The organism is Rhizobium sp. BK060 (genome assembly GCF_014193145.1).
Taxonomy (GTDB): domain Bacteria; phylum Pseudomonadota; class Alphaproteobacteria; order Rhizobiales; family Rhizobiaceae; genus Rhizobium.
In genome coordinates this window covers 1-225,823 of the sequence record NZ_JACHYW010000009.1, presented here as the reverse complement: position 1 = coordinate 225,823, position 225,823 = coordinate 1, and the positions used below count along the sequence as shown (strand labels likewise).

At 59.2% G+C, this 225,823-nt stretch carries 202 protein-coding genes, 1 tRNA gene, 4 pseudogenes and 2 riboswitches; of the genes and pseudogenes, 107 read left to right on the top strand and 100 right to left on the bottom strand.

Translation table 11 applies throughout. The features are described from left to right. From FHT71_RS31220 to FHT71_RS12725, 3 genes and pseudogenes are all read right to left on the bottom strand, one after another. A pseudogene (locus tag FHT71_RS31220) lies at positions 1-200 on the bottom strand (group II intron reverse transcriptase/maturase); the annotation flags it as partial. Positions 201-859: 659 nt separating this feature from the next. Beyond that, positions 860-1,123 (bottom strand): YMGG-like glycine zipper-containing protein, encoded by a 264-nt coding sequence (locus FHT71_RS12730; protein WP_132588644.1) that lies wholly within the window; start codon positions 1,121-1,123, stop codon positions 860-862. Positions 1,124-1,150: 27 nt separating this feature from the next. After that, positions 1,151-1,306: a DUF3309 family protein gene (locus FHT71_RS12725; protein WP_007794620.1), complete on the bottom strand. Its 156-nt coding sequence runs from the start codon at positions 1,304-1,306 to the stop codon at positions 1,151-1,153. A 515-nt stretch (positions 1,307-1,821) separates the two neighbouring features. On the opposite strand from FHT71_RS12725, the gene FHT71_RS12720 reads away from it, so the two are divergent. The 5 genes from FHT71_RS12720 to FHT71_RS12700 all read left to right on the top strand — a co-directional run bounded on the left by FHT71_RS12720 (position 1,822) and on the right by FHT71_RS12700 (position 8,004). Beyond that, complete coding sequence (locus tag FHT71_RS12720; protein WP_183719807.1) at positions 1,822-4,860, top strand: helicase-related protein; 3,039 nt, start codon at positions 1,822-1,824, stop codon at positions 4,858-4,860. Positions 4,861-4,863: 3 nt separating this feature from the next. After that, positions 4,864-5,268 (top strand): RNA-binding S4 domain-containing protein, encoded by a 405-nt coding sequence (locus tag FHT71_RS12715; protein ID WP_132588646.1) that lies wholly within the window; start codon positions 4,864-4,866, stop codon positions 5,266-5,268. A 193-nt stretch (positions 5,269-5,461) separates the two neighbouring features. After that, positions 5,462-5,800 carry a ferredoxin FdxA gene (gene fdxA, locus FHT71_RS12710; RefSeq protein ID WP_007794632.1) on the top strand — a complete coding sequence of 113 codons (339 nt, stop codon included), beginning with the start codon at positions 5,462-5,464 and terminating at the stop codon, positions 5,798-5,800. 389 nt (positions 5,801-6,189) lie between these two features. Further along, complete coding sequence (locus FHT71_RS12705; RefSeq protein WP_007528356.1) at positions 6,190-6,762, top strand: CarD family transcriptional regulator; 573 nt, start codon at positions 6,190-6,192, stop codon at positions 6,760-6,762. A 378-nt stretch (positions 6,763-7,140) separates the two neighbouring features. Beyond that, on the top strand, positions 7,141-8,004 hold the full coding sequence (locus FHT71_RS12700; RefSeq protein WP_007528357.1) for an RNA polymerase factor sigma-32: 864 nt from the start codon (positions 7,141-7,143) through the stop codon (positions 8,002-8,004). Positions 8,005-8,057: 53 nt separating this feature from the next. Here FHT71_RS12700 and FHT71_RS12695 read toward each other — a convergent pair whose 3' ends face one another. From FHT71_RS12695 to FHT71_RS12675, 5 genes are all read right to left on the bottom strand, one after another. Next, positions 8,058-9,602: a M48 family metalloprotease gene (locus tag FHT71_RS12695; RefSeq protein ID WP_132588647.1), complete on the bottom strand. Its 1,545-nt coding sequence runs from the start codon at positions 9,600-9,602 to the stop codon at positions 8,058-8,060. 247 nt (positions 9,603-9,849) lie between these two features. Continuing rightward, positions 9,850-10,566: an ATP-binding cassette domain-containing protein gene (locus FHT71_RS12690; RefSeq protein ID WP_132588648.1), complete on the bottom strand. Its 717-nt coding sequence runs from the start codon at positions 10,564-10,566 to the stop codon at positions 9,850-9,852. Then, a complete protein-coding gene (gene thiP / locus FHT71_RS12685) occupies positions 10,559-12,193 on the bottom strand; it encodes a thiamine/thiamine pyrophosphate ABC transporter permease ThiP (protein ID WP_183719804.1) in 1,635 nt (544 codons plus the stop codon). The genes FHT71_RS12690 and thiP overlap by 8 nt, the downstream gene beginning before the upstream one ends. Next, positions 12,193-13,215 carry a thiamine ABC transporter substrate binding subunit gene (gene thiB / locus FHT71_RS12680; protein WP_132588650.1) on the bottom strand — a complete coding sequence of 341 codons (1,023 nt, stop codon included), beginning with the start codon at positions 13,213-13,215 and terminating at the stop codon, positions 12,193-12,195. The genes thiP and thiB overlap by 1 nt, the downstream gene beginning before the upstream one ends. A 44-nt stretch (positions 13,216-13,259) precedes the next feature. Further along, a riboswitch (TPP riboswitch) is annotated at positions 13,260-13,371 on the bottom strand. A 60-nt stretch (positions 13,372-13,431) separates the two neighbouring features. Beyond that, a complete protein-coding gene (locus FHT71_RS12675; RefSeq protein WP_183719801.1) occupies positions 13,432-14,964 on the bottom strand; it encodes an MDR family MFS transporter in 1,533 nt (510 codons plus the stop codon). Between the two features lie 119 nt (positions 14,965-15,083). Between FHT71_RS12675 and FHT71_RS12670 the strand changes: the two genes are divergently transcribed. The 4 genes from FHT71_RS12670 (at position 15,084) to FHT71_RS12655 (ending at position 18,903) form a co-directional block, all read left to right on the top strand. Beyond that, the gene (locus tag FHT71_RS12670; protein ID WP_132588652.1) at positions 15,084-15,614 is read left to right on the top strand and encodes a MarR family transcriptional regulator; all 531 of its coding nucleotides are present in this window, start codon (positions 15,084-15,086) and stop codon (positions 15,612-15,614) included. Positions 15,615-15,662: 48 nt separating this feature from the next. Continuing rightward, entirely contained in the window at positions 15,663-16,313 is a 651-nt protein-coding gene (locus FHT71_RS12665) for a thiamine diphosphokinase (RefSeq protein ID WP_132588653.1), read from the top strand. Between the two features lie 3 nt (positions 16,314-16,316). Continuing rightward, positions 16,317-18,143 (top strand): ABC-F family ATP-binding cassette domain-containing protein, encoded by a 1,827-nt coding sequence (locus tag FHT71_RS12660; RefSeq protein WP_183719798.1) that lies wholly within the window; start codon positions 16,317-16,319, stop codon positions 18,141-18,143. Positions 18,144-18,285: 142 nt separating this feature from the next. After that, entirely contained in the window at positions 18,286-18,903 is a 618-nt protein-coding gene (locus FHT71_RS12655) for a DUF5666 domain-containing protein (RefSeq protein ID WP_132588655.1), read from the top strand. 4 nt (positions 18,904-18,907) lie between these two features. Here FHT71_RS12655 and FHT71_RS12650 read toward each other — a convergent pair whose 3' ends face one another. Then, positions 18,908-20,734: an ABC transporter ATP-binding protein/permease gene (locus FHT71_RS12650; RefSeq protein ID WP_132588656.1), complete on the bottom strand. Its 1,827-nt coding sequence runs from the start codon at positions 20,732-20,734 to the stop codon at positions 18,908-18,910. Between the two features lie 151 nt (positions 20,735-20,885). Then, positions 20,886-20,963: riboswitch (SAM riboswitch) on the top strand. A gap of 35 nt (positions 20,964-20,998) precedes the next feature. On the opposite strand from FHT71_RS12650, the gene metA reads away from it, so the two are divergent. The 8 genes from metA (at position 20,999) to FHT71_RS12610 (ending at position 27,378) form a co-directional block, all read left to right on the top strand. Beyond that, entirely contained in the window at positions 20,999-21,922 is a 924-nt protein-coding gene (gene metA, locus FHT71_RS12645) for a homoserine O-succinyltransferase (protein WP_132588657.1), read from the top strand. Between the two features lie 93 nt (positions 21,923-22,015). After that, positions 22,016-23,038 (top strand): aldose epimerase family protein, encoded by a 1,023-nt coding sequence (locus tag FHT71_RS12640; RefSeq protein ID WP_007794665.1) that lies wholly within the window; start codon positions 22,016-22,018, stop codon positions 23,036-23,038. Between the two features lie 113 nt (positions 23,039-23,151). After that, entirely contained in the window at positions 23,152-23,925 is a 774-nt protein-coding gene (locus FHT71_RS12635; RefSeq protein WP_007794667.1) for a GntR family transcriptional regulator, read from the top strand. Next, a complete protein-coding gene (locus FHT71_RS12630; RefSeq protein ID WP_132588658.1) occupies positions 23,922-24,953 on the top strand; it encodes an SIS domain-containing protein in 1,032 nt (343 codons plus the stop codon). Before FHT71_RS12635 ends, FHT71_RS12630 begins: the two co-directional genes overlap by 4 nt. Then, positions 24,953-26,104 carry an N-acetylglucosamine-6-phosphate deacetylase gene (gene nagA / locus FHT71_RS12625; protein WP_132588659.1) on the top strand — a complete coding sequence of 384 codons (1,152 nt, stop codon included), beginning with the start codon at positions 24,953-24,955 and terminating at the stop codon, positions 26,102-26,104. The genes FHT71_RS12630 and nagA overlap by 1 nt, the downstream gene beginning before the upstream one ends. A gap of 14 nt (positions 26,105-26,118) precedes the next feature. Further along, the gene (locus tag FHT71_RS12620; RefSeq protein WP_007794676.1) at positions 26,119-26,847 is read left to right on the top strand and encodes an SIS domain-containing protein; all 729 of its coding nucleotides are present in this window, start codon (positions 26,119-26,121) and stop codon (positions 26,845-26,847) included. A 142-nt stretch (positions 26,848-26,989) separates the two neighbouring features. Continuing rightward, positions 26,990-27,136, top strand: coding sequence for a hypothetical protein (locus tag FHT71_RS12615; RefSeq protein WP_007794679.1), 147 nt, complete (start codon positions 26,990-26,992; stop codon positions 27,134-27,136). Positions 27,137-27,225: 89 nt separating this feature from the next. Then, entirely contained in the window at positions 27,226-27,378 is a 153-nt protein-coding gene (locus FHT71_RS12610) for a hypothetical protein (RefSeq protein ID WP_165933042.1), read from the top strand. Here the strand turns inward: FHT71_RS12610 and FHT71_RS12605 are convergent. Then, complete coding sequence (locus tag FHT71_RS12605; RefSeq protein WP_007794687.1) at positions 27,375-28,100, bottom strand: beta-ketoacyl-ACP reductase; 726 nt, start codon at positions 28,098-28,100, stop codon at positions 27,375-27,377. The genes FHT71_RS12610 and FHT71_RS12605 overlap by 4 nt on opposite strands. A 68-nt stretch (positions 28,101-28,168) precedes the next feature. Then, positions 28,169-29,350 carry an acetyl-CoA C-acetyltransferase gene (locus tag FHT71_RS12600; RefSeq protein ID WP_132588661.1) on the bottom strand — a complete coding sequence of 394 codons (1,182 nt, stop codon included), beginning with the start codon at positions 29,348-29,350 and terminating at the stop codon, positions 28,169-28,171. Positions 29,351-29,585: 235 nt separating this feature from the next. Between FHT71_RS12600 and phaR the strand changes: the two genes are divergently transcribed. Continuing rightward, positions 29,586-30,158, top strand: coding sequence for a polyhydroxyalkanoate synthesis repressor PhaR (phaR, locus tag FHT71_RS12595; protein ID WP_132588662.1), 573 nt, complete (start codon positions 29,586-29,588; stop codon positions 30,156-30,158). Between the two features lie 3 nt (positions 30,159-30,161). Here phaR and FHT71_RS12590 read toward each other — a convergent pair whose 3' ends face one another. From FHT71_RS12590 to mtgA, 5 genes are all read right to left on the bottom strand, one after another. Then, the gene (locus FHT71_RS12590; protein ID WP_007794698.1) at positions 30,162-30,566 is read right to left on the bottom strand and encodes a hypothetical protein; all 405 of its coding nucleotides are present in this window, start codon (positions 30,564-30,566) and stop codon (positions 30,162-30,164) included. Positions 30,567-30,714: 148 nt separating this feature from the next. Then, a complete protein-coding gene (rpmF, locus tag FHT71_RS12585; protein ID WP_003543812.1) occupies positions 30,715-30,900 on the bottom strand; it encodes a 50S ribosomal protein L32 in 186 nt (61 codons plus the stop codon). A 156-nt stretch (positions 30,901-31,056) separates the two neighbouring features. Continuing rightward, complete coding sequence (locus tag FHT71_RS12580; protein WP_132588663.1) at positions 31,057-31,704, bottom strand: glutathione S-transferase family protein; 648 nt, start codon at positions 31,702-31,704, stop codon at positions 31,057-31,059. Positions 31,705-31,717: 13 nt separating this feature from the next. After that, the gene (locus FHT71_RS12575; RefSeq protein ID WP_132588664.1) at positions 31,718-32,437 is read right to left on the bottom strand and encodes a DUF1868 domain-containing protein; all 720 of its coding nucleotides are present in this window, start codon (positions 32,435-32,437) and stop codon (positions 31,718-31,720) included. A gap of 98 nt (positions 32,438-32,535) precedes the next feature. Continuing rightward, a complete protein-coding gene (mtgA, locus tag FHT71_RS12570) occupies positions 32,536-33,282 on the bottom strand; it encodes a monofunctional biosynthetic peptidoglycan transglycosylase (RefSeq protein WP_183719796.1) in 747 nt (248 codons plus the stop codon). 135 nt (positions 33,283-33,417) lie between these two features. Between mtgA and FHT71_RS12565 the strand changes: the two genes are divergently transcribed. Together FHT71_RS12565 and FHT71_RS12560 are read left to right on the top strand one after the other, a co-directional pair. Continuing rightward, positions 33,418-34,332 (top strand): polyprenyl synthetase family protein, encoded by a 915-nt coding sequence (locus tag FHT71_RS12565; RefSeq protein WP_132588666.1) that lies wholly within the window; start codon positions 33,418-33,420, stop codon positions 34,330-34,332. A gap of 118 nt (positions 34,333-34,450) precedes the next feature. Beyond that, positions 34,451-35,089 (top strand): LysE family translocator, encoded by a 639-nt coding sequence (locus tag FHT71_RS12560; RefSeq protein WP_183719794.1) that lies wholly within the window; start codon positions 34,451-34,453, stop codon positions 35,087-35,089. Between the two features lie 14 nt (positions 35,090-35,103). On the opposite strand, the gene ispG is transcribed toward FHT71_RS12560, so the two are convergent. The 3 genes from ispG to FHT71_RS12545 all read right to left on the bottom strand — a co-directional run bounded on the left by ispG (position 35,104) and on the right by FHT71_RS12545 (position 38,481). Beyond that, entirely contained in the window at positions 35,104-36,354 is a 1,251-nt protein-coding gene (ispG, locus tag FHT71_RS12555) for a flavodoxin-dependent (E)-4-hydroxy-3-methylbut-2-enyl-diphosphate synthase (RefSeq protein ID WP_132588668.1), read from the bottom strand. 98 nt (positions 36,355-36,452) lie between these two features. Further along, entirely contained in the window at positions 36,453-37,646 is a 1,194-nt protein-coding gene (locus tag FHT71_RS12550; RefSeq protein WP_183719792.1) for an MFS transporter, read from the bottom strand. Between the two features lie 52 nt (positions 37,647-37,698). Further along, positions 37,699-38,481 carry a DeoR/GlpR family DNA-binding transcription regulator gene (locus FHT71_RS12545; RefSeq protein WP_037083067.1) on the bottom strand — a complete coding sequence of 261 codons (783 nt, stop codon included), beginning with the start codon at positions 38,479-38,481 and terminating at the stop codon, positions 37,699-37,701. A gap of 246 nt (positions 38,482-38,727) precedes the next feature. Here FHT71_RS12545 and FHT71_RS12540 point away from each other — a divergent pair, with 246 nt between their 5' ends. The 4 genes from FHT71_RS12540 to FHT71_RS12525 all read left to right on the top strand — a co-directional run bounded on the left by FHT71_RS12540 (position 38,728) and on the right by FHT71_RS12525 (position 41,402). After that, on the top strand, positions 38,728-39,501 hold the full coding sequence (locus FHT71_RS12540; RefSeq protein ID WP_007794728.1) for an amino acid ABC transporter substrate-binding protein: 774 nt from the start codon (positions 38,728-38,730) through the stop codon (positions 39,499-39,501). 30 nt (positions 39,502-39,531) lie between these two features. Further along, the gene (locus tag FHT71_RS12535; RefSeq protein ID WP_132588670.1) at positions 39,532-39,855 is read left to right on the top strand and encodes a hypothetical protein; all 324 of its coding nucleotides are present in this window, start codon (positions 39,532-39,534) and stop codon (positions 39,853-39,855) included. A 108-nt stretch (positions 39,856-39,963) separates the two neighbouring features. Further along, positions 39,964-40,644, top strand: coding sequence for an amino acid ABC transporter permease (locus FHT71_RS12530; protein WP_037083034.1), 681 nt, complete (start codon positions 39,964-39,966; stop codon positions 40,642-40,644). Next, complete coding sequence (locus FHT71_RS12525; RefSeq protein WP_007794738.1) at positions 40,641-41,402, top strand: amino acid ABC transporter ATP-binding protein; 762 nt, start codon at positions 40,641-40,643, stop codon at positions 41,400-41,402. The genes FHT71_RS12530 and FHT71_RS12525 overlap by 4 nt, the downstream gene beginning before the upstream one ends. 21 nt (positions 41,403-41,423) lie before the next feature. Here the strand turns inward: FHT71_RS12525 and FHT71_RS12520 are convergent, their stop codons facing one another. The 3 genes from FHT71_RS12520 to FHT71_RS12510 all read right to left on the bottom strand — a co-directional run bounded on the left by FHT71_RS12520 (position 41,424) and on the right by FHT71_RS12510 (position 46,371). Beyond that, positions 41,424-41,984 carry an NAD(P)H-dependent oxidoreductase gene (locus tag FHT71_RS12520; protein WP_132588671.1) on the bottom strand — a complete coding sequence of 187 codons (561 nt, stop codon included), beginning with the start codon at positions 41,982-41,984 and terminating at the stop codon, positions 41,424-41,426. A 66-nt stretch (positions 41,985-42,050) separates the two neighbouring features. Further along, positions 42,051-45,515 (bottom strand): pyruvate carboxylase, encoded by a 3,465-nt coding sequence (gene pyc / locus FHT71_RS12515; protein WP_183719790.1) that lies wholly within the window; start codon positions 45,513-45,515, stop codon positions 42,051-42,053. A 115-nt stretch (positions 45,516-45,630) separates the two neighbouring features. Then, a complete protein-coding gene (locus FHT71_RS12510; protein ID WP_132588673.1) occupies positions 45,631-46,371 on the bottom strand; it encodes a LuxR family transcriptional regulator in 741 nt (246 codons plus the stop codon). Positions 46,372-46,696: 325 nt separating this feature from the next. On the opposite strand from FHT71_RS12510, the gene FHT71_RS12505 reads away from it, so the two are divergent. The 3 genes from FHT71_RS12505 (at position 46,697) to FHT71_RS12495 (ending at position 51,011) form a co-directional block, all read left to right on the top strand. Beyond that, positions 46,697-48,460 (top strand): glucan ABC transporter ATP-binding protein/ permease, encoded by a 1,764-nt coding sequence (locus tag FHT71_RS12505; protein WP_007794748.1) that lies wholly within the window; start codon positions 46,697-46,699, stop codon positions 48,458-48,460. 113 nt (positions 48,461-48,573) lie between these two features. Then, positions 48,574-48,927: a VOC family protein gene (locus FHT71_RS12500; protein WP_007794751.1), complete on the top strand. Its 354-nt coding sequence runs from the start codon at positions 48,574-48,576 to the stop codon at positions 48,925-48,927. 197 nt (positions 48,928-49,124) lie between these two features. Then, a complete protein-coding gene (locus FHT71_RS12495) occupies positions 49,125-51,011 on the top strand; it encodes an MFS transporter (RefSeq protein ID WP_007794753.1) in 1,887 nt (628 codons plus the stop codon). 67 nt (positions 51,012-51,078) lie between these two features. On the opposite strand, the gene FHT71_RS12490 is transcribed toward FHT71_RS12495, so the two are convergent. Then, positions 51,079-51,840, bottom strand: a complete 762-nt coding sequence (locus FHT71_RS12490) for a phosphatase PAP2 family protein (RefSeq protein ID WP_132588675.1) — start codon at positions 51,838-51,840, stop codon at positions 51,079-51,081. A gap of 117 nt (positions 51,841-51,957) precedes the next feature. After that, a complete protein-coding gene (gene leuB, locus FHT71_RS12485; RefSeq protein ID WP_007794759.1) occupies positions 51,958-53,070 on the bottom strand; it encodes a 3-isopropylmalate dehydrogenase in 1,113 nt (370 codons plus the stop codon). Positions 53,071-53,249: 179 nt separating this feature from the next. Here leuB and FHT71_RS12480 point away from each other — a divergent pair, with 179 nt between their 5' ends. Beyond that, positions 53,250-54,182, top strand: coding sequence for a pyridoxal-phosphate dependent enzyme (locus FHT71_RS12480; protein WP_132588711.1), 933 nt, complete (start codon positions 53,250-53,252; stop codon positions 54,180-54,182). Positions 54,183-54,243: 61 nt separating this feature from the next. Here FHT71_RS12480 and leuD read toward each other — a convergent pair whose 3' ends face one another. From leuD to FHT71_RS12465, 3 genes are all read right to left on the bottom strand, one after another. Next, on the bottom strand, positions 54,244-54,852 hold the full coding sequence (gene leuD / locus FHT71_RS12475; RefSeq protein ID WP_007794765.1) for a 3-isopropylmalate dehydratase small subunit: 609 nt from the start codon (positions 54,850-54,852) through the stop codon (positions 54,244-54,246). A gap of 138 nt (positions 54,853-54,990) precedes the next feature. Continuing rightward, complete coding sequence (locus tag FHT71_RS12470; RefSeq protein ID WP_132588676.1) at positions 54,991-55,419, bottom strand: VOC family protein; 429 nt, start codon at positions 55,417-55,419, stop codon at positions 54,991-54,993. Positions 55,420-55,533: 114 nt separating this feature from the next. Further along, the gene (locus FHT71_RS12465) at positions 55,534-55,776 is read right to left on the bottom strand and encodes a hypothetical protein (RefSeq protein ID WP_007794770.1); all 243 of its coding nucleotides are present in this window, start codon (positions 55,774-55,776) and stop codon (positions 55,534-55,536) included. 113 nt (positions 55,777-55,889) lie between these two features. Between FHT71_RS12465 and FHT71_RS12460 the strand changes: the two genes are divergently transcribed. Both FHT71_RS12460 and FHT71_RS12455 read left to right on the top strand, forming a co-directional pair. Continuing rightward, positions 55,890-56,798 (top strand): CoA ester lyase, encoded by a 909-nt coding sequence (locus tag FHT71_RS12460; protein WP_037083037.1) that lies wholly within the window; start codon positions 55,890-55,892, stop codon positions 56,796-56,798. Positions 56,799-56,811: 13 nt separating this feature from the next. Then, positions 56,812-57,018: a DUF1737 domain-containing protein gene (locus FHT71_RS12455; RefSeq protein ID WP_132588678.1), complete on the top strand. Its 207-nt coding sequence runs from the start codon at positions 56,812-56,814 to the stop codon at positions 57,016-57,018. Between the two features lie 8 nt (positions 57,019-57,026). Here FHT71_RS12455 and FHT71_RS12450 read toward each other — a convergent pair whose 3' ends face one another. After that, positions 57,027-57,464 (bottom strand): metallopeptidase family protein, encoded by a 438-nt coding sequence (locus tag FHT71_RS12450; RefSeq protein WP_007794777.1) that lies wholly within the window; start codon positions 57,462-57,464, stop codon positions 57,027-57,029. 161 nt (positions 57,465-57,625) lie between these two features. Between FHT71_RS12450 and FHT71_RS31605 the strand changes: the two genes are divergently transcribed. Genes FHT71_RS31605 through FHT71_RS12440 form a run of 3 tightly spaced genes read left to right on the top strand, consistent with a single transcriptional unit; the run spans position 57,626 to position 63,466 of the window. Continuing rightward, positions 57,626-58,579 carry a hypothetical protein gene (locus FHT71_RS31605; RefSeq protein WP_246717983.1) on the top strand — a complete coding sequence of 318 codons (954 nt, stop codon included), beginning with the start codon at positions 57,626-57,628 and terminating at the stop codon, positions 58,577-58,579. Next, positions 58,491-60,035, top strand: a complete 1,545-nt coding sequence (locus tag FHT71_RS12445) for a DNA polymerase Y family protein (RefSeq protein ID WP_348649301.1) — start codon at positions 58,491-58,493, stop codon at positions 60,033-60,035. Before FHT71_RS31605 ends, FHT71_RS12445 begins: the two co-directional genes overlap by 89 nt. Beyond that, a complete protein-coding gene (locus FHT71_RS12440) occupies positions 60,035-63,466 on the top strand; it encodes an error-prone DNA polymerase (RefSeq protein ID WP_132588679.1) in 3,432 nt (1,143 codons plus the stop codon). The genes FHT71_RS12445 and FHT71_RS12440 overlap by 1 nt, the downstream gene beginning before the upstream one ends. Positions 63,467-63,534: 68 nt before the next feature. Here FHT71_RS12440 and FHT71_RS12435 read toward each other — a convergent pair. Beyond that, positions 63,535-63,654: pseudogene (locus FHT71_RS12435) on the bottom strand (IS110 family transposase); the annotation flags it as partial. A gap of 110 nt (positions 63,655-63,764) precedes the next feature. On the opposite strand from FHT71_RS12435, the gene FHT71_RS12430 reads away from it, so the two are divergent. Beyond that, positions 63,765-64,697, top strand: coding sequence for a HEPN domain-containing protein (locus FHT71_RS12430; protein ID WP_183719786.1), 933 nt, complete (start codon positions 63,765-63,767; stop codon positions 64,695-64,697). 81 nt (positions 64,698-64,778) lie between these two features. On the opposite strand, the pseudogene FHT71_RS31600 reads toward FHT71_RS12430, so the two are convergent. After that, positions 64,779-64,932, bottom strand: a pseudogene (locus FHT71_RS31600) (VapC toxin family PIN domain ribonuclease); the annotation flags it as partial. Further along, a pseudogene (locus tag FHT71_RS31595) lies at positions 64,929-65,072 on the bottom strand (type II toxin-antitoxin system Phd/YefM family antitoxin); the annotation flags it as partial. The pseudogenes FHT71_RS31595 and FHT71_RS31600, both read right to left, overlap by 4 nt. 126 nt (positions 65,073-65,198) lie before the next feature. On the opposite strand from FHT71_RS31595, the gene FHT71_RS31590 reads away from it, so the two are divergent. Both FHT71_RS31590 and bfr read left to right on the top strand, forming a co-directional pair. Continuing rightward, on the top strand, positions 65,199-65,573 hold the full coding sequence (locus FHT71_RS31590; protein WP_081499037.1) for a (2Fe-2S)-binding protein: 375 nt from the start codon (positions 65,199-65,201) through the stop codon (positions 65,571-65,573). After that, positions 65,539-66,024: a bacterioferritin gene (gene bfr, locus FHT71_RS12420; RefSeq protein WP_007528518.1), complete on the top strand. Its 486-nt coding sequence runs from the start codon at positions 65,539-65,541 to the stop codon at positions 66,022-66,024. The genes FHT71_RS31590 and bfr overlap by 35 nt, the downstream gene beginning before the upstream one ends. Positions 66,025-66,061: 37 nt before the next feature. Here the strand turns inward: bfr and FHT71_RS12415 are convergent, their stop codons facing one another. From FHT71_RS12415 to rsfS, 6 genes are all read right to left on the bottom strand, one after another. After that, positions 66,062-66,595, bottom strand: coding sequence for an RNA pyrophosphohydrolase (locus tag FHT71_RS12415; RefSeq protein WP_183719782.1), 534 nt, complete (start codon positions 66,593-66,595; stop codon positions 66,062-66,064). Between the two features lie 13 nt (positions 66,596-66,608). Next, positions 66,609-67,814 carry a divergent polysaccharide deacetylase family protein gene (locus FHT71_RS12410; protein ID WP_183719780.1) on the bottom strand — a complete coding sequence of 402 codons (1,206 nt, stop codon included), beginning with the start codon at positions 67,812-67,814 and terminating at the stop codon, positions 66,609-66,611. Between the two features lie 81 nt (positions 67,815-67,895). Next, positions 67,896-69,218 carry a S41 family peptidase gene (locus FHT71_RS12405; protein ID WP_007791027.1) on the bottom strand — a complete coding sequence of 441 codons (1,323 nt, stop codon included), beginning with the start codon at positions 69,216-69,218 and terminating at the stop codon, positions 67,896-67,898. Then, the gene (locus tag FHT71_RS12400; RefSeq protein WP_183719778.1) at positions 69,208-70,662 is read right to left on the bottom strand and encodes a murein hydrolase activator EnvC; all 1,455 of its coding nucleotides are present in this window, start codon (positions 70,660-70,662) and stop codon (positions 69,208-69,210) included. Before FHT71_RS12400 ends, FHT71_RS12405 begins: the two co-directional genes overlap by 11 nt. A gap of 119 nt (positions 70,663-70,781) precedes the next feature. Continuing rightward, positions 70,782-71,264 carry a 23S rRNA (pseudouridine(1915)-N(3))-methyltransferase RlmH gene (gene rlmH, locus FHT71_RS12395; protein WP_007791021.1) on the bottom strand — a complete coding sequence of 161 codons (483 nt, stop codon included), beginning with the start codon at positions 71,262-71,264 and terminating at the stop codon, positions 70,782-70,784. A 115-nt stretch (positions 71,265-71,379) separates the two neighbouring features. Further along, positions 71,380-71,823 (bottom strand): ribosome silencing factor, encoded by a 444-nt coding sequence (gene rsfS, locus FHT71_RS12390; protein WP_007791018.1) that lies wholly within the window; start codon positions 71,821-71,823, stop codon positions 71,380-71,382. Between the two features lie 204 nt (positions 71,824-72,027). Between rsfS and FHT71_RS12385 the strand changes: the two genes are divergently transcribed. After that, entirely contained in the window at positions 72,028-72,399 is a 372-nt protein-coding gene (locus tag FHT71_RS12385; protein WP_007791015.1) for a winged helix-turn-helix domain-containing protein, read from the top strand. Here FHT71_RS12385 and modC read toward each other — a convergent pair whose 3' ends face one another. The 7 genes from modC to obgE form a co-directional block, all read right to left on the bottom strand. Further along, positions 72,400-73,467, bottom strand: coding sequence for a molybdenum ABC transporter ATP-binding protein (modC, locus tag FHT71_RS12380; protein WP_132588685.1), 1,068 nt, complete (start codon positions 73,465-73,467; stop codon positions 72,400-72,402). Next, positions 73,464-74,165: a molybdate ABC transporter permease subunit gene (modB, locus tag FHT71_RS12375; RefSeq protein WP_007791010.1), complete on the bottom strand. Its 702-nt coding sequence runs from the start codon at positions 74,163-74,165 to the stop codon at positions 73,464-73,466. Before modB ends, modC begins: the two co-directional genes overlap by 4 nt. A gap of 74 nt (positions 74,166-74,239) precedes the next feature. Continuing rightward, positions 74,240-75,025: a molybdate ABC transporter substrate-binding protein gene (gene modA / locus FHT71_RS12370; RefSeq protein WP_007791006.1), complete on the bottom strand. Its 786-nt coding sequence runs from the start codon at positions 75,023-75,025 to the stop codon at positions 74,240-74,242. A gap of 486 nt (positions 75,026-75,511) precedes the next feature. After that, the gene (locus FHT71_RS12365; RefSeq protein ID WP_210294156.1) at positions 75,512-76,105 is read right to left on the bottom strand and encodes a nicotinate-nucleotide adenylyltransferase; all 594 of its coding nucleotides are present in this window, start codon (positions 76,103-76,105) and stop codon (positions 75,512-75,514) included. 37 nt (positions 76,106-76,142) lie between these two features. After that, entirely contained in the window at positions 76,143-77,426 is a 1,284-nt protein-coding gene (locus FHT71_RS12360; RefSeq protein ID WP_132588688.1) for a glutamate-5-semialdehyde dehydrogenase, read from the bottom strand. After that, positions 77,419-78,588, bottom strand: coding sequence for a glutamate 5-kinase (gene proB, locus FHT71_RS12355; RefSeq protein ID WP_132588689.1), 1,170 nt, complete (start codon positions 78,586-78,588; stop codon positions 77,419-77,421). Before proB ends, FHT71_RS12360 begins: the two co-directional genes overlap by 8 nt. Then, positions 78,575-79,657, bottom strand: coding sequence for a GTPase ObgE (gene obgE, locus FHT71_RS12350; RefSeq protein WP_007790993.1), 1,083 nt, complete (start codon positions 79,655-79,657; stop codon positions 78,575-78,577). The genes proB and obgE overlap by 14 nt, the downstream gene beginning before the upstream one ends. Before the next feature lie 84 nt (positions 79,658-79,741). Here obgE and FHT71_RS12345 point away from each other — a divergent pair, with 84 nt between their 5' ends. Next, positions 79,742-80,605 carry an endonuclease/exonuclease/phosphatase family protein gene (locus tag FHT71_RS12345; RefSeq protein WP_183719775.1) on the top strand — a complete coding sequence of 288 codons (864 nt, stop codon included), beginning with the start codon at positions 79,742-79,744 and terminating at the stop codon, positions 80,603-80,605. A 41-nt stretch (positions 80,606-80,646) separates the two neighbouring features. Here FHT71_RS12345 and FHT71_RS12340 read toward each other — a convergent pair whose 3' ends face one another. From FHT71_RS12340 to rplU, 4 genes are all read right to left on the bottom strand, one after another. After that, a complete protein-coding gene (locus FHT71_RS12340; RefSeq protein ID WP_037082294.1) occupies positions 80,647-81,234 on the bottom strand; it encodes a GNAT family N-acetyltransferase in 588 nt (195 codons plus the stop codon). Beyond that, positions 81,231-81,887, bottom strand: coding sequence for a GNAT family protein (locus tag FHT71_RS12335; protein WP_007790983.1), 657 nt, complete (start codon positions 81,885-81,887; stop codon positions 81,231-81,233). Before FHT71_RS12335 ends, FHT71_RS12340 begins: the two co-directional genes overlap by 4 nt. A 126-nt stretch (positions 81,888-82,013) precedes the next feature. After that, positions 82,014-82,283: a 50S ribosomal protein L27 gene (gene rpmA / locus FHT71_RS12330; protein WP_007790980.1), complete on the bottom strand. Its 270-nt coding sequence runs from the start codon at positions 82,281-82,283 to the stop codon at positions 82,014-82,016. A gap of 35 nt (positions 82,284-82,318) precedes the next feature. After that, positions 82,319-82,636 carry a 50S ribosomal protein L21 gene (rplU, locus tag FHT71_RS12325; RefSeq protein WP_007790977.1) on the bottom strand — a complete coding sequence of 106 codons (318 nt, stop codon included), beginning with the start codon at positions 82,634-82,636 and terminating at the stop codon, positions 82,319-82,321. Positions 82,637-82,940: 304 nt separating this feature from the next. Between rplU and FHT71_RS12320 the strand changes: the two genes are divergently transcribed. Together FHT71_RS12320 and FHT71_RS12315 are read left to right on the top strand one after the other, a co-directional pair. After that, a tRNA-Ser gene (locus FHT71_RS12320) sits at positions 82,941-83,030 on the top strand. A gap of 236 nt (positions 83,031-83,266) precedes the next feature. After that, positions 83,267-84,355, top strand: a complete 1,089-nt coding sequence (locus FHT71_RS12315) for a Fic family protein (RefSeq protein WP_183719773.1) — start codon at positions 83,267-83,269, stop codon at positions 84,353-84,355. 152 nt (positions 84,356-84,507) lie between these two features. Here the strand turns inward: FHT71_RS12315 and FHT71_RS12310 are convergent, their stop codons facing one another. The 6 genes from FHT71_RS12310 to FHT71_RS12285 form a co-directional block, all read right to left on the bottom strand. Next, positions 84,508-85,284, bottom strand: a complete 777-nt coding sequence (locus FHT71_RS12310; RefSeq protein WP_132588692.1) for a crotonase/enoyl-CoA hydratase family protein — start codon at positions 85,282-85,284, stop codon at positions 84,508-84,510. Beyond that, positions 85,284-86,171 carry a hydroxymethylglutaryl-CoA lyase gene (locus FHT71_RS12305; protein ID WP_132588693.1) on the bottom strand — a complete coding sequence of 296 codons (888 nt, stop codon included), beginning with the start codon at positions 86,169-86,171 and terminating at the stop codon, positions 85,284-85,286. The genes FHT71_RS12310 and FHT71_RS12305 overlap by 1 nt, the downstream gene beginning before the upstream one ends. Next, positions 86,168-88,153 carry an acetyl/propionyl/methylcrotonyl-CoA carboxylase subunit alpha gene (locus tag FHT71_RS12300; protein ID WP_132588694.1) on the bottom strand — a complete coding sequence of 662 codons (1,986 nt, stop codon included), beginning with the start codon at positions 88,151-88,153 and terminating at the stop codon, positions 86,168-86,170. Before FHT71_RS12300 ends, FHT71_RS12305 begins: the two co-directional genes overlap by 4 nt. Positions 88,154-88,160: 7 nt before the next feature. Continuing rightward, positions 88,161-89,768 carry a carboxyl transferase domain-containing protein gene (locus FHT71_RS12295; protein WP_007790962.1) on the bottom strand — a complete coding sequence of 536 codons (1,608 nt, stop codon included), beginning with the start codon at positions 89,766-89,768 and terminating at the stop codon, positions 88,161-88,163. A gap of 36 nt (positions 89,769-89,804) precedes the next feature. Further along, complete coding sequence (locus tag FHT71_RS12290; RefSeq protein ID WP_132588695.1) at positions 89,805-90,968, bottom strand: isovaleryl-CoA dehydrogenase; 1,164 nt, start codon at positions 90,966-90,968, stop codon at positions 89,805-89,807. Positions 90,969-91,405: 437 nt separating this feature from the next. Further along, the gene (locus tag FHT71_RS12285) at positions 91,406-91,720 is read right to left on the bottom strand and encodes a DUF6074 family protein (RefSeq protein WP_007790957.1); all 315 of its coding nucleotides are present in this window, start codon (positions 91,718-91,720) and stop codon (positions 91,406-91,408) included. A gap of 225 nt (positions 91,721-91,945) precedes the next feature. On the opposite strand from FHT71_RS12285, the gene FHT71_RS12280 reads away from it, so the two are divergent. From FHT71_RS12280 to FHT71_RS12230, 11 genes are all read left to right on the top strand, one after another. After that, positions 91,946-92,590 (top strand): lysophospholipid acyltransferase family protein, encoded by a 645-nt coding sequence (locus tag FHT71_RS12280; protein WP_132588697.1) that lies wholly within the window; start codon positions 91,946-91,948, stop codon positions 92,588-92,590. Continuing rightward, positions 92,587-93,537 carry a phosphatidate cytidylyltransferase gene (locus tag FHT71_RS12275; RefSeq protein WP_132588698.1) on the top strand — a complete coding sequence of 317 codons (951 nt, stop codon included), beginning with the start codon at positions 92,587-92,589 and terminating at the stop codon, positions 93,535-93,537. The genes FHT71_RS12280 and FHT71_RS12275 overlap by 4 nt, the downstream gene beginning before the upstream one ends. Beyond that, positions 93,534-93,926 carry a hypothetical protein gene (locus tag FHT71_RS12270; RefSeq protein ID WP_132588699.1) on the top strand — a complete coding sequence of 131 codons (393 nt, stop codon included), beginning with the start codon at positions 93,534-93,536 and terminating at the stop codon, positions 93,924-93,926. Before FHT71_RS12275 ends, FHT71_RS12270 begins: the two co-directional genes overlap by 4 nt. After that, positions 93,923-94,576, top strand: a complete 654-nt coding sequence (locus tag FHT71_RS12265) for a CDP-alcohol phosphatidyltransferase family protein (RefSeq protein ID WP_007790939.1) — start codon at positions 93,923-93,925, stop codon at positions 94,574-94,576. The genes FHT71_RS12270 and FHT71_RS12265 overlap by 4 nt, the downstream gene beginning before the upstream one ends. A gap of 436 nt (positions 94,577-95,012) precedes the next feature. Further along, positions 95,013-95,102 (top strand): K(+)-transporting ATPase subunit F, encoded by a 90-nt coding sequence (gene kdpF / locus FHT71_RS12260; protein WP_007790938.1) that lies wholly within the window; start codon positions 95,013-95,015, stop codon positions 95,100-95,102. Between the two features lie 65 nt (positions 95,103-95,167). Beyond that, on the top strand, positions 95,168-96,871 hold the full coding sequence (gene kdpA, locus FHT71_RS12255) for a potassium-transporting ATPase subunit KdpA (RefSeq protein ID WP_132588700.1): 1,704 nt from the start codon (positions 95,168-95,170) through the stop codon (positions 96,869-96,871). A gap of 8 nt (positions 96,872-96,879) precedes the next feature. After that, the gene (locus FHT71_RS12250) at positions 96,880-97,035 is read left to right on the top strand and encodes a hypothetical protein (RefSeq protein WP_007790930.1); all 156 of its coding nucleotides are present in this window, start codon (positions 96,880-96,882) and stop codon (positions 97,033-97,035) included. 41 nt (positions 97,036-97,076) lie between these two features. Next, positions 97,077-99,164: a potassium-transporting ATPase subunit KdpB gene (gene kdpB / locus FHT71_RS12245; protein WP_132588701.1), complete on the top strand. Its 2,088-nt coding sequence runs from the start codon at positions 97,077-97,079 to the stop codon at positions 99,162-99,164. A gap of 12 nt (positions 99,165-99,176) precedes the next feature. After that, the gene (gene kdpC / locus FHT71_RS12240) at positions 99,177-99,746 is read left to right on the top strand and encodes a potassium-transporting ATPase subunit KdpC (protein ID WP_007790924.1); all 570 of its coding nucleotides are present in this window, start codon (positions 99,177-99,179) and stop codon (positions 99,744-99,746) included. 62 nt (positions 99,747-99,808) lie between these two features. Beyond that, positions 99,809-102,517: a sensor histidine kinase KdpD gene (locus FHT71_RS12235; protein ID WP_132588702.1), complete on the top strand. Its 2,709-nt coding sequence runs from the start codon at positions 99,809-99,811 to the stop codon at positions 102,515-102,517. Then, the gene (locus FHT71_RS12230) at positions 102,514-103,218 is read left to right on the top strand and encodes a response regulator transcription factor (protein WP_007790918.1); all 705 of its coding nucleotides are present in this window, start codon (positions 102,514-102,516) and stop codon (positions 103,216-103,218) included. The genes FHT71_RS12235 and FHT71_RS12230 overlap by 4 nt, the downstream gene beginning before the upstream one ends. A 10-nt stretch (positions 103,219-103,228) precedes the next feature. On the opposite strand, the gene FHT71_RS12225 is transcribed toward FHT71_RS12230, so the two are convergent. Continuing rightward, on the bottom strand, positions 103,229-104,011 hold the full coding sequence (locus FHT71_RS12225) for a class I SAM-dependent methyltransferase (protein ID WP_132592422.1): 783 nt from the start codon (positions 104,009-104,011) through the stop codon (positions 103,229-103,231). 342 nt (positions 104,012-104,353) lie between these two features. Between FHT71_RS12225 and galE the strand changes: the two genes are divergently transcribed. Next, complete coding sequence (galE, locus tag FHT71_RS12220) at positions 104,354-105,337, top strand: UDP-glucose 4-epimerase GalE (protein ID WP_183719771.1); 984 nt, start codon at positions 104,354-104,356, stop codon at positions 105,335-105,337. 8 nt (positions 105,338-105,345) lie between these two features. Further along, positions 105,346-106,866: an alkaline phosphatase family protein gene (locus tag FHT71_RS12215; RefSeq protein WP_183719816.1), complete on the top strand. Its 1,521-nt coding sequence runs from the start codon at positions 105,346-105,348 to the stop codon at positions 106,864-106,866. A gap of 6 nt (positions 106,867-106,872) precedes the next feature. Here the strand turns inward: FHT71_RS12215 and FHT71_RS12210 are convergent, their stop codons facing one another. Further along, positions 106,873-107,382 (bottom strand): DUF1993 domain-containing protein, encoded by a 510-nt coding sequence (locus tag FHT71_RS12210; protein ID WP_007798235.1) that lies wholly within the window; start codon positions 107,380-107,382, stop codon positions 106,873-106,875. 325 nt (positions 107,383-107,707) lie between these two features. Here FHT71_RS12210 and FHT71_RS12205 point away from each other — a divergent pair, with 325 nt between their 5' ends. The 17 genes from FHT71_RS12205 (at position 107,708) to FHT71_RS12125 (ending at position 131,498) form a co-directional block, all read left to right on the top strand. Continuing rightward, positions 107,708-108,637, top strand: coding sequence for a sugar ABC transporter substrate-binding protein (locus FHT71_RS12205; protein WP_183719769.1), 930 nt, complete (start codon positions 107,708-107,710; stop codon positions 108,635-108,637). Positions 108,638-108,708: 71 nt separating this feature from the next. Further along, positions 108,709-110,250: a sugar ABC transporter ATP-binding protein gene (locus FHT71_RS12200; RefSeq protein WP_007798231.1), complete on the top strand. Its 1,542-nt coding sequence runs from the start codon at positions 108,709-108,711 to the stop codon at positions 110,248-110,250. A gap of 34 nt (positions 110,251-110,284) precedes the next feature. Further along, positions 110,285-111,310, top strand: coding sequence for an ABC transporter permease (locus tag FHT71_RS12195; protein WP_007798229.1), 1,026 nt, complete (start codon positions 110,285-110,287; stop codon positions 111,308-111,310). 157 nt (positions 111,311-111,467) lie between these two features. After that, positions 111,468-112,526 carry a dipeptidase gene (locus FHT71_RS12190; protein ID WP_132592418.1) on the top strand — a complete coding sequence of 353 codons (1,059 nt, stop codon included), beginning with the start codon at positions 111,468-111,470 and terminating at the stop codon, positions 112,524-112,526. Positions 112,527-112,570: 44 nt separating this feature from the next. Further along, entirely contained in the window at positions 112,571-114,214 is a 1,644-nt protein-coding gene (locus tag FHT71_RS12185; protein WP_007798226.1) for an ABC transporter substrate-binding protein, read from the top strand. 18 nt (positions 114,215-114,232) lie between these two features. Beyond that, on the top strand, positions 114,233-115,300 hold the full coding sequence (locus FHT71_RS12180; protein WP_183719767.1) for an ABC transporter permease: 1,068 nt from the start codon (positions 114,233-114,235) through the stop codon (positions 115,298-115,300). Further along, the gene (locus tag FHT71_RS12175; protein WP_132592416.1) at positions 115,297-116,232 is read left to right on the top strand and encodes an ABC transporter permease; all 936 of its coding nucleotides are present in this window, start codon (positions 115,297-115,299) and stop codon (positions 116,230-116,232) included. Before FHT71_RS12180 ends, FHT71_RS12175 begins: the two co-directional genes overlap by 4 nt. Further along, positions 116,229-117,062, top strand: a complete 834-nt coding sequence (locus FHT71_RS12170) for an ABC transporter ATP-binding protein (RefSeq protein WP_132592414.1) — start codon at positions 116,229-116,231, stop codon at positions 117,060-117,062. The genes FHT71_RS12175 and FHT71_RS12170 overlap by 4 nt, the downstream gene beginning before the upstream one ends. Continuing rightward, on the top strand, positions 117,059-117,808 hold the full coding sequence (locus tag FHT71_RS12165) for an ABC transporter ATP-binding protein (protein ID WP_007798219.1): 750 nt from the start codon (positions 117,059-117,061) through the stop codon (positions 117,806-117,808). Before FHT71_RS12170 ends, FHT71_RS12165 begins: the two co-directional genes overlap by 4 nt. 160 nt (positions 117,809-117,968) lie before the next feature. Further along, on the top strand, positions 117,969-118,163 hold the full coding sequence (locus FHT71_RS12160; RefSeq protein WP_183719765.1) for a hypothetical protein: 195 nt from the start codon (positions 117,969-117,971) through the stop codon (positions 118,161-118,163). Positions 118,164-118,284: 121 nt separating this feature from the next. Then, a complete protein-coding gene (locus tag FHT71_RS12155; protein ID WP_007798215.1) occupies positions 118,285-118,449 on the top strand; it encodes a hypothetical protein in 165 nt (54 codons plus the stop codon). 303 nt (positions 118,450-118,752) lie between these two features. Beyond that, entirely contained in the window at positions 118,753-118,917 is a 165-nt protein-coding gene (locus FHT71_RS12150) for a DUF1328 domain-containing protein (protein WP_007798213.1), read from the top strand. 361 nt (positions 118,918-119,278) lie between these two features. Then, positions 119,279-127,798, top strand: coding sequence for a glucoamylase family protein (locus FHT71_RS12145; protein ID WP_132592410.1), 8,520 nt, complete (start codon positions 119,279-119,281; stop codon positions 127,796-127,798). A gap of 99 nt (positions 127,799-127,897) precedes the next feature. Next, positions 127,898-129,118 (top strand): OpgC domain-containing protein, encoded by a 1,221-nt coding sequence (opgC, locus tag FHT71_RS12140; protein WP_132592408.1) that lies wholly within the window; start codon positions 127,898-127,900, stop codon positions 129,116-129,118. A 27-nt stretch (positions 129,119-129,145) separates the two neighbouring features. After that, positions 129,146-129,358, top strand: a complete 213-nt coding sequence (locus tag FHT71_RS12135) for a hypothetical protein (RefSeq protein ID WP_037083547.1) — start codon at positions 129,146-129,148, stop codon at positions 129,356-129,358. A 111-nt stretch (positions 129,359-129,469) separates the two neighbouring features. Next, positions 129,470-130,504 carry an aspartate-semialdehyde dehydrogenase gene (locus tag FHT71_RS12130; RefSeq protein WP_007798204.1) on the top strand — a complete coding sequence of 345 codons (1,035 nt, stop codon included), beginning with the start codon at positions 129,470-129,472 and terminating at the stop codon, positions 130,502-130,504. 175 nt (positions 130,505-130,679) lie between these two features. Next, positions 130,680-131,498: a lytic murein transglycosylase gene (locus FHT71_RS12125; protein WP_183719763.1), complete on the top strand. Its 819-nt coding sequence runs from the start codon at positions 130,680-130,682 to the stop codon at positions 131,496-131,498. Between the two features lie 59 nt (positions 131,499-131,557). Here FHT71_RS12125 and FHT71_RS12120 read toward each other — a convergent pair whose 3' ends face one another. Both FHT71_RS12120 and pdxY read right to left on the bottom strand, forming a co-directional pair. Then, positions 131,558-132,199, bottom strand: a complete 642-nt coding sequence (locus tag FHT71_RS12120) for a carbonic anhydrase (protein WP_007798199.1) — start codon at positions 132,197-132,199, stop codon at positions 131,558-131,560. 70 nt (positions 132,200-132,269) lie between these two features. Then, on the bottom strand, positions 132,270-133,145 hold the full coding sequence (pdxY, locus tag FHT71_RS12115) for a pyridoxal kinase PdxY (RefSeq protein ID WP_132592404.1): 876 nt from the start codon (positions 133,143-133,145) through the stop codon (positions 132,270-132,272). A 254-nt stretch (positions 133,146-133,399) separates the two neighbouring features. On the opposite strand from pdxY, the gene FHT71_RS12110 reads away from it, so the two are divergent. Then, complete coding sequence (locus tag FHT71_RS12110; protein ID WP_183719761.1) at positions 133,400-138,175, top strand: NAD-glutamate dehydrogenase; 4,776 nt, start codon at positions 133,400-133,402, stop codon at positions 138,173-138,175. A 27-nt stretch (positions 138,176-138,202) separates the two neighbouring features. Next, complete coding sequence (locus tag FHT71_RS12105) at positions 138,203-139,591, top strand: MFS transporter (RefSeq protein WP_183719813.1); 1,389 nt, start codon at positions 138,203-138,205, stop codon at positions 139,589-139,591. A 15-nt stretch (positions 139,592-139,606) separates the two neighbouring features. Here FHT71_RS12105 and purH read toward each other — a convergent pair whose 3' ends face one another. The 4 genes from purH to htpX form a co-directional block, all read right to left on the bottom strand. After that, positions 139,607-141,223 (bottom strand): bifunctional phosphoribosylaminoimidazolecarboxamide formyltransferase/IMP cyclohydrolase, encoded by a 1,617-nt coding sequence (gene purH, locus FHT71_RS12100; RefSeq protein WP_132592400.1) that lies wholly within the window; start codon positions 141,221-141,223, stop codon positions 139,607-139,609. A gap of 95 nt (positions 141,224-141,318) precedes the next feature. Further along, positions 141,319-142,983 (bottom strand): heparinase II/III family protein, encoded by a 1,665-nt coding sequence (locus tag FHT71_RS12095; RefSeq protein WP_132592398.1) that lies wholly within the window; start codon positions 142,981-142,983, stop codon positions 141,319-141,321. A 110-nt stretch (positions 142,984-143,093) separates the two neighbouring features. After that, positions 143,094-144,488, bottom strand: coding sequence for an RsmB/NOP family class I SAM-dependent RNA methyltransferase (locus FHT71_RS12090; protein WP_183719759.1), 1,395 nt, complete (start codon positions 144,486-144,488; stop codon positions 143,094-143,096). Then, the gene (gene htpX, locus FHT71_RS12085; protein ID WP_132592396.1) at positions 144,479-145,441 is read right to left on the bottom strand and encodes a zinc metalloprotease HtpX; all 963 of its coding nucleotides are present in this window, start codon (positions 145,439-145,441) and stop codon (positions 144,479-144,481) included. Before htpX ends, FHT71_RS12090 begins: the two co-directional genes overlap by 10 nt. A 123-nt stretch (positions 145,442-145,564) precedes the next feature. Here htpX and FHT71_RS12080 point away from each other — a divergent pair, with 123 nt between their 5' ends. Next, on the top strand, positions 145,565-145,789 hold the full coding sequence (locus FHT71_RS12080; protein ID WP_132592394.1) for a DUF1674 domain-containing protein: 225 nt from the start codon (positions 145,565-145,567) through the stop codon (positions 145,787-145,789). A gap of 490 nt (positions 145,790-146,279) precedes the next feature. Here the strand turns inward: FHT71_RS12080 and acs are convergent, their stop codons facing one another. Beyond that, positions 146,280-148,235 carry an acetate--CoA ligase gene (gene acs / locus FHT71_RS12075; RefSeq protein WP_183719757.1) on the bottom strand — a complete coding sequence of 652 codons (1,956 nt, stop codon included), beginning with the start codon at positions 148,233-148,235 and terminating at the stop codon, positions 146,280-146,282. A gap of 222 nt (positions 148,236-148,457) precedes the next feature. Here acs and FHT71_RS12070 point away from each other — a divergent pair, with 222 nt between their 5' ends. Further along, positions 148,458-149,156, top strand: a complete 699-nt coding sequence (locus FHT71_RS12070; RefSeq protein WP_007798173.1) for a DUF1013 domain-containing protein — start codon at positions 148,458-148,460, stop codon at positions 149,154-149,156. Positions 149,157-149,218: 62 nt separating this feature from the next. On the opposite strand, the gene FHT71_RS12065 is transcribed toward FHT71_RS12070, so the two are convergent. Continuing rightward, positions 149,219-151,129 carry a propionyl-CoA synthetase gene (locus FHT71_RS12065; RefSeq protein ID WP_183719755.1) on the bottom strand — a complete coding sequence of 637 codons (1,911 nt, stop codon included), beginning with the start codon at positions 151,127-151,129 and terminating at the stop codon, positions 149,219-149,221. An 82-nt stretch (positions 151,130-151,211) separates the two neighbouring features. Then, the gene (locus tag FHT71_RS12060) at positions 151,212-151,871 is read right to left on the bottom strand and encodes a YggS family pyridoxal phosphate-dependent enzyme (RefSeq protein ID WP_132592388.1); all 660 of its coding nucleotides are present in this window, start codon (positions 151,869-151,871) and stop codon (positions 151,212-151,214) included. A gap of 200 nt (positions 151,872-152,071) precedes the next feature. Between FHT71_RS12060 and leuS the strand changes: the two genes are divergently transcribed. The 3 genes from leuS to holA are packed head-to-tail and all read left to right on the top strand — an operon-like array spanning position 152,072 to position 156,259. Further along, entirely contained in the window at positions 152,072-154,702 is a 2,631-nt protein-coding gene (leuS, locus tag FHT71_RS12055; RefSeq protein ID WP_132592386.1) for a leucine--tRNA ligase, read from the top strand. Next, complete coding sequence (gene lptE, locus FHT71_RS12050) at positions 154,692-155,213, top strand: LPS assembly lipoprotein LptE (RefSeq protein ID WP_007798162.1); 522 nt, start codon at positions 154,692-154,694, stop codon at positions 155,211-155,213. Before leuS ends, lptE begins: the two co-directional genes overlap by 11 nt. A gap of 11 nt (positions 155,214-155,224) precedes the next feature. Then, positions 155,225-156,259, top strand: coding sequence for a DNA polymerase III subunit delta (gene holA, locus FHT71_RS12045; protein ID WP_007798160.1), 1,035 nt, complete (start codon positions 155,225-155,227; stop codon positions 156,257-156,259). Positions 156,260-156,265: 6 nt separating this feature from the next. Here holA and FHT71_RS12040 read toward each other — a convergent pair whose 3' ends face one another. From FHT71_RS12040 to hemE, 8 genes are all read right to left on the bottom strand, one after another. Further along, positions 156,266-157,150 carry a ParB/RepB/Spo0J family partition protein gene (locus FHT71_RS12040; RefSeq protein WP_132592384.1) on the bottom strand — a complete coding sequence of 295 codons (885 nt, stop codon included), beginning with the start codon at positions 157,148-157,150 and terminating at the stop codon, positions 156,266-156,268. Between the two features lie 27 nt (positions 157,151-157,177). Beyond that, entirely contained in the window at positions 157,178-157,972 is a 795-nt protein-coding gene (locus FHT71_RS12035; RefSeq protein WP_132592382.1) for a ParA family protein, read from the bottom strand. Between the two features lie 17 nt (positions 157,973-157,989). Beyond that, complete coding sequence (gene rsmG / locus FHT71_RS12030) at positions 157,990-158,607, bottom strand: 16S rRNA (guanine(527)-N(7))-methyltransferase RsmG (RefSeq protein ID WP_183719753.1); 618 nt, start codon at positions 158,605-158,607, stop codon at positions 157,990-157,992. Between the two features lie 34 nt (positions 158,608-158,641). Then, positions 158,642-160,516: a tRNA uridine-5-carboxymethylaminomethyl(34) synthesis enzyme MnmG gene (mnmG, locus tag FHT71_RS12025; RefSeq protein ID WP_183719751.1), complete on the bottom strand. Its 1,875-nt coding sequence runs from the start codon at positions 160,514-160,516 to the stop codon at positions 158,642-158,644. Positions 160,517-160,622: 106 nt separating this feature from the next. After that, positions 160,623-161,936, bottom strand: coding sequence for a tRNA uridine-5-carboxymethylaminomethyl(34) synthesis GTPase MnmE (mnmE, locus tag FHT71_RS12020; protein WP_183719749.1), 1,314 nt, complete (start codon positions 161,934-161,936; stop codon positions 160,623-160,625). 95 nt (positions 161,937-162,031) lie between these two features. Further along, the gene (rho, locus tag FHT71_RS12015) at positions 162,032-163,297 is read right to left on the bottom strand and encodes a transcription termination factor Rho (protein WP_085990693.1); all 1,266 of its coding nucleotides are present in this window, start codon (positions 163,295-163,297) and stop codon (positions 162,032-162,034) included. 190 nt (positions 163,298-163,487) lie between these two features. Beyond that, positions 163,488-164,024: a protoporphyrinogen oxidase HemJ gene (gene hemJ / locus FHT71_RS12010; RefSeq protein ID WP_007798141.1), complete on the bottom strand. Its 537-nt coding sequence runs from the start codon at positions 164,022-164,024 to the stop codon at positions 163,488-163,490. A gap of 3 nt (positions 164,025-164,027) precedes the next feature. Continuing rightward, positions 164,028-165,062, bottom strand: coding sequence for a uroporphyrinogen decarboxylase (gene hemE, locus FHT71_RS12005; protein ID WP_183719747.1), 1,035 nt, complete (start codon positions 165,060-165,062; stop codon positions 164,028-164,030). 402 nt (positions 165,063-165,464) lie between these two features. Between hemE and FHT71_RS12000 the strand changes: the two genes are divergently transcribed. Genes FHT71_RS12000 through dnaQ form a run of 5 tightly spaced genes read left to right on the top strand, consistent with a single transcriptional unit; the run spans position 165,465 to position 169,078 of the window. Further along, positions 165,465-166,286 (top strand): pyruvate, water dikinase regulatory protein, encoded by an 822-nt coding sequence (locus FHT71_RS12000; protein WP_007798135.1) that lies wholly within the window; start codon positions 165,465-165,467, stop codon positions 166,284-166,286. Positions 166,287-166,317: 31 nt separating this feature from the next. Continuing rightward, positions 166,318-166,917, top strand: a complete 600-nt coding sequence (locus FHT71_RS11995; protein ID WP_132592372.1) for a Maf-like protein — start codon at positions 166,318-166,320, stop codon at positions 166,915-166,917. Then, a complete protein-coding gene (locus FHT71_RS11990; RefSeq protein WP_183719745.1) occupies positions 166,910-167,767 on the top strand; it encodes a shikimate dehydrogenase in 858 nt (285 codons plus the stop codon). The genes FHT71_RS11995 and FHT71_RS11990 overlap by 8 nt, the downstream gene beginning before the upstream one ends. Further along, positions 167,767-168,378: a dephospho-CoA kinase gene (gene coaE, locus FHT71_RS11985; protein WP_132592368.1), complete on the top strand. Its 612-nt coding sequence runs from the start codon at positions 167,767-167,769 to the stop codon at positions 168,376-168,378. Before FHT71_RS11990 ends, coaE begins: the two co-directional genes overlap by 1 nt. Beyond that, positions 168,371-169,078, top strand: coding sequence for a DNA polymerase III subunit epsilon (dnaQ, locus tag FHT71_RS11980; RefSeq protein WP_132592366.1), 708 nt, complete (start codon positions 168,371-168,373; stop codon positions 169,076-169,078). The genes coaE and dnaQ overlap by 8 nt, the downstream gene beginning before the upstream one ends. 58 nt (positions 169,079-169,136) lie before the next feature. Here dnaQ and secB read toward each other — a convergent pair whose 3' ends face one another. Further along, complete coding sequence (gene secB, locus FHT71_RS11975) at positions 169,137-169,619, bottom strand: protein-export chaperone SecB (RefSeq protein WP_007798120.1); 483 nt, start codon at positions 169,617-169,619, stop codon at positions 169,137-169,139. Positions 169,620-169,712: 93 nt separating this feature from the next. Continuing rightward, the gene (locus FHT71_RS11970) at positions 169,713-170,201 is read right to left on the bottom strand and encodes an FxsA family protein (protein WP_132592364.1); all 489 of its coding nucleotides are present in this window, start codon (positions 170,199-170,201) and stop codon (positions 169,713-169,715) included. A 125-nt stretch (positions 170,202-170,326) separates the two neighbouring features. Between FHT71_RS11970 and FHT71_RS11965 the strand changes: the two genes are divergently transcribed. From FHT71_RS11965 to gyrB, 5 genes are all read left to right on the top strand, one after another. Next, positions 170,327-171,025, top strand: a complete 699-nt coding sequence (locus FHT71_RS11965; RefSeq protein WP_132592362.1) for a Tim44/TimA family putative adaptor protein — start codon at positions 170,327-170,329, stop codon at positions 171,023-171,025. Next, entirely contained in the window at positions 171,022-172,140 is a 1,119-nt protein-coding gene (locus FHT71_RS11960; RefSeq protein ID WP_132592360.1) for a murein transglycosylase A, read from the top strand. The genes FHT71_RS11965 and FHT71_RS11960 overlap by 4 nt, the downstream gene beginning before the upstream one ends. Further along, positions 172,140-172,703, top strand: a complete 564-nt coding sequence (locus FHT71_RS11955; RefSeq protein WP_037083545.1) for a Smr/MutS family protein — start codon at positions 172,140-172,142, stop codon at positions 172,701-172,703. Before FHT71_RS11960 ends, FHT71_RS11955 begins: the two co-directional genes overlap by 1 nt. Further along, a complete protein-coding gene (locus tag FHT71_RS11950; RefSeq protein WP_007798101.1) occupies positions 172,700-173,077 on the top strand; it encodes a helix-turn-helix transcriptional regulator in 378 nt (125 codons plus the stop codon). The genes FHT71_RS11955 and FHT71_RS11950 overlap by 4 nt, the downstream gene beginning before the upstream one ends. A 134-nt stretch (positions 173,078-173,211) precedes the next feature. Next, entirely contained in the window at positions 173,212-175,647 is a 2,436-nt protein-coding gene (gene gyrB / locus FHT71_RS11945; RefSeq protein WP_183719743.1) for a DNA topoisomerase (ATP-hydrolyzing) subunit B, read from the top strand. 66 nt (positions 175,648-175,713) lie between these two features. Here the strand turns inward: gyrB and FHT71_RS11940 are convergent, their stop codons facing one another. Together FHT71_RS11940 and FHT71_RS11935 are read right to left on the bottom strand one after the other, a co-directional pair. After that, entirely contained in the window at positions 175,714-176,307 is a 594-nt protein-coding gene (locus FHT71_RS11940; RefSeq protein ID WP_007798094.1) for a nitroreductase family protein, read from the bottom strand. A gap of 20 nt (positions 176,308-176,327) precedes the next feature. Next, the gene (locus tag FHT71_RS11935) at positions 176,328-176,612 is read right to left on the bottom strand and encodes a DUF2218 domain-containing protein (RefSeq protein WP_183719810.1); all 285 of its coding nucleotides are present in this window, start codon (positions 176,610-176,612) and stop codon (positions 176,328-176,330) included. Between the two features lie 153 nt (positions 176,613-176,765). Here FHT71_RS11935 and FHT71_RS11930 point away from each other — a divergent pair, with 153 nt between their 5' ends. The 10 genes from FHT71_RS11930 (at position 176,766) to FHT71_RS11885 (ending at position 186,711) form a co-directional block, all read left to right on the top strand. After that, positions 176,766-177,719, top strand: coding sequence for a glutathione S-transferase family protein (locus FHT71_RS11930; protein ID WP_183719741.1), 954 nt, complete (start codon positions 176,766-176,768; stop codon positions 177,717-177,719). Positions 177,720-177,814: 95 nt separating this feature from the next. Beyond that, entirely contained in the window at positions 177,815-178,657 is an 843-nt protein-coding gene (locus FHT71_RS11925; protein ID WP_132592352.1) for a fumarylacetoacetate hydrolase family protein, read from the top strand. Between the two features lie 205 nt (positions 178,658-178,862). Next, a complete protein-coding gene (locus tag FHT71_RS11920) occupies positions 178,863-180,140 on the top strand; it encodes a polyhydroxyalkanoate depolymerase (RefSeq protein WP_132592350.1) in 1,278 nt (425 codons plus the stop codon). Positions 180,141-180,285: 145 nt separating this feature from the next. Beyond that, positions 180,286-180,720 (top strand): DUF2852 domain-containing protein, encoded by a 435-nt coding sequence (locus tag FHT71_RS11915; RefSeq protein WP_007798075.1) that lies wholly within the window; start codon positions 180,286-180,288, stop codon positions 180,718-180,720. A gap of 95 nt (positions 180,721-180,815) precedes the next feature. After that, complete coding sequence (locus FHT71_RS11910) at positions 180,816-181,577, top strand: M48 family metallopeptidase (RefSeq protein WP_132592348.1); 762 nt, start codon at positions 180,816-180,818, stop codon at positions 181,575-181,577. A gap of 74 nt (positions 181,578-181,651) precedes the next feature. After that, complete coding sequence (locus FHT71_RS11905) at positions 181,652-182,320, top strand: phosphoribosylanthranilate isomerase (protein WP_132592346.1); 669 nt, start codon at positions 181,652-181,654, stop codon at positions 182,318-182,320. Positions 182,321-182,322: 2 nt separating this feature from the next. Beyond that, on the top strand, positions 182,323-183,543 hold the full coding sequence (trpB, locus tag FHT71_RS11900) for a tryptophan synthase subunit beta (RefSeq protein WP_007798065.1): 1,221 nt from the start codon (positions 182,323-182,325) through the stop codon (positions 183,541-183,543). Positions 183,544-183,546: 3 nt separating this feature from the next. Beyond that, positions 183,547-184,386 carry a tryptophan synthase subunit alpha gene (trpA, locus tag FHT71_RS11895; protein WP_132592344.1) on the top strand — a complete coding sequence of 280 codons (840 nt, stop codon included), beginning with the start codon at positions 183,547-183,549 and terminating at the stop codon, positions 184,384-184,386. A 39-nt stretch (positions 184,387-184,425) separates the two neighbouring features. Next, positions 184,426-185,331 (top strand): acetyl-CoA carboxylase, carboxyltransferase subunit beta, encoded by a 906-nt coding sequence (accD, locus tag FHT71_RS11890; RefSeq protein WP_132592342.1) that lies wholly within the window; start codon positions 184,426-184,428, stop codon positions 185,329-185,331. 27 nt (positions 185,332-185,358) lie between these two features. Further along, positions 185,359-186,711, top strand: a complete 1,353-nt coding sequence (locus FHT71_RS11885) for a folylpolyglutamate synthase/dihydrofolate synthase family protein (protein WP_007798055.1) — start codon at positions 185,359-185,361, stop codon at positions 186,709-186,711. A gap of 49 nt (positions 186,712-186,760) precedes the next feature. On the opposite strand, the gene trxA is transcribed toward FHT71_RS11885, so the two are convergent. From trxA to FHT71_RS11825, 12 genes are all read right to left on the bottom strand, one after another. After that, positions 186,761-187,081 (bottom strand): thioredoxin, encoded by a 321-nt coding sequence (gene trxA / locus FHT71_RS11880; RefSeq protein WP_007798054.1) that lies wholly within the window; start codon positions 187,079-187,081, stop codon positions 186,761-186,763. A gap of 72 nt (positions 187,082-187,153) precedes the next feature. Continuing rightward, positions 187,154-190,705, bottom strand: coding sequence for a double-strand break repair helicase AddA (gene addA, locus FHT71_RS11875; RefSeq protein WP_183719739.1), 3,552 nt, complete (start codon positions 190,703-190,705; stop codon positions 187,154-187,156). Further along, positions 190,698-193,892 (bottom strand): double-strand break repair protein AddB, encoded by a 3,195-nt coding sequence (addB, locus tag FHT71_RS11870; RefSeq protein WP_183719737.1) that lies wholly within the window; start codon positions 193,890-193,892, stop codon positions 190,698-190,700. Before addB ends, addA begins: the two co-directional genes overlap by 8 nt. Positions 193,893-193,895: 3 nt before the next feature. Further along, positions 193,896-194,627, bottom strand: a complete 732-nt coding sequence (locus tag FHT71_RS11865; protein WP_007798046.1) for a nucleotidyltransferase family protein — start codon at positions 194,625-194,627, stop codon at positions 193,896-193,898. 13 nt (positions 194,628-194,640) lie between these two features. Continuing rightward, a complete protein-coding gene (gene tsaE, locus FHT71_RS11860) occupies positions 194,641-196,155 on the bottom strand; it encodes a tRNA (adenosine(37)-N6)-threonylcarbamoyltransferase complex ATPase subunit type 1 TsaE (protein WP_132592336.1) in 1,515 nt (504 codons plus the stop codon). Further along, the gene (locus FHT71_RS11855; RefSeq protein WP_132592334.1) at positions 196,155-198,737 is read right to left on the bottom strand and encodes a PAS domain-containing sensor histidine kinase; all 2,583 of its coding nucleotides are present in this window, start codon (positions 198,735-198,737) and stop codon (positions 196,155-196,157) included. The genes tsaE and FHT71_RS11855 overlap by 1 nt, the downstream gene beginning before the upstream one ends. A 203-nt stretch (positions 198,738-198,940) precedes the next feature. Continuing rightward, the gene (gene ahcY, locus FHT71_RS11850; protein ID WP_132592332.1) at positions 198,941-200,341 is read right to left on the bottom strand and encodes an adenosylhomocysteinase; all 1,401 of its coding nucleotides are present in this window, start codon (positions 200,339-200,341) and stop codon (positions 198,941-198,943) included. 166 nt (positions 200,342-200,507) lie between these two features. Beyond that, positions 200,508-200,783 (bottom strand): HPr family phosphocarrier protein, encoded by a 276-nt coding sequence (locus tag FHT71_RS11845; protein ID WP_007798031.1) that lies wholly within the window; start codon positions 200,781-200,783, stop codon positions 200,508-200,510. A gap of 16 nt (positions 200,784-200,799) precedes the next feature. Next, on the bottom strand, positions 200,800-201,201 hold the full coding sequence (locus FHT71_RS11840) for a PTS sugar transporter subunit IIA (protein WP_007528763.1): 402 nt from the start codon (positions 201,199-201,201) through the stop codon (positions 200,800-200,802). 153 nt (positions 201,202-201,354) lie between these two features. After that, positions 201,355-201,807 carry a serine/threonine protein kinase gene (locus FHT71_RS11835; protein WP_132592330.1) on the bottom strand — a complete coding sequence of 151 codons (453 nt, stop codon included), beginning with the start codon at positions 201,805-201,807 and terminating at the stop codon, positions 201,355-201,357. Further along, entirely contained in the window at positions 201,804-203,567 is a 1,764-nt protein-coding gene (locus tag FHT71_RS11830) for a sensor histidine kinase (RefSeq protein WP_246717984.1), read from the bottom strand. The genes FHT71_RS11835 and FHT71_RS11830 overlap by 4 nt, the downstream gene beginning before the upstream one ends. A gap of 106 nt (positions 203,568-203,673) precedes the next feature. Next, positions 203,674-204,405: a response regulator transcription factor gene (locus FHT71_RS11825; RefSeq protein ID WP_193385410.1), complete on the bottom strand. Its 732-nt coding sequence runs from the start codon at positions 204,403-204,405 to the stop codon at positions 203,674-203,676. A 341-nt stretch (positions 204,406-204,746) separates the two neighbouring features. On the opposite strand from FHT71_RS11825, the gene FHT71_RS11820 reads away from it, so the two are divergent. The 3 genes from FHT71_RS11820 (at position 204,747) to FHT71_RS11810 (ending at position 207,501) form a co-directional block, all read left to right on the top strand. Next, entirely contained in the window at positions 204,747-206,357 is a 1,611-nt protein-coding gene (locus FHT71_RS11820) for a phosphoenolpyruvate carboxykinase (protein WP_183719733.1), read from the top strand. Positions 206,358-206,453: 96 nt separating this feature from the next. Further along, complete coding sequence (gene arfB / locus FHT71_RS11815; protein WP_007798015.1) at positions 206,454-206,888, top strand: alternative ribosome rescue aminoacyl-tRNA hydrolase ArfB; 435 nt, start codon at positions 206,454-206,456, stop codon at positions 206,886-206,888. 1 nt (position 206,889) lies between these two features. Then, on the top strand, positions 206,890-207,501 hold the full coding sequence (locus FHT71_RS11810) for an alpha-ketoglutarate-dependent dioxygenase AlkB (protein ID WP_132592324.1): 612 nt from the start codon (positions 206,890-206,892) through the stop codon (positions 207,499-207,501). Here the strand turns inward: FHT71_RS11810 and coaA are convergent. The 7 genes from coaA to hisB are packed head-to-tail and all read right to left on the bottom strand — an operon-like array spanning position 207,498 to position 212,152. Continuing rightward, positions 207,498-208,493, bottom strand: coding sequence for a type I pantothenate kinase (gene coaA, locus FHT71_RS11805; protein ID WP_007798008.1), 996 nt, complete (start codon positions 208,491-208,493; stop codon positions 207,498-207,500). The genes FHT71_RS11810 and coaA overlap by 4 nt on opposite strands. Further along, positions 208,490-208,813 carry a phosphoribosyl-ATP diphosphatase gene (locus FHT71_RS11800; protein ID WP_132592322.1) on the bottom strand — a complete coding sequence of 108 codons (324 nt, stop codon included), beginning with the start codon at positions 208,811-208,813 and terminating at the stop codon, positions 208,490-208,492. The genes coaA and FHT71_RS11800 overlap by 4 nt, the downstream gene beginning before the upstream one ends. Positions 208,814-208,828: 15 nt before the next feature. Beyond that, the gene (gene hisF / locus FHT71_RS11795; protein WP_183719731.1) at positions 208,829-209,611 is read right to left on the bottom strand and encodes an imidazole glycerol phosphate synthase subunit HisF; all 783 of its coding nucleotides are present in this window, start codon (positions 209,609-209,611) and stop codon (positions 208,829-208,831) included. Then, positions 209,608-210,357, bottom strand: coding sequence for a 1-(5-phosphoribosyl)-5-[(5-phosphoribosylamino)methylideneamino]imidazole-4-carboxamide isomerase (gene hisA, locus FHT71_RS11790; protein ID WP_007797999.1), 750 nt, complete (start codon positions 210,355-210,357; stop codon positions 209,608-209,610). The genes hisF and hisA overlap by 4 nt, the downstream gene beginning before the upstream one ends. A 27-nt stretch (positions 210,358-210,384) precedes the next feature. Next, positions 210,385-211,035, bottom strand: coding sequence for an imidazole glycerol phosphate synthase subunit HisH (gene hisH, locus FHT71_RS11785; RefSeq protein ID WP_132592318.1), 651 nt, complete (start codon positions 211,033-211,035; stop codon positions 210,385-210,387). After that, positions 211,035-211,520 (bottom strand): DUF2628 domain-containing protein, encoded by a 486-nt coding sequence (locus tag FHT71_RS11780; RefSeq protein ID WP_132592316.1) that lies wholly within the window; start codon positions 211,518-211,520, stop codon positions 211,035-211,037. Before FHT71_RS11780 ends, hisH begins: the two co-directional genes overlap by 1 nt. Positions 211,521-211,543: 23 nt before the next feature. Beyond that, positions 211,544-212,152, bottom strand: a complete 609-nt coding sequence (hisB, locus tag FHT71_RS11775) for an imidazoleglycerol-phosphate dehydratase HisB (protein ID WP_007797989.1) — start codon at positions 212,150-212,152, stop codon at positions 211,544-211,546. A 179-nt stretch (positions 212,153-212,331) separates the two neighbouring features. Between hisB and hslV the strand changes: the two genes are divergently transcribed. From hslV to FHT71_RS11745, 6 genes are all read left to right on the top strand, one after another. After that, positions 212,332-212,859 carry an ATP-dependent protease subunit HslV gene (gene hslV, locus FHT71_RS11770; RefSeq protein WP_007797985.1) on the top strand — a complete coding sequence of 176 codons (528 nt, stop codon included), beginning with the start codon at positions 212,332-212,334 and terminating at the stop codon, positions 212,857-212,859. After that, entirely contained in the window at positions 212,846-213,367 is a 522-nt protein-coding gene (locus FHT71_RS11765; protein WP_007797982.1) for a GNAT family N-acetyltransferase, read from the top strand. Before hslV ends, FHT71_RS11765 begins: the two co-directional genes overlap by 14 nt. Further along, complete coding sequence (hslU, locus tag FHT71_RS11760; protein WP_132592314.1) at positions 213,364-214,671, top strand: ATP-dependent protease ATPase subunit HslU; 1,308 nt, start codon at positions 213,364-213,366, stop codon at positions 214,669-214,671. Before FHT71_RS11765 ends, hslU begins: the two co-directional genes overlap by 4 nt. Positions 214,672-214,860: 189 nt before the next feature. Further along, the gene (locus tag FHT71_RS11755) at positions 214,861-215,808 is read left to right on the top strand and encodes a DUF1402 family protein (protein ID WP_132592312.1); all 948 of its coding nucleotides are present in this window, start codon (positions 214,861-214,863) and stop codon (positions 215,806-215,808) included. A gap of 52 nt (positions 215,809-215,860) precedes the next feature. Further along, positions 215,861-217,273, top strand: coding sequence for a cytochrome P450 (locus FHT71_RS11750; RefSeq protein ID WP_132592310.1), 1,413 nt, complete (start codon positions 215,861-215,863; stop codon positions 217,271-217,273). A gap of 91 nt (positions 217,274-217,364) precedes the next feature. Further along, positions 217,365-219,536: a malate synthase G gene (locus tag FHT71_RS11745; protein ID WP_132592308.1), complete on the top strand. Its 2,172-nt coding sequence runs from the start codon at positions 217,365-217,367 to the stop codon at positions 219,534-219,536. 75 nt (positions 219,537-219,611) lie between these two features. Here FHT71_RS11745 and FHT71_RS11740 read toward each other — a convergent pair whose 3' ends face one another. Then, positions 219,612-220,298: a L,D-transpeptidase gene (locus FHT71_RS11740; RefSeq protein WP_183719729.1), complete on the bottom strand. Its 687-nt coding sequence runs from the start codon at positions 220,296-220,298 to the stop codon at positions 219,612-219,614. A 179-nt stretch (positions 220,299-220,477) separates the two neighbouring features. On the opposite strand from FHT71_RS11740, the gene FHT71_RS11735 reads away from it, so the two are divergent. Further along, complete coding sequence (locus tag FHT71_RS11735) at positions 220,478-220,972, top strand: MmcB family DNA repair protein (protein ID WP_132592304.1); 495 nt, start codon at positions 220,478-220,480, stop codon at positions 220,970-220,972. Positions 220,973-220,974: 2 nt separating this feature from the next. Here FHT71_RS11735 and FHT71_RS11730 read toward each other — a convergent pair whose 3' ends face one another. The 3 genes from FHT71_RS11730 to hrpB all read right to left on the bottom strand — a co-directional run bounded on the left by FHT71_RS11730 (position 220,975) and on the right by hrpB (position 225,420). Beyond that, complete coding sequence (locus FHT71_RS11730; protein WP_007797961.1) at positions 220,975-221,550, bottom strand: ActR/PrrA/RegA family redox response regulator transcription factor; 576 nt, start codon at positions 221,548-221,550, stop codon at positions 220,975-220,977. A gap of 69 nt (positions 221,551-221,619) precedes the next feature. Further along, positions 221,620-222,930, bottom strand: coding sequence for an ActS/PrrB/RegB family redox-sensitive histidine kinase (locus FHT71_RS11725; protein ID WP_007797957.1), 1,311 nt, complete (start codon positions 222,928-222,930; stop codon positions 221,620-221,622). A gap of 24 nt (positions 222,931-222,954) precedes the next feature. After that, positions 222,955-225,420 carry an ATP-dependent helicase HrpB gene (hrpB, locus tag FHT71_RS11720; protein WP_183719727.1) on the bottom strand — a complete coding sequence of 822 codons (2,466 nt, stop codon included), beginning with the start codon at positions 225,418-225,420 and terminating at the stop codon, positions 222,955-222,957. Positions 225,421-225,823 lie beyond the last annotated feature (403 nt).

The following is a 225,823-nucleotide window of genomic DNA, read 5'->3' as shown; positions in this document are numbered from 1 at the left end:
AGGCGGTCCAGCACCGTGGGGATGCCAAGCTCGCGCTCGCCGCCCCCCGGCTTCGGGATCATCACGCGACGCACCGGCTGTGGCCGATACGTCCCCTCCCGCAGCCTGTCGCGGATGGCAGGCCAGCACTGGCGTAGCATCGCGGCCGTCTGGTCGATATCCAGTCCGTCCGCGCCCGCAGCGCCTTTGTTGGCGCGCACTTGTTGGCGCGCACCTGCTTCCACGCCTGCAGAAGGTTCTCTCGCCGCAGGGCCGCCTCAAGCAGCCCAGCACCTGTGTCGTTCCCGATCCGCGGCGGGAGCGCGGCTTCGTCAAGATCGGAGCCTGGGCGGGCTTCACCCGCTTGCCCCTCCGATCTCCCGGACATTCCCGGCATCTGACGCATGACCTTGCTCATCCTTAGAGGAACTTCACTCTCTCTCGTTCAGCCCTTCGTTCGCACCTACCTGCTCCCTACTACGACCTCTGCTGACTTCTCGCTCCGGCTCGACACCGTCGCCCTTTCAGGCGCAAAACGAGATCTCCCAACAGGTAAGAACACACTCCTTCACTGCACGACCGCCGGATTTACGCCACCGACCCTTGGTCACAAGAGCTTCGCGGTATGTTGCCCGCTCGCCCTGGTCGGCATCGCCTCATATCCGGTTCTTGTTCATCGACCCGCAGTTGCGATCCACGCTTCCTCCCCACGGTCGGTCGCCCTTCCGCAGTTGCGCTTCTCTTCGCTCGCCATGACCAGCTTACGGTGGGACTTCCACCCACAAGAATGCGCCCATGCTGGGCGCACAACAAAAAAGCGCCGATTCAGCCGGCGCTTTCGATCTCAAGATGATAAGCCTGCTAGGCGCTGGCCCGGGCCTTAGTAACGTGGGCAACGTGCTTCGTAGCGGCGGCCGTACCGATCCCTGTAGACGCAGTAGCCACGCCGCTCAACGGAGTGGCCGATCAATGCGCCAGCAAGACCACCGGCAACTGCGCCCACGGCAGCGCCGCCCCAGCTGTTGCTGACAGCACCACCGATAATGGCGCCTGTACCGGCACCGATCGCGGTACCCTGTTCAGTCGCCGTGCAGGAGGCAAGCGCACCAACGAGAGCGCCAATGAGCACAATCTTTTTCATCATGAGATATCTCCCAGTTTTTTCCGTCGCTTAGATGCGACCAAGCAGCACAAGAATAATAATAATCACGAGAACTAGCCCTAAACCGCCCGAAGGTCCATAGCCCCATCCCCGGCTATAGCCCCAATTCGGTAAGGCGCCGATCAAAAGCAGAATAAGGATAATCAGAAGTATCGTGCCAAGCATGGTTCAAGTCCTCAACGTCGTTACACTTGGAATGGACGAGAAACACACACCACCGTTTTTTGTTCCCTATGCATCAACTGTTCCGCTTTGATGAAAAAAACCAGATCGAGCCGCATTTTCCGGTTCCTCTCAGGAACGTTAGCATCATGGGGTGTCGGGGCGGGCTGGATCGATTGTCGATTTTCGGCGAAAGGCCGTTGACAGCCTAGATGCAACTCCGGCCACACGTATGGCGCGAATTTCAAGATTCAGCATCTTGTGGGAAAAAGTGATTCAAAATCAATACTTAGCCGTGAACAAACACTGAATCATCCGGAGTCAGCGATTCGTCTCCGATTCGTTCTCAAGCTGTTCCGAATCGCAAAACGAGCAATCTGCAAGCTTTTCGCGCAACAGAAAACCGCAGAGTAAATTCAAATCAGCCCTTGCGTTTGAGACAACGGCTGTCCATGTGTTGTCTGCTCTCGGAGAGGAGCTGACTTGACCTGGGGCACCCTCGCCTCACTTGCAGGACCATGACACTGACATCGCAGCCGATGATACTGAGCGGGCGCGGAGTAACCGCGGTGCTCGGGCCAACCAATACCGGCAAGACGCATTATGCCATCGAGCGCATGGTTGCGCACGGCACTGGCGTGATCGGACTACCGTTGCGGCTGCTGGCACGCGAGGTCTATACACGCGTCGCCGAAAAGGTCGGGATCCAGAATGTTGCGCTGGTAACGGGCGAGGAGAAGATATCGCCTCCCAGCGCCCGCTTTTCGGTCTGCACTGTTGAGGCGATGCCGCGCGAGACCAAAGCCGCCTTTGTCGCAATCGACGAAGTGCAGCTCGCGGGCGATCTGGAACGTGGTCATATCTTTACGGACCGTATCCTGCATCTGCGCGGTCGCGACGAGACACTGCTGCTCGGCGCCGGCACTATGCGTCCAATTTTACAGCAGCTTCTTCCGGGCATTATCGTTGTCGAGCGACCGCGACTTTCCCAGCTGTTCTACGCCGGACAAAAGAAGATCACACGCCTTCCTCAACGTTCGGCGATCGTCGCCTTCTCGGCGGATGAAGTCTATGCGATCGCCGAGTTGATCCGGAGGCAGCGAGGCGGGGCAGCCGTCGTCCTTGGAGCCCTTAGTCCACGTACCCGCAATGCGCAGGTGGCGCTCTACCAAGCCGGAGACGTGGAGTATCTGGTCGCGACGGATGCGATCGGCATGGGTCTCAATCTCGATGTCGATCATGTCGCCTTCGCGCAGGATCGCAAATTCGACGGCTACCAGTTCCGTAATCTCAATCCTGCCGAACTCGGGCAGATTGCCGGCCGCGCCGGTCGACACGTTCGCGATGGGACATTTGGCGTCACCGGCCAAGTCGATCCCTTCGATGAGGAATTGGTCGAACGCATCGAAGGTCACGAATTCGACAATGTAAAAGTGCTGCAATGGCGCTCAAAGAACCTCGACTTCGCCTCCATTCACGCGCTGCGCGCGAGCCTTGAGACCGGCCCCACCGTTTCCGGCCTGACACGCGCTCTGCCTGCCGTTGATCAACAAGCGCTGGAACACCTGTCGCGCTACCCTGAGATCATCGACCTTGCGAACAATCCGGCGAGCGTCGAGAAGTTGTGGGAAGCCTGCGCGCTTCCGGACTACCGGCGCATCGCGCCGGCCCAACACGCCGATCTCATCTCCACCCTCTTTTCCGATCTCGTCCGCTATGGCACGGTAAATGAGGACTTCCTTGCCGAGCAGGTACATCGCGCGGATCGAACGGACGGTGAGATTGACACGCTTTCGGCGCGAATCGCGCAGATAAGGACTTGGACCTATGTATCGAATCGGCCCAATTGGCTTGCCGATCCGACACACTGGCAGGAAAAGACGCGGGAAATCGAAGATCGATTGTCCGATGCGTTACATGAAAGGTTGACGAAACGCTTTGTTGATCGCAGGACATCTGTGCTCATGAAGCGCCTGAGAGAGAATGCGATGCTGGAAGCTGAAATCAGTGTAAATGGCGATGTCTTTGTTGAAGGACATCATGTGGGGCAGTTGTCGGGATTCCGGTTCACGCCCATTTCGGGAGCGGAGGGACCGGACGCCAAGGCTGTTCAGTCTGCTTCGCAGAAGGCGCTTGCTCTGGAATTCGAGGCGCGTGCGGCTCGCCTCCACGCGGCCGGCAATAGCGATCTCGCGATCAGCTCCGACGGTTCGATCCGCTGGTTGGGCGACCCGGTGGCACGACTGGCAGGCAGTGATCATGTCATGCGCCCGCGCGTCATTATTCTCGCCGACGAGCAGTTGACCGGCAATGCACGTGACCACGTGACCGCCCGTATCGAGCGCTTCGTAAATCATCATATCAGCACGGTTCTGAAGCCGCTTGACGATCTGTCCCGCGCAGAGGATCTGCAGGGCCTGGCAAAGGGCCTAGCATTTCAGCTCGTCGAGAACCTCGGCGTGCTGTTCCGGCGCGACGTGACCGAAGAAGTAAAGTCGCTGGATCAGGATGCCCGCGCTTCGATGCGCCGCTACGGTGTCCGCTTCGGTGCCTACCACATCTTCGTCCCCGCCCTTCTGAAGCCCGCCCCTGCAGAGCTCATCACACTCCTTTGGGCGTTGAAGAATGACGGTCTCGACAAGCCCGGTTATGGCGATCTCATTCCGGTGCTGGCTGCCGGCCGCACCTCGGTCGTCACCGATCCGGGTTTCGAGCGCACCTTCTACAAGCTGGCCGGCTTCCGATTCCTCGGTAAACGCGCGGTTCGCATCGATATCCTTGAGCGCCTGGCGGATATCATCCGCCCGCTGCTTCAGTGGAAGCCGGGCCAGGCAAATCGTCCCGAAGGAGCATATGACGGCCGCCGCTTCACGACGACGACCGCTATGCTTTCGATCCTTGGTGCAACACTCGAGGACATGGAAGAAATCCTGAAGGGGCTCGGCTATCGCTCCGATGCCGTCAAGGCGGAGGAGGCAGCAGCCCATCTGTCGGCTCAGGACGCCTCGGTAGCGGCGACGACCGGGACTGCGGTTGAGGATGGCGCAGAGAAGGCGGATCACGACGATGCCGACAGCGCATCGGAGGAAGCCGCCTCGGAAGCTCCCGCTGCTGTTGAAGCAGTGGTGACCGAACAACCAGTCGCGGCAAATCCCGAAGACGCCGAGGAGCCGAAGCCGGTTCTTCTCTGGCGCCTCGGTGGCCGCACGGACAATCAGCGCCAGGCTCGCAACCCGGGCGAACGTCGCGGTGGCAACAATCGCGGCCAGGACCGGGGATCTGATCATCGCCGCCAAGGTGGTGCAAATGACGAGGGCCGAGACGGCAACCGCCAGCATCACGGCAAGGATGGCGGCAAGCCACATCAGGGACGCGGCGACCGCCACGAACAGCGCGGCGACCGTCAAGACCGTGGCGATCGCAAGGATCGCAACAACAATCGCGGCGGCCCACAGCCACTGCGCTTCGAGGCAAAGCCACCGCGCAAGGAAAAGCCGATTGATCCGGATTCTCCTTTCGCGAAGCTCGCTGCCTTGAAGGAGCAGATGAAGAAGTAGCAGATGAGCGGGGAGACACAGCCAGGAAGCGGTTCGCGGCAGCGCATCGACAAGTGGCTGTTCTTCACGCGTATGGTAAAGTCGCGCTCGCTGGCACAAAGCCACATTCAATCCGGGCATGTCCGGATCAATGGCGAGCGCGCCCTCCAGCCGAGTCAAACGGTCAAGGTGGGCGACAAGGTCGAGCTGGCGCTCGAGCGGCGCGACGTTGTCCTCATCGTCAAATCAGGCGGCGAGCGGCGTGGCCCCTATGAGGAAGCCCGGCTCCTCTATGAGGATCTGACGCCACCGCCCGACGAGACAAAACGCCTGACACCTTATGAGCAGGCAATGCGGGCCACAGGGACGGGACGACCCACAAAAAAGGAACGTCGTGCAATCGACAGGCTGATGTCGGACGAGGATTAGAAAACTCTATCCGAACTGTCGAGTTCTGCGATTTCTTTATCCTTGAAATCCGCAGACAAAGCCGATACGTCACAATCAACTTGCCGGATAGCGTGAATGCCTCCCAAGCATCTCACCGCTTCCTTTCCGGTTGGGGGAAGGCGCGACGTTCCAGGTTGCCCGGCCCCATTGTATGGAAGTCCTGGAGTTCTTCATGACCTATGTCGTGACCGACAATTGCATTCGCTGCAAATATACCGACTGCGTGGAAGTCTGCCCCGTCGACTGCTTCTATGAAGGCGAAAACTTCCTCGTCATTCATCCTGACGAGTGCATCGACTGTGGCGTTTGTGAGCCGGAATGTCCCGCCGAGGCAATCAAACCGGACACGGAGCCGGGCCTCGACAAGTGGCTCAAGATCAACGCCGAGTATGCCAGCATCTGGCCGAACATCACGGTCAAGAAGGATGCCATGCCCGAAGCGAAGGAATTGGATGGCGAAACCGGCAAGTTCGAGAAGTATTTCTCGGAGAAGCCCGGAGCGGGCGACTGATCCTCCGGTAGGTCTGAAACCGGGTTCAGTGAGCTGGAAAACGCTTGAAGTGTGTCTGCGGCATATGGGTGTCATGTGTTGCGCGCATGACTCAGGCGCAGTAAATTATTGATTTCCTCATATTTTTGTGATAGCTTTCTGACACTGATCCATTTTGCGGCATGAAGCATGCCCAAACCACCACGAAAGCAAAACAAATCCAAAAACGCGGTTTCCGTGACATATCAACGCCTTGAGCCGTGAGGTTCCAAGCTTGTGCGCATGGATATGTTTGCTTTTGTCCGGTGGGACCAGAAGTAAGTCACCCGACGGATCTGACCGTCTCATCCGGGCCTGACTGACCCGGCTCCGGCTGCAGCCGGAAGCGTAACAGGGAGTGTTTGAATAGAATGACGACCCAGCAGAAAAAACCTTCTTCCGCACGTCACGGCTTCAAGACCGGTGAATCGATCGTGTACCCCGCACACGGCGTCGGTACCATCAGCGCCATCGAAGAGCAAGAAGTAGCAGGCATGAAGCTTGAACTTTTCGTTATCGATTTCGAGAAGGACAAGATGCGCCTGAAAGTGCCGGTCGCCAAGGCCATGAGCATCGGCATGCGTAAGCTATCCGAAACCGATTTCGTCGAGCGTGCATTGAAGGTTGTGCAGGGCAAGGCGCGCGTCAAGCGTACCATGTGGTCCCGTCGCGCCCAGGAATACGATGCCAAGATCAATTCCGGCGACCTCATTTCCATCGCTGAAGTTGTCCGCGATCTCTATCGCGCCGAAAACCAGCCGGAACAATCCTATTCCGAACGTCAGCTTTATGAAGCTGCGCTTGACCGCATGGCACGCGAAATCGCTGCCGTGAACAAGATGTCGGAAACCGAAGCCGTCCGTCTCGTAGAGACCAACCTCAACAAGGGTCCGAAGCGCGGCAAGGCAATCGAAGAAGACGAATCTCAGGACGAAGCTGCATAAGCTCCTTGTTTTTCTTGAAAAAAAACCCGGCCTCGCGCCGGGTTTTTTATTGGAACTTTTTCCATCCTGGCGCGTTTTAGGGATGTAGCTGCGGACCGCGTCGGGAACTGACATCACCCTCGAACGCTCGCATTCCTGTAAACGTTCGATGAGGAGCGGATCATGCCTTCCACGTTCTGCCTATCCGGCAACTTGAAGAAACTGGTCCTACCCGGCCGTACTACCGGCGCATAACCCTAAGCTAGGGCCCCATCTGGAAACGTCCAGAGTTCGGGGCCTTTATACGTTCAAGACATGAATTTGGTCTGGGCAGCAATGTCCGGAAGCAAGCATTCTTTGCCCTTTTTTTGGCGTGACGCCTGAATTCAGGAGACCGATATGAAGAACATGTCAGCAGACCGGCGCATGATTAAAATCGCCATGGCGGCTCCCTACCTTGCTCGCGAAGAGGAACACGATCTCGCAATCCGCTGGAAAAACAATGATGACCGTGGCGCCCGCAATCAGATCGCCATGGCCCACATGCGTCTCGTTATCTCAATGGCGGGAAAATTTCGTAATTTCGGTCTACCGATGAGCGACCTCGTGCAGGAGGGCTACGTCGGGCTGCTGGAGGCCGCAGCACGCTTCGAGCCCGAGCGTGATGTCCGCTTCTCCACCTATGCAAGCTGGTGGATCCGTGCATCCATCCAGGATTACATCCTTCGCAACTGGTCGATTGTCCGCGGCGGTACGAGTTCTGCTCAGAAGGCCCTTTTCTTCAATCTTCGTCGGCTGCGCGCCAAGCTCGCCAGGGGTGACACACAGCTCACTCTCCAGTCCATCCACCAGGAAATCGCCGCCGCTCTCGGCGTTAGCCTCTCCGACGTCCAGACGATGGATGCAAGGCTTTCAAGCAACGACGCCTCGCTTCAAGCACCCTCGGTTTCAGGCGATGCCGACAGTGCCGAGAAGATGGATTTCCTCGTCAGCGATGAGCCGCTCCCGGACGAACAGGTATCAAACATGATCGACGGCGAGCGCCGACGCAATTGGCTCGCTTCTGCCCTGAAACACCTCAATGAGCGGGAAATGAAGATCATCAGCGCCCGCAGACTCGCGGAAGACGGCGCTACGCTTGAGGAACTCGGCGCCGACCTCGGTATTTCCAAGGAGCGCGTCCGGCAAATCGAAAGCCGGGCAATGGAAAAACTCCGCAGCGCGCTGGTCAGCGCTGACCCCTATATGGCCGCATCGGCCTGAAAGAGCTTACTCCCCCAGTGATGGAACTGGCCCGGTGAAAGCCGGGCCTCTTTTTATTCAGCGATAATCTTGACGCGGTCGCCCGGAGAAACGGAAGCACCCGTCGGCAAGGCGTTGATAAGCTTGAAGAGATCAAGCTTTCGATCCGTGCCCATCATCCGCGCAGCAAGCGTCGTGATATTTTCGCCCGGTCGTACTTTGACTACCCTGACGCGCAAAGGCTTCAGCGACGCAGTCTCCTCCGGCGTCATTCGGCGGAAGCTTGCCCGCAATACGTCGGCCGTCTGCTGCAGCGTCGGACTCCCCTTCGGCACGGCCGTCAGGAACCGGAAGATCTGCGCATTGTTGCGGATAACGGTGACGTCGAAGTCCCAGCGATCTGCACTCGCTCGCGCCGTTGCGGCTTCCATCCCGTTGACCGTGACCTGCTGGATGGTGGACGGATCAAGGCCGGTAACCCAGCCGCTGGAGATATAGTTGGTCAGGCTCTGGCTCTGATTATCCGCGACGCCATCGAAACGGATCGCGACATCACCCGGGCCGGTCGCCATGACCGCCTCGACCTTGTTGTCGATCTTGAAATCAGGTGGTACGTCGAAGCGGATACCAAGCCCGCCATGCAGGAAGGTCTGACCGCGGACATAGCCTTCCTCCGGGCTGTCACCGTAAAGCAGGCCGTCGATTCCATCGAGATAATAGTCCCTGCCCGTGTCACCAACCTTGCCTTCCTGGCCAAACGCACGGGCATGGTCGCGCGCAAGTTCGATGCGCTGCGCCGAATTCGGGTGGCTGGACAGGAAGTCGAGGCTCTGATCCGCCTCGGGATCGACCGACATGAAGCGGCTGTAGGCGGCCATCGAATCCAAGAACCGCGCAGCCGCATAAGGATCGTAGCCCGCTTCACCGAGCATGCGCACGCCGATCACGTCCGCCTGCAGTTCCTGTTGCCGCGAAAAAGCAGCCAATCGGAGCTTGCCGCGTGCCAGGGCCTGCTTTCCGGCAATATCGCTGGACAGCACCTCGGCCACGACGCGGCTGGCGATGACCTCAGCTTCCTCGCGCTTCTGCCGTTCGATGCCATGATTTGCTGTGACATGGCCCATCTCATGCGAGAGGACCGCAGCGACCTCGGAAGCGTCGTTGGCAAGCGCCAGCAAGCCGCGCGTTACATAGAGATAGCCGCCGGGCAGTGCAAAGGCGTTGATGGCCGGCGAGTTCAGGATAGTGATGCGATAGGACTGGCTGGGATTCTCGGAAACAGCCGTCAGTGCGCCCGCGATGCGGGCAACTAGGCGTTCGGTCTTTGCATCGTTGTACTCACCGCCATAGCTCGCAACGATACGTGGATGCTCACGGGCGCCCATGGCAGCGCGCGGATCGTTCTTCTGCACTTCATCGACGATCTGCGGACTGGAGGACGGTGCAACGCTCGGCTGGTAGGATTGTTCAAGGATGGACTGGCAGCCGTACAGCGCCACGCTCGTTGCACACACGAACGACACTCGTCGCGCCAGACGGCACGCAGACGAGAGCACATCACTGGAAGGCGCGGGGAATTTCCACGTCGTCATGCTGTCCAGTCTGGCTCTCCAAGTCATCTTGCTTGTCGGCCGGTCCGCTTCCGCGACCCGGTCGGTCTCATGGTGATTCAACAGGCGTCCGTCCCCGCTCTTGCACTGCACAATCGGGGACACAAGTCTTTGCTGTAACTGATTTCCGCATCGGTTGCATAGCGAGACTCTGACTAAATGTGGCGCCGTTGTATTTTAGCAAGCCTAACGTGCTTTGGAGTTTCCTCGGTCGCCTCAAATTATGGCGAAAGTGCCGTTGCGACCGCCAGATTCGTCAACTATGGAGAAATTGCGTCAATCCAGCGTGATCCTCGTGGCCCAGAAACTCATCAATCGGAGCCGCCACGACGATCCTGCCGTCCTCGATAAAAAGGCCGAAATCTGCGATGCGTTTGACTTCATCCGGATCATGAGAAACGACGACGACGGTATTGCCGGTCTCGCGATGCATATCGAGCAGCAGCGCTGCCATTCCAATTCGCAAGCCGGGGTCAAGTGCCGCGAATGGCTCGTCAAGTAGGAGCACCGGACGATTGCGAACAAGCGCGCGCGCGAAGGCCACCCGTTGTCGCTCCCCGCCGGATAGCGTCCCCGGCATTCTCCGCTCGAAACCGGCGAGCCCCACCTTTTCAAGCGAAGACGTGATCGATCGGCGATCGGCAGTCGAGAGTTTCATCGCTGGCTCAATACCCAGGCCAATGTTGGTGAAAATATCGAGATGCGCAAACAGATTGTTGTCCTGAAAGATGAGGGAGACGGGTCGTCGCGCAGGGTACTCGTCGGTCACATCTTTTCCCGCGATCAGAACGCGCCCTTGGGCAGCCGTGTCGAAGCCGGCGAGCAAATTCAGGAAGGTCGACTTGCCGGCTCCGGACGCACCCGTCACGGCAATCACGGCGCCGGCGGGAAGACGGCAATCGAAGTGAAAGTCTTGCGTGCCAAGTTGGAGGCCGACATCGTGCACTTCGATCGCGAACTGAGGATCACCCATGGACAGCCACCTCCCGGCGCGCGGGGCCCATAGTGCCGGCGATCGTGAGCAGCAGGCAGACGATGCCAAGGATCAATGCCAGCCCATCCGCATCGTTCGTCCGATAGCTACCCATGCGGCTATAGACGAGCCAAGGCAACGTGACGAAACTGTCCGAGCCGAACAGCGCGACGGCGCCGAGATCGCCGAGCGACAGCGCCATTGCAAACGAAAATGCCGTGAGCACCGGCTTGAACAGGGCTGGCATATCGATCAGACGTAGTTGCACCCAACCCATGATACCGAGGCTCGCCGCAAGTTTTTGTGTGCGGCGCTTATGAACGATGAACGCCGGCTCGAGGACACGCATCACAAAGGGCAAAGACATCAAGGCGTTGATGGCGACAATCAGCAGCGGAGCGACGGCGCTCACGTCGCCGAAACCTCTCAGCGCAAGGAACCAGCCCGTCGCAAGGACGATCGGCGGCACGAGCAACACCAATGACGACGCGCCACCCATGGCGGCAAAGAACGCTCCTGCGCCCGTAGCCCCGGAGCGCCGGAGAAGCGCCGCCCGGCGCGCACTCACCAACGTCATCGAGATCAGCAAGGCGAGGATGGCCGCAGAGATCGAAATGGCAAGGCTGGTTGCAGCCGACTGCCAGAAGATGCGTTCGCGCAGGAGCTTCATGAGATCAGACCGAAGGCCAGCCAGAAGCACCGACATCAAAGGTAGACCGAGGAACAGGGCGGCGAGCAGTAGGACGCCGCCATCCGCAAGCCGTGCACCCGGCAACCCGCCATCCGGCCGCCTGAGAGCCTTGCCGGCCGTCATCCCCTCATCCCCAGGCGCAGGAAGAAACGACAGCGCCCCAAGGATCACCGATGTAAGGACAATTTGCAGTAGGGAAAGAACGACGGCCCGGCCAGGGTCGAAATCAAAACGCAGCGATTGATAGATGGCAACCTCGACGGTCGTCGCGGCTGGCCCACCACCCAGCGTCAGCACCAGCGTGAAACTCGTGGCGCACAGCATGAAGATCAGACCGGCGATACCGGGAATGACCGAACGCAGAACCGGCCATTCAATGAAGCGGAAAATCGAGCCAGGCCGCATGCCGAGACCACTCGCCATCAACCAGTATTCCGCTGGCACGCGCTCTAATGCCGCCAGCATCAAGCGGCAAGCCAGCGGCATGTTAAAGAAGATATGCGCCAACAGGATCCCGGAAAGCCCGTAGATGCTGATCGGTTCCGCCATGCCGAGCTTGAGCAGCAGCGCGTTCATAAGGCCCTGCCGCCCCCAGATACCGACCAACCCGAGCGCCCCGATCAGAACAGGCAGGCCCATCGGCACAGCCATCAGCCGAATGATCCACATGCGTCCGGGGAAATGCTGCTGGCGCGCCAAGGCCTGAGCGACGGGAATCGCAAAAGCGATCGATAGCAGCGTCGAGAGCAAGGCCTGCAGCAAGGTGAAACGCAGGACCCGCAGGATGTACGGTTCAAGCACCGCCGCCAGAATGGACGAAGCACCGCTCGAGAGAAGCAAGGCGAAGACCGCAAGGCCGACGAAAACGGCAATGCCGGCAAGGCTTAGCGCCCCGCCCAACATCACCCGCCGCATCTCCGCCTTGGTCAAAAGCATCAATTCATGCTCATGGCAGCCAGCCACTCATCGATCCAGGCTTTGCGGTTCTCCGCGACTTCCTCCGAGCTCATCAGAAAGGTCTTTGACGGATTCACGAGCTTGCCGAACGCATCGGGCAGCGGTTGCGACGTCGCCGAAACCGGCATCATCCAGTTGTTGGTCGGAATGGTATCCTGGAAGCCCGGCGTCACCATGAATTTCAGGAAATCGCGCGCAAGCTCTTTGTCCGGCGCATTCTTAAGCAGGCCCGCCACTTCGATCTGTATGTAGTGGCCCTCTGAGAATGCAGCCGCCTGATAGCGGTCCGTATTTTCCGCAACCATGTGGTAGGCAGGCGAGGTCGTGTAGGAGAACACCATCGGCGCCTCACCCTTGGTGAAAAGTCCATAAGCCTCGGACCAGCCGGGCGTTACCGTCAACACCCGCTTTTTGAGTTTTGCCCAAGCCTCAGGCGCCTTATCGCCGTAGACGGACTTTACCCACAGCAAGAGACCGAGCCCGGGTGTCGAGGTGCGCGGGTCCTCAATGACGATCTTTTGCGAAGGGTCTCCTTCGACCAGATCCTTCATGCTCTGCGGCGGATTTTTGATCGTCCGGGTGTCGTAGATGACGGCGAAGTGGCCATAATCATAGGGCACGAATACATCGTCCTTGTAGTCCCCGGGCACTTTGAGTGCACTGACGTCGACACCACTCGCATCGAACAGGCCGGTTGCCTTCGCTTCCGTGGTCAGGTTCGTGTCCAGGCCGAGCACGACATCTGCCTTCGTACCAGTGCCTTCGAGCTTGAGGCGCGACAACAGCGCCACGCCATCAGCCACACTGACGAAATTGACGCTGCAGCCGCAGGTCTTCTCGAATGCTTCCTTGACCTTCGGCCCCGGACCCCATTCCGATGTGAAGCTCTCATAGGTGTATACGGTGAGCGTCTTGTCTGCCGCCCGCGCGCCTGGGCCGGCAAGGCCGACAGTCGCGACAAAGGCCGTGGCAAACAGCAAACAGCTTGTGAATTTGAACATGGCACCTCTCCTCTGGTTTGCTTGAAGGGGAAAAGGGCGGTGCCAGATGTCACGCGTCTAATCCCTCCGCCGGTGTTAGCCGGATCAGGTTCCGCGGGTTGGCTTTCAGCCTCTCAGCCGCGCACCGAATGGGCACGGGCACCCCGTTAGAGCGTTTGCAGATGTATCGCCACGCTTGGTGTCTTGCAAGTGGCGGCCTTAGCCCGCCACTGGCATTTATTCCGCTGCTTCGGTGCTGGCTGCCGGCCGCACCTCGGCCGCGCGCGGCAGCTGCGTCGGTTTCAGCATCAAGGCGGCGCAAAGGCCAATGAGCGCGATCGCGCAGGACGCCATGAAAAGCGGTGTGAACGCATTGGCATAGGCGTCGGCCACCGCCTGACGTGTCGACTCCGGCAAAGCCACCAGCATTTTCGGCGTCAGCTGCTCGATGTCAGTTACGCCGGGAATGGACAGTCCCGTCTTGCCGAGCTGTGAGCCAACGATCGCGCCGTAAATCGAGATAGCAATCGATGCGCCGCCCATGCGCGACAGCGTCACCGATCCCGTTGCGGCGCCGACGTCGCGCGCTGGAGCCGCATTCTGAACGCCGATGACCGGCACCTGTTGCGCAAGGCCGACGCCGAAGCCGTGGAGGGCCATCACTGCTCCGATCAGCAGGACCGGCGTTCCCGCATGAACCTGAGTGAGCAGCACGAATGCGATGGCACTGCAGGTCAGGCTTGCTACGGCAAACGGCTTGTAGCGCCCGGTGATGGAGATGATACGGCCCGCAGAAAGCGACCCGCAAACGATGCCGCCGGTCAAAAGAATGAAGAACGCGCCGGCCGCCGAGGGTGAAAGACCAGTCGTCGTCTGCAGGAACAGCGCGAAATAATTGACCATGCCGATGCCGATCGCGCCGCTCATGATCGACATAACAAGCAACAGGCTGAACGTGGAATTGCGGAACAGCGACAGCGGAACAATTGGCTCGGCGGCGCGGCGCTCGACGCGAATCCATCCGATGACTGCAGCAACGCCGAGTGCCATGATGACAAGGTTCTGCGGGGCCACCAGCGAACCGAAGAGCTGAGCGCCATCGGCAGCCAGCACGAAGCTCGCCGTCGTCCAGGCGAGCAGCAAGGCTCCGGCATAGTCGATCTTCGGACGGCGGTTCGGCTTCCGGTAAGGCAGCATGAGCACCAGACCGACAAGCACGACGAAGCCAATCGGAACGTTGACGAGGAAGATCGACCGCCAGCCGAAGAGATCGCTCATCGCACCACCGAGGACAGGCCCGATCGCACCGGATGCCATCAGCACAAGGCTGGAATAGCTTTGGTACCGCGCACGTTCGCGAGGCTCGAACAGGTCGGCGTTAACGGCGAAGATCGATACCATGATGCCGCCTCCGCCAAGCCCCTGCAACACGCGGGCTGCAATCAGCGTGTTCATGGATATGGCCAGTCCGCAGACGGCGGAGCCGATGGTGAAAATCATGAGCGCGGCCATCATCACATACTTGCGGCCGAAGAGATCGCCGAGCTTGCCGTAAAGCGGCATCACCGCGCTCACGGCGAGCAGATAGGCCGAGCCGACCCAGCTGAACCGCTCGAGGTGGCCGAACTCACCGACGATTGTCGGCAGAGCCGTTGCGACGATCTGGTTGTCGAGTGTCGCCATGAACATGGCTGCCATTAGAAAAAGGAAGAGGATGAACCGCCGACGATGATCCGTCACAAGCGGCGCCGCGGCAATTTGAGTGTCCATGAAGCGTCGTTCCAGGTGATACGTTGACTACGTTATGTGCTATTAGCATATAATTGTCAATGTCATGTTATTGACTTTGGCATATTCTCAATTGAGATGGGGCATGCTATATTTCCGGAATGAAAGAGAGCTTGACGAACCTGATCGACCCAGACGCTGCGACCGACGACCCAGGTATTCTGCGTATTGGCCAAAGCATGACCCGCATGCGCCTGATGACCGGGCGCCGACTGATCGGACGGCTCGCCATCCAGAGTGTGGCGCCCGGCCTTGAGCTGTCGCACCTTGACGTACTGGATGCCGTGCGGCGCGCGCAAGAGGCCGGTGAAGTAACAGTCGGGACGATCGCCGAGATGATGCGGATCGATCCGTCGCGCGCAAGCCGCGTCGTCGCGGATATGGTCGGACGTAATATTCTGCGGCGAAAGGCATCCCAGACCGATGCGCGGCGGATCATCGTCGTGATGACGCCACTCGGACAGCGGCTGTTGTCGGAGATACGCGCGCAGAAGCTCGCATTCGTTTCCGAGGTGGTCAAAGACTGGAAACCGGAAGAGATCGAGGCATTCGGAGAACTGTTCGAAAAGTTCATTTCCGGCTACGAGGACATCTTTCAGGCGCGCATCAAGGATGTCCCTGACGAAGCCTGAGCAGCGGCCCTTTCCCTTCCCCCCTGCTTTGCGCTATGGGCAATGCGCATGAGCCAATCCACCTTTACCATTCTGCTTGGCGGCGAGTTGCAGATAACCGATCGCTTGCGTCACGCCATCTCGGGCAGCCGTTTCATTGCCGCCGACGGGGGAATGCGTCATGCGGCTGCGCTCGGCGCCGTTCCGGAGCTCTGGGTCGGTGATTTTGATTCGACGCCCGCTGACCTCGAGGGTGCTTTTCCTGATGTGCCGAAGCAACCCTATCCCGCTACAAAGGCTTCCACCGATGGCGAGATTGCGGTCTCGGAAGCGATCGCGCGTGGGGCGAAGCGTCTTGTCCTTGCAGGCGCCCTTGCGGGCGAGCGCTCCGATCATGCCATTCAGCACCTGCTCTATGCCGTCAGCCTTGCAGAACAGGGCTATGACGTACTTCTAACGTCAGGCAGCGAGGAGGCCGTGCCACTGATTGCCGGCGCAACCGAGCTGGACCTGCCGCCTGACAGCCTCTTTTCGGTTGCCGGTTTCAGCGAACTGCGCGGCCTGACGATCGAAAACGCGCGCTACCCGCTCGCCGATTTCCATTTGCCCTTCGGCTCGTCGCGTACCATTTCCAATGTCGCGAACGGCAAGGTGCGCCTTTCGCTCGAGAGCGGCCGCGCCATTGTGCTCGCCCGCCCCTATGATCTTTCCGGAGTCTGATCTTTGGCGCCTCCCATTCTGAAACTCGATGACATCTTTCTCAGCTTCGGTGGCACACCATTGCTTGCCGGCGCCGCCCTGCAAGTGGAGCCCGGAGACAAGATCTGTCTCGTCGGTCGCAACGGCTCCGGGAAGTCGACACTGCTGAAAATCTCCGCCGGCCTCGTCGAAGCGCAGTCGGGTGAGGTCTTCCGTCACCCGTCCTCGACCGTCCGCTATCTGGAACAGGCCCCTGATTTCGCGGGCTTCAGTACCGTGCAGGCCTATGCCGAGGCTGGACTTGGTCCTGGTGACGACCACTACCGCGTGACTTATCTCCTCTCGCATCTCGGGCTGACCGGCGAGGAAGACCCCAAAAACCTCTCAGGCGGCGAAGCGCGCCGCGCCGCGCTCGCGCGTGTGCTTGCACCGGAGCCCGATATCCTGCTCCTCGACGAGCCTACCAACCATCTCGATCTGCCGACCATCGAGTGGCTGGAAGGAGAACTGCAGAAGAGCCGCAGTGCGCTCGTCCTGATTTCCCACGACCGGCGCTTCCTCGAGAGGGTCTCGACCGCAACCGTCTGGCTGGACCGCGGCACCTCGCGCCGGCTCGACAGGGGCTTTGCGCATTTCGAAGCCTGGCGCGACCAGGTGCTGGAAGCGGAAGAGCTCGAACAGCATAAGCTCGGCAAGGCGATCGAGCGCGAAGAACACTGGCTGCGTTACGGCGTCACGGCACGACGCAAGCGCAACATGCGCCGCCTCGGCGAGCTGCAAACCATGCGTTCGCAATATCGCGGCCACAAAGGCCCGCAGGGCACCGTGCAGGCAACAGTTTCCGACGCGCAGGAATCCGGCAAGCTCGTCATCGAAGCCGACAAGATCACGAAGACTTTCGGCGACCGGCCGATCGTCGCTCCCTTCTCCATTCGCGTGCATCGCGGTGATTGCATCGGCCTCGTCGGCCCGAACGGTGCCGGCAAGACAACGCTCCTGAAGATGTTGACCGGACAGCTCGCGCCGGACAGCGGCACGATCAAGCTCGGAACCAATCTGGAAATCGCGACGCTGGATCAGAAGCGCGAAGACCTCAATCCGGACGAAACGCTCGCCCATTACCTGACGGATGGCCGCGGTGAGAACTTGCTCGTCAACGGTGAACAGAGGCACGTGACGGGTTACATGAAGGAGTTCCTGTTCCAGCCTGAACAGGCGCGCACGCCGATCAGGAACCTTTCTGGCGGCGAGCGCGCGCGGCTCATGCTGGCCCGCATTATGTCGCGTCCGGCAAACCTGTTGATCCTCGACGAACCGACCAACGATCTGGATATAGAGACATTGGATCTGCTGCAGGAAATCGTTGCGGGCTTCCCCGGCACCGTCATCCTCGTCAGCCACGACCGCGACTTCCTCGACCGCACTGTGAGGTCGACGATTGCGCCGGCCGTCCCGGATGCGCCTGACGGGCGCTGGATCGAATATGCGGGCGGCTATTCGGATATGCTTGCGCAGCGAAAGGGCGCCGTCGAGGAGCGGAGGAAGGCCGAAAAGGCGGCGGAACGATCGAAGCAGCAGGAAGCAGCAGATTCCGCCGAGACGGCGAAAGGAAAGGGCAAGCTTTCCTACAAGCAGAAGTTCGCGCTCGAACATCTCCCGAAGGAAATGGCCAAGGCCGAAACCGAGATCGCCAAACGCGAGGAGCGGATGGCGGACCCCGGCTTGTTCACCAAGGACCCCACCACATTCAACCGTCTGGCGGCCGAGATGGAGAAGCTCCGGGACAGTCTGACGAAAATGGAAGAGGAATGGCTGGAGCTTGAGATGCTGCGGGAGGAATTGGAGGGCTGAGGCACCCCTCGCGCCCGCTCAATCCGACCTGTCTCTGCCGCGCGAACTGGCTTTCACGTTTCATTGATTCGTCAGCGTTCGACCGGCAGGACTAAGCTGCGCCCCGTATCCGCAGCTTGCACGACGGCAAGGAAAGCAGACTATGCCACACAATCTTAAAGCATCTACCGCGCTCGTCTGGGCCGCGGGTTTCCTCGTTATTGCGTCGCACGGCGCGCTTGCCCAGGAAGCGCAGCGCGTGCGTGGCGCGATTGAAAGCCTGAGTGGCAACACGTTGGTGGTCAAAACACGCGAAGGCGCCGAGCAAACGGTGACACTGAAGCCAGACTGGAAGGTTCGCGGCATCAAGAAAGCCTCCGTCGAAGACATCAAGCCGGGCGATTTCGTTGGCGTTGCATCGCTGCCGAAAGCTGATGGCGGCGACGGCGCTCTTGAAGTGCTGATCTTTCCGGCCGCCATGAAGGGAACCGGAGAAGGCAGTCGCCCTTGGGACCTGAAGCCAAACAGCACGATGACCAACGCGACCGTCGCCAAGGCCGTGAAGGCGGTCGATGGCCACACGATCACGCTCACCTATCAGGGCAAGGAAAAGACGATATCCATCGCCGACGATACACCGATCGTCACCTTCGCCCCTGCCGGAAAGTCAGACCTTGTTGCAGGAGCGCACGTGATCGTGATGGGTGAAAGAGCACCTGATGGCACAGTGTCCGCCACAAACGTCACGGTCGGCACGAACGGGGTCGTCCCGCCGATGTAGGCGATCAGAGTGCTGGTGCGGGCGCGTTCGGCGCTTTTGCCACTACCTTCACTTCAGGCTTCGCATGCAGGGCTTCGAGATGCAGTATGCGCGGCTTGAAGGTCTCAACATAAACGTCTGACCGACCGATGTAGATCATCGCCGCGTCCGGCATGGAGGTAAGTACCTCCATCATCGTGGACTGCCATTCCGGCTCCATGCCTTCCAATACTTCGTCAAACACGATCCACTTCGGTCGTACAAGAAGCAGGCGAGCAAAACCGATCGCGCGCTGCTCGTCGGAATCAAGCAGCTTGTCCCACCGCGCCCGGGTATCAAGGCGGGAAACCAGATTGTGGAGTCCTGCCTTTTCCAGTGCCGCCACGACATCGCGGTTCTGATAGGTGTCCGCAGGCTCGGGAAACGCCAGCGCTTCACGAAGTGAACCACCCGGGATGTAAGCCGATTGCGGGACGAAAAGCATGTCGTCCGTGGGCGGCAAGCCGATCTTGCCGCCACCACACGGCCAAAGTTCGGAGAGTGCAAGGAAAAGCAGCTTACGGTTCACGTTGTGATCGCCGTTGATCATGACCTTTTCACCGGCCTTAATCGTCACCGCACTCTCGTGCACGCGGAAGCCGCCGCACTGGTCGATCTCTTCGCCAATCTTGGAAGCGATCCGCACGTGCTCCAGCGTTAGTGTTCCGGGCGGGCTGCGCTCGTAGCTGATCGTGCCCCTGAGATTGATCTCGTCGCTCATAGTGGTGAGCGCCTGCCGAAAATCGGTGACACGCATCAGCGTGGCGCGCCATTCGGCGATGGGACCGAAGTTCGCGACATACCAGCGAAGGGCCGTGTTGACCTGGTTGAAAGCACCGACCGATACCATCAGTTCGCCAAACGTCAGGCCGCCGGAGAAGTATGCCGGTGCAGCGACGATGATCGGGATGACCACAACGAGCCAGCCATAGCCGGCTGACACCCAGGTGAGGTTGACGTTGGCCATCGCCACCCGCTTGATGACGGCGAGCACCGCACTGATGTCGGTATTGATACGCTGCTGCTCATTCTCCTCGCCGCGTGCCACCGTGATCGCCGGCATGTTCTCGTTGGCATGCATCAGCGCAAAGCGAAGCTCCGCCTCCTTCGAGAAGCGATCCGCGTTGAGCTTCACAAGCTTGCGGCCCACCAGCTGGCTGAGAATGGATGCGGATGCCGCATAGAAGATTGCGGCCCAGACCATATAGCCTGGAATGGAAAAAGCGTGGGTGCCGAAGCGGAAGACAAAACCGCTGGACAAATCCCATAGCACGCCGATGAAACTGATGAGCAGGATCGTCGCCTGCACCAACCCGATCATCAGGCTCGTCGTGCTTTCCGCTAGGTTGCGGGCATCTTCGTGCAAGCGCTGGTCGGGATTAACGCCGATGAGGCCGCTAGCCGAAAGCCGAAGCGCACGCTTGCGCTGGAGCCACTGGTTGACGAGATCGCGTGTCAGACCTTCACGCATGTAGAGCGCGGTCATCTGGTTTAGCCACGCCTGCACGACGTTGAGCAGCAGCAGCATGCCTGCGATCAGCGCAAAGATCTTCAGCTGATGGAAGAAACCAGGCAGATCGCGCCGCGCGATGCTGTCATAAAAGGGCGCGTTCCACTGGTTGAGGATGACGGTCGCATAAGCAGTTGCGAGAATGATGGCAATCAGCGCAGTCGCGATCACCAGGACCCTTCCGCGCACGGAGGAATGCCAGAAGGCCGAGAACATGACCCTCAAGCGATAGCCCAGGCTCAGGTCGTATCCTACTCTGTCCCGCCCTTGAATGCTTGGCCTGCCTTCGAGGTCATCTGCCATTACGCGTCCCTAGCCATCATTCTACTTCAATAAACATGGTGATTCGCTGTGTCTACCAACAGATTCTAGCAGTCATTAACGCGGCAGTGACTTCATATCGATCCCACCCCTTCGTTTGAGCAATTGATTCGCGGCGCGAGTGACGCTATTTAAGACGCTCCGTGGTGATTTGGCCGGCCGGCTTGCAGCCACGTTAAAGAAGTTGCTAAAGGGCCGCGTGCGGACCGATAGCGATATATTCGTTGTTTTGATCGAGTGACCGCAATGCCCATCAAGATCCCCGATACCTTGCCTGCGTTTGAAACCCTGGTTCAGGAAGGCGTGCGCGTGATGACCGAGACGGTGGCTATCCGTCAGGACATCCGGCCGCTGCAGATAGGGCTTCTCAACCTCATGCCGAACAAGATCAAGACGGAATTGCAGATGGCCCGCTTGGTCGGCGCCTCTCCGTTGCAGGTCGAGCTTTCGCTCATCCGCGTGGGCAACCACAAAGCAAAGAACACCTCGGAAGACCATCTTCTCGCCTTCTACCAGACGTGGGAGGAAGTGAAGCACCGCAAATTCGATGGCTTCATCACTACCGGCGCGCCGATCGAGACGCTACCCTACGAGGACGTGAACTATTGGGGCGAAATGCAGCAGATTTTCGACTGGACGGAAACCAACGTCCATTCGTCGATGAACGTCTGCTGGGGCGCGATGGCCGCGATCTACCATTTCCACGGCGTTCCCAAGTATGAACTCAAGGAGAAGGCCTTCGGCGTCTACCGACACCGGAACCTGAAACCGTCGTCTGTCTACCTGAACGGTTTCTCGGACAACTTCGAGGTTCCTGTTTCGCGCTGGACAGAGGTCCGCCGCGACGACATCGAGAAGTCGGAAAGCCTGGAGATTCTGATGGAGTCCAGCGAAATGGGTGTCTGCCTCGTGCATGAACGGAAGGGCAAGCGGCTCTATATGTTCAATCACGTGGAATATGATTCAACGTCGCTTTCCGACGAATATTTCCGCGACGTGAATGCCGGCGTGCCGATCAAGATGCCGCACAACTACTTCCCGCACAACGATCCGTCGCTGACGCCGCAAAACCGCTGGCGCAGCCACGCGCACCTGTTGTTCGGCAACTGGATCAACGAGATCTACCAGACCACACCCTACGATCTCAACGATATCGGCAAGTGTGGCTGACAGCGTTTCTTTTTTTCGGCACACCCGTTGCGGTTTGCGGCAAATGGGGGCAGGTTCGCCGCCTCAATCGAAGATATATCAGGACGGTCAGTCATGACGGAAATGTTGAAGCGAGAAGTTTTCGGGCAGACCAAGTCGGGCGAAACTGTCTATCGCGTCGAGATCAAGGGCGGCGGGCTGACGGCCAAGATCATCAGCTGGGGTGCGGTCATACAGGATCTCCGTCTCGACGGCCATGATGCACCGCTCCTGCTTGGCTTTGACGATTTCGACAGCTATCCGGCGCATTCCTCCTACTTTGGCGCAACTCCCGGGCGCTGCGCCAACCGCATCGGCGATGGCAAATTCACGCTGGATGGCAAGAGCTATCAGCTTGATCTCAATGAGAACGGCGTGACTCACCTTCATGGAGGAAGCGACAACATCGCCAAGCAGAACTGGACGATCGTCGAGCACGATGTCGACCGTGTCGTGCTGAAGATCGTCGATCCGGATGGCCGCGCCGGTTATCCCGGCAACTGCACCATCCAGGCAACCTACTGGGTGCATGGAGACGGCGAACTCTCCGTGACCTACGAGTCGACCAGTGATCAACCGACGATCGCCAACGTTTGCCAGCACGCCTATTTCAACCTCGATGGCCGCGATGACGCGCTTGGCCACGACATCATGATCGCAGCCGACAGCTACCTCGTCACGAATGAACGGCAGATCCCGACCGGCGAGGCTCGACCCGTTGCCGGAACGGCCTTCGACTTCCGTCAGATGTCACCGATGAAGCGGTTCGAGGGTAGCGAACAGGCCCTCTACGATCACAATTTCTGCCTTTCCAACGAACGCACAGCAAAGCGCTCCGTCGCGCTTGCCCGAAGCCTGAATTCGGGCGTTTCGCTGGAAGTGCGCACGACCGAGCCTGGCGTGCAGTTCTATGCGGGCTTCAAGCTCAATGTGCCTGTCCCTGGCCTCGACGGGCGCAAGTACGGCCCGTTCGCCGGCTTCTGCCTGGAAACGCAAATCTGGCCGGATGCAATCAACCACGAGGGCTTTCCCGACGCGATCCTCCGCCCGGGCGAGGTACTGCGTCAGGAAACGGACTACATCTTCTCGAAGAGCTGACGCAAACAGATCGCCCCAACCGACAAACCCTCGCAGGCTACCTGCGAGGGTTTTTTTGTTCCGAAGTCATTTTCGACTTGCGATTGGTTCTAGATAGGTTCTATCTTCAGGGCATGGATAGAACCAGTCTGATCGCCGAACTGAACAGTCGAGGCCTGCGCGACGAGGCGCTCACAGGGCCGCTTTACAAGCGGTTGGCGCAGGCTCTGACGGGCCTGATCCAGGAGGGACTGCTGAGACCTGGAACCGCGCTTCCCGGCGAGCGGGATCTTGCCGAGGCATTGAAGGTCGGACGCGTGACGGTCCGCACAGCTTATCGCGACCTGATGAACGCAGGCACACTTGAATCCCGGCATGGAAGCGGCACCTTCGTTTCCAGCAAGGTCGAACGCATGGAACAGTCGCTATGGCGGCTTTCTTCCTTCTCCGCCGACATGCGCTCACGCGGTCGCGCGCCTGCGGCTCGGATCTTGTCTCGAACCGTCAATACGCCATCTCCTGATGAAGCCTTTTTGCTTGGCCTCGGGCTTGATGAACCTGTGCTGCGCCTGGATCGTCTGCGTCTTGCCGACGGTCTGCCGCTTGCGATCGAACGTGCTGTCGTGCCGATTAAGTTCCTTGGAGAAAATGCCGGCGGAGAAGGATCTCTGTACGAGGCGCTCGCGGCGCGCGGCCACCGTCCCGTTCGAGCCCTCCAAAGGCTCACGGCTGTGACGCTCGATCCGTCGTCAGCGGCGGCGCTAGACGTGAAGGCGGGTGCGCCCGCCCTGCTGATCGAACGCGTCTCGCGCCTGGAGGACCAACGCGTCGTCGAATACACCCGTTCCCACTATCGTGGCGATGCATATGATTTTGTTGCAGAATTAAGAATCGGAGAAGACCTATGAGTGAAAGCCATTCGCTGATGTTGCAGGAAGCCGGCCAGTCGCCGGAGGTCGTCGCAACACTGCTTCAGAAAGAAAAGCCGGCCTTCGACGAAATTGCGAAGCTGTTTGCATCAGGCGCACCGACCATGGTGACGACGGCAGCGCGCGGGTCTTCCGACCATGCCGCGACCTTCTTCAAATACCTCTTCGAGATCACCTGTGGCGTGCCGGTTGCGTCGGTTGGCCCATCGATCGCGTCGGTCTATGGCGCGTCTCTACATCTGAAGGGCGGCATCCACTTCACGGTGTCGCAATCCGGCGCAAGCCCCGACATCATTGCCTTGCAGGATGCCGCAAAGCACGGTGGTGCGACGACGATTGCGGTCGTCAACGTCACCGATAGCCCGCTCGCCAAGCAGGCTGACATCGTTCTCGGCCTCAATGCAGGCCCGGAGAAGAGCGTAGCGGCGACCAAGTCCTTCATCGCCTCAGTCGCCGCGCTTTGCGGTGTCACGGCTGCCATCAGCGGCAAGCGCGATCTCCATACATCCTTGGAAAAGCTACCGGAAGCCCTCCAGGCGACCAGTGGGATTGATACGAAGGCAGCGGAGGATGTACTTTTCGAGGCCAGCTCGCTCTATACGGCCGGTCGCGGCCCCGCTTTCGCCATTGCGCTCGAGGCAGCTTTGAAAGCCAAGGAGACGGCCGGACTGCATGCAGAAGCCTTTTCGCTTGCCGAGCTGATGCATGGCCCGATGCGTCTTGTTCAGCCAGGCTTCCCGATCGTCGCCTTTACGCCTGATGATCCAGCATTCAGCAACAACGTCCAGGCGCTTGAGCGGCTGCGGAAGCTCGGCGCGACCACCGTGCCGTTCTCGGCCCAGCCGGTCTCTGGCATCAATCTGCAGGTGCCGACGACGGGCAGCGGCCTGCTCGACCCGCTCGTTTCCCTGCTCGTCTACTACCGCCTGATAGAGTCCGTTACGCGCCGCAAGGGCTTCGACCCTGACAAGCCAGCCAACCTGCTCAAGGTCACGGAGACGATGTGATGGTTCGCAAAATCTTCTCCGGCGCGCGGATCTTCGACGGTCAGCGCTTCCACGACGACAAGGCGCTCATAGTCTCGGACGGGCGTGTCGAGAGCATTGCGTCGACAAGCGAACTGCCAGAGGGCGAGCATACGCGCTTGGAAGGTGGCGTGCTTTCGGCAGGCTTCATCGATGCGCAGGTGAATGGCGGTGGCGGCCGAATGCTCAACGACGAGCCATCGGCAGCCTCCATGTACATGATTGCCGATGGTCATCGACCCTATGGCACGACTGCATTGCTGCCGACGCTGATCACCGATACGGCGGACGCGACCGCCGCGGCGATCGAGGCGGCCAAGGAGACCGTCAAGACGAACCGCGGCGTAGCTGGCCTCCATCTCGAAGGTCCGCATCTGGCGCCGGCCCGCAAGGGAGCCCACCTTGCTGAACTCATGCGGCCAGTCGAGGATAAGGACGTTAAAGCGTTCATTGCGGCCAAGGAAGCGATCGGCACACTGCTGGTAACGATGGCGGCCGAACAGGTCACCGCAAAACAGGTACGCGAACTCAGTGAAGCCGGTGTCACCGTTAGCATAGGCCATTCCGATTGCACCAGCGAGGCCGCGGAGGCACGCTTCGACGCTGGCGCGCGTGGCGTCACCCACCTTTTCAACGCCATGAGCCAGCTCGGCCATCGTTCACCTGGCCTCGTCGGCGCGGCCATCGATCATCCTTCGGTCTGGTGCGGCATCATCGCCGACGGCCATCATGTTGACCAGAAGGCGCTTCGGACCGCTCTTCGTGCAAAGCGGGGCGAGGGCAAGCTCTTTTTCGTCACCGACGCGATGTCGCTGGTTGGATCGGAGCAAGATTCCTTCACGCTGAATGGCCGGACCGTCCGACGCGAGAGAGGTGGCTTCTGTTCGAAGCTGGTCCTATCCGACGGCACGCTTGCCGGTTCCGACGTCGATATGGCGTCGACCATCCGCTATGGCGTTACCTATCTGGAACTGCCGCTCGCAGAGGCCCTTCGCATGGCGACGCTCTACCCGGCGCGCTTCCTGCGCCTTGAAGACCACGGCCACCTTTCGCCGGGTGCCCGAGCCGATCTGGTGCATCTGACCGATGCTCTCAAGGTCACTCGGACCTTCATCAGCGGCGAAGCGGCCTAGAAATCGAGGACGTGATGACAGCGATCACCGATGCTTACTTCTCCAATCTGATTGGCCGACTCGAGACTTTGAAGACGGAGCTTGCCGAACCCATGGCTTTGGCGGCCAATGCGATCCTAGAAGCCGCACGCAATGACAAGCGGGTCTATGTGTTCGGCACCGGACACTCGCACATGCTGGCCGAAGAGGTGCACTATCGGGCAGGTGGCCTCGCTTTCACCGTTCCGGTTCTCGTTGGCTCCGCGATGCTGCACGAGGGCGCGGTGATCAGCTCCGTCTATGAGCGGACAGAAGGATTGGTGCGGCCGGTGCTGGAGCGCTATGGCATGCAGCCGGGCGATGTCATCATCATCGCGTCGAACTCCGGCGTGAATGCAGCGCCGATCGAAGCCGCCGATTATGGCCGCGAGATCGGTGCCAAAGTGATCGCGATCACATCGGTCTCCTATTCGAGTGCGGTTGCCAACGGCCGACGTCGCCTTGCGGACATCGCCGACATCGTGTTGGACAACGGTCTTCCTCCCGGCGATGCGGTGATCGGGCTCCCAGGTACGGAGCTGAAAGTCGGTCCGGTTTCGACCGCTATCGGTGCAACCGTCCTCAACGCCATCTTCGCTGACGTCGCTTTGGAGCTGTCGAAAGGCGGCGACGCGCCGATTTATCTCAGTGCCAACATGCCTGGCGCTGCCGCGGTGAACCAGCGGCTGGTGACGAAATATCGGCCGCGTAATCCCCATCTTTGAGCGCGCGCGATGCCCGATTGTCAACGCCACGCTGACAGTCGGTCGCCAAAGTCCAATCTACCGGACCGTGAAGGTGAGGCGCATATTTCTTTCAAGAACAGCGGCGAGGCGATGTCCCGCCGGCTCGGAAAGGAACGGTCCCATGACCCAGATCATCTTGAATTCAGCGGTCGCCATCCTGATTGCGGCGGCCTTCGTAACGACGGCCACCGCCGCTCTTCGCGGCGAAGACCGCGCAATGCAGAAAGTGCCGGTCAGCGCTAAAGCAAAGCGCCACCCAAAGGGCTGAAAGACAGCCAAATAATTCCTCAAATCGGCCCCAATATCGACACCGGGTTGAACGACCAATGCGTCATGGGGAATCCGGAGTGCAGGGCAATGACGAGAATTATTGGTGCAGCCGCAATACTGACCATCGCCATGGCGGCCTATGCGGCATACTTGAATCCATACGATACGCGCAGCCAGCAAGGCCGCTATTCGCAGCAGATCGAGAGCCACGATAACGGCCTTACGGCGTCCATCCGCTAAACGAACAACTGACCGCCATTGGCGCTTAGCGTCGATCCGGTGATGAAACCTGCGTCGTCGGAAACCAGGAAGACGACGCAGCGCGCAACCTCCTCCGGCTCACCGAGACGGCCAACCGGAATCTGCGGAATGATCCGCTCGTTCAGCACTTTCTCCGGCACGGCAAGGACCATTTCCGTACCGATATAGCCTGGGCATATCGCGTTCACGGTGATGTTCTTGGCAGCACCTTCTTGCGCAAGTGCCTTGGTGAAGCCGAGGTCTCCGGCCTTGGCAGCCGAATAGTTCGCCTGCCCCATCTGGCCCTTTTGGCCGTTGATCGAAGAGATGTTGACGATCCGCCCGTAGCTTCTATCGCGCATGCCCCCCCAGACCTGGTGCGTCATGTTGAAGAGGCCGGTGAGGTTGGTATTGACGACCTCGTGCCACTGCTGCTGCGTCATCTTGTGGAACATCGCGTCTCGCGTGATGCCAGCATTGTTGACAAGGACATCGATCGGACCCAGTTCGGCCTCGACCTTCGCGATGCCCTCGCCGCATGATGCGTAGTCGGAAACATCCCATTTGAAGACGGGAATGCCTGTAGCGCCATGAAAGGCATTCGCCTTTTCGTCGTTGCCCGCGTAGTTGGCGGCAACCGTATAGCCCGCATTCTTCAGCGCGACGGAAATCGCGGCGCCAATACCGCGGGTACCACCAGTGACAACAGCCACCCTGCTCATGTTCCGCTCCCTTGTTTGAAGGCCCCGCTATGCTGCGGGGCTCAGGTTATGGTTGGATTGCCTGCTATTCAAAGAGTTTCAAAGCACATCGCAACGCCCATGCCGCCACCGATGCACAGCGTCGCCAGCCCCTTCTTGGCGCCACGGCGCTTCATCTCGAAAAGGAGCGTGTTGAGCACCCGCGCGCCGGACGCGCCGATCGGATGGCCGATCGCAATCGCACCACCGTTGACGTTGACAATCGAAGGATCCCAGCCGAGGTCCTTGTTGACGGCACAGGCCTGCGCGGCAAAGGCTTCGTTCGCTTCGACGAGATCGAGATCGCCGACGGACCAGCCGGCCTTCTCCAGCGCCTTGCGCGATGCCGGGATCGGGCCCGTTCCCATGACCTGCGGATCAACGCCCGCCGTCGCCCAGGAGACAATGCGGACGAGCGGCTGAATACCACGACGAGAGGCTTCAGCTTCGGTCATCAGCACGGCCGCGGCGGCGCCATCGTTCAAGCCGGAGGCATTCGCTGCGGTAACCGTGCCGTCCTTGTCGAAGGCAGGACGCAATTTGGCCATCGAGTCCAACGTCGCGCCGTGACGGATGTATTCGTCGGCATCGACCGTCACGTCGCCCTTTCGTGTCTGGATGACGAAGGGAATGATCTCATCGGCGAAACGTCCAGCCTTCTGCGCGGCTTCCGCCTTGTTCTGCGATGCGACCGCGAATCGGTCCTGCTCCTCGCGGGAGAGCTGCCACTGACGCGCAATGTTTTCGGCGGTAATGCCCATGTGGTAGCCATAGAAAGCGTCTGTCAGGCCGTCCTTGATCATGGTGTCGACCATTTTCATGTCGCCCATTTTGACGCCGCCGCGCAGATGTGCAGCGTGCGGCGCCATCGACATCGACTCCTGACCGCCCGCGACGATGATCTTTGCGTCACCGAGCGCAATCTGCTGCATGCCAAGCGCCACGGCGCGAAGACCCGAACCGCAGAGCTGATTGACGCCCCACGCGGTCGCCTCCTTGGGGACGCCCGCCTTCATGGCCGCCTGCCGGGCCGGGTTCTGGCCTTCGCCGGCCGGCAGAACCTGGCCGAGAATGACTTCATCGACTTCACCGGCCTCGACGCCTGCACGCTCCAGCGCGCCCTTGACCGCAGCCGCGCCCAGTTCATGGGCCGGAACGGTGGCGAAGGCGCCGTTAAATGAGCCAACGGCAGTGCGGCCTGCACTAGCGATGACGATGGATGAACCCGACATGACGATCTCCTCGTTAACTCCACCAGATTAGAGGAAACTGACAAAGCTTCAACGCCGAGTCAAACGACAAGACTCTACCATTCAATTTTAGGGATTGCTTACGCTGGGGCAAATTATCTCTGCCGTAAAAGGGGTTGCCGCATCGCACAAAGAGATTGTCACTGGGCTTCGTTTGCGTCTACATTCCTCGATGGAGGAATTTCCATAACAATCAGACGGGCTTCGGGAGACTGATATGGCGAAGAATGACGGGCAGATCGTAATCAAGAAATACGCCAATCGCCGCCTCTACAATACAGGCACCAGCACTTATGTGACGTTGGAAGACCTGGCGGAGATGGTGAAGAAGGGTGAGGATTTTACGGTCCAGGATGCAAAGAGCGGCGACGACATTACCCACTCGGTACTGACGCAAATCATTTTCGAACAGGAATCCAAGACGGGCAACACGCTGCTGCCGATCTCGTTCCTCCGCCAGCTGATTACCTACTACGGCGACCAGATGCAGATGGTCGTTCCGAGCTTCCTGGAACATTCCATGCGCGCCTTTACTGAACAGCAGGCACAGATGCGCGAGCAGGTGACGCGCGCTTTCGGCGAAACGCCGATCGGCAAAAACCTGCAACTGCCGATGCAAATGGTCGAAGACCAGGTCCGTCGCAACACCGAGATGTTCCAGCAAGCCATGCAGATGTTTTCGCCGTTCATGACGCCACCAGCCAAGGAAAGCCGCAAGGCGGAAGCAAAGGACATCGATGAGCTGAAGGAACAGCTGCGCGCACTTCAGAGCAAACTCGACAATCTCTAAGCTTCAGAGCCCGATCGAAACATCGCGCCCGGCGGTGCGAATAGATACGGCAAAGCCGCCAATCACATCGATCAACGCAATCGTCATCAGGATGAAGAAAACCTGGGTGGCCGCATCCTGGACGAGAAGAAACTCGACCAGGAAGGCTATGAAGACGAGCATCGACAGCATGTGATTGGTTAGGCTACCGTCATTGCGCGTCGCCTTTAGTATCTCGAAGAACAGGACCGCAAGCGCGACGACGATAAAGAGGTCGCCGAGCGCCATGCTCCACATAGCTCCCGAAATCATCGACAAAACGATGACGTCGTTCTGCAGCGAGGGAAGCCCACCACTGCCCATAAAGCCCAGCATCGACATATTGTAAAGAATGAATGGAATAATCATCAGTGGCACGGCATTGAACATATGGCACAGCTCCCCCTCAGCCGGAGAATAGTGCCGTAAACAGCCGCATCACTTCAAGATATCATAAGAATGTATTTGCCGCGGGAAAAAGCAAAAGGCCGGCACTGGGCCGACCTCGCAAGTCCTACTCAGGCAAAACGCAAGTGTATTATGCGCTTTCCTTCGGCGTCAGAACCTGACGGCCGCGATACATACCGGTCTTCAGATCGATATGGTGCGGACGACGCAGTTCGCCGGAGTTCTTGTCTTCAACGTAGGTCGGAGCCTTCAGTGCGTCTGCAGAGCGGCGCATACCGCGCTTGGACGGGCTCGTTTTTCTCTTCGGTACAGCCATTTCTCTTACTCCACTTCACGGGCAAACACATCCAACGGCCAGACTGGCGGCCGAAACGACGTATCGCGATTTCGGAAATTTTGCGCGCTTATACATGCCTTGAGGGGGCTTGACCAGTCCCCAAGATTATTTTTTGGAATTCTGGCGATTCAAGAGTCAGACCTCGTCCTCCTCGACAATCCAGGGCTCGGACCGCGCTGCCTCTTCCCACTTCATCCAGGCCGGATGCGCCTTGACGGCGGCGATATAGCTCAGAGTGTCGCTGGCAGAAACTAGGTCGTAGACATCGAAGCGGCTGACAACAGGTGCGAACATGGCATCGGCGCCCGAAAAAGCGCCGAAAAGGAACGGCCCACCCGAATGAGCGCGCAAGTCACGCCAAATCGTCTCGATGCGGGCGACGTCGGCCATGACGCCGTCGGCGAGCGCAATCTTGCCCTTCGGCCGCCGGATATTCATCGGGCAAGCGCCGCGCAAGGCCCCGAAACCCGACAGCATCTCCATGGAAACGGCTCGCGCCACGGCTCGCTTGTCACGCTGCTTTGGCCAGATTCCGGCTTCCGGAAAAAGTTCGGCAACATACTCGATGATCGCCAACGACTGCCAGACACGAACGTCGCCGTGCTGGAGCACCGGCACCTGACCCGTTGGCGAGAACTCCTTGAAGTGCGGATTGCCCGCCGCGAAATCGAAGGGGACAAGCAGTTCCTCGAACGGAATACCCGCGGCCGTCATGGCGATCCACGGCCGAAGCGACCACGACGAATAGTTCTTGTTGCCGATATAGAGCGTCAGCCTGTCCAAGAGGGTCTCCCTTTTACGCTTCGGGCGCGAACACAAGCCGCTCCTCGAAATGGTTCATATCGTCGAAAGTGCAGAAGGCGGGCGGCCTCAACGCTATGACGGGCGCGTTTTCGCGCAGCGTGGCGAGCGCGCGGTCGAGCATAGCCTGCCATGCCGGAAGTGCTGCTTCCTGTAGGCGTACGATTGGGTAGCAGAATGTGATATGGAACTCATAGGTATCATGATCCGGATGTCGGTAGCCGAACACATCGGCGAAAGCGTCACGCCATTCCTTCACAACGCGCCGATCCGCAGCCGTAGCACCGTTCACGGTAAGCCCGACCGGCGTCACTTCGGTAACGTCAACATCGAAGGAGCCGAGCGGCTCGAAGGATTGCAACCGATCCAGATAAATCTCGCTCATGCGCTCGATCCCGGTATCAAGCGCCACATCCTGCGGCCAATAAGGCAGCTGGCGGCGATACTCGATAATGCCCTGAAACAGCGTCATATGCAGGCTGGAGATCGGCGTGAAGGCAAACTGCGATGTTTCCGGCATCTCTAGAAAGCTCTGGCGCGCCTCAATGATCGATTGCTGTGACGGTGATCCCTCGATCAGATGGCAGACGACGGTATTGCCCGGCTCGCGCAGAAACGTACCGGCTGCGTCATAGCGGGTCCCGAAATGACGTGGTGGAGTACGGTTATGGGTCGCGGAATAGGTGAGAAGCGCGGGCGAAAAGGCAGAAATCATCGCTGGCAGTCCAGTCGTTGGTGGCGGGGATTTCCGTCCATACTTTTAAAGCACGAATGCCAGATGACACTCATGAACACCAACGACTTATTCCAATATCAATCATAAATGCATCTGATGTAATCGCCCGAACCGCGCGCGCGCCGCTCGATGAGACTGGCAAGTCGTCGCAGCCCCCGCCCGGGCTTGCCGGCATTACGATCGAAGGGGTTGGGAAGCGACACGGCGAGTAGGGCGGCTTGCCGGCTGGTCAGCTTCGATGCCGGTACCTTGAAATGGTGACGTGCCGCAGCCTCGATGCCATAGATGCCCGGCCCCCATTCTGCAATGTTGAGGTAGATCTCCATCAGGCGCCGCTTTGACCAGATAAAGTCTGCCGTCACAGCCAATGGCAGTTCCAGCGCCTTGCGAACGAACGAACGGCTATTCCATAGAAACAGGTTCTTGACGGTCTGCATCGGAATCGTACTGCCGCCACGCGTGGAGTGACCGCTTAGCGTATCCTCCAGGAGCATACGCATCTCATCCCAATCGACGCCGCCATGGAAACAGTACTGCCCGTCTTCGGACATCATCACCGACTGAACAAGAACCGGCGAGATATTGTCGATTGAGACCCATTGCCGGTCATAGCCGCGCAGCAACACCAGATCACGGAGCATGAGCGTGGAAACGGGATGAATGAAGGGCAGCAGGTAAAGGACGATCAGGACATACGGAAGGATAACGAGCCCCGCCAGCGCGAGAACGATGCGCATGATCACCGGACGACCCTTAAGCCAAAGAAACGCGTGCCTGTAAAACGGCACGGTCATGCTTTCCTCTCTCTCCGGCGTTATGTCCAAATTCCCCGACCCGGTCTCTTGCCCTTCTCCTCCATAGCGTTTGCGACCTGGCATTGCCAGAGACAAAGGAAATCTTCGCCGCACCATCGACAATTCCGTTGCAAGCGGAAGCCGGCTCATGCCAAACAGCGCGCCATGGACGCAAGCTCTGAAACATTCGAAGCCAGATTGACCGCCACGGCGCGAGAGGTCGAGGCTGTACTCGATATTCTACTGTCGCCGTCCGTACTGAACGACGAAATCGCCCGGCCGGAACGGCTGCGTTCGGCCATGCACTATGCCGTCCTGAACGGCGGCAAGCGGCTGCGACCCTTCCTTGTCGTCGAAACGGCATCGTTGCTCGGCGGCGACAGGAACGCGGCACTGAGGGTGGGAGCGGCACTCGAATGCGCGCACTGTTATTCGCTCGTCCACGACGATCTGCCGGCAATGGACGACGACGACCTGCGCCGAGGCAAGCCGACCGTGCACATCGCCTATGATGAAGCGACCGCCATCCTCGCCGGTGACAGCCTGCTGACCTATGCCTTTGACATCATCGCCGCACCCGAAACGAAATTACCTGACGCGGCCAAGGTGGCTTTGACGCTGGCACTAGCGCGCGCTGCAGGCATTGGAGGCATGGCCGGCGGCCAGGCTCTCGACCTTGCCGCCGAGAAGCAGGCGCCAGACGAGCAGAGCATCGTCACGCTGCAGGCCATGAAGACGGGCGCACTCATCCGCTACGCCTGCGAAGCCGGCGCTGTCGTCGCCGGTGCTTCCCCAGAGGATCGCGCGCGATTGCGTCAGTTCGGCGAGAGGATCGGTCTCGCCTTCCAGCTCGCCGACGACATTCTCGATCTCACCTCCGATGCCGCCACCATGGGCAAGGCGACGGGCAAGGACGCTGGCCGCGGCAAAGGCACGTTGGTGGCAATGCACGGCATGGCATGGGCGGAAGCCAAGCTTGCCGAGCAGGTGCGTGAGGCACAAGCACTGCTGGCTCCCTATTCCGAGCGCAGCATCATTCTCGCGGAAGCGGCTGGCTTCATTGCCGGACGCAAGAGCTGAAAAAGCGTCACCGGGACAATATTTCCGCCAACACACGAGACACAATCTCTTGTCGATCGCCGCGAACCGCGCCTAAGAAATAGGGCCAATATTCAACCGGCCGAGTAAGAGACGCAAGATGCATGAGATCCTGACCTATCTACCGCAGATCCTGCCTGCCTACGTCGCTTATTTGATCGCCGTCATCAGCCCCGGCCCGGCAATCATGGCAATCGTGTCGACCTCTATGACGCATGGCCGAAAGGCGGGCATGACCATCTCGCTCGGCATCTTCGCCGGCTCGTTCACCTGGGCCTGCGCTGCCGCACTCGGCCTTGCAACCATCCTCCAGACCTACGCCATGGCGCTGGAGATCCTGAAGATCTTCGGCGGCCTCTATCTGCTCTACCTCGCCTACAGGGCCTTCAAGGCTGTTCGCGCCAACGATGAACTGCCGCAGACTGTCGTGCAAAAGCGCCTTACGACACCCGCCCTATTGCTGCGTGGCTACGGCATTCACGTCACCAACCCGAAAGCGATCTTCGCGTGGCTGGCGATCATCGCGCTCGGAATGCCGCAGGGCGCCCCGGCCTCTGTCGCCGGCCTGATTATCGGCATTTGCATGACAACGGGATTCATCACCTTCATGGGCTATGCAGTGCTCTTCTCGACACCGCACGCGCTGAAGATCTATCGGAGCCTGCGACTCTGGATCGAAGGTGCCATGGCAGCCTTTTACTGCTTTGCAGGTTTAAAGCTTTTGACCAGCCGAATCTGACCCAGCGCCGCGGACTACTCCGCGGCCGTCTTCTGCCCGAACCGCTTTTCGATGTAGTCGATAACAAGCGCCTCGAAGTCTGAAGCGATGTTCGGACCGCGCAGCGTCAACGCCTTCTGGCCATCGATAAAGATGGGCGCTGCTGGCGTTTCGCCGGTGCCTGGCAACGAAATGCCGATGTCGGCGTGCTTGCTTTCACCAGGCCCGTTGACGATGCAGCCCATGACCGCAACGTTCAGAGCTTCGACGCCCGGATATTTTTCGCGCCAGACCGGCATGTTTTTGCGAATGTCGTTCTGGATGTTCTGCGCCAGTTCCTGGAAGACGGTCGAGGTTGTGCGGCCGCAGCCGGGACAAGCGGCCACGACAGGGATAAACTGGCGGAAGCCCATCACCTGCAGCAGTTCCTGGGCGACCTGCACTTCGCGCGTCCGGTCACCATTCGGCTCCGGCGTCAGCGACACGCGGATGGTGTCGCCGATCCCCTGTTGCAGGACATAGCCCATGGCAGCCGACGAGGCGACGATCCCTTTGCTGCCCATCCCGGCTTCGGTAAGACCGAGGTGCAAAGCATGGTCAGAGCGCTCGGAGAGCATCGAATAGACGGCGATCAGATCCTGTACCTGGCTAACCTTGGCCGACAGGATGATCCGGTTGCGCGACAGGCCGATCTCTTCGGCCAGATTGGCCGAAATCAAAGCGGACTGCACGATCGCTTCGCGAGTCACCTGGCGCGCCGAAAGCGGCGAGCCAGCCGCGGCGTTCTGATCCATCAGCGCCGTCAGCAACTCTTGATCCAGCGAACCCCAATTCACTCCGATGCGTACCGGCTTGTCGTAGCGGATCGCCATCTCGATGATATCACCGAACTGCTTGTCCTTCTTGTCCTTGAAGCCGACGTTGCCCGGGTTGATGCGGTATTTCGCCAACGCCTCGGCACAAGCCGGATGATCGGCAAGAAGCTTGTGGCCAATATAGTGAAAATCACCGACCAGCGGCACGTCCATGCCAAGGCGCAACAGCCTCTCGCGAATCTTCGGAACCGCAGCTGCACTTTCGTCGCGGTCTACGGTGATACGGACGATCTCCGAGCCCGCCTTGAAGAGAGCCGCCACCTGGGCAACCGTTGAGTCGATATCCGCCGTGTCGGTGTTTGTCATCGACTGGACGACAACTGGCGCGCCACCGCCCACGATGACGCCGCCAACATCGACGGCGACGGATGCGCGGCGCGGTTTCGGATCAAAATCTGCAGCAGAAGACATATAGAGTTCTTGAACCCCTAAAATTCGTGTCTTTCAGGTGGATCATGCCTGCTTTGTTGTCAACCCGCCCCGCGCATCACTTTTGTTTGGAGCTGGGCTCAGTGACCGCCGCCTGAAATACCATCGGCATAGCGCGCCAGGTTCGAGAACAATAGCACGACGACAAGCAACACAGGTAGCGCCATGAAGACCACACTAAAGCCGATGTGCTCGGCGACGAAGCCGATCGCAGACGGCGCAACCAGCATGCCGGAATAGCCCATTGTGGTGACGACCGACAGGCCGATACCAGCCCTCAGGCCCGGAACATTGCCGGCAGCCGAAAAGGCGATCGGAACCATGTTTGAAATCCCGATCCCACAGAAGGCGAAGCCGAGGATCGCAATTTCCGCGTTGGGAGCAAAGGCCGCGAGGAGCATGCCTGATATGGCAAACAGCGCGCAGATCCGAAGCGTCGTCACACCGCCGAGCCGGTCACGAACAAGATCGCCGCCAAACCGCATGATCGCCATGGTGAGGGAGAAGGCCGCAAAGCCGAAGCCGGAGACGGCGACCGATGCGCCCAGTTCCTGACGCAGATAAAGCGCGCCCCAATCCAGCACGGCGCCCTCCGGAACCATGGAAAAAAGTGCCATGAGACCGAGCAGCCAGGGCAGCGGCGTGAGCGGCAGTCGCAGCTTTTCCTTCTTTTCGTCGGGGTGTGGTTGATCGGTGAGGATCATCGTCCACGCGATTGCAAGGAAGATCACAGCCAGCACGGTTGCGATCTGCGCATGCCAAAGTACGCCGAATTCGGCAATCAGCAAGCCGCCGAGACCTGCACCGATCAACCCCCCCAGGCTCCAGAAGGCATGGCACGAAGACATGATGGCGCGCCGCATCGATTGCTCGACGGCTACCGCGTTCGCATTCATGGCAACGTCCATCGCGCCGATAAAACCACCGAATAGAAAGATCGAGATTGCCCCGGTCAAGACGTTCGGCGAGACCGTCAGCGCAAGCAGGGAAGGCAACAGGCAGACCGCAGCAACCTGCGCCACACGCTTCGAGCCGTAGCGTGCGATCTGCGTTCCTGCGATCGGCATCAGCATTAGCGAACCGACGCCGAAAACCAGGATCATCAGTCCGAGTTCGAACTTGCTGAGTTGCAGGCGTTCGGCGAAATCCGGAATCTTCGGCGCCCAGCAGCCGACCAGAAAGCCGTTCATCAGGAACAGCAACGAGACTGCCACCCTGCCTCTGGTCACGAAGCCGCTTCTGGCGATCGTTGTCACATTCACTTGACTGTCCATGTCTCTTCCCAATATGCCTCGGCGACGGAACCGGTCCGCGCCCGATTTTGAACTATGTTCTCGCCGTCTCGCGAGCCACGATCGTCTTGCAGCCGCGTTCGCGATATTGCGCCAACATGGCTGGATCGGCGTTGCTTTCGACCACCAGACACGCGCAATGCGCCACAGCGAGAACGCCATGCGGCGCAGCGGTGGCAAATTTTTCTGAGGTCACCGCAACGAGGACCTTCCTGCTCCGCGATGCCGCAAAACGCTTGAACTCGGCATCCTCGAACCCGAAGGTCGTAACGCCTGCTGCCAGATCGATGCCGCAGGCGCCGAGCACGCAGAGATCGGGGGACAGCGACTCCATGTCCCGCATGGCCTTCGCACCAAGCGCTCCACCAACCTGCCGATCGAGCAGACCGCCGATAAGGATGACATTGACCAAAGGTTTTTCGAGCAGCGCGGCAGCGATCGCCGGCGCGTTCGTGGCCGCAGTCAGCGCCATGTCGGCAGGTAGCGCCGCAGCGATGGCAAGATTCGTGCTGCCGGCATCGAAGAAGACTGTCGATCCGGGCGCTATCTGCGAAACGGCAGCAAGTGCCAATGCCTGCTTGCGATCCCGCGCAACCCCCATGCGGTGGTTGAGGCTGGTGCTGGCGGGTGAAACCGGCAACGCACCGCCGTAAACGCGCTCGCAAAGGCCTGCAGCTGCCATCTCGCGAAGATCCCGACGCACGGTATCCTCGGACACGCCGAACTCCTCCGCCAGTTCGGCGGCAAGGACACGACCGTTGATCTGCAGCTTCCGCGAAATGGCGCTTTGCCGCTCCTGCATGAGAAGTTCGTTCATGTTCGTGCCGGTTTCGTCGATCTCGTCATTAATCAGGCAAGAACATGCATAAACAAATGCGATTACGCACACAAGGGCGCGCGCCATACACGTTTCGTCACGCTACGAAACAACGCCCACCGAAATCGTGAGAAATGAGAAAAATATTCGCACCTGCCGATTTTCTTTGCAGTTTTCTACGCTTCTTCTCAAATGCTTTTCTGCGATTTTCCGTGCATCGATTACATCTGGTGAACTGGAAAAGACATGAACCTCCTAAAGACCATCGCCGCCGCCGCACTGATACAGGCCGCCGCGCTCCTTCCTGCCATCGCCGGCGACAACCTCGCGGCCATCAAATCATCAGGTGTCTTGAAGATCGGCACCGAAGGAACCTATGCTCCGTTCACCTTTCATGACACGAGCGGCAAGCTGGTCGGCTTCGACGTGGAGATCGGCGAAGCGGTTGCCGCCAAGCTTGGCGTCAAGGCGGAATTCGTCGAAGGCAAATGGGACGGCCTGATCGCCGGTCTCGATGCGAAGCGCTACGACACAGTCATCAACCAAGTCGGCATCACCGAGGCGCGCAAGCAGAAGTATGACTTCTCCGAACCCTACATCGCGTCGAAGGCAGTCCTGATCGTTCGCGATGGCGACGACAGCATCAAGGGTTTTGCAGACCTCAAGGGCAAGAAGTCGGCTCAGTCGCTGACCAGCAACTTCGGTAAGCTCGCCCAGGAGGCCGGCGCCGAACTCGTCGGCACCGACGGCTTCGACCAGTCGATCCAGCTGGTGCTGACCAAGCGCGCGGACGCAACAGTCAACGACAGCCTTTCCTTCCTCGACTTCAAGAAGCACAAGCCGGAAGCTCCGGTGAAGATCGTGGCAGAGCAGGAAAATGCCGATTATTCCGGCATCATCATCCGCAAAGGCGAGCCGGAACTGCTGGAGGCGATCAACAAGGCACTGGACGACGTCAAGGCCGACGGCACCTACAAGAAGATTTCCGACAAGTACTTCGGCCAGGACGTTTCGAAGTAAGCTGAAAGCCATCAAATAGGGGCGGCACTTTTGTCGTCCCTGTTTTTACGCCGTCGGATCGACGTGATCATGCTGGCTGCGGTCAAGATTTATGCGCTGCCTCATCATGCGATCAATCCTTTTCCGCTGCCGGATCTCGGACCAGATGGCCAGGATAAGCGCTCCGACGACGATGAGCAGAACGGCGCGGAAAACCCAAAGGGCGCCGGTAGGACCAAGGAGAGCGACTATCAGGCGGCCGTTTCTCCCGCCGTCGACATCGCCGACAAGGATCAGGCCCGCAACCACCGCTGCAAGGGCGGCATACAATCCGAAAATCAAGCGATCTCTTCTCATAGTGGTGAGAGAATGTAACCGCGGGATGAAAAAAGCGCTACGCGGTCTGCTCTTGCAGGAAGTAGCCTGCGAAGGGTATCTCCCAAAGCACGCAACGATCGCGTCACTAGAACAGAAAGAACACCCGTGCCGCACTGGTTTCAACTGATGGCGGAGTCGCTTGGTCCGCTCCTCTGGGCCGGCCTGATCTTCACGATCCCGCTGACGCTCCTGTCATTCACATTCGGTCTCATCCTTGGATTGCTCACGGCAATCGCGCGGCTTTTCGCACCTGCGCCGATCGTCGCCATCGCCCGGTTCTATGTCTGGGTGATCAGGGGCACACCACTTCTGGTACAGCTCTTCGTCATCTTTTACGGCTTGCCGAGCGTCGGCATCCTGCTCGACGCGTTTCCGGCGGCGCTGATCGGCTTCACCCTCAACATCGGTGCCTACAGCTCCGAGATCATTCGCGCCGTTATCTCCTCCGTGCCGAAGGGGCAGTGGGAAGCGGCCTATTCGATTGGCATGAGCTGGCGTCAGGCAATGAGCCGCACGATCCTGCCGCAGGCTGGGCGTGTTGCGGTGCCGCCGCTCTCCAACACATTCATTTCGCTGGTGAAGGACACCTCGCTTGCCGCCGCCATTACGGTGCCCGAGCTGTTCCAGGCGGCGCAGCGCATCGTCGCAACCACTTACGAGCCGCTGATCCTCTACATCGAGGCCGCATTGATATACCTTGCTTTGAGCTCCGTCCTATCCGCGCTGCAAGTCCGCCTCGAGCGTCGCTTCGCGCGCTACGGCGGTATGCTGGAGGCAAACGCATGATCGAGCTTTCGCATATCGAAAAGCGCTTCGGCGACGCCGTCATTCTGAAAGACATCAGCATCCGCATTCCCGAAGGCAGCGTTACGGCGCTCGTCGGTCCGTCAGGTGGCGGCAAGAGTACGCTGCTGCGCTGCATCAACCTGCTGGAGATCCCGACAGCAGGCATGATCCGCCTCGGCGACGAGAAGCTGAGCTTTGCGCCAGGACAGAAGACCGGCTGGCAGGCGATCCAGAAGATCCGCCGGCAGACCGGCATGGTATTCCAGAACTTCCAGCTCTTTCCACATCAGACAGCCATCGAGAACGTGATGGAAGGCCTTGTCACCGTCCTGAGGTGGCCGAAAGAAAGGGCACGGGAGCGGGCAATGGAACTGCTGACGAAGGTCGGCATGGCGCACAAAGCCGACGCCTGGCCTTCGACGCTATCGGGTGGCCAGCAGCAGCGCGTCGCAATCGCCCGCGCGCTCGCCCCGTCTCCACGCGTTCTTCTCTGCGATGAACCAACCTCGGCGCTCGACCCAGAACTTTCCGCCGAAGTCGTCGATGTTCTCGGTCGTCTCGCCAGCGAGGGCACGACAATGGTGATGGCGACGCATGACTTGCGCCTCGCCTCCAAGATCGCCAATGACGTCGTCTTCCTCGAGGCCGGCAGCGTGGTAGAGACAGGAAGCGCAAGGAACATCTTTACGGCGCCTGAGCGCGAGCGCACCAAGCGCTTCATCTCGACGATCAATGCCGCCCACACCTACGACATTTAGGCACGGGCGGCGGTTAGAGCTTTAGACCGCGCGCGCCGCCTTCAGCGCTTTGCCCCACCAGACAAGCTGGTCGAGCTGGTTCTTAGCGGCCTCGACGAGGTGCGCGTAGTCGTTCAGACTCCTTCCGTTCTTGGCAACGGAGAGATATTCCGGGAAAGAAATGTGAACGCCTGTCTTCACGGAAACGGCGCTCATTTCGACGAAGATCAACCGCAACTGCTCGACCGCACGCGCGCCACCGACACCGCCGTAGCCGACGAAGGCAACCGGTTTATGGACGAAATGACCGAGATCGATCGCATTCTTGAGAACGGCCGTCGGCGCATGGTTGTACTCGGCGGCCGTGAAAATGTAGCCGTCGAACTCGAGCAGCTTCTTCTTCCAGCGCTCCGCCGTTTCATTCTGAGATTCAGTTGCGCTTGCCTGTCCGAGGAAGGACATCGGGTAGTCCAAGAGATCGAGAACTTCGACCTCCAATTCGGGGCGGCTTGCGGCTATCTGAGCAATCCACTTGGCAGGATGATCCGCAAAACGGCCAATTCGCGTGCTTCCGATGATGACGGCAATCTTGAGCTTACTCATATCAATCCTCTCACGAAAAATATAAGAGCGGCCCGAAGGCCGCCCTTTTTATCGTTCGAATGTCCGTCAGCCAGCATAGCTGACTAGCAGGTCCTTGGCATCGATCTGGTCGCCCGCCTTGACGAGCACTTCCGCAATCGCACCGTCTTTTTCGGCATGGATTGCCGTTTCCATCTTCATGGCCTCGATGGAAACAAGCACGTCGCCGGCATTGATCGCCTGGCCCGGCGAAATGAAGACGCGGGAAATGACGCCAGGCATCGGCGCGCCGACATGCGCGGCATTGCCCGGCTCCGCCTTGCGGCGAGCGGCAGCACCGGTCGCACCATGCGCGCGATCCGGAACCTTGATGCGGCGCGGCTGGCCGTTGAGCTCGAAGAACACCGTGACCATACCCTGGCTGTCCGTTCCGCTCATCGCCTGATTGACGATGACGAGCGTCTTGCCCTTCTCGATGTCGGCAAACAGCTCCTCGCCGTCGGCAAGGCCGTAGAAATAGGCCTGCGTCGGCAGCACGGAGACCGGGCCGTAGGTGTCGGAGGCCAGCGCAAAATCGGTGAAGACCTTCGGATACATCAAATAGGAAGCGAATTCGAAGTCGCTGACCTCACGCTCCAGCTTGGTCTCGATAACTTTGCGCTCAGCATCGAGATCGGCGTCGGCAAGCAGCGAACCCGGACGCACGGTATAGGGCGCGTCGCCCTTCAGTGCCTTCTTCTGCAGCGCTTCCGGCCAGCCGGACGGCGGCTGTCCGAGATCCCCCTTCAGCATCGAGACAACCGATTCCGGAAAGGAGACTTCCTTGTCGGCGCTAACGACGTCAGCAACTGTCAGGTCTTGGCTGACCATCATCAGCGCCATGTCGCCGACGACCTTGGAGGACGGCGTCACCTTGACGATGTCGCCGAACATCTGGTTGGCGTCGGCATAGGCCTGCGCCACCGAATGCCAACGGGTTTCGAGGCCGAGCGAGCGGGCCTGCTCCTTGAGATTGGTGAACTGGCCACCGGGCATTTCGTGCAGGTAGACTTCCGATGCCGGTCCCTTGAGGTCGCTTTCGAAGGCCGCATACTGATGACGCACCGCTTCCCAATAGAAGGAGATGCGGCGGATCCATTCGGGATCGAGACCGGGATCGCGTTCGGAGCCACGCAGCGCCTCGACGATCGAGCCAAGGCACGGCTGCGAGGTATTGCCGGACAGCGCATCCATCGCCGCATCGACGGCGTCGACGCCAGCATCAACGGCAGCAAGAACCGTTGCCGCTGCAATGCCTGAGGTGTCGTGCGTGTGGAAATGGATCGGAAGGCTGGTCGCGTCACGCAGCGCCTTGAACAGGACTTTGGCGGCAGCCGGCTTCAGAAGGCCGGCCATGTCCTTGACCGCGATGATATGCGCGCCGGCCTTTTCGAGTTCAACGGCGAGGTCCGTGTAGTACTTGAGATCGTACTTCGGGCGGGCCGAATTCAGGATATCGCCGGTGTAGCAGATCGCCGCTTCACAGAGTTTGCTCTCTTCGGCGATCGCATCCATCGAGACACGCATGTTCTCGACCCAGTTCAGGCAGTCGAAGACGCGGAAGAGATCGATACCACCAGCAGCCGCTTGCCGGACGAAGTATTTGACGACGTTGTCAGGATAATTCTTGTAGCCGACGCCGTTTGCGCCGCGCAGCAGCATCTGCAAAAGCAGGTTGGGTGCGGCTTCGCGCACGAGCGACAGACGCTCCCACGGATCTTCCGTCAGGAAGCGCATCGAGACGTCGAAGGTCGCACCACCCCAGCACTCGAGCGACAAGAGGTTCGGCAAGGCGTGCGCATAAGTGCCGGCGATACGGGCGATGTCATAGGTGCGCATACGTGTCGCAAGCAGCGACTGATGGCCGTCGCGCATTGTCGTATCGGTCATCAGGATGCGCTTTTCATTGCGCATCCACTCGCCGAACTTCTTCGGACCGAGCTTGTCGAGAAGCTGCTTGGTGCCGTCGGGAACGCCGTTGCCATTGGTGTAGGGCACCATCGGTTCTGCGATACCTGCCGATGGCTTCGGCCGATCCTTGGCTTCGGGATGACCATTGACCGTGACATCCGCGAGGTAGGTCAGAAGCTTGGTTGCGCGGTCCTGTCGCTTGACCTGCTGGAAGAGTTCCGGCGTCGAGTCGATGAAGCGCGTGGTGTAGCTGTTATCCCTGAACTTCGGATGCGTGATGATCGCTTCCAGGAAGGTCAGGTTGGTGGCCACGCCGCGGATACGGAATTCGCGCAGCGCGCGGTCCATGCGGGAAATCGCTTCCGAAGGATTCGGTGCCCAGGCCGTGACCTTGACCAGCAGCGGATCGTAGTAACGGGTGATGATCGCGCCGGAATAGGAGGTGCCGCCATCCAGGCGGATGCCGAAGCCGGATGCCGAGCGATAGGCGGTAATACGGCCGTAATCCGGGATGAAGTTGTGCTCCGGATCCTCGGTGGTGATACGGCACTGCAGGGCGTGGCCGTTGAGGCGAATGTCTTTCTGCTCGGGCACACCCGATTCCGGCGTGCCGATCGCAAAGCCGTCGAGGATATGGATCTGTGCCTTGACGATGTCGATGCCCGTGACGACTTCGGTGACGGTGTGCTCGACCTGAATGCGCGGATTGACTTCGATGAAGTAGAATTTGCCGGTATCAGCATCCATCAGATACTCGACCGTGCCGGCGCCGATATAATTGGTGGCGCCAGCGATCTTCAGCGAATAGGCCGCCAGTTCCTGGCGCTGCGCCTCGCTCAGATAAGGGGCCGGCGCACGCTCGACAACCTTCTGGTTGCGGCGCTGGATCGAGCAGTCGCGCTCGAAAAGGTGAACGACGTTGCCATGCGTATCGCCAAGGATCTGGCTTTCGACGTGGCGGGCACGCTCGACGAGCTTTTCCAGATAGACCTCGTCCTTGCCGAAAGCGGCCATCGCCTCGCGCTTGGCTTCCGTCACCTCGCGCGCCAGGTCGGCTTCCGAGCGAATGACGCGCATGCCGCGCCCGCCACCGCCCCACGAGGCCTTCAGCATCACAGGGTAGCCGATCGCTGCCGCCATGCGGGCGACTTCGGCCATATCGTCGGGCAGCGGCTCGGTTGCCGGCACCACAGGCACGCCGACCGAGATTGCCAGATTGCGCGCCGCGACCTTGTTGCCGAGCTGGCGCATGGTATCGGCCGTCGGGCCGATGAAGGTGATGCCGGCCTTGTTGCAGGCATCGACGAATTCCGGGCTTTCCGACAGGAGGCCATAGCCCGGATGGATCGCATCGGCACCGGAAAGCTTGGCGACGCGGATCACCTCATCGATCGACAGATAGCTCTCGATCGGCCCGAGATCGCGGGCAAGATGGGGCCCACGGCCGACCTGATAGCTCTCGTCGGCCTTGAACCTGTGCAGCGCCAGCTTGTCTTCTTCCGCCCATATCGCGACCGTTTTTATCCCGAGCTCGTTGGCCGCGCGAAACACGCGGATGGCAATTTCCGAACGGTTGGCAACAAGTATCTTGGAAATGGGCAATGCTGTCTCCTCACGGCATCGAAACGGGCAATGCTGCACCCGCGAAGAGAAGTCTTAACGCGCTGTCACGGAAAGTTCAATTTCCAGAACCGCCGGAAATAGAATTTCTCTAGGACTAGGTGATGAGGCCATGCCGGAAGGCGACAGCGACTGCATGCTGTCTGTTTTTTGCTTTCAACTTGTCTTGCAGGCCGTTCATGTACCAGTCGACGGTGTGGTTCGAAATCTTGAGACGCTTGCCGATCTCCACGGAGGTCATGCCTTCGGCAAGATACTGAAGTATTTCCATCTCTCGGCGCGTCAAGCGCGTGTCGACGCCGGAAACTTCTTCAAGTGCCGGAGCCTCCCCCTTGAGATCAAGGAGCCGCCAGAAAGCCTTTCGAGCGACGGCGCCAAAAAGCGAGATCTCGACAGGAGAAAGATCCACGGGCGTTCCGCCTACGCTCATGTTACCGAGGATGCCGTTTCGGCCATGGATAGGGAAAATGTAGCCGTCCCTCAGGCCATGGCTATGGGCGTCGGCCATCATTTGCTCCATGCGCCGGTGATGCGGATCCTTGCGGAAAGCCGTCAAGCTGTCCTTCCAACGAAACGGTCTTTGCGCATGTGCGAGATAGCGCACCGTCGGGTCGGTCAGAACGTATTTCTTCGAAAGATAGATTTGTGCCCACTTCTCTGGCCAATGGCCGGCAAACATAAGGCTGACTGGATCTTCAGTCGCTCTGAGATGCCGCATAAGGCCATAATACTGGAAACCATAAGAGTGAACGACGTGCTCGAGCTCCGCGATGACGCCTTCCGCCTTCCGGCATTCCTCTAGAACAACAAGCAATTGAATTAACGAATGAATATTCACCAAAACGTCCCCACCCAATTGGGCTTCACATTGAATAGTAACAGCCAATAGGCCATGCCCCGATGGCGGGGCGCCTTTCGATGCAATCAAACATCAATCTAGAATATGTATTATCGTGTGCCAGCGCAGTCGTTCAACGCAAGCGAAAATTGCGAAATTTTCAAACCGCCCCAAAAAATTTCAGACCCAGGCATTTGCATGCGCTTCGGGACCCAAAGAATCTTCCTTGCGAAAGCCCCCTGAACGCTTCGTTAATCGCCGGTTCAGATATCTTTCTGTAGCGTCGCAGCATCCACTATTTCGCAGATGCACAAGAGGTATCGCTGTGTCGCTATTCAAGGTCTATGCAAGAGCTTTGCGCTATCTTGGCGCCTACAAGCTCCGCGTATCCCTGGTCGTTATCGCGAATATCGTGCTTGCCGCGATCACAATCGCCGAACCCATTTTGTTCGGCCGCATCATCGATGCGATCTCGGGCAAGGGCGAAGTTAAACCCATCCTTTTCATGTGGGCCGGTTTTGCCGTCTTCAACACCATAGCCTTTGTTCTGGTCGCGCGTGAGGCCGACCGGCTGGCTCATGGCCGGCGCGCCACGCTGCTGACGGAAGCGTTCGGCCGTATCATCTCGATGCCGCTGTCCTGGCATCATCAGCGCGGCACGTCGAATGCGCTGCATACCCTGCTGCGCGCATGCGAAACGCTCTTCGGCCTTTGGCTCGAGTTCATGCGCAACCACCTGTCAACAGCCGTGGCGATCGCACTTCTGATCCCGACCGCAATGTCGATGGACCTGCGTCTTTCGGGCGTACTGGTCGTGCTCGGCGTAGCCTACTGGCTGATCGGTCGTCTCGTCATGAGCCGTACCAAGGATGGCCAGGCATCAGTCGAGAACCACTACCACACAGTATTTTCGCACGTCAGTGACTCGATCAGCAACGTGTCGGTCCTGCACAGCTACAACCGCATCGAGGCCGAAACCAAGGCGTTGAAGTCCTTTGCCGACCGCCTGCTGCAGGCTCAGTTTCCGGTTCTCGACTGGTGGGCTCTGGCCGGCGCAATGAACCGCATGGCATCCACCATCGCCATGATGGTCATCCTGGTGATCGGTACGCTGATGGTCCAGTCCGGCGAGCTCCGTATCGGTGACGTCATTGCCTTCATCGGCTTTGCGAACCTGCTGATCTCGCGTCTCGACCAGATGCGTCAGTTCGCAACGCAGATCTTCGAGGCTCGCTCAAAACTTGAGGACTTCTACTCGCTCGAAGACTCGGTCCGCGAACGCGAAGAGCCGGCCGGCAATGCCGATATCGCCGACGTGAAGGGTGAAGTTGAATTCCGCAACGTGTCGTTCCGCTTCGGCAACACCGCGCAGGGCCTGCATAATGTGTCTTTCACCGCCAAGGCTGGCCAGACGGTTGCGATCGTCGGCCCTACCGGCTCGGGCAAGACCACGATGATCAACCTACTGCAACGCGTCTATGACCCGGACAGCGGCCAGATCCTGGTCGATGGTCACGATACGACGAAGATCACCCGCAAGTCGCTTCGCCGCTATATCGCAACTGTGTTCCAGGATGCCGGCCTGCTCAACCGCTCGATCAGCGACAACATTCGCCTCGGCCGCGAGGGCGCTTCGGATGAAGACATGCGCCGTGCCGCAGAAGCTGCTGCCGCAGCCGACTTCATCGAGACACGCGAAAATCAGTACGACACCCATGTCGGCGAGCGCGGCAACAAGCTCTCGGGCGGCGAACGTCAGCGTGTGGCGATCGCCCGCGCCATCCTCAAGGATGCGCCGATCCTGGTGCTGGACGAAGCGACGAGCGCGCTTGACGTCGAAACGGAAAACCGCGTGAAGGCCGCAATCGACAACCTGCGCCAAAACCGCACGACCTTCATTATCGCGCACCGTCTTTCGACGGTTCGTGAAGCAGACAAGGTCCTGTTCCTGGATAGCGGCCGTGTCGTCGAAGAAGGCAGCTTCGAAGAACTCAGCCAGAGCAACGGCCGCTTCGCTGCATTGCTCCGTGCGAGCGGCATCCTGACGGATGAGGAAGTTCGCAAGGCACACACGACAGAGGCGGCCTGATCGGAAACAGGTGCATCGATCGATCAAAGCCGGATGGTTCTGCCATCCGGCTTTTTTCTTGCCGACCAGCGACCACTTTCTAAGTATCGGAAACGAAACCGCGGGGAGGTCGTATGCAAGTCAGACGAATTGTCGCCAATCTCGAAACTCCCAGCCCGGCCGCCGCAAGCGCATTCTATCGGGATATCCTCGGGTTGGATCTCCTGATGGATCACGGCTGGATCGCAACCTACGGCTCAAGCCAGCAGATGTCCGTCCAGGTCAGCTTTGCAAGCGAAGGCGGCGCGGGAACGCCGATTCCGGGCCTGTCAATCGAAGTCGATGACGTCGATGAAGCATACGCAGCCATGCGCACCGCTGGTTTCGAGATTTGTTATGGCCCGGCCGACGAGCCGTGGGGTGTACGTCGCTTCTATGTTCGCGACCCCTTCGGAACCCTGGTGAATATTCTTTCCCACAAGGCCTGAAGGGCAAAGGCGCGACCGGCTCTTGCCTGCGACAATCTGCGCAACGGCGTTAGACTAAAGTCATAATCCCAAAGCCGCTCTCTTTATGGGGGAGCTTTTCTGGCACACTCTCGTCAGGCGAACCGCGACCTGGGGTACGCTTCGAGGAGAGTATGGTCGCGCGCCGCATTTCACATTCGCTCTGTGGAGGACAGAAAATGGCAAATGTCGTAAGCGTCGACGGCTCAAAAGCCGGTCCGATGACGGGCGAGGAGAAGAAGGTTATCTTCGCCTCATCGCTCGGGACCGTTTTCGAATGGTATGACTTCTATCTTTACGGTTCGCTCGCCACCTATATCGGCGCGACCTATTTCACCCAATACCCGGAAGCAACACGAAACATCTTCACGCTTTTGGCCTTTGCCGCTGGCTTCCTGGTGCGCCCGTTCGGCGCGCTCGTCTTTGGCCGCCTCGGCGACCTCGTCGGCCGCAAGTACACGTTCCTGGTGACGATCCTCATCATGGGCCTCTCGACATTTCTCGTTGGTATTCTTCCTGGTGCGGCAACGATCGGCATCGCGGCGCCCATCATCCTGATTGGACTTCGGCTCTTGCAAGGTCTTGCGCTCGGCGGCGAATATGGCGGTGCGGCAACATACGTGGCCGAACATGCGCCCAATGGACGCCGCGGCTACTTCACCTCATGGATTCAAACGACGGCAACGCTCGGCCTCTTCCTGTCGCTTCTCGTCATCGTCGGCGTTCAGTTCCTGATGGGCAAGGAAGCCTTTGCCGCGTGGGGCTGGCGCATTCCGTTCCTGGTATCGGTCGTCCTTCTCGGCGTCTCCGTCTGGATCCGTCTGAAGATGAACGAGTCACCGGCATTCCAGAGAATGAAGGCGGAAGGCAAGGGCTCGAAAGCCCCGCTGACCGAAGCCTTCGGTCAATGGAAGAATGCCAAGATCGCGCTGATTGCGCTTCTCGGCGCAACAATGGGTCAGGCAGTCGTCTGGTACGGCGGCCAGTTCTACGCGCTGTTCTTCCTGCAGAATGTGCTCAAAGTCGACCTGCAATCGGCAAACATCATGGTGGCCATTGCACTCTTCCTTGGCACACCGTTCTTCGTCGTCTTCGGCGGCCTGTCCGACAAGATCGGTCGCAAGCCGATCATCATGGCCGGCCTCTTGATCGCCGCCGTCACCTACCAGCCGTTGTTTAAGGCCATGACCTGGACTGCCAATCCGGCGCTTGCGGAAGCCCAGGCCTCCGTCCGCGCAACCGTGACGGCCGACCCGGCTGACTGCAAGTTCCAGTTCAACCCGACCGGAACCTCGAAGTTCACCAGTTCCTGCGACGTGGCAACGGCCTTCCTGACCAAGAACTCGGTTCCTTATGATGTTGTCCCCGGCCCCGCGGGGCAACCTGCTACGGTCAAGATCGGCGACGAAACCATCAACAGCTTCGATGCCATCGCCGCCGGCGACAAGGCAAAAGCAATGACGGGCGCTTTCGAAAAGGGCGTCAATATCGCCCTTCACGACGCCGGATACCCGCTGAAGCGCGGCGCCACCAAAGTTCCGGATGCCAAGCTGGATGCCTTCATTGCAGCCAACCCGGAACTTGCTCTCAACGTCGACGCAGTCCGTGCCGGTGAAAAGCAGACCGTGCCGGCTGACAAGCTTGTCGCCGATAAGCTGCTGACCGCCGACGAAGCCAAGGGCGTCACCGACATGGCGGTCTATAATATCGCCAATGGCGGCAGCTTTGCGATGACGGCTGACCCGTCCCGCGTCAACTGGATCGGCACGATCGCCATCCTGTTCGTGCTCGTTCTCTATGTGACGATGGTCTACGGCCCGATTGCCGCCCTACTGGTCGAACTCTTCCCGACCCGCATCCGCTACACCGGCATGTCGCTCCCTTACCATATCGGCAACGGTTGGTTCGGTGGCCTGCTGCCGGCAACGGCCTTCGCAATGAGTGCCGCTACCGGCGATATCTACTTCGGCCTCTGGTATCCAATCGTGTTCGCGGCGATCACGCTGGTTATCGGCCTGATCTTCCTGCCGGAAACCAAAGATCGCGATATCCACGCGATGGATTGAGACGAGTGAAGACTGCAAATCTGAACCCGGCGCTCATAAGGCGCCGGGTTTTTCATTTATGGAAGCCTCAGAGAAGGCGGCTTAGCCGCGGCGTCGGCCAGCCGCCATCGCGACCGATGGAGAAGATCAGGCCGAAGCGCGCGAAGAGGACCGAGGTGGCAAAGGCAAACCAGGCACCCAGCGCAAGGCCGGCCACGACATCGCTTGGATAATGCACACCGATGATGACGCGCGTGGCACCAAGCCAAAGCCCTATACTGATGAAGCCAAGGCGAAAGCGCGGGAAGAGCAGCGCGAGCGCGACGAACAGCGCGCCTATGTTGGCCGAGTGTCCAGAGGGGAAGCTCTGGTGCAGGAAATCCATGTTGAAGGGCGCAAAGCTGAAGATACCCTCCTGGTCATAGATCAGCGGCCGCGCCCGGCCGATCGCGAACTTCAGCAGATTGGCGACGATGCTGGTGAAGAGCACGGACAACGCGACATAGGCCGTCATCTGTCCGAAATAGACCATGCGAAACCGCCTGCGGACCTTCCAGAGCCGGCGACGAACGAAATAGCCCGTGGCGAAGATCGTAGAGAGGCCGGCAAGAATCCAGGCGAGCCTGCCGATATCGGTAACATCGCCGGCAATCGAGATCAGCGGTGGCGCCAGATCCTTGGCTGCCAGGCCGAGCGGGCGATCGAAGACGAAGAAGGCGATGGCAATGGCATTAACCGCCGAAAATGCAAACCACTTCCAGGGAACCCGCTGATGGATCGTGCGCCGTGCCTCATAGCGCTTTCGCAGGTAGCTCCAAAAGATTGGCTTATGATCGACAGTCTCGCTCATTCCACTCTGCTCTTTCATCAATGCAGAACGGAGATAGGAGCGGCATCAGCCACCTTCAAGCAAAGGCCCTCCGCATCGGCAGATGCGGAGGGCCAGAAACGTGTTTCACGTGAAATATCAGGCAGAAAGCGCCTTGAACTCGGCGAGGATCGCGTCGCCCATCTCCGTCGTGCCGACCTTTTTGCAGCCTTCTGCCATGATGTCGCCAGTGCGGATGCCCTTGTCGAGCACGTTAGCGATCGCCTTTTCCAGGTTGTCGGCTTCCGTCACCAGGTTGAAGGAATAGCGCAGGCACATGGCGAAGGAAGCGATCATCGCGATCGGATTAGCAATGCCCTTACCGGCGATGTCGGGGGCCGAGCCATGCACCGGCTCGTAGAGCGCCTTGCGCTTGCCGGTCTTTGCATCCGGCGCACCGAGCGAGGCGGAGGGCAACATGCCGAGCGAGCCGGTCAACATGGCGGCAACGTCGGAAAGCATGTCGCCGAACAGATTGTCTGTGACGATGACGTCAAACTGCTTCGGCTGGCGAACCAGCTGCATGCCGCCGGCGTCGGCCAGCATATGCTCAAGCTGGACGTCGGAATACTTGGCCTTGTGCGTTTCCGTCACGACCTGGTTCCAGAGCACGCCGGATTTCATAACGTTGCGCTTTTCCATCGAGCAGACGCGGTTCTGGCGGGTGCGTGCCATCTCGAAGGCAACACCGGCGATCCGCTCGATCTCGTAGGTGTCATAGACCTGCGTGTCGATGCCACGCTTCTGGCCGTTACCGAGGTCGATGATCTCCTTCGGCTCGCCGAAGTAGACGCCGCCAGTCAGCTCGCGAATGATGAGGATGTCGAGGCCTTCGACGAGCTCCGGCTTCAACGAGGAAGCCGATGCAAGCGCCGGATAGCAGATGGCCGGGCGCAGGTTCGCAAACAGCTGCAGGTCCTTGCGCAGGCGCAGAAGACCAGCTTCCGGACGCACTTCATAGGGAACACTATCCCACTTCGGGCCGCCGACGGCACCGAAGAGAACGGCGTCCGCTGCAAGCGCCTTCTGCATGTCAGCTTCGGAGATCGCAGCACCATGCGCGTCATAGGCGCTGCCACCGACCAGACCTTCGTCCGTGACGAAGCCGGCATTCGTTGCCTCGTTCATATAGGCAATGATCTTGCGGACCTCACCCATGGCTTCTGGGCCGATGCCGTCGCCCGGCAGCAGTAAAAGATTGCGCGCTGTCATGAAATCCTCCGCGGAAAAACAAGTTGCGGCTTCTTAGACCCGCAAAAACGGCATTTCAAGCGAGCGGGAGGTCGATTCGGTACGGTTGCGGAATTACTGCCAACATCTCGCGTTGACCGATCGGCGCATGCGGGTCCACAAGGAGAACCTCTATCGCCACCTCATCGGATACCACCATGCTGCCATCTGCACCCCTGCATCTCGACACTCCGCTTTTCCGCACGTCAGCCGACTACAGCGCGAGCAACAAGCCGCTATGGCTGAAGCTCGATGCGCTGCAGCCCTCTGGAAGCTTCAAGCTTCGTGGTATCGGTCGGCTTTGCCAGCATGAGATCGAGAACGGCGCCCGCGAGATCTTCTGCGCCTCCGGCGGCAATGCCGGGATCGCTGCCGCTTATGCCGGACGGGCGCTCGGCATTCCGGTGACGATCGTCGTTCCGGAGACGACGTCGGCGGAAGTGCGTCAATCGATCGAGGCAACCGGCGCCACGGTTCTCGTGCACGGAACGGTATTCGATGAAGCCAACGCCTTTGCGATCGAGCACGCGAATGCCAGGAAGGCAGCCTATGTGCACCCGTTCGACCATCCGCTTCTGTGGGAAGGGCACGGCACATTGATCGATGAGGCTCTCGCAAAAGGTGCCGACTTCGATTGCGTCATCGCCAGCGTCGGCGGCGGCGGTTTGCTCGCGGGCATTGTTGCCGGTCTCAAGCGAAACGGCTTGTCCGATGTGCCTGTCATTGCCGTAGAGACCGAAGGAGCCGCTTCGCTTCATGCAAGTCTTGCTGCAGGAGAGCGCATCACCTTGCCGGCGATTACCTCCATCGCCAGCTCGCTCGGTGCGCGCCAGGTGGCCCAGCATGTCTTCGACCTGCCGAGGCATCATCCGATAGAGAGCGTCACGGTGACCGATGCGCAGGCTGTCGCCGCCTGCCTGAAGTTCGCCGACACCTATCGCATTCTGGTCGAGCCCGCTTGCGGAGCTGCACTTGCGGTGGCCGACGTAGATGCCGACATTCTCGCTCGCTTCAACAATCCGCTGATCGAAGTCTGCGGCGGCATCGGCGTTTCACTGGAGAAGCTGAAGGCCTGGAAAGAGCGCTTTCTGTAAGCCGGCCAAAGAAAAAGCCGGGCAAAAAGCCCGGCTTGACCAATGCTATGTTTTGTAAAACTTACGCAGCCCAGGGATGGGATGCAGCATTCTTGGCTTCGAAACTGTCGATCGCCGCGCCCTTTTCGAGCGTCAGGCCGATGTCGTCGAGGCCGTTCAGCAGGCAGTGACGCTTGAATTCGTCGAGATCGAACTTGATCGAACCGCCGTCAGGACCGGTGATCTCGAGGTTTTCCAGGTCGACTGTCAGGATCGCGTTGGAGCCGCGCGAGGCGTCGTCCATCAGCTTGTCGAGGTTTTCCTGGCTGACCTTGATCGGCAGAATGCCGTTCTTGAAACAGTTATTGTAGAAGATGTCGGCGAAACTGGTCGAGATGACGCAACGGATGCCGAAGTCGAGAAGCGCCCACGGCGCATGCTCGCGCGAGGAGCCGCAACCGAAATTGTCGCCGGCAACGAGGATCTTCGCATTCTGATAGGCCGGCTTGTTCAGCACGAAATCCTGGTTCGGAGAGCCGTCTTCATTGTAACGGGCTTCGGCGAAAAGACCCTTGCCAAGACCCGTGCGTTTGATCGTCTTCAGGTAATCCTTCGGAATGATCATGTCGGTATCGATATTGACAACCGGCAGAGGGGCAGCGACGCCCGTCAGCTTTACGAATTTGTCCATGGCCTGGCTCCAATGTCAGCAGACGTAGTTTTGTTGATCAGCGTTTAGTCCAGATTTCGACCGAAATGAAGAAAAATTTACATCGCAGGTGCGGCCGCGCGCGGATTCGACGCGCAGCCATCCATGGTCATCGTGAGATCAATTTGCATTCGCTGGCGCATTCATCGCCCAAAGAACCCCGAACGGGTCGCGAAGCTGGCCATATCGATCACCCCAGAACATCAGTTGGACGGGCAGGATCACCTCCGCGCCAGCGGCAACGGCGCGATCCCACCAGAAATCGATATCATCGATAACAAGCTGAAGGGTGAAGCCCTGATGCTTCTCGAAGGGATGGCCATGCTCGGGATAGGCATCGCATAGCATCAACGAGCTTCCGTTGATGTAGAGGTGGACATGCATCGTCCGCCCGTTTTCGTCCGGAGGGACGACAAACGCCTCCTCGGCGCCAAAAGCACGCTTGTAGAATTCCGCGGCCTTCAACGCACCATCGACCGTGACATATGGCAGCAAGCCATTCTTGACCGGCGGCATCTTCGCCACGCCGGTTTCCGTTGTGGTATCCATACTGTCCTCCATCGTTTGATTTGGTTCGGGCAGAAGCCCTGGCCTTTCAAAGACGCGGGAAGATCAGTCGAGCCGACAGCGATGCCGAAATTTTTCTGGAAAAGTATCCACCCGTCAGAGATCGATGATCGTGCCGCGGCCGTCATTCCAGATGCGCATGTTCTCGCCGGAATGAGGCTTGGTCTTGGCGGAGGCGCGGACCGGGGCAGGTTTCATCTTCAACGAAAGCGCGCGGCCAACCATAAGCACCGTCAGAATACCGCCGACTGCGAGCGTCACGGAAAAGGTGACGAGCGCCAGCGCAACGAAGGCGGTGATGCCTGCAAGCAAGAGGAAGACGGAACGAATGCTTTGCATGAGTTTTAGACCTTTCTTCGGAAAGGAATGTGGTCCTTCTTTTCCTTCTCTGCAAGGTGAGCATGGCTTTTTGTTGTCTTGCCACCTGTCACAAAGCTTGGCACACATTTGTGATGACCCGCAATTCTCCGACTCGTTCCTTGAATCTTCGCCGTTCGGTGCTGAGCGTTCCGGCCATTAATGCACGCGCCCTGGAAAAGACCCATGCGCTGGATTGCGATGCCGTCATCTTCGATCTTGAGGACTCGGTGGCACCGGAACGAAAGGCGGAAGCCCGCGAGAATCTGAAGGCTTTTTTTTCCGGGGCTCCCCTTGTGAATAAGGAGCGGATCATCCGCATCAATGCGCTTGGTTCCACCTTCGGCAATGCGGACATGGAGCTGGTCTTGGCATTGGAGCCGGATGCCGTACTCCTGCCGAAAGTGGACGAGCCTCAGGATGTGATGTCCGTCAGCGACCGGCTCGCCGATGCCGACGCGCCGGAAAGCCTGCGCATCTGGGCGATGATCGAAACGCCCCGCGGCATTCTGAACGCGGCGGCGATCGCCGAGGCCGGGCGCACACCGGGCTCAAGGCTTGATTGTTTCGTCGTCGGCCTCAACGACCTGCGCAAGGAGACCGGTGTCCTGCCGCAGCCGGGTCGCACCTATCTCGTGCCCTGGCTGATGCAGGTGATCCTGGCCGTGCGTGCCTATGGCCTTGATGCGATCGACAGCGTCTTCAACGATTTCAAGGATGCCGATGCCTTCGATGCCGAATGCGCGCATGCCCGCGCCATGGGCTTCGACGGCAAGATGCTGATCCACCCGGCTCAGATCGAAGCTGCCAACCGGCATTTCGGCCTGGACGAAGCGGCAATTGCCGAGGCGGAGGCGATCATCGCCGCCTTTGCCGACCCTGCTGCCGAAGGCCTGAATATCATCAATGCCAATGGTCGGATGATTGAGCGGCTGCATCTTGTCCAGGCGGAAAGTCTGGTTCATAAAGCCCGTCTGATTGCAGAACGCCAAACGGCGAAGTGAAAGACGACTTTAGATGAAGCTATATCGCCTTCTGACCGGCCAGGATGATGCCGCTTTCTGTCACCGCGTGAGCGCCGCCCTCAACAAGGGCTGGTCGTTGAACGGCTCGCCGTCGCTGACCTTCAACACCCAGACCGGCCAAGTGATGTGTGCTCAGGCGATCGTCAAGGAAGTCGAAGGCAAGGACTACCATCCGGACATGAAACTGTCCGAACAGTAAGCGCGAGCTTAGCGTTCGGCCGCCTCTTCGGCGCTCGCCTCGATCCGCTCCATATCGTCGTCGCTGAGACCGAAATGGTGGCCGATCTCGTGGATGAGGACGTGAGTGATGATATCACCCAGCGTCTCGTCGTTCTCGGCCCAGTAGTCGAGAATCGGCCGCCGGTAGAGGCGGATGCGGTTCGGCAATTCGCCGGTTTCCATCGTGAAGCGCTCCGAGATTCCTCGGCCTTCGAAGAGGCCGAGAAGGTCGAATGGCGTTTCCAGCGCCATGTCCTCGAATACGTCGTCGTCAGGGAAGTCCTCGATCTCGATCGTCAGATTGGTGGTCAGTGAGCGGAATTCTTCCGGCAGGTGGCTATATGCCTCCATCGCCAACGACTCGAAAGTGCTGATCGTCGGCGCGTGGCGATCCCGCCAATTCTCGCTCTGGTCTATGCGGGCCATGAATATTCCTTCCTTTGCGGCCCATATAGAACCTTTACGCACGATTTTCGAGAGCGGAATCAAAGGCAGGAATAAATTCACATCAAATGCCTGTTGACTCTTTCGCCCAGCTCTGGAATCCATAAGAACATAACAGGAACATTTGAAAGTTGGAGAACGTCATGGCACAGCCGGCCGTGACGCGCGAGCGGCTTTTTGCACTCCGCGAAACCATTGCAAAGCTCGAAGGAAAGCCCGCGCCGGCCTTGGCTGCAGCGGAAAGCCAGGCCTTGGGTGAAAATGGCGGCCCCGCCGCTGGAAAAAACGAAGATATATTGCGTCTTCCCCTCGGAATACCCGCGCTCGACGAGGCGATCGATGGCGGCTTGCCGCTCGACGGGATTACCGAGATTCGCTCCGATCTCTTGCGGGAAGCCGGTGCTGGCAGCGGCTTTGTGCTGGCACTTGCTGCCATGCTGCAACGTCAGGCCGAAGAGAGCCACAATGTGCCGCTACCGATCCTGTGGATCGCCGATACGGTTTGCACGATGGAGGCGGGAGAGCCCTACGCCGTGGGGCTGCGGGATTTCGGCCTGAAGCCGGACCAGTTCTTCTATGCCAGTCCGCGCAAGCTTGAGGATGCCCTTTGGCTTGCGGAAGCGGCAGTCGAAAGCGGCGTCTTTCCTGCGACGATCCTGGAGGTCCGGGGCAACCCGAAGCCCTTTGGCCTGACGGAGAGCCGTCGTTTGAGCTTGCGGGCAAAGGCATCCAAACGCCCGCTTTTCCTGCTGCGGCAGGCTGGAGAGGAAGAAGCCAGTAGCGCTTATTTCCGCTTCCTTGCAGCACCCGCGCCGGCACAGGCGCGCCCCTTGCCGGATGGTACGATGCTGGGCGGTAGCATCGGCAACCCGGTTTTTCATCTCACCCTGGAGAAGAGCCGCAATCCGGCTCCCCTCTCCTTTTTACTGGAGTGGAACCCTCATGACCGCCGTTTTTTCGCCGTCTCCCAATCAGCCGACCCTCGCCTTCCAGACGAACGCGCAGCGCATTCTGGCGCTCCACTTTCCGCATCTCCCGACCGACCGGATCGCAAGAAAGAAATGGGGGCTCTCCTGGCGTTCGCACGGACGTCCTGACGCACCACCGATCGTCTGCTCCAGTCGCCTCAACAATACCATGCGGCTGACGGCGCTGGATGAGGCTGCAGAAGCTCTCAATCTCAGAAAGCATATGGGCGTCGCCGAAGCCCGCGCCATCTATCCCAAGCTCGATGTGATCGAGGACGACCTAGTTGCCAACCGACGCTTCCTGGAAGCGATCGCCGATTGGTGCGATCGCTATACTCCGCTTGTCGCTCTCGATGGCGTGGATGGCCTGTTTCTCGACATCACGGGCTGTGCTCATCTGTTCGGCGGCGAGACGGCACTTCTTAAGGATATTCTCGCAAGGCTTTTCCAGATGGGCCTTGATGCACGCGGTGCCGTCTCTTCATCACCGGGATTGTCCTGGGCGGTCAGCCGTTTCGGTCAAGGCGGGATCATCGAACACGGGAAGGCCGAGCAGGTTCTGGCGCCTTTGCCGATCGCGGCTTTACGCCTTGAAGAAGAAACCGTAGGCGCCCTGAATAAAATGGGGCTCAAATATGTGGGCGACCTACTGGACGCACCACGCGCCCCACTTGCCCGCCGCTTCGGAGGAGCCTTGCTTTTGAGGCTCGATCAGGCGCTTGGGACAGATGAAGAGCCGGTATCTCCACGGCTGCCAGTTGCGAGCCTCTCGGTCGAACGTCGTCTGATCGAACCGATCGGCGCGGAAGACGATATCCTCGCGCTCACCAGTCAGATTGCCGTCTCCCTGAAGCTCTCGCTGGAAGCCCGTGGCGTCGGGGGCCGCATCTTCGAACTGGTCTTGTTTCGCGTCGACGGCAAGGTGTTCCGCATTTCGGCAGGGACCGCGCAGCCCCTGAGGGAACCCAAGCGCATCGCCGCTCTCTTTGCCGAACGCCTGCAGGCAATCCACGACGATTTCGACGCGGGTTACGGTTTTGAAATCCTTCGCCTCAACGTGCGACGTCACGAAGATTTCGTGACGTCGCAAGGCGATTTCGAGTATCGCCAGCAGAAGGATGCGTCTCTTGCTGCCTTCGTGGATAGGGTTTCCGCCCGCCTCGGGGCAGACTGCCTGCAGACCTTCCAATTGCGAGAGAGCCACGTACCGGAAAGAGCCGTCATTGCCGTACCCGCAATCGATCACCTATCCGCCCCGAAGATCCGGCAAGGACATCCTCCACCGGCCAGGAACGAGCGGCCCGTGCGGCTGCTTCGCAAGCCGGAACCGATGGGCGCCTTTGCCATCGAAATTCCCGATGGTGCACCCGCCAGCTTTCACTGGCGGCGTATGCAGCATCGCATCCTGAAGAGCGAGGGACCGGAACGGCTGGCGATGGAATGGTGGCTCGATGGATCAGATGCGGAGGATCGGGACTACTTCCGTATCGAAGACGATCAGGGACGCCGCTTCTGGATTTATCGCCATGGCCATTATGAGCGTGACGCAACGCAGAACTGGTACATGCATGGAGTCATCGCCTGATGCCTGCCTTCTTCGAGATCGGCGCCAAGACCAATTTCTCGTTTCTGGAGGGTGCATCCAAGCCCGAGGAAATGGTCGTCCGCGCTGCGGTTCTGAAGTTTGGAGGGCTTGGCATCGCCGACCGCAATTCGGTTGCAGGCGTTGTCCGGGCGCATGCCCAGTCTAAGGCGATCCGAAAGAAATTCGAGCGGATGAAGGCCGGGCTTCTGGAGGAGCATGAAAAGAATGACGTCATCCTCGATCCGATCCGTTTTCAACCGGGCGCCCGCCTGGTCTTCTCGGATGGAACGCCTGATATTCTTGCCTATCCGCAGGATCGCGGAGGCTGGGCGCATCTTTGCCGATTGCTGAGCACCGGGAATCTAAGAACCGAGAAGGGAAAATGCATTCTAACGGAAGCGGATCTGATGGAATGGGGCGACGACATGATGCTCGCGCTCATTCCCGATCCGTCCATTACCGATGGCAATCACGCAGCGTTCGAAGCCTGTCTGGAGCGCTTCAGAAAACGCTTCCGGAAAAAATTCCACATTGCGCTCGCCCCCGCCTATGACGGCCGTGACAAGCGCATGTTCGCGACCATCTCCATGCTGGCCGATCGCAACCGCATCCCGCTGATCGCCACCAACCAGCCGCTCTACCACGACACCACCCGTCGCCCCCTCGCCGATATCGTGACGTCGATCCGGGAACACGTTGCCATTCCCGAAGCCGGCTTTCTTCTGGCGCCGAATGCCGAACGCTATCTCAAGGATGGCGGCGAAATCCTGCGCCTCTTCAAAGACTACCCACACGCCGTAACGAACACGGGAAAGTTCTTTGGCAGCCTTTCCTTTTCACTCGATGAACTGGAACACAACTATCCCCCCGAGAATGACGAGGGGGAAACGCCTTATCAAACCCTGGAGCGCCTTACCAAGGCTGGCGCGGCAAAACGCTTTCCCGGCGGCATACCGGAGAAGGTCCAGCAGAACATCGAATACGAGCTAAGCCTCGTTCGTCAGAAGCAGTATGAACCATACTTCCTGACGGTCCACCGGATCATCCAGTATGCCCGACATGAGAAGAAAATTCTCTGTCAGGGTCGCGGCTCCGCGGCAAACTCGGTCATTTGCTATTGCCTCGAGATAACGGAGGTCAATCCGGAGAAGAGCACCCTGCTCTTCGATCGCTTCCTCTCGATGGACCGCGATGAGCCGCCGGATATCGATGTCGATTTCGAGCACGAGAGGCGCGAAGAGGTCATCCAGCATATCTACGAGAAATATGGCAAGGAACATGCCGGCCTGACGGCAGGGGTGACGACCTACCGCACCCGGTCCGCAGGACGCGAGGTCTCAAAAGCCTTCGGTCTCTCGGAAGATGTTCAGTCTGCGATCGGCAGCCTAGTTTGGGGTTGGTCGGAAGAGAAGCTGTCCGAGCGCGAGGCGAAAGCGGCCGGGCTCGACATTTTCGATCCCATGACCAAGAACGTGCTGAAGTATGCTTCCGAGCTTCTTGGTTTTCCCCGCCACCTCACCCAGCATGTCGGCGGCTTCGTCATCACCAGGGACAGGCTGGATGAAGTCGTTCCGATCATGAAGACGGCAATGCCCGGACGCTACATGGTCGAGTGGGACAAGGATGACCTCGACAATCTGAAGATCCTGAAGGTCGACATCCTGGCGCTTGGAATGCTGACCGCGCTGAAGCGGGCATTCGATCTGCTTCTCCTGCATTACGACGTCAAGAAGACGCTCGCTGATCTCGGCAACGACACGCATGAGGACGAAGAGCCCGTCTACGAGATGATATGCCGGGCCGACACGCTTGGCGTCTTCCAGATCGAGAGCCGGGCGCAAATGAGTATGCTGCCGCGCCTGAAGCCCAAAAAATTCTACGACCTCGTCATCGAAGTCGCCATCGTTCGGCCAGGCCCCATCCAAGGCGACATGGTCCACCCCTACCTGAAACGAAGGGAGGACAGGGATCGCGGTATCCCAATAGAGTATCCGAGCAAGGAGTTGGAAAGTGTCCTGGAGCGAACGCTCGGCGTGCCGCTCTTCCAGGAACAAGCGATGCAGATCGCAATCACGGCGGCGGGATTTAAGCCGGCTGAAGCCGATCAGCTGAGGCGCGCCATGGCGACCTTCAAACGGACAGGCACCATCGGCAATTTCGAAAAGCGGTTCATCGAAGGCATGGTCGCGAAAAAGTACTCTCGCGATTTTGCCCAGCAATGTTTCAACCAGATCAAAGGTTTTGGCGAATACGGTTTCCCGGAAAGCCACGCCGCCTCTTTCGCTCTGCTCGTCTACGCCTCTTCCTGGGTAAAAGCTTACTATCCCGACGTGTTCTGTGCCGCGATGCTGAACTCACAGCCGATGGGCTTCTATGCTCCCGCACAACTCGTCCGGGATGCCCGGGAGCATGGCGTTGTGATCAGGCCGGTCGATATCAATGAATCGAACTGGGATTGTCTGCTGGAAGAGGCCGAATTCAACAAGCGTGCTGTTGATTTCCGGCATGCCGCCATGCAGGAAGTTATCCAGACGAAGCGAGCCGTTCGGCTTGGCTTTCGGCAGATAAAAGGCCTTTCGGAAGTGAGCATACAGCAGCTCGTCGCCAACAGAGGCAGGGGTTATTCTTCGATCCGCGATCTCTGGCTGCGCTCAGGCCTGCAAAAGGCAGATATAGAACGACTTGCCGATGCAGATGCCTTTCATTCTATAAGACTGTCGCGACGGGAGGCACTCTGGGCCGTACGGGCACTCGATGCGAAGAGTGCTGCCGAAAAGCTCCCTTTGTTCGACCAGGTGAGCCACATCGATCTGCAAGTCGAGCCTGAGACACGGCTGCCGGAAATGCTGGCTGGTGAACAGGTCGTCGAGGACTACCGCTACCTTTCGCTCTCCTTGAAGGGCCATCCCGTCTCATTCCTGCGAGATGAATTCCGTAAAGTCGGGGTCGTTCGGAATGTCGATCTTCTTACCATCCCGAACGGAAGAAGGGTGACGATTGCCGGCCTGGTTTTGGTGCGTCAACGCCCGGGCTCAGCCAAGGGCGTCATCTTCATGACATTGGAAGACGAGACTGGCGTTGCCAATGCCATTGTCTGGAAGAAGGTATTCGAGAAGTACCGCCCGATCGTCATGGGAGCACGGCTCGTGAAGATATATGGCAAGCTTCAGAGCCAGAGCGGCGTGATCCACACTGTCGTCGATCATATCGAGGATATGACACCCGCACTTGGCATCCTGCAGAAGGAAGCCCGTCGTTTCGGCGTTAGTGATCGTTCGGATGAAGCGCTCAATCCGACGATGGATCCTCGCCAAAGGAAACTCGCAAACTCACTTGAGAAGGCAGTCATGGAGAAAAGGCTAATTTCAAGCAGTCATGTCGGAGCACTAGAAACAACTCAAGTCATGCCGAAAGGTCGCAATTTTCATTGAGGGCACAAAGTCGGTGTCAAGCGAATCGGCTGGGGATTGGAATCGCTTTGCAGTTGGATTGTCGTCGTTTAGGCGGATTTCATGACCGCGCCCTCGATGACAACGCCTGATTTCACATATTTCCATAGCGCGACCAAGAGCTTGCGGGCGAGTACCACGATCATCGTTTTTTTGAAGCGGCCGCCATTGCGTGTGGGCGCATTACGAATTTATCGTACAATGAGCACATCCTTGAATTGTGCACATGAACAAAATCCCGTAAAAGGATTTGGTGTGCAATCACGATGGAACCGCTACGATGGATGCGATTCTGACCGAAGGTTTTGACGCGGCTTTGACCCTGACCGACCATATCGAGCACCTGCCGGACCGGAAGCGGCGCGAACTGGCGCGCATCCTCGAGATCCTGTTTGCCGAGGTCGAACGCTTCCAGGCCGGCAAACTGTCGGCCAAGCGCCATGCCGGAAAGATCCTGATGGTCCTGCTCTATGGATCCTATGGCCGCGGCGACTGGATCGAGGATCACTTGAGCGGCTATCGCTCCGACTACGATCTCTTGATCGTCGTCAACAGCAAGTCATTTGCCGAGGAGCAGGAGCTCTGGGACGGTATCGAGGAGCGGCTGTTAACGGAGCAGATCGCGCACCGCATCGAAACGCCGGTCGTGCCGATCATCCACACGCTGGCCGATGTCAACGCCCAGCTGTCCCGCGGCCGCCCCTTCTTCGTCGATATCGCCAGGGACGGCATTCCCCTCTACGAGGAGCCCGGTCATCCGCTGGCGCAACCGAAGCCACTGATCGCGGAGGAGCGACAGCGAGAAGCAAATTCCAACTTCATGGAGTGGTCAAGGAATGCCGCCGGCTTCCTAGCAGCTCAAGGATCGCTCGGAGAGACGTTTCCAAAACAACAGGCTTTCTTGCTTCATCAAGCCACAGAGGCGCTATACCACTGTACGCTGCTGACACTCACGCTCTACAGTCCCAAGTCTCACCGCCTGAAGGTTCTTCGTTCTCAAGCCGAAGGGCTCGATATCCGGCTGATTGCCGCCTGGCCGCGTGACAGCCGGTTTTCACGACGCTGCTTCGAGTTGCTGTCGCGGGCCTATGTCGAAGCGCGATATTCGTCGAAATACACAATCACCAGCGAGGAGCTCGCTTGGCTGGTCGAGCGCGTGAAGGCTCTTCAAACTCTCGTCGAAACGGTATGCGAGGAGCGACTTTCCCTGTGACGGCACCCCTCGCCTTGATAACCTAAGCAGTTCGCTCTGTGCCACTTGAGATAACGAGGATGAGGCAGCTCGTGATTGCGTCCCGCGCTCAATTTCCAGGATCGTAATCGCGGAAATGAACAAGTCATTGGAATCTTGCGCACCGACCTACCCACTTCGTCACATTGGCATCTGCTTTACCGTCTCCAACTTTGCGCAGCTCGGAGACGACGTTTGTATCCAGCAGGTACTTCAAGACAGATCGACCTCGCGAGGTGCAATTTCGGCTCTCAGTGGCTCCCATTCGATCGTCGACAAACCAGGCATTGAAAGAGCCTCGACGAGATTTCGGCGCTTGCCGGTCAAGCGCTCGAATCCGCTGTACGTCATCAGCAATCAGGGTCTACGACATCAAAGCAGGCGCTGCTCATCAGGTCGTGACCTGCTGCATCGCAGCACACCTGAAGAGCCTCTATCGTTTCAATATGCGACGAATGGCTTGCCCTATGACTCGATTTTTTCTTGACACCTGCCGTCTTCTTTTGCAGAAAAGACGATAGTGAATGTCATGTTTGGAATGACGACGTGCTTGTCTGCAGCTGCAATTACATAACTGACCACGAAATCCGGGAAGTCATCAACGAGCTTCTCGAGCAGGATTGTTGGCAGCTTATCGTGCCTGCAAAGGTATACCACGCCATGGAAAAACGGGGCCGCTGCTGTGGCTGCTTCCCGAATGTGGTCGATATTATCATTCAGACAACCGAGGAATATCACGCCCGTCACCACTCGACGGAAGCCGAAATATTTGATTTCATGTCCCGCCTGAGAACATTCCATGAGGAAAACAGGAGAGCGGACATTGAAAGGCGACAAAAAAGTCATCGAGCGGCTTAACGAGGCCCTCTTTCTCGAACTCGGCGCCGTAAACCAATACTGGGTCCATTACCGACTTCTTGAAGACTGGGGTTACACCAAGCTCGCCAAGAAGGAACGGGCGGAATCTATTGAGGAAATGCATCACGCCGACCGCTTGGTCGCACGCATCATCTTCCTCGAAGGTCATCCCAACCTCCAGACCCTTGCTCCGCTTCGCATCGGCCAGAACGTCAAAGAAGTTCTGGAGGCCGATCTTGCGGGCGAATATGATGCGCGCACTGCTTACAAGAAATCGCGCGACATCTGTCACGAGGCCGGCGATTATGTCTCGATGAAGCTTTTCGAGGAGCTCCTGGCGGACGAGGAAGGTCACATCGACTTCCTCGAAACACAACTGGAGCTGCTCGGCAAGATCGGCGAATCGAAGTACGGCCAGCTCAATGCCGACTCCGCCAACGAGGCCGAGTAACGATTGCCATGACCGGCAGCCCTCGGCCGCCGGTTATTTACTCTGCGGCACCCAAACCAACCAGGTGCCTGAACTCGTCGACCACCTGCTCATAGACGGCCCGCTTGAAGGGCACGATGAGACCCGGCAGGCTTTCCATCGGCTTCCAATCCCAGGCATCGAATTCCGGCGCATGGCCGCCGGGCGGCGGATTGATCGCGATCTCGCTCTCGTCACCATCGAAGCGGAACGCGAACCAGCGCTGCGTCTGGCCGCGGAACTTGCCCTTCAATCCGATGCCGATCAGCTGGGGCGGCAAATCATAGTTGATCCAATTCCGGGCCTCGGCGAGCAGCGTCACGGTGCGAATGCCCGTCTCCTCGTAAAGCTCGCGGTACGCCGCCTCAAGCGGATCCTCGCCCTTGTCGATGCCACCCTGCGGCATCTGCCAAAGCTGCGGCGATCCGTCATACTCTGAATTTTCTTCCGGAATCCGTCGCCCTGCCCATACGAGGCCCTGGCGGTTGAGAATCATGACGCCGACGCAGGGGCGATACGGCAGGTCCTTGGCGTTGACGATCGGCTTGCTCATCGGCTCTCTCTATTCAAGGTCTTTTTGGATCATTCGCCAGTGCCGCAACGCCGACAATCTCAATACCTCGCATTGCAGCTTCCTGCGTCCATTGCGCGATGGCATCAATGCTCTCATCGAAGGCGGCGGCAACGCCGATCGCCTGGCCGTTGCGCTTTGCGACGCGTTCCAGTTCGTCCAGTTTCTGGATGATGGTGTTCACGTCAAGCTGCTTGTCCAACTGCACATCTGCGAAGGCATAGGGCAGTTCCGTTCCCTTTGCGATCACCGCGGTCTTGGACTGGGCCGACGTTCCGTCATCAAGGAACAGCAGCCCGCGCTTTCCGATATCGCGCATGACCGGTTCCATGGCGTTGGGATCGGAAAGGAAGCGCCCACCCTGGTAGTTCATGATGCCCGTATAATTGGTGATCTCGCCCATCGCCCTGTGCAGGTTTTCGATATTCTTCGCAAGCGACGTTGACGTTAGCAGCGTGTCTGGCCCCGGATCGTTTGCCGGATAATCAAATGGCTCAAACGGAACCTGCAACAGGATTTCGTGGCCATTGCGGCGCGCTTCCTGCATCCAACGCTGCAAGCTGTTGCCGCTGGCGGCAAAGGCGAAGGTGACCTCCTCCGGTAGTTGCTGGATAGCCCGCTGCGTGCCCGTCTGGCTAAGCCCGAGACCGCTGACGACGATCGCGATGCGTGTTCCATGAGCGCCGGACCATGGTCGCGCATACTGGTCCATCGGGCGACGTCCGTCCGGCCCGACGACCGGCAGCCGTCCCAATGGGGTGTCTTCCAGGAGAGCATCATTCGGTAGCGCCGCCATCCGTGGATCCTGCCCGACCTGCGAGGCATCGACCAACACCGGTCCATTTCCGTCGCGTTGTCTGGGAGAGTATTTCGTGACGACAGATCCGTCGCCGGTGACCATCCGCTCCACATTTGCGCCCGATCTCGGATCGGATGGCACCATACCATTCGGAGCGGCAGCGGACGAAGTCTGCGACGCCACCTGATCCTGAACGGTGTCGGACGGAGGCGCAGCCGTCTGGTCCTGCGCCGGCGGTGTCTCCCGCTTCAGCCCATCACCGCGAAACGCCGTATAGAGCGACGACGCCCCGATCAGAACGAGGCAAATCCCGGCGACGACACGCCCCGTGCGCAGAATTCCCGGCCGCTGGCGCTTGGCCTTTCGGTTCTGTCCCAGAGGGGCGTGCAGATCGGTATTCAAACTTCTTTTCCGCTTCAGAATCAGGACAGCAAAAAGGCGTCGGGCCGGACATACCATCCGGCCTGACGCCTCATATTGCAATTACTTGGCGCTGACGGCCTTGTCCGGATTGGGCGGGAAGGCCGGGTCGGTCTTCTTGCCGCGAAGCAGATCAAGCGCGTAGTTGAGCTGGACGTCGTCCTTCGGATCCGGCGGAATATAGGCAACCGAACCGGAGCCTTCATCCGTCTCGCTCTGACCCTTGATGTGCCCGCGCAGGCTCGACTCACCTTCCGTGACCATCTTGCCCTTCAGATCATCCGGCAGCGGCTCCTCGACCTTGATATCAGGCGTGATGCCCGTGCCCTGAATGGAGCGGCCCGACGGCGTGTAGTAAAGCGCGGTCGTCAGTCGCAGCGCGCCGTTTTCGCCGAGCGGGATGATCGTCTGGACCGAGCCCTTGCCGAACGAACGCGTACCGAGAACAGTCGCACGACGCAGGTCCTGCAACGCGCCAGCAACAATTTCCGAGGCCGATGCCGAACCGCCGTTGATTAGCACTATCACCGGCTTGCCGTCCGTCAGGTCACCCGGACCAGCGTTGAAACGGCGGGTCTCATCCGGATTGCGGCCGCGGGTGGACACCACCTCGCCACGCTGCAGCAGCGCATCCGAAACCTGGATTGCCTGATCGAGCAGACCGCCCGGGTTCAGACGCAGGTCGAGCACATAGCCCTTCAGCTTATCGGCCGGAACCGTCTTCTTGATCTTCTCGATCGCCTTCTCGAGATCCGGGTAGGTCTTTTCGGTAAAGGAGATGACGCGCAGATAGCCGACATCATCCTCGACGCGCGACTTCACGGCCTGGACCGCGACGACATCGCGGACAATCGTCAGCTGAATCGGCTTGTCGGCACCCTTGCGGATCAGCGTCAGCTTGATCGGCGTATTGACCGGACCGCGCATCTTTTCGACGGCGTCTTCCAGCTTCAGGCCGCGAACAGACTGACCGTCGATCTCGGAGATGTAATCACCAGCAAGAACGCCGGCCTTGGCTGCAGGCGTGTCGTCGATCGGCGTGATGACCTTGACAAGCTCGTCTTCCATGGTGACCTCGATGCCGAGGCCGCCGAATTCACCCTTGGTCTGGGTCTGCATATCGGCTGCATCCTTGGCATTCATGTAGCTCGAATGCGGATCCAGCGAAGAAAGCATGCCATTGATGGCGTTTTCGATGAGTTTGTCCTCGGCCGGCGGCGTCACATACTGCGCGCGCACACGCTCAAACACGTCACCAAAAACGGAAAGCTCCTTGTAAGTGGAGGCTCCGGCTGCTTCCGCAGGCACACCCGCCGAATAGATGACGCTCATCGCGGTCGCACCCATCAATGCGCCGACCAGAACAAGAGAAGCCCTACGAATCATTGCGTGCCTTTCCAGTGTCTTTAGCGGTCCACCATGGTCGGGAATCGACCGGCTTTCCATCTTTTCGAAATTCAATGTAAAGCGTTGGACGGTTGGTTTCCAGCGCCAATGCAGTCGCGCTCGCCACTCTTTTTGCACCCATGGCGGCAAGCGGCTCGCCGGCGAAAACGAACTTGCCCTGACGTGCGCTAATCGTCTCCATTCCAGAGATGACAAGGTGGTAGCCGTCGCCGGCGTCGAGGATGATCATCTGGCCGTAGCTGCGGAATGCACCCGCATAGACAACAAGCGCGTCTGCGGGAGCGGTAACCACCGTTTCCGGATTGGTGGCAAGCGTCATTCCCATCGCCCCATGGCCGGTTCCGTCAGCATCGCCGAACTGGCGCAGGATATCGCCAGCCACAGGCAATTCCAGCTTCGCCTTCAATTCTCCGAAAGGATATGCGGGCGCAATGCGGTTTTTATCAGGCACGCCGCTCTCTGCGAGAACCCTAGCCTGGGCGCGCTGCTCGTCGGTCAGAAGCTTGCGGTTCTCCTCGGCCTGGCGGGCGGCGGCGGCGGCTTCGCGAACCGATGCGATTTCGGTTTCCATCGATGCGACCAGCCCCTCCAAGCTTGTTGCCTTGCTGGCAAGATCTTCCGAGCGTTTCTTCTCCGCATCCAGTTCCGCAGTGCTGCTGCGGCTCAGCTTCTCGTTTTCGGCAAGAAGCAAGTCCATCCGGCGCTCTTCCTCGATGCTATTCGTCATCGTTGCGGCGAAGCTGGACTTCTCCGCAGCACTTGCCGCCTGCAGTGAAGAAAGGTTGGTGAGATCAGCGGCAAGCTTGTCGGTTTCCTTGCGGATGCCGGGAACCACCGCGCCAAGCAGGATTGCGCTCCGCACCGAAGCAAGCGCATCATCTGGCGTGACGAGCAGCGCAGGTGGCGGATTGCGGCCCATGCGCTGCAAGGCCCCCAACACCTCGGCCAGCAGGCCGCGCCGTTCATGCAGCGACCGGCGAACCGCGTCTTCCTTTACCCCCAGATCGGCTAGCTTCTTCTCGCTCCCCAGTATCTGTTTCTCGAGCGACTTGCGCCGCGTCGCTGAATCGATCAGCGCCTGACGAACGCTGCTGGTACTCTTGTCGAGCTCCGCAATGCTTTTCTGAAGCTCGGCAACTTTGTCGGAGGAAAGGTCAATCGTCTTCGACAAGGCTTCGAGTTCAGCGCGCGTCTCTTCCCGCTTCCTCGCCAGATTCGCTGCCGGATCGGGCCGTTCCTGGGCAACCGTGGCAGTTGTCGCAGGAGGCGCCTCGACCGGTGTCATCTGCACAGCTTCCGACGCATCCCGCGCAAAGGCACTGACGGCAAAGGGGCGGTTCGCAACTGCCGCCAAAGACACGCTCAAGCCTGCGGCCAAAGCCGACAGAATGACGTATTTTTGCTTGAACGCACGTGTCGGCATACGAGCTTCGAAATCCTTTCAAATCGCGTGGAGATTAAGCTGATTTGGCATTCTTTGCCAGATCGATTGAGGGGCCGCGCGCACCACGACGGATACGCCTGCGTGAGAAGCAGTGCCCATCAAACTCGATGATAGGGATGGCCCGAAAGGATCGTAACAGCTCGGTACAGCTGCTCAGCGATCAGCGTGCGAACCAATTGGTGCGGCCACGTCATCTTGCCGAGGCAAAGCGTGGCGTCGGCAAGGTTGTATAACGAAGGATCGAGACCATCTGCGCCGCCGATGACGATCACCAATTCGCGTTTGCCCTGATCGCGATAGTTTCCCAGGAGAGTGGCAAACCCTTCGCTATCCAGCGCCTTGCCCCGCTCATCCAACAGAATGAGAACGCTTCCGTCCGCAAGCGACTTCTGGAGCATCGCCGCTTCGTCGCGCTTACGGGTATCGGCGTTCGACGCACGACTTTCAGCAACTTCGGCCACGCGGGAAAATTCGAGGCCGACCGCAGGACCGGCCTTGGCAAAACGATCGAAATAGCGGGCCGCAAGATCCTTCTCCGGGCCAGACTTCAGCCGCCCCACTGCAAAAAGACCAACACGCATTATCCGCTCCCGCAGTTCGGCACAGGGCGGCACACACATGCCGCCGGCCGGGTTCGATCATCCGGCCAATAAAATGCCGTCTCTCAGGTGCCGGACACAGCGTCCAGGCAGCCTGTTAGTGCACTGTTTCTTCGTCCATATCAGGCGCGGCCCACATCTTTTCGATGTTGTAGAACTCGCGTATCTCGGGACGGAAGACATGGACGATGACATCGCCGGTGTCGATCAGGATCCAATCGCCGCCTTCCTGACCTTCGACACGGGCGCTTCCAAGGCCCTCGTCTTTGAGATCAGTCAGAAGGTGGTCGGAGATCGCCATGACATGCCTGTTCGAGCGCCCGGAGACGACGACCATGAAGTCTCCCAGTGCCGATTTTCCAGCAATGTCGATGGTGACGATATCTTCAGCCTTAGAGTCCTCAAGACTTGTGAGGACGGCGTGCAGGGCGCGGGCGGCAGCATCAGCGCCACGTTCCGGGCTCTTCGGGACAACGGCAAGCGTTTTTCCCTTGGCGTGTACTGTTGTCAGTGCTTTCCCTTTCTCGGAATGACAAAACATGCACATCACTGATTTGGTGACCAAATCATAGTTAAGATAGGCACCAAACCATTAACGTTTCAAGACGCGTGCAATCACAAAGCGTGAATGTCCGTCTTGATCACAAACCATTGTTGAACGGAGGAGTGCGTATGTGGCCCGCTGTGTACAGTCCCTATCACCGCACGTAAAGTAAGTTCCGTTCCGACCGCAAAGATCCGTCCTATGAAAAGCCCCGCCGAAGACACGCTCATTCCTATCCTCCGCATCAGCTTTCCTCATGAGGACCGTCTCGGGCGCGGCAAGATGGAACTGCTCGAACATATCAGGGAAACGGGATCGATTTCCGCCGCAGGCAGAGCGATGGACATGTCCTATCGTCGTGCCTGGTTGCTTGTCAGCGATATGAACCGGATGTTCCGGGACCCCGTGGTCGAATCCCAGCGCGGTGGCCAGAAAGGCGGGGGTGCAGCGCTCACGCCGTTCGGTGATGAACTCCTTGCCCGCTTCCGAAAGATGGAGCGGATGGTGAAGTTCACCCTTGCGGAGGATCTGGCCTGGCTGGAGGCCAACCGATCGCCGCAAACCGATCGTTGATCACTGTTCGAGCGCGACGGTTTTTATGACGGCAAAGACAAACACCCCAATGCGCACGCCCAGCCGCTCTGCCGAAAAACTCGTGATCCGTGAGAGAATGATATCCCCACCGCAATCGACGAGCACATCGATCGTGGCGTCATCTGCCTGCGTCATGTCCCGAACAGTGCCTTCAAGCACGTTCAGCGCGCTCAGCGCCTCGGGCCTTCTCATTGCGAGCATCACGTCGCGAGAGGGGATCCGGACCCGAACCACCTTCCCGGGTGTGAGCGCCGCGCCCGGGACATGAAGCTGCGTTGATTTCAGCGTAATCGTCGCAATGCGATGCAGCGCATCGACGCTTTCGACCTTTCCCTCGAGGAGTGCACCCGCATCACGCCGCTCGAACGAGGCAGGCGAGTGGTTCAGCACATCCACGGCTGAGCCGACCGCCTCCACCTTGCCATCCCGCATGACCACGACCTGGTTGGCGAGGCGCGCCACCTCGGCGATCGAGTGGCTGACATAGACGATCGGAATATCCATCTCGTCGCGCAACCGCTCGAGGTAGGGCATGACTTCCGCTTTTCGGGCATCATCCAACGCAGCGAGGGGTTCGTCCATCAACAAGAGGCGGGGAGCCGAGAGCAGGGCCCGGCCAATTGCCACGCGTTGCTTCTCGCCACCAGAGAGCTTTTCCGGTCGGCGCTCCAGCAGGTTTTCTATGCCGAGCAGCGCGACAATTCGATCCAGGTTCTGCGCCGGACCGGCCGCTTTGGTAAACCACCCACCATATAGAAGATTATGACGGACACTGAGGTGCGGAAACAACCGCGCCTCCTGGAAGACATAGCCGAATCTTCGGCGATGCTTGGCGACGAAGATCCGCCGGTCGGTATCGGTCATGACGTCGCCGTCCAGGATCACTTGCCCACTGTCAGGCCGCGCCAACCCGGCAATGATACGGATCATCGATGTCTTGCCGGAGCCCGAACGACCGAAAAGAGCAGTGATCCCACGCTCAGAAGTGAAGTCGGTATCAAGGGCGAAGGTGCCAAGCCGCTGCTTTGCTTTCACGACAAGCGTCATTCCGGATCAATCCTCCGTCCCGCGATGCGCGACAACAATTCCGACGCTAGCAACGCGACCATCGAGATGGCGACCGCGACGAGCGTCAACCGCAGGGCGCCGGCGTCACCGCCCGGCACCTGCGTAAAGGAGTAGATCGCCGAAGAAATGGTCTGTGTTTCCCCAGGGATGTTGGAGACGAACGTGATGGTTGCCCCGAATTCCCCCATCGCCTTGGCGAAGGAAAGGATCATTCCGGCGATGATCCCGGGCAGTGTCAGCGGCAACGTAATCGTCATGAAAACCCAGAGCGGGCTGGCTCCCAGTGTGCCGGCTGCCTCCTCCAGTTTTCGATCGACCGCTTCGATCGAGAGCCGGATGCTACGCACCATCAGGGGAAAGGCCATGACCGCGCAGGCGAGTGCTGCACCTGTCCAGCGAAACGAAAAGACGATGCCAAAATACTGGTCGAGAAAACTGCCGATCGGTCCGCGCCGCCCAAAGAGGATCAGCAAAATGAAGCCTGTGACGACAGGCGGAAGGATCAGCGGCAGGTGAACGACACCATTCAGGATCGACTTACCCCAAAACCGTCCGCGCGCCAGCAACAGGGCGACTCCGATACCGAATGGCAAACTTGCCAGCATCGCGACCACTGACACGCGCAGACTGAGCAAGATTGCCGTCCATTCATCATTGCTCAGGCCGAGTGCGTCCAAGCCAGTCTCTCCAAAAATAGAAGGCCCGTTCGAACGGGCCCTCTCAGGCTATGCTTTCATGCGAAAAATCGCAATCATTTCAATATGGTGAAGCCCTCCTCGGTAAAGAAATGAGCGGCTTTCTCCGACTTCAGGAATTCCAGGTAGGTCGCGGCATCCGGATTCTTGCTCTCGGAGAGAATGGCGATCGGATAAATGATCGGAGGATGCGAATCCGCCGGGAAGGTGCCGACGACGGCAACGCCCGCGTCCGCGGAGGCATCGGTCTGATAGACGATGCCATAGGGAGCCTCGCCGCGCGATACCAACGCAAGCGCGGCACGAACGCTTTCAGCGCCGGCGACCTTGGCTTCAACCGAGGGCCACACGCCAAGCGCTTCAAGCGCAGCCTTGCCGTACTTACCAGCCGGAACCGACTTCACCTCACCCATGGCGAGCTTGCCATCACCGAGCAAAGTCGCAAGGTCAAAGCCCTTCGTGATCTCGACCGGTTTGGCGTCATCCTTAGCTGCGACAAGCACGATCTTGTTACCCAACAGATTGGACCGGCTGTCGGCCTTGATCAGATTCTTCTTCGCAAGATAGTCCATCCAGTCCAGGTCGGCGGAGATGAAGATGTCCGCCGGTGCGCCGCCTTCGATCTGTTTAGCAAGCGCCGAGCTCGCAGCGTACGAGGCAACAGTCTCCTTGCCGCCCTCCTTCGCCCAAGCAGCATTCGCTGCATCGAGCGCGTTCTTTAGGCTGGCCGCCGCGAAAACGGTGACCTTCTCCGCAGCTGCGGCAGGTGTTGCGGCAACGCCCAGAAAAGCGGCCGAAAAGGCGGCGGCAGCGAATTTGATCCATTGGCGGCGACTGTGCATGATACCTCCCGAGTTTCGAAATATTTGTAGAAATATAACGTCGCCAGCACCTTGGCTAGCGCTATATTTCAACAAGCATAACCCCTCGGATCACTGGTCAACTTCAGACTTCACACATTCGTGAACTGCATGTCTAAACGCCTTCGGCTCCCAAATTTGCAAAAATGACCCCATGATTTTAGGGGAAGATTCCCCAAAGGTTTGGGATCTCGACAGAAATCCCCGAAACTGCGAAATAATTGGGCAGGATGATACCGGTCGCCTCGCATAGCCATGCTTTCAATGCATTGCTGCAATGCAATGAAACCGGTTCAAAAATCCGGTTACTATGGTACAACACACTCATCGAACGGCGATCTCCTCCTCCCAAAGCCGTTGGATATGGATCGGCAGCACTCCTCCTCCCAGTTGTCGATCAAGTTTACAAAGCCCGACGGATCTCCTCCCCCGTCGGGCTTTTCATTTGTCAAACCCGGAAAAATCGAACTATTTCAGAGCGCCGTTCGTGGCGCGGATGGCAGTCGAGCTTAGGCCGGAGCGCGGACCGTGTATGAAGGTCCAGGCTGGCGCCCGCCGCTTCCAGAGCGCGCGCGAATCGTCCTCGTCGATGCGAGCGAAATCAAACGTCCTTGCCATCTTCGATGACAAAAGCGACAGGGTGGAGCCTGGGCGGTCGATAACGGCAATCGGAAATGTGTTGACGATGTCCTGCCAGTGTTGCCACTGATGGAAAGTCTTCAGGCTGTCCGCCCCCATGATCCAGATAAAATGGACATGCGGATTTCGCGCCTTGACGCGAGCCAACGTGTTTGCCGTAAAGCTCGTCGCGAAATCGTGCTCGAACGCCGTGACCTTGACTAAGGGATGGCGGGCAAGCCGCTCGCTCAGCGCGATGCGTTCGGCAAGTGGCAAGAGATGGCGCCGATCCTTGAGCGGATTGCCGGGGGTAACAATCCACCACAGTTGATCGAGGCCAAGCCGCTTGATCGCGATTTCGGCAACCAGCGCATGCCCGTCATGCGGCGGATTGAAGGAACCACCGAAAAGACCAACGACCATGCCGCGCTCCGTATGCGGCATGCGAAGATAACGTCGGTCGACTTCGTCGTTGATCACGTCAGGGCCGGGTCTGTCCGGTGCCGTGCACCCGATACTTGAAGGATGTCAACTGCTCGACGCCGACGGGGCCGCGGGCGTGCATCTTGCCGGTCGCGATGCCGATCTCGGCACCCATCCCGAACTCGCCGCCATCGGCAAACTGGGTCGATGCATTGTGCAGCAGGATCGCGGAATCGACCTCGGTGAAGAATCGTTCGACCACATCGGGATCGTCGGCAATCACAGCCTCGGTGTGGTTGGAGGAATAGGTCTGGATGTGCTGGATCGCCCCGGAAATGCCCTCCACGACGGCAACCGAAACGATGGCATCCAGATATTCCGTCGACCAATCCTCCTCGGTGGCTGCCTTCACGCCAGGCATTGCCTGAACGACGGCTGCCGAACCGCGGATCTCGCAACCGGCTCCTGTAAGGGCGTCCAGCAGCGGGCGAAGATGCGTGCTGGCCACAGCGCCGTCGACGAGAATAGTCTCCACTGCACCGCAAATACCCGTGCGCCGCATTTTTGCGTTGACGACGATCTCCTTGGCCATTCCGAGATCGGCCGAGGCATCCACATAGATATGGCAAAGCCCTTCGAGGTGAGCGAAGACGGGCACCCTCGCCTCGTTCTGAACGCGCGCAACGAGGCTCTTGCCACCACGCGGAACGATAACGTCGATCGCACCATCCAGTCCGCGCAGCATCGCGCCAACGGCAGCGCGATCGGTCACCGGCACGAGCTGAATTGCGTGCTCCGGAAGTCCGGCGGCCTTCAGACCCTGCGCGAGGCAAGCATGGATTGCCTGCGACGAACGCCGGGAGTCCGAACCGCAGCGCAAAATGACCGCATTGCCAGCTTTCAGGCACAGCGCTCCAGCATCCGCCGTCACGTTCGGGCGGCTCTCGAAAATCACCCCGATGACGCCGAGCGGCGTGCGGACGCGCTCGATCTTCAAACCATTCGGCCGTTCCCAGGCCGCGATCACCTCACCGACCGGGTCCTTGAGAGCGGCTATCGCGCGGATGCCTTCAGCCATCTCGACAATGCGCTTTTCGGTCAGAGTCAAGCGGTCAACGAAGGACTTCAGCATATCCGTTCCGGCGACATCCTTTAGATCCTTGGCGTTTTCAGCGAGGATGTGATCCTTGTGGGCGAGAATCGCATCTGCCATGGCATTCAGCGCCCTGTTCTTCGCCTCGGTGGTTGCGAAGCCCAACGGTCGCGCCGCAGCCTTGGCCTTGCGGCCGATGTCATTCATCAGCGCGTCAATGTCAGGGCTCTGCGCAACAGTATCAAGCATAGCTTGTGTCCTTCTTCTGCCTTTCCGATTTTGAACTGATCTGCGACGTCATCACCATGTCGTCGCGATGGATCATGGCCGCGCGTCCTGCGTAACCGAGGATTGCCTCGATCTCCGTCGACTTGCGGCCAGTGATCCGCCGCGCTTCCTCGGCATCGTAGCCGGCAAGACCGCGCGCGATCTCGCGGCCGTTCGGGCCGACAATCGCCACCGTATCGCCGCGGCTGAAAAGCCCGATAACCTTGCGTACGCCCGCGGGAAGCAAGCTCTTGCCCGCGCCGAGCGCAGCGACGGCGCCCTCGTCGACGTGAAGTTCGCCGGCAGGCTGCAACTGGCCCGCAATCCAGGTCTTGCGTGCCGTGACGGGAGTCCTTGAAGGGGCAAACCACGAGGAGCGCGCGCCCTTTTCGATTGCCGAGAGCGGGCTGTCCGTCTTGCCGGAGGCAATGATCATTGCGCAGCCGGCCGTCGTCGCGATCTTGCCAGCATCGATCTTGGTACGCATGCCGCCACGCGACAGCTCGGACGCAGCACCCCCAGCCATGGCCTCGATTTCAGGTGTGATCTCAGCGATCGTGGCGAGAAGCTCCGCCTGTGGATCGAGGTGCGGTGGCGCCGTATAGAGCCCATCGATGTCGGATAGCAGAATGAGCAGATCGGCGCCGGTCATCGTCGCGACACGCGCAGCCAAGCGGTCGTTGTCGCCGTAGCGAATTTCGCTGGTGGCAACCGTGTCGTTCTCGTTGATGATCGGCACGGCGCCGATTTTCAGAAGCTGATTGATAGTGGCTCGCGCGTTGAGATAACGACGGCGCTCCTCGGTGTCGCCGAGCGTCAGGAGAATTTGGCCGGCAACGATCTCCTCCCGCGAAAGGCTCTCTGACCAGGCACGCGCCAAGGCGATCTGGCCGACGGCTGCCGACGCCTGGCTTTCCTCCAGCTTCAAGGCGCCCGAAGGCAGGTCGAGGACCGACCGACCGAGCGCGATCGCTCCCGACGAAACGACGAGGATGTCAACACCCTTGGCCTTCAGCGCCGCAATATCGCGGCATATTGCGTCCAGCCATGTCTTCTTCAGACCCGTCTTGCGATCGACGAGAAGAGCCGAGCCGATCTTGATGACGACGCGGCGATAGCGCTGGAGCGACTTACGCGTCGTCATTGACCTCGCCTTCATCATCCGAGACCATGTCGCGGTGGCGAAGCTTTGGTGCCTTGGCAAGCTTTTCCGCCGCGCCGGCATTCGCCTCGACGATGATATCGCGCAGGGCACGCAACACTTCGGTCATACCCTTGCCTGTCGCCGCCGAAATCTGGAACGGCGTCTTGCCGCAGGCCTTGGCAAGTTCCTTCGTCTTCTTCTTCAGCGTCGCGTCGTCCAACACGTCGATCTGCGAAAGCGCAACGATCTCGGCTTTATCGGTCAGTTCGTTGCCATAGGCTTCGAGTTCCGTTTTGACCGTCGTATAGGCCTTGCCGACTTTTTCCTCCTGCGCAGACACGAGATGCAGCAGCACGCGTGTGCGCTCGACGTGTCCGAGGAAGCGATCGCCAATGCCCACACCCTCATGCGCGCCTTCGATCAGCCCGGGAATATCAGCGAGAATAAACTCCTGCCCGTCGATGGTAGCGACCCCGAGATTCGGGTGAAGCGTCGTGAAGGGATAGTTGGCGATCTTCGGACGCGCACGCGTTACGGCCGCTAGAAAGGTCGACTTACCGGCATTCGGCAAACCGACGAGGCCGGCATCGGCAATCAGCTTCAGATGCAGCCAGACCGTCTTTTCTTCGCCGGGAAGCCCCGGATTTGCCCAATCCGGCGCCTGGTTGACCGACGACTTGAAATGCGCGTTGCCGAAACCACCATTGCCGCCAGTCGCGATCCGGAACCGTTGTCCCTCTCTCGTAAGGTCGCAAATTAATGTTTCCTGGTCCTCTTCGAGAACCTGCGTGCCGACCGGAACCTTGAGTGTCACGTCATCGCCGTTGGCACCGGTGCGGTTTCTACCCATACCGTGCGTGCCGATCTTGGCCTTGAAGTGCTGCTGGTAGCGGAAATCGATCAGCGTGTTGAGACCGTTGACCGCCTCGACCCAGACATCGCCGCCGCGTCCGCCGTCACCGCCATCGGGGCCGCCGAACTCGATGAACTTCTCGCGCCGGAACGAGACACTGCCCGCGCCGCCGTCTCCGGACTTGATATAGACCTTTGCTTCGTCGAGAAATTTCATTTTACTTCCATTGTCCAGTGGCAGTTCATCGCCCCTCTTGCCGCTTTCGATATAGGCGGTTCAATCGGAGGTCAAAGGATTATCGTGAAGTTTGCGAGCTATAACATACAGTACGGCTTCGGTCTTGATGGCATCTACGACCTCGACCGAATCGCCGCGAGCCTTGAGGGCAGCGACATCATCGCGCTGCAGGAGGTGACCCGAGGCTTCGTTCGCAACGATTATGCCGACATGGTTGCGGACCTCGCAGCGCTTTTTCCCGACCATTTCTGGGCCTATGGACCGGCTTGTGATCTGCATGTCGAAGAGGCTTCGGACGGTTGGCCGCCGCGCGGAACCCGCTTCCAGTTCGGAAACATGTTGCTCTCGCGCTGGCCTATCCTGTCGACCCGAACGCTGCTTCTGCCGCGCAGCCGAACGATCTCCAAGATCAATCTTCAGCGTGGCGCGACCGAGGCCGTTGTCGGGACACCCGCCGGCGCGCTGCGCGTCTATTCGGTGCATCTCGATCATGTCTCCATCGACGAGCGCAGCCGGCAGCTTTCCCATCTGAATGAGCACATCAACGCCTTTGTTGCCGAGGGCGGGTCGCTCACGGGCGGCGCAGAGTTCGACATCAGCGATCCGCCGCTGCCCGAGGATTACGTCGTGATGGGTGACTTCAACATGACGCCGGAATCGCCGGAATATTGCATTTTTGCCGGCGCCAGCGATGGCTATTACGGTCGTGTCCAGCGTATCGGTACACCGATCGACACGCTCGCGGCGCTGAAGGCCTATACGCCCGGCAGTTATAGCTGGATGGATCCCAAGGATCACGGCAAACGCATGCATCTCGACTACTGTTTCGTCAGCTGCGGCCTTGCAGGCCGCCTGAAATCCGCGAAGATCGACACAAATTCGGTCGGCTCTGATCACTTCCCTGTCTGGGTCGAGATCGATGGCTAAGGCTTGAGGCGTCCCGACACATCGGGACGTCTCCTTTCATCTCAAGCGATCCTGGCCTGTTGCAGGGCACCCGGCTTCAGCATGGTCTCGACATGCGTGACCATGGTGTTGCGCGCGTAGCTGTAGATTTCGCTACAACCGGTCATGCGGAAGCCGAGCTTTTCCTGCAACCTCAACGACGCCGGATTGTCCGCGAAGACGCCGGAATGAACCGTCGTCTCCGGCATACGGCGCGAAAAGCGCTCCAGCACGGCCGAGACCGCCTCGCTCATATAGCCGCGCCGCCAGTAGAAGCGGTTCAGCCAGTAACCGAGGTGCCAAAGGCCATGGCGAAGCTCGATCGCGACGACGCCGATATGAGCGTCGTCGCCGGCCGTGATGGCAAACTGCCAGTCGGGCATGCCACCCGCCGTCACCGGAACCAGCCAGTCCAGCGCATCCTGCCTGTCGTAAGGCGCAGGAACGCGCGCGAGCATGCGGGTAACGGCGAAGTCGGACAGCGTATCCGCGATCGCATCTGCATCGCCCAGCCTGTGCGGGCGCAGCACCAGCCGGTCGGTAGCGATGACCGGCAGCGGGCCGGGCGTCATCGATTGGCTCCTGGGCCTCTGAAGACTGATCGCGTTCATAGGACGCTCCCCCAGCTTCTCAGCGACATCCAGGTCTTGCGGTCGAGCCTGTACCACTCGACCGGCACGTTGCTGCCGAGCGCCAGCGATGCCGCCAGCCCCGATCCCTGGAACTGGAAACCGCACTTCTGGATGACCCGCCGCGAAGCGACGTTCATCACCCGGCAACGGGCATCGATCTGGTCGACATCCTGCCGTGTGCGGAAGACCATATCGACCAAAGCATGGCATGCCTCTGTCATAAAGCCTTGGTTCCAATAAGGTTCTCCGAGCCAGTAACCGATCTCGACGGTCCGCCCATCGAGATGCGGTTCGACCCCGCAGCACCCCACAAATGCGCCGTTCTCCGCCTTGGTGATCGCATAGACGCACTTGCCAATCTCGCCGTTTTTCGTGCGACGCACGAAGTCGGCAGCATCATTGGCCGTGTACGGGTGCGGCATGCGCGACACCATGGTGGCGACTTTGGCGTTGTTGGCAAGATGGGCAAGGGCGTCGATGTCTTCTTCGTGGGGCGCGCGCATGACGAGCCGTTCCGATAACAAGACAGGGCAATCGGTCCTTAACCGCTCTGGCCTCAGCCGTTCCTTGGGAGACCGCTGGTCTTCCCGGGGAGACCGCGATTGGCCTTCCCTCAACAATTCGCCTTGCATGTTCAGTCCTCCTTCGTTGGACAAGAAAAAAGGGGAGATGGCGCCCCATCTCCCCTGTTTTCTAGACTGAACCTGTTACGCTCAGCCGGGTCGATGAGACGCCGGCTGTTTTAGAGCGCTACCGGCTTATTCCGCTGCTTCCGCTTTCGGCATTACAGACACGTATACGCGACCGTTGGCCTTCGTTCGGTAGTTCACATTGCCGGCGGTAAGAGCAAAGATCGTGTGATCCTTGCCGAGGCCGACGTTGGAACCCGGATGCCACTGCGTACCGCGCTGACGCACGATAATGTTGCCTGCGATGACGGTTTCGCCGCCGAACTTCTTCACGCCAAGGCGCTTGGATTCAGAATCACGACCGTTGCGCGATGAACCGCCAGCTTTTTTGTGTGCCATTGGAGTTCTCCTTTAAACCTTAAAGTCCCGTGATCTTACTTAGCAGCCACGATGTCCGTGATACGGACAACGGTGTGATGCTGGCGATGGCCGCGCGTACGCTTCGAGTTCTGACGACGGCGCTTCTTGAAGGCGATGACCTTCTTGCCGCGGTTGTGCTCGACCACTTCGGCCTTGACGGAAGCGCCCTTGACGAAGGGAGCACCAATCGCAGCGTCGGCGCCTTCGCCGATTACGAGGACTTCGGTGAATTCAATTGCATCGCCAGCGGTTGCTTCAAGCTTCTCGATGGTCAGCACGTCGTTTGCTGCCACACGGTACTGCTTACCGCCGGTCTTGATGACTGCGAACATTTTTTATCCTTTCATGTTCGTTCCGGCTCGTGCCCGCCAAACAGCAGGTGGCCGTCTTTTTATCAGTCGAGGTTAAGCAGGGATTTCAGGAGCTTCAGCCCAGAACTCTCACTGCCGGTGATCTGCCCGCGCAAGCGCGAGACAGGCAGGCGCAGACTTCTCCACACCTATTGCGGAGCCGAGATACGCGAGCCCCAAAAAACTGTCAAGGCAAAAGGATGAAAAGCTTTGAGATTTCGTCTTGCCAGCTTGTCATTCTCTCGTTATGAGAACGCCCGCGCCGAACAAGCGCCGACCAGACCGCGGAGAGGTGGCAGAGTGGTCGAATGCACCGCACTCGAAATGCGGCATACCTGCAAGGGTATCGTGGGTTCAAATCCCACCCTCTCCGCCATTGGATCCCTTGTGTTCCAAGGTTTTCCCGCAGCCTCTGGTTTTCGTCAAGCTTGGATCGTCGCCCAAATTGGCTAGGGCCACATTCTCGGCACGACCTAGTATTTGCCGCGCATCCCAATATTCAGGATCTACCGGCTGGCGATGTCTGGCCGCATGTAAGCGAATGTTCGCTAGTTTAACATGAGGCTCAGACGTGTTAAGAAAATGCGTTTTTTTTAACTCATTGAGTCGCACATGTTAAAGCCGACCTACTCCTTGCCAGATCTTTCTAAACTCTCCGACTTGGAGACCATTGAGGTATTGAAAGCACTCGCCTCCGCGAACAGATCGCTCGCTGAGCTGAAAGGGCGAGCGGCTGCGATACCGAACCAAGGTATCCTGATCGATACCCTGGCACTACAAGAAGCGAAGGCCAGCTCAGAAATCGAAAATATCGTCACGACGCAGGATGAACTCTTTCAAGCGGAGCTATTTCCGGAAGGTCCAGAGTCTCCAGCAGCAAAAGAGGTCTCCCTATATCGCGATGCGCTTAAGTATGGCTTCGATAAACTCACCCAGTTTGAGGGTCTGCTGCCCAATTCAACTATCGTCGGCATGTTCCGTCTCCTCAAGCAGCGGGACGATGGTTTCAGGCAAACTCCAGGCACTGCGCTGAGGAACGATCGGACTGGCGAGATTGTCTATATCCCGCCACAAGATCAGCGAGAGATTGCTTTCGCTATGGATGCCTTAGAGCGGTTCATCAATGACGATCGGTTGTCACCGCTTGACCCGCTCATCAAGATGGCGCTGGTGCATCATCAGTTTGAGAGCATACATCCGTTTCCGGATGGAAACGGCCGCATAGGGCGTATTTTGAATGTGCTCTATCTGACACGCGCCAATCTGCTCGAAACCCCTATTCTCTATCTTAGCCGGGCAATCAATAACTCGAAGGGCGAGTATTATCGGCTGCTTCAACATGTGCGCGACACCGCCGAGTGGGAAGGTTGGCTGGTTTACATGCTCAAAGCTGTTGATGAGACAGCAAAGACAACTCTCGATCTCATCGAAAACATTCGCGAGCAGATATCGACAACCAAGCGAAGACTCCGGGAAGAGTTCCCGAAGCTATATTCGCAGGATCTTTTGAATAACCTATTCAGGCATCCTTACACGCGGATCGACTATGTGCAGCAAGAGTTAAATGTCACTCGACAGACTGCTGCTCGCTACCTTGATACGTTGGCGGACGCAGGTTTTGTTAGCAAACATCAAAGCGGCAGAAACAATTACTATATCAACGATCGGCTGGTCGCCCTGTTTTTGAAAGTCTCCGAGTAATAGAATACACTCGAGACAGCGGCTTCGGTGAGACATTGATGCCGTTTTGGCGGGCGGCATCGTGGGTTCAAATCCCACCCTCTCCGCCATTGGATCCCATTCGCGACTTTCAATTTGACGCCAAGTTGCTCCGCTGCAGTCGAAGCTGCCCGCTATGAATTCCGCCGGCGCTTTTCGAAGAAAGCGGCAATACCGGCCTGTGCCTCGTCCGTCTCCCAGCTGTCTGCGAGTTGAGAAATCACGCTGTCGATGATCTCGTCCGTGATGGGCGCGGCGAGAGAACGTGCGAGAGCCTTGGCGCGCGCTGCAGCCTGCGGCGAGGCCGCGATGAATTCGTCCGTCTCCTTGTCGACGGCGCGATCGAGATAGGCGGGCGCGACAACGGAAGCAACAAGACCGATCGACTTGGCATAGGCAGCATCAAACGTTCGGCCGGAGACGAAAAGAGAACGCGCAGCAGAGGCGCCGATCCGCGCTACGACATAAGGGCTGATCGTTGCCGGTATCAGGCCGAGCCGGACTTCCGTCAGGCCGAAACGCGCGGCCTCCGAGGCAATTACGGTGTCACAGACGCTAATCAACCCGATACCGCCGCCGAAGGCGCTTCCGTGGACGCAACCGATGAGCGGCTTCGGCATTTCGTTCAACGCCTTGAACATCATCGCCAGCCGTCGCGCCTCGGCGATTCTCTTCGCCCGGCTCGCCTTGAACTGGGCTCTCATCCACTCCAGGTCGCCGCCGGCACAGAAGCTCTTCCCTGCGCCGGCAAGCACGATGGCGCGTACCCTCTTATCCGACCCAAGCACGCTTGCGGCTTCGGTCAACTCGTCGATCATCTCCGCCGACATGGCATTGTGCTTGTCGTCACGGGCAAGCGTAAGCCGCGCAACACCGCGCTCGTCGATCGAGATCATCAGCGTTTCCGGCATTATCCTGCGCTCCTCAGGCTCTGTGCAAAATGGGCAGCCTGTTCCAGCTTCTCTACCGAGAGTCCGGTCCGGTAGCCCTTGCGGGCAAGGAACTGCGCGACAGCCAAGGTATCAACGTTCCCCTTCGCGCCGGGGGCATAGGGACAGCCGCCCAATCCGCCCACCGACGCATCGAAAACCCGCAGCCCGTGCTTCAACGAAACCTCGATATTATCGAGAGCCCAGCCGTCGGTGTCATGGAAATGACCAGCAAGCATTGTCGCCGGTGCATAGGAAAGGACCGTCACCAGCATCTGATCGACCTCCTCCGGACGTCCTCGGCCGATCGTATCGCCGAGGCTGATCTCGTAGCAGCCCAATGCATGCAGGCTCTCGACGACCAGCGCCGCCGCATCCGGCGAGACGGCCCCCTCATACGGGCATTCGACCACGCAGCTGACATAGCCGCGCATGGGGACACCGCGCGCATGGCTTGCGTCTGCAACCGGCTTGAAACGTTCGATGCTCTCGGCGATGGAGCAGTTGATATTCTGCTGCGAGAAGCTCTCCGAGGCGGAAGCGAAGATCGCGACTTCGTCCGCGCCCGCCGCCATCGCGGCCTCGAACCCTTTCATATTCGGTGTCAGAACGGCATAGCGGACCCCCGGCCTTCGCTTGATACCTGCCATCACCTCGGCGGCGTCGGCAAGCTGCGGCACCCACTTCGGGCTGACAAAGCTTGTCGCCTCGATCCGCTCGAAACCACATTCGGAGATCATGTCGATCAGAGCGATCTTCGTCGCCGTCGGGATCAGATCCTTCTCGTTCTGAAGGCCATCACGCGGAGCCATCTCAACGATCGAGACATCCCGCGGCAGCAGTGACGATTCTCCGGGCTGCACAATCACGTCTCCTCTACCCGGAGCGTCAGAAGCACCGCGCCTTCATCAACCTGCTGTCCTTCACTCACCTCAACGGCTTCCACCGTCCCATCGCGGGCCGCAACGAGCGTCAGTTCCATCTTCATCGCTTCCATGACGACAAGCGCATCGCCCTTGGAGACTTCCGCCCCCGAACTCGTGCGCACGATCTTCACAAAGCCCGGCATCGGCGCGATCAACCTGTTGCCGTCAGCCACATCAGCCGCACTGAAATCGAGCGGGTTGCCAAGGTGGAACACATGCGTTCTGTGGTCCACGCTGACCACCATGTGATGCGCCGCCACGCTCGCCTTGACCTGCACCTGTCGGCCATCGACCTCCGCCCTGCAGCCATCATCCTGCCGGCTGACGATCTTCACTGGAATGACTCGTCGGCCATCATGCACGGCAAAGAAATCGAAGCCCTTGGCGGCAACTCGCAGCGTTGAATGCCCACCTTCGTAGGTTAGCACGACGATACGCTGCATTTCGCTCCAGAGCTGCCAGTGCCCCAGCGTCAGCCATGGATCGCCATCCGACGATTGCGTAAGCGCGCCCAGCGACAGGACGGCGGCAAGCGCAACGACGGTGTCGACTGGCGGCTCGATGGCGGTCAGCGATTGCAGATTGCGATCGATCAGCCCGGTATCCGGGTGCCCAGCGGAAAATTCTTCCTGTGCGCTCAGCCTGGCGAGAAAATCGAGATTGGTGGTGACGCCGATGATATGCGAGCTTTGCAAGGCCCTGGTCAGTCGCAACAGCGCGACACTGCGACTGGGCCCGTGCACGACCATCTTCGCGATCAGAGGATCGTAGTGGGCGGAGACCGTGTCGCCGGGACGGATCCCGGCATCGATCCGCGCCGTAACGTCAGGAAAGTCTAGATGCCTGATCGTACCCGTTGCGGGCAGGAAACCTTTGGCCGCATCCTCGGCATAAATTCGCGCCTCGAAGGCCCAGCCGTAGATTTCGAGCTCCGACTGCTTCTTCGGCAGGGGCTCGCCGGCGGCTACGCGCAATTGCCACTCGACCAGATCAACCCCAGTGATTGCCTCAGTGACGGCATGCTCGACCTGAAGGCGGGTATTCATCTCCATGAAATAGAAGCGATCCGGCCAGAGGCCGTTTGACACATCCGCAATGAACTCCACGGTGCCGGCACCGCGATAGGAGATGGCACGCGCCGCGCGCACGGCCGCCTCGCCCATCGCACGGCGCATTTCCGGCGTCATGCCCGGAGCCGGCGCCTCCTCGATCACCTTCTGATGGCGGCGCTGGAGCGAGCAATCGCGCTCGAAAAGATGAACAACGTTGCCATGCCGATCCCCGAAGATCTGAACTTCGATGTGGCGTGGCCGAACGAGATACCGCTCGATCAACACGGCGTCGTCGCCAAAGGCAGCCTTCGCCTCACGCCGCGCGGCGGCGAGCGCCTCGGGAAATTCCTCTTCGCTGTCGACACGGCGCATGCCCTTGCCGCCGCCGCCAGCGCGGGCCTTGATCAGGACGGGGTAGCCGATCAAGGTCGCCTGATCGGCCAGAAACCCGTCATTCTGTTCCTCGCCGTGATAACCCGGGACAACGGGCACTCCCGACTGGTCCATCAACGCCTTTGCCGCATCCTTTAATCCCATGGCGCGAATGGAAGATGGCTGCGGCCCAATAAAGACGATGCCTGCCGCCTCGACGGCTGCTGCAAAATCGGCATTCTCGGATAGAAACCCGTAACCGGGATGAATGGCTTCGGCGCCAGTCCTTTCCGCCGCGGCCAGAATCCGCTCGATAGAGAGATAGCTTTCCTGCGCGCTGGCAGGCCCCAGACGGACAGCCTCATCAGCCATTTCTGCATGTAGCGCGCCGACATCGGCATCCGAATAGACTGCCACAGTGGCAATCCCCATGCGCCTGGCAGTTCGGATCACCCGGCAAGCAATCTCGCCACGGTTTGCGATGAGAATTTTCTGGAACATCGCTACCTCACATCCGGAACAGGCCGAAGCGCGTGTCTTCAATCGGTGCATTCAGCGCCGCAGACAGCGAGAGACCGAGCACATCTCGGCTCTTGGCCGGATCGATCACCCCGTCATCCCAAAGGCGCGCCGACGCATAGAGCGGATGGCTCTGTCGTTCGAAGAGATCGAGCACCGGCTGCTTGAAACTAGCCTCCTCCTCCGGCGTCCAAGGGGTGCCGCCACGGGAAAGCGCCTCTCCCCGGACGGTCGCAAGGACACCGGCCGCCTGCTCTCCGCCCATGACCGAGATGCGGCTGTTCGGCCATGTCCAGAGAAAGCGCGGCGAGAAGGCGCGACCCGCCATGCCGTAGTTACCGGCACCGAAGGAACCTCCAACCAGCATCGTCACTTTCGGCACAGCAGTCGTTGCGACCGCGGTCACGAGCTTGGCACCATTCTTGGCGATGCCTTCTGTCTCGTATTTGCGGCCGACCATGAAGCCTGTGATGTTCTGGAGGAAGACGAGCGGTATCCGGCGTTGCGAGCAAAGCTCGACGAAATGAGCACCCTTCAGCGCCGACTCGGAAAACAGCACGCCGTTGTTCGCAACCACGCCCACGGGGATGCCATGGATGTGAGAAAAGCCGCAAATCAACGTCGTTCCATAGCGTGCTTTGAACTCGTCAAAACGGGAACCATCGACGAGACGCGCAATCACCTCGCGCACATCGTAAGGGACGCGCAGGTCGGCAGGGACAATACCGGCGATTTCCGCCGGATCGAAGAGCGGCGCTTCGACCGGCTGACGCTCGACGCCACCCGAGTTGGACCGATTGAGGTTGGCGACAGCGCGTCGAGCCAATGCCAGCGCTTGTGCATCGTCACGAGCGAGATGGTCTGCAACGCCGGAGAGCCTTGTATGCACGTCGCCGCCGCCGAGGTCCTCTGCCGAGACGACTTCGCCGGTCGCAGCCTTCACCAGCGGAGGGCCGGCAAGGAAGATGGTGCCTTGCCCCTCAACGATGATCGCCTCATCGGACATGGCCGGCACATAGGCACCGCCCGCCGTGCACGAGCCCATGACCACCGCAATCTGCGGAATGCCCGCCGCAGACATGTTCGCCTGATTGTAGAAAATCCGACCGAAATGATCTCGATCCGGAAACACCTCGTCCTGGTTCGGCAGATTCGCACCGCCCGAATCCACGAGGTAGATGCAGGGCAGATTGTTCTGTACGGCGATCTCCTGCGCGCGCAGATGCTTCTTCACCGTCATCGGATAGTAAGTGCCGCCTTTCACCGTCGCATCGTTGCAGACAATCATGCAATCGCGGCCCGAAACGCGACCGATGCCGGTTATCAGGCCAGCGCCGGGCGCCTCGTTGCCATACATGCCGTGAGCCGCGGTCAATCCAATCTCGAGAAACGGTGTCGCCGGATCGAGCAGTCCGGCGATCCGATCCCGCGGCAGCATCTTGCCGCGAGCGACGTGACGCTCACGGGCTGCAGCTCCGCCGCCGTTTGCGGCACTCAAAGCCGCTTCTTCGATGACACGGATCGCTTCGGTCATCGCCGCGCGATTCGTCCTGAAGCTCTCCGAATTCGGCGAAATCTGCGACTTCAAAATCGTCATTCGTCACCAGGATAGGTTATCGGATAAATTCTCTTGTCAAGCCGTCTCCGCGAAAAGCTCGCGGCCGATCAACATGCGCCTTATTTCGGAAGTGCCGGCACCGATCTCGTAGAGCTTTGCGTCGCGCAGCAGCCGGGCCGCAGGATAATCGTTCGTGTAGCCATTGCCCCCGAGCGCCTGGATTGTCTCGAGGGCCAGAAGCGTCGCTTTTTCGGCAGCATAAAGAATACAGCCGGCGGCATCCTTGCGTGTCGTCTCGCCGCGATCGCAGGCGGCCGCCACCGCATAAACATAGGCGCGCGCCGTGTTCATGGTCACATACATGTCGGCGAGCTTGCCCTGCATCAGCTGGAATTCGCCAATCGCCTGACCAAACTGCCTTCTCTCGTGAAGATAGGGCACGACGACATCCATGCAGGCCGCCATGATGCCGATCGGCCCAGCGGAAAGGACGACGCGCTCATAGTCCAGTCCCGACATCAGAACGCGCGCGCCACCACCGACGGTGCCGAGCACATTTGCCTCCGGCACCCCACAATTCTCAAAGATCAGTTCGCAGGTATTGGAACCACGCATGCCAAGCTTGTCGAGCTTGGGCCCGGTCGAGAAGCCCTTGAAGGCCTTCTCGACGAGGAAGGCCGTGATGCCGCGCGGTCCCGCTTCCGGGTCGGTCTTTGCGTAGACCACCAGCACATCGGCGTCCGGACCGTTGGTGATCCACATCTTGTTGCCGTTGAGAACGTAACTGTTACCCTGCTTCTCCGCCCGAAGCTTCATCGAAACGACGTCGGATCCGGCGCCCGGCTCGGACATGGCAAGGGCGCCGACATGTTCACCGGAAATCAGGTTGGGCAGGTACCGCGACTTCTGATCAGCGGTTCCATTCCGGCTGATCTGATTGACGCACAAATTGGAATGAGCGCCGTAGCTGAGTCCAACGGAGGCCGAAGCGCGGCTGATCTCTTCCATCGCGATGCAATGGGCCAGATAACCTAATCCGGCGCCGCCGTAGGCCTCTTCAGCTGTGATCCCGAGCAGCCCCATGTCACCCATCTCGCGCCAGAGCGGCGTTGGAAAACTGTTGCTGCTGTCGGTCTCGGCAGCGAGCGGTGCGATGCGCTCCGTCGCGAAACGTCGAACGCTGTCGCGGAGCGCCTCGATCTCGTCCGCCAGACCAAATCTCAAACCACCGGAATACATGCCTTCCCTCCCAAGTCCGGCGCGCGCTTACCGCAGCGTCCGGTATGCGTGTGTCGTTATTCTCCCGTCATTGTTTTCACGCGCGTATCTTGTCGGCAGCTCCTCCACCGCCGGTCGGCTCGATAAATTTCGTTGAAGAATGTGAAAATGGCAAGCATTTCCGGTCGGCCGGTTTCTGACCGCCCAGTTTGCTCCGGCGAGTATTCGATAGATCTTCCGCCCGCATCTGCCCTTCCTCCCGAAATAGGCAACGACCTGAATACGCACGGGATGAACAAAAGGATGCTAGCATTGGGCGCGCGGAATTTCTGAACCAAGACGGTTCGTCTTGCGCAAAATATGGAAAGAATTCGTCGCCGGGACGACGCGTTCAACCGCTCAGGGCTATCCGACAAGATCGGCAGCCTAACTGGCGGCCAGCACCGATTGCTATGAGATTAACGCTTGATGGCGCGACCGCTGCGGCTTTCGGCGATTGCCCGCACTTGATGGCGGCGAACCAGCTCGGCCTGTACCTCGGCTTGAAATGTCATGACCTGGGCGCGCACCTCGTCTTCGGAGCAGCCAAGCGACGCCAACTCGTCTGCCAACCGGCGGCACTCTGTCTTCCAGAAGCGCACCGCGTCCTCACCGTGGCGGCGGTCCAGTTCGGCCGCGCACCGATCAATGTCACCGGCGCGCGAGGCGACCGGGAAAAGCACGATCTCGCTTGTCGTCATTGCTTGCAGAGTTTTGTTTGACTGTACTGGCATCGACTCATTCCGTTGCGTTCGACTCATTCCTAGCTGACCATGGTTAACGCTTTCCTCTCCCCATCAGGCAAACGTGCCAGCTCGATCTATCGCGACTCTCACCAGCGGGTTCGGAGCGGGTATTTTGAGCGCTGCCTTCCGCCACAAGCAGGACTTCCGAACCGGCAAAAATGCCGCTAGGCTTCTGCAAGCTGCTTTGTCGGTGCAGCGAGGGGGCTGAAATCGGTGAGAAGTGTGATCGCGAAGCCTGTCGCGGCGGCCATCGTGGTGTTTGCGCGTGCAATTACTGCCGTGCGCGCCATCTGGCCAAATGACGGCATTCCCGAGGGGCAGTGTGTCTATTTCGCCAATCATTCCAGCCACGGCGATTTCATTCTGGTCTGGGCCGTCCTGCCGCCCCGTCTGAGGCGCCGGACGCGCCCCGTTGCCGGCGCGGAATATTGGCTGAAGTCATCGATCAACCGTTTCATCGGCCGCGATGTCTTCGACGCAGTGCTTATCGAGCGGGATCGCGAGAAGCGGGCCCGCGACCCGATTGAAGTCATGGCCGAGGTGGTCGATTCCGGATCGTCTCTTATTCTCTTCCCCGAAGGCACTCGCAACCAGACCGATGCTCAGTTGCTGCCATTCAAGAGCGGGCTTTTCCATCTCGCTTCGAGTCGGCCGGACCTTCAGCTCGTGCCGGTCTGGATCAACAATCTCAATCGGGTCATGCCAAAGGGCGAGATTGTTCCGATCCCCCTTATCTGCACCGTGACCTTCGGCAACGCTATGCGAATCGAAGCCGGCGAGAGCAAGGAAAACTTCCTCGACAGGGCGCGCACCGCGCTAATTGATCTTTCACCAAAGCACCCGGGCGGTAACGAATGAATGCAGCAAACTCCGACCTGTGGACGCTTGTTCTTGGTATCTTCACGCTCCTCGTCGTTTCCTCGGCCATTGGCTACCTGCTGCAGCAACGCCTGCCCACCGGTCGGTCGAATGCCGCAATCGAGAACCTGAACGCGCGGATCAAGGCATGGTGGATCATGGTGATCCTGATCGGCCTCGCCTTTCTCGCCGGACGGATCGGCGTGCTCCTCCTTTTTGGTTTCTGCTCTTTCGCGGCATTGCGTGAATTCATTACCCTGACCGACACCAAACGCGCTGATCACTGGGCACTCGCGGCTGCCTTCTTCGTCGTGCTCCCGCTCCAGTATTGGCTGCTGTGGGAGAGGCAATACGGCATCTTCTCGATCTTCATCCCGGTCTACGCGTTCCTCCTAATGCCGATCATCTCCGTATTGCGCGGCGACACCGAGCGTTTCCTGATACGCATCGCCGAGGTGCAATGGGCGCTGATGATCTGTGTATTCTGTGCCTCACACGTTCCGGCATTGTTGACGTTGACGATTCCAGGCTACGAGGGCCGCAACGTTCTCCTGATCGCCTTCCTGGTGATCATCGTGCAGCTTAGCGATGTCCTGCAATATGTCTGGGGCAAGCTGTTCGGTCGCACCAAGATCGCGCCAAGCCTGTCTCCATCGAAGACGGTGGAAGGATTTGTCGGGGGCGTGGCCAGTGCGACACTGATCGGCGCCGCCCTGTGGTGGATCACGCCCTTCACACCGTTTCAGGCCGGGGTCATGGCCTTCGTCATCACGATGATGGGCTTCTTCGGCGGTCTCGTCATGTCGGCGATCAAACGCGACCGCGGCGTCAAGGACTGGGGCCACCTTATCGAAGGCCATGGCGGACTAATCGACCGGCTCGATTCCGTCGTCTTTTCCGCACCGATCTTCTTCCACATTGTCCGCTATTGGTGGTCAGCCACATGATGGCGCCGCTACGCCGGCTCGCCCAGAGCAGTGTGATGCACGTGCTTTTCGCGTTTGTCGCCATGGGAGGCTGGGCGGTCCTCGCCAACAGCAATCACCCGCTGCAGCGAGCCCTGCTGGCCGGCGTTGTGCAAGGCGGACTCTCGGCCTGCCTCACCTTCTTTCTCAAGACGGTGATCGAACGACTCTCGAAGCAGTTCGAAGGCCGCGCCGGTCTATGGGCGCCACCGTTGATCGCCAGCCTTGGCTCTACTACCGTGCTGATCTCGATCCACGCATTAAGCGGTACGCCGGAAATCCTGAAGACCATAGCAGTACCACTGGCCGTCTCGACGAGCTACGCGGCGGTCTACAATTACTTTCTCTATCAAAAGAGGATCGAGGCATGACGGAAACGGGCGATCGCCGGCCGTTGGCAAGCAGGGACACGCAATGGGCAAGGCGCATTGCGCAATGGCTGGCGGCGAGATCGATTACGCCGAACCAGATCTCCCAGGTAAGCATGGTCGCCGCGGCGCTGGCGGGCGGCTCCTTTTGCTTTGCCGGTTCTGAGATCGGATGGGGCCGGGCTCTTCTGCTCGTCCTCGCGGCCGCCCTCTGCCAATTACGACTGCTGTGCAATCTCTTCGATGGCATGGTTGCCGTCGAAGGCGGCAAGGGCGCAGCCGACGGACCGTTCTGGAACGAGTTCCCCGACCGCGTCGCCGACATCCTCATCCTGGCCGGTGTGGGGTTTGGCATCGGATCGCCTGGGCTCGGTTGGGCAGCGGCATCCTTTGCCGTGTTGACAGCCTATGTTCGCGAGCTCGGACGAGCAACGGGAACGCCGAGCGACTTCTCAGGCCCGATGGCAAAGCAACACCGCATGGCGACGATCACCGCCGCAGCCGTTCTCTCAATCCTCGAGCCGCTCTGGAACGGGCACAACCAGGTCCTGCTCGTGGCTCTCTGGCTGATCGCCATCGGTGCCGCATTCACGGCCCTGCGACGTGGCAGAAATGTCGTTCGAAACCTGAAGGCCGGCCACGCCGACAATTGACGCGCTTCGCTCAATCCTTGCCAGCCGTACCAAAATGCCCGAAAGTGCGCTTTGCAGCCGAACAGAGCAGCAATAGAACGATCGCGCCGCTTCTTCTTTTCCCCGAAGCGGCCTTGGACTAGCCTCGCTTCGGCGAGGCATTTTTCTTTTCTCCGCATTTATAAGATTTTTATATCCGCGGCCTGCCGCCAATCTCGAACGCTTATGCGCTTCGGTCGCATATTAACGTCCGAGAGATCCAAGGATCATCTCCACGCCAGAAAGCATGAAAGGTGCCATCCGGTGGACGGCGCCCTTTGTCTTGTCTGACTCCAGAAGAACAACAGGAGTCAAGATCAATGATGGACATAGTTCTACTCGCCACAGCAATCGTATTTTTCGCCCTATGCTTTGCCTACACCAAAGCCTGCGACCGGCTTTGACCGGAGGAAGCGCCATGACCCTCGACTATATTCTGAGCGGTGGCGTCACCGTGTTCCTCACGGTCTACCTCACCTACGCTCTCATTCGCCCCGAGCGTTTTTGACCGTCGCATCCCTTGCGGGAACTACGCGCCAGGCAGAACCAATCGGGTATTGAAAGTTACCTCCCATGACCCTCAACGGATGGCTTCAGATCCTGCTTTACTGCGGGATCATCATCGTGCTCGTCAAACCGCTCGGCGGCTACATGACACGCGTCTTCAGTGGCGAGCGCACGCTTCTCTCACCAGTCCTCGTTCCGATCGAACGAGGGCTCTACGCGCTTGCCGGCACCAGCGAACGCGAAGACCAACACTGGACTTCGTATGCATTTGCGATGCTGATGTTCAACCTCCTCGGCGTCATCGTTCTCTATGCTCTGATGCGCCTGCAGGCCATCCTGCCCTATAACCCGGCAGGCATGGCTGCCGTCGGGCCCGAGCTTTCCTTCAACACTGCTACGAGTTTCGTCAGCAATACCAACTGGCAGAACTACGGCGGCGAAAGCACGATGTCCTATCTTACGCAGATGGCCGGGCTGACTGTGCAGAACTTTGTTTCTGCCGCAACCGGCATGGCGATTGCTATCGGGCTCATACGCGCGTTCTCGCGTGCGTCGGGTAAGGCGATCGGCAACTTCTGGGTCGATATGGTGCGTAGCACGCTCTACATCCTCCTGCCGATCTGCATCGTGTTGACGCTGGTCTATGTCTATCTTGGCGTTCCACAGACCTTGGGCCCCTATGTCGACGCAACGACCCTCGAGGGCGCCAAGCAGACGATCGCCCTCGGCCCTGTCGCCTCGCAACTTGCCATCAAGATGCTCGGCACCAACGGCGGCGGCTTCTTTAACGTCAACTCGGCGCATCCGTTCGAGAACCCCGACAACATCTCGAACATGATCCAGATGGTCTCGATCTTCGCAATCGGCGCCGCCTTCACCAACGTCTTCGGCCGCATGGTCGGCAACCAGCGGCAGGGTTGGGCAATCCTCGCCACCATGGGAATCCTGTTCATCGCCGGTGTGACAGTCACTTACTGGGCTGAAGCCGCGGGCAACCCTCTGATGCATGCCTTTGGTCTGCAGGGCGGCAACATGGAAGGCAAGGAAGTCCGCTTCGGCGTCGCCATGTCATCGCTCTTTGCCGTCATAACAACCGCTGCGTCCTGCGGCGCAGTCAACGCGATGCACGGCAGCTTCACGGCGCTCGGCGGCCTGATCCCGCTCATCAACATGCAGCTTGGCGAAGTCATCGTCGGCGGCGTGGGCGCGGGCTTCTATGGCATCCTGCTCTTCGTCATCATCGCGATCTTCGTCGCTGGGCTGATGGTCGGACGCACGCCGGAATATCTTGGTAAGAAGATCGAAGCCAAGGAGATGAAGATGGCAGTGCTTGCCATTCTTTGCTTGCCGCTTGCGATGCTCGTTTTCACGGCGATCGCCAGCGTCCTGCCGTCCGCTGTTGCCTCGATCGGCACTAGCGGCCCACATGGCTTCTCCGAGATCCTGTATGCTTACACCTCGGCTGCCGCGAACAACGGCTCCGCCTTCGGCGGCCTGACCGGCAACACGCCCTGGTACAACATCACGCTCGGTATCGGCATGCTGATGGGCCGCTTCCTGGTCATCGTTCCGGCACTCGCGATCGCGGGATCGCTCGTTGCCAAGAAGACCGTTCCGGCCTCCGCCGGCACCTTCCCGACGGATGGCCTGCTCTTCGTGGGCCTGCTCACGGGCACGATCCTGATCGTCGGCGGCCTGACTTTCTTCCCGGCGCTGGCGCTTGGCCCGGTCATCGAGCACTTGGTCATGATCGCCGGCCAGACCTTCTGAGGTGAAGCATGATCCTTCGTCACAGGCTTCGCAAATCCTTCAACGCACGTCCCGGTTCGCCGGGACGTGACAGCCAGCGGATGACCCGCGCCTCCGACATCATCCTCGTGATGCTCGCCGGTCTCCTCGTCATCGTCGCGGTCCTTCGGATTCTACACGGCTGATCGCACAACGGTCGCCTTACTCTTTCAAGCTGGAGTCTCTTATGAGCCAGGCAAAATCAGCGAGCATCATGGATTCTCGCATTCTCATTCCGGCCGTGGGCGCCGCTTTTAAAAAGCTCAACCCTCGGGCACTTGCAAGAAACCCGGTCATGTTTGTCGTGGCCACGGTCTCGACGCTGACCACCCTCCTTTTCATCCGCGATCTCGTCACCGGCGGCGAAAGTCTCGGCTTCTCCTTCCAGATCAACCTCTGGCTCTGGTTCACCGTGCTCTTCGCCAACTTCGCCGAAGCAGTCGCCGAAGGGCGAGGCAAGGCACAGGCGGATTCGCTGCGCAAGGCCCGCACCGAGACTCAGGCAAAACTGCTGACGGCCAATAACGGCACCGGCTACCGTCTCGTTCCGGGCACGAGCCTGAAGGTCGGCGATCTCGTCCTCGTCGAGGCTGGCGACATCATTCCCTCCGACGGCGAGGTGGTTGAGGGCGTAGCCTCGGTCAACGAAGCCGCGATCACCGGCGAATCCGCTCCGGTTATCCGCGAGTCCGGCGGCGACCGTTCAGCCGTTACCGGTGGCACGCAGGTCCTGTCCGATTGGATACGCGTCCGCATCAGCGCTGCTGCGGGACACACCTTCCTCGACCGCATGATTTCGCTCGTCGAAGGCGCGGAGCGCCAGAAGACTCCCAACGAAATCGCGCTCAACATCCTGCTCGCAGGCATGACGCTGATTTTCGTTCTGGCAACCGCCACGATCCCGAGCTTTGCAAGCTATGCCGGCGGCTCTATTCCAATTATCATCCTTGTCGCTCTTTTCGTGACACTGATCCCGACCACCATCGGAGCGCTTCTCTCGGCGATCGGCATTGCGGGCATGGACCGTCTCGTGCGCTTCAACGTACTTGCCATGTCTGGCCGCGCAGTTGAAGCAGCTGGTGACGTCGATACGTTGCTCCTTGACAAGACGGGAACGATCACGCTCGGCAACCGTCAGGCGACGACGTTCCGCCCGGTCCGCGGCGTCACCGAACAGGACCTCGCAGACGCGGCACAGCTTGCTTCGCTGGCCGACGAAACGCCGGAAGGCCGCTCGATCGTCGTGCTCGCCAAGGAAAAGTATGGCATCCGCGGCCGCGATATGGCGAGCCTGAAGGCCACGTTCGTGCCATTTACCGCTCAGACCCGCATGAGCGGTGTGGATGTTGAAGGCTCGTCGATCCGCAAGGGCGCTGTCGATGCCGTGCTTGCCTACGTCGGCGCCGCACCGGCACAGGTTTCAGGCAATGCGGTCGTTGCCATTCGCAGCATCACCGAGGTCGTGCGGGAACTGCAGGCGATCGCCGATGAGATCGCCAAGGCAGGCGGTACACCGCTGGCCGTTGCCCGCGATGGACGCCTTCTCGGCATCGTCCAGCTTAAGGACATCGTCAAAGGCGGCATTCGCGAGCGTTTCGCTGAACTGCGCCGGATGGGCATCCGCACGGTGATGATTACAGGCGATAACCCGATGACCGCCGCAGCCATCGCCGCTGAGGCCGGCGTCGATGACTTTCTCGCGCAGGCAACGCCGGAGAACAAGCTGTCCCTCATTCGTGAGGAGCAGGCCAAGGGCAAGCTGGTTGCGATGTGCGGCGATGGCACGAACGACGCCCCCGCCCTCGCCCAGGCTGATGTCGGCGTCGCCATGAACACCGGCACGGTTGCCGCCCGCGAGGCCGGCAACATGGTCGACCTTGACAGCGACCCGACGAAGCTCATCGAAATCGTCGAGATCGGCAAGCAGTTGCTGATGACCCGCGGCGCGCTGACAACCTTCTCGATCGCCAATGACATTGCCAAGTACTTTGCCATTATCCCGGCAATGTTCCTGGCCTTCTATCCGCAGCTCGGTGTGCTGAACATCATGGGCCTGGCGACCCCGCAGAGCGCCATCCTGTCCGCCATCATCTTCAACGCGCTGATCATCGTCGCGCTGATCCCGTTGTCGCTCAAGGGTGTGAAATACCGCGCGATCGGCGCCGGCGCGCTGCTCTCCCGCAACCTACTCATTTACGGCGTCGGCGGCATCATCGTCCCGTTCATCGGCATCAAGGCAATCGACATGGTCATTACGGCCATCGGTCTCGCCTAAGGAGTTGACATCATGTTGAAAGAACTTCGTCCCGCAATCGTCATGATCGTCGCCACCACCGCGATCACCGGTCTGCTCTACCCGCTCGCCATGACAGGCGCCGCGCAAGCGCTTTTTCCGACCCAAGCAAATGGCAGCTTGATCGAGAAGGACGGCACGGTGATCGGCTCGACACTCATCGGCCAAGCGTTCACGAGTGACAAATACTTCCACGGTCGTCCTTCGGCAGCGGGCGATGGATACAACGCCGCCGCGTCGTCCGGCTCGAACCTTGGCCCGACGAGCCAGAAGCTGCTTGATCGCGTGAAGACTGACTATGAAGCAGCAAAGGCCACCAATCCAAATGCTGAGGTCCCGATCGATCTTGTAACGGCCTCCGGCAGCGGCCTCGATCCGCACATCTCGCCTGAGGCCGCTTACTTCCAGATTCCGCGGGTCGCAAAGGCGCGTGGGGTCGACGAAGCCAAACTGAAGGCGATTGTCGATGCCGCTGTCAATAGCCCAGAGCTCGGCATTCTCGGCGAACCCACCGTCAATGTTCTGGCATTGAACCAGTCCCTTGATGCTTCTATGTCTGAGTAAGGTTGGAAGCCCCGGGTGCCTGCGTGCGACCGGGGCTTGCTCATCAGGGAAAGATGACCCGCATGCCGGAAGACAACCGCGACAAGGTTGGCAGGCCCTCGCCCGATGCGCTGCTTGAGAAGGCGCGTCAGGAGACCCGCGGCCGTCTGAAAATCTTCCTCGGTGCCGCGCCAGGAGTAGGCAAGACCTACGAGATGCTGGAGTCGGGCCGTACCAAGATGTCCGATGGCGTCGATGTGGTGATCGGCATCGTCGAGACCCATGGACGCAAGGAAACACAGGCTCTGGTCGACGGCTTCGAAGTCATCCCCCGCGTCAAGATCGATTACAAGGGCCGCCCCCTCGAGGAAATGGATATCGACGCTATCCTCGCACGCCAACCAAGCCTCGTTCTCGTTGACGAACTTGCTCATACGAACGCCGAGGGTAGCCGCCATCCGAAACGCTACCTCGATGTAAAGGAACTGCTCGAGCGCGGCATCGACGTCTACTCTACGCTGAACATTCAACATGTAGAAAGCCTGAACGACGTTGTCTCGCAGATCACCCGCATCCGCGTGCGAGAGACGGTCCCGGATTCGATCATCGACATGGCCGATGACGTCGAGATTATCGATCTAACGCCAGATGATCTGATCAAGCGGTTGCACGACGGAAAAGTCTATGTTCCAAAAACTGCCGAACGGGCTCTGACCAACTATTTCACCCCCGGCAATCTGACGGCGCTGCGCGAACTCGCATTACGCAAAACCGCGCAGCGCGTTGACGACCAGCTTTTGACTCACATGCAAGCGCATGCCATCGCTGGTCCCTGGGCCGCTGGTGAAAGGGTTCTTGTATCTGTCGATCAGCACCCGCGCTCAGCCTCGCTGGTACGCTATGCGTCACGAATGGCCGCTCGACTACGCGCGCCATGGGCGGCGGTGTATGTAGAGACCAACCGATCCATCAGCCTGACGGAATCTGACCGCGACACAATTGCGGCCACACTCCGCCTCGCTGAACAGCTCGGTGGTGAAGCAATCACGATTCCCGGCCGGGAAGTCTCGGAGGAGCTTGTCCGTCACGCCGCGGCCAACAATGTCACGCACATCGTCATCGGCGCCCCCAGCAAGCCGACATGGCGGGACTGGCTTCACCGTTCCATAGCCGACGATCTAATCAGAACATCGGGCAATATCAGCGTCCACGTGATTTCCGGTAGTGAGAAGGAAGGAGCATCCACGCGCGGCGTCAAAGTCGCCCCCTCCTCGCCCGTCTTTAACATCCAGGCGTATCTCTCCGCCACAGCCTATGTGGCAATCGCGCTCATCGCTGGTGTGGTACTTGATCAGGTTCTTGATGTCCGCAACCTCGCCCTCGTATTCCTGATGGCAGTGCTGACTTCAGCGGTGATTCACGGGCTTCGTCCAGCGCTCTACACCTGCATCATCAGCGCACTGTCCTTCAATTTCTTCTTCCTGCCACCACGCTATACGCTGACGATCAGCGATCCGGAGAGCGTGCTTGCACTGTTCTTCTTCCTGGGCGTCGCCGTCATCGCGAGCAACCTGACCGCAACGGTCCAACGCCAGGCAGCGGCGGCCCGCCAGCGCGCCAGGACGACGGAAGACCTCTACCTCTTCTCCAAGAAACTCGCCGGCACCGGCACGCTCGATGACGTTCTCTGGGCCACCGCATTCCAACTGGCGTCGATGCTTAAAGTGCGCGTCGTTCTCCTGCTGCCCGAAGAAGGCAGCATCGCCGTCAAAGCCGGCTATCCGCCGGATGATACGCTCGACGAGGCCGATATTGCTGCTGCGCGCTGGGCGTGGGAGCACAATCACGCAGCCGGCCGCGGCGCCGATACATTGCCGGGCGCCAAGCGCCTCTATGTGCCGCTGCGAACCGGACGCGCCGCCGTTGGCGTGATCGGCCTCGACAATGACCGGCGCGACGGCCCTCTCCTGACACCGGAACAGCAACGTCTTCTCGACGCATTGGCGGACCAGGCGGCCCTTGCGATCGAGCGCATTCAACTCGTGGCGGATGTTGATCGCGCAAGACTTGCTGCTGAGGCGGACCGTTTGCGCTCTGCCTTGCTGACCTCGATCTCGCACGACCTGAAAACGCCGCTCGCGGCTATCCTTGGCGCTGCAGGTACGCTGCGTGACTACCTCGATTCCATGCCGCAGGAAGATCGTGTGGATCTTCTATCGACCGTTGTCGACGAGTCCGAACGGCTCAACCGCTTTATTGCCAACCTGCTGGACATGACGAAAATCGAGTCCGGGGCGATGGAGCCGAACTATGCGCTGCACTATGCCGGCGACATTGCGGGAAGCGCGCTGCGCCGTGCCGAGAAAATTCTCACGCACCACAAGGCCGTCATGACGATTCCGGCGGACCTGCCGATGGTCCGTGTCGATCCTGTGTTGTTCGAACAGGTGCTTTTCAATCTGCTCGATAATGCTGCCAAATATGCGCCGCAAGGGTCATCGATCCTTATCGATGGGTGGACGGACGAATATAATGTCATGATTCAGGTTTCGGACGAGGGACCGGGCATTCCGCCAGCTGACGTGGATCGCGTCTTCGATACATTCTATCGCGTGCGCAAAGGCGACCAGGTTCGCGCGGGGACGGGCCTCGGGCTCTCCATCTGTCGCGGTTTTGTCGAGGCGATGGGTGGAACGATCACTGCCGGAAATCGCTCCGATCGTTCCGGTGCCGTCTTCACCATCCGTCTTCCACGACCAAATGAAATTCCGAAATTGGATGAGCTCAAATGACCGGTTCAGCCGTTAGAATTCTCGTCGTCGACGACGAGCCTCCGATACGCAAGCTGCTTCGCGTCGGTCTCACCGCGCAAGGCTATGAAGTGCACGAGGCGCCGAACGGCGCTGCGGCCCTACAATCGGCGAAGGACGAACCACCTGATCTGATCGTGCTCGACCTCGGCCTGCCGGACAAATCAGGTCACGAACTGTTGAGGGAGTGGAGAGACGCCGGCCTCACCTTGCCGATCGTGATCCTCTCCAGCCGCACAGACGAAACGGGTATCGTCAACGCTCTCGAGGCTGGGGCCGATGACTACCTGACAAAGCCGTTTGGCATGAACGAACTCGGCGCCCGGCTGCGTGTCGCCCTGCGCCATCGATTGCAACAACAGGGCGAGCGGGCGATCTTTCAGGCCGGAGGCCTGTCCATCGACCTCGTCAAGCGCATCGTCAAGATCGATGGCAGGGAGATCAAGCTCTCTCCCAAGGAATACGATATTCTGCGGGTCCTTGCTCAGCACGCCGGGAAGGTCCTGACCCACCAGTTCCTGCTGAAGCAGATCTGGGGACCGGCTGCCGACGTGCAATATTTGCGCGTCTACGTTCGCCAGCTGCGCCAGAAGATCGAACAGAGCCCGGACCAGCCGCAATACATCACGACGGAAACCGGTGTCGGATACAGACTGAAAGAAGCGGATCCACCGCAGGTCTAACCTAGCTAGTTCATCGATAGGCACGCTCAGACAACGCACGCATGCCGAGCCCAACCATCACTTCGTAAGCGATGCGACGCCGCATCGGATTGTGTAGCCGGATTGCCGTCGAGCCGAGGAACTCGGTCTCAAGGTGATCGAATGCCTTGAGCTCGGGTGAAGTCTTGACCGTGTGCGAATAAAATTCGTGGAATGTCTGGCGGCACACATAGGTCTTGTATTTCGTCAGGCAGAAAACGGAAAAGCGACCGGCCTCGGCGCGTAGGAAGTCAGTGACGCCGGCAGTGACCTCCGGCCAGGCCGGATTGAAGGTGTCGTCGAAAACGATGATCCCGTGCTCGGCAAGCGACGCGGCGGCAAGATGACTATCGGCCTCGACGTGATGCAGCATGTGGCCACCGTCGATGCTGAAGAAGCGGACCATGCCAGCCCTCTCGATAATGTCCCCGGGCCTGATCAGCGTGCTGTCGCTCTTGATGACGCATTCTGCATCCACGGAAAGGCCAAGTTGACGGCCGCCAGCCAGGAAACGTTCATACTGCGTCGCGCCATGATCGGGGTTCACGATATCGAAGGGATCGACGGCCACGATCTTCTCCGTCTCTCCGCAGATTTTCCGAAGCAAGAAATAGGATCGGCCGTAGTAGACACCAATCTCGGCTAAGCCACCTTGCAAGGATGCCGATTGCTGGGACCGCAAAACCGCAAGAAAGACCAGCGCATCAGGCGGATCAATATATCCTTCGATCGCCTGAAGATCATGGAATATAAACTTTCTGATCGATGAATTCATTGATTGCGCTTTCAGATTCACCACAGATATGCCAACGCAAACAATTCTTCGCAGAAACGGCGAACGGAAAGTCAATTCTATTCAAAATGACACATAAACTTTATCCATTGGTACGCTAAGTTGCATGCGTGATTGGAAACTAATGCCGATATTATAGTCAAATATGCTTCTTGACGAGCATTATTGAACAGTCACTCCGACCAAAAAGCTTCGCACGATCAATTTGCTAAGCCGTCGTCGATAAAAGGAGGGCGACGTCCGTTGCACCATCGTTTCGTTCTTTTTCTCGCCATCGACCTGCTCTATGTCTTCTCCATCCGAAACGAGAATTGAAGGTGGTGCATGGCAGGTGAAACGATTCTGGTCGTGGGCGGCGCTGGTTATATCGGCTCGCACACGTGTCTCGATCTTGCGAACAAGGGTTTCCAACCAGTCGTTTTCGACAATTTCTCCAACGGTCATCGCGAATTCGTAAAGTGGGGACCCGCTGAGGAAGGGGATATCCGGGATCGGGCCCGGCTCGACGAGGTTCTGGCCAAGCACAAACCAGCTGCCATCCTGCACTTTGCCGCCCTCATCGAGGTCGGCGAATCGGTCAAGGATCCGGTTGCCTTTTATAAAAACAACGTCATCGGCACGTTGACGCTGTTGGCTGCCGCGCAGGCTGCCGGCGTCAAGGCATTCGTTTTTTCGTCCACCTGCGCGACCTACGGTTTGCCGCAGAGCGTGCCGCTCGACGAGACGCACCGCCAGGTGCCAATCAATCCCTATGGCCGTACGAAGTACATCGTCGAGCAGGCGCTTGCCGACTACGACAAGTACACGGGCTTTCGATCTGTCGTACTTCGCTACTTCAACGCAGCAGGCGCCGATTTCGAAGGCCGGATCGGCGAGTGGCACCAGCCTGAAACCCACGCGATACCGCTCGCGATTGACGCCGCTCTGGGCCGCCGTGAAGGCTTCAAGGTATTCGGTACTGACTACGAGACACGCGACGGCACCTGCGTCCGCGACTACATCCACGTGCTCGACCTTGCCGATGCGCATGTCCGTGCCGTGGAGCATCTGCTGCGGGGTGGGGAGTCGATCGCGCTCAATCTCGGCACCGGCACGGGAACAACGGTGAAGGAGTTGCTCGGCGCCATCGAGCGCGTGTCCGAGCGGCCGTTTCCTGTAGAGTATGTCGGTCGCCGCGAGGGCGACTCGCACACGCTGGTTGCCAACAATGACAAGGCGCGGGAGGTTCTCGGCTGGACACCACAATATGATTTGTCTCAAATCATCCGCTCGGCGTGGAACTGGCACGCGAAATCAAACCAGCACTGAAATGCATCATGACCGGTAGACCGAACATTCTCTTGATCACCGCGGACCAGTGGCGCGGTGATTGCCTGTCGGCGACCGTCCATGCCTGCGTCAAAACACCGAATGTGGATGCGCTGGCGGCAGAAGGCACATTGTTTACCCGCCACTACGCCGGCGCTGCACCTTGTTCACCAGCACGCGCCACGCTCTACACCGGCCTCTACCAGATGAACCACCGGGTCTGCCGGAACGGCTCACCCCTCGATGCCCGATTTGACAATCTGGCGATGGCGGCACGGCGGGCGGGCTATGATCCGACACTCTTCGGCTATACCGATACCGCGCCCGACCCGCGTGGCATGGACGCGAACGATCCGCATTTGACGACCTATGAAGGGTTGTTGCCCGGCTTTACGGCCCGGCAACTGCTTCCTGAGCATGAAAAACAATGGCTCTCCTGGTTGCGCGAGCGTGGACACACTGAAGCCTTTGACCGCGACATCCACATTCCCATCGGCGCGGACCGCGGCGAAATCTCGAACGCCGCAACAGCCTATTCGAAGAACGAGACGCAAACTGCATTTCTCGCAGGAGAGTTCATCCGCTGGCTGGGGGAGCAGGATTCGCCCTGGTTCGCACATATTTCATTCCTGCGTCCCCATCCGCCGTTTTCGGCGCCGTCTCCGTATAACGATCTGTTCGGCCCGGAGGACGGTCCGCAATTCGCCCGGGCGGAAAACCACGAAACGGAGCAGAGATCACACCCTTACCTGTCCTTTGCCATGCCGAGGGTAGGAAAGGGCAGCTTCATTTACGGCGCGACCGGAAAGGTAACCGACTGGCAGGCCAGCGAGTTCGCGGCGATCCGGGCCATTTATTATGGCATGATCGCGGAGGTCGACGCGCAGCTCGGGCGGATTTGGGACGCATTGAAAGATCACGGGACATGGGACAACACCCTAATCATCGTCACCTCTGATCACGCCGAGATGGCAGGCGATCACTGGACGTTCGGCAAAGGTGGCTTCTTCGATGGCAGCTATCATATCCCGCTTGTCATCCGCGACCCGCAAGCTGTCACGCGGGGCAGGGTGGTCGACCGGTTCACGTCTGCGGCAGATATCTTCCCGACACTTTGCGATCGCCTGAATATCGAACCTGAAAATAGCCTGGATGGTCAGTCCCTGCTGCCCTTCATGGAACAGGGGGAGGCGAGAAATTGGCGCGATGCAGCCTTCTGGGAGTTTGACTTCCGCGACGTCGCCACGCGCGAGCCCGAAGCTCATTTCGGCTTGGAATCAAACGAATGCAACCTTGCCGTGGTCAGAGATGAACGCTTTAAATACGTGCATTTCACGGCGCTTCCACCGCTCCTGTTCGATCTGCAGGCCGATCCGCAGGAATTGAACAACCTCGCGTCGGACCCAGCCTATCTGTCGACCCGGCTTTCCTATGCCGAGAAGCTGCTCTCGATGCGTGCCCGCCATCTGGATCAAACACTTGCCTTTACCGAACTTACGGAGAAAGGGCCGGTCAGGCGCCGGCCCTGATCTACATCAGGCGAGGCGTCCGAGATAATCCATCTTGCCGACTGGAACGCCCTGGTTGCGCAGGATCGCGTGTGCCGTCGCGAGGTGGAAGAAGAAGTTCGGCAGCGCGAAGGTCATGACATACTCATCGCCTCGAAACGTGATCTTGTTGCCGCCTGGTGAAAGGGTGATTTCCCGCGTTTCCGTGCCGTCGAGCGCAGCCGGCGCGACGGTCCCCAGGTAGGCTTCCGTCTTGGCCACACGCTCGCGCAACTCGGCGATCGTCGCTTCATTGTCCTCGAATTTCGGCGCATCGATACCGGTCAGCCGTGCAATCGCCAATTTGGCGCTGTCGGTCGCGCGCTGAAACTGACCCGAGAACGGTAGCATGTCTGAAGATAGCCGTGCGGCGACGAGATCCGCACTATCGATACCCTTTTCCTTTGCGAAGGCCTCGGCTTTGTCGAGATAAGTCTTCAGCGTTTCAAGGCCGCGCTGAAAAACGGGAACTGTTAGTCGGTACATCGAGATGGGCATTAATTTCTCCCTGGAAGGCAGCGAAACTGCGGCCGTCAACGCATCTATATAGTCCGCGGAATCGCGCGTTTCAGCGCCTACCCGAGCGCCTTCGCGAAATTTCTGCAAAGCGGCCACGACCTCATCAATGAAATAGACTTGACGCCCTTAATAGAAAATGGAATGAATATTCCGAGATGCAGATTTTACGGTTCGTTTATTCCGTTTCTTAGCGGACGGCCAGCGGGAGATGGCCCACAGGGACCAAAATACTGGCTTTTGGGCATGGCCCAGGGCTCCGGCGTGAGGAGGGTGCAGCCGGACACCGCTTTGTGGAGGAAAGAAAATGAAGAAATTTATCATGGGCACTGCCATGGCGCTCGTCTTGTCGACGGCCGCTCACGCTGAAACTGTCGGTGTCTCGATGGCATTGTTCGACGATAACTTCCTGACCGTTCTGCGCAACGGCATGCAGGATTATGCCAAGACGTTGAACGGCGTAACGCTTCAGGTTGAAGACGCGCAGAACGATGTCGCCAAGCAGCAGAGCCAGATCCAGAACTTTATCGCATCCAAGGTTGACGCAATCGTCGTCAACCCAGTCGACACCGACGCGACGGCCGCCATGTCGAAGCTTGCCGCCGCCGCCGGCATTCCACTTGTTTACGTCAACCGCGAGCCGGTCAACGTCGACAGCCTTCCGGACAAGCAAGCCTTCGTTGCTTCGAACGAGCAGGAATCCGGCACGCTGGAAACCAAGGAAGTTTGCCGCCTCCTCGGCGGCAAGGGCAAAGCCGTCGTAATGATGGGCGAGCTTTCCAACCAGGCCGCGCGCATGCGCACCAAGGACGTTCACGATGTCGTTGCGACCGACGAATGCAAAGGCATCCAGATCATTGAGGAGCAGACCGCCAATTGGTCGCGTACGCAAGGCTCCGACCTCTTGACCAACTGGCTTTCCAGCGGCCTCGAGTTCGACGCGGTCATTTCGAACAACGACGAAATGGCGATTGGCGCCATTCAGGCACTCAAGGCAGCCGGCAAAGATCTCGGCAAGATCGTGATCGGCGGCGTTGACGCTACCCAGGACGCACTTGCCGCGATGCAGGCAGGCGACCTCGACGTGACGGTCTTCCAGGATGCGGCCGGGCAGGGCAAGGGCGCGCTCGATGCGGCCCTGAAGCTCGCGAAGGGCGAAAAGGTGGAGAAGAAGGTTTACATTCCTTTCCAGCTCGTCACGCCTGAAAACGTCAAGAACTTCGTCGCGAAGAACTAACGTTCGGAAAAACGGGATGCGGGACCTAGTTCCGCATCCCTTGCTTCAATCCGTGTCCGGGAGGAGATGAGATGGTTGTCAGCCCGTCTACAATGGCTGCAGTGCGTCAGAGCGGCGCTGTTCCGAATGCGGAATACCTGCTGAGCGCCGAGGGCGTGCGCAAGGAGTTTCCAGGCGTCGTCGCCCTCGATGACGTCCAGTTCCAGCTGAAGCGCGGCACCGTGCACGCTTTGATGGGCGAAAATGGCGCCGGCAAGTCGACGCTGATGAAAATCCTGGCCGGCATCTACATCCCCGACAAAGGCGAGGTGCGCCTGAAGGGTGTGGAGATTCAGCTCAAATCACCGCTGGATGCCCTCGAAAACGGCATCGCGATGATTCATCAGGAGCTGAACCTGATGCCTTTTATGACCGTCGCCGAGAACATCTGGATCCGTCGCGAGCCGAAGAACAAGTTCGGCTTTGTCGATCATGCGGCAATGTTTCGCCAGACGGACGAGCTGTTTCGCCGGCTGAACATCGACATCGACCCGGAAATCCAGGTCCGTGACCTTTCGGTTGCCAACCGGCAGATGGTCGAAATCGCCAAGGCGGTCTCCTACAATTCCGACGTCCTCATCATGGACGAGCCGACATCGGCGCTGACCGAGCGCGAGGTCGAGCATCTCTTCCGGATCATTCGCGACCTCAGGGCGCAGGGCATCGGCATCGTCTACATCACGCACAAGATGAACGAGCTGTTCGAGATTGCCGACGAGTTCTCGGTGTTTCGCGACGGACGCTACATCGGCACCCATGCCTCGACGGACGTCACCCGAGACGACATCATTCGCATGATGGTCGGTCGCGAAATCACCCAGATGTTCCCGAAAGAGGAGGTGCCGATCGGCGACGTCGTTCTCTCGGTGAAGAACCTCTCGCTGAACAATGTCTTCCATGACGTATCTTTCGATGTCCGATCCGGCGAGATCCTCGGCGTTGCCGGGCTTGTGGGATCGGGCAGATCGAATGTCGCAGAAGCATTGTTCGGCGTAACGCCGGCGACATCAGGCACGATCGAGCTGTTCGGCAATAAGACGGACATCTCCTCGCCGACCGTCGCGATCCGGAACCATATGGCGTTCCTGACCGAAGATCGCAAAGATACAGGCTGTCTGCTGATCCTCAACGTTCTCGAAAACATGCAGATCGCGGTTCTCCAGGACAGGTTCGTCAAGGGGGGCTTTGTGCAGGAAAGCGCGATCGAGGCGACCTGCGAAGACATGGCCAAGAAGCTCCGCGTAAAGACGCCCAATCTTGACGAGCGCGTGGAAAACCTTTCCGGCGGCAACCAACAGAAAGTCCTGATCGGTCGCTGGCTACTAACAAATCCGAAGATTCTCATTCTCGACGAGCCAACGCGTGGCATCGATGTCGGCGCCAAGGCTGAAATCCATCGCCTGGTGACGGAGATGGCGAGAAATGGAGTGGCAGTGATCATGATCTCGTCGGAAATGCCGGAGGTACTGGGCATGAGCGACCGCATCATGGTGATGCATGAAGGACGTGTAACCGGATTTCTCAATCGTGACGAAGCAACGCAGATCAAGGTGATGGAGCTTGCCGCGCAGTGATGCGTGGCCTCCAGCAACCCGAAGGGAGGCTAACATGAACACCAACGCAGCTGAGGCGGCAGCCCCACTTGCAACGCGCGCCCGGCGGCGGCGAGTCCCGCCGGAACTCAACATTTTCCTCGTCCTGATCGGTATTGCGCTCATCTACGAAGTGCTCGGCTGGATTTTTGTCGGCCAAAGCTTCCTGTTCAATTCCCAGCGCCTGACGATCATGATCCTGCAGGTCGCCGTCATCGGCATCATCGCGGTTGGCGTGACGCAAGTCATTATCACCGGCGGCATTGACCTCTCTTCCGGTTCCGTCGTCGGCATGACGGCGATGATCGCGGCGAGCTTCGCACAGGCGTCCACCTGGCCAAGAGCACTCTATCCTTCGTTGACCGATCTGCCGTTCTTCATCCCGATTGGTGTCGGTCTTCTCATCGGCCTCGCGGCCGGCTTCATAAACGGGCAGCTGATCGCAAGGACTAAGATCCCGCCGTTCATCGCCACGCTTGGTATGATGGTCTCGGCACGCGGCATTTCGAAGTGGTACACCAAGGGCCAGCCGGTTTCGGGGCTCACCGATCAGTTCAATTTCATCGGTACCGGCATTTGGCCCGTCGTCGTCTTTCTCGTCGTCGCGCTGATCTTCCACATTGCGCTGCGCTATACCCGCTACGGCAAGTTCACCTATGCGATCGGTGCCAACGTTCAGGCTGCGCGTGTTTCTGGCATTAACATCGAAGCCCACCTGATCAAGGTTTACGCGATTGCCGGCCTCCTGGCAGGTCTTGCCGGCGTCGTCACGGCGGCGCGCGCCCAGACCGCGCAGGCCGGCATGGGTGTCATGTACGAACTCGACGCGATTGCCGCGACCGTTATCGGCGGCACCTCTCTGACCGGTGGTGTCGGTCGCATTACTGGCACGGTCATCGGCACGATCATTCTGGGTGTGATGACCTCGGGCTTCACCTTCCTCAGGGTCGACGCCTACTACCAGGAAATCGTCAAGGGGCTGATCATCGTTGCCGCTGTCGTCATCGACGTCTACCGGCAGAAGAAACGCGCCAAGCACTGACGAAAGCACCTCGGAACGGGAGCCTCGGCTCCCGTTTTCCGTTTCCGCTACCCGTTGATGCGGAACAGCAAAATTTCTGAAAAAAAGGGTAGCGTATTCCACCAGCTTTTCTATTCTGCGCTCTTCATATCGCCCGCCCGGGCACACAGGAACGCAGATGCAATTCGTATTTGACGGCCATAACGACGTCCTCCTCCGGCTTTGGACACATGAACGGGACGGTGGCGATCCAGTCGCCGAATTTGCAAACGGAACAGATCTAGGCCACATCGATGCTCCGCGTGCCAAGGCTGGCGGGCTGGCCGGCGGCCTTTGCGCAATTTACGTGCCCTCAGGCGATCTCGTTTTTGCGGATCCCGACAAGAACGGCCACTACGTCACCCCGCTCGCCGCCCCGCTCGAACCGCTGCCCTCCCTCAGAATCGCCACGGAAATGGCCGCGATCGCCCTTCGCCTGGACAAAGCGGGCGCGTGGCGGCTTTGCCGCACGCTAAAGGACATTCGCCAAGCGATGGCCGATGGCGTTTTCGCGGCAGTGATGCATATGGAAGGTTGCGAAGCCATCGGCCCCGACCTGGCGGTGCTGGAGGTATTCTATGCCGCTGGCTTGCGATCGCTGGGACCGGTTTGGAGCCGCCACAATATCTTTGGCCACGGCGTGCCCTTCGCCTTCCCGATGTCACCGGACACGGCTCCGGGGCTGACTGATGCGGGGTTTGCCCTCGTGCGCGAATGCAACAGGCTCGGCATCCTGATTGATCTTGCGCATATCACCGAAAAGGGCTTCTGGGATATCGCGAAGACAACAGATCAGCCGCTGGTGGCAAGCCACTCCAACGTTCATGAACTGACGCCGGTCGCTCGCAACCTCACCGACAAACAGCTCGACGCCATCAGGGAAACCCGGGGTCTCGTCGGCGTGAATTATGCGACCGCGATGCTGCGCAGCGACGGTCGCTCCGATGGCGATACGCCGTTGAGCGACATGGTGCGCCATATCGACTATCTCGTCGAGCGTGTCGGCATCGACTGCGTGGCGCTCGGCTCAGACTTTGACGGCGCGACCATACCCGACGAAATAGGGGATGCGGCGGGTAACCAGAAGCTAATTGCCGCGCTCCAGCGCGCTGGCTATGGTGCAGGAGATCTCGAAAAATTGGCCAGAGGAAACTGGCTGAGAATTCTGGCCTCGGCGTGGGGAGAAGAGGACGCCTAGGCCAGCTACTTTGTATTGAAATGAAAAAACAAGGGAACAAAGCCATGATAGTCAGCAAATTTAACCGCACTTTCCGCCTGCTTTCGGCAGGCGCCGCTCTGTCGATCATGATGGCGGCTGCACCGGTAGCCTTCGCGGAAACGCCGAAGGACACGCTGGTCGAAGGCTTCGCCATCGACGACATCATCACCATGGACCCCGGCGAGGCTTTCGAACTGTCGACGGCTGAAGTCACGAGCAACACCTACAGCCTGCTCGTCCGTCTCGACATGGGTGACACGTCGAAGGTCAAGGGCGATCTCGCCGACAGCTGGACCGTGTCCGACGATGGTCTGACCTACACCTTCAAGCTGAAACCCGGCATGAAGTTCGCCTCCGGCAATCCGATCACCGCCGAAGATGTTGCCTGGTCCTTCGAGCGCGCTGTCAAGCTCGACAAGAGCCCGGCCTTCATCATCACTCAGTTCGGCATCAATGGTGACAACGTCACCGAAAAGGCAAAGGCAACGGATGAAAACACCTTCGTCTTCACCGTCGATAAGCCCTATGCGCCAAGCTTCGTACTGAACTGCCTGACGGCAACTGTTGCTTCGGTCGTCGACAAGAAGCTGGTCCTCGATCACGTCAAGTCCGTGACGCCGAGCGCCGATTACAAGTACGACAACGACTTCGGCAACGAATGGCTGAAGACGGGCTATGCCGGCTCCGGCGCCTTCAAGCTGCGTGAGTGGCGTGCCAACGAAGTTGTCGTGATGGAACGCAACGACAATTACTATGGCGACAAGGCGAAGCTCAACCGCGTCATCTATCGCTTTATGAAGGAAAGTTCGGCGCAGCGCCTGGCGCTGGAAGCCGGTGATATCGACATCGCGCGCAACCTGGAGCCCGGCGATCTGGATGCAGTCTCCAAGAATGCCGACCTGACGACCGTCAATGCTCCAAAGGGCACCGTCTACTACGTCAGCCTCAACTCCAAGAACGAGAACCTGAAGAAGCCGGAAGTCCAGGAGGCCTTCAAATATCTCGTCGACTATGACGCGATCGGCTCGACGCTGATCAAGGGCATCGGCGAAATCCACCAGACCTTCCTGCCAAAGGGCCAGCTCGGTGCGCTCGATGAAAATCCCTACAAGCTCGATGTCGCCAAGGCCAAGGAACTTTTGGAAAAGGCCGGGCTGAAAGACGGCTTCTCGGTGACGATGGATGTTCGCAATACGCAGCCAATAACGGGTATTGCCGAGTCCATGCAGCAGTCGCTGGCTCAAGCCGGCATCAAGATGGAGATTATCCCCGGCGACGGCAAGCAGACACTGACGAAGTACCGCGCACGCACGCACGACATGTATATCGGTCAGTGGGGTTCGGATTATTTCGACCCGAATTCGAACGCCGATACGTTCACCAGCAATCCGAATAATTCGGATGCTGGCACTGTCAAGACGCTCGCCTGGCGCAACACGTGGGAAGCGCCGGAACTCGACAAGGAAACGAAGGCCGCCCTGCTGGAGCGTGACGGCGCCAAGCGTGCTGCCATGTATGAGGACATTCAGAAGAAGTTCCTGGCAAACAGCCCCTTCGTGATCATCTTCCAGCAGATCGAAGTCGCAGGCGCTCGCAAGAGCCTGAAGGACTTCAAACTCGGCCCGAGCTTCGACACCAACTATGTCGGACCGATCGGCAAGGAATAATCCGGCAGGATTGATCCGTTGAGCAACGTTGAAACAAAAATGGAGGCACGGCCCAAACAGGGCCGTGCTGTTCCTATTGCCAAGGCAGCCGGGCGATTTCTTGTCGCCGCCGTCACGACTTATCTTGGCCTATTGGCCGTGACTTTCTTCATCGGCCGCGTCGTACCGATTGATCCAGTCCTTGCGATTCTCGGCGACCGCGCTCCGGCCCATGTTGTCGAGCGCGTCCGTCGCGAGCTCGGTTTCGACCTGCCGCTCTACCAGCAGTTCTACATCTATCTGAAAAGCATTCTCTCAGGTGACTTCGGGACCTCCGTGCTGACCACCAATCCCGTCATGGTCGACATCAGGCGCGTTTTCCCCGCGACGATCGAGCTCGCGACGCTCGGGACCATCATCGGCTCGCTCGTCGGTGTTCCGCTCGGCGTGCTCGCGGCTGTCAAGCGAGGCAGCATTGCCGATCAGATCGTCCGTGTCATCGGGCTGATTGGTTATTCGGTGCCTATATTCTGGCTTGCGCTGATCTCGCTCGTCATCTTCTACGCGCAGCTCCGCTGGGTAGCTTTCCCCGGCCGCATCGACATCGTCTTTGAGTACAGCTTTACGCCGGTGACCGGCTTCTATCTGCTCGACAGCGCCATGCAGGGGCAGTGGGACGTCTTCTATGACGTTTTCCGCCACATCATCCTGCCCGCCTCGCTGCTCGGTTATTTCTCACTGGCCTACATCAGCCGCATGACCCGCAGCTTCATGCTCAATGAACTGAGCCAGGAATATGTGGTAGCGGCACGCGCCAAGGGACTTTCGGAAACTCGGGTCATCTGGGGTCACGCACTGCGAAATGCCGCCGTGCCGCTCGTCACCGTCATCGCGCTTTCGTATGCCGGCTTGCTTGAGGGTTCAGTTCTCACCGAGACGGTTTTTTCCTGGCCGGGCATAGGGCTCTACATCACCAATTCCCTCCAGAACGCGGATATGAACGCCGTCCTCGGTGGCACCATCATCATTGGCACGGTCTTCATCGGCATCAATCTTCTGTCCGACCTTCTCTATCGGACGCTTGACCCTAGGACGCGAAGCCGATGACGGTCCCTGCAAATCAATCAGCGCCGCTGAGCCGCCGCGAGTGGCTGCTCTCCGATCGGCCGCAGTCGCGCACGCAAGCGCGATTGGGCCGAGTCTACGTGACCTGGCGCCAGTTCACCGCAAACCGCCTGGCCGTCGTCGGTCTCGTGATCATCATCGCCCTCCTGTTCGTGGCTACCTTTGCGAACCTTCTCGCAACCCATTCGCCCATTGTTGGCGACCTAAAGAATGCGCGGCTGCTGCCGCCTGGCGCTGAGGGCTACTGGCTGGGCACGGACGACCAGGGTCGCGATATCTATTCCCGCCTCATCTATGGTTCCCGATTGACGCTGCTCGTCGTCGTTCTCGTCGCAGCCATCTCGGCGCCGATCGGGCTGATCGTTGGAACAGTGTCGGGTTACGCCGGCGGCTGGGTCGATGCGACGCTGATGCGCATCACCGATATCTTCCTCGCCTTCCCCAAGCTGGTTCTGGCCCTCGCCTTCGTCGCGGCTCTCGGACCTGGCATCCAGAACGCGATCATCGCGATTGCGATCACCTCCTGGCCGCCCTACGCTCGTATTGCGCGTGCGGAGACGCTGACAGTGCGACGCTCCGACTATATCTCTGCAGTCAAGCTGATGGGCGCATCGCCCCTGCGGATCGTGGTCCGGCACGTCATGCCACTTTGCCTTTCTTCGCTCATCGTGCGCGTGACGCTCGACATGGCTGGGATCATCCTGACGGCGGCCGGTCTCGGCTTCCTCGGTCTCGGCGCGCAGCCGCCGCTTCCCGAATGGGGCGCGATGATCGCGTCTGGCCGGCGTTTCATCCTGGATCAGTGGTGGGTGGCGGCCATGCCGGGTTTTGCCATCCTGATCGTCAGCCTCGGCTTCAATCTGCTCGGCGACGGCTTGCGCGACGCGCTCGACCCCAGGGAGAGCGGCCAATGACCGAGCTCCTCACCGTTCAAAACCTCAAAGTCAGCTACCCCACGCGCACGGGCGTCATCGAAGCCGTCCGCGGCGTCTCGTTTACGCTTGGCAAGGAACGCCTCGGCATCGTCGGTGAATCCGGCTCAGGCAAGTCTCAGACCGGGCGCGCCGTTATGGGCTTGACCCCGAAGCACGGCATCGTTTCAGCCGACAAGCTCGATTTCAACGGCATTGATCTTCTCGCCGCATCCGCCAAGCAGCGCCGGCAATTGCGCGGCAAACGCATCGCGATGGTCCTGCAGGATCCGAAATATTCGCTCGATCCCGTCATGTCGATCGGCCGACAGATCTGCGAAACGCTGAGGACCCATGAGAAAGTCGGCAAGGCGGAGGCGCGCGATCGCGCTCTCGCCATGTTGGAGGCCGTGCAGATCCGCGACCCCGCGCGGGTATTCGACCTCTATCCGCACGAGGTCTCGGGCGGCATGGGCCAGCGCGCGATGATCGCCATGATGCTGATCGCCGATCCGGAGTTGCTGATCGCCGACGAACCGACCTCCGCACTGGATGTCACGGTCCAGCTTGATGTTCTCAGGATCATGGACCAGCTCGTGTCGGAACGCGGCATGGGGCTGATCTTCGTATCCCACGACCTGCGCCTGGTTTCGTCCTTCTGCGACCGTGTCATCGTTATGTATGCCGGCAAGGTTGTCGAAGAACTCAAGGCATCGGAGCTCAAGAATGCGTGCCACCCCTACACGCAGGGCCTATTGAACTGCATGCCCCAAATTGGAGAAAGCAGGCATCCGCTGCCGGTTCTCGATCGCAAGCCGGAGTGGGGAGCATGAGCATCGCACTTTCAGTCGACAAGCTGAGCGTGACCTATGATCACTTCCGTGCGTTAAAGGACGTCAGCGTTGATATCGAGACCGGCGAGTCATTCGGCCTGGTCGGCGAGTCCGGATCGGGGAAGTCGACCCTGCTGCGTGCCGTTGCCGGCCTGGCACCGGTGGCAGGCGGCTCGATCAAGATCCATAGCGATCCCCTCGTTGGTGCGAAACGATCCAAGGCTTTTTACAGACAGGTGCAGATGGTCTTCCAGGATCCTTATGGATCCCTGCATCCTCGCCAGACCATAGATCGCCTCCTACTCGAGCCGCTGGCGATACACGGCATCAGCGACAGTGACATGCGGATCGCCCGAGCCCTCGACGAAGTCGGGCTTGGAAATGGCTTCCGTTTCCGTTACCCGCATCAGCTTTCGGGCGGTCAGCGTCAACGCGTGGCAATTGCCCGGGCATTGATCGTCGAGCCGTCCATCCTCTTGCTTGATGAGCCGACCTCGGCCCTTGACGCTTCAGTGCAAGCGGAGGTTCTGAACCTCCTCGAACAGGTGCGGCGAGATCGCAAGCTGACCTTCGTTATGGTCAGCCATGATCTCGGCGTCGTCACCCACATGTGCGGTCGCCTGGCCGTGATGCGAAACGGGGCCGTCGTCGAGCGACTGACTTCAGCGCAGCTTGCGCAGGCAGCCGTGACAGAGGACTACACGCGAAATTTGATGGTTGCCAGTAAGGGTTTCGTCAAAGCTTGAAGGGCAATCCTTCCAACGATTTGATTTCACTGAGGCTCGTTGGGCCTCAGCCTTAATAATCCACTAAAACACGACCATTCGACTAGACTATTGACACTTGCCTTACTTCTGTCATGATCCGGTTAACGCCCGTTAATTTTCGTGATCATGGAGATCCGGCATGTTTTTTCTTGGCGGCATGACCATGGGATATCTGCAGCCATCGGCCAAGATCGATAGAGAAGCTGCACCCTCGACATCCATTCCCGCAGAGAAAGGCCGGCGACTCCTGGAAACACCGGAAGCAACGGTCAGGTGCCGCCAAGGTGCCGGAGACGATCGTTCGTTGCTCTGGGCGTGGCGAATTCTCGTGTAATCGCCGAAGGACGGATTTTTTAACGTCCCCTGGCAGGACAGAATTTTATCTCTACCTATTAGATAGAGAAAATACGAAAACACGCTCTAACAAAAGAAGCGCGGAGAAACGGAGGCAGCACATGGCAGACTTGGGTATCTCGCATGCTCATGTGAATCAATATGGTTCCGTCCAGACCAAGAAGCCGGTCACGACACGCAGCAAGATTCAGCTTGTCGTTCACGCAACGCTTGTCACGGCGGCATTTCTTTTCGTCACAGCCCTCGTCTTTGGCATCGTAGGATAAGCCAAAGAACACGTAGTGTCGCGGCCGTCGAGAGATGCCGCGTCGGAGCCACGTTTTATTCTCTCATCACATTCATTGTGAAACCGAGAATGAAGATAAAAGGGATTCTGGGATATTCCGATCCCGGTGATTATCCTGCTCCATCTCTTCCATGCAGTCTAAGATTACGGTTGGTTGCCGGTATAGAAAAGGTGCGTCGATTTCGACGCGCCTTTTCTATTGGCTGAACCCGGCCTGGGGGCTCCAACGGAACCAATAGGGCGACCTCCCGTTATTTCGTCAGCAAAGACAAAGGAGATCGCCATGCTTTATTATGCACTCGTATTTCTCGTTGTAGCGCTGATTGCCGGGGTTTTGGGCTTTGGCGGCATTGCAGGTGCTTCCGCGTCGATCGCACAGGTTCTTTTCTTCCTGTTCCTGATCCTGTTTGTCGTCTCGCTGGTTATGCGCCTCATGCGACGCGCTTGACAAAAAACACTGGTGTAAGATTGGAAATCGGCGCTTGCCCAAGCGCCGATTTCTTTTCGACCGCAAGTGATGTTCGTACGCTGCCCCATTGCATCCTTTGAAACATCTTGACTTGAATTATCGCAATGGTGTCCAACTTTCCCGGGATGGCTCCGAAAGGGTGGAGGGCGCAACGGAGTCGTGTTCGCACATCGCCCACATAGGTTGCGTTTAAACCGTTTCGCATCGTCGGTTGATTACCGCTTCGATCTTGCTGTCTGGGATCAGGAAACCCCGGCGCTGTTCATGCGGCAGTCATATTTGGCAGTGCAAAAGGCTACGCAAAATCATCATAACTTTGTTTGGATCCAGAACCGAACCCATGAACATTTCCGCAACGTCTCCGAGCCCGTCCCGCGAGTCCGAAACGAAGCAGATCGATCATAACGACTCGATCCGCTCAACCTATCTTTCCATTGAGGATATCAAGGCAATCGGCGCCTCCGTCGCCGTGCGCGGCGTCGACTCGCTGCCCGCTTTTACGCCCTTCGATTTCTTCGCGCGGCATAAGGAAAACGAGAAGGAAATCCTGCGGGTCTACCGCACCACGGCAACGGACGTGGAATCCGGTGAAACCATTACCCCGGCAGCGGAATGGCTGCTCGACAACCATTACATCGTCGAGGAAGCGATCCAGGAAATCCGTCGTGACTTCCCGCGGCGCTTCTATCGAGAACTGCCAACGATCGACGTCAGCGGCGTGCAGATCCCGCGCACCCTGGTGCTCGCATGGCTTTATGTCGCCCACACCCACAGCACGATCTCGCAGGAAAGCCTGACGGCCCTCGTCGATGGCTTCCAGCAGAGCGAAACGTTGAGGATCGGTGAACTCTGGGCACTGCCATCGCTTGTTCGCTATGTGCTCGTGGAAAATCTGCGTCGCATTTCGATCCGCGTCGAGCGCAGCCGCCGGTTGCGTCGGCGTGCCAACGAGGCTGCAGATGAGCTTGTGCGGCTGACGGACCCGACAAAGGCAGCCGAGTATCTTAAGTCGCTCGAGTCTCTTGCCGAAGACAATACCTTCGCAACGCAATTCCTCTACCGCATGCGTGACGGCTCGCAGGCCTCCAGCGTGGCGATCGCCTGGCTCGACGAGCGCCTCGAGGCCCTCGGACGCGATACCGAAGAAACGACAATGGCGGAGCACAGCCGCCTGTCCTCCGGCAACGTCACGATGGGCAACATCATCCGGAGCTTGCGCGAGATCGACGACACCGAATGGTCCGTTTGGGTCGAACAGGTCAGCCATGTCGACAAGCTGCTGTGGGATCATTCCGACTACGGTGATCTCGATTCGGGTTCGCGCAACAAGTACCGCAAGCAGATCGAAAAACTCGCCAAGCGCTCGCCGCTTTCGGAAATGGAGATCGCCCAACTGGCGCTGGATATGACCGAAGAGGCGAAGGCCTCCGGCGAGCCACAACCGCATGAACCGAATGTCGGTGGCTTTCTGACCGGTGCCCAAAGGCCCAAACTCGAAGCGCGTGCGAACTATAGCCCGACCGCAACGCAGCACTTCGTCCGAACCGTTCGCCGTTTCAACTGGCTCTCGATCGCCACACCGGTAATCCTGCTCACCATCATCGCCATGGCGATCGTCGGCAAGTTCATGGCCAATGCCGGCATGGGACCACTTGAGATCGCGATCCTGCTGATCATGTTCTCGCTCCCGGCTTCGGAAGGCGCAACCGGCCTCTTCAACACGGTACTGTCGTTCTTCGTCACGCCGGCCCGATTGGTCGGCTACGAGTTCAAGGAGGGTATTCCCGAAGAAGCCCGCACGCTACTGGTCGTTCCCTGCCTTATCTCCAACCGTGACAGTGTCGATGAACTCGTCCGCAATCTCGAAGTTCACTACCTCGCCAACCCGCGTGGGGAGATCTACTTCGCGCTGCTCAGCGACTGGCCGGACAGCCAGGCCGAGGAAACGTCCGCCGACCTCGAGGTATTGGACTATGCCCGCCGCGAGGTCGCAAACCTTTCAGCACGGTATGCCTTCGATGGCAAGACGCGCTTCTACCTCCTGCATCGCCGTCGACTCTACAATCCATCCGAGGGCGCCTGGATGGGATGGGAGCGCAAGCGCGGCAAACTGCACGAACTGAACCTGCTGCTTCGCGGCGACCGCGATACCACTTACCTTCCGGGTGCAAACATCGTGCCGGCAAACGTTCAGTACGTTATGACGCTCGATGCCGACACACGCCTGATGCGCGATGCCGTCACTAAGCTCGCTGGCAAGCTCTACCACCCAATCAACCGTCCGGTCATCAATCCTGCCAGCGGTCGGGTCGAAAGCGGCTATGGCGTGCTGCAACCGCGCGTCACGCCGTCACTGACGACGGGCAAGGATGCATCGGTCTTCCAGCGTGTCTTCTCGATCAATCGCGGCCTCGACCCTTACGTATTTACCGTCTCCGACGTCTATCAGGATTTGGCGGGTGAGGGCACCTTCACCGGCAAGGGCCTCTATCACGTCGACGCCTTCGAAGCATCGCTCAAAGGGCGCATCGACGAAAACTCAGTGCTCAGCCACGACCTGCTAGAGGGTTCGATGGCCCGCTGCGCGCTCGTCACCGATCTGGAGCTCGTCGAGGATTTCCCGACCCGCTACGAGGTCGAAACCTCGCGCCAGCATCGCTGGGCGCGTGGTGACTGGCAGCTGCTGCCGTACATGTTCAATCCGAGGCACGGCGTCACCGGGCTCGGGCGCTGGAAGATGTTCGACAACCTCCGCCGATCGCTGACGCCAATCGCATGGTTCTTCGCCTCAGTGCTTGGCTGGTATTTCATGGCCCCGCTCGGCGCGCTCGTGTGGCAGATCCTATTGATTTTCTGCCTGTTCGTCGCCCCGACACTCTCCCTCATCAACGGTATCATCCCGCGCACCAGCGATATCGTCGCCCGCGCCCATCTCTACACCGTCTGGTCCGATATCCGTGCTGCCAACGCACAGGTCGCTCTCCGGATTATCTTCATTGCCGATTCCGCTTGCATGATGGCCGATGCCATCGGTCGCTCGCTCTACCGTCTGTTTGTCAGCCACAAGCTGATGCTGCAATGGCGAACGGCTGCCAGTGTCCAGGCCGGCAAGCAGGGAACCATCGTCTCTTACTACAAGGCGATGTGGCACGCCCCGGTGCTGGCCCTGCTCGCCCTAGCCTTTGCAGCGCTTTCCGGTGACAAGGCATATCTGGTCGGCGTTCCGTTCGCGTTTCTCTGGATCCTTTCGCCGATGGTCGCCTATTACGTCAGCCAGTCGGCCGAGACGGAAGACCGGCTTGAGGTTGCCGATTCTGTTTCTAGCGAACTTCGCAAGATCGCCCGCCGCACGTGGCGCTATTTCGAGACGTTCACAACTGCCGAGCAAAACTATCTGCCTCCGGACAACGTCCAGGAGACGCCTCATGTAATCGTGGCGACACGCACGTCCCCAACCAATATTGGCGTCTACCTCCTATCCGTCGTTTCCGGCCGGCATTTCGGATGGTTCTCCTTCGAGGAGACCATTGATCGGCTCGAACAGACGATCGCGACAATCGACAAGATGGAGAAATTCCGCGGGCACCTCTTCAACTGGTACCACACTGATACTCTCGATACGCTTGGGCCGCGCTATGTTTCCGCAGTCGATAGCGGCAACCTCGCCGGCCACCTCATCGCGATCTCGTCGGCCTGCCGCAACTGGGCGGAAGCGCCCTCCGCTCATATGCAGGGCAACCTCGATGGCGTCGGCGATACCGCAGGCATCCTCGCGGAGGTGCTGTCCGAGTTGCCGGACGATCGCAAGACGGTTCGCCCGCTGCGCCGTCGCTTGGAAGAGCGTATCATCGGATTCCAGAACGCATTGGCCGCGGTCAAGCGCGAGCACGAGTTCGCATCGATCCGCATCATCAACCTCGCCGTTCTGGCGCGCGACATTCAAAAGCTCGCTGCCAACCTCGATCATGAGGTGAAGTCCGCATTGAGCGTCGAAGTCACGCGCTGGGCGGAATCGCTCGTCAAGGTCTGCGAAGCCCACATCTCCGACAGCACCTTCGATCTGTCCAACATCGACGCACTGCGTCCGCGCCTGATTGCCTTACGCGACAAGGCCCGCGACCTCGCCTTCTCGATGGACTTCGGCTTCCTGTTCCGGCCCGAAAGACGTCTGCTCTCGATCGGCTACCGCGTCGAAAGTGGCGAACTCGATCAGGCCTGCTACGACCTGCTGGCGTCGGAATGCCGACTAACGAGCCTGTTCGGCATCGCCAAGGGCGATCTGCCGACGGAACATTGGTATCGTCTCGGCCGCCAGGTCGTCCCAGTTGGCTCGCGTGGTGCGCTTGTCTCCTGGTCCGGCTCGATGTTCGAGTACCTGATGCCGCCGCTCGTCATGCAGGAGCGCGGCGGAGGCATCCTCAACCAGACCAACAATCTGGTTGTGGTCGAGCAGATGAACCATGCACGCAAGCTGGGGATCCCGTGGGGTATTTCGGAAGCGGCGTTCAATGCGCGCGACCATAACCTGAACTACCAATACACGAACTTCGGTGTACCCTCGCTCGGCCTGAAGCGGGGCCTTGGCCACAACGCGGTCATTGCGCCCTATGCGTCGATCCTTGCCAGCCAGTACAATCCTGACGCAGCGCTTGAAAACCTCCAGCGCCTGCGCAAACTCGGCGCACTCGGCAAGTTCGGCTACCACGACGCCGTCGACTTTACGCCGACCCGCGTGCCAGAAGGCAAGACTTGCGCGGTTGTATATAACTACTATGCTCACCACCACGGCATGTCGATCGCCGCAGTCGCGAACGTCGCCTTCAATGGTCACCTGCGCGAACTCTTCCACTCGGATCCAGTGATCGAAGCTGCCGAGCTCCTTCTCCAAGAGAAGGCACCGCGGGATATTCCGGTCATGAGCGGCAAGCACGAATCCGATACCCCAGCCAGCATCCAGGACGATCTGTTGCGCCCTGAACTGCGCAAAATCTATGATCCGGCCTCGCGTGATCGCGAGCTGGTCTTCCTCTCGAACGGCCACTATTCGCTGATGCTGACCGCAACGGGCGCCGGCTATTCGCGATGGAACGGCCAATCGGTTGCACGTTGGAAAGCCGATCCGACTGAGGACCGCTGGGGCACCTTCATCTTCCTTCGCGACACGGCGACCAACGAATGGTGGTCGGCAACTACGGAGCCAAAGAGTGTCGAAGGCGAACAGGTAAAGGTTCTCTTCGCTGACGAAAAGGCGGAGTTCACTAAGACGGTAGGCGACCTCACGAGCGAAGTCGAATGCATTGTCGCCACTGAGCATGATGCCGAAGCACGGCGCCTGACGCTCGTTAATTCGGGGACAGAGGATCGATTTATCGAAGTAACCTCCTATCTCGAGCCCGTTCTCGCGCCAGACGACGTCGACAACGCCCATCCGGCATTTGCCCGCATGTTCGTCAAGACGGAGGTCGGCAAGCGCGGCGACGTCATCCGCGTCGAGCGCAACAAGCGAGATCCGAACGAGCCGAACATGGCCGTCGCTCACCTTATCGTCGACACCTCCGGCTCTACGCGCGACACCGAGTTCGAAACGGATCGCCGCAAGTTCCTAGGCCGTGGGCGTAGCCTCGCGAACGCCGCCGCTTTTGATGCGGGAGCGACCCTTTCCGGTACCGACGGCTTCACGCTCGATCCGGTACTCTCGCTTCGCCGCACCCTCCGCGTACCGCCGGGCAAGAAAGTCAGCGTCATCTTCTGGACCATCGCTGCCCCTAGCCGCAACGAGGTGGATCAGGCCGTTGACCGGTATCGCCATGCAGACGCTTTCAACCACGAACTCGTCCAGGCCTGGACGCGCACGCAGATCCAGATGCGCCATGTCGGCGTGACGTCACAGCAGGCGGCAGCCTTCCAGCATCTTGGCCGTCATCTGGTTTATCCGGATATGTATTTGCGCGCCGATGCGGCCGCAGTTGCCGCCGGCATGCAGTCGCAGTCATCACTTTGGCCACTGGCGATCTCCGGCGATTTCCCGATTTTCACCTTGCGTGTCAACGACGACATGGATCTCGATATCGTCAGGGAAGCGTTGCTTGCGCAGGAATACCTCCGCTCGCGTGGCGTCACCGCCGATCTGGTCATCATGAACGAGCGCGCCTCATCCTATGCGCAGGACATGCAGCACGCCGTCGATCAGATGGCCGAGAACGTTCGCCGCATGGGTCAGGCCGATGGCTTGCGCCAACACATTTTCACGGTCCGCAAGGATCTGATGGAAGAATCAACATACCATGCGCTGATCTCCGCCTCGCGCGTCACGCTCCATGCCAAGAACGGCAAGATTATCGATCAGATCAATCGTGCCGTCGCGCTCTTTTCCCCGAGCAAGGAAGAGCAGCAAGAGCTGGAGCGCGCCGATCGGCTGAAGACGCCCGTCAAGCGGATCGCCCCGGCACCAGCCTCACGGCCCTCCAGGGTGGTGATCGAGGAAGAGGGGGACCTCAATTACTGGAACGGCATCGGCGGCTTTGCCGGCGACGGTCGCGAATATGTCGTGCGCCTTCCCGGAGGTCACGCAACGCCGCATCCGTGGATCAATGTAATCTCGAACGAAAAATTCGGCTTCCATGTGTCTGCCGAAGGAGCTGGTTTCACGTGGAGCGCAAACTCCCGTGATTATCAGCTGACGTCGTGGTCGAATGACGCAGTCATCAACCGCCCCGGCGAAGCGATCTACGTCGTCGATCGGGATAGCGGCGCGGTATTGACCCCGTTCGCAAACCTCTCGGAGCGGCCGGATATTCGCTTCGAAGCGCGACATGGCCTGGGCTATTCGGTATTCTCCAGCGTGCAGAACGAAATCGCGCTTGAGGTCACGCAGACCGTCGATCGCGAAAAACCGGTCAAGCTGCAACGAATCCGGCTACGCAATGCCGGTTCCAAGCCAAGGAAGCTGCGGATTTACGGCTACGTCGAGTGGGTTCTGGGCAACAATACGCAGAAGTCTGCACCGTTCATCCTCTCCGAGCACGACGAGGAGACCGGCGCACTATTCGCAAGCAACAACTACAGCATCGATTATTCCGGTCGTGTCGCTTTCTTTGTGGCCGGCGAGAAGCCATCTAGCTTTACTGCCAGCCGCCGCGAATTTATCGGCAAGAAGGGAACGATTCAGGCGCCACACGCCCTGAATTCGGGAGCCAGCCTTTCCGGCACGACAGAACTCGACGGCGATCCGGCAGCGGTTCTGGCGATCGATATCGAGATCGGACCGGACGAGGAGCGGGATATCTGCTTCTTCCTCGGCGACACCAAGACGAAGGCCGAGGCGCGGGCGTTGATCAACGATATTCGCAAGGTTGCCTTCGAGGACGTTGTCCACGCAAACCGTGCTTTTTGGCAGGGCTTCACCGGAAAACTGCAGGTTTCCACGCCCGATCAGAGCATGAACAATCTGATCAATACCTGGCTGCCGTACCAGAGCCTGGGCTGCCGCATCATGGCGCGTACGGCCTTCTACCAGGCAAGCGGTGCCTTCGGCTTCCGCGATCAGTTGCAGGATACGTTGGCGTTCGTCATCCATGAGCCGTCGATTGCCCGCAAGCAGATCCTGAACGCCGCCTCGCGCCAGTTCCGCGAGGGTGATGTTCAGCACTGGTGGCTGCCTGGCACCGGCGCTGGTGTCCGGACGATGATTTCGGACGACGTGGTTTGGCTCGCTTACGCGATCCATCACTATTGTAGCGTTACGAGGGACAAGAGCGTCCTCGACGAACAACTCGCCTTCTTGGAAGGGCCGGCACTCCTTGAGGGACAGCACGATTCCTTCTATTTGCCGGAAATCTCCGAAGACAAGGCGAGCGTCTACGAACACGCGGCCATCGCGCTGGATCTCGCGATCGCCCGCACAGGCAAGAACGGTCTGCCGCTCTTCCTCGGAGGTGATTGGAACGACGGCATGAACCGTGTCGGCATTGGCGGACAAGGAACGAGCGTCTGGCTTGGCTGGTTCCTGGCGGGTGCGCTACGTTCGTTCTCGGCATATGCGGAGGAACGTGGCGACAAGGCACGGGTTGAGCGGTGGACTCAGCATTTGACCACGCTCAAGGCCGCACTTGAAACCGTCGCCTGGGATGGCGCCTACTACCGGCGCGGCACATTCGACGATGGCAGCTTGCTTGGTTCCAAGGAAAGCCTCGAATGCCAGATCGATTCGATCGCCCAGTCTTGGAGCGTGCTGTCCGGAGAGGGCGATCCGGCGCATTCGGCAAAGGCTATGAACTCCGTGCTGGATAAGCTGGTCGATCCAGAGGCACGGATCATCCGGCTCTTCACGCCGCCCTTTGCAAACTCGGCTAAGGATCCTGGCTATATTAAGGCTTACCCGCCAGGTGTTCGAGAAAATGGTGGCCAATACACTCATGCCGCGACTTGGGTTGTCTTGGCATTGGCTGAACTTGGCCGCGGCGATGATGCCCTGCGTTGCTTCGAGCTGCTCAATCCGATCAGTCATGCCCGCGACCCGGTTTCGGCGGAACGCTATCGCGTCGAACCTTATATCATTGCAGCTGACGTCTACGGTGAGGGCGCGCTCAGCGGTCGCGGCGGGTGGACCTGGTACACAGGCTCCGCGGGCTGGCTCTATCGCGCGGTGATCGAGGGCATCCTCGGCATCAAGGTGAGGGATGGCCGCTTGTACGTGCGTCCAGCACTGGCGAGCACATGGGACGGCTTCTCCGCCGAGATTGAGCACGCAGGTGCTAAATACCTCATTTCGGTCTCAAAATCGTCCCATCCGAGAGGCTACGATGTGACCATCAACGGACGCGAAGTCACCGATCCCGACGAGGGATATCCGGTCGGATAACAGCATTTTCCTCGCTAATCATCCGGCGATTCGTTGCGGCCAAAAGGGAAACCTTTTGGCCGCAACTGCGTTTGCAAATCGGAAAAGCAGGAGAGGTCCATGGCAATAGCGCTCGAGGGAACGATCGGCGCCAAGCAAAGTTCTGTGACGGTAGCGGCGCCGAAACGCGATACGAGATTAGACGTTCTACGCGGACTCGCGCTCATCACGATTTTCATCAATCACGTACCCGGTCAGATTTTCGAGAATCTTACAACCAAGAATTTCGGCTTTTCAGATGCGGCCGAAGCCTTCGTTCTGATTTCGGGCATCGCGGTTGGCTTGGCCTATGGTACGCGCTTTGAGCCCGGCGCGTGGCTGCAGACGGTAGTGAAGGCCATGAAGCGGGCGTTTACCCTTTATCTGGCTCACATGATAACGACGTTCATGACGCTCGCCCTGTTCCTGGCCGGCGCGTGGATCTTCCACCGACCCGGCCTGCTGTGTGAAATCAACATCCTCGCCGTCCTCACCAATCTGAAGGCCGGCATTCCCTCGCTAGTACTGCTTGGACATCAGATCGGCTACAACAACATTCTGCCGATGTACGGCGCGTTGATGTTGATGGTGCCGATCATCCTTCTGCTCAACGCGGCAAGCCCTCTTCTTGCACTCGCCGTTTCCGGCACTGTTTGGCTATTTGCGGGCGTTTACGAGATAGCGCCACATAACATGCTGATCGAGGGTTATTGGTTCCTCAACCCACTGTCCTGGCAATTCCTCTTCACGATCGGCATCGTTGGCATGATGCATGTGCGCCGCGGCGGCCAACTGCCGCAGCACCCGATCCTCTTTGCTTTCGCGGCCGCCTATGTCGCGTTGTCCTTTGCCTGGGTCGTGGGCCAGCTCTGGAGCTTCGGAATTGCGCTGGCATCGCTCGGGCTGCCGCCCGTGCTGACAGGCTTCGACAAGACATTCCTGTCGCTGCCGAGGCTACTGCACGTTCTGGCGCTGACGTATCTCGTCATCAATATTCCAGCAATCTCACGCCTGCTTCGCCGGTCCACGAACAATCCGCTGACCATCCTTGGACGCCACTCGCTGAACATCTTTGTCGCCGGCACTGTTCTGGCGATGGTTGGTCAGGTGGTGCTCTACATCAACAACCACGACCGGATCGTCGGCCCAGTCTTCGTGGTCATCGGCATCGCCATTCAGTTCGCCTACGCCTACCATCTTGAGCGAAAGCGCAAGCTGGAGACCGGCGACCGCGACAGGCTGCCCAGCCGAACGATGGTGCCGGTTCCTGCGCGCGTCGATCGTTCGCAAGATCGACGCTAGACGCCAGTACCATGCGACTGTTGAGAGATCGCTGCCTTCCGCGCCGTCGCATATCATGATCGCAAAAACCTTGACTCCTGTGGAAAACCTTTTAAGAGCAACGGCGGAAAAGGAATATCCATGGTTCGTGATGAACACGCCATTGCTGCATGCAATGACCGGGCACAAGGTGCCGGGATGGGTATTGCCGTTCCGGTTTCTTCCAAAACCAAGGCCAAAACGACGACGAAAACCGTCTGACGTCTCTGGCCTGCCGCTCTCTCCCCGGCCCGGCTGGGGACAGGAAGTCGCGATGTCTTCGCGCTTCCCCCTCACCGGACAAGAGGAGAGAAGAGAAAGAGAGCTTGAGAAATGGGTTTTAAAGTTGCAGTTGCGGGAGCGACCGGAAATGTTGGCCGGGAAATGCTCAATATCCTCTCCGAACGCGGTTTCCCCGCCGATGAAGTCGTAGCGCTTGCGTCTGCGCGCTCGCAGGGCACTGAGGTATCTTACGGCGACAAGACGCTGAAGGTCGCAAACCTCGAGAACTACGATTTCTCGGACACCGACATCTGCCTGATGTCGGCCGGCGGCGAGGTCTCCAAGAAGTGGTCGCCCAAGATCGGTGCGCAGGGATGTGTCGTCATCGATAACTCGTCGGCATGGCGCTACGACGCAGACGTGCCGCTGATCGTTCCTGAGGTGAATCCCGACGCCGTTACCCAATTCAGCAAGCGCAACATCATCGCCAACCCGAACTGCTCGACTGCCCAGCTCGTCGTGGCGCTCAAGCCGCTTCACGACTTCGCCAAGATCAAGCGCGTCGTCGTTTCGACCTATCAGTCCGTTTCCGGCGCCGGCAAGGATGGTATGGACGAGCTGTTCAACCAGACGCGAGCCGTGTTCGTCGCAGATCCGATCGAGAACAAGAAGTTCACGAAGCGTATCGCCTTCAACGTCATCCCGCATATCGATGTCTTCATGGAAGACGGCTACACGAAGGAAGAGTGGAAGGTTCTCGCCGAGACCAAGAAGATGCTCGACCCGAAGATCAAGGTGACCTGCACGGCAGTTCGCGTTCCTGTCTTCATCGGCCACTCTGAATCGGTCAACATCGAGTTCGAAAGCGAGATCACGGCTGATCAGGCACGCGACATCCTGCGCGAAGCTCCCGGCTGCCTCGTCATCGACAAGCACGAGAACGGCGGATACATCACGCCCTACGAGTCTGCCGGTGAAGATGCGACCTATATCTCCCGCATCCGCGAAGACGCGACGGTCGAGAACGGCCTGAACATGTGGGTGGTCTCCGACAACCTCCGCAAGGGTGCCGCTCTCAACGCGATTCAGATCGCTGAGCTGCTTATCAATCGCGGACTTGTGAAGCCGCGCAAGCAGGCAGCCTGAACCAATTGTTAACTATGGTTTGTTAAGCCCGGCTTATTAAGGTAAGGGCTTTTTTGGCGCGGGTTTGCTGTTCTCGGCTTCCCGCGCTTGCCAAATCAAAGACGGTGACAATATTGCCGAAAGCGGGCTGCGGGCCCGGTTTGAAGGCTAGTCAGATCGGGATCGGGGTATCTCCATGCGCATGACAAGATTTCTGTTGGCAGCTTCGGCGGCCTGCATTCTCCACGCAGTTCCTGCAGCAGCCAAGGCAGCCCAGTGTGGCAACAACGGCGCCGGTTTCGAGGCCTGGATTGGCGAGTTCAAGCAAGAGGCAGCTGCAAGCGGTGTCAGCCCCTCCGTTCTTGATCGCGCCTTCGCAAACGTCTCCTACAACGGACCGACTATTGCCGCTGACCGTGGCCAGAAGAGTTTCAAGCTTTCCTTCGATGCTTTCATGCAGAAGCGTGGCGGTGCAGCGATCATTTCGCGCGGCAAGGGCATGAAGCGCGCCAATGCCGCTCTCTTTGCGTCGATCGAACGCCGCTACGGCGTGCCGGCGGGTCCGCTAATCGCGATTTGGGGCATGGAGACCGGATTCGGCAGCTATATGGGCAACCAGCATACGCTGTCGGCAGTGTCGACCCTCGCCTACGATTGCCGACGTTCCGACTACTTCACCGATCAGCTCTATGCAGCACTGCAGCTTGTCTCGGAGGGTTACCTCAACCCGCAGGCGCGCGGTGCGGCCCATGGCGAGATCGGACAGACGCAGTTCCTGCCGCGCAATGTCGTGCGCTTCGGCGCCGATGGTGATGGCGACGGCCGCGTCGATATGGTCGGCTCGCGCGCTGATGCGCTTGCCTCTACTGCTAATTTCCTGAAAGGCCATGGCTGGCAGGCTGGTGCCGGCTATCAGCCCGGCGAGCCCAACTTCGCAGCGATCGCCGGCTGGAACGCGGCGACGGTCTATCAGCAGGCCATCGCTTATATCGGCCAGCAGATCGACGGAAACTGAGAATAATTCAGCGCAAACCGCGAGCGCCGAACTGAGGTTCGGCGCTTTTTTGTTTGAGCCTAGACGTCGGGGCGAATGAAGTCGCGGGTTTCGGCGTCCATGACCCACAGTTCTCCCGTCGAAATATCGAACCAGGCACCGTGAAGTGCGATCTTGCCGGCGTCTTCCAGGGCCTTGATGTCTGGAAACGTCCTGAGATTCTCAATCGAATTGCGGATCGAGACACGCTCGAGGGCGGTTTGGCGCTCGGCAGGAGTCATCACGTCATTGGCGCCGATCTGCTCCGCCGCAGGCCTGACGAGCGACATCCAGCGTCCGATAAAGTCGCCGGGCGAAAGGGGCTCGGCACTCGGATCGAGCGCCGCCCTGATGCCACCACAGCGCCCATGACCCATGACAACGATGTCCGTAACCTTCAGAACCTGAACCGCGAATTCCAGCGCGGCTGACGTGGCATGAAAATGACCATCCGGCTCGTAGGGCGGCACCATGTTGGCGACATTGCGGATGACGAAAAGTTCGCCGGGACCTGCATCAAAGATCAGCTCGGGAGCAGCACGCGAGTCCGAACAGGCGACCACCAGTGTGCTTGGGTTTTGGCCGTGCTCGGCAAGCGTCTTGTAGCGATCACGGGCGTCCGCATAACGCCCGTTCATAAAGTTGCGGTAACCGTCGAGAAGGGTGTTTGGAAAACGCTGCATGATCTTCGATTACAGCCTGCGCCCACCAAGATCAATATCGCACTGCAAGATAGCAAGCGCGGGCGTGACGTCAGCCCTTGCGCCTTTGTGCCGGGTGCATCAAGCGCCGCATCTGCACCATCGCCATCGGCGTTGCCAGGCTTGACGCGTCGCTTGCCAGCGTCAATTCGTCGCTCCCCCGCTTCACGGCGCGGGCAAGTACCTCGTAGACGCTTGCCGTTGCAAGCTGAAGCGCCTTCTCGTCCTCCATGCCGGAAAGAAGCCGCGACAGAAACAGCGCGGCAAGAAGATCACCGAGGCCATTCGGCGGCTTGTCGATCAGGCGATGTTCCGCCAGCAGCGCATGGCGCCCCGAGAGATAGAGATTTCCTGTGCCTCCTGCCATCATCGGCACGGCTGAGGTCACCAGCATGCGGGACGGACCGAGCGACAGGGCAGCATCCATAATCGACGTATTGTCCTCCAGCGGGGCACCAGCGAGCCAGGCGAGTTCAAATCGATTAGGCGTCGCAAGCGAAGCGAGGGGTATCAGATGATCCCTGATCGCCTCGGCCGTTGCCTGCGGCACGTAAAGGCCACCCAGATCCCCCATAACCGGATCGCAAACGTAAAGCAGCTCCGGTTTCTGCTCGCGCAAAGCCGTCACGAGCCGGGCAACCGAGCGCGCCTGCCCGGCATTGCCAAAATACCCTGAAAGAACAGCCTTCACTTCACCGATCCAGGGTGCGCGAATGAGATCGTCGATCGCCGCGTCAAAATCGGCTTCGGCAAACGTGAGCCGTGTCGACCGGCCATGGCCGGGGTGCCACGGCAGCACGATCGTCGGCAGCGCCCAGACCTGATGACCGAGTGTCTCCAGCGCAAAGACCGCCGCACGATTTCCGACGGACCCACGCACAACATGGCTGGAGATAACAATGACGGTTCCTGCGGCATTATCTGACATGATGCTCTACTCGGCCTTCGATGACCGTTGATCTCCTTTTTGCAGCTCCACTGTCAACAGCTCTTCACGCAGACATGGAAACTTCCGCCGCAAGAAATTCGGGCATTCATACAACGAAGCAAAATCTTTCGAAAATATGCGTTCCGACCGCCAAAAACGCATGAAAGCTGCCTCGCAATGCACTCTTTTAGAGATTCTTTCGTCAAATCTTCTGCTAACTTGCGCCAAATCGAGGAGATGAGGGAGTATCTGCGATGGCTGGTCGAAACAATCCGAAGCGAGAAAAACAGCTCGAGAGCGCGACCAAAATCGCGGCCGCAACCGGGGAGACCTACCTCGATCCCGAATTCTTGTTCGGGCGCGCCAGCGGCGACGACCTGGAACGCTACACGCCGGAGATGTTGGCACTTTCTGCCGTGCATTCTGCAAAAGAATTAGCAGCCTGGGCAGGCAATTCAGCGCGCATCACCATCGATACCATCGCCGACGTGGAGCCAAACGGCGTTGCCGTATCCGTTCTTTCGGTCACCGACCACAATATGCCGTTCTTGTATGAATCGGTGATGGGCGAGGTCACCAGCAGTTATCGCGACCTCTACATGGCCGTGCATCCGATCCTCGTGATGGAGGACGGCAAAGCGCCTGAACTTTACTCGGCCGACCTCCAAAGCGAACCGGCCAATCGCGTCAGCCATATCCAGCTGCACCTTGCGCCCCTGACGACGGCTCAGGCAGCCGATCTGATCAAGCGTGTGAAGACCGTGGTCGAGCAGGTGCGCGTGACGGTTTCCGACTGGAGACCGATGCTCGATAAGCTCGGAACGGTGATCGACGAACTTTCTGCCTACAATGCCAGCCGCAGGAAAGCGGAACGCGATGAAGCGCTCGCCTTCCTGACGTGGCTGCGCGATGCCAACTTTACCTTTCTCGGGATGCGTGAGTACGTCTACTCGGGCAAAGGCGCGAGCGCAAAGGTGGAGCGTGACAAGGGCGCTGGCCTCGGCATCCTTTCAAACCCCGACGTGCTCGTTCTGCGCACCGGTAAGGACGCTGTCACGACGACGCCGGAAATCCTCGCATTCCTCGATGGCCCGGATTTCCTGATCGTCACCAAAGCGAACGTGAAGTCGATCGTCCATCGACGCGCCTATATGGACTATGTCGGCGTCAAGCGCTTTGACGCCAAAGGAAACGTAACCGGCGAATTGCGCATCGTCGGCCTCTTCACCTCAACCGCCTACACATCCCTCGCCAGCGAGATTCCGCTGCTCCGTTCCAAGATCGAGCGGGTGAAGGAATATTTCGGCTTCGACCCGATGAGTCACTCGGGCCGTATGCTGGACAATACGCTGGAATCCTATCCACGTGACGACCTCTTCCAGATCGACACGACCCTTCTGGCGAGCTTTGCAGAACAGATCAACGATCTTGCCGACCGGCCGCGTGTCCGCGCGCTGCCGCGCATCGATCACTTTGATCGCTTCGTTTCGGTGATCGTTTATGTGCCACGCGAGGAATATGACTCGATCGTGCGTGAAAAGATCGGAACCTATCTGAAGACCGTCTATGATGGCCGCGTGTCCGCCTATTATCCGGCTTTCCCGGAAGGCGGCGTTGCGCGCGTTCATTTCATCATCGGTCGTTCCGGCGGCAAAACTCCACGCGTGCCGCAAGCAAAACTCGAGGAGGCAATTCGAGCCATCACGGCGCGTTGGGATGACCGGTTCGAAGCCCTGGCTGGACCCAAGGCTCCTCGCTTGCTCGTAAGCCACGCGTTCCAGGATCTCTTCCCGCCCGAAGAAACCTTCTATGATCTTGAGGACATCACCGCTTGCGCAGCCGGAGAGCCGATCCGCATAGCGTTCTACACGCGGGAGAAAGACGGCGTTGAGCTGCTTTGCCTGAAGATTTTCCATTCCGGCGGCCAACTCGCCCTGTCCCGCCGCGTACCCTTGCTTGAGAACCTCGGCTTTAACGTCATAAGCGAGGGAACATTCGATATCGATGTAACCCTCCACGGCGGCCCGGAAACGCTGGTGGTGCTGCATGATATGGAACTTGAGCCTCGGGGAGGTATCCAAATCGATCTCCATCGTCATGGAGAGATGTTGGAGGAAGCGTTCCTCGCAGCGTTCAGCGGCGTCATCGACAATGACAACTTCAACCGCCTGATCGTCTCGGCGGGATTGACTGCGCGCGAAACCAGCGTCCTTCGTGCCTATGCCCGCTATCTGCGCCAGGCCGGCATTCCGTATTCGCTGGACTACATCGCTACCACTCTGGACAAGTATCCGGTAATCGCAGCGATGATCTTTCGGCTGTTTTACGACGCGCTCGATCCGAAAATTTCCGAGAAGACGCGGATCAAGAAGGCGGCCGAGCATCACCAAAGGATCGAGGCGGCTCTCTCCGATGTGCCGAGTCTCGACGACGATCGAATCCTGCGCCGCTACGTCAACGTCGTGGACGCGACACTGCGGACCAACTACTTCCAGCGCGATCAGGATGGCTCGCCGAAAGCGATGCTGGCCTTCAAGCTCGATCCGCATCTGGTCGACGGCTTGCCCGAACCCCGACCATTTCGCGAGATGTTCGTCTATGGCGTCGAAGTCGAAGGCGTACACCTGCGCTTCGGCAAGGTGGCGCGTGGCGGCCTGCGTTGGTCTGACCGCGCTGAAGACTATCGAACCGAAGTGCTGGGGCTTGTGAAAGCACAACAGGTCAAGAACGCCGTCATCGTGCCAGTCGGCGCTAAAGGTGGCTTCTATCCGAAGAAGCTGCCGGTCGGCGGCAGCCGCGACGAAATCTTCAACGCTGGTCGCGAAGCCTACAAGACCTATATCCGCACTCTGCTGTCGATCACCGACAACATCAATGGCGCCGATATCGTGCCGCCAAAGGACACAGTCAGGCTTGACGGCGACGACCCTTATTTCGTCGTGGCCGCCGACAAGGGAACCGCCACCTTCTCGGACACCGCCAACGCGCTCGCGCAGGAAGCGGGCTTCTGGCTGGACGATGCCTTCGCTTCGGGTGGCTCGGCCGGTTACGACCACAAGAAGATGGGCATCACCGCCCGCGGTGCCTGGGAAACGGTGAAGCGCCACTTCCGTGAAATGGATATCGACATCCAGACCACCCCCTTCACCGTTGCCGGTGTCGGCGATATGTCCGGCGATGTGTTCGGCAACGGCATGTTGCTGTCTCCAAAAATCCGGCTGGTCGCCGCTTTCGACCATCGCGACATTCTCATCGATCCGGATCCGGATATGGCAAAGACGCTCGCAGAACGGCAGCGGCTTTTCAATCTAGCGCGGTCGAGCTGGCAAGATTTCGACAAGGGTGTCCTTTCGAAGGGCGCGATGATCATTTCGCGATCGGCGAAGTCGGTCACGCTGACGCCGGAAGCAATGGCTGCGATCGGCATCGACAAAGCCGTGGCAACGCCGTTCGAGATCATGACGGCCATTTTGAAAAGCCCGGTCGATCTGCTCTGGTTTGGCGGTATCGGCACCTATGTCAAGGCGCCGTCCGAAACAGACGCGGAGGTTGGCGACCGTGCCAACGATCCCATTCGCGTTGCGGCGGAAGACGTGCGCGCCAAAGTGATCGGCGAGGGCGCAAATCTCGGTGTGACGCAGAAGGGCCGTATTGCCTACGGCTTGAGGGGCGGGCGCTGCAATTCCGACGCGATCGACAATTCGGCTGGCGTCAATACGTCGGACGTCGAAGTCAACATCAAGATCGCGCTTGCCGCCGCCATGCACGATAATCGCCTCACGCGGGCAAAGCGCGACCAGCTCCTGTCATCAATGACGGATGAGGTCGCAAAGCTGGTGCTCAGGAACAACTATTTGCAGTCTCTGGCGATTTCGCTGACGGAGCGCAAGGGCACGGCAAACGGCCTGGAACTTGCCCGGCTCATGACGGTGCTCGAAGGCGCCAAGCAGTTGAACCGGAAGGTTGAGACGCTACCTGACGATACGGTCCTTGCCGAGCGCTATGCTGCGGGCAAGCCGCTGACCCGACCCGAGATTGGCGTTCTGCTTTCCTATGCCAAGATCGTGTTGTTTGATGCCCTGGCCGCCAGCGATTTGCCTGATGATCCCTATTTCACCGCAACGCTTTCGAACTACTTCCCCGCAAAGATGCGCAAGACGAACGCATCCGACATCGACGCCCATCGTCTGAAACGCGAGATCATTGCGACCGTGCTTGCCAACGAGGCCATTAACCGCGGCGGCCCTGGCTTCGCTGTCAGCATGATGGATGCCACAGCGGCATCCGCACCGGAGGTTGTTCGGGCGGCAATCATTGCCCGTGATGGCTTCGATCTCGGACGGCTCTGGACGGAGACGGATGCGCTGGACGGAAAGATCGGCGGCCAGATCCAGAACCGCATCTACGAGGAAATCAGCCACACCTTCACGGTGTTGACGCGCCTCCTTCTGAAGACACAGATGGTCAAGGGCGATATGGCTGCCACCATCGAGGGACTTCAAGCAGCCCTGAAGAAGCTCAAGCCGATTTTCGCCAGCCAGACAGTACCCGAGCTCGAGGCACGCCGCCAAGAATATCGCGAGGCCGGCGCGCCCGATAAGCTGGCCGCCGAGATCTCGGGGCTCCTCGGCTTTGCGCTCGTGCCTGAGATCATGCAGATCGCCGAACGCACGGGCGAACCACTGGCTCGCGCAGCGGAAAGCTATTTCGCCGTCTCACAAACATTCCGGATCGGGCGGTTGCTCGCCGCCGGATCGCGCATCATCTCGGCCGACCACTACGAGAATCTGGCGCTGGCACGCAGCATCGACCAGATCGCCAGTGCGAGACGCGATATCGTCATCTCGGCGCTCGCAAACCATGGAAAGGACAAGCTTCCGGTTCAGGCTTGGCATGCCGGCGATCGCATCAGAATCAACCGGATTGCAGAGGAACTATCCGGGTTGAGTGACAGCGGCGATCCGAATCTTGCCCGGATCACCGTGGCAGCGGGTCTGTTGACCGACCTTGCGCGCGACGGGGCGAGGTGAGACAGTTCCGCTCGGAATCAGGAGCGGATTGTGAATCGCATCGACTGGACGGGAACTCAGCCGGCTAGGGCATCGGAGAAGGGCATCTGGGGCTGGATGCTCTTCGACTGGGCAGCCCAGCCATTCTTCACGGTCGTAACGACCTTTATCTTCGGCCCGTACTTCGTGTCACGCCTGACGGCCGATCCGGTCTCCGCTCAGGCGATGTGGAGCAACATGGCGACGATCTCTTCGGTGATCATCGCCATCTTGTCGCCCGTCCTGGGTTCGATTGCAGACCAGTCCGGCGCGCGAAAGCCTTGGATCGCTTTTTTCGCCGTCATCAAGATTGCGAGCCTCTTCTGCCTCTGGTTTGCGTCACCGGGTTCGTCGCTGGTCTACCCAGTAACCTTCATGATCCTGGCGTCGATCGCGGCCGAGTTCTCGATCGTCTTCAACGACTCCATGATGCCGCGGCTCGTCAGCAAAGACGAGGTCGGCAAGTTGTCCAATACGGCCTGGGGTCTTGGCTATCTTGGCGGGATGATTGTCCTGATCGCCGTAGTCGTCCTGCTTGCGGGAAATCTGGAATCCGGCAAAACAATTCTTGGTCTTGATCCCTTGTTCGGTCTTGATCCACACCAAGGGGAAGATGCCCGCATCACCGGGCCGATCTCGGCCGCCTGGTACCTGATCTTTATTCTTCCGATGTTCTTTTTCACACCGGATGTCAGCAAGGGCCTTCCGTTCGGTGCCGCGGTGCGAACCGGCCTTGCCGAGCTGAAAAGCACGCTTGGCGAGCTCAAGCACCGCCGAGGCATTCTTCATTTCCTGGTCGCCCGCATGATCTATCAGGATGGCGTCAACGGACTGCTGATACTTGGTGGCGCCTTTGCCGCAGGAATGTTCGGCTGGGCGACAATCGAAATCGGGATCTACGGGATCATACTCAACGTCGTCGCAATCTTCGGCTGCATCATTGCAGGCCGGGTCGATCGACATATCGGATCCAAGTCGACAATTGTCATCAGCTTGGCGATGCTGTTGCTTGCAACCGTTGGCATTGTGTCGACGGGGCCGGGATACACGCTCTTCGGCCTGCTCGAACTGCCGACCGCCGATTCCGGTGGACTCTTCGGGACGGCAGCCGAGAAAGCATACATCGCCTACGGCCTGCTGATCGGCCTTGCCTTCGGCCCGGTGCAGGCGTCGTCACGCTCCTATCTCGCACGAAGCGTAAGCCTGAACGAGGCGGGCCGCTATTTCGGCATCTATGCGCTTTCAGGGCGCGCCACGAGCTTCCTGGCGACGCTGTTCTTCTCCGCCGTGACCTATATGACGGGCTCGTCGCGGCTTGGAATGGCAACACTTGTACTCTTTTTGGCCGCAGGGCTGATCCTGCTCGTCCGCACGCCCTATCCTGCGGACAGGGCGTAACGGCGGCCTACCCGCTTAGTGGCGGAAGTGCCGCATGCCGGTAAAGACCATTGCGACATTGTGCTCATTGGCAGCGTCGATCACTTCCTGATCGCGCATCGATCCGCCCGGCTGGATAACCGCCGTCGCGCCGGCTGCGATCATTGACAGCAAGCCATCGGCGAAGGGCAGGAAGGCCTCCGAGGCAACGGCCGAACCGTGCGTCAACGGCTCTGTGAGCCCGAGGGACCTGGCAGCTTCCTCGGCCTTCACGCCGGCGATCCGCGCAGAATCCACGCGGCTCATCTGGCCTGCGCCAATGCCGGCCGTCTGCCCGTCCTTGGCATAGACCACCGCGTTCGACTTGACATGCTTGGCGACCTTGAAGGCAAATTTCATGTCCTCGAGTTCCTGCTGGGTAGGCGCACGCTTGGTAACTATCTTCAGCTCCAGATCCTCGACCATGCCGTTGTCTCGGCTCTGGACGAGCAAGCCGCCGGAGACGGTTTTCGCCGTCAGACCGGCAGACCGCGGATCTGGGAGCCCGCCTGCAGTCAGCAGACGTAGGTTTGCCTTGCGCGCAACGATGGCCTTCGCCTCCTCAGTAACTTCAGGCGCGATGATGACTTCGGTAAAGAGCTTGATGATCTCTTCCGCCGTTTCCGCATCGAGTGTCTGGTTAAGGGCGATGATGCCGCCAAAGGCGGAAACGGAGTCGCAGGCAAGCGCGCGCTTGTAAGCTTCGAGCAAGCTGGAACCGGTTGCCACGCCGCAGGGATTTGCGTGCTTGATGATCGCGCAGGCTGCTGACTTTTCCGGCAGGAACTCGGCGACGAGCTCGTAGGCCGCATCGGTGTCGTTGATGTTGTTATAGGAGAGCTGCTTGCCCTGAAGCAGTGACGCCGTGGCAACACCGGGGCGGCGTTCGCCCGTGACATAGAATGCCGCCTTCTGGTGCGGGTTCTCGCCGTACCGCATCTCTTCCTTGAGCACACCACCAATGACGCGATGACGCGGGGTGTCTATCGAGAGCGCCTCGGCAAACCAGTTGGAGATCATCGAATCATAGGCAGCCGTGCGAGCAAACGCCTTGGCTGCCATCCGTTGGCGGAAGCCATAGGCAGTGCCGCCGGCGTCGGAAGCGAGATGTTCGAGTAGCTCGGCATAGTCCGCCGGATCGGTCAGGATCGTCACATAGGCGTGGTTCTTGGCCGACGCACGGATCATCGCGGGACCGCCGATATCGATATTCTCGACGGTCGTCGGATAGTCACCGCCGGCAGCACGAACGTCCTCGAACGGATAAAGATTGATGACGACAAGGTCGATACCCTCGATGCCGTGCGCCTTCATCGCAGCTTGGTGTTCCGCGTCATCGCGAATGGCAAGCAGGCCGCCGTGCACTTTCGGATGCAAGGTCTTGACCCGACCATCCATGATCTCAGGAAACCCTGTGACGTCGGAAACATCGGTCACCGCAAGTCCGGCGGCTGCAATTGCCTTGTGAGTGCCACCTGTCGACAGGAGGCGAACGCCCTTATCGGCAAGTGCGCGCGCGAGCTCGACGATACCGGTCTTATCGGATACCGAAAGCAACGCTGTCTTGACGGCGACCTTGTCGGGTGCGGGAATTTTCTTGGAAACAACGGCCATGAGGCTTCTCCGTTTGGTCTTCAGGAGATATCCGGCGAGGGATAAGCGGATGATGGCGCCGCGTTAGCACAGCTTTGCCGCCGCGGAAACAGTCGCTAGCTCTTACGCGATAAAAACCAGCGTATTTCCGGTCGGTCAGGATAGGAGAAGGCGATCTCGATCTGATCGGAACCGCAAATGCCCGACGCGTCGGCAAAGAAGACGTCCTCGCCAATCAGCACTTCGTTGCCGGGCGAGGAGAACAGCCATGTTTCTCCATCGGGTGCCGTCATCATCACCGACTCTTTGTCAAGCTGCTTTAGATTGATCGAGGGGTGGGCATGGAAGCGCGCCACGGCACGCACGGCCTCATCGACCTTGCCTTCCGGCGCAACCAGTCGATCATAACCCGTAACGATCAATCCCGTGGCGTTCAGGGTCAGCTCTCGCTCATGCAGAACACCAAATGCGTTAAGGTAGCCGTCATGGCTCGCCTTGATTACGTCGCGCCCGTCATCGGCGAGCGCGCGATCGACGCTTACGGTTTTGACGCCATCAGTAATCACGTTCGCAATGAAGTCTGACGGCGCAAAACGGCTGGATGAGGTGTCGTTGACAGTTACAGTGCTATGCGCAGCAGTCGTTCGAGCGATCTGCACGTAACGCTGTCCGGCAAATTTCGGCGATCCGGAATTGACAATAAAACGGTGACGTCCGGAGGACATCTCAAACGACAGGCAACCGGCATGTGCCGTGCGGGACAGGCTGCCAGTAGGCGGCAATCCGGTATCGGCAATGACCACGGTTCTACCCGCAGCCAGCCGCTGATAGCGCGAATGGGGCATCGCCTTGAAGGGATCGCCCGCGGTCTCGTCGTATCGCAGCAACGACATCAATTCCGTCGCGAGAGTCGACGTCGCGCCATTAAAAAGCGCGAGATCGCCATCCTGGTGCCGGAAGAAGCGCAGGGCCGGATACATACGATCGATGCCCGAGATCAGTTTCTGCGGCAGGTCATGACCGAGATTGACGTAGGTTTGCCGGAGCGGAAGGAGATCGAGGAGCAGCTCCAATCCGACCCGCGGATTGCGCGAGACATGACCTCCGTCAGGTAGAATCTGGCTGTCAAACTCCCGATCCAATGCTTCGGCAGCGCGTCGGAGCGCACCTGAGCGCGTTGGCATTGCAATGGAGGCCATCGCAAGGGCGATCCGCAATCGAAAGCGAACTTCGCCGGGAGGCGCGTACTTTGCCATTCGGCGTAGAAATCGAACTTGAAAGGCTAGCGAGCGCAGGAAACGGCGATAGAAGCCGCGATCGGCATTGTGAAGGACAACGGGCGAATGCGAGAGCCAGGAAATCACCCGCTGCGCGGTGACATCGATCCCCCAGGCGATGCCTTCGATGCGGCCGCCATGCAGCGACAGCCAGTTGTTGACGATGGAGCGGGCGACGCTCGAGTGAAGGTCACTCTTCTTGGTCCGCATATGGCGAAGCCATCCGAAGCCATGAAGCCGCAACGCGAAGGATCGGGACGGAAGGCTGAAATTGAAAGGCGACTTGCCGCCCGTTTCGAGAAGGCGTCCGGCAAGCGGGAAGCGGCCGTTCAAAATCTCTTCGGCCACATGCGGATCGACCGCACGTAGGTCGGTCGGGGCGACAATCAGGCGCTCCGGGGCGTGAACCGTGTGGCGGAAGAGGCGCAGCCGCAGAAGTGCTCCGCGGCACAGCGTGCGCCGCCAAACCTCTCCCAAGTAAAGAGCCGAGAACCCGGACCACATGTTTATTGTCTATTGACCCGTGTCGTTAAGAATAAGTGAATAAGCGCAGAATCCGTGACACTTACGTATCAAATTATGACGGGTGCTCAACTATGCCAGTTGCCTTTCGATCAGGCAACACGGCGCATAACGACGGCGTAGAAGCCGTCAAGGCCACCCGCAAAACCGGCGGGAACCTCCAACATGTCGGGCGTCGTGCGGAATTCTCCGAGGCGGCTGATAGCAGACTCCAGTCCCGGCCAGCGCTTGGCATCAATGGCGACACGCTCGAGCATCGGTGTATCCGAAAGGACGCGAGCGGCTACCTCTTCTCCCTCGGTCGGATCAAGCGAGCAATTGGAAAAGACAATTGTGCCGCCCGGCTTCAGCAAGGTTATCGCGTGGCGCAGCAGGCGCTCCTGAAGCGCAGCAAGTTTCGCAATGTCGTCCGGCCCCTTGACCCAGAGAACGTCGGGATGTCGGCGCGTCGTCCCCGTCGATGAGCAGGGCGCATCCAGCAGTATGGCATCGAACAGTTCCGCTGGCTGGTATTTCGTCAGGTCGCTGGCAACCGTCTCGCCACTCAACGCTAGCCGATCCAGATTGGCTCGCAAACGCTTAATACGGTTTTCGGATTGCTCGACCGCCGTAACGTCACCCCCAGCAAGGATCAACTGGGCCGTCTTTCCGCCAGGCGCTGCACACAAATCCGCAACGCGTTTTCCCGCCAAGTCACCGAAAAGCTGGGCAGGGATACTGGCGGCTGCGTCCTGAACCCACCAGGCGCCCTCCGCAAATCCCTCGAGTGAGGGAATGCCGCCCTCGAAGGCGGCCAGCCGAACACCACCGGTCGGCAGCACAAGGCCGCCCAAACGCTGCGCCCAGCTCCGCGCGTCCGTTTTGACGGTAAGATCAATTGCGGCCGGCTCGAGCTGCGATTCAGAGATCGATCGTGCCCTTTCCTTGCCGTAGGCCTTTTCGAGCCTTTTAACAAACCATTCCGGCATGACCGGAATGGCGTTGATTTCAGCCAGGACATCCTCTTTCTCGCGTCCGAGACGGCGTAGGACGGCATTTACCAGCTTGGCAAAGCGGCGATTCCGCGGGTCCTGATTTGATTGCTCAACTGCGAGGTCGACCGCGGCATGATCCGGCACATCAAGATAGAGGATCTGCGCCGCGGCAATCGCGAGAACGTGATGCAATGCCCGCGCGCCTTCGGGAAGCGGCGATTCGAGCAGGAGGGAAATCGCGGCATCTATGCGCGGCAAATGGCGCAGCGTCGCATTGAGAATGGCACGCGCTAGTGCGCGGTCACCCTCATTCAGAGTCTTATAGGCTGGATTACCATGTTCATTGTCCAAGGCGCCGTCAAGCGGGAGCTTCCGGTCCACGACGGCTGCCAGGATCTTGGCCGCAGCGGCACGAACCTGCAATCCGGGTTTTGCTGGCGCAAGGACAGGCCCCGAGTTGGAAGGCTGTGCTTTACGAAATGGCTTTTTCTTGCCGTCTGAATTCAAGACCACGGACCTTTCGGCGGTTGTGAACCACCGCGATCAAGACCGGTATTCGGAACCGAGCGCGATTTGCGCATCGGATTATCAGCGCGAACCGGCGGCGTCGAGACATTCATGCCTCTGCGTGCCATTTCCTGCAGCGCCGCAATCCGGTTTTCCGTGTTCGGGTGTGTGGAGAACAGATTGTCCATGCCGGCGCCGGTCAGCGGATTGATGATGAACATATGGGCAGTTGCCGGATTGCGCTCGGCATCGTAGTTCGGCACATGCGACGCGCTCCGCGCGATCTTGGCAAGCGCCGAAGCAAGCCACAGCGGATTGCCGCAAATCTCCGCGCCACGGCGATCGGCCGAGTATTCGCGCGTCCGGCTGATGGCCATCTGAACCATCATCGCGGCGAGCGGCGCGACAATCATCGCCAGCAACACCCCTATGAAGCCGAGCGGATTGTTGTTGTTTTCCCGGTTGCCACTGAAGAAGAACGCAAAATTGCCCAGCATTGAGATCGCGCCGGCGAGCGTCGCGGTGATCGTCATCGTCAAGGTGTCGCGGTTTTGCACGTGGGCGAGCTCATGCGCCATGACGCCGGCGACCTCTTCCGGCGTCAGTGCGCTCAGCAGGCCGGTGGACGCGGCAACGGCAGCGTTCTCGGGATTGCGACCCGTCGCGAAGGCATTTGGTTGCGGGCTGTCGTAGAGATAGACCTTGGGCATGGGCAGACCGGCATTGCGCGCCAAATCCCTTATGATCGAGAAGAACTCCGGGGCATTGCGCTCGTCGATCTCCTGCGCGTGATAGGCCGACAGCACCATGCGGTCGGAATTCCAGTAGGAAAAGAAGTTCATCCCAGCCGCGATCACGAACGCGATCATCATGCCGCCGCGCCCGCCGATCAGAAAGCCGACGGCCATGAACAATGCGGTCATGAAGGCGAGCAACATGGCTGTACGGACGAGGTTCATTGCTATCTCCAAAATACGCCTAAGCGGATCCGCGCAAGGTCAGAGGGTTTCAATTGCGGCGCCGGCGCACTATGATTTGGTCATTCACCAGCCATTTTCAATATTTTTGGGCGGAAACGCGTGATGCAGGCAGCGGATAATGACAACAACGAAACCCTAGCGGCGGAAGCCGCCGAGACTCCCCGCAAGTTGCTCCCGCCGGCCGCCAAGCGCGCGCTTGCCGAGGCGGAAGAGCGGCGCCGAAACGAGAAGCCGGTAGAAATGCCGCCAGAGATAGGTGGCCGCGGCGGTGCCGATCCCTCCCGCTTCGGGGACTGGGAAATCAACGGCAGAGCGATCGATTTCTAAGTAAATATTCCTATTAACTTTCTCCCACGATCGGAATTTATTCCTTTCATGAGAAAGATTGCTTCCCTTGTCGCACTGGCCGCCTTTGTCGTAACTCCGGTCGCGTCCGAGGCACGCGACGAAATAGCGGGCCGGTATCGGCTGAAATCCTAAGAGTGATCGATGGAGATACTCTTCTGGTCGAAGCTCGTCCTTGGCCGCAGCAGACAATGGAAGTCTATGTTCGGATTCGCGGTATCGACGCGCCTGTGATGCACTCAGGCTGTGCCGAAGCCCGACATCCAGATCACCCGAGATCCAGCTTACGCAGATTGCTGGCGGACAAGTATTTTGGCCGCATCCTGGCAAACGTAACATTTTCAGATGGCAGGAACCGGCTCAATATCTGTTGGGCGGGGGATCGTACGGGCCTATGATGGCGGCCGAAAGCCGCGCGTAATCTGTCCCGAACAGAACTGAAGCCGCCCCGATCGCTCGGAGCGGCTTTTGCTTAGACTGTCACCTTGTTCTGGCGGTTGGCAATCAGATCGTCAACAACGGCGGGATCAGCAAGCGTCGAGGTATCGCCCAAAGAGCCGAAGTCGTCCTCGGCGATCTTGCGCAGGATGCGGCGCATGATCTTGCCGGAACGGGTCTTCGGAAGACCGGGTGCAAACTGTATCTTGTCGGGTGCTGCGATTGGGCCGATTTCGCTGCGAACATGCTTGACCAATTGCTGGCGCAAATCGTCCGAACCTTCATTGCCCGCCATTAGAGTAACGTAGCAATAGATGCCCTGGCCCTTGATCGGGTGCGGATACCCAACGACGGCCGCCTCCGACACAAGGTTGTGCGAAACGAGCGCGGATTCGACCTCGGCGGTGCCCAGACGGTGCCCTGAAACGTTCAGCACGTCATCGACACGACCGGTGATCCAGTAGTAGCCGTCCTCATCCCGTCGGCAGCCATCGCCGGTGAAATACTTGCCCTTGTAGGTCGAGAAGTACGTCTGGATGAAGCGCTCGTGGTCGCCATAAACAGTGCGCATCTGCCCCGGCCAGCTGTCGGTAATGCAGAGATTGCCGTCGGCCGCACCCTCGAGCACATTGCCTTCATTGTCGACCAGCTGCGGCTTGACGCCGAAGAATGGCATCGTCGCCGAACCCGGCTTCAGGTCAGTCGCGCCCGGCAGCGGCGTGATCATGTGACCGCCGGTTTCCGTCTGCCACCACGTATCGATGACAGGGCAACGCTTGTCGCCGACGACGTTATAGTACCATTCCCACGCTTCCGGATTGATCGGCTCGCCAACCGTTCCGAGCAGACGCAGGCTGGAACGCGACGAGCGCGTGACGAAGTGGTCGCCAGCACCCATTAGCGAGCGGATCGCCGTCGGCGCCGTGTAGAAGATATTGACCTTGTGTTTGTCGATGACCTCCCAGAACCGGCCCTGATCCGGGAAATTCGGCACGCCTTCGAACATCAGCGTCGTCGCACAGTTCGCAAGCGGACCGTAGACGATATAGGAGTGCCCGGTCACCCAGCCCACGTCGGCGGTGCACCAGTAGATATCGCCAGGGTGATAGTCGAACACATATTCATGGGTCATCGCCGCATAGACGAGGTAGCCGCCCGTCGTATGCAACACGCCTTTCGGCTTTCCGGTGGAGCCAGAGGTGTAGAGGATGAACAGCGGATCCTCCGCCTTCATCTTCACCGGCGGGCATTCAGGCTTAACCGTAGCGACTTCCTGATGGTACCAGAGATCGCGGCCCGGCGCCCAGCCGGTCTTGCCACCGGTACGCCGCACCACGAGGACCTTGTCGACGATGACATGCTGACGAGCGGCGATATGAATGGCCGTATCGGTATTGTCCTTCAGCGGCACCGGCTTGCCGCCGCGTACGCCTTCGTCGCAGGTGATCACAAAGGTGGACTGGCAGTCGACAATACGACCGGCCAGCGCTTCCGGCGAGAAGCCGCCGAACACGACCGAATGAACTGCGCCGATGCGGGCACAGGCGAGCATCGCATAGGCCGCCTCGGGAATCATCGGCATATAGATGGTAACGCGATCACCCTTCTTGACGCCGTGCTTCTTCATGACGTTCGCCATACGGCAAACGTGCTCATAGAGCTCGTTGTAGGTGATCTTCTTGTCAACGTAGGGATTGTCGCCCTCGAAGATGATCGCCGTCTGATTGCCGTTGGTCTTCAGGTGCCGGTCGATACAGTTGTACGAAACGTTCGTCTGCCCGTCCTCGAACCACTTGATCGAGACCCGGCCGGTGAAAGACGTGTTCTTGACCTTGGTGTAGGGCTTGAACCAATCGATCCGCTTGCCATGCCTGCCCCAGAATTTGTCGGGGTTCTCGACGCTTTCCTCGTACCACTGCTCGTACTTGGACTTATCTATAAGCGCATGGTTCTTCACCGGTTTTTGCACCGGGTAGATCTTTTCGGACATGGAACTCCTCCTCACTCGGACACCGGACGGAACGAAGCAGTCCGGACTGGCTCTGGGCATTCATAGCAGGTCGAATTTGCCCGGCAATTAGACAAAGGTCATTTCATTCGTGATCAATTGCAATTCTGCGTCACTGCGGTTATATAGCGCCATATTTCCCGGACATAGTGGTGACAACCCACGGACCGCGACACCGGCGCGGACGACAGAAGGACTATATCCATGGCTCAACAATTGCTCATGCCGAAGGCGACCGCCATCTGGCTCGTCGACAACACAGCCCTGTCATTCGACCAGATCGCACAGTTCTGCAAACTGCATCCGCTCGAAGTGAAGGCGATTGCCGATGGCGAAGCCGCGCAGGGCATCAAGGGTCTCGACCCGATTGCGACCGGCCAGCTTTCCCGCGACGAAATCGCCCGTGCCGAAAAGAACCCGGCACACAAGCTTAAACTCTCCGAGCCCAAAGTTCGCGTGCCCGAATCCAAGCGCCGTGGCCCGCGCTATACGCCGGTTTCCAAGCGCCAGGATCGCCCAAACGCCATTCTCTGGCTGGTGCGCAATCATCCGGAACTGAAGGATGCGCAGATTTCCCGTCTCGTCGGCACGACGAAGTCGACGATCGAGCAGATTCGCGAACGCACTCACTGGAACTCTGCAAATCTGGCGCCGATGGACCCGGTAACACTCGGTCTTTGCAGCCAGATCGATCTCGACATGGAAGTCGAAAAGGCGGCAAAGGGCCGTCCGCTGCCAACGGCAGCCGAGCTTGGTGCAACCTTGCAGTCTGCGCATGAGACCGAGCGTCTGACGAGCCATGAGCGCGAAGAGGAGAAGGAAATCGACGCCGATGCCGTTTTCGCAAAGCTGAAGTCGCTGAAGTCTTCTCCGAAGGATGAGGACGAAGACGATCACTACTGATTGTCTCTCGATGAGCGATAAACAAGGCCCTGCGTAAGCGGGGCCTTTTTATTTCTGCGCTTCTATATCGGAAACGAACCGAATCCGCGCTTGCGCAACGCTTCCGCGATTTCCTCGAGAATTGCCGGATCGTCGATCGTCGCTGGCATTTTCCACGGCACGCCGTCGGCAATCTTTTGGATCGTCCCGCGCAGAATCTTGCCGGAGCGTGTCTTGGGAAGGCGGTCGACCGTTATGGCGGTCTTGAAAGCAGCCACTGGGCCGATCGCGTCGCGGATCAGCTTTACGACCTCCGATTCGATGGCCGATGTTTCCCGTGAAACATTCTTTTTGAGAACCAGAAGCCCGCACGGCACCTGGCCCTTCAGCTGGTCGGCAATTCCGACCACAGCGCATTCGGCAACATCCGGATGCGTGGCACAAACCTCCTCCATCGCTCCCGTCGACAGGCGATGACCTGCACAGTTGATGATGTCGTCGGTTCGCGACATGATGAAGAGGTAGCCATCCTCGTCGACGTAGCCGGCATCCGCCGTTTTGTAATAACCCGGAAATTCAGCCAAATAGGCCGAACGGAAGCGCTCATCTGCGTTCCACAGCGTGGGCAGGCAACCGGGAGGCAGGGGAAGCTCGACAACAATGTTCCCGAGTGTCCCCGGCGCAACGGGGTGACCGGCGTCATCGAGGACATGGATACTATAGCCGGGCATGGGTACCGATGGGGAACCATGCTTCACCGGTAGCACCTCAAGGCCGAGCGGATTCGCCACCATTGGCCATCCCGTTTCGGTCTGCCACCAATGATCGATCACGGGAACATTGAGCATATGCTCGGCCCACTTCAGTGTCTCCGGATCAGCACGCTCTCCCGCCAGGAACAGGGCTCTGAAATTGGGCTTCGAATAGGCTTTGAGGTGTGCGCCCTCGCTATCTTCGCGGCGAATGGCGCGGAAGGCCGTAGGTGCGGTGAAGAGAACGCGCACATCATGCTCTGAAGCAATGCGCCAGAAGACGCCGGCATCAGGCGTGCCGACCGGTTTTCCTTCGAAGATAACACTGGCAGCGCCAGCCAGGAGCGGCGCATAGACAATGTAGGAATGGCCGACAACCCAACCAATATCGGAGGCGGCCCAGAACACTTCACCCTGCTGGATGCCGAAAATGTTCGTCATCGACCAGTTGAGGGCGACCATGTGACCGCCGTTGTCGCGCACGACGCCCTTGGGCTGGCCCGTCGTGCCAGACGTATAGAGAATATAGAGTTCGTCCGTCGCCTCGACGGGGGTGCATTCGACATTCACACCACGATTTCTCGCGACGGCAGCTTCGAAATCCTCGTCACGACCATCAACCAGGTCCGCCGCAAGCTGCGTCCTCTGCAGAACAAGGCAATGGACCGGCTTTGACTTCGCGATGGCGATTGCCTGATCGACCAAGGGCTTGTAGGGCACCACCCGTCCCGGTTCGAGCCCGCAACTTGCGGTCAGAATTAGTTTCGCTCCCGAATCGTCGATGCGCGCCGCAAGCTCATTTGCCGCAAAGCCACCGAACACGACGGAATGGACAGCGCCGATGCGTGCGCAGGCAAGCATAGAGAAGACCGCTTGCGGCACCATCGGCATATAGATGATGACGCGGTCGCCCTTCGCGATTCCGCGCTGCCGCAGCGTCGCAGCAACGGCGTTCACTTCGGCAAGGGCTTCGTCGTAGGTAAAGACAGTCTTCGTACCGCTCATGGGGCTGTCGTAGATAAATGCGGTATTGCCGCCGCGACCGGCCAGAACATGGCGATCGAGGCAATTGTAGCAGGTATTGGTTTCGCCTCCGGCGAACCAACGGCCATATGGACCGCTCTCCGGTGAAAACGTCCGCTCCGGCTCTTTGAACCAGTCAATTTCCGCCGCCGCCGCCCGCCAGAAGGCCTCCGGATCGCCCTTCCATCTGGCATAGGTCCGCTGATAGTCACCCTGCATCTGCTCCTCCCCAGGATATGCAAGTTACCTTAGCAATCTAGGAGAGGCAGGGCAGGAGAGGAAGCCCGACCAAAGCAGCGTATCAGCGGGCGCCGAAGATCGCGGAGCCGACACGAACGCTGGTCGCGCCAAAGGCAATGGCCGTTTCATAATCCCCGGACATCCCCATCGAAAGCTTCTCGACGCCGCACGCCTTAGCAAGCTTGGCGAGCAATGAAAAATGCGGACCGGGGTTCTCATCCGCTGGCGGGATACACATCAGTCCCTCGATGGCGAGGCCGAGTTCATCACGACAAAAAGCGACAAACACCGCGACGTCATTCGGTGCGATCCCAGCCTTCTGCGGCTCAAGCCCTGTATTTACCTGGACATAGAGACGAGGGGTCTTCGCCTGACGCTTCATTTCGTCAGCGAGTACACGGGCAATCTTCTCGCGATCAACTGTCTCGATCACATCGAACAACGCAACCGCCTCTGCCGCCTTGTTAGACTGCAGAGGTCCAATAAGATGAAGTTCGATGTCCGACGTCTCCAATTTCAGCTCCGGCCATTTTACCTGGCTTTCCTGAACCCTGTTTTCCCCGAAAGTCCGCTGCCCGGCCTGTAGCGCCGGGCGGATGGCGTCTGCGCCGAATGTCTTTGAGACGGCGACAAGCTGAACCGAACCCGGGGATCGCCCGCCCTGCTGTTCGGCTGCGGCGATATGCGAGCGCACATCGTTCAATCGCTCTTCAAGTTCCATCACTCGCCTCGACAAGACCGCATGAGAAGATCGCAATGCACTAAACGCCCGGGCTGTGCTTGCCAAGGCCCCACACGCCCGAAATCGTGGACGGCAGACCGAGATCGGACGCTTGCCGCACCCGTAAAACTTGACGCTACGGTGGTTTCATGGTGAAGGTCACCACCAACTTCCCCTGATTTTTCGGAAATACGAGTACCATGGCAACCGAACGTTATAACCCGCGCGATGCTGAACCTCACTGGCAGCAGAAATGGAACGAAGCGAAGGTCTTCGAGACCGACAACAGCGATCCGCGCGAGAAGTATTACGTCCTTGAAATGTTTCCGTATCCATCCGGTCGCATCCACATGGGCCATGTGCGAAACTACGCGATGGGTGACGTCGTAGCTCGCTACAAGCGCGCTCGCGGCTATAACGTGCTGCATCCCATGGGGTGGGACGCCTTTGGCATGCCGGCCGAGAATGCAGCAATGGAGCGCGGCGTCCATCCGGCGTCCTGGACCTACCAGAATATCGCGTCGATGAAGTCTCAGTTGAAGGCGATGGGCCTATCACTGGATTGGAGGCGCGAGTTCGCGACCTGCGATGTTGCCTACTACCAGCATCAACAGCATCTTTTCCTGGATTTCCTCGAGAAGGGGCTCGTCTATCGCAAGCAGTCGAAGGTGAATTGGGATCCGGTCGACAACACTGTTCTGGCCAACGAACAGGTTATCGACGGACGCGGCTGGCGTTCGGGCGCACTCGTCGAACAACGCGAATTGACGCAGTGGTTCTTCAAGATCACCGACTTCAGCCAGGACCTGCTCGAGGCGTTGGACACGCTTGATCAATGGCCCGAAAAGGTCCGGCTGATGCAGAAGAACTGGATCGGCCGCTCCGAAGGCATGATGCTCCGCTGGGAGATCGTTCAGGAGACCGCGCCGGCCGGAGAAACCGAGATCGAGGTCTATACGACGCGCCCGGACACGCTGTTCGGCGCCTCGTTCCTGGCGATCGCGGCTGACCATCCACTGGCAAAGGATGCCGCAGCGAAGAGTCCGGCCATCGATGCCTTCTGCGAGGAATGCCGCCGCGCCGGCACCTCGCTTGCCGCGCTGGAAACTGCGGAGAAGAAGGGAATCGACACCGGCATACGGGTAAGGCATCCACTTGATCCTTCGTGGGAACTGCCTGTTTACATCGCAAACTTCGTCCTCATGGACTACGGGACTGGCGCCATTTTTGGCTGCCCGTCAGGCGATCAGCGGGACCTTGATTTCGCACGCAAGTACGATTTGCCCGTCGTTCCGGTCGTCATGCCGGCAGATGGAGATGCTGCGACGTTCAGCGTTGGTGATGTTGCCTATGACGGCGACGGCGTGATGATCAACTCGCGCTTCCTCGACGGCAAGACCACCAGCGAGGCATTTGATCTTGTCGCTGACCGTTTGTCATCGATGACGCTTGGGAACGCTCCCCAGGGCGAGCGCAAGGTTAACTTCCGCTTGCGTGATTGGGGCATCTCGCGCCAGCGCTACTGGGGCTGCCCGATCCCGGTGATCCATTGCGATGACTGCGGCGTTGTTCCCGTTCCGAAGAAGGACCTGCCGGTAAAGCTGCCGGAGGACGTAACCTTCGACCAGCCCGGCAATCCGCTTGATCGTCATCCAACATGGCGGCATGTCGCCTGCCCGCAGTGCCGCAAGGATGCACGACGGGAAACCGACACGATGGACACTTTTGTCGATTCCAGCTGGTATTTCACGCGCTTTACTGCGCCTTGGGAAGGCAAGCCGACTGACCCGAGCGCTGCCAATCGGTGGCTGCCGGTCGACCAGTACATCGGTGGTATCGAGCACGCGATCTTGCACCTGCTCTATTCGCGCTTCTTCACCCGTGCAATGCGCGAGACAGGCCATGTCGATGTGAAGGAACCTTTTAAGGGTCTCTTCACGCAGGGCATGGTCGTGCACGAGACATACAGCCGCGGTACCGGTATGAGCCGCGAGTGGGTCGCACCGGCAGACATTCGCATCGAGGAACTGGACGGAAAACGCCGCGCCTATCACCTCTCCAACGGCGAAGAAGTCGCTATCGGATCGATCGAGAAGATGTCGAAGTCGAAGAAGAATGTCGTCGATCCGGACGATATCATCGCCTCTTACGGCGCAGACACTGCGCGCTTCTTCGTGCTTTCGGATTCGCCACCGGAGCGGGACGTTATCTGGTCGGAAGCAGGGGTCGAGGGCGCTCACCGGTTTACGCAGCGTCTGTGGCGACTAATTGCCGAGGCGTCGGACAACCTTCGCAATGTTGCTCCGACTCCGGCTAAGGATGGGGAAGCTCAGGCTATCTCCCAGGTCGCGCACAAAACCTTGAAGGCCGTGCAGAATGACTACGATCGTCTCTGGTTCAACAAGGCCGTCGCGCGGATCTACGAGCTCGTCAATGCCCTGGCATCACCTTTGACCCGTGTAGGCGCGGGGGAGGGCGATCGGACGTATCGCGCCGCCGTACGCGACGCTGCAGAGATACTTATCCAGTTAGTAGCGCCGATGACACCGCATTTGGCGGAGGAGTGCTGGGCAGCGCTGGGCAACGGCGCATTGCTGGCACACACGGATTGGCCACGTTATGACGAGACCCTTGTCGTTGAAAACGATTTGATTTTGCCGGTTCAGATCAACGGCAAGAAGCGCGCCGAATTGACAATTTCTCGCGACGCAGATCAGAATGCCGTCACCGAGGGTGTGCTTGCATTGGATGAGATCAAGAAGGCTCTGAACGGTCAGACGCCTAAGAAGATCATCGTGGTTCCGCAAAGGATTGTGAACATTGTCGTTTGATATCGCTTTTAAGCTGCTGCGCGGCTCAGGCATTGCCGCAATCCTTGCATCCGCGGCCTTTCTTGCATCCTGCCAGGTTCGCCCCCTCTATTCCGAAAGCTCCGGCGTCGCGGGTAAACTCGCGTCTGTCGGCTTCTCGGAAGCAACGAGCCGTGTCGGGCAGGAAGTTCGCAATCGACTGATCTTTATCGCTTCACGCGGCGCCGGCGAGCCCGCGAACCCGGACTACAAGGTAGAGCTCAGCGTTCGGTCGAATGTCATTAGCACTCTGCTTGTCGCGTCGTCAGATGAGTCGCTAGCTGGACGTGCAACTGTCAGCGTTGACTACACCCTGAAGTCGACGAAAGATGGTCATGTCATCAAGGCCGGCAATCGCTATGCCACCGCCCTGCTCGACTTCCCCGGCCAGGAATTTGCTAAACAGCGCGCTATTCGCGACGCCGAGAATCGCGCCGCGCGGCAGGCTGCCGAGTTTGTTGGTGCCGACATTGCGGCCGCGCTTGGCCGCTGAGGAGCGGATGCATGGCGGAAATCAAATCGCATGAGTTTGAAAGCTTTCTTGAGCGATCCGCCCGCAACTACCGGCTCTTCGTGATCTATGGGCCGGATCGTGGCCTTGTCTCGGAGCGCGCAACCCTTCTTGCTGCCAAGACAGGCGTTTCGCTCACGGATCCTTTTTCGCTGATCAAGCTCGACATCGCCGACTTGCAGCGGGACCAGGGACGTCTCCTGGACGAGACTGGCGCGATCGGCCTTTTCGGAGGGGACAAACTAGTCTGGATCCGTGGAGCAGCCAACGAAAAATATCTCGTCGATTCCCTGCAGACTCTTTCCGCGAGCATGCCGGAAGGCACGTTCGTTATTATAGAAGCCGGTGACCTCAAGAAGGGTTCGCTGCTGCGGAAAGGCGCCGAGACAGCACGCAATATCGTCGCAGTACCCTGCTACTCCGACGATGCTCGCGCGCTTAACAGCTTGATAGACAGCGAACTTTCGAACGCAGGCATCGCCATCACGCCAGCTGCACGACAAGCCTTACTGGTGCTTATTGGCGGGGATCGGATTGCCTCTCGCAACGAACTGCGAAAGCTTGCGCTCTATTGCCGTGGTAAATCGACGATCGAAGAGCATCACGTTACGGAAATTATAGGCGACGCCAGCGCAATCTCAGTGGACGATGCCGTCGATGCGGTGCTGAGCGGCAATCCGACCAGTTTCCTGAACGCGATGCAGAAGATCATATCGTCCAAGACCGCGGTGTTTCTCGTTATACAGGCCTGCCTGAAGCAATTTCAGTTGCTGGATGCCATGAAGACGGAAATGGAAGAGAAGCGATTGCCGGCCGCGCAGGTCATGCAGACGCTGGGCCGTCATCTGCATTTTCGACGAAAACCGATCATCGAGCAAGCACTTCGAACTTGGTCCGCAGACGCCCTAGCACGAGAAGCCAATCGTCTGCAGGCCACTATCCTGCAGACTCGCAAGCGTGCGTCCCTAGAAGACAGCGTCGCACTCCAGACGCTGCTTTCGACCACACTCCAATCGGCGCGCCGGTAATTACTCTCAGCGACGCTCCAGAAGACGGCAGATTTCTTCTAGCTGTTCCAGGGACTTATAGGATATCCTGATCTGACCACCGCTTGCTTTATGATTGATCGTCACATCAAGGCCGAGTGCATCGGATAGGGTCCGTTCCAAGGCGAGCGTATCTGAATCCTTCTGATCCTTTTGATGCGCCAGGGGTCTCGGTTCGGACTGCGCCTTGATATCGTTTTGAGCCAAACGCTCGGCGTCGCGCACCGACATGCCTTTTGATACTATCGTGCGGGCGAGCGCGGTCGGGTCAGAGGTCGGCACCAGCGCTCGGGCATGACCGGCAGAGAGACTTCCGGCGGCAAGGAGGTCTCGAACAGGCTCTGGCAGCTTCAAAAGACGCAGTGAATTCGCCACATGGCTGCGGCTCTTGCCGATGATTTCGCCAAGGTCGTTCTGGGTATAGCCATATTCCGCCATAAGTTGCTCGTAGCCGAGCGCCTCTTCCAACGGATTGAGGTCGGAGCGTTGAACGTTTTCGACAATCGCGATCTCGAGAGCGGTTTTGTCATCGACATTACGCACGATGACAGGAATCTCGATCAAGCCAGCAAGCTGCGCCGCGCGCCACCGTCTTTCGCCGGCTATGATCTCGAACTGGCTACTCGCCAACGTGCGGACTACAACGGGCTGAACGATACCATGCTGCCGGATCGAGCTCGCAAGCTCGTGCAATTCGCCGTCATCGAAGAACCGTCGAGGATTGCGCGGATTGCGACCGACGAACTCGATGGGCACCATTTGATCGGCACTCACTCCGCGATTTGGGGCATCAACCGGCATCGGCTGATCCATCTCACCGATTAATGCAGCTAGGCCACGGCCAAGTCTTCTCTTCGAGACGTCATCGTTCATGTCTTAACTCGCTATATTTTCCTTAAATCACGCCGCGAGACGTTGGCGTTCGCGTTGAATAACCTCTGACGCCAACTGGAGATATGCCTGACTCCCCGCGCACTTCAGATCGTACAGAATCGCCGGCTTGCCGTAGGATGGCGCCTCTGAAACGCGAACGTTCCGCGGAATCAACGTATGGTAGACTTTCTCACCGAGATGCATGCGGACATCGTTAACAACTTGTTGCGCCAGATTGTTGCGAGAATCAAACATCGTCAGCACAATTCCCTGGATATCAAGCTGTGGGTTGACCGTGCGCCGAACTTGTTCGACGGTTTCGAGTAGCTGACTTAAACCCTCTAACGCAAAAAACTCGCATTGCAACGGCACAAGCACGGAATGCGCGGCTGCCATGGCATTCATGGTGAGCAGATTGAAAGAGGGCGGGCAATCCACGAGAATATAGGAAAAGCGGAAAGTTGCTTCTTTTACTAGTGCCTTCTTCAACTTGAAAACACGGTCGCTCTGGCTTGCGATCTCCATTTCGATCCCGAGTAGGTCCATCGTCGATGGCACGATGTGGAGATTTGGAACAGCAGTTTCCTGCGAAACCTCCTCTATTCCATAATCTCCCAGCAACAAATCATAGGAAGATAGCCGGCGATGCTTGCGATCAATCCCCAAACCGGTGCTGGCGTTGCCCTGAGGATCGAGGTCTACAATCAATACCCGCTCACCGATGGCAGCAAGTGCCGTCGCCAGATTGATCGCCGTCGTCGTCTTGCCAACGCCGCCCTTCTGATTTGCAATGGTGATTATCCGATTTCGTTCGCCAGCCATAGCCAAAGCCCGATCTGTTAAGCCACGCGCTGGAGGTTGAAAATCTCCAAAATGACAGAATCCTGCTCTACAGCGCTCATATGTTCTAGCAGATCGAATCTCCAGCTACCATGCGCTTTATCCAACTCGCGTCGGTAATCCCGGCCTTTATGAAGATAGGCTCGAAGAGTTACGTTCCGTTTCGACCACGGTTCAATATAGCCCAGTAGCTTTCCAAGGTCGGCGAGCGCACGTGCGGAGACAAAATCACAGTCCCCGACAATTGACGGAGCATCTTCGATCCGAACCGCGTGAACGGTGCCCCTGCCGCCGGTTTCGCGGAGTGCGGTGCGCAAGAATGCTGCCTTCTTGTGATTGCTCTCGACAAGATGAACCCAACCTCCGTCCAGCTCGGCCAGCATGATGGCTGTGACAATCCCCGGAAAGCCACCCCCGCTGCCTAGGTCAATCCAGGTAAGAGGCGCCGACTGGATCTGGAAGATCTGCGCCGAGTCGGCGATGTGCCGGCCCCACGCATCATCTAGCGTCGACGGCGCTGTCAAGTTGATCGATCTCGCCCATTTTTGAAAGAGGGCCACGAAGTGTTCGAGACGCCCCTGTGTTTCACGTGAAACACGTCGACCGTTCAGCTGCATTGTAGGACTCTCGTAGATTGTAATAAGACGATCTTCAGGCGGAAGCCGCAACGTCCATAGCGCCGCGCCGCAAGTGGACGAGCAACAACGAAATGGCAGCGGGCGTCATCCCGTCGATCTTCGCTGCCTGCGCTACATCATAGGGGCGAGCAATACGGAGCTTCTGCTTGAGCTCGTTGGATAGGCCAGAAAGCGCGCCGAAGTCGAAGTCACCCGGTATCACCCGATCCTCATCTCGCTTCACTTGCGCGATGTCGGCTGATTGTCGCTGCATGTAAACGGCGTAGCTTGCTTCTATCTCCAGGGCTTCTGCCACCCGAGCGTCCATCTCGCCTAACACCGGCCAAACCTGCATAAGATCCTGAAGGCCAAAATCGGGATAGGAGAGAAGATCGTAGGCTGATCGTCGCTGACCATCCTGGTTGAGTTTTAGACCAAAGTCCGCAGCTTCGCGTGGCGTCACTGAGAGGGTTTTCAATCTGACGCGCCCTGCGTCCAACGCATCGCGATACGCTTGGAAACGATTCCGTCGCCCCGCGGAGGCGGCGCCAATTTGTATCGCCAAAGGAGTTAAGCGAACATCGGCATTGTCAGCTCTCAGCGACAGGCGATACTCGGCGCGAGAAGTAAACATCCGGTAGGGCTCGGCAACACCGCGTGAGGTCAAGTCGTCGATCATCACGCCGATATACGAATCCGTCCTACTGAAGCGAACCTCGTCCTGGTCCCCTGCAAGCCGCGCCGCGTTAATACCAGCAACAAGACCCTGAGCCGCCGCTTCCTCGTAGCCAGTGGTTCCATTGATCTGTCCGGCAAGAAAGAGTCCCGGCATCTTCTTAACTTCGAGCGTTGGTTTCAGCTCCCGCGGATCGACGTGATCGTACTCGATCGCATAACCAGGCTGCAGAATCACCACCCGCTCAAGCCCGGGAATCGTGCGAATAAATACGTCCTGGATTTCGGCGGGCAGGGACGTCGAGATGCCGTTGGGATAAACGGTGCTATCGTCAAGCCCCTCAGGTTCAAGAAAGACCTGATGCCCGTCGCGCTCGCCGAACTTGACCAGCTTGTCCTCGATGGATGGGCAATAGCGCGGGCCGACACCCTCAATCTGCCCTGAATACATTGCGGAGCGCTGCAAATTCTCGATGATAACGCGGTGAGTCGCTTCGGTCGTCCGCGTCACGCCGCATTCGATTTGCGGATTCACAATTCGGTCAGTGATGAACGAGAAGGGGACAGGCTCTTCGTCAGCGCCCTGACGGCCGACATTCTGCCAATCGATAGTAGCTCCATCGAGCCGCGCTGGCGTGCCGGTCTTTAGACGTCCCAACCGAAGACCAAGGCTCAAAAGTGTTTGGGAAAGCCCAACGGATGGTTCCTCACCGATGCGGCCGGCCGGAATCTTCTGATCACCGATATGAATGAGGCCTCGCAAGAACGTACCTGTCGTCAATACGACCGATCTGCATGAAAGAATCCGGCTATCTTTCATCACAACAGCCGCAACCCGCCCATTCTTGATGGATACATCGAACGCATCGCCTTCGATGATAGTCAGATTCTCAATGCTCTCAATCTCAGCGAGCATGGCCTGGCGATAAAGCTTACGATCGGCTTGCGTGCGAGGACCTTGAACGGCCGGACCCTTCTTTCGGTTTAGCATCCGAAACTGAATACCAGCCGCATCAGCCATACGACCCATGAGCCCATCCATAGCGTCAATCTCTCGAACGAGATGACCCTTTCCAAGCCCCCCGATTGCTGGATTGCACGACATAACTCCAATGGTGTCGCGTCGATGGGTCACCAAGGCAGTCTTAGCGCCAAGACGCGCGGCCGCGGCCGCGGCTTCGCATCCAGCGTGCCCGCCGCCGATGACGATGACATCGAACCGTGAGGTATCCATTCTTCAAGCTCCTGAGATCGTCAGGTGATGCGCGATGTCGCCCGGCGAGTCAAGGCGTTTCACGTGAAACCCGCCACTGGTCGCGATTCGCGATGTTTCACGTGAATCATTTTCCGATGCAGAATTCACCGAAGATGACATCAAGGAGGTTCTCGACATCGACACGTCCGGTAACGCGTCCCAAAGCATCGCCAGCAGCGCGCAGATCCTCCGCCCGGAGATCCAAACCACGGTTTGGGGCAAGAAGAGACGCTCGCAGAGCCGCCAATGACCTTGCAAGCGCCTCCCTATGGCGTGCCCGGCTCGGGATGGCCATGGACTGAGGATGCACCTTTTGCTTCAGACGTTGCACAATCAGACCCCGAAGTGCGTCCAGTCCGGTCCCATCTTCGGTCGAGATCAGGAGATCGTATTCTCTCATACTTCGGCGAGATAGATCAGATTTCGTGCCCACCAATACAGCGCTTTCTGGTGGCTCGTCCGTCCCAGTGTCTGTTGATAGGTCTTCGACAAAGATCAACAGGTCCGCTTCTGTGATGATCTTCTCAGCCCTCCGAATACCCTCACGTTCGACGATCTCATCCGTGTCGCGAAGACCAGCAGTGTCGTAGAGTTTGACAAGGTACCCATCCATGCTCAAATCGACTTGCAGGACATCTCTGGTCGTACCGGCGATGTCGGTGACGATCGCAACATCGCGCTTAGCCAAGGCATTCATGAGGCTGGACTTGCCGGCATTCGGCCTGCCTGCAATGACGACTTTGAAACCATCACGGATAATCTCACCAGCTTCCAGCTGCTCAAGGTGGCTGGCGAGCTCCTCTGCCAAGCTCGACACATCCGCCCAGACCTGATCGGATACTGAACCCGGAACATCTTCCTCATCGGGAAAATCAAGCTCAGCCTCGATCAATGCACGCGCGCGTGTCAGTCTTTCTGACCAGCCATAGTAAATGGAAGATAGGCCTCCGGAGCTCTGCTCGACAGCAAGACGTCGCTGCATCTCCGTTTCGGCAGCAATGAGATCCGCCAGGCCCTCGACCTCAATCAGATCCAGCTTCCCATTTTCAAAGGCACGCCGCGAGAATTCTCCTGCTGCTGCGGGTCGCAAATTTGGGAGTTCTGCGAGTTCGCGGTACAGAGCGTCGACAACCGCACGACCACCATGAAGATGAAGTTCTGCAACATTTTCACCAGTAAAGGAATGCGGTGCCGGGAAGAACAGGACGAGGCCGGTGTCGATCACGAGACCATTACGAGTCCGAATCGATCGCAATACTGCCTGCCGCGAGGTCGGCAATTCCCCAACAAGAGCGGCAAGCACAGCTGGCACGTCCTCTCCGCTGATTCGCACAACGGCTAGACCCGCCGGAACAGCGCCGCTCGACAGAGCGAATATCGTTTCCTTGTTGGGCATCATCTTCCTCCTCCAGTTCAAGGCTGAAGAGAACGTTCGTTGAAATAGGAAAGCCGGCCACAGCGGTGACCGGCTTTATCGAAGAATCCGGCTAAGGATTATGTATTCATAGAATCGAAGAAGTCCGGATTGTTCTTCGTCTGTTTCAGTTTGTCGATCAGGAACTCGATCGCGTCGGTCGTTCCCATCGGGGCCAGGATGCGACGCAACACGAAGATCTTCTGAAGATCCTGTCGCGGCACCAGCAGGTCTTCCTTACGCGTGCCGGACTTCAGGATATCCATCGCCGGGAAGATACGCTTGTCGGCGACCTTGCGGTCGAGAACGATTTCGGAGTTTCCGGTTCCCTTAAACTCTTCGAAGATCACTTCATCCATGCGGCTGCCGGTATCGATAAGAGCCGTTGCGATGATCGTAAGTGATCCGCCCTCTTCTATATTGCGTGCGGCGCCGAAGAAGCGCTTCGGGCGCTGCAGCGCGTTCGCATCAACACCACCCGTGAGGACCTTGCCGGAAGACGGGACAACAGTGTTGTAGGCGCGGCCCAAACGCGTGATCGAATCAAGCAGGATCACAACGTCGCGGCCGTGTTCCACGAGACGCTTCGCCTTTTCGATGACCATTTCGGCCACCTGGACGTGGCGCACAGCCGGTTCGTCAAAGGTCGAGGATATGACCTCGCCGCGAACGGAACGCTGCATGTCCGTGACTTCTTCCGGGCGTTCATCGATGAGAAGAACAATGAGATAGCACTCGGGATGATTCGCCGTGATCGAGTGTGCAATGTTCTGAAGGAGAACGGTCTTACCGGTGCGCGGCGGCGCGACGATCAGGCCACGCTGACCCTTACCAAGCGGTGCCACGAGATCGATGACGCGCGGCGACAGGTCTTTGGTGGTGGGGACATCCAATTCCATCCTGAAGCGTTCATTCGGATACAGCGGCGTCAGGTTATCGAAATGCACCTTGTGACGAATCTTCTCGGGATCGTCGAAATTGATGGTGTTGACCTTCAGCAGCGCGAAGTAGCGCTCGCCTTCCTTGGGCCCGCGGATCGGGCCTTCGACTGTATCGCCGGTCTTCAGCGAAAAACGGCGGATCTGCGATGGTGAGATATAGATATCGTCCGGGCCCGGAAGATAGTTCGCGTTGGCAGACCGCAGGAAACCAAAACCGTCCTGGAGAACCTCCACAACGCCTTCACCGATAATCTCTACGTCCTGGCTGGCGAGCACCTTCAGGATTGCAAACATCAATTCCTGTTTGCGCATCGTGCTCGCATTTTCGACCTCGAGCGATTCGGCGAATGCCAGCAGATCCGTCGGGGACTTACTCTTAAGTTCTTGAAGCTTCATTTCAGCCATGAAGTGACCATTACTCTTAAATTCTGGGGGGAAGGCGATGTCGAGGCTGTAACCGGTCCTGCGAAGGGATCGCAGACGATCGAACTTTACATACTGCCACAAGGATGAGGTGGACCGAAAATAGCGAGTAAGGTTCACCGCCGCAAGGGGGCTGCTTAAAATCAAGAAAATTTAACCGAATGGCCTTCCATCAGAACGGCTTGACCACGACCAGAATAACAATCGCGATCATCAATAGGGTCGGCGCCTCATTCATGAAACGCCAGTAGCGCGCCGACCGGCGGTTCTCATCGCGCTCGAACGCTCTGGCTGCGCGAGCAAAAAGGACGTGCACGGCCGTCAGGAGCACAACGAGACCAATCTTCGCATGCAGCCAGCCACCCTGAAAGCCGTAGACCGACCAAGTGAGATAGAGCCCAAAGATCCAGGTGAGCATCATTGCCGGGTTCATGATCACCTTCAGCAAGCGACGTTCCATGACCTTGAAGGTCTCGGACTGCGTCGAGCCAGGCTCGGCGTCGGTATGATAAATGAAGAGTCGCGGCATGTAGAAGAGGCCGGCCATCCACGAAATTACTGCGATGATATGGAGCGCCTTGATCCACAGATAGAGATCATTTGGGTTCCACAGAAATAGCCCCACGGCCAGAAATCCGAAGAACAGGATAGCAAAGTGCGCACGGCGGCGCGCATAAGTGCCAGGCTTCTCATCTGTCTGCTTTTCCATGTGCTATCGGCTCCAGCTGCGAACATGCTCGACAAGCAGCTGGACGTTCTGAGGGTCGGCCTGGGGAGTAATTCCATGGCCAAGATTGAATATCAATGGACCGTCGCCAAGCTTCTCGAGGATGTCGGTGACCCCCTCCTCGAGCGCCGCGCCGCCGGCAACGACGCGCATCGGATCGAGATTGCCTTGTACGGCTCCATCCTTTTGCAGTTCTACAGCAAAATCCAAGGGCACCGACCAATCAAGCCCGATCGCATCTGCCTTCGTTTTCTGGCGGTAGTCCTTCAGCAGGAACCCGGCTCCCTTAGCGAAGGCTATAACCCGAGCGTTCGGTCGCCGCGCCTTGATGGAGGCGATCATCCGCGCCACAGGCTTTACCGCAAACGCCTCGAACTCCCGCTCGCCGAGAACACCAGCCCAGGAATCGAAGATCTGTACGGCATCTGCACCTGCATCGATCTGCGCAATCAAATAGTCGGCCGACACCTCGGCCAGGACCGCAAGCAAATGTTCGAACGCCTTCGGATGCTTATAGGCAAAGAGGCGAGCGGGAGCCTGATCGGGCGTGCCATGGCCAGCGATCATATAGGTCGCAACCGTCCACGGAGCACCACAGAAGCCGAGAAGGGTCGTTTCACCCGACAGTTCCTTCCGCAGGCGCGCAACCGTTTCCAAGACCGGCTGCAGATAATCGATGATATGGTCGGTCTTGATCAGGAAGATTCCCGCTTCGTCGATGGGATCCATCTGCGGTCCATGGCCCTCCGTGAAGCGAACGTTCCGCTTCATCGCATCCGGAATCACCAAGATATCAGAGAAGAGAATCGCCGCATCGAAGCCATAGCGGCGAATAGGCTGAAGAGTGACCTCCACAGCATGTTCAGGCGAATAACAGAGATCAAGGAAGCTTCCGGCCTTCGCGCGCGTTTCCCTGTACTCAGGAAGGTATCGTCCAGCCTGTCTCATCAGCCAGATTGGAGGAGGGGTGAGGGTTTCGCCATCCAAGACCCTCATGATTTTCCGGCGGCTTTCACCCACGCGCTTCTTCCCTATAAAAAATCTAAGATATTTTAAAAGGTTTCTATTTCTTAGAGTCTGTTTCTATCAAGGATTAAAATTAATCCACTGCCGGAGCCTTTTGTCGCGCCACCGCAAGTTCGCAGCAATTGAGTGGCGGGCTCTTGGCCTGAAATCGTGGATAAACCAGAAAACGCAAATTATTCCAATCGGATAAGATATCCGGCAGGTTCGGTTGAACTGTGGAAAAAACATAGATTGTGGTCGAACTGTCAATCGCTATCCACGGAACCAACAGGCCGCGTTGTCGGCTCCCGTGAAATTCGATTTGTGGAAAAGGTGACATGTTTTCCCTTGCCTAACCCCCTCGGGCTCTCTTAGCTCTCCGTTGTCCAGTCTTTTCAACAGGCCACGGAAAATAGCGTGGAGAACCGCACGAACTTCTTCCATCTGCATCTGATTTCTGACTCGACCGGCGAAACGCTGATTTCCGCCGGGCGCGCGGCATCAGCACAATTCAAGTCCGCGCAGCCGATCGAGCACGTCTACCCACTCGTTCGCAATCGCAAGCAGCTTTTGCAGGTTCTCCAATCGATCGACAGTCAGCCAGGTATCGTTCTCTACACGATTGTCGACCGTGAGCTCGCGACCCTCATTGACCAACGCTGCGCGGAGATGGGCGTTGCGTCAGTGAACGTGCTCGAACCTGTCATGAACGCATTCCAGATTTATCTCGGTGCACCGTCGCGTCGGCGCGTTGGCGCGCAGCACGTGATGAACGCAGGCTACTTCGCGCGTATCGAAGCACTCAACTTCACGATGGATCATGACGACGGCCAGATGCCCGATGACTACAATGATGCTGACGTCGTCATCATTGGCATCAGTCGGACGTCGAAAACGCCGACCAGCATCTACCTTGCGAATCGTGGCATCAAGACAGCCAATATTCCGGTCGTCCATGGTGTGCCGCTCCCGGAAAGCCTGTTCGCCGCGACCAAACCTTTGATCGTCTGCCTGATTGCCACGACCGATCGGATCTCTCAGGTCCGTGAGAATCGCATTCTTGGAGCGACGCCTGGTTTCGACCGAGGGCAATACACTGACCGAGCCGCCATATCAGAGGAGCTCAAATACGCTCGATCGCTCTGTGCTCGGCACAATTGGCCACTCATCGATGTGACCCGCCGTTCCATCGAGGAGACGGCGGCAGCAATTGTTGCTCTCCGTCCGAAGCTGCGTTAAGCGCTGCGGCAGCAGACCTGTTCGAGGCTCCATGACACCCAAGCTTATTCTCGCATCCTCAAGTCCGTTCCGCCGCATGCTGATGCAAAATGCTGGTCTCGCATTCGAGGCCCATGCAGCTCACATTGATGAGCGTGCGGTCGAAGCGCCTCTCGAAAGAGAAGGTGTCACGCCTGATGCTGTCGCCCTCGTTCTTGCCAAGGCCAAGGCAAAGGAGGTTAGTGATCGCTTTCCGGCCTGCCTTGTGATCGGCTCGGATCAAACGATGTCGCTCGGCCCGCAGACCTTTCATAAGCCTAAGAACATGGCCGATGCCGCGAACCACCTTGCAATGCTGTCGGGCAAGACGCACCGGCTGAACAGCGCGATTGCGATCGCTTACGACGGCGACATCGTCTGGGAGCATGTTTCACACGCAGAGCTTACGATGCGTTCGCTCGGCGCCGATTTCATCCAGCGGCATTTGAAGCGCGTCGGAGAGAAGGCGCTTGCGAGCGTCGGCGCTTACCAACTCGAAGGAGAGGGGCTTCAATTGTTTTCGCGGATCGACGGCGACTATTTTACAATCCTGGGATTGCCGATGTTACCGTTGTTGGAGAAACTGAGAGAATTGGGTGCCATTGATGGATGATTCACGTGAAACATTTGGGCCTCGGGCCTTCGTCACGGGGTTTCCCATCAAGCATTCCCGGTCGCCTCTCATCCATGGCCACTGGTTGAAGACACTTGCACTCCCAGGGTCCTATCGCGCCCATGAAGTTGCGCCGGCCGATTTTCCAGCCTTTGTCGCGTCGCTGAAGAGCGGCGCCTCCGACTTCGTAGGCGGCAACGTCACCATCCCGCACAAGGAAATGGCGTTCAAACTTGCTGACGACCCGGACGCACTTTGCGAAGAGCTTGGTGCGTCCAATACGCTTTGGATGGAGGAGGGTCGGCTCAAGGCGACGAACACGGATGGACGCGGCTTCACCGCAAATCTGGATGAGCGACATCCGCGCTGGCATAAGGCGCAGTCGGCCGTCGTCCTCGGTGCCGGTGGCGCGAGCCGCGCCATCATCCAGGCTCTGCGCGATCGCGGTGTCAAGGAAATTCATCTGGTCAACAGGACGGTCGAGCGCGCTCAGGAATTGGCGGATCGGTTTGGGCCGAGCGTAAATGCGCATTCGATGGCGGCTTTGTCGGAAGTCATGTGCGGTGCCGGCCTTTTCGTCAACACGACCTCATTGGGCATGGACGGCGAGGATGCCCCACGGATCGATTTTTCGCCGCTGCTCTCGGATGCTGTCGTAACCGATATCGTCTATGTCCCTCTAAAGACACCCTTCCTTATGCAAGCCGAGCAGCAAGGATTTGCCGTTGTCGACGGACTAGGCATGCTATTGCATCAAGCCGTTCCTGGCTTCGAGAAGTGGTTCGGGCATCGCCCCAAGGTCGACGAGAAGCTACGCACGCTCGTTATCGAGGACATGGACAAGCACTGATGTTACGGATCGGATTGACCGGCTCGATTGGGATGGGCAAATCAACAATGGCAAAGCTCTTCGCGGAAGCGGGAGTGCCTGTGAATGATTCCGATGCCGTCGTCCATGATCTCTATGCAGGGGAGGCAGCGCCCCTGGTCGACGCTGCCTTTCCCGGAACAATGAAGAACGGTGCTGTCGATCGCCAGGAACTCGGTCGCCAGCTGACCGGAAGTCCTGATGGGTTCAGGCGCCTTGAAGCCATCGTCCACCCGCTTGTGAGAAAGCGTGAGGCGGAGTTCATCGAACGCGAGCAACAACGCGGCTCAGGGATGGTGCTGCTCGATATCCCGCTATTGTTCGAAACGGGAGCCGAGAGCAGGGTCGATGTTATCGTGGTCGTCAGCTGTGATCCACAGATACAGCGGGAGCGCGTACTTGCGCGGCCCGGTATGACAGTGGAAAAATTCAACATGATTCTTGCCCGCCAAACGCCGGACGTCGAAAAGCGGGCAAGGGCCGACTATGTGATCGATACCGGACACAGCATCGAAACGGCCAGAAAACGGGTCGCGGAGATTGTCTCGGATTTGAGACGGCGGCTCGCCAGTGGGGAATTCCTGAATGCGTGAGATCATTTTCGATACGGAAACCACGGGGCTGGATAACCGCGTAGACCGGATTATCGAGATCGGTGGTATTGAGCTTTTCAATCATTTCCCAACCGGCAATACGATCCACATCTACATAAATCCGGGCGACCAGAAGGTGCACCCGGACGCGCTTGCCGTGCACGGCATCACCGATGAATTCCTGAAGGACAAGCCTTCATTCGCAGACGTTGCGCAGCAAATTATCGATTTCTTTGGCGACGCAAAGTGGATTGCGCATAACGCCACGTTCGATATGGGCTTTATAAACGCGGAATTAGCCCGACTTGATTTGCCGCCGATCCTGCCCGACCGCGTGCTCGACACGCTGTCAATGGCGCGCCGCAAGCATCCGATGGGTCCCAATTCACTCGACGCGCTTTGCCGTCGCTATGGCATCGACAATGCGCACCGTACGAAGCACGGCGCGCTTCTCGACTCTGAACTGCTTGCCGATGTCTACATCGAGATGATCGGCGGACGCCAGGCCGCACTTGTGCTAGGAAACGCCGCAAGCAACTCGGCCGGGCAGGAAATAGTGGTCGAAGAGATCATCATCGCGCTCGAACGGCCGCGGCCCCTTGCGCCACGCCTCAGCGAAGCCGAGCAGCAAGCCCATGACGCACTGATTGCCAAACTCGGCGCGAAGGGTGTTTGGGGAAAATACGATCTCACAAACTAAAAATGCCCGGTCGTGACCCGGGCATCGCGTTTCGTTCTAGCGTGTTATACGCGCGCTGTCAGTTCGTGGTCGTCTGGACCTTGGCACGCGCCTGCTCTTCGGCAACCCGCTGCGCAAACATCTGAGAGAAATCGATTGGATCGATCATCAGCGGCGGGAAGCCACCATTGCGCGTGACATCGGCAATGATCTGACGTGCGAACGGGAAGAGCATGCGCGGGCACTCGATGAAGAGAACCGGTAGCATGTGCTCCTGCGGGAAACCGGCAATCCGGAAGACGCCGCCATAGACGAGTTCGGTATGGAATACCGTCTTGTCGCCATCCTTGGCTTCGGCATTCAGAGATAGAACGACGTCGAAATCCGTATCGGAGAGCGGATTGGCGTTGACGTTGACATTGATGTTGATGGCCGGAGCCTTGTCACGCGCCTGCAGCGAACGCGGCGCACCCGGATTTTCGAAGGAGAGATCCTTGGTGTATTGGGCAAGGATAGTAAGGCTTGGGCTCGTTGCACCGTTATTGCTGTTTTCGTCGGCCATTGGCTTTTCCTCGAGGGCATTGGATGGGTGCCGCTCTATCATTTCGGACATGGTGTTACAACCCTGGGCCAGTCGGCCGGCTGGGACGGTTCATCACTTGCCAAGATGCTTCCCTGACCAGGGAGAGTTGTCGTTAGGTTCGCGTCGATAATCCTCGTCGTCAAGGTCGACGATCTTGGAGTCCTTGGTGCGTCTTGACGCGTTGAAGCCGCTCGTTGACCCCACGACAACGAAACGGCGGCTAACATATTGCCAGGCGAGATCGCGCACAGCAGGAATGAAGATCAGCAACGCCACGATGTCGGTGATGAAGCCGGGGATCATCAGCAACAAAGAGGCGATCACGAGCATCGCCGGGCGAAGCAGCTCACGCCCAGGCACCGTGCCGTTTCGCCCTTCGGCAGACATACGGCGGAGGATCCCGATGCCTTGGCGCCTGAGCAGGGCCATACCGAGCATGAAGCTCAGAATGACAAGCGCCAGCGTCGGCCAAAGTCCAATCGCCTTTCCGACAAGCACGAAACCAGCAATCTCGGCGAGCGGAAGCAGCAGCAGAAAACCAGGCAGGATCTTCAAGGGCATCGTTTTATTCCGGCGTGAGCCGGACTCCGTTGGAGGGTCGCGTTGCCGACCCTATTTGAATCATCTGTATAGGCGGACTATATGGGAGTACAAATCAGGGATGTTAACAGCGGCTGCGGCGGGATATGGGTTCAAACGACTTCATCACATTGTTTTTTTTGGTGGCGGCGGTGCTGATTTTTCTGCAGCTGCGCAGCGTCCTCGGTCGCCGTACGGGAAACGAGAAACCCCCGCGCGATCTCTACACGCCGCGCGATGCTGTGGGACCTGAGTCTCCGGACGCCGGAAAAGTGGTAACACTGCCGCGTCGTGATGCGACCGAAGAAGACGACCGCTTTGCGGCGATTGATGCCTTTGCCCCAGCCGGCACGGCGCTCAACGAATCGCTTCGCGAAATCAATAAGGCCGACGCCTCGTTCGATCCGAAGGAATTCGTGAACGGCGCCCGCATGGCCTACGAGATGATCGTGATGGCGTTTGCCGACGGTGATCGCAAGACGCTGAAGAACCTCTTGTCGCGCGAAGTCTATGACGGTTTCGACGCTGCCATCGCTGATCGCGAATCCAAGGGTGAGAAGGTGAAATCTACTTTTGTCGGTATCGACAAGGCTGAAATCACTAGCGCCGAGATCAAGGGCACGGAGGTTCAGATTACGGTTCGCATCGTCAGTCAGCTGATCTCGGCTACTTACGACAAGGCTGACAAGCTGATTGACGGCGATGCAGAGAATGTCGCTGAGATCAATGATCTCTGGACGTTTGCGCGCGATACCCGCTCGCGCGATCCGAACTGGAAACTCGTGGCCACCGAATCGGAAACATGAGTGAAGACACCTCGGGCTTTGCCCTCCAAGCAATAGGCTTCGATGATCTGGAAGGCTGGAAGGATGATGATCCCTCCGGCCTTTTTGAAGCGATGGAGGCATGCCAGCGGCAGATCAATGAGATCAAGCCATATCGGACTGGCTCACTGGGGCTTGCGGTGCAGGATCTGCTGCCGTTGCTTGAGGCAGCTCAGAGTGAGAAAATATCATCGGCAGCCGATGCCCGGGCCTTCTTCCAGTCCCACTGTCGACCTTTCAGAATTCGCCCGACGGATGGCAGTCCGGGTTTCGTCACCGCCTTCTACGAGCCTGAGATTATGGTTTCAGCCGTAACGGATGATGAATATCGCTTTCCCTTCTATCGCCGCCCCGACGAGCTGATCGATCTTGACGAGGTCAATCGTCCGGCATGTCTGCCCGACAGCTACGCCTTCGGCAGGCTAAGCGACGGCCGGATTGAAGCCTATCCGGATCGGCGTGCGATCGATGAGGGATGCCTCGCAGGAAGGGGGCTGGAGATTGCTTGGGCAAAGTCGAAGGTCGATGTCTTCTTCGTCCATGTTCAAGGCGCCGCGCGCTTACGCTACCCTGATGGCAGCATTGGACGTATTAGCTATGCCGCGAAGGCGGGCCACCCTTTCTCGGCGATCGGCAAGTTGCTCATCGAGCGTGGAGAAATCGAACGATCCGAGATTTCGATGCAGGCCATTCGGCGATGGCTGGACGCCCACCCCCATCAGGTGGATGAGGTTCTTTGGCACAATCGCTCCTACATTTTTTTCCGTGAGGTTCCGACAGCAGACCTGAACGCCGGCCCTGTTGCCGCGGCAAAAGTGCCGTTGATCGCCGGACGTTCGCTCGCCGTCGATCGGCTCATTCATACTTTCGGCTTTCCGTTTTTCGTTCGCTCCGAGAACCTTGTCCATCTCGATGATGGCAAGCCGTTCGCGCGGCTAATGCTTGCTCTCGATACTGGCTCTGCGATCGTCGGTCCGGCGAGGGGTGATATCTTCACCGGATCCGGCGATCGGGCGGGAGAGCTTGCCGGAACAGTACGCCATGACGCCGACTTCGCTATCCTGCTCCCCAACGCGGCAGCGGCGAGGTTCGCCTGATGGCACGAGACAGGAAACTCAATGCCGATGAAAGGATACTTTGGGGTAAGGTGGCGCGGAGTACACGGCCAATGCCTGGCAAAAAGGATGAGTTGGCCGAGCTCGATGCGTTTCTGGCAGAGGCAGAGGTAGAAAAGAAAACGGCGGCAAGCGCGAAACAGACGTCTGCAGGTGTGGGCGGGGCGGCTACACCTGCGGCTCCCAAATCGCGATCCGGTGTTCACCACCCGCTTGAAAGACCCGTCAAACGTAAGATCGCAAAGGGCCAACTGCCGCTGGAGGCCCGGATCGACCTGCATGGGCTGGTCCAGAGCGAAGCTCACATTCTGCTTCTCGAGTTTCTGATGCGAGCCCATGAACGGGGAATGAGACATGTCCTCGTGATTACCGGCAAGGGCAGTTCGCTTGGCAGCGAAGGCGCTCTGAAGCGCGCCGTCCCGATGTGGTTTTCGAAGCCCGAGTTTCGGTATTTCATCTCTTCCTATGAAACGGCGGCCCAGCATCACGGGGGCGAGGGCGCTCTTTACATCAGGCTGTCGCGTCGCCATGGAGAGAGAGCATGACGCCGTTCGGCGAGGCGGTTCGCAAGCTGCGCGAGCGCAAGGGCGTCTCCCAGAAAGAGATGGCTGCGGCTCTCAATGTTTCTCCGGCCTACCTCTCGGCCCTCGAACATGGGCGGCGCGGCTTACCAACCTTCGATCTGCTCCAGCGGATCGCCGGTTACTTTAACATCATCTGGGACGAGGCAGAGGAACTCTTCCTTTTGGCCCGTTCTTCCGACCCCCGGGTGGTTGTCGATACGTCGGGTCTATCGGCCGAACACACCGCATTTGCGAATCTTCTGGCGGGTCGCATTCGGGATCTTGATCGTGCGACGCTCGGCGAACTGACGAACATTCTTAAAAGCGGCAGAAAAGCGGACGGAAAACGGTCATAATCCCCTGATTTATGGCCAGTTTGAGCGCGCCGGCATTGGGAACTGTGATCAAAAACCCTATATTCTGGCATGTAAAAGGCAGGTGATTCGCAAGTCTCGCCTCAGCCCCGACAACAGGGAAATTCTCGAAAAGTATGACCGATATACCCACGACGGAAAACGGCGTTAGCACCGAATATGGCGCAGACTCAATCAAGGTTCTGAAGGGCCTTGATGCAGTGCGCAAGCGCCCGGGTATGTATATCGGTGATACCGATGATGGCTCGGGTCTTCATCACATGGTCTACGAAGTCGTCGACAACGCGATCGATGAAGCGCTCGCGGGCCACGCCGATATCGTGACCGTAGCGCTCAATCCTGATGGTTCGGTCACCGTCACCGACAACGGCCGCGGCATCCCGACGGACATTCATACCGGCGAGGGCGTGTCGGCGGCTGAAGTCATCATGACGCAGCTTCATGCCGGGGGTAAGTTCGATCAGAATTCCTACAAGGTTTCCGGTGGTCTGCACGGCGTTGGCGTTTCCGTTGTCAATGCGCTCTCCGTCTGGCTGAGGCTGAAGATCCGCCGTCAAGGCAAGATCCATGAGATGAGTTTCACGCATGGCGTGGCCGATGCGCCGCTGAAAGTGACCGGCGACGCTCGCGATGAGACTGGCACGGAAGTCAGCTTCATGCCGAGTTCCGAAACCTTCACGATGACCGAATTCGACTACGGCACGCTGGAACATCGTCTGCGCGAGCTCGCGTTCCTGAACTCGGGCGTCCGCATCCTCCTGAGCGACAAGCGTCATTCGGATATCAAGCAGGAAGAGATGATCTATGACGGTGGCCTGGAAGCCTTCGTCTCCTATCTCGACCGCGCCAAGAAGCCGCTCGTCGACAAGCCGGTGGCAATCCGAGGCGAGAAGGATGGGATTACCGTCGAAGTCGCGATGTGGTGGAACGACAGCTACCACGAGAACGTCCTTTGCTTCACCAACAACATTCCGCAGCGCGATGGCGGTACGCACATGGCTGGCTTCCGCGCTGCGCTGACGCGCCAGATCACCTCCTATGCCGATACGTCGGGCATCACAAAGAAGGAAAAGGTGACGCTGACTGGTGACGATTGCCGCGAGGGCCTGACCGCCGTTCTTTCCGTCAAAGTACCGGACCCCAAGTTTTCGTCGCAGACCAAGGACAAGCTGGTTTCTTCGGAAGTTCGCCCCGTTGTCGAGAACCTCGTCAGCGAAGCGCTAAGCACGTGGTTGGAAGAGCACCCGACGGAAGCCAAGGTTTTGGTCGGCAAGGTGGTCGAAGCTGCCGCGGCGCGCGAAGCTGCCCGCAAGGCGCGTGAACTGACCCGCCGTAAGGGCGCTCTCGACATTGCATCTCTGCCCGGCAAACTCGCCGATTGCTCCGAGCGCGATCCATCCAAGTCTGAAGTCTTTCTTGTCGAGGGCGATTCGGCAGGCGGTTCGGCCAAGCAGGGACGTTCGCGTGAAAACCAGGCGATCCTGCCCCTGCGCGGCAAGATCCTCAACGTCGAGCGCGCTCGCTTCGATAAGATGCTTTCAAGCCAGGAAATCGGCACGCTGATTACCGCCCTTGGTACAGGCATCGGCAAGGACGAGTTCAACGCTGAAAAGCTGCGCTACCACAAGATCATCATCATGACGGACGCTGACGTCGACGGCGCCCACATTCGAACGCTGTTGTTGACCTTCTTCTTCCGCCAGATGCCGGAATTGATCGAGCGTGGTCACCTCTATATCGCCCAGCCGCCGCTCTATAAGGTCTCGCGCGGCAAATCGATCCAATACGTGAAGAACGAGAAGGCCCTCGAGGACTATCTGATCGGCCAAGGCCTGGACGATGCTGCCTTGAAGCTCGGCAGCGGCGAAGTGCGGACCGGCCAGGACCTTGGAGAAGTGATCGGCGATGCATTGCGCCTCCGTGCGCTGCTCGACAATCTGCACTCGCGCTACAATCGCGCTGCCGTCGAACAGGCAGCGATTGCCGGCGCTCTCAATGCGGAAGCCGTCAGCGACCGCTCAAGGGCAGAACAGCTCGCCGGTGACGTTGCCCGACGCCTTGATCTGATTGCTGAAGAAACCGAGCGCGGTTGGGAAGGCGGCCTGACGAGCGAAGGCGGGCTCAAGCTTGAGCGCATGGTGCGCGGCGTGAAGGAAGTCGTCGTGCTCGACATGGCGTTGATCGGTTCGCAGGACGCGCGGCTTCTCGATCAGCTGTCGGTTCGACTGAAGGAGATCTACCAGACACCGCCGTCACTCTCTCGACGCGACGGTGAGCTGGAAATTTCCGGCCCACGGGCGCTGCTGGATGCGATTTTTGCAAGCGGCCGCAAGGGTCTGACGATGCAGCGTTACAAGGGTCTCGGCGAAATGAATGCCGAACAGCTCTGGGAGACGACGCTCGATCCGAACGTTCGGTCGCTGCTGCAGGTCAAGGTCGCCGACGCGACTGATGCCGATGGCCTGTTTGCGCGCCTGATGGGTGACGAAGTCGAGCCTCGCCGGGAATTCATCCAGGACAACGCGCTGAGCGTTGCAAACCTCGACATCTAAGCGGAACTCGCCCCTGCACGTTGCATCAAAAGCCCCGCGCCGAAGCGCGGGGTTTTTGTTTGAACACTAGTTCGCGATGAACTTGCCTCGGAAGGCGATATCCGAAAGGGGCTTGCGCTGGCTCGGAACTTCCCGCTCTTGGTTACGCTCCGAAAGCACACTCTTGTCGGCAAGACGTCCCACCGCCACGCCTGCTTCGACCCGATAGCCTTCGGGAATAGCAAAGGTTTCCTGGATTTGCTCGTGTTTGATGCCACCCATTCCGTGTGCGTAGAAGCCTGAGAGCCGGGCCTGCAGGGCGAGATAGCCCCACGCGGCTCCGGCGTCGAACGAGTGCGTGTAGCTCTTCCGTCCTTCGGAAAAATCGCCGCTGAACCCCCTCGAGACCACGTAGATCAGCGCCGAAGCGTTCTTCGCCCATTCCTGATTGGATTCGACGAGGAGATTGACGAATTTGTCCCAGTCTTCGGAACCCTTGAGCGCATAGATGAAGCGCCAGGGCTGTTGGTTGGCGGATGACGGTGCCCAATGCGCGGCGTCCAGAATTGTCAGGAGATCTGATTCATCGATCACTTCGCCGGTAAAGGCACGCGGCGACCATCGTTCCAAGAACAACGGATTGATCGGGCATTGGGATTCGCGATTATTGCTCTTTGTCATGGCTCTTCCGAGTGCGTTTGTCAGGTATTCCAGGTAATGTGCAGTTCTTCGCGGAAAGCAAATCGCTTCAAATGGTCGGCGACGACAGTTTCATATCGCTCAAGCTGTGACGGCTCGGCGATCGATAGCGTCACGTGAAGTGCATTGGCATCAGCCGCAAACGTCACCTCCGCCGTGTCGCTGAAGGGCACGCGGCCATGTTCCGCGGTGAATTCCACGGCAAACTTGTGGCTCCAGTGCTTACAGAGTTGCTGAAGGTACTTGCTGGCGTGCGCGGTGGCGACCGTAGACGTTGAAACAGGCATATCAAGCTCCATCTGCCCTGTCTTAGGCCCCATCCAATCGACTTGGCAAGCTTAGCTCCGCAGGCGGTGACAGTCTGTTTCAACAATAGTGGCCTCCCTCGCGCGTAAGGGCACGCTAAGTTTGGCCAAAATCAGCAACCAGAGGAAAGCGTCTTGCTCGTAAATGGGAAGTGGACGGAAGATTGGCAGCCGGTACAGGCGAAGGACGAGAAGGGCGGCTTTGTTCGCCAGACGTCCAGCTTCCGCAATTGGGTAACGCGGGACGGTGCTGCAGGCCCGACGGGGAAAGCTGGGTTCAAGGCAGAAGCTGATCGCTACCATCTTTACGTGGCCTACATCTGCCCGTGGGCGTCACGCACGCTGATCGGCCGAAAGCTTAAAGGGCTGGAGTCGGCCATCTCAGTTTCCATCGTTGAACCGGCGTTGACGAAGCAGGGCTGGCGCTTTGGCGCCTATCCCGGCGCCACGCAGGATCATATCCAGGGCGCAACCTATCTGCACGAGATCTATACCAGTGCTGCGCCCGACTTTACCGGCCGCGCGACAGTGCCGGTGCTCTGGGACAAGCAGCTGCGGACGATCGTCAACAACGAGTCGGCTGACATCCTGAGAATGATGAACGATGGTTTCGGCGATCTTGCTCGCCATCCGATCGATCTCTATCCCGCGGATCGCCGTCCTAAGATCGATGCTTTCAACGAGCGGATCTATTCGAGGCTCAACAACGGCGTCTACCGTGCAGGCTTTGCCACCACGCAGCTCGCCTATGAAGAAGCGTTTGCCGGCGTGTTCGAGTGCCTCGACTGCGTGGAGAAAGAGCTTGGCGATCGGCCGTTCTTGTTTGCTGACCACCCAACTGAAAGCGACATTCGCCTTTTTGTGACGCTGGTGCGTTTTGACACCGCCTATCACGGCTTGTTCAAATGCAATCTGAGGCGTCTTTCCGAGTATGCCAATCTTCGCCGCTTCTGCCGGCGGATGCTCGACTGGCCGGGTGTCGTCGAAACGGTCAATTTCGACCATATCAAGCGCGGCTATTACTCAATCGAAAGCCTCAACCCGACGAGGAGCGTGCCGGCGGGGCCTGATCTGGCAGGAATTTTCTGAAGCGGCGTACCGCTTCGGCAAAAAGCCATAATGACACCGGTGAATATCTCGTTCATAGGTGATCAACACATCGATCTTGCTGAGGAGGAAATGTTATGAAGCTTATGCGTGTTGGAGAAGTTGGCCGGGAGAAGCCAGCCATGCTTGATTCCGATGGCAAGATCCGCGATCTTTCAGGCCACGTTTCGGACGTTGGCGGCGATGCGATTTCTCCTGAGGGCCTGTCGAAGCTCAAGGCGCTCGACCCGAAAAGCCTGCCGGAACTCCTGCCTGGCCGCATTGGTGCCTGCGTTGCCGGTACTGGAAAGTTTATCTGCATCGGGCTAAATTTCTCCGACCATGCTGCTGAAACCGGTGCTACGGTCCCGCCGGAGCCTGTCATCTTCATGAAGGCAACATCGGCAATCGTTGGGCCGAACGACAATGTCTTGATCCCTCGCGGCTCGGAAAAGACCGATTGGGAAGTGGAGCTCGGCGTCGTCATCGGCAAGACGGCGAAGTATGTTAGCGAAGCCGATGCGCTTGATTATGTTGCCGGCTACTGCGTTTCCCACGACGTCTCGGAGCGCGGCTTCCAGACGGAGCGTGCGGGCCAGTGGACTAAGGGCAAGTCATGCGACACATTCGGTCCGATCGGCCCCTGGCTCGTGACCAAGGACGAGATTGCCGACCCGCAAAACCTCGGCATGTGGCTGAAAGTTAATGGCGAAACCATGCAGAACGGCTCGTCGAAAACGATGGTTTATGGTGTCGCCTTTGTGGTGTCTTACCTCAGCCAGTTCATGTCGCTGCATCCGGGCGACGTGATTTCGACCGGTACGCCTCCGGGTGTCGGCATGGGCATGAAGCCGCCGCGTTTCCTCAAGGCTGGCGATGTGGTGGAGCTCGGTATCGAAGGCTTGGGCACGCAAAAGCAGACCTTCCTGGCGGATCGCTGAGCCCGATTTCGCAATCGTTAAGCATTCGAGCGCACCATGATGCCGGGGTGATTTTCCCGGCATTTCTTTTTGCGGTGCGGATAGCAATGTTGCTGCGCAACAAAAACCTGTTAATCTGCGTTGAGGTGCCAGCACGTCGTTGGAATGAATCCGATGCCTTTTCAATCGGCGTCGTCTTCCAGGTTAGAGAAAGGTGGCGCATCTCATGTTTTACCAGCTTTACGAATTGAACCATGCCGCATTGGCGCCTTATCGTGCTTTTGCCGATATTATGCGCATGGTCTATGCCAATCCGCTCAATCCTATTTCCCAGACGCCCTGGGGGCGTACGATGGCGGCAAGTCTCGAAATGTTCGAGCGCACGACCCGCCGTTACGGCAAGCCGTCGTTTGATCTGAATGACACCGTCATTGGCGACCGAAAGTTTGCCGTGCGGGAAGAGGTCGTATGGTCGCGGGCTTTCTGCAATCTGCTTCATTTCGCGCGCAACGTTCCAAGCGTTCATACGACTGATCCGCGCATTCTCATCGTTGCGCCGATGTCCGGCCACTATGCGACGCTGCTGCGCGGCACGGTCGAGGCGTTGCTGCCTAACGCCGACATCTACATCACGGACTGGATCGATGCGCGAATGGTGCCTATGACGGAAGGCACCTTCGATTTCGATGATTACGTCGACTACGTCATCGAAATGCTCCGCTTCCTCGGCCCGGATACCCACGTGATTGCCGTCTGTCAGCCCTCCGTGCCTGTGTTGGCTGCAGCTGCGGTGATGGAGGCGGAGAACGATCCATTTTCGCCTTCCTCGATGACATTGATGGGTGGACCGATCGACACGCGCATCAACCCGACGGCCGTCAACCAGCTTGCCAAGGAACGGCCGCTGGAGTGGTTTGCCGACAATGTGATTATGAACGTGCCATGGCCGCAGCCGGGTTTCATGCGCCCCGTCTATCCGGGATTCCTGCAGCTGTCCGGCTTCATGTCGATGAACCTCGATCGGCACGTGATCGCCCACAAGGAGTTCTTCATGCATCTCGTGAAGAACGACGGCGAGCCAGCCGAGAAGCACCGCGACTTTTATGACGAATATCTCGCTGTCATGGACTTGACGGCGGAGTTCTACCTTCAGACGGTTGACCAGGTGTTCAAAAAACATGCCTTGCCGAAGGGTGAGTTGCTCCACCGCGGCAAACTTGTCGATCCGGCCGCGATCCGCAATGTGGCGCTCCTCACTGTGGAAGGGGAAAACGATGATATCTCCGGCGTCGGCCAGACGAAGGCCGCCCAGACGATCTGCGTCAACATTCCCGAGAACATGCGCATGCACTACCTGCAACCCGATGTCGGCCACTATGGCGTCTTCAACGGATCGCGCTTCCGTCGCGAAATCGCGCCGCGCATCGTCAACTTCGTGAAGGAACATGCACGGACGGGAAAGCCTGTGGTGAAGAGGGTTATCAAGGGCGGAAAGTCCGGCTGATTTAGGAGCGTCTGAATTAGTGATTTCATTTCAAAGTGTTGTCCGATTTGGGCGCGGACTGCCTTGAAGCTGGCTGGGGGTGTAACCACATCGATTCCAGCGTTCGGCATCTCGCCGGGCGCGGAAAATGCGAGGACACCGCACGATGAACCAGTCAGCATTGCTTCGGCCGGATTGGACTCCGGCTACCATTGCCCTGATGATCCTCGGCTTCGTGGTATTCTGGCCTCTGGGTCTCGCCATGCTCGCCTATATCATCTTTGGGGAGCGTTTGCGCGGTTTCAAGCGTGATGCAAACAGCACCGCCGATGGATTCTTCGCTGGCTGCCGACGTTCGCATGGCCGTTATCGCCCTCATTTCTCGACAGGCAATGTCGCCTTCGACGATTGGCGGAAGGCCGAGCTCGACCGGCTGGAAGAAGAGCGTCGCAAGCTTGATGAAATGCGCGAGGAATTCGATTCCTACGTACGCGAACTGCGCCGCGCTAAGGATCAGGAAGAGTTCGACCGCTTCATGCGCGATCGCAAGAACGCCAAGCGCGACGACAACGGTCCGGTAGCAGAATACCAGACTCCGTGATCCCCAGGACTGTTCAGCACTGAAACTTTGAACCGGCATCCTCGATGCCGGCTTTTCTTTGCCCGCAATTCCAGCGAATCATGTAGAAAATGCCCATGTCCCCGCTCCTCGCAAAGCCACGCCGTATCGTTCGAAAACCGGCTCCGCCCGAGACGCGAACGCTTGAAGTGGCCGGCCGCCGGATGCCGCTGACAATCAAGCAGCACGAGCGGGCAACCCGCATCACCTTGCGCATCGAGCCAGGCGGACGAGCCCTGAGGATGACGATCCCGAGCGGGTTGGCGCAACGTGAAGTGAACGCCTTCCTCGACCGCCATCAGGGCTGGCTACTCACCAAACTTGCCAAATTCTCGAGCGACTGTGGCCTGCGGGACGGTGGCACCATTCTAATTCGTGGCGCATCTCATCGTATTCACCACACCGGCAGCCTTCGCGGCCTGACGGAAGCGATCGTCGTTGATGGCAAGCCGGTGTTGAAGGTCAGCGGCATGCCTGAGCATCTCGGCCGCCGGATTGCCACGTTCCTGAAGAAGGAAGCGCGGGCCGATCTCGAGAGGCTGGCAACACTGCATGCCCGCTCGATTAATGCGCCGATCAGGTCGATCGCCGTGAAGGACACCCGCAGTCGATGGGGTTCCTGCTCGTCGGAGGGAAACCTGAGCTTTTCCTGGCGTATCATCATGGCGCCGCCGTCCGTCGTCGACTACCTGTCGGCCCATGAAGTCGCGCATCTCAAGGAGATGAATCATGGACCGCGCTTCTGGGCGCTCTGCAAAAAGCTCTGCCCGCACATGGAAGAGGCGAAGGCCTGGTTGAAGCGCCATGGCAGCCAGCTTCATGCCATCGATTTCGAGTGACGTAAGGCTTCTAAAATTCAGCTTTTGTCGCGATTTGGCTCGACTCCAATCGCATTTCGTGTCACTTCGCTGCCATGAAACCGGATATCAAAATTTGCGGGCTGAAGACGGCTGAAACAATCGATCGCGCCCTCGCGCGGGGTGCCACGCATATCGGCTTCATCTTCTTTGAGAAGAGCCCTCGCTACGTCGAGCCCGACATTGCCGGCAAGCTTGCGGAGCCTGCCCGCGGCAAGGCCAAGATTGTTGCTGTCCTCGTCAATCCAAGCAACGACGATCTCGATGAAATCGTAGCGCTCCTTAGACCCGATATCCTGCAACTGCATGGCGACGAAAGCCCCGAGCGCGTTCTGACCATAAAGGCGGTCTACGGGCTACCTGTCATGAAGGCGTTTTCTGTGCGGACGGCCGATGATCTGAAGCGGGTCGAGGCCTATATCGGCATTGCCGATCGCTTCCTCTTCGATGCGAAGCCGCCGAAAGGATCGGATTTGCCCGGCGGCAACGGGGTTTCCTTCGATTGGAGCCTGCTCACTTGGCTTGACGACAATGTGGATTACATGCTTTCCGGTGGCTTGAACAAAGGTAACATTGCCGAGGCGCTTGCCATTACGAAGGCGCCGGGGATCGACGCTTCCTCCGGTGTCGAAAGCGCACCCGGCGTCAAGAACGTCGCAATGATCGATGAGTTTTTCGATGCGGTCGAGAGGGCCAATCAACCCGAAACGGCCTCAGGGAGTTGAGAGTGAACCAGACGCCAAAACCGAATTCCTTCCGCTCCGGCCCCGATGAAGACGGCCGTTTCGGTATCTACGGCGGCCGTTTCGTCGCCGAGACGCTGATGCCTTTGATCCTCGACCTGCAGGACGAGTGGAACAAGGCGAAGAACGATCCGGAATTTCAGGCTGAACTGAAGCATCTCGGCGCTCACTATATCGGCCGACCGAGCCCGCTCTATTTCGCCGAGCGCCTGACGGCTGAACTCGGTGGCGCGAAGATCTACTTCAAGCGCGAGGAGCTGAACCACACCGGTTCACACAAGATCAACAATTGCATCGGCCAGATCCTGCTTGCCAAGCGCATGGGCAAGACCCGTATCATCGCTGAAACCGGCGCCGGCCAGCATGGCGTTGCATCTGCGACCGTCGCCGCCCGCTTCGGTCTCCCCTGCGTTGTTTACATGGGCGCGACCGATGTCGAGCGCCAGGCGCCGAACGTGTTCCGCATGAAGCTGCTCGGTGCCGAAGTGAAGCCCGTGACTGCCGGCCACGGCACGCTCAAGGACGCCATGAACGAGGCGCTGCGCGACTGGGTCACGAACGTCGACGACACTTACTACTTGATCGGCACGGCTGCCGGCCCACATCCCTATCCGGAAATGGTCCGCGACTTTCAGGCCGTCATCGGCACCGAAGCCCGTGAACAAATCTTGGAAGCCGAAGGCCGCCTGCCGGATCTCGTCATCGCTGCCGTCGGCGGCGGTTCGAACGCGATCGGCATTTTCCATCCGTTCCTCGATGACGAGGGCGTCAAGATGGTCGGCGTCGAGGCCGGCGGCAAGGGCCTCGACGGCGACGAGCACTGTGCCTCGATCACCGCGGGTTCGCCGGGCGTTCTGCATGGCAATCGCACTTACCTGCTGCAGGATGGCGACGGTCAGATCAAGGAGGGCCATTCGATTTCCGCGGGTCTCGACTATCCCGGTATCGGCCCCGAGCATTCCTACCTGAACGACATCGGCCGTGTCGAATATGTACCGATCATGGACCATGAGGCGCTCGAAGCCTTCCAGACGCTCACACGCCTCGAAGGCATCATTCCGGCGCTCGAGCCATCGCACGCTCTGGCCGAAGTCATCAAGCGCGCCCCGAAGATGGGCAAGGACGAGATCATCCTGATGAACCTCTCCGGCCGCGGCGACAAGGACATCTTCACTGTCGGCAAGATTCTGGGAATGGGTGAGTAAGTCATGACCGCACGTATGGATAAACGCTTCGCCGATCTGAAGGCGGAAGGCCGGCCGGCACTCGTCACCTATTTCATGGGCGGGGATCCGGACTACGAAACCTCGCTCGGCATCATGAAGGCACTCCCCGAAGCTGGCTCTGACGTCATCGAGCTCGGCATGCCGTTCTCCGATCCGATGGCCGATGGCCCGGCGATCCAGATGGCGGGCCAGCGCGCTCTGAAGGGTGGCCAGACGCTGAAGAAGACGCTGCACCTTGCCGCCGATTTCCGCAAGACCGACGACGCCACCCCGATCGTGATGATGGGATATTACAACCCGATCTACATCTACGGCGTGGAGAAGTTCCTGGACGACGCGTTGGCAGCCGGCATCGACGGGCTCATCGTCGTCGACCTTCCGCCGGAGATGGATGACGAACTCTGCATTCCCGCCCTCAAGAAAGGCATCAATTTCATTCGTCTCGCAACACCGACGACCGACGAGAAGCGCTTGCCGACCGTTCTGCGGAACACCTCCGGCTTCGTCTATTACGTCTCGATGAATGGCATCACCGGTTCGGCCCTGCCGGACCCCTCTCTCGTGTCGGGTGCCGTCAAGCGCATCAAGCAGCACACCAATCTGCCCGTTTGTGTCGGTTTCGGCGTGAAGACCGCCGACCACGCAAAGGTCATTGGCAGCTCGGCGGATGGTGTTGTTGTCGGCACCGCAATCGTCAATCAGGTGGCAACGAGCCTCACCAAGGACGGGAAGGCGACCGCCGATACCGTCCAGGCCGTCGCCACGCTTGTTCGTGGATTGTCAACGGGTACACGCTCGGCGCGCCTTGTTGCTGCCGAATAGTTTCCCCACATTGGCAAGAGTCAATCAGGAGTTTTCGACTTGAACTGGATCACCAACTACGTCCGCCCCCGCATCAATTCCATGCTGGGCCGCCGCGAAGTGCCGGAGAACCTCTGGATCAAGTGCCCGGAAACGGGTGAGATGGTTTTCCATAAGGATCTGGAAGACAACAAGTGGGTCATTCCGGCCTCCGGCTATCATATGAAGATGCCGGCGAAGGCTCGCCTTACCGATCTTTTCGATGAGGGCGTCTTTGAAGCGCTGGTACAGCCGAAGGTCGCGCAGGACCCGCTGAAGTTTCGCGATTCAAAGAAATACACCGATCGCCTTCGCGACAGCCGCATCAAGACCGATCAGGAAGACACGATCGTTGCCGGCGTCGGCAAGGTTCGCGGTCTGAAGCTCGTCGCTGTCGTCCATGAGTTCAACTTCATGGGCGGTTCGCTCGGCATTGCTGCCGGCGAGGCGATCGTCAAGGCATTCGAACGTGCCATCGCAGAGAAGTGCCCGCTGGTCATGTTCCCGGCTTCGGGTGGCGCTCGCATGCAAGAAGGCATCCTGTCGCTCATGCAGCTGCCGCGCACGACCGTTGCAGTCGACATGCTGAAGGAGGCGGGGCAGCCTTACATCGTTGTTCTGACGAACCCGACGACCGGCGGCGTCACGGCGTCTTACGCGATGCTCGGCGACCTGCACCTGGCCGAGCCCGGCGCGGAGATCTGCTTTGCCGGCAAGCGCGTCATTGAGCAGACGATTCGCGAAAAGCTTCCGGAAGGCTTCCAGACGTCCGAATACCTGCTGGAACACGGCATGGTCGATATGGTGGTCAAGCGCCACGATATTCCGGATACGCTGGCACGTGTCTTGAAGATCCTGACGAAGAAGCCGGCTGCGGCGCTTTCCAAGGAAAACAGCGGGACGCTCGCGATAGCCGCGAGCGCCTGATCAAACCAATCACAGGCGGGTTGAGCGATGATACCCAGGGGCCAGGCCGCAGTGAGTGAAGCAGCGCAGGAAATCGACAAGCTCATGGGATTGCATCCCAAGGGCTTCGATCTTTCCCTGGATCGCATCACACGGCTCCTTTCCATCCTCGGTGATCCGCAGACGAAGCTGCCGCCCGTCATCCATGTGGCAGGCACGAACGGCAAGGGCTCCGTGACGGCGTTTTGCCGGGCGTTGCTTGAGGCTGGCGGTTACAGCGCCCATGTCCATACCTCTCCGCATTTGGTCAACTGGCACGAACGCTACCGGATCGGCGTCAAGGGTGGCCGTGGGCAACTCGTGGATGATGCCGTTTTTGCAGAGGCGGTGCGGCGCGTCGCGGCCGCCAATGACGGGCAGAAGATCACCGTTTTCGAGATCCTGACGGCCGTCACCTTCATACTGTTTTCAGAGCATCCGGCCGATGCCGCCATTATCGAGGTTGGCCTCGGCGGCCGTTTCGATGCGACGAACGTCATTTCCGATCCCGCCGTCTCGGTCATCATGCCGATTTCCTTGGACCACCAGCCCTATCTCGGGGATCGGGTCGAACTGATCGCGGCCGAAAAGGCCGGCATCATGAAACGTCGTTGCCCGGTGGTCATCGGCAAGCAGGAATACGATGCCGCACTCGACGTTCTGATGTCGACCGCCGAACGGTTGAACTGCCCGACCGCCGTCTTCGGCCAGGATTATATGGCACATGAGGAATATGGGCGCCTCGTTTATCAGGATGAGTTCGGTCTCGCCGACCTGCCCTTGCCGCGCCTTCCGGGCCGTCACCAATATGCCAATGCCGCTGCCGCGATGCGTGCCGTCAAGGCTGCGGGCTTCACGGTGACCGAAGCGATGATGGAAAAGGCGCTGCTGTCGGTCGAGTGGCCGGGTCGCCTTCAGCGTCTGAACGAAGGACACCTGATGGCCAGTGCCCCGGCCAAGGCAGAAATCTGGGTTGACGGCGGCCACAATCCCGGTGCAGGCGAGGTCATCGCCGAAGCTATGGCAAATTACGAGGAAAGGCAGCCGCGGCCACTCTTCCTGATCATAGGCATGATCAACACCAAGGATCCGGTTGGATACTTCAAGGCTTTCAAGGGATTGGCGGAGAAGGTCTATTGCGTGCCGATTCGCGGCAGCGAGGCGATGATAGACCCGGTCATCCTGGCAAACGCCGCCTACGATGCGGGTCTCGTCGCAGAACCGATGTCGACTGTCAGTGACGCGTTGGAGGCAATCAAGGAAGGCGCCTTTGAACAGGCCCATCCGCCGCGCATCCTGATAGGCGGCTCTCTTTATCTTGTAGGCGATGTGCTTGCTGACAATGGCACGCCTCCGAAATAAAAAAAGCCCGGTCAAATGCCGGGCCTCTTCGTATCTGCTTATGGGTAAATTAAGCGGCGCTTGAGATCCAGCTCGAAAGAGCGGTCTTCGGGGCAGCGCCAACCTTGATGTCAGCAACTTCGCCGGCCTTGAATATGGCGAGTGTCGGAATGGAACGAACGCCAAACTGGGCGGCGAGTTCCGGGTTCTCATCGATGTTGAGCTTGGCGACTTTCACCTTGCCCTGAAACTCGATGGCGAGTTCTTCGAGGCTGGGGGCGATCATCTTGCACGGGCCGCACCATTCAGCCCAGAAATCGACGACGACGGGTTCTGCGGATTCCAGAACTTCCGACTGGAAGTTGTTGATATCGACTTTTACGGTAGCCATAGGCTGCTCCTTTACGGATTCCTGTTGAAACACATGTGAGCGTGCGGTGCGGGCATTTCAATGCCCGGTATTTCACTTTGTCTCAAGTTGCGCAAGCGCCGAAGCCAAAGCGTCCGGCGTCAGCGTGTGAACGGAGCCGTTTTCGGTATAAACGAGCACGCAATCGATACGCCTGCCAGGGTAGAGCGGTGCCAGGATTTCACGATAGATGGCAAGCTGCGCCTTGTGGGCAAAAGGGATCGCCTCTGCCGTCTGCGGCGGGACACGATTGGTCTTATAGTCGAGCACCACGACGCGCTCGTCGAAGACTGCCATTCTATCGACGCGACCCGAAACAGCGTGGTCGACTCCGCCGATCGTCAGCGTGCCCATGACCGAGACTTCCGCCTGTGCATGGGTTGAGAATACGGATTCGAGGCTCGGGTCCCGCAATAGTTTCACCACCGAATCGACCAGTTGCTGTCGTTCCGCTTCCGGCCAGAACGGCGCGGCACGCTTGGTGTAGCGCACAGCCGCATCCGCCTGTTCACCACGCGGCACATCCGGCAGCGTCTGCAGCATGCGGTGGAGAAGCCGCCCCTTCTCGAGCGAGCGATCCGGCTTGCCTTTTTCGGCGAAAAGCGGGGAGGCGATGAGGAGGTCATCGGCACCATCATCAACGATAGTTCCGACGCCGGACGGGCTAAGCGGGCGAGGCAGTTGTTTGCGCGGCGGCAGCGGCCTGTCCAGGCTGGGCGGGATCGACTCTTGCCTGGCGGTCTGTTGGATGCGTCCGAGCCGTTCAAAGCTTCGCTCCACCCGCGGAACTCTCCATTTGATTCCAGCCCAGCTATCGTCCGGTCCGGAAAATGTCGCGGCCGACACATGCGGATGACTGTCCGTCATCGCGGCGGAAATCATCGCATGCCAGGTGTCGGTGTTGGGCCGAATTCCCCGGTAGCCGCAAACGGTCAGCCGGTCGGCGGCCCGGGTCATTGCGACGTAGAGCAGCCGTCGATACTCCTGTTCTGCCAGCGATTGGATACGCGTCGCATCGGCTTGGGTCAGGGAGTTGCTGAGATCGCCGAGGGGAACCCAGGCCGGCATGGGCGGTTCGCCCTGTTCCTGCTCAAGTAGCCGAAGTTTTGGCATGTGCGAGGCCGTGAAGGCCTTGGACCCGCCGTCGACCAGGAACACGATCGGTGCCTCAAGACCCTTTGACGCGTGCACGGTCATGATCCGGACTTCGTTGCGACCCTTGTCCTGCTCACGTTTTACCTCTGGTGCTTCGATCTCAAGCGTTGAAATGAAGGACTGTAGGCCGGGTAGGCCCGCGCTTTCGTGGTCGAGCGCGAATGTCAGGAATTCATCGAGAATATCGCTGACCTCGGTTCCGAGCCGGGCAAGGAATTGTCGTCGCCCGCCGTGGCATCCCAGAACGCGCGCATAGAAGTCATGGACCGACAGGCTCTTAGATTCATCTAGGAAGAGCTTGAGGCGAGTGACGGCCGTTTCGAAGCGCGCGCTGCCGTCGGCGGCGAACTTCTGAACGTGAGCCCAGGCAGTCTCGCCCTCCGCGCGAAGGGCGGCGACTGCGAACACGTCGTCTTCGCCCAGATCGAGAAGCGGGCTCTTCATGAGCGCAGCCAAGGAGAGGTCATCTTCGGGCAATAGCAGGAAGCGGCCGAGCGCCATCAGGTCCTGCACTGCGATGTGGCTCGTCAGGCGCAGGCGGTCGGCGCCGGCAACCGGTATGTCGCCGCGTCGCTTCAACGCACGCGTCAGTGCGTTGACGAAGGCGTCGCGCTTGCGTACCAGCACAAGGATATCGCCGGCCTCGATCAGCCGCTCCTTGCCCTTCTCGACGATGGTTTCCTTGCCGACAAGATTGCCGATCGTGTGGGCAATGCGACGCGCGAGAACGGATGCCGGGGCGCTCTCCGGCGTGGCGTCAAAAGGTGCGGTCCAGTCCTCCTCCTTTATCGTCACCTCAGGCGCAACCATCTCCCAGAGGTCGACCGCGCCGGGGTGGCCGATGCGGTTGGAACGGTGAACCACGGGCTCGCCCGTCGCGCTCAGCCCACGAGCGTTCTCGGCCGGCGTGAAGATATGATCGACGGCGGCGAGCACATCCGAGGTCGATCGGAACGAGAGCGGAAGCCGCACCGTCGAGAAGGCAAGCCCGCCCTGGGAGACGCGCCGGCGCGTCTGCTGGCTTTCCTCCGAGAAGCGTTCGGGACGGGCGCCCTGGAACGAATAGATAGATTGCTTTTCGTCGCCAACGGCAAAAAGCGTCCGGACCGCATTGCGGGCACTTTCGCCGGAAAAGAAATCCGCCGCCAGCGACTGGATGACGCTCCACTGGATCGGGCTCGTATCCTGTGCCTCGTCGACGAGAATATGGTCGATACCCTGGTCGAGCTTGTAGTGGATCCACGGCCCCACGTCGCTCTTGTTCAAGAGCTCGGCCGTTCGCGTTATCAGATCCTCGAAGTCGAGTTGGCTGCGCTGCTTCTTGAGGTCGTCGTAGTCCTTGTTAAGACGGTCGGCGAGAATGAGTGCAGCACGCGTTGCCTCGTACATGCGCGCCGTTTTCAACCGATCCCGGCACAGTACGACATGCGCTCGCGCCGCTGCCACGGCGTCGATGAGCTCCGGCGCTTCGCTCGACATCGCCTTCACGAGAAACTGCGAATCCGTCTTCGGTTCTCCCTTGCCTGTCAGAAAGATTTTCTCCAGCAGCGAAGCGCGTCGCGCAGAGTCGCGCTCGCGCACCAGCGACCGTAGGCCAGCCGCAATTTCGTGCGCCTTGGCACCGCCATTTTGGTCAGCGACGTCCAAATACCGGTCGAGGACACTGCCGGTCAGGCCAGGAAGCGGCCAATACTCCTCGGCGATTCCAGTCGCCGTGTCATTGGCGGAAAGGCGAAGCTTCTTGCGCAGTACCACATCGAGGCCACCCTTGCGTTCCGCATCTTGCGTAAAGGCGCGGATTGCATTGCGATTGGCGATGATCTCTTCCAGCAGATTTTCCAGGCCCGACTCATCGCCAAGGTTGAGAACATAACCAAAGGCCTCCGCGAGCGCTGGGTCGTCCTCTGGCGTCGTCGCGGTGAGGAGGAACCGTCGTGCATCCGCGAGAAGCGTTGCGGCTGCCCGATCGTCGAGCACGGAGAAGTGCCCGGCGACATTGGCTTCCAGCGGAAACTGGTGCAGCAGGGCCTCACAAAATGCGTGAATGGTCTGGATCTTCAGGCCGCCCGGTGTCTCCAGCGCTTTGGCAAAAAGCCGCCTCGCTTCCGCGCGCTTTCCCGCGTCCGGCGCCTTGCCCTCGATCCGCGCAATGCGTTCTTCAAGTTCTTCATCTGGCAGGACGGCCCACTCTGAGAGTCGTTCGAAGACGCGGTTCGACATTTCCGAGGCTGCCGCCTTCGTATAGGTCAAGCACAGGATTGCTGACGGACGTGCTCCGGCAAGCAGCAGCCGAATGACGCGCTGCGTCAGCACATGCGTCTTTCCGGAGCCGGCATTCGCCGAAACCCAGGCCGAGCGTTGCGGATCGGAAGCGATCGATTGCTGGATGGTCGTCCAACTCGTCCAGGCGAGGGGATCGTCGTCCTCGGGCAATGTTGGTTCGTCATTCATCGCCGGCTGCCTCATCGCTCTCTGCGGCTGACCATTCGGAAACGCGCGCCAGATGATCGTAATCACCGCCGAAGTCGAACTGTTGTGCCGGCACAAGCCGCGAGGTGAAGCCCTTCTCGCCCGACTGCAGAAGCGCGACAAACTTTATCAATTGATCGATCGAGTCCGCGCCCAGATCCATCGCCGACTTCGCCTTATCGTTCCTGGTCGATGTCTCGTTGTTAACGGTATCGACCTTGAAGCGATCTCCCGGCCGCAGACGCACATAGAGAAGATCCTGCGGAACCAGACTACCCGCGTCCCGGAAGGCGCCGGCATGGAGCGCGGCCGCCTCCAGCGCCAATTGGGGATCGAGAAGGGCGCGCGCCTGCGCCGGAGAGGGATTGTGTCCAGTCTTGTAGTCGATGATGTCGGCGGTGCCGGTTCCGGTGATGTCGATCCGGTCGGCGACGCCGCTCAGGCGGACATTGATGGGCTCCAACTCGACACCGCCACGCACCTCCGTCAGCGTTCTTCGAATGACCGGTCGTCGCTGCGCCTCCCACTCGAGAAAGGCACGGGCAACTTCCCGGAAACGCGGACGCCACACCGCATCGATGTGCGCGGGGAGCTGCTGCGTATCGAAGAGCTCGGTCAGAATAATCTCCATCGCCGTTTGCGCTGCCGGTGTTCCGGCAACGTGGCCTTCGCGTACGAAGCGGTCGATGATCTTGTGATAGAGCGTTCCGCGTTCCGCAGCGCCAGGGTCTCGGTTGAACGGAGCGACCGGATCGAGGCGTAAAACGCGGCGCGCATAGATCGCATAGGGGTCACGACGCAGGCGTCCGACCTCGCTGAACGAGTACGACTTCGGCTGCATTTCCCGCGGTGGCGCCGGACTTGGACGGTGCGCGGTCGCCTGGCGGTCGCCTTGGTCGATCAGGTTTGCCCAATGCACGAAATTGTCGCCGCGACCCTTGAGTTCGGCTTCGAACACCTTTCCACCGAAGGCAAGCAGTCGCTGCAACCACCGCGACGCGACCGTCGGCGTCGACCCTTGCCTGAGCGCGCGCGAATAGATGAGATGGCGCGTGCCATTGGCCATTTCGAAATCGTGCGCCAGTTGACCGATTCGCCGCTCCGGCGGCTCCAGGCCAATCTCCGTCTTCATCGTGCGCGAGACGAACGGGTTATTGGACGTTTGTCCAGGCCATGATCCTTCGTTCAGCCCTCCCAGGATGAGCGTATCTACGCTCTGGAGACGTGCTTCCAACGTGCCGAAGATGAACAACCTTGGATGGCTCAGTGCTCGTGGCTTTGCCGCCTGACCCGCCAAGAGTGCCGCGATGATATCGATCCACTGCGGACCGTCGGCGTCGATCTGCCCCTCGGTTTCGATGACTTCGCCGAGCATTGAAGCCAACGCGTTGCCAGCCTCGCCCGACCAGAGTGCCGCAAGGCAGCCACGCTCGTCGCCGACCGCTGCCTCCAGCGCGCGCCCGGTACGTCTTGCCCAATCGGAAAGCGCAAAGCTGGTCGTCAGGCCGCGTTCTTCTGGCAAGCTTCGGACAAGCGCGGAGGCCAGTGGTTCGGTGGCCGTAGCAACCCGGCGGGCCAGCGCGCGCGCGCGATCGACGGCATCGACCGGGAGCGCTTTACGCCATTGCGGCGCATGACGATCCAAGGCGTGCTCCGCCAACTGTTGTTCAAGAAGCGGCTCCAGCGCTGCGATGTCGACATCGGCGACGCCACCTCGCAGCGCCAGCAGCTCGAGTGCCGTTACCGCTTCGACAAGCGCGCTGCGCTCCAGTCCGAAGTGTGCCAACGGATGCTTGAGCAAGCCGACAATGGCGACGGGATCACCCGGGCGAAGCGTTGCCTCGAGCAGCAGTTGCAGCAATGTTCCCTGCGGTGTCGCGGAAAGCGGCGTGCCCGCGGAGTCATCCGCAATGATGCCGAAGCGTGACAATTCAGTGGTCACGCGGCGCGCCAGATTCCGATCAGGGGTAATCAGTGCCGCTCGGCTCTCGCCATCCTTGCCGGGCCGTTCGAGTGCCAGGCGGAGCGCGATGGCAATGGCAGTGGCCTCCTCTCGCTCATTGCCCGCTTCGATCAACGAGACGTCTGCAAATGCTGAAGAAATGGCAGTATCGGGCAGCCTTGCCTTCCAGGCGCCCCAATCACTGGTGGCTTCAGCCGGCGAGAGGGCATGCGATAGGATTTCGCTGCGCCGCCGTAACTCCTCGGCGGGCTCTGCCAACGACACTACGTCGTCGCGAGTAAGGCTAAGCCGTTTCAGAAGTTGAGCGAGGCCGTATTGCGAGTGGCTGCGGCTTGCTGGATCCGCGGGATGACTTTTCTGATCTTCTGGCGCCACCATTCGCCAATGTTCTTCCGGCATAGTGAGATCGAGACCTGGCAGCACGACAACGCCGTCCTGAAGATTGGCCACTGCCGCAATCAAGTCGGCCGTCGCCGGCACCGAGCCCGTCGATCCTGCAATGATAATGGGTCCCATCGGCGGGACCGTCGCAAAGCGATTTGCTTCGGCACGAAGGATGGCGTTGCGATGCCTTGCGGGAGACGATTTGCCGAGCTCGTTCAGTCTTTCCGGCCAGAAGGCGCTGGCGATCTGCAGGAATTCGGAGGTCAGCTGCCACCAGAGCGCATAGTCTTTCGCGTTCAATCGAGACAGTTCGGTCCAATCCCGATCCTCGGTCTCGATGGCGTCGATCAATTCGGCAAGATTGCGCGCAAGCCAAATGGCGTCGGCCGGGCTCGCGGGAGCGACGAGCGGCGAATCGGAGTGGATGCTGCGCACGATCTCCGGCAGCCTGTTTCGCCAGGCAAGAATGAGGCGCGCGAGCTCCAGCAGGCGCGCAGTGTTCGATAGCGGCTGGGCAAGATCCAACGTCGCCGGCAGGGCTTCATCGAAATACCCGCTGTCGTCGTCGGTTTCGCCGAGCGGGCGGATGACCGGCAAGATTGCCGATCGCCCGCCAAGAAAGTCGACGAATTCGGAGCGAAGGACGCGTGCAGCACGTCTCGTCGGCAGATAGATGGTGACCTTTGAAAGCGACAGAGGGTCGTCGGGATCATACCGAAAACGGGGCGTCAATCTGCCGTCACAGAGGCCTTCCGCAAGGGTCTTCAGGAAAGGAAGCCCTGCTGGGATGGTCAAAATCCTTGGCCGGTGCTGCTCGGCCATCCGTCATGCAAACGTCCGGTAGCGCCGGATCGTTTCCTCCGCTTCGCCGATTGCCTCGGGCGTGCCGACGGTAAGCCAGTGTCCTTGGAGCACTGTGCCGTAGAGCCGTCCCCGAGAGATCGCCTTGTCGAAATAGAGATTGAGGTTGAACGGATCGGCCGGAGCGTCATCGAGGAACGATGTGTCCATGGCGATCGCGCCGGCGTAAACGACCGGGCTCGGCCCGGAATCGGCAAAGCGCGTCAAACGGCCATCCTTGGCCATGTTGAAATCGTTCTTGCCGTTGTGCCCGGTGGTATCTTCCAACTTCACGCAAAGCATGGCCATGTCCATGCTTTGTGGTTGAAAGAATCCGGCTAAACGTGTCAAGTTGCTCGGAACACCGGGACGCTCTCCGATCCAGAAAAGGTCGGCATTCGTGACGAAGACCTTGCCGGGAGCAAGCAGCTTCAGGCCCTTTGCAAGCCCACCGCCGTTGTTCATCAGCTTCTCGCGCTCGTCGGAGATAATGATCTCGAGGCCTTTGTATGAAGCCAAATGAGCCAGCATCTGGTCGACGTGGTGATGAACATTTACCACGGCCCTTTCGACACCGGCTTCCACAAGCGAATCCAACGCGTAATCGATCATCGCCTTACCGTCGATCTTCACGAGCGGCTTCGGGATGGTGTCGGTGATTGGCCGCATGCGGGTTCCAAGACCTGCAGCGAGAACCATGGCTTGCTTGATGCTCATCTGATCCGAGAAATTATGATTCGTCTGGCACTATTCCAGCCCTTACGAACCAGTCGCGCAAGGGGGCAAGCGTTTCGTGTTTCAACGCTACCGAAAGATAGGAGAGCGTGCGCGGCAGATGCTTCATGTAGCCGGGCTTTCCGTCCCTCTGCATCAAGCGAACCCAGAGGCCGGCAAGCTTGCAGTTGCGTTGCGTCGACATGATTGCCCAACTCTTCAGGAAGCGGGCCTCGTCGAATCTCCCCTGTGCTCTGCGCAGCGCTAGGTAGTCATCCATCAACTGCTGGAACAGATCGGGCGCGATTGTGACGCGCGCGTCTTGTGCGATCGAAGCGAGATCGTAAGCCGTGGGGCCGATCATCGCATCTTGGAAGTCGATCAATCCGACGCGCGCAATGCCCGTCTCGTTCTCTCGCCAGATGATATTCGGCGAGTGAAAATCACGAAGGAGAAGCCCCTTTTCGGAGGTCTCCAATTCGTCGATGAGCCCGTCCCAGATGGCGAGGTATTCGTTGCGCTCTGCATCGCTGGCAGCAGTGCCCCCGCGCCGCCACGGGAGATGCCAGTCGAGAACGAGGCGCACTTCCATCTTCATCGCCGTTCGGTCGAAGTCCGGGATGTGGTGGACATGGCTATCCGTGACGCGGATGTCCTGTGGGATTGTCAGCGAATGGAGATGCGCTAGGCAAGCGACGCTTGCCCGGTAGCGATCGCCGATGGGCTGGCCTTGCGTATCCAGAACACCGCCGGTGCCGAGGTCCTCCAGAAGCAGAATGCCTTGGTCGTAGTCGACCCGGTAGACCTCGGGTGCGGCAAAGCCCTCTTGTCGCAGCACATTCGCAATGGCGACAAAGGGATAGGCATTTTCCGCGATATGCGCGACTTTCGGATATGGCTTGCCGTCCAAGACCGGCGGTCCTTCCGGAAGCGGTGGCCAGTCCATCAGGATACTTCGCGTCCCATCGTCGGTATAGACGGCCTCGTAGGCTCGAAGAGAGGCGTCGCCTGTCAGAAAACGACGCTTCGCGCCGGGATATCCCGCGTCAACAAGGAAATCACGTATGGCAAGGACCCGACGGATTCGCGCGGTCTGCTTTTCCGGTGCTGCAATGGTCACACGACGCCCTTGGCCCTCGTGCTCCAGCTTCAGTGCGATCCGGTCTGCCGGCAGCTCGTCGCTCGCCATCTCAGGCCACTCCACCAGACAGATGCCGTCGTGGAGTGCTTCATCGAAGCCGAGTTCTGTCAGTTCGGCCGGATCGCTGAGACGGTAGAGATCGAAATGCGCGACGGGTATGCGCAGGTCATAGGCCTGCACTAGGGTGAAGGTGGGGCTTGGCACCTCAAGGTCGTCGTCAGCCGCCATCGCGCGAAGGAACGCACGGGCAAGTGAGGATTTCCCAGCGCCAAGGTCGCCCGAAAGGGCAAGGCAGTCTCCCAGCTTCAACGCCAGCGCCAAATCCTCCCCAAAGCGGATTGTTTCCGCTTCATCCTTCAGGAAGAGAGAAATGACAGGAGTACGCGCCATTATTCGGCTGCGACGGATGTCGGGAGATCGACCGAAGGAATCCGGCAGGTCACGATCGTGCCCTTGCCCGGCTGGCTGTCAATGGTGACCGTCCCATGGTGAAGACTGACGAAGCTGTCGACGATCGACAGTCCGAGCCCGGCGCCACCTCTCTTGCCGCTCTTTGCGCCAGTCGAGAACCGGTCGAACACGTTGGCGATCATGTCCTGCGAAATGCCGGGGCCGCGATCGCGTACGGAGAAGACAAAATCCGTCCCCTCGCGTCTGCACTCGAGCGAAATCGACGAGCCTTCTGGAGAGAAGTTGGATGCGTTGGAAAGCAGCTTCACAAGGATCTGCTTCAGTCTCTGCGGATCGGCAACGAGCGATCCCAGATGTGCTGGAGCGGTAATCTCGAGCGTCACGCCGCTTTCCTGAAGCCTGTCGGCGATCTGCATCGATACGTCGTCGAGCAGATCTCCAAGATCGATCGGCGAGTAATTGAGCCGCATGATCCCCGCGTCGACCGTGGCAAGATCGAGGATGTCGTTGACCAACGTCAGCAGGACTGAAGAGGAGGTGGAGATGTGATCGATGTATTCCGCCTGCCGGTCGTTCAGCGGTCCGAGTCCCGGCGTGCGCAGCAGATCGGTGAAGCCGATGATGTTGGTCAGTGGCGAGCGCAGCTCATAGGAAACATGCTGGACGAAGTCGTTTTTGAGCTCGTCCGCCTTGCGCAGCGCTTCGTTCTTTTCCGTCAGGGCGCGCTCGGCTCGGACGCTGTCGGTCATGTTGACGAAAGTCAGCATCGTCTGTGCATTCGGCAACGGAATGACGGCGTAGTCGAGCACGAGACCTGAGAACAGCTCGAGCGTTCCCTGGCTGGAGCGGCGCTCGTCGTCGAAGCTGGTGATCAGCTCTGCAAAGGTCTTCCATCCGTCAGGACGATCATAGGACTGAGAGCATGCCTCGCCAAGGGCGCGGATATGCGTGCTGGGTTTTGCCTCGGCCTCAGTGATTCCCCAGAGTGCGCGGAATGCGGGGTTTGAGAGGCGAATGCGCCCGTCCGGCCCAAAGACAGCAACACCTTCCGAGAGATGGTCGATCGTCTCGCCTTGAACCTTGAGCAGCGTATTGTAGCGTGTCTCGAGGTCGACCTGTTCGGTTAGGTTCTCGAACACCCAAGTGGCGCCGCCCTGCGGATGCGCTGTCGCAAAGACCCGCAGTGTCTGGCCGTTCGGCAAGTGCCAGAGGTCTGACTGAGTATCGAGCGCCCGGTAGACCGAAAGCGCTGCTTCCTTCCAGGATTTCCAGTTCAGTTGGTCTGGCAGCTTCTTGGCCGCACGCAGGCGCTCCAGCAGTTCCGCATTGTCGGGGCGCCTCTCGAGGAAGGCGATGTCCAGCTCCCAGAGGGAGACGAAAGCCTGGTTGTAGAACTGTAGCCGACGTTCGCCATCGAAGATCGCCACCGGCGTTGCGAGATGATCGAGTGTTTCGGCGTGGCTTTTCAGCGTCCGCTCCAATTCGGCGCGAACAGCTTCGATGCCGGAAACGTCGACGGCTATGCCGGCGGAGCCGCTTGGGACTTTCACATCGACAACGTCGAAGAAGGTGCGGTTGCCACGCACGACGGTCGAGATCTTGTCGTGGAATGGCGATTCGGTCGTCGCCGTGGCGCGGATGCGCTCGCGGGCAACCGTGGTCAGGAACTCGCGTCCTTCACTGACCGCCTGCTCCGGTGTCGGGGCCTCGACGGCTTCGCCATAGGCGTGATTGACCCAGGTCAGCCGCCCTTCGGTATCACGCTGCCATGCCGGCAGATCGATTGCATCGAGCATGCCCTGGAACGCTGAGATCGACGACAACAGCCTGTCCCGTTCGATCTTGAGCTCGGCAAGTTCGGCACGAAGATTGTTCAGTGCGACAAACCGGACGAATGCCCGACCGCCGGAAACCCGGCCTTGCGCTTCAAGGATTTCCTCGCGGTGGGTTTCAACGACCATGTCGAAGCTGTGGGCTGACCCGCGCAGGCCGTCGATCGCGTGCTCGAGCTCGGATGCAGAGCGGGACTTGAGCCACAGGCCGAAAGCAAGGAATTCGCCGTCCTGCGGTGCCCCGGTTTCAGCTGGAAGCTGACCGATAAGCTCAGGACGCTCATTGCCATTCCAGATTACAATCCGGCGATTCTTGTCGGCAATCAGCGCCTGATACTGCGAGATCCGCTGTTGCGCGTCCGAGAGGGCGGAGCGGATTTCACGGCTTTCGCTTTCGAGGTTGCCGCGCTGGCGTACAACCCAGAGAGTTGAAAGCAGCGCGGCGGAGATTACGCCGATGACGACGGAGAGGCCGACAACCTGCGACGAGGTGAAGAGATGCGCGGATGCGATAGCCTCGGCCTCGACCTGCGCGAAAACCGGTGGCGCAATCGATGCGATTGCGGTGCCAGCGGCAAAAATCCGCGCCACACGAGCCAATATTCCTGGCTTCTCGGCGACGGTCTTTGAACTGTCGACAGGTTTCCGTTCACCTGAATAGAGCGGGCAGGAGCCAGCGTGAGCGCCGTTCTCCGCCTGTTCGACCAGGCTGTGCATCATTTCCGACATGCGCGGTATGTCTCCGTCCTTTAATGTGCCGCATCACGACAAGACATCCCATTTTCGAAGCAAACGGACACGTCCGTGGCCACGAATCGAGTGTTAAAACAATACTTCGGAAGGGAATCGGCGGGAAGGTGTGTGCCAAAAAATAAGGGCGCCGCATTTGTCAATGCGACGCCCCCTAGATGTTGTGGATATCAATCTGACGGTTAGTATCTGTAGTGGTCGGCCTTGAACGGACCTTGCGGCGTGACGCCGATATAGGCCGCCTGTTCTGCAGAAAGCTGCGTCAGCTTCACGCCGAGCTTGTCGAGATGCAGGCGTGCAACCTTTTCGTCGAGGTGCTTCGGCAGGATGTAGACCTGGTTCTGGTACTGCCCGGGCTTGGTAAACAGCTCGATCTGCGCCAGCGTCTGGTTGGTGAACGAAGCCGACATGACGAAGGACGGATGACCCGTGGCATTGCCGAGGTTGAGCAGGCGGCCTTCGGAAAGAAGGATGATGCGATTGCCCTTCGGGAATTCGATCAGGTCGACCTGCGGCTTGATGTTGGTCCACTTCAGGTTACGCAGCGCCGCAACTTCGATTTCATTGTCGAAGTGGCCGATGTTGCCGACGATCGCCATGTCCTTCATCTGACGCATATGGTCGATGCGGATGACATCCTTGTTGCCTGTTGTGGTGATGAAGATGTCCGCCGACGACACGACGTCTTCAAGCGTGACGACTTCGAAACCGTCCATGGCTGCCTGGAGCGCGCAGATCGGATCGACTTCCGTGACCTTGACGCGGGCGCCGGCACCCTGAAGCGAAGCGGCCGAGCCCTTGCCAACGTCGCCATATCCGCAGACAACAGCGACCTTGCCGGCCATCATCACGTCGGTACCACGGCGGATGCCGTCGACCAGCGATTCCTTGCAGCCGTACTTGTTGTCGAACTTCGACTTGGTGACGGAATCGTTGACGTTGATCGCTGGGAAGGGCAGGAGGCCCTTCTGGCTGAGCTGGTAGAGGCGGTTGACGCCTGTCGTGGTCTCTTCAGTCACGCCCTTGATGGCGTCGCGCTGCTTTGTGAACCAGCCCGGCGATGCGGCCAGACGCTTCTTGATCTGTGCGAAGAGGATTTCTTCCTCTTCGGAATGCGGGTTTGACAGCACGTCCTCGCCGGCTTCAGCTCGTGCACCGAGCAGGATGTACATCGTGGCGTCGCCGCCATCATCAAGGATCATGTTGGAAAGGCCACCGTCAGCCCACTGGAAGATCTTGTCGGTGTAAACCCAGTAGTCTTCCAACGACTCGCCCTTGATGGCGAAAACCGGAACGCCGGCAGCAGCGATTGCGGCTGCGGCATGATCCTGCGTCGAGAAGATGTTGCACGAGGCCCAGCGGACTTCGGCACCGAGTGCGACGAGCGTTTCGATGAGAACAGCCGTCTGAATCGTCATGTGCAGCGAACCGGTGATGCGCGCGCCCGTGAGCGGCTTTGCTTCGCCGAATTCGGCACGGCAGGACATCAGGCCCGGCATCTCGGTTTCTGCGATCGTGATTTCCTTGCGGCCGAAGTCCGCGAGGCCGATGTCGGCGACGACATAATCTTTTTCAGTGCTCATTGGGTTCTCCAGGCTGAAAAGCGGCTCAAATTCGAAAGCGCACGTGCATGCGCCAGATAGCGTCCACGCGGCATGCGCAGCTATGGTGGCCGTTTAGCAGGCTTCTATGGCGAAGGCAATAATGATATAAAGAAGTCTTTATATGTTTATATGAGCCGCGAGGGGCTCACATTTCCTCGCCGAACCGGTTCTGGATCAGCTCGTCCAGCGCGTCGAGCGCCTGTGCTGCCTGGTTACCGCTGGCGGAAACAAGGACGCTGGAACCGGGGCTTGCCGCCAGCATCATCAATCCCATGATCGACGTTCCGCCGACCGTCATTCCGTCTTTCGACACAGTGATGGCGGCATCGAAATTCTCCACCAGCTGAACGAACTTTGCCGAAGCGCGTGCGTGCAGTCCGCGCTTGTTGATGATCAGAATTTCTCGGGAGAGTGCCGTCATGGGCGCGGTGTGCTCACTATTTGCCACTGAGGACGCGGCTCGCGACGTTGATGTATTTCCGTCCGGCTTCGGAGGCTTCGACGAGTGCCTTTTCCATGTTGTTCTCGCCGCGTACGCCGGCAAGCTTGATCAGCATCGGCAGATTCATGCCGGCGATGACTTCCGTGTGGCCACTGCTCATAACGGATATTGCCAGGTTGGAGGGGGTACCACCGAACATGTCAGTCAGGATGACGACTCCATGGCCGTCATCGGCACGGGACACTGCTTCCAGGATATCTTGTCGCCTCTGGTCCATGTCGTCTTCGGGACCGATACAGACCGTTTCGATGAATTTCTGAGGACCGACGACGTGTTCGACCGCATGACGAAACTCTTCAGCCAGCTTGCCATGAGTGACAAGCACAAGTCCGATCATGATACTACTGCTCCTAATGGCATATGCAAACGGTGGGCCCAATATCGCAATGCAGCAATCGCGTCCACCGTGGGGGCACATCTTGGCGATGAAAAGCCGAAGCGCAAGACAAAAATACGACTTTATAGGCCGGATTTGCCGATTCCGCAGGCATTACTCTCCTATATCGGGCGCTTTTGCCATCAATACCGCCAGCGGCAAGGGAGTATTAGCCAGCAACCGAATGACTGGCAGATCTATGCCGTCGGCAATAGTCGTCCGCTCACCTACAGGCGGCAACCGTTTTTCTCCGGACACGCTTCCTGGAAGAACAGCATAGTGCATCACCGCGCTTTCCGTGTGCGGCAGTCGGACGATGCCGGTGCCGCGCAATTCGATCAAACCGGCAATCGTGGCAGGGCACGTCGCAATCACCGTTCCATCCTGTTTTGAGATCAGCACTTGGTCGTCGGCAACGAGTATCGCCGACATGCCCATGCGCTGCGCTTCGTTGATGCAAGCAAAGGCGAGCATCGACTTTCCCCATCCCGAAGGGCCCATGAAAAGAAGACCGGTGCTGCCGACGACGATAGCGGTTGCGTGGATGTTCGAAGGGGTGTCCGTCATGCGGTGGTATTGGCGGGAAGGGCGAGGATGAAGCGCGCTCCGAGCAGCTTTTCGCTCTCGGGATCGATAATGTTCTCCGCGCGCAGCGAACCGCCATGTGCCTCGGCGATCTGGCGGCTGATTGACAGGCCGAGGCCAGAATTCTGCCCGAAGCCCTCAGATTCCGGCCTATCGGTATAGAAGCGCTCGAAAATACGATCGATGTTTTCGGCCTGAATGCCCGGCCCGTTATCCTCGACGTAAACGATGCAGCGAGAGCGCGTTCTGACCAGCCGCACGGTAATCCTGCCGTCATGCTCCGGCACGAAGGAGCGCGCGTTCTCAATCAGGTTGGTAACGATCTGGCCGATGCGCAGGTCGTGGCCGTTCACCACGAAGCGCGTCCTGACGCCCGGCTTGCGCTCGATGGCGAACTCAATCTGCACTTCTTTCTTGCGACTGCGAATTTGCCGAGACACGTCGATGAGGTCGCGAAGCAGGATTTCCAGATCGACCGAACCTGCATCGACCCGCGCCAACTCGGCATCGAGACGGGAGGCGTCGGAAATATCGCTGATCAGGCGGTCGAGGCGGCGAACGTCATGTTGGATGACGTCAAGCAGCCGTTTCTTGGAATCGTCCGTTTTGGCGAGTGGGAGTGTCTCGACGGCGCTGCGGAGCGACGTCAGCGGGTTTTTCAGTTCGTGGCTGACGTCGGCCGCAAAGCTTTCGATCGCGTCGATACGGTCGTAGAGAGCTGTTGTCATCTCGCGCAGCGCAATTGAGAGGTTGCCGATCTCGTCCTGACGTGCGGAAAAGTCCGGAATTTCCTCGCGTTCCTTTGCGCCGCGGCGAACACGGATGGCGGCGGCGGATAGACGCCGCAGTGGGTTGGCGATTGTCGAGGAGAGAACAAGAGACAGCAGAACGTTGACAAGCGTCGCGACCCCGAACACGCGCATGATGCCGAGGCGCTCGGCGTGGACGATATTGTCGATATCGCCTGCTTGCGTGGACAACAGCAGCACACCGAGAACAGCGCGGAAGCGCTGGATCGGAACGGCGACCGAAACGATCAGCTCGCCTTTCTCCGTGGTGCGAACCACGGCGCCGCGCACGCCGGTCAGCGCGTTCATCACCTCGGGATAGATGGAGCCATCACCGCCCGGCGCTTCCTTGTACAGCGGCAGGTTTCCAGGCTGCAGAACCTTGTTGAAGATCGTCGTGAACCACTGGCTCCAGGTCTGCTCCTCGTCATCCACCGGCGGCAGATCAAAACGCAGGACCTGGCCGCGCGAATAGAGGTGGCGAGAGTCGAGCAGCAGGTTGGCGTCGGCATCGAAAATGCGCGCACGGGTTCTCGTCGGTGAAATCAAGCGGCGCAAGACCGGCGCGACCTTTTCCGGGTCGATCGGGAACTCGAGGTCCTCGTCGTTCGGCACCGGGGTAATGCTCTGGCCAGCCTGCAGTTCGAGCAGCTTTTCCGGGTCGATCGTGATCGAGTTCGTGTCGACCGAAGCGGAAGCCGAGACGGCGCCCGCGATGATTTCGCCCTGCGTCAGAAGGCTTTCGACGCGGGCGTCGATCAGCCCTTCGCGGAACTGATTGAGGTAGAGAATGCCGCCGACCAGGACGACAAGCGCCGCGAGATTGAAGAAGAGGATGCGGCGTGTCAGGCTGGAAAAGACGGCATTGCCGAAGATGCGGCGGATGATCGTGAAGGGATGTGACCAGCGTCGTCCCCTGACGCGGCGACTGCTTACGCCTTCCGCCTCATCCAGATCCCTTTCCTGCACCAACTGTGCCAACGACAGGCCCTTTCGGAGAGCGGGCCGCTTTCGCGATCACCAGCTCTCGACAATTCTCAGATGCCGCGCCGCTTCGGCGTCAGGCTGCTTCGCGGAAGCGGTACCCCACTCCGTAGAGCGTTTCAATCATATCAAAGTCGGTATCGACCATCTTGAATTTCTTGCGGAGCCGCTTGATGTGGCTGTCGATGGTGCGATCGTCGACATAGACCTGCTCGTCATAAGCCGCATCCATCAATGCGTCACGGCTTTTGACGACGCCCGGACGCTGGGCCAGCGAATGCAGAATGAGGAATTCGGTCACCGTCAGCGTCACCGGCTCACCTTTCCATGTGCAGGTGTGGCGTTCCTGGTCCATAACCAGTTGGCCGCGCTCCAGCGAGCGGGCAAGCTGCTGTGCGGTGCCCGGTTTTGGAGCAGCACCGCCGGCCGCGGCGGCAGCCTCGCGGCTCGATGCGCGGCGCAGGACGGCGCGCACACGCTCGACCAGAAGACGCTGCGAGAACGGCTTGGTAATAAAGTCGTCGGCGCCCATCTTCAGGCCAAACAGCTCATCGATTTCCTCATCCTTGGAGGTGAGGAAGATAACCGGCATGTCGGATTTCTGTCGCAGGCGGCGCAGGAGTTCCATGCCGTCCATGCGAGGCATCTTGATGTCGAAGATGGCAAGATGCGGCGGGCGGGCGAGGAGACCGTCGAGGGCGGAGGCGCCATCGGTATAGGTCTCGACCTTGTATCCTTCGGCCTCGAGTGCGATCGATACCGAGGTGAGGATATTGCGGTCGTCGTCAACGAGCGCGATTGTCGGCATGGTATTCGTCTCCGTCATCTATGCGCGTCTCCAGGTATTTAGAAGGTCCCCAGGCGGCCTTTGTGAACCGGATGCGCTTATGGGGATAAAGGTGGAACAAATTGTGGCAAAGATAAAGGGTGAGATTGCTGTAAAGTTTTGAAGGCAACCAAAAGTGGTGTCGCCATTTAATCCAGCCATTTCTGATTCAAACGATTTAAAATATCACAGGAAAATTTAAATCGATTAATAGTTTGATATTACTACGTTTTATTGATTTTCTGCTATTGCGTTTTAAAAAAGCCGCCCGTACGGTCAGCCTCAGTTCTTAACGGCACGAGCCTCAAGGGAAGGGAAAGACCATGGAGCTGTTCGGAGTCCACAACCCGGCGATAGAGCTGGCGACGATCGGTTTGGGGAGTGCAAACAGCGCTCGCTATAACTTTACGGCCGCCTCCCTCTATGAAGAATCGATTCGCCGGGGTGAGGCTGAACTCACCGCGCATGGTGCGTTGCGCGCGTTGACGGGTCAGCACACCGGCCGCTCGCCGAGGGACAAGTTCGTCGTTCGTGATGCCAACACCGACGGTCAGATCTGGTGGGACAACAACAAGCCGATGTCGCCGGAGAACTTCGCGCTCCTGAAGCAGGACATGCTCGCGCACGCCGCCGGCAAGGATCTGTTCGTTCAGGATCTCATCGGCGGTGCCGATGAGAAGAATGCGCTGCCGACGCGTGTCGTCACCGAGTTGGCCTGGCATTCGCTGTTCATTCGTAACCTGCTGATCCGCCCGGAGCGCTCGACCCTCAAATCTTTCGCTCCGAAGCTGACGATCATCAACCTGCCGACCTTCAAGGCCGACCCCGAGCGCTATGGCTGCCGCACGGAAACCGTCATCGCTTGCGACCTGACGAATGGCGAAGTGCTGATCGCCGGCACCTTCTATGCCGGCGAGATGAAGAAGTCGGTTTTCACCGTGCTGAACTATCTGCTCCCGGCAAGGGGGGTGATGCCGATGCACTGCTCGGCCAATGTTGGCCCGGCTGACGATGCCGCGGTCTTCTTCGGCCTCTCGGGCACCGGCAAGACGACGCTCTCGGCCGATCCAGCTCGCACGCTGATCGGTGACGACGAGCATGGCTGGGGCGAGGACGGCATCTTCAATTTCGAGGGTGGCTGCTACGCCAAGACCATCCGTCTGTCGGCGGAAGCGGAACCGGAAATCTATGCAACGACGCAGCGTTTCGGCACCGTTCTCGAGAACGTCGTTCTGAACGATCAGCGCGAACCTGATTTCAACGATGGCTCGCTGACGGAAAACACGCGCTGTGCCTACCCGCTGGATTTCATTCCGAACGCCTCGAAGACAGGTCTTGCCGGTCACCCGAAGACGATCATCATGCTGACTGCCGATGCCTTCGGCGTCATGCCGCCGATCGCCAAATTGACGCCAGATCAGGCCATGTACCACTTCCTGTCGGGCTACACCGCCAAGGTGGCCGGCACCGAGCGGGGCGTGACCGAGCCGGAAGCGACCTTCTCGACCTGCTTCGGTGCGCCGTTCATGCCACGCCATCCGTCGGAATACGGCAATCTCCTGAAGGATCTCATCGGCCGCCACGGGGTCGAATGCTGGCTGGTCAACACCGGCTGGACCGGCGGCGCTTACGGCACCGGAAAGCGCATGCCGATCAAGGCAACGCGCACGCTGCTTGGCGCAGCGCTCTCGGGCGAACTCGGCAAGGCGGACTTCCGCGTTGATCCGAATTTCGGCTTCGCGGTTCCCGTCGCGGTGCCGGGCGTCGAGACTGCCATCCTCGATCCGCGTTCCACGTGGCAGGATCCGATCGCCTATGACGCACAGGCCGGCAAGCTCGTGACGATGTTCATCGAGAACTTCGCCAAGTTCGAAGGCCACGTCGATGGCGGGGTGCGCGATGCGGCCCCGGGGTTTCGCGCCGCGGCTGAATGACGCGCCAAAACATTGATGATTCACGTGAAACCCGGCGGCGTTCGCCGGGTTTCTTTGTCTGTTCCCAAGCGCCGGCCGATGTGAGATAGAAATCGCATGGCCAGCGACCCGCTTTATATCAACGATCGAATCACCATCGCCGGATGGGAGTTGACGGAGCAGTTCGTCCTGGCGGGTGGCCCCGGCGGACAGAACGTCAACAAGGTCTCGACATCAGTCCAGCTGTTCTTCAACATTCCCAACTCACCCTCCCTGAATGAGCGCGTGAAGGTGAATGCCGTGAAGCTTGCTGGCAAGCGCCTGTCGAAAGAAGGTGTGCTGATGATCGAGGCAAGCCGCTTCCGAAGCCAGGATCGCAACCGCGAAGACGCGCGTGAGCGGCTGAAGGAGCTGATTCTCGAGGCGGCAAAACCGCCGCCGCCGCCCCGTAAGAAAACCAAGCCGACAAAAGGATCGATCGAACGCCGGCTGAAGGAGAAGTCGGGCCGCGCCGAGGTGAAGAAGATGCGTGGGCGCCCGCTCGGAGATTGATATGCTGAAGCTGCCGAACGGCGTCAGTCACCTTCCGGACTGCCTGGACCGACCGCGGCAGCAGGGATTGGTCGATATCATCCGGTCGATCGTGGCGGACGCACCGCTTTTCGTGCCCGTCATGCCCGGTACCGGCAAGCCGATGTCGGTGCGTATGACGAATTGTGGGCCGCTCGGCTGGGTCACGGACAAGGAGCGCGGCTATCGCTACCAGTCAACTCATCCCGTTACGGGCAAGCCCTGGCCGGATATGCCCACGGAGTTGCTGGAAATCTGGAACGACGTCTCCGGCTGCGACAAGCCTCCGCAGGCCTGCCTCATCAACTTCTATTCCGACGAGGCGCGCATGGGCCTGCATCAGGACAAGGACGAACAGGATCTCGCAGCACCGGTGGTGTCGATATCGCTCGGTAATAGCTGCCTCTTTCGCGTCGGTGGTCTAGCGCGCAACGACCGTACCCTTTCCTTCAAACTTTCAAGCGGCGATGTCGTGGTCTTGGGCGCGGAAGGGCGCCTTTGTTTCCACGGTGTCGACAAGGTCTATCCATCGACATCGACGCTGCTGAAAAACGGTGGCCGGATTAATCTCACACTTCGCCGGGTAACGCCTTAGAGTTTCCTCAGGGCCACCTGTTCGATCAGGTGATTGTTGCCCTTGCGCAGGATCAGGTCGGCGCGCGGACGCGTCGGCAGGATGTTTTCCCGCAGGTTCTTCAGGTTGATGTTTTCCCAGAGGCCTTCGGCGATCGTCAGCGCCTCCTTCTCGCTGATCGAAGCATAGCGATGGAAGAAGGAGTGGGGATCGCGAAACGCCGTTTCACGCAGCCGCATGAAGCGCGTCACGTACCAGTCGTGAATCCGGCTTTCGTCCGCATCGATGTAGATGGAAAAGTCGAAGAAGTCGGAGACCATGGGCACGATCTTGCCGCCGGCCGGCAGGTCGCGCGATTGCAGGACGTTGATGCCCTCGAAGATCAGGATGTCCGGCCGGTCGACGATCTTGTATTCGTTCGGAAGGACGTCATAGACCAGATGCGAATAGGATGGCGCTTTGACGTTCGGCTGTCCGGCCTTGATCGCGGCCAGGAAGCGCAAGATCGCGCCGGTATCATAGCTCTCGGGAAAGCCCTTGCGCTGCATCAGGTTTTCACGCTGCAGCACGGCGTTCGGGTGCAGGAAGCCGTCGGTGGTCACGAGATCCACCTTCGGGCTGGATGGCCAGCGCGTCAGCAGTTCCTTCAGGATACGGGCAGTTGTCGATTTGCCGACGGCCACCGAACCCGCGATGCCGATCACGAACGGCGTCTTCGCGACGTCAGAGAGACTGAGGAAGCGGTTGCGCTGCTCGAAAAGCAACTGCGACGATTCCACATGGGCAGAGAGAAGGCGCGAAAGCGACAGATAGATCCGCCGCACTTCATCAAGGTCGATCGGGTCGCCCATGGAGCGCAGCCGCTTGACCTCGTCCCCTTTCAGGGTCAGCGGCGTATCCGCACGGAAGCGCGCCCATTCCTCGGAGGAAAAGAAGTGGTAGGGCGAATAGGCATTCGCCTGAAAATGATCGAGCGTCTCGGGCGCTCCGATGAGCTGTCTAGCGATACTCATGAACTTTGCCGGCTCGCCTTTTCCTTCAGGCCGGATTGAGCGGTACGGCGCTCAAGCTCCGCCATGACAGTTTGCAACGGAATGCCCGCCACCTTCAATACGACCAATAGGTGATAGAGCAGGTCGGCGGCTTCATAGGTGAGGTTCTCGCGGTCATCGGCGATCGCCGCCATCACGGCCTCGATTGCCTCCTCGCCGAGTTTCTTGGCAGCTTTCGCCTGACCGGCGGAAACAAGCTTTGCCGTCCAGGATTCCTCCGGCGAGGCCTTGGATCGTGCATCGACAATCTTTTCCAGGTCGGCGAGGGTAAATTCACTCATGATTCCGCTTTCCACTCAGTCCAGACGCATGTCGATGCCGCAGGACGACATATAGCGCTTCGCTTCGCCGACGGAATAGGTGCCGAAGTGGAAGATCGATGCGGCCAGAACGGCGTTGGCATGTCCTTGCTTGACGCCCGCCACGAGATCGTCGAGGTCGCCGACGCCGCCCGAGGCGATAACCGGCACCCGAACCGAATCCGCAATGGCCCGCGTCAGCTCGAGATCGTAGCCGACCTTCGTTCCGTCGCGGTCCATCGAGGTAACAAGCAGTTCACCGGCCCCACGCTCGACCATTTTCCGAGCGAAATCCACGGCGTCGATGCCGGTCGCATTGCGGCCGCCATGCGTATAGATCTCCCAGGCGCAGACATCGCCTTGCGCCGGCGTAGTCCGTCGCTTTGCATCAATCGAAACGACGATGCACTGGTCGCCGAACTTATCCGCCGCTTCCGCAACGAAATCCGGATTGTTGACGGCGGCCGAATTGATCGAAACCTTGTCCGCGCCGCAAAGCAGCAGCTTGCGAATGTCAGCGATGGTGCGAACGCCGCCGCCGACGGTGACAGGCATGAAGCACTGCTCGGCGGTACGAGCCACGACGTCGAAGATCGTTTCGCGATTGTCCGAAGAAGCGGTGATGTCGAGGAAGCAGAGCTCGTCGGCGCCGGCAGCATCATAAGCCTTGGCGGCCTCGACCGGATCTCCGGCATCTACCAGATTGACGAAGTTGACACCCTTGACGACGCGGCCGTCCTTGACGTCGAGGCACGGAATGACACGGGCCTTCAGGGTCATTGAGCAATCTCCTTTGCGCGTGCGGTCGAAATCAGCGCCAGCGCCTCGTTCGGATCGATACGTCCATCATACAGCGCGCGGCCGGAGATCGCACCTTCGAGCTTGCGTGCGTCGGGCTCGAGCATCCGCTTCACGTCCTCGATCGAAGCGAGGCCGCCGGACGCGATCACCGGGATCGATACGGCTTCGGCAAGTTCGAGCGTCGACGCCCAATTGATGCCGGCGAGGATGCCATCGCGATCGATGTCGGTATAAATGATCGCGGCAACGCCGGCACCTTCGAATTTCTTCGCCAGCTCGATGACGCCGAGCTCGGATGCTTCGGCCCAACCCTCAACGGCAACTTTGCCGCGCTTGGCATCGATGCCGACGGCAACGCGGCCGGGAAACTTCTTGCAGGCTTCGATCACCAGTGCCGGATCGCGAACGGCGATGGTGCCGAGAATGACGCGGGCGAGGCCACGCGACAGCCAGTTCTCGATATGGTCGAGCGTGCGGATGCCACCGCCGAGCTGGACGGGGTTCTTCGTTGCCTTCAGGATCGCATCGACTGCCGCGCCATTGACGCTTTCACCGGCAAAAGCGCCATTCAAATCAACGACATGCAGCCACTCGAATCCCTGATCTTCAAACGCCTTCGCCTGGGCACCAGGGTCGGGATTATAGACGGTCGCTTGGTCCATATCGCCGAGTTTGAGGCGAACGCACTGACCGTCTTTGAGGTCGATTGCAGGAAATAGGATCATTCTGTCTGTCCTTGCAGTGCGCGAGCCTTAAGGCTTCCAGCGCAGGAAATTGGCAATCAGGGCGAGGCCGAGCTTCTGGCTCTTTTCGGGATGGAACTGGGCTCCCGCTAGGTTGTCGCGGCCGACGAAAGCAGTGATCGGTCCGCCGTAATCGGCCGTCGCAATTACGTCGCCGGGGTTCTTCGCCGCCAGATGATACGAATGCACAAAATAGGCATGCAGCCCATCCGGCCCGGTCGGAATGGTGTCGAACAGCGGGTGAGGGGATTTCAGATCCAGCGTATTCCAGCCGATTTGCGGAATCTTCAGATTGGCGTCCGCAGGCGTCATTTCAACGACGTCACCGGGAATCCAGTTGAAACCATCAGTGACAGTCTTCTCGAGACCGCGCGACGACATCAGCTGCATGCCGACACAAATGCCAAGAAACGGCCGGGCCTTCTTCTCGACCGCATCGATCAGTGCTTCCGACATACCGGAAACGGCATCGAGCCCGCGCCGGCAGTCGGCATAGGCGCCGACACCCGGCAGCACCACGCGATCGGCGGCCGCTACGGCCTCGGCCCTGTCGGTCAGATCGATCACAGCATCGATGCCAGCTTCCCGCGCGGCTCGTTCGAAGGCCTTTGTCGCCGAACGCAGATTGCCGGAACCGTAATCTATAATTGCGACGCGCATCAGCGTCCTCCATCAAAACCAAAGAGACCGAGCGAGGTGGCGTTGCCGTGTCGCGGGGCATGGGATGTGGGATCCCATTGCGGCGAGGGCGCCGCGCGGCTGTCGCCGGTGTCGGTCGGAACATTCGAAAAGTAGATCTCTTCCGCGGTCCGCAGCGAGTCGGCCGAAACCAGGTCGGCTTCGTTCCAGCCCTTCGCGACCAGATTGCGTACACGAAGGTTCTGGCCCTCGAGCGCGACCAGCAGACTGGTGCCGAAGGTGATGGCGACGCCGACTGGCCAGAGGTCTGCGCGGTCTGCCAGAGCACCGCCGAAGCTCTGCAGGAGAAATGCCGCGATGGCGTAAAGCCAGAGCCGGTGGAAGGCCAGCCATATCCAAGGGAAGAGAAACCCGAGCACGGTGAACCCGTCGCGGATGAAGCGCGTCTTCTCGTGGTTGGTGTCCGTTCCGCCGGGCGCGGTCAGCACCAGGTAGCTGGAAGTCATATCGTCAAGCTCCCTCGGGGGGCTCAGACGAGCGTGCCCTTCGTCGAGGGAACACGGCCCGCCTGCCTCGGATCTATCTCTGTCGCCGTACGCAGCGCGCGGGCAACGGCCTTGAAGCATGTCTCCGCAATATGGTGGTTGTTGGCACCATAATGGTTGAGAATATGCAAGGTGATGCCGGCGTTCTGGGCAAGCGCCTGGAAGAATTCGCGAACGAGCTCGGTGTCGAATGTGCCGATCTTCGGCGCGCTGAAGGCGACGTTCCAGACGAGGAAGGGACGACCGGAAAGGTCTACGGCTGCCTTCGTCATCGTCTCGTCCATGGCGAGATCGATCGATGCGTAGCGCGTGATACCGCGGCGGTCGCCGAGTGCCTTGGCAATCGCCTGGCCGATCGCGATGCCGGTGTCTTCGACCGTGTGATGATCGTCGATATGCAGATCACCCTCGGTCTCGATCTCCATGTCGATGAGCGAATGTCGTGACAATTGGTCGAGCATATGGTCGAAGAAGCCGACGCCAGTCGAAATCTTCGACTTTCCGGTGCCGTCGAGATTGACGGAAACGGAAACCGAAGTCTCGTTCGTCTTGCGGGACACGGTGCCCGTGCGGCTTGCTGCGGTCTCGGCCATATGGCTGCTCCATCGGGAAATACGGGCGTTCCTTATCAGGCAAGCCGCTAAATATCCAGAACCGCGGAGCCAGAAAACGACGCCATTTGCAATCGGCATTCACGCACTTACATAGGGCTCGACAGGGCCGGTGTTCGGCCCGACGTAGCGAGCCCGGGCAGACGGGCAAAGGTGTATTGATGACAACGATTATTACAGTCCGAAAGGGCGGCAAGGTCATCATGGCCGGCGACGGCCAGGTGAGCCTCGGCCAGACCGTGATGAAAGGCAATGCCCGCAAGGTGCGGCGCATTGGCAAGGGCGAAGTCATTGCCGGTTTCGCGGGCGCCACCGCGGACGCCTTCACGCTTCTCGAGCGGCTTGAAAAGAAGCTCGAGCAATATCCGGGCCAGCTGATGCGCGCGGCCGTCGAGCTCGCCAAGGATTGGCGCACGGACAAGTACCTCCGCAATCTCGAAGCCATGATGCTCGTCGCCGACAAGCAGGTGACGCTGGCGATCACGGGCAACGGTGACGTTCTTGAGCCGGAGCATGGTGCCATGGCGATCGGTTCGGGCGGCAATTTTGCGCTCGCTGCAGCTCGCGCCCTGATGGACACGGACAAGTCAGCGGAAGAGGTGGCGCGTCGCGCCCTCGATATTGCCGCCGATATTTGCGTCTACACGAACCATAGTGTGGTGGTGGAAACCCTGGATGCTGAAAGCTGAGCACGCCCCGAATTACCGTTTCCGCGACATCAGCCATGAGGATTTTGGCCTCGTGGCAAAATGGCTGGCAGAGCCGCATGTTGCGAAATGGTGGGGCGCGCCCGAGACAGAGCTTGCGTCGATCGAAGAGGCGATGGAGAGCGTCGAGACAAGGCCGATGATCGTGGAAATGGATGGGCAGCCGATAGGCTACCTGCAAAGCTATGATCCTCATCTGGAAGACGGTCATCCCTATCAGGATCAGCCGAAGGGGACGCTGGGCGTCGATATTTCGATCGGAGTTCCCGAGCTGACGGGCAAGGGTCATGGTACGGCCATCATCCGCCAGTTGGCGGCTGAGCTCTTTGCGAGCGGCGCCAGGCGCATCGTGATCGATCCGGATCCCGAAAACCGTCAGGCGATCAGGGCCTACGAAAAAGCAGGCTTCCACTACGTCGATACAAGAACTTCCATTTACGGTCCGGCGCATTTCATGGCGTTGGACGCACCCGGAGTAACGGACACATGACCACTTTTTCCCCTCGCGAGATCGTTTCCGAGCTCGATCGCTATATTATCGGCCAGCATGAGGCCAAGCGCGCGGTGGCAATCGCGTTGCGCAATCGTTGGCGCCGCCATCAGCTCGATCCAGATCTGCGCGACGAAGTCATGCCCAAGAACATCCTGATGATCGGTCCGACTGGTGTCGGCAAGACGGAAATCTCCCGCCGTCTCGCCAAACTGGCGGGTGCGCCCTTCATCAAGGTCGAAGCGACTAAGTTCACCGAAGTCGGCTATGTCGGCCGCGACGTCGAGCAGATCATCCGCGACCTCGTCGAGGTCGGCATCGGGCTCGCCCGCGAGAAGAAGCGCAGCGAAGTTGAGGCCAAGGCGCATATGAGTGCGGAAGAGCGCGTTCTCGATGCGCTCGTCGGTGCCACGGCCTCGCCGGCGACGCGCGACAGCTTCCGCAAGAAGCTGCGCAGCGGCGAGCTTGACGACAAGGAGATCGATATCGAAATCGCCGATACCGCCACCGGTATGGGTGGCTTCGACATTCCCGGCATGCCTGGCGCCAACATTGGCGTGCTCAACCTTTCCGAAATGTTCGGTAGGGCGATGGGCGGCCGCACCAAGAAGGTCCGCACGACGGTCAAGGCGTCCTATACGGATCTGATCCGTGACGAGTCCGACAAGCTGATCGACAACGAAGTCATCCAGCGCGACGCGGTCCGTGCGGTCGAGAATGACGGCATCGTCTTCCTCGACGAGATCGACAAGATCGCTGCTCGCGACGGCGGGATGGGTGCTGGCGTTTCGCGAGAAGGCGTGCAGCGCGACCTTCTTCCGCTGGTCGAAGGTACGACGGTGTCGACGAAGTACGGCCCAGTGAAGACGGACCACGTCCTTTTCATCGCCTCCGGCGCATTCCATGTCTCCAAGCCGTCCGATCTGTTGCCGGAATTGCAAGGTCGTCTGCCGATCCGCGTCGAGCTGCGCGCGCTCACCAAGGAAGACTTCCGCCGTATCCTGACGGAAACCGAGGCGAGCCTTATCCGCCAGTACAAGGCGCTGATGGAGACCGAGGGCCTCAGCCTCGAGTTCACGGATAACGGCATCGATGCCTTGGCCGATGTCGCTGTCCACCTGAACTCCTCGGTCGAAAACATCGGCGCACGCCGCCTCCAGACCGTCATGGAACGTGTTTTGGATGAAATCTCCTTCAACGCTCCGGATCGCGGCGGCTCGACCGTGGTGATCGATGCCGACTATGTCCGCAAGCACGTCGGCGACCTAGCGCAGAACACGGATCTGTCCCGGTTCATCCTGTGATGAACAAGCATCGGGTCATGTCTTTACTGATGTGATGCGGCGATTTTGACAGCTTGAACTCTCGACAGCGGGCCTTTTACTTTTTAGTGAAGGGCCCGTTTAGTTGTGGGCGCCAGCATCATTCGGCCAAGATTGTGGTCCAGTCAGCGCGTTTCGCGACAATGCCATGAACCGATGGGAACGCTGATAGTGCGACGCCTTCTGACAAGCCTCCTGATTGCTGCTGCCGTGCTGACCACGGCGCCCGCTTTTGCCATGCAAGTGGTACCGCCAGGCAATCGTCATGCAGAGCAACCGGATGTTCCAGGCGCCTCGGTTCGCCGCACCAAAGGCACGAAGACCTCGTTCGATCGCAAATACGAGAAGGTCCGTGACCTTCTGGCGTCGGATCACGAGCTGACGGGCAAGATCAAGAAGATTTCGGCCGCTTACGGCATCGACCCAATCCACGTGATCGGCGCGATTGTTGGCGAGCACACCTATAATGTCGACGCCTATGACCGCTTGCAGTCTTATTATGTGAAGGCCGCATCCTACGCCGGCGAGAGCTTCCGCTTTGCCTATAATGGCGAGGACGTGGACGACTTCATCAAGCGACCGCAGTTCGCCGAATGCAACGGCAAGGGCGATTCCTACACGCTTTGGAGCTGCCGCGAGGATATCTGGGAGAGCGATTTCCGCGGCAAGACGGTCGACGGCAAGAGCTTCCCGGACAACCGCTTCAGCGCCGTTTTCTTCCAGCCCTTCTACGCCGGTCAGACCTTCGGGCTTGGCCAGATCAACCCGCTGACGGCCCTCATGCTCTCGGACCTCGTCTCCAAGGTGTCGGGCTATGGGAAGCTGAACGAGAAAGATGCCGGTTCCGTCTACAAGGCGATCATGGAGCCTGATGTCTCGCTCGCTTTCGTTGCCGCCTCCATCCGTCGGTCGATCGACGACTACAAGCAGATCGCCGACATGGATATCTCCAGAAATCCAGGCCTGACCGCCACGCTCTACAATGTCGGCAATTCGCGCCAGCGCGCGGCCGCTCTTGCCGCCAAGAACCACGCTTCGGGCGAAACGGTCTGGCCTGAAGAGAACTATTACGGCTGGTTGGTCAATGATAAACTGGACGAGTTGGAGCGCCTGCTCTAGCTTTTGCCTTGCCGGAAGAGCTTAAAAATCTTCCGCGAAAGGCTGAATTCTCATGGACATGCGTCCGGATCCATTTGAGCCACCAGCGCCGCTGCCGCGAACAGTGCCGCCGGGCCGTCTTGAGATCATCCGCACGATCCTGCGCAACCCACTGGAGCTCTGGGGTGAGCCTTCCTATACGCTCCCGTGGATCCAGACGCGGTTCTTTCGTGAAAGAACCCTGATCGTCAACGATCCCGGCCTGATCCGCCATGTTCTCGTCGACAATGCCGCGAACTACCGTATGTCGGACATTCGCCAGCTTATCCTGCGTCCCATCCTGCGCGACGGACTGCTGACGGCGGAAGGGGATGTTTGGAAGCGCTCGCGCAAGGCGGTTGCACCAGTTTTCACGCCGCGCCATGCAAGCGGCTTTGCCGGGCAGATGCTGCGTCAGTCCGAGGACTATGCGAGGAAATACGAGGCGGCCGGCAGCGAGGGCAAGGTCTTCGAGATCGCCGCCGACATGACGGAGCTGACCTTCGCCATTCTCGCCGATACGCTGTTTTCGGGTGAGATCGTCACTTCCTCCGACAGCTTTGCCGATGACGTCAACGCCCTCTTGCACCGAATGGGGCGCGTCGATCCGATGGACTTGCTGCGCGCGCCGTCCTGGGTTCCACGCGTGACCCGCATCGGTGGCCAGAAGGTGCTCGACAAGTTCCGCAACATTGTGCGCCAGACCATGGACGCCCGGCTCGCGCGCATGCGGGCCGATCGAACTGCTGCGCCGGACGACTTCCTGACCCTCCTCCTTGAGCAGGCCGAAAGCGGCGGACTGACAAATGACGAAATCGAAGACAATATTCTCACCTTCATCGGTGCCGGTCATGAGACCACGGCACGCGCGCTCGCCTGGACCCTTTACTGCGTGGCGAATACGCCGCATTTCCGCGACGCGATGGAGGAAGAGATCGATCGCGTGCTGGCGCAGGACGTTGAGCCGGTGAGGTGGCTCGATCTGATGCCTTACACCCGCGCGGCGTTCGAAGAAGCGCTGCGGCTCTATCCGCCGGCACCGTCGATCAATCGCGCCGCCATTGCTGCCGATCGCTGGACCGACGCGAAAGGTGAAACGGTCGAGATCGAGTCCGGCGTCACCGTCCTCATCATGCCGTGGACACTACATCGCCACGAACTCTATTGGGACAAGCCGCGCGCCTACATGCCGGAGCGGTTCCTACCCGAGAATCGCGGCAAGATCGGTCGTTTCCAGTTCCTGCCGTTCGGCGCCGGCCCGCGCGTCTGTATCGGTGCAACCTTTGCCCTGCAGGAAGCCGTCATCGCTCTGGCGGTGCTCATGCATCGTTTCCGCTTCGATCTAACGGAGCAGACGAAGCCCTGGCCGGTGCAAAAGCTGACAACGCAGCCGCAAAACGGCCTGCCGATGCTCGTCACGCTGCGGTCTTTGCCTAGATCGGCATAAATCTTTCGAACTATTGCATAATTGACTATGAATGAAAGCCGGGCAAAGTGGCAGCATGCGAAAAAACTGCGTGGGTGCTAGGAGACATTGAATGAGCCGCATCGATAAAAACGGTCTTGCTGTTGAAGCTGTCCTTTATGAGTTTCTGGTCAAGGAAGCGCTGCCCGGGCTGAAGATCGATACCGACAAGTTCTTTGCCGATTTCTCGACCATCGTTCACGATCTGGCGCCGCGCAATCGGGAGCTGCTCGCAAAGCGCGATGCGCTCCAGCTTCGTATCGATGATTGGTACCGCCAGCACGGCGCGCCGACCGATATGGAAGCCTATCAGGCCTTCCTCCGAGACATTGGCTATATCCTGCCGGAGGGTTCCGACTTTCAGGTGACGACCACGAACGTCGATTCGGAAATCGCCTCGATCGCCGGACCGCAGCTTGTTGTCCCCGTTATGAATGCGCGCTACGCGCTGAATGCCGCCAACGCCCGCTGGGGCTCGCTCTACGATGCGCTCTATGGGACGGATGCGATTCCCGAGACCGACGGTGCCGAGAAGGGCAAGGGCTACAATCCGAAGCGCGGTGGGAAGGTCATTGCCTGGGTTCGCGATTTCCTCGACACCGCCGCTCCGCTCGACGGCTGGAGCTGGAAGGATGTTGCGACGTTTGCTGTCCGAGAGGGTGCTCTGGCCGTCACCTCAACCGATGGTGAGCATCTTTCACTGACCGATGCAGCGCACTTTGCCGGCTATCAAGGTGATGCCGCGACGCCGACTCACATCCTGCTGAAGAACAACGGCATCCATATCGACATCGTCATTGATGCCTCAACAGTGATCGGCAAGAGCGATCCGGCGCATATTTCCGACGTCTGGCTGGAATCAGCGATCACGACGATCATGGACTGCGAAGATTCGGTGGCGGCGGTCGATGCCGAAGACAAGGTCGTCGTCTATCGCAATTGGCTCGGCCTCATGAAGGGTGACCTTCAGGAAGAGGTATCGAAGGGCGGCTCGAGTTTCATTCGCAAACTCAATCCCGATCTACAGTACAGCGATCCGGCCGGCACGCCTTTCGAAGTGCATCGCCGCTCGCTGATGCTGGTGCGTAACGTCGGCCATCTCATGACGAATCCGGCTATCCTTGATCGCGACGGTAATGAAGTGCCGGAGGGCATCCTGGACGCGATGGTCACCGGCACGATTGCGCTCTACGACGTCGGCCCGAACGGCCGCCGCAAGAATTCCCGCACCGGCTCGGTCTACGTCGTCAAGCCGAAGATGCATGGCCCCGAGGAAGTCGCCTTCGCCGCCGAGATCTTCTCGCGCGTCGAGGACGCCCTCGGCATGGCTCGCAATACGATCAAGATGGGCATCATGGACGAGGAGCGTCGGACGACCATCAATCTCAAGGAATGCATCCGTGCCGCCCGCGAACGTGTGGTCTTCATCAACACCGGTTTCCTGGATCGCACCGGGGATGAAATCCACACCTCAATGGAAGCCGGCCCGATGATCCGCAAAGGTGACATGAAGCGGGCCGCCTGGATCGCTGCCTACGAAAACTGGAACGTCGATATCGGCCTCGAATGCGGCCTCTCTGGCCATGCGCAGATCGGCAAGGGCATGTGGGCCATGCCGGATCTGATGGCGGCGATGCTGGAGCAGAAAATCGCGCACCCGAAGGCAGGCGCCAACACCGCCTGGGTTCCGTCCCCGACGGCCGCGACGCTGCACGCGACGCACTATCACCGCGTCAGTGTCGCCCGTGTCCAGCATGGTCTCAAGGATCGTGCGCGCGCCAAGCTCTCCGATATTCTTTCGGTCCCCGTCGCGGTCCGTCCAAATTGGACGCCGGAGGAAATCCAGCGCGAACTCGACAACAATGCCCAAGGCATATTGGGTTACGTTGTCCGCTGGGTCGATCAGGGCGTCGGCTGCTCCAAGGTGCCTGACATCAATAATGTCGGCCTCATGGAGGACCGTGCGACGCTGCGTATTTCCGCCCAGCATATGGCCAACTGGCTGCACCACAAGGTCACGACCGAAGCGCAGATCGTCGAGACGATGAAGCGCATGGCCGCCGTCGTCGACCAGCAGAATGCCTCCGATCCAGCCTACGCGCCGATGGCTGCCGATTTCGACGGTTCGATTGCCTTCCAGGCGGCACTTGACCTTGTTTTAAAGGGCAGGGCGCAGCCGAACGGCTATACTGAGCCAGTCCTGCATCGCCGCCGCCTCGAGCTGAAGGCCAAGCAGGCGGCCTGACGAGGATAAATCAATACAAAAGGCCGCCGAAACAATGTCCCGGCGGCCTTTTTAATACCCTATTTCAGCGACAGCCTACTGGATAACGATGACCTTCGAGGTCGTCTTGCCAGGGCGTACGCGGCTGTAGAGGTCGATGACGTCCTGGTTCATCAGGCGAATGCAGCCGGAGGAAGCAGCGGTGCCGATCGAAGCCCATTCCGGTGTGCCGTGCAGGCGGAAGAGGGTATCCTGACCCTTTTCGTTGAAGAGGTACATGGCGCGCGCGCCAAGCGGGTTGCTGAGGCCCGGGCCCATGCCCTCCTCGACATACTTCGCGACTTCGGGCTTGCGCTCGGCCATTTCCTTCGGCGGGTGCCAAGTCGGCCATTCCTGCTTCCAGGCGACGTAGGCCGTGCCTTCCCATGCAAAGCCCTGCTTGCCGACGCCGATGCCGTAACGCATCGCCTTGCCGCCGGGCAGAATGTAGTAGAGGAAGCGCTCGCGCGTGTTGACGATGATCGTGCCCGGGCGTTCGGTGGTTTCGTAAGAGACGATCTGCCGGCGGAACTGCGGCTTAACCTTCTGGATCGGGATCGCCGGAAGCGAATATCCCGCATCCGTCGTCAGGCCGTAAGCGTCGTCGAAGATCTGCGCGGTCTGGACGGTCGGCCCCGGGGCGCTCTCGTCTTCGACGGAGGCGCTCTCGGTAGTCGAGGAGCAACCGGCCAGAGCGAGCGTCGCCATCAGGCCGAATACAGAAAATGCATTGCGGATGCGCATGGATGTCTCTTAAGAAATAGACTGGGAGGAACGGCTTTTGAACCATCTTTGAATATGGTTTATTTTCGATTAACTTTGCCTTTGCAAGCTGTTGCAGTGCGGCAAAACCAATACGCAGCGGCAAATTAGAAGCGCATGGTTTTTTTGCAACAACGCGCGCGCCGGACCGATGGTTATCCATGACGATTTTGAGTGTTTACAATAACAATCCGTTAATAGACGGCCGGCAGTCGGACAGAGCTATGCTCGTGCGCCGCGGGACTCAGATTTTACTTCATGAGATGCGTCACGCCGTCTTGCCCGAACTGTCGCTTGCAAGCGGGCGACGGGCAGATCTGATCACCATTTCGGAGAAAGGCGAGATCTGGATCATCGAGATCAAGACCTCGATCGAGGATTTTCGTGTCGACCGCAAGTGGCCGGACTATCGCCTGCATTGTGATCGGCTGTTCTTCGCGACACACAAGGATGTTCCGCTCGATATCTTCCCTGACGATTGCGGCCTGTTTCTCTCTGACGGTTACGGCGCGCATATGATCCGCGAAGCGCCGGAGCATCGCCTTGCGCCCGCCACACGCAAATCGGTCACCCTGAATTTCTCTCGCGCAGCTGCCCGGCGCCTGCTGCTGGCCGAGTGGGCAAACGGCAAGCCTTTCGAAGTCGACGATATCTAGAGTTATTTGGGCGCGCGCTTGGCAAGAATCCGCTGCAGCGTGCGGCGATGCATGTTGAGCCGCCGCGCCGTCTCCGAGACATTGCGCTCACACATCTCATAAACCCGCTGGATATGCTCCCAGCGTACCCGGTCGGCTGACATTGGGTTTTCCGGCAGCTCCGCCTTCTCGCCGGCCCGCTGCGTCAACGCGGCATACACGTCGTCGGCATCGGCAGGCTTTGCCAGGTAGTCGACGGCGCCGAGCTTCACCGCCGTGACGGCTGTCGCAATATTGCCGTAGCCGGTCAAAACGATGATCCGCGTGTCGTCCCGACGCTGCCGGATCGCCTCGATCACATCCAGCCCATTGCCGTCGCCAAGTCGTAGGTCGACGACAGCGTATTTCGGCGGATGGATCTTTGACTTGGCAACACCCTCGGCGACCGACTCGGCTGTCTCGACCTTAAAGCCGCGCGTCTCCATCGCGCGTGCCAGGCGGCGCAGAAACGGCCCGTCATCATCGACAATCAGCAGGCTGGCGTCCGGACCTATATGATCCGCATCTGCAAGGGAGGATTCGTGGTCAAGCTCGTTCATATTCGTCAATCCCGGCAACCGCCTGCCTGATATAAGTCAAGTATCCCGCTTTTCATTATGCCGATAGCGTCATTTTGTCGAATTTGCATCGATCAGCATGCGCGGCCATTCGACACGGACACGCGCTCCGGCCGTCTCCGGCATGCGGTTCTCGAACACCAGCGACGCGCCGGATCGCTCCAGAAGCGTCTTGGCGATGAAGAGGCCAAGTCCCAGCCCGCCGGCGCGGTCTTCCCGCTGTCTCTTTGTGACATAGGGTTCGCCAATCCGGGTCAGAATATCGGAAGAGTAGCCCTCGCCGTCGTCCTCGACCGTGATGAGGACTTTTCTAGCATCATGCTCGACCGTCACTGTGACCTTGGCGCGGGCGTAGTCGACGGCGTTCTCGATCAAATTGCCGAGCCCATACATGATACCGGCATTGCGATCGGTTACGGGCTCGCCCTTGCGCGGGCTCTTCTCGATCAGTTCGAGTTTGATGCCGAATTCCCTGTGTGGTGCCACGATCTCTTCCATCATGGATGAAAGCGGCAGCCGCCGAAGATGTGCCTCGCCTTCCGCGGAAAGTGTCGCCAGGCGCCGCAGGATATCGCGACACCGCTCACTCTGGCTGCGCAAGAGCTGCACATCCTCGCGAAAGCGATCGTCGTCTTTCAACTCTCGCTCCATCTCCTTGGCGACGACGCTGATAGTGGCGAGCGGCGTGCCAAGCTCGTGTGCTGCAGCGGCGGCAAGGCCGTCCAGCTGTGAAAGGTGTTTCTCCCGCTGCAGCACAAGTTCGGTTGCAGCCAAGGCGTCGGCCAGCTGGCTCGCCTCCATCGAGACGCGGTAGGCGTAGAAGGCGGCGAAGGCCATGGTCGATGCGATCGAGCACCAGACGCCGAACTGCATCACGGTATGGACATTGATCTCGACTCCGTCGAACCACGGCAAGGGAAAGGGCGAGAAGGCGAGGATGGTAATGCAGACCATCGCAACGAGAATGAGCACCGTGCTGAAGCGGATCGGCTGCGATGCGAAGGAAATGATGACAGGAACACAGACGAGGGCGGCGAAGGGATTGGCAAGGCCACCAGTGATGAAGAGCAGCGCGCAAAGCTGCAGAAGGTCGAAGCCGAGCAGCGCGAAGGCCGCGCCCGGGTAGAGCCGATGCGTCGGCGGATAGCGGATCATCAGGTAGAAATTGACCGCTGCCAGTGCTGCGATCAGCACCGCGCATGCGATAAGCGGAAGCGGAAACTTCAGCCAGAAGGCAACGATGAACACTGTCACGGCCTGGCCACCGACGGCAAGCCACCTCAATCGCACCAGTGTCTGCAGTCTCAGGCGTCTGCTGCTGTGCCTATCCTCTTCCGGCGAACTCTCGACATTATCGACCATGTGGCATCCCTTGCTTGCTAGGGCTCATGTACCACGCGGTTTCACCCTTGTCGTCGGCATGGCGTCCTCCGGCCGCTCAGGCCAGGGGTGCTTGGGATAGCGGCCGCGCATCTCGGTGCGCACGTCCTTCCACGAGCCGGCCCAGAAGCCGGGCAGATCGCGGGTTGTCTGGATCGGCCTGTGCGCCGGCGATGTCAGCTCAAGGAGCAGCGGCAGCCGTCCGCCGCCAATCGCCGGATGCTGCTTGAGGCCGAAGAGTTCCTGCACACGAATGGTCAGGGTCGGTTCTTCGCCGTCATATTGGATCGGATGCCGCTGGCCCGTTGGCGCTTCGAAATGCGTCGGCGCGAGGTTGGAAAGATCCCGCTGCAGTTCGTGCGGTATCAGCGCCATCAACCCAGTCGAAAGGCCCGATGAGGAAATGTCGGAAATCCCTCGAGCATCCATCTGATAGGGAACGAACCACTCGTCGAGCCGCGCAAGCAATGCTTCGTCGCTGAGATCAGGCCACGGATCACCGATGCTGCGGTGAAGAAAGCCGATGCGTTCGCGAAGCTGCATGGCCTCTTTGGAAAAGGGAAGCTGTTCCAACCCCAGCTCGCGCACGCCTTCTGCCAGCGCACGGCTGATGGCTTCGCCGGTAGGGCGGGGCAGCGGCGTCTCGTCGAAGACGATCGCGCCGAGCCGTGTCGCCCGTCTGGCTCTGACCTGCCGGCTTTGCCGGTCGAAGAAGGTCTGGTCATCGATCGAAATGGCATCGGGCAACTCTTCCTCGATGTCAGCGCGCAAAACCTCTGCTGCCGCCAAAATGCGCCCCTGCGCCGCGCGGCCTGTCAGGTCGGCGATGACGAGCATCTGGCTGCCGGCAAGTCGTTCGGTCTCCGGCAGTTCCGCGCCGCGTCCGTTCGCCATCAGGAACCGGCCTCTGCCACCGCGCTGCAGCGCGATGCGGTCAGGAAAGGCGTGCAGCAGCAGCCTTCCCGTCTGGCTGGGATCCGTTGCCTTGGCGACATCGAGACCCTTGGCCAGTCGAGCCGCCAATTGGCGCGCGCCTTCGGCGCGATCGCCGCGCTCCGACCGGAAGCGTCGCATCCGCTCTTCGAGGTCTATACTAGGGCCGCCGAGGCCTTGTTCGGTCAGCAGCACGGCAAGCGCCGCCGCATCCCTCGCATGCCCGATCTCGCCGGCAGAGATCACCATAGCGGCCAGACGCGGTGGCAACGCAAGGTCGCGCATCATCTTTCCGCGCGCAGTCAGTCCTCCGTCCTCGCCGAGTGCGCCGAGCTGTCGCAACAGCACGCGCGCTTCCGAAAGCGTCGTCTCCGGCGGCTGGTCGACAAAGGACAGCGACCGGGTATCCTGCACGCCCCAGTGGGCAAGGTCGAGAACCAAGCCGGAGAGATCGCTGGAGAGAATCTGCGGTGGCGTGAATGCCGGCAATGCGGCCGTCTGCCCCTGATGCCACAGACGGACAGCGATACCGGGCTCGGTACGCCCCGCACGCCCGGCGCGTTGGTCGGCTGAGGCGCGTGAAACGCGGACCGTTTCCAGCCGCGTGATACCGGTAGATGCCTCGAACACAGGAAGCCGCTGCAGGCCGCTATCGATCACGATCCGCACGCCGTCGATGGTGATCGACGTCTCGGCGATCGACGTGGCGAGCACGACCTTGCGCGTCCCGGGCTCGGCCGGTCGGATTGCCGCATCCTGTTCTTTCAGTGTCAGGTTGCCGTAGAGTGGTGCGATCAGTGTCTGCATCCCGAAGCGTCCTTCTAGCCGCGCGGCCGTCCGGGCGATCTCCGCCTGGCCGGGCAGAAAGGCGAGGATTGATCCGCTCTCGCTGGCGTGGGCGTCAATGATCGCGCGTGCCATTGCATCTTCTATGCGTTCGCCGCCCGGACGATCCTGATGGCGGATGTCGATCGGATAGCTTCGTCCCATGCTTTCGATCAGAGGCGGTTGATCGAGAAGCGCTGCGATGCGGGCAACATCAAGGGTTGCCGACATCACGAGCACGCGCAGGTCATCGCGTAAGGCGGATTGCACGTCGAGCGCCAGCGCCAGGCCGAAGTCGGCGTCCAGGGAGCGCTCGTGGAACTCGTCGAAAATGACGGTCGAGACGCCAACGAGCTCAGGATCGTCGAGGATCATGCGGGCGAACACGCCCTCGGTGACAACCTCTATCCGAGTTCTGGCGGATATTCTGGTGTCGAGGCGCATGCGATAGCCGACCGTCTCCCCGACGGTCTCGCCGAGCAGCGATGCCATGCGGCTTGCTGCTGCGCGTGCTGCGAGGCGCCGCGGCTCCAGGAGCACGATCTTCCCGTCGCCGCGCCATTCCTGGTTTAACAGGTAGAGCGGTACGAGTGTCGTCTTGCCGGCACCCGGTGGTGCCGAAAGCACTGCGCGGCCCCGCGTGCCGAGTGCTGCTCCAATGGCGGGAAGAACATGCGAAACCGGAAGGTCCGGCAGGGAGGTCGTGCGGTTCACGTGCGCGTCGTTGTCTCATAGGTGGGATGGTACAGTTGCTCATCGTCCAGGATAAGCATCTCGTCAGCCCTAGGGATATCTGAACGTGAAACTACCGGCACAGCCCCGTTACGTGCAAGTCATGCGGCCTTCTGGGCGCAGCGAGCTCAAGAATAGCGCAACTATACAGCCAGAGATAGAACCTCGAGCCCGTCGACACAGGCAGGAGTCGCTGCCATTGGTCGTGAAGCCAACCAAAAACACTCTTTCAGAAAATCCGTCAATCGAATCAATCTGTTACAAAAATGTCAAAAAACTTTGTTGGGTGGTGTTGACTTAGAAAAGGGGCAGGGTCTATAAGCCCGATCACTGACGAGGGCGGCGGCGCTGCTGGCGACGAAGTCCTTCGCTCTGAAGTTTCTTT

Coding starts and splice junctions, on each gene's coding strand:
- tsaE (WP_132592336.1), bottom strand. CDS start 196,155: ATGGCGCGTACTCCTGTCATTTCTCTCTTCCTGAAGGATGAAGCGGAA.
- FHT71_RS12560 (WP_183719794.1), top strand. CDS start 34,451: ATGCATGAGATCCTGACCTATCTACCGCAGATCCTGCCTGCCTACGTC.
- FHT71_RS12730 (WP_132588644.1), bottom strand. CDS start 1,123: ATGATGAAAAAGATTGTGCTCATTGGCGCTCTCGTTGGTGCGCTTGCC.
- FHT71_RS12130 (WP_007798204.1), top strand. CDS start 129,470: ATGGGTTTTAAAGTTGCAGTTGCGGGAGCGACCGGAAATGTTGGCCGG.
- FHT71_RS12675 (WP_183719801.1), bottom strand. CDS start 14,964: ATGGACACTCAAATTGCCGCGGCGCCGCTTGTGACGGATCATCGTCGG.
- coaE (WP_132592368.1), top strand. CDS start 167,767: ATGTTACGGATCGGATTGACCGGCTCGATTGGGATGGGCAAATCAACA.
- FHT71_RS12470 (WP_132588676.1), bottom strand. CDS start 55,419: ATGGATACCACAACGGAAACCGGCGTGGCGAAGATGCCGCCGGTCAAG.
- FHT71_RS12495 (WP_007794753.1), top strand. CDS start 49,125: ATGGCAAATGTCGTAAGCGTCGACGGCTCAAAAGCCGGTCCGATGACG.
- FHT71_RS12440 (WP_132588679.1), top strand. CDS start 60,035: ATGCCTGCCTTCTTCGAGATCGGCGCCAAGACCAATTTCTCGTTTCTG.
- FHT71_RS12635 (WP_007794667.1), top strand. CDS start 23,152: ATGGATAGAACCAGTCTGATCGCCGAACTGAACAGTCGAGGCCTGCGC.
- hemJ (WP_007798141.1), bottom strand. CDS start 164,024: ATGGAAAAGCAGACAGATGAGAAGCCTGGCACTTATGCGCGCCGCCGT.
- FHT71_RS12300 (WP_132588694.1), bottom strand. CDS start 88,153: ATGTTCCAGAAAATTCTCATCGCAAACCGTGGCGAGATTGCTTGCCGG.
- FHT71_RS12210 (WP_007798235.1), bottom strand. CDS start 107,382: ATGCCCATCTCGATGTACCGACTAACAGTTCCCGTTTTTCAGCGCGGC.
- FHT71_RS11925 (WP_132592352.1), top strand. CDS start 177,815: ATGAAGCTTATGCGTGTTGGAGAAGTTGGCCGGGAGAAGCCAGCCATG.
- kdpC (WP_007790924.1), top strand. CDS start 99,177: ATGTTGAAAGAACTTCGTCCCGCAATCGTCATGATCGTCGCCACCACC.
- FHT71_RS12235 (WP_132588702.1), top strand. CDS start 99,809: ATGCCGGAAGACAACCGCGACAAGGTTGGCAGGCCCTCGCCCGATGCG.
- FHT71_RS31605 (WP_246717983.1), top strand. CDS start 57,626: ATGGCACAGCCGGCCGTGACGCGCGAGCGGCTTTTTGCACTCCGCGAA.
- FHT71_RS11730 (WP_007797961.1), bottom strand. CDS start 221,550: ATGAACGAGCTTGACCACGAATCCTCCCTTGCAGATGCGGATCATATA.
- FHT71_RS12460 (WP_037083037.1), top strand. CDS start 55,890: ATGACCCGCAATTCTCCGACTCGTTCCTTGAATCTTCGCCGTTCGGTG.
- FHT71_RS12165 (WP_007798219.1), top strand. CDS start 117,059: ATGAGCATCGCACTTTCAGTCGACAAGCTGAGCGTGACCTATGATCAC.
- addB (WP_183719737.1), bottom strand. CDS start 193,892: ATGGCCGAGCAGCACCGGCCAAGGATTTTGACCATCCCAGCAGGGCTT.
- FHT71_RS12575 (WP_132588664.1), bottom strand. CDS start 32,437: ATGATTTCTGCCTTTTCGCCCGCGCTTCTCACCTATTCCGCGACCCAT.
- FHT71_RS12450 (WP_007794777.1), bottom strand. CDS start 57,464: ATGGCCCGCATAGACCAGAGCGAGAATTGGCGGGATCGCCACGCGCCG.
- FHT71_RS12230 (WP_007790918.1), top strand. CDS start 102,514: ATGACCGGTTCAGCCGTTAGAATTCTCGTCGTCGACGACGAGCCTCCG.
- hisB (WP_007797989.1), bottom strand. CDS start 212,152: ATGGCCGAGACCGCAGCAAGCCGCACGGGCACCGTGTCCCGCAAGACG.
- FHT71_RS12070 (WP_007798173.1), top strand. CDS start 148,458: ATGGCTCAACAATTGCTCATGCCGAAGGCGACCGCCATCTGGCTCGTC.
- thiB (WP_132588650.1), bottom strand. CDS start 13,215: ATGTTCAAATTCACAAGCTGTTTGCTGTTTGCCACGGCCTTTGTCGCG.
- rpmA (WP_007790980.1), bottom strand. CDS start 82,283: ATGGCACACAAAAAAGCTGGCGGTTCATCGCGCAACGGTCGTGATTCT.
- opgC (WP_132592408.1), top strand. CDS start 127,898: ATGGCAATAGCGCTCGAGGGAACGATCGGCGCCAAGCAAAGTTCTGTG.
- secB (WP_007798120.1), bottom strand. CDS start 169,619: ATGGCCGACGAAAACAGCAATAACGGTGCAACGAGCCCAAGCCTTACT.
- FHT71_RS12725 (WP_007794620.1), bottom strand. CDS start 1,306: ATGCTTGGCACGATACTTCTGATTATCCTTATTCTGCTTTTGATCGGC.
- FHT71_RS12720 (WP_183719807.1), top strand. CDS start 1,822: ATGACACTGACATCGCAGCCGATGATACTGAGCGGGCGCGGAGTAACC.
- rplU (WP_007790977.1), bottom strand. CDS start 82,636: ATGTTCGCAGTCATCAAGACCGGCGGTAAGCAGTACCGTGTGGCAGCA.
- FHT71_RS11840 (WP_007528763.1), bottom strand. CDS start 201,201: ATGATCGGACTTGTGCTTGTCACTCATGGCAAGCTGGCTGAAGAGTTT.
- holA (WP_007798160.1), top strand. CDS start 155,225: ATGGCGGAAATCAAATCGCATGAGTTTGAAAGCTTTCTTGAGCGATCC.
- FHT71_RS12610 (WP_165933042.1), top strand. CDS start 27,226: ATGACGAGAATTATTGGTGCAGCCGCAATACTGACCATCGCCATGGCG.
- FHT71_RS12040 (WP_132592384.1), bottom strand. CDS start 157,150: ATGAACGATGACGTCTCGAAGAGAAGACTTGGCCGTGGCCTAGCTGCA.
- FHT71_RS11915 (WP_007798075.1), top strand. CDS start 180,286: ATGAACCAGTCAGCATTGCTTCGGCCGGATTGGACTCCGGCTACCATT.
- FHT71_RS11965 (WP_132592362.1), top strand. CDS start 170,327: ATGGGTTCAAACGACTTCATCACATTGTTTTTTTTGGTGGCGGCGGTG.
- FHT71_RS12120 (WP_007798199.1), bottom strand. CDS start 132,199: ATGCAGCGTTTTCCAAACACCCTTCTCGACGGTTACCGCAACTTTATG.
- FHT71_RS11885 (WP_007798055.1), top strand. CDS start 185,359: ATGATACCCAGGGGCCAGGCCGCAGTGAGTGAAGCAGCGCAGGAAATC.
- FHT71_RS11905 (WP_132592346.1), top strand. CDS start 181,652: ATGAAACCGGATATCAAAATTTGCGGGCTGAAGACGGCTGAAACAATC.
- FHT71_RS12145 (WP_132592410.1), top strand. CDS start 119,279: ATGAACATTTCCGCAACGTCTCCGAGCCCGTCCCGCGAGTCCGAAACG.
- dnaQ (WP_132592366.1), top strand. CDS start 168,371: ATGCGTGAGATCATTTTCGATACGGAAACCACGGGGCTGGATAACCGC.
- FHT71_RS12340 (WP_037082294.1), bottom strand. CDS start 81,234: ATGAACGCGATCAGTCTTCAGAGGCCCAGGAGCCAATCGATGACGCCC.
- FHT71_RS12600 (WP_132588661.1), bottom strand. CDS start 29,350: ATGTCGGGTTCATCCATCGTCATCGCTAGTGCAGGCCGCACTGCCGTT.
- FHT71_RS12195 (WP_007798229.1), top strand. CDS start 110,285: ATGAACACCAACGCAGCTGAGGCGGCAGCCCCACTTGCAACGCGCGCC.
- FHT71_RS12365 (WP_210294156.1), bottom strand. CDS start 76,105: ATGCCGCATACGGAGCGCGGCATGGTCGTTGGTCTTTTCGGTGGTTCC.
- FHT71_RS12690 (WP_132588648.1), bottom strand. CDS start 10,566: ATGGGTGATCCTCAGTTCGCGATCGAAGTGCACGATGTCGGCCTCCAA.
- mnmE (WP_183719749.1), bottom strand. CDS start 161,936: ATGATGCCCAACAAGGAAACGATATTCGCTCTGTCGAGCGGCGCTGTT.
- FHT71_RS11940 (WP_007798094.1), bottom strand. CDS start 176,307: ATGACAAAGAGCAATAATCGCGAATCCCAATGCCCGATCAATCCGTTG.
- FHT71_RS12605 (WP_007794687.1), bottom strand. CDS start 28,100: ATGAGCAGGGTGGCTGTTGTCACTGGTGGTACCCGCGGTATTGGCGCC.
- FHT71_RS12185 (WP_007798226.1), top strand. CDS start 112,571: ATGATAGTCAGCAAATTTAACCGCACTTTCCGCCTGCTTTCGGCAGGC.
- FHT71_RS12430 (WP_183719786.1), top strand. CDS start 63,765: ATGGATGCGATTCTGACCGAAGGTTTTGACGCGGCTTTGACCCTGACC.
- FHT71_RS11920 (WP_132592350.1), top strand. CDS start 178,863: ATGTTTTACCAGCTTTACGAATTGAACCATGCCGCATTGGCGCCTTAT.
- trxA (WP_007798054.1), bottom strand. CDS start 187,081: ATGGCTACCGTAAAAGTCGATATCAACAACTTCCAGTCGGAAGTTCTG.
- ispG (WP_132588668.1), bottom strand. CDS start 36,354: ATGTCTTCTGCTGCAGATTTTGATCCGAAACCGCGCCGCGCATCCGTC.
- FHT71_RS12200 (WP_007798231.1), top strand. CDS start 108,709: ATGGTTGTCAGCCCGTCTACAATGGCTGCAGTGCGTCAGAGCGGCGCT.
- FHT71_RS12700 (WP_007528357.1), top strand. CDS start 7,141: ATGAAGAACATGTCAGCAGACCGGCGCATGATTAAAATCGCCATGGCG.
- FHT71_RS12360 (WP_132588688.1), bottom strand. CDS start 77,426: ATGCTTGATACTGTTGCGCAGAGCCCTGACATTGACGCGCTGATGAAT.
- FHT71_RS12400 (WP_183719778.1), bottom strand. CDS start 70,662: ATGCCGACACGTGCGTTCAAGCAAAAATACGTCATTCTGTCGGCTTTG.
- FHT71_RS12295 (WP_007790962.1), bottom strand. CDS start 89,768: ATGACGATTTTGAAGTCGCAGATTTCGCCGAATTCGGAGAGCTTCAGG.
- mnmG (WP_183719751.1), bottom strand. CDS start 160,516: ATGGATACCTCACGGTTCGATGTCATCGTCATCGGCGGCGGGCACGCT.
- kdpF (WP_007790938.1), top strand. CDS start 95,013: ATGACCCTCGACTATATTCTGAGCGGTGGCGTCACCGTGTTCCTCACG.
- FHT71_RS12715 (WP_132588646.1), top strand. CDS start 4,864: ATGAGCGGGGAGACACAGCCAGGAAGCGGTTCGCGGCAGCGCATCGAC.
- FHT71_RS11735 (WP_132592304.1), top strand. CDS start 220,478: ATGACGATTTTGAGTGTTTACAATAACAATCCGTTAATAGACGGCCGG.
- rpmF (WP_003543812.1), bottom strand. CDS start 30,900: ATGGCTGTACCGAAGAGAAAAACGAGCCCGTCCAAGCGCGGTATGCGC.
- FHT71_RS12640 (WP_007794665.1), top strand. CDS start 22,016: ATGACGGAAATGTTGAAGCGAGAAGTTTTCGGGCAGACCAAGTCGGGC.
- FHT71_RS12065 (WP_183719755.1), bottom strand. CDS start 151,129: ATGCAGGGTGACTATCAGCGGACCTATGCCAGATGGAAGGGCGATCCG.
- FHT71_RS11765 (WP_007797982.1), top strand. CDS start 212,846: ATGCTGAAAGCTGAGCACGCCCCGAATTACCGTTTCCGCGACATCAGC.
- FHT71_RS12540 (WP_007794728.1), top strand. CDS start 38,728: ATGAACCTCCTAAAGACCATCGCCGCCGCCGCACTGATACAGGCCGCC.
- FHT71_RS12590 (WP_007794698.1), bottom strand. CDS start 30,566: ATGTTCAATGCCGTGCCACTGATGATTATTCCATTCATTCTTTACAAT.
- hslU (WP_132592314.1), top strand. CDS start 213,364: ATGACCACTTTTTCCCCTCGCGAGATCGTTTCCGAGCTCGATCGCTAT.
- FHT71_RS11970 (WP_132592364.1), bottom strand. CDS start 170,201: ATGCCCTTGAAGATCCTGCCTGGTTTTCTGCTGCTGCTTCCGCTCGCC.
- rho (WP_085990693.1), bottom strand. CDS start 163,297: ATGGCTGAAATGAAGCTTCAAGAACTTAAGAGTAAGTCCCCGACGGAT.
- FHT71_RS11960 (WP_132592360.1), top strand. CDS start 171,022: ATGAGTGAAGACACCTCGGGCTTTGCCCTCCAAGCAATAGGCTTCGAT.
- FHT71_RS12465 (WP_007794770.1), bottom strand. CDS start 55,776: ATGCAAAGCATTCGTTCCGTCTTCCTCTTGCTTGCAGGCATCACCGCC.
- FHT71_RS12170 (WP_132592414.1), top strand. CDS start 116,229: ATGACCGAGCTCCTCACCGTTCAAAACCTCAAAGTCAGCTACCCCACG.
- FHT71_RS11935 (WP_183719810.1), bottom strand. CDS start 176,612: ATGCCTGTTTCAACGTCTACGGTCGCCACCGCGCACGCCAGCAAGTAC.
- FHT71_RS12060 (WP_132592388.1), bottom strand. CDS start 151,871: ATGGAACTTGAAGAGCGATTGAACGATGTGCGCTCGCATATCGCCGCA.
- fdxA (WP_007794632.1), top strand. CDS start 5,462: ATGACCTATGTCGTGACCGACAATTGCATTCGCTGCAAATATACCGAC.
- FHT71_RS12620 (WP_007794676.1), top strand. CDS start 26,119: ATGACAGCGATCACCGATGCTTACTTCTCCAATCTGATTGGCCGACTC.
- FHT71_RS12270 (WP_132588699.1), top strand. CDS start 93,534: ATGATGGCGCCGCTACGCCGGCTCGCCCAGAGCAGTGTGATGCACGTG.
- FHT71_RS12335 (WP_007790983.1), bottom strand. CDS start 81,887: ATGCAAGGCGAATTGTTGAGGGAAGGCCAATCGCGGTCTCCCCGGGAA.
- FHT71_RS12290 (WP_132588695.1), bottom strand. CDS start 90,968: ATGTATTCCGGTGGTTTGAGATTTGGTCTGGCGGACGAGATCGAGGCG.
- FHT71_RS11995 (WP_132592372.1), top strand. CDS start 166,318: ATGACACCCAAGCTTATTCTCGCATCCTCAAGTCCGTTCCGCCGCATG.
- FHT71_RS11825 (WP_193385410.1), bottom strand. CDS start 204,405: ATGCCGACAATCGCGCTCGTTGACGACGACCGCAATATCCTCACCTCG.
- FHT71_RS11820 (WP_183719733.1), top strand. CDS start 204,747: ATGGAGCTGTTCGGAGTCCACAACCCGGCGATAGAGCTGGCGACGATC.
- phaR (WP_132588662.1), top strand. CDS start 29,586: ATGGCGAAGAATGACGGGCAGATCGTAATCAAGAAATACGCCAATCGC.
- FHT71_RS12665 (WP_132588653.1), top strand. CDS start 15,663: ATGAGCCAATCCACCTTTACCATTCTGCTTGGCGGCGAGTTGCAGATA.
- FHT71_RS12205 (WP_183719769.1), top strand. CDS start 107,708: ATGAAGAAATTTATCATGGGCACTGCCATGGCGCTCGTCTTGTCGACG.
- FHT71_RS11845 (WP_007798031.1), bottom strand. CDS start 200,783: ATGACGGCACTCTCCCGAGAAATTCTGATCATCAACAAGCGCGGACTG.
- proB (WP_132588689.1), bottom strand. CDS start 78,588: ATGACGACGCGTAAGTCGCTCCAGCGCTATCGCCGCGTCGTCATCAAG.
- acs (WP_183719757.1), bottom strand. CDS start 148,235: ATGTCCGAAAAGATCTACCCGGTGCAAAAACCGGTGAAGAACCATGCG.
- FHT71_RS11955 (WP_037083545.1), top strand. CDS start 172,140: ATGGCACGAGACAGGAAACTCAATGCCGATGAAAGGATACTTTGGGGT.
- hisH (WP_132592318.1), bottom strand. CDS start 211,035: ATGCGCGTCGCAATTATAGATTACGGTTCCGGCAATCTGCGTTCGGCG.
- FHT71_RS12520 (WP_132588671.1), bottom strand. CDS start 41,984: ATGAGTAAGCTCAAGATTGCCGTCATCATCGGAAGCACGCGAATTGGC.
- FHT71_RS11990 (WP_183719745.1), top strand. CDS start 166,910: ATGGATGATTCACGTGAAACATTTGGGCCTCGGGCCTTCGTCACGGGG.
- metA (WP_132588657.1), top strand. CDS start 20,999: ATGCCCATCAAGATCCCCGATACCTTGCCTGCGTTTGAAACCCTGGTT.
- FHT71_RS12125 (WP_183719763.1), top strand. CDS start 130,680: ATGCGCATGACAAGATTTCTGTTGGCAGCTTCGGCGGCCTGCATTCTC.
- hslV (WP_007797985.1), top strand. CDS start 212,332: ATGACAACGATTATTACAGTCCGAAAGGGCGGCAAGGTCATCATGGCC.
- FHT71_RS11780 (WP_132592316.1), bottom strand. CDS start 211,520: ATGACTTCCAGCTACCTGGTGCTGACCGCGCCCGGCGGAACGGACACC.
- FHT71_RS12455 (WP_132588678.1), top strand. CDS start 56,812: ATGAAGCTATATCGCCTTCTGACCGGCCAGGATGATGCCGCTTTCTGT.
- FHT71_RS11810 (WP_132592324.1), top strand. CDS start 206,890: ATGCTGAAGCTGCCGAACGGCGTCAGTCACCTTCCGGACTGCCTGGAC.
- modA (WP_007791006.1), bottom strand. CDS start 75,025: ATGCACAGTCGCCGCCAATGGATCAAATTCGCTGCCGCCGCCTTTTCG.
- obgE (WP_007790993.1), bottom strand. CDS start 79,657: ATGAAATTTCTCGACGAAGCAAAGGTCTATATCAAGTCCGGAGACGGC.
- FHT71_RS12155 (WP_007798215.1), top strand. CDS start 118,285: ATGGCAGACTTGGGTATCTCGCATGCTCATGTGAATCAATATGGTTCC.
- FHT71_RS12225 (WP_132592422.1), bottom strand. CDS start 104,011: ATGAATTCATCGATCAGAAAGTTTATATTCCATGATCTTCAGGCGATC.
- FHT71_RS11865 (WP_007798046.1), bottom strand. CDS start 194,627: ATGAGCATCAAGCAAGCCATGGTTCTCGCTGCAGGTCTTGGAACCCGC.
- FHT71_RS12705 (WP_007528356.1), top strand. CDS start 6,190: ATGACGACCCAGCAGAAAAAACCTTCTTCCGCACGTCACGGCTTCAAG.
- FHT71_RS12695 (WP_132588647.1), bottom strand. CDS start 9,602: ATGACTTGGAGAGCCAGACTGGACAGCATGACGACGTGGAAATTCCCC.
- FHT71_RS12650 (WP_132588656.1), bottom strand. CDS start 20,734: ATGGCAGATGACCTCGAAGGCAGGCCAAGCATTCAAGGGCGGGACAGA.
- purH (WP_132592400.1), bottom strand. CDS start 141,223: ATGGCCGTTGTTTCCAAGAAAATTCCCGCACCCGACAAGGTCGCCGTC.
- hisF (WP_183719731.1), bottom strand. CDS start 209,611: ATGACCCTGAAGGCCCGTGTCATTCCGTGCCTCGACGTCAAGGACGGC.
- FHT71_RS12405 (WP_007791027.1), bottom strand. CDS start 69,218: ATGATTCGTAGGGCTTCTCTTGTTCTGGTCGGCGCATTGATGGGTGCG.
- rlmH (WP_007791021.1), bottom strand. CDS start 71,264: ATGCGTGTTGGTCTTTTTGCAGTGGGGCGGCTGAAGTCTGGCCCGGAG.
- FHT71_RS12655 (WP_132588655.1), top strand. CDS start 18,286: ATGCCACACAATCTTAAAGCATCTACCGCGCTCGTCTGGGCCGCGGGT.
- FHT71_RS12490 (WP_132588675.1), bottom strand. CDS start 51,840: ATGAGCGAGACTGTCGATCATAAGCCAATCTTTTGGAGCTACCTGCGA.
- FHT71_RS11910 (WP_132592348.1), top strand. CDS start 180,816: ATGTCCCCGCTCCTCGCAAAGCCACGCCGTATCGTTCGAAAACCGGCT.
- leuB (WP_007794759.1), bottom strand. CDS start 53,070: ATGACAGCGCGCAATCTTTTACTGCTGCCGGGCGACGGCATCGGCCCA.
- FHT71_RS12265 (WP_007790939.1), top strand. CDS start 93,923: ATGACGGAAACGGGCGATCGCCGGCCGTTGGCAAGCAGGGACACGCAA.
- FHT71_RS12275 (WP_132588698.1), top strand. CDS start 92,587: ATGAATGCAGCAAACTCCGACCTGTGGACGCTTGTTCTTGGTATCTTC.
- hisA (WP_007797999.1), bottom strand. CDS start 210,357: ATGATCCTATTTCCTGCAATCGACCTCAAAGACGGTCAGTGCGTTCGC.
- FHT71_RS12215 (WP_183719816.1), top strand. CDS start 105,346: ATGACCGGTAGACCGAACATTCTCTTGATCACCGCGGACCAGTGGCGC.
- FHT71_RS11750 (WP_132592310.1), top strand. CDS start 215,861: ATGGACATGCGTCCGGATCCATTTGAGCCACCAGCGCCGCTGCCGCGA.
- arfB (WP_007798015.1), top strand. CDS start 206,454: ATGGCCAGCGACCCGCTTTATATCAACGATCGAATCACCATCGCCGGA.
- gyrB (WP_183719743.1), top strand. CDS start 173,212: ATGACCGATATACCCACGACGGAAAACGGCGTTAGCACCGAATATGGC.
- FHT71_RS12095 (WP_132592398.1), bottom strand. CDS start 142,983: ATGTGGTCCGGGTTCTCGGCTCTTTACTTGGGAGAGGTTTGGCGGCGC.
- pdxY (WP_132592404.1), bottom strand. CDS start 133,145: ATGTCAGATAATGCCGCAGGAACCGTCATTGTTATCTCCAGCCATGTT.
- FHT71_RS12190 (WP_132592418.1), top strand. CDS start 111,468: ATGCAATTCGTATTTGACGGCCATAACGACGTCCTCCTCCGGCTTTGG.
- FHT71_RS11800 (WP_132592322.1), bottom strand. CDS start 208,813: ATGAGTGAATTTACCCTCGCCGACCTGGAAAAGATTGTCGATGCACGA.
- galE (WP_183719771.1), top strand. CDS start 104,354: ATGGCAGGTGAAACGATTCTGGTCGTGGGCGGCGCTGGTTATATCGGC.
- kdpA (WP_132588700.1), top strand. CDS start 95,168: ATGACCCTCAACGGATGGCTTCAGATCCTGCTTTACTGCGGGATCATC.
- nagA (WP_132588659.1), top strand. CDS start 24,953: ATGGTTCGCAAAATCTTCTCCGGCGCGCGGATCTTCGACGGTCAGCGC.
- FHT71_RS12550 (WP_183719792.1), bottom strand. CDS start 37,646: ATGGACAGTCAAGTGAATGTGACAACGATCGCCAGAAGCGGCTTCGTG.
- addA (WP_183719739.1), bottom strand. CDS start 190,705: ATGAATGACGAACCAACATTGCCCGAGGACGACGATCCCCTCGCCTGG.
- FHT71_RS12525 (WP_007794738.1), top strand. CDS start 40,641: ATGATCGAGCTTTCGCATATCGAAAAGCGCTTCGGCGACGCCGTCATT.
- FHT71_RS12565 (WP_132588666.1), top strand. CDS start 33,418: ATGGACGCAAGCTCTGAAACATTCGAAGCCAGATTGACCGCCACGGCG.
- coaA (WP_007798008.1), bottom strand. CDS start 208,493: ATGAGTATCGCTAGACAGCTCATCGGAGCGCCCGAGACGCTCGATCAT.
- FHT71_RS12080 (WP_132592394.1), top strand. CDS start 145,565: ATGCAGGCAGCGGATAATGACAACAACGAAACCCTAGCGGCGGAAGCC.
- FHT71_RS12500 (WP_007794751.1), top strand. CDS start 48,574: ATGCAAGTCAGACGAATTGTCGCCAATCTCGAAACTCCCAGCCCGGCC.
- kdpB (WP_132588701.1), top strand. CDS start 97,077: ATGAGCCAGGCAAAATCAGCGAGCATCATGGATTCTCGCATTCTCATT.
- FHT71_RS11950 (WP_007798101.1), top strand. CDS start 172,700: ATGACGCCGTTCGGCGAGGCGGTTCGCAAGCTGCGCGAGCGCAAGGGC.
- FHT71_RS11745 (WP_132592308.1), top strand. CDS start 217,365: ATGAGCCGCATCGATAAAAACGGTCTTGCTGTTGAAGCTGTCCTTTAT.
- FHT71_RS12315 (WP_183719773.1), top strand. CDS start 83,267: ATGTTAAAGCCGACCTACTCCTTGCCAGATCTTTCTAAACTCTCCGAC.
- ahcY (WP_132592332.1), bottom strand. CDS start 200,341: ATGAGCACTGAAAAAGATTATGTCGTCGCCGACATCGGCCTCGCGGAC.
- FHT71_RS12545 (WP_037083067.1), bottom strand. CDS start 38,481: ATGAACGAACTTCTCATGCAGGAGCGGCAAAGCGCCATTTCGCGGAAG.
- FHT71_RS11725 (WP_007797957.1), bottom strand. CDS start 222,930: ATGGTCGATAATGTCGAGAGTTCGCCGGAAGAGGATAGGCACAGCAGC.
- leuS (WP_132592386.1), top strand. CDS start 152,072: ATGGCAACCGAACGTTATAACCCGCGCGATGCTGAACCTCACTGGCAG.
- FHT71_RS12670 (WP_132588652.1), top strand. CDS start 15,084: ATGAAAGAGAGCTTGACGAACCTGATCGACCCAGACGCTGCGACCGAC.
- FHT71_RS12630 (WP_132588658.1), top strand. CDS start 23,922: ATGAGTGAAAGCCATTCGCTGATGTTGCAGGAAGCCGGCCAGTCGCCG.
- FHT71_RS11835 (WP_132592330.1), bottom strand. CDS start 201,807: ATGACGGACACCCCTTCGAACATCCACGCAACCGCTATCGTCGTCGGC.
- FHT71_RS12175 (WP_132592416.1), top strand. CDS start 115,297: ATGACGGTCCCTGCAAATCAATCAGCGCCGCTGAGCCGCCGCGAGTGG.
- thiP (WP_183719804.1), bottom strand. CDS start 12,193: ATGCTTTTGACCAAGGCGGAGATGCGGCGGGTGATGTTGGGCGGGGCG.
- FHT71_RS12035 (WP_132592382.1), bottom strand. CDS start 157,972: ATGGCTGGCGAACGAAATCGGATAATCACCATTGCAAATCAGAAGGGC.
- trpA (WP_132592344.1), top strand. CDS start 183,547: ATGACCGCACGTATGGATAAACGCTTCGCCGATCTGAAGGCGGAAGGC.
- leuD (WP_007794765.1), bottom strand. CDS start 54,852: ATGGACAAATTCGTAAAGCTGACGGGCGTCGCTGCCCCTCTGCCGGTT.
- FHT71_RS12285 (WP_007790957.1), bottom strand. CDS start 91,720: ATGCCAGTACAGTCAAACAAAACTCTGCAAGCAATGACGACAAGCGAG.
- FHT71_RS12150 (WP_007798213.1), top strand. CDS start 118,753: ATGCTTTATTATGCACTCGTATTTCTCGTTGTAGCGCTGATTGCCGGG.
- FHT71_RS12385 (WP_007791015.1), top strand. CDS start 72,028: ATGAAAAGCCCCGCCGAAGACACGCTCATTCCTATCCTCCGCATCAGC.
- FHT71_RS12415 (WP_183719782.1), bottom strand. CDS start 66,595: ATGAGCAAGCCGATCGTCAACGCCAAGGACCTGCCGTATCGCCCCTGC.
- FHT71_RS11855 (WP_132592334.1), bottom strand. CDS start 198,737: ATGTCGGAAATGATGCACAGCCTGGTCGAACAGGCGGAGAACGGCGCT.
- FHT71_RS12110 (WP_183719761.1), top strand. CDS start 133,400: ATGGCTGGTCGAAACAATCCGAAGCGAGAAAAACAGCTCGAGAGCGCG.
- rsmG (WP_183719753.1), bottom strand. CDS start 158,607: ATGCAGCTGAACGGTCGACGTGTTTCACGTGAAACACAGGGGCGTCTC.
- FHT71_RS12310 (WP_132588692.1), bottom strand. CDS start 85,284: ATGCCGGAAACGCTGATGATCTCGATCGACGAGCGCGGTGTTGCGCGG.
- FHT71_RS12160 (WP_183719765.1), top strand. CDS start 117,969: ATGTTTTTTCTTGGCGGCATGACCATGGGATATCTGCAGCCATCGGCC.
- rsfS (WP_007791018.1), bottom strand. CDS start 71,823: ATGTTTTGTCATTCCGAGAAAGGGAAAGCACTGACAACAGTACACGCC.
- FHT71_RS12615 (WP_007794679.1), top strand. CDS start 26,990: ATGACCCAGATCATCTTGAATTCAGCGGTCGCCATCCTGATTGCGGCG.
- modC (WP_132588685.1), bottom strand. CDS start 73,467: ATGACGCTTGTCGTGAAAGCAAAGCAGCGGCTTGGCACCTTCGCCCTT.
- FHT71_RS11740 (WP_183719729.1), bottom strand. CDS start 220,298: ATGCGCATCCGCAATGCATTTTCTGTATTCGGCCTGATGGCGACGCTC.
- FHT71_RS12250 (WP_007790930.1), top strand. CDS start 96,880: ATGATCCTTCGTCACAGGCTTCGCAAATCCTTCAACGCACGTCCCGGT.
- htpX (WP_132592396.1), bottom strand. CDS start 145,441: ATGAACCTCGTCCGTACAGCCATGTTGCTCGCCTTCATGACCGCATTG.